At 72.5% G+C, this 230686-nt stretch carries 193 protein-coding genes, 1 tRNA gene, 2 pseudogenes and 1 riboswitch (2 of these 197 only partly in view); of the genes and pseudogenes, 71 read left to right on the plus strand and 125 right to left on the minus strand.

Features of this window, described 5'->3' with window-relative positions; all coding sequences use genetic code 11:
- Nucleotides 1-290: the 5' end (the start) of an ABC-F family ATP-binding cassette domain-containing protein gene (locus CD790_RS19405; RefSeq protein ID WP_144384552.1), read on the minus strand. It extends 1309 nt beyond the left edge of the window; only the first 290 of its 1599 coding nucleotides appear in the window; the start codon lies at nucleotides 288-290; its stop codon lies beyond the left edge, outside the window.
- A gap of 252 nt (nucleotides 291-542) precedes the next feature.
- Here CD790_RS19405 and CD790_RS19410 point away from each other — a divergent pair, with 252 nt between their 5' ends.
- A complete protein-coding gene (locus CD790_RS19410) occupies nucleotides 543-1001 on the plus strand; it encodes a VOC family protein (protein ID WP_144384553.1) in 459 nt (152 codons plus the stop codon).
- 230 nt (nucleotides 1002-1231) lie between these two features.
- Here CD790_RS19410 and CD790_RS19415 read toward each other — a convergent pair whose 3' ends face one another.
- From CD790_RS19415 to CD790_RS19425, 3 genes are all read right to left on the minus strand, one after another.
- The gene (locus CD790_RS19415; RefSeq protein ID WP_144384554.1) at nucleotides 1232-2815 is read right to left on the minus strand and encodes a hypothetical protein; all 1584 of its coding nucleotides are present in this window, start codon (nucleotides 2813-2815) and stop codon (nucleotides 1232-1234) included.
- 160 nt (nucleotides 2816-2975) lie between these two features.
- Nucleotides 2976-4109 (minus strand): alpha/beta hydrolase, encoded by a 1134-nt coding sequence (locus CD790_RS19420; RefSeq protein WP_144384555.1) that lies wholly within the window; start codon nucleotides 4107-4109, stop codon nucleotides 2976-2978.
- A gap of 166 nt (nucleotides 4110-4275) precedes the next feature.
- Nucleotides 4276-4956 (minus strand): class II aldolase/adducin family protein, encoded by a 681-nt coding sequence (locus tag CD790_RS19425; RefSeq protein ID WP_186319147.1) that lies wholly within the window; start codon nucleotides 4954-4956, stop codon nucleotides 4276-4278.
- 117 nt (nucleotides 4957-5073) lie between these two features.
- Between CD790_RS19425 and CD790_RS19430 the strand changes: the two genes are divergently transcribed.
- The 11 genes from CD790_RS19430 to cobC all read left to right on the plus strand — a co-directional run bounded on the left by CD790_RS19430 (nucleotide 5074) and on the right by cobC (nucleotide 17809).
- The gene (locus CD790_RS19430; protein WP_144384556.1) at nucleotides 5074-5802 is read left to right on the plus strand and encodes a lysozyme; all 729 of its coding nucleotides are present in this window, start codon (nucleotides 5074-5076) and stop codon (nucleotides 5800-5802) included.
- Between the two features lie 158 nt (nucleotides 5803-5960).
- A complete protein-coding gene (locus CD790_RS19435) occupies nucleotides 5961-7184 on the plus strand; it encodes an inorganic phosphate transporter (RefSeq protein ID WP_144384557.1) in 1224 nt (407 codons plus the stop codon).
- Nucleotides 7185-7222: 38 nt separating this feature from the next.
- Entirely contained in the window at nucleotides 7223-7474 is a 252-nt protein-coding gene (locus tag CD790_RS19440; RefSeq protein ID WP_144384558.1) for a hypothetical protein, read from the plus strand.
- Between the two features lie 140 nt (nucleotides 7475-7614).
- Nucleotides 7615-7762: riboswitch (cobalamin riboswitch) on the plus strand.
- Nucleotides 7763-7816: 54 nt separating this feature from the next.
- Nucleotides 7817-8827, plus strand: coding sequence for a cobalamin biosynthesis protein (locus CD790_RS19445; RefSeq protein ID WP_144384559.1), 1011 nt, complete (start codon nucleotides 7817-7819; stop codon nucleotides 8825-8827).
- A 67-nt stretch (nucleotides 8828-8894) separates the two neighbouring features.
- On the plus strand, nucleotides 8895-10406 hold the full coding sequence (locus tag CD790_RS19450) for a cobyric acid synthase (RefSeq protein WP_144384560.1): 1512 nt from the start codon (nucleotides 8895-8897) through the stop codon (nucleotides 10404-10406).
- Nucleotides 10407-10629: 223 nt separating this feature from the next.
- Nucleotides 10630-12729 (plus strand): putative cobaltochelatase, encoded by a 2100-nt coding sequence (locus tag CD790_RS19455; RefSeq protein WP_260867731.1) that lies wholly within the window; start codon nucleotides 10630-10632, stop codon nucleotides 12727-12729.
- Complete coding sequence (cobO, locus tag CD790_RS19460) at nucleotides 12729-13328, plus strand: cob(I)yrinic acid a,c-diamide adenosyltransferase (protein ID WP_144384562.1); 600 nt, start codon at nucleotides 12729-12731, stop codon at nucleotides 13326-13328. The genes CD790_RS19455 and cobO overlap by 1 nt, the downstream gene beginning before the upstream one ends.
- Before the next feature lie 4 nt (nucleotides 13329-13332).
- Nucleotides 13333-14709 carry a cobyrinate a,c-diamide synthase gene (locus tag CD790_RS19465; RefSeq protein ID WP_144384563.1) on the plus strand — a complete coding sequence of 459 codons (1377 nt, stop codon included), beginning with the start codon at nucleotides 13333-13335 and terminating at the stop codon, nucleotides 14707-14709.
- On the plus strand, nucleotides 14706-15329 hold the full coding sequence (locus CD790_RS36905) for a cobalamin biosynthesis protein (protein ID WP_399217844.1): 624 nt from the start codon (nucleotides 14706-14708) through the stop codon (nucleotides 15327-15329). Before CD790_RS19465 ends, CD790_RS36905 begins: the two co-directional genes overlap by 4 nt.
- A 328-nt stretch (nucleotides 15330-15657) precedes the next feature.
- Nucleotides 15658-16524: a sirohydrochlorin chelatase gene (locus tag CD790_RS19475; RefSeq protein ID WP_144384564.1), complete on the plus strand. Its 867-nt coding sequence runs from the start codon at nucleotides 15658-15660 to the stop codon at nucleotides 16522-16524.
- The gene (gene cobC, locus CD790_RS19480; RefSeq protein ID WP_260867718.1) at nucleotides 16514-17809 is read left to right on the plus strand and encodes an Rv2231c family pyridoxal phosphate-dependent protein CobC; all 1296 of its coding nucleotides are present in this window, start codon (nucleotides 16514-16516) and stop codon (nucleotides 17807-17809) included. Before CD790_RS19475 ends, cobC begins: the two co-directional genes overlap by 11 nt.
- A gap of 159 nt (nucleotides 17810-17968) precedes the next feature.
- On the opposite strand, the gene CD790_RS19485 is transcribed toward cobC, so the two are convergent.
- Together CD790_RS19485 and CD790_RS19490 are read right to left on the minus strand one after the other, a co-directional pair.
- Nucleotides 17969-18988 carry an SCO1860 family LAETG-anchored protein gene (locus tag CD790_RS19485; protein WP_260867719.1) on the minus strand — a complete coding sequence of 340 codons (1020 nt, stop codon included), beginning with the start codon at nucleotides 18986-18988 and terminating at the stop codon, nucleotides 17969-17971.
- Between the two features lie 265 nt (nucleotides 18989-19253).
- Nucleotides 19254-20357 carry an amidohydrolase family protein gene (locus CD790_RS19490; RefSeq protein WP_186319131.1) on the minus strand — a complete coding sequence of 368 codons (1104 nt, stop codon included), beginning with the start codon at nucleotides 20355-20357 and terminating at the stop codon, nucleotides 19254-19256.
- A 489-nt stretch (nucleotides 20358-20846) separates the two neighbouring features.
- Here CD790_RS19490 and ectA point away from each other — a divergent pair, with 489 nt between their 5' ends.
- From ectA to thpD, 4 genes and pseudogenes are all read left to right on the plus strand, one after another.
- Complete coding sequence (gene ectA, locus CD790_RS19495; protein WP_144384565.1) at nucleotides 20847-21389, plus strand: diaminobutyrate acetyltransferase; 543 nt, start codon at nucleotides 20847-20849, stop codon at nucleotides 21387-21389.
- Nucleotides 21390-21527: 138 nt separating this feature from the next.
- Nucleotides 21528-22793, plus strand: a pseudogene (gene ectB / locus CD790_RS19500) (diaminobutyrate--2-oxoglutarate transaminase); the annotation flags it as partial.
- A 235-nt stretch (nucleotides 22794-23028) separates the two neighbouring features.
- Entirely contained in the window at nucleotides 23029-23427 is a 399-nt protein-coding gene (locus CD790_RS19505) for an ectoine synthase (protein WP_144384567.1), read from the plus strand.
- A gap of 3 nt (nucleotides 23428-23430) precedes the next feature.
- The gene (thpD, locus tag CD790_RS19510; protein WP_144384568.1) at nucleotides 23431-24321 is read left to right on the plus strand and encodes an ectoine hydroxylase; all 891 of its coding nucleotides are present in this window, start codon (nucleotides 23431-23433) and stop codon (nucleotides 24319-24321) included.
- Between the two features lie 113 nt (nucleotides 24322-24434).
- On the opposite strand, the gene CD790_RS19515 is transcribed toward thpD, so the two are convergent.
- Entirely contained in the window at nucleotides 24435-25499 is a 1065-nt protein-coding gene (locus tag CD790_RS19515) for an aminotransferase class V-fold PLP-dependent enzyme (RefSeq protein ID WP_144384569.1), read from the minus strand.
- Nucleotides 25500-25585: 86 nt separating this feature from the next.
- Nucleotides 25586-26659: an alkene reductase gene (locus CD790_RS19520; RefSeq protein WP_144384570.1), complete on the minus strand. Its 1074-nt coding sequence runs from the start codon at nucleotides 26657-26659 to the stop codon at nucleotides 25586-25588.
- Nucleotides 26660-26889: 230 nt separating this feature from the next.
- Between CD790_RS19520 and CD790_RS19525 the strand changes: the two genes are divergently transcribed.
- Nucleotides 26890-27369: a MarR family winged helix-turn-helix transcriptional regulator gene (locus tag CD790_RS19525; protein WP_144384571.1), complete on the plus strand. Its 480-nt coding sequence runs from the start codon at nucleotides 26890-26892 to the stop codon at nucleotides 27367-27369.
- Between the two features lie 10 nt (nucleotides 27370-27379).
- Nucleotides 27380-28054 carry a bifunctional 2-polyprenyl-6-hydroxyphenol methylase/3-demethylubiquinol 3-O-methyltransferase UbiG gene (locus tag CD790_RS19530; protein WP_144384572.1) on the plus strand — a complete coding sequence of 225 codons (675 nt, stop codon included), beginning with the start codon at nucleotides 27380-27382 and terminating at the stop codon, nucleotides 28052-28054.
- A gap of 103 nt (nucleotides 28055-28157) precedes the next feature.
- Here CD790_RS19530 and CD790_RS19535 read toward each other — a convergent pair whose 3' ends face one another.
- On the minus strand, nucleotides 28158-29849 hold the full coding sequence (locus CD790_RS19535; protein WP_144384573.1) for an aldehyde dehydrogenase family protein: 1692 nt from the start codon (nucleotides 29847-29849) through the stop codon (nucleotides 28158-28160).
- A 456-nt stretch (nucleotides 29850-30305) separates the two neighbouring features.
- Between CD790_RS19535 and CD790_RS19540 the strand changes: the two genes are divergently transcribed.
- Nucleotides 30306-31760, plus strand: coding sequence for a sensor histidine kinase (locus tag CD790_RS19540; protein ID WP_144384574.1), 1455 nt, complete (start codon nucleotides 30306-30308; stop codon nucleotides 31758-31760).
- Nucleotides 31757-32419: a response regulator transcription factor gene (locus CD790_RS19545; protein ID WP_144384575.1), complete on the plus strand. Its 663-nt coding sequence runs from the start codon at nucleotides 31757-31759 to the stop codon at nucleotides 32417-32419. Before CD790_RS19540 ends, CD790_RS19545 begins: the two co-directional genes overlap by 4 nt.
- A 14-nt stretch (nucleotides 32420-32433) precedes the next feature.
- Here the strand turns inward: CD790_RS19545 and CD790_RS19550 are convergent, their stop codons facing one another.
- The 4 genes from CD790_RS19550 to CD790_RS19565 all read right to left on the minus strand — a co-directional run bounded on the left by CD790_RS19550 (nucleotide 32434) and on the right by CD790_RS19565 (nucleotide 35997).
- The gene (locus tag CD790_RS19550) at nucleotides 32434-33882 is read right to left on the minus strand and encodes an NCS2 family permease (protein ID WP_144384576.1); all 1449 of its coding nucleotides are present in this window, start codon (nucleotides 33880-33882) and stop codon (nucleotides 32434-32436) included.
- A 177-nt stretch (nucleotides 33883-34059) separates the two neighbouring features.
- Entirely contained in the window at nucleotides 34060-34569 is a 510-nt protein-coding gene (locus tag CD790_RS19555; protein WP_144384577.1) for a DUF1565 domain-containing protein, read from the minus strand.
- Nucleotides 34570-35170: 601 nt separating this feature from the next.
- Nucleotides 35171-35428: a DUF3817 domain-containing protein gene (locus CD790_RS19560; protein WP_144384578.1), complete on the minus strand. Its 258-nt coding sequence runs from the start codon at nucleotides 35426-35428 to the stop codon at nucleotides 35171-35173.
- Nucleotides 35429-35430: 2 nt separating this feature from the next.
- Complete coding sequence (locus CD790_RS19565; RefSeq protein WP_144384579.1) at nucleotides 35431-35997, minus strand: hypothetical protein; 567 nt, start codon at nucleotides 35995-35997, stop codon at nucleotides 35431-35433.
- Between the two features lie 175 nt (nucleotides 35998-36172).
- On the opposite strand from CD790_RS19565, the gene CD790_RS19570 reads away from it, so the two are divergent.
- Entirely contained in the window at nucleotides 36173-37165 is a 993-nt protein-coding gene (locus CD790_RS19570) for a GlxA family transcriptional regulator (RefSeq protein WP_144384580.1), read from the plus strand.
- Between the two features lie 51 nt (nucleotides 37166-37216).
- Nucleotides 37217-38434 (plus strand): TerD family protein, encoded by a 1218-nt coding sequence (locus CD790_RS19575; protein WP_144384802.1) that lies wholly within the window; start codon nucleotides 37217-37219, stop codon nucleotides 38432-38434.
- A gap of 9 nt (nucleotides 38435-38443) precedes the next feature.
- Here CD790_RS19575 and CD790_RS19580 read toward each other — a convergent pair whose 3' ends face one another.
- The 3 genes from CD790_RS19580 to CD790_RS19590 all read right to left on the minus strand — a co-directional run bounded on the left by CD790_RS19580 (nucleotide 38444) and on the right by CD790_RS19590 (nucleotide 43057).
- Nucleotides 38444-39511, minus strand: coding sequence for an MsnO8 family LLM class oxidoreductase (locus CD790_RS19580; RefSeq protein WP_222108283.1), 1068 nt, complete (start codon nucleotides 39509-39511; stop codon nucleotides 38444-38446).
- Between the two features lie 24 nt (nucleotides 39512-39535).
- A complete protein-coding gene (locus CD790_RS19585; RefSeq protein ID WP_144384581.1) occupies nucleotides 39536-40990 on the minus strand; it encodes an alkaline phosphatase PhoX in 1455 nt (484 codons plus the stop codon).
- Nucleotides 40991-41521: 531 nt separating this feature from the next.
- Entirely contained in the window at nucleotides 41522-43057 is a 1536-nt protein-coding gene (locus CD790_RS19590) for a hypothetical protein (RefSeq protein ID WP_144384582.1), read from the minus strand.
- Between the two features lie 311 nt (nucleotides 43058-43368).
- Here CD790_RS19590 and CD790_RS19595 point away from each other — a divergent pair, with 311 nt between their 5' ends.
- Nucleotides 43369-45201 carry an endonuclease/exonuclease/phosphatase family protein gene (locus CD790_RS19595; protein WP_399217932.1) on the plus strand — a complete coding sequence of 611 codons (1833 nt, stop codon included), beginning with the start codon at nucleotides 43369-43371 and terminating at the stop codon, nucleotides 45199-45201.
- A gap of 101 nt (nucleotides 45202-45302) precedes the next feature.
- Nucleotides 45303-46229: a 4-hydroxy-tetrahydrodipicolinate synthase gene (gene dapA, locus CD790_RS19600; RefSeq protein ID WP_144384583.1), complete on the plus strand. Its 927-nt coding sequence runs from the start codon at nucleotides 45303-45305 to the stop codon at nucleotides 46227-46229.
- On the opposite strand, the gene CD790_RS19605 is transcribed toward dapA, so the two are convergent.
- From CD790_RS19605 to CD790_RS19625, 5 genes are all read right to left on the minus strand, one after another.
- Nucleotides 46216-47463, minus strand: a complete 1248-nt coding sequence (locus CD790_RS19605) for a WD40 repeat domain-containing protein (protein ID WP_260867720.1) — start codon at nucleotides 47461-47463, stop codon at nucleotides 46216-46218. The two genes, dapA and CD790_RS19605, sit on opposite strands and share 14 nt — an antisense overlap.
- On the minus strand, nucleotides 47460-48002 hold the full coding sequence (locus CD790_RS19610) for a SigE family RNA polymerase sigma factor (protein WP_144384584.1): 543 nt from the start codon (nucleotides 48000-48002) through the stop codon (nucleotides 47460-47462). Before CD790_RS19610 ends, CD790_RS19605 begins: the two co-directional genes overlap by 4 nt.
- A 177-nt stretch (nucleotides 48003-48179) precedes the next feature.
- Nucleotides 48180-49172: a 2,3,4,5-tetrahydropyridine-2,6-dicarboxylate N-succinyltransferase gene (dapD, locus tag CD790_RS19615; protein ID WP_144384585.1), complete on the minus strand. Its 993-nt coding sequence runs from the start codon at nucleotides 49170-49172 to the stop codon at nucleotides 48180-48182.
- A gap of 320 nt (nucleotides 49173-49492) precedes the next feature.
- Nucleotides 49493-50032, minus strand: coding sequence for a TetR/AcrR family transcriptional regulator (locus tag CD790_RS19620; protein ID WP_144384586.1), 540 nt, complete (start codon nucleotides 50030-50032; stop codon nucleotides 49493-49495).
- Nucleotides 50032-50157, minus strand: coding sequence for a hypothetical protein (locus CD790_RS19625; RefSeq protein ID WP_399217856.1), 126 nt, complete (start codon nucleotides 50155-50157; stop codon nucleotides 50032-50034). The genes CD790_RS19620 and CD790_RS19625 overlap by 1 nt, the downstream gene beginning before the upstream one ends.
- A 171-nt stretch (nucleotides 50158-50328) precedes the next feature.
- On the opposite strand from CD790_RS19625, the gene CD790_RS19630 reads away from it, so the two are divergent.
- Nucleotides 50329-51120: a hypothetical protein gene (locus CD790_RS19630; RefSeq protein WP_144384587.1), complete on the plus strand. Its 792-nt coding sequence runs from the start codon at nucleotides 50329-50331 to the stop codon at nucleotides 51118-51120.
- Here CD790_RS19630 and CD790_RS19635 read toward each other — a convergent pair.
- A complete protein-coding gene (locus tag CD790_RS19635) occupies nucleotides 51107-51988 on the minus strand; it encodes a hypothetical protein (protein ID WP_144384588.1) in 882 nt (293 codons plus the stop codon). The genes CD790_RS19630 and CD790_RS19635 overlap by 14 nt on opposite strands.
- Before the next feature lie 113 nt (nucleotides 51989-52101).
- Between CD790_RS19635 and CD790_RS19640 the strand changes: the two genes are divergently transcribed.
- On the plus strand, nucleotides 52102-53100 hold the full coding sequence (locus CD790_RS19640; RefSeq protein ID WP_186319132.1) for an NAD-dependent epimerase/dehydratase family protein: 999 nt from the start codon (nucleotides 52102-52104) through the stop codon (nucleotides 53098-53100).
- Nucleotides 53101-53222: 122 nt separating this feature from the next.
- On the opposite strand, the gene CD790_RS19645 is transcribed toward CD790_RS19640, so the two are convergent.
- From CD790_RS19645 to CD790_RS19685, 8 genes are all read right to left on the minus strand, one after another.
- Complete coding sequence (locus CD790_RS19645) at nucleotides 53223-53600, minus strand: metal-sulfur cluster assembly factor (protein ID WP_399217935.1); 378 nt, start codon at nucleotides 53598-53600, stop codon at nucleotides 53223-53225.
- Between the two features lie 41 nt (nucleotides 53601-53641).
- Complete coding sequence (sufU, locus tag CD790_RS19655) at nucleotides 53642-54106, minus strand: Fe-S cluster assembly sulfur transfer protein SufU (protein WP_144384589.1); 465 nt, start codon at nucleotides 54104-54106, stop codon at nucleotides 53642-53644.
- A 10-nt stretch (nucleotides 54107-54116) separates the two neighbouring features.
- Nucleotides 54117-55373 (minus strand): cysteine desulfurase, encoded by a 1257-nt coding sequence (locus CD790_RS19660; RefSeq protein ID WP_144384590.1) that lies wholly within the window; start codon nucleotides 55371-55373, stop codon nucleotides 54117-54119.
- 88 nt (nucleotides 55374-55461) lie between these two features.
- The gene (sufC, locus tag CD790_RS19665; protein WP_144384591.1) at nucleotides 55462-56226 is read right to left on the minus strand and encodes a Fe-S cluster assembly ATPase SufC; all 765 of its coding nucleotides are present in this window, start codon (nucleotides 56224-56226) and stop codon (nucleotides 55462-55464) included.
- Between the two features lie 7 nt (nucleotides 56227-56233).
- Nucleotides 56234-56557 (minus strand): bifunctional 3-phenylpropionate/cinnamic acid dioxygenase ferredoxin subunit, encoded by a 324-nt coding sequence (locus tag CD790_RS19670; RefSeq protein WP_144384592.1) that lies wholly within the window; start codon nucleotides 56555-56557, stop codon nucleotides 56234-56236.
- Entirely contained in the window at nucleotides 56554-57726 is a 1173-nt protein-coding gene (gene sufD, locus CD790_RS19675; RefSeq protein WP_144384593.1) for a Fe-S cluster assembly protein SufD, read from the minus strand. Before sufD ends, CD790_RS19670 begins: the two co-directional genes overlap by 4 nt.
- Before the next feature lie 114 nt (nucleotides 57727-57840).
- Nucleotides 57841-59262, minus strand: coding sequence for a Fe-S cluster assembly protein SufB (gene sufB / locus CD790_RS19680; RefSeq protein ID WP_144384594.1), 1422 nt, complete (start codon nucleotides 59260-59262; stop codon nucleotides 57841-57843).
- Complete coding sequence (locus CD790_RS19685; protein WP_186319133.1) at nucleotides 59259-60098, minus strand: metalloregulator ArsR/SmtB family transcription factor; 840 nt, start codon at nucleotides 60096-60098, stop codon at nucleotides 59259-59261. Before CD790_RS19685 ends, sufB begins: the two co-directional genes overlap by 4 nt.
- A gap of 328 nt (nucleotides 60099-60426) precedes the next feature.
- On the opposite strand from CD790_RS19685, the gene CD790_RS19690 reads away from it, so the two are divergent.
- The 3 genes from CD790_RS19690 to CD790_RS19700 all read left to right on the plus strand — a co-directional run bounded on the left by CD790_RS19690 (nucleotide 60427) and on the right by CD790_RS19700 (nucleotide 63237).
- Nucleotides 60427-61353 (plus strand): ABC transporter ATP-binding protein, encoded by a 927-nt coding sequence (locus CD790_RS19690; RefSeq protein WP_144384595.1) that lies wholly within the window; start codon nucleotides 60427-60429, stop codon nucleotides 61351-61353.
- Complete coding sequence (locus tag CD790_RS19695; RefSeq protein ID WP_144384596.1) at nucleotides 61350-62120, plus strand: ABC transporter permease; 771 nt, start codon at nucleotides 61350-61352, stop codon at nucleotides 62118-62120. Before CD790_RS19690 ends, CD790_RS19695 begins: the two co-directional genes overlap by 4 nt.
- A gap of 109 nt (nucleotides 62121-62229) precedes the next feature.
- The gene (locus CD790_RS19700) at nucleotides 62230-63237 is read left to right on the plus strand and encodes a heme A synthase (protein ID WP_144384597.1); all 1008 of its coding nucleotides are present in this window, start codon (nucleotides 62230-62232) and stop codon (nucleotides 63235-63237) included.
- On the opposite strand, the gene CD790_RS19705 is transcribed toward CD790_RS19700, so the two are convergent.
- The 3 genes from CD790_RS19705 to CD790_RS19715 form a co-directional block, all read right to left on the minus strand.
- A complete protein-coding gene (locus CD790_RS19705) occupies nucleotides 63198-64280 on the minus strand; it encodes an amidohydrolase (RefSeq protein WP_144384598.1) in 1083 nt (360 codons plus the stop codon). The genes CD790_RS19700 and CD790_RS19705 overlap by 40 nt on opposite strands.
- A 112-nt stretch (nucleotides 64281-64392) precedes the next feature.
- Nucleotides 64393-64758, minus strand: a complete 366-nt coding sequence (locus tag CD790_RS19710) for a hypothetical protein (protein ID WP_144384599.1) — start codon at nucleotides 64756-64758, stop codon at nucleotides 64393-64395.
- 170 nt (nucleotides 64759-64928) lie between these two features.
- Nucleotides 64929-65882: a heme o synthase gene (locus CD790_RS19715; protein ID WP_144384600.1), complete on the minus strand. Its 954-nt coding sequence runs from the start codon at nucleotides 65880-65882 to the stop codon at nucleotides 64929-64931.
- Nucleotides 65883-66367: 485 nt separating this feature from the next.
- On the opposite strand from CD790_RS19715, the gene tkt reads away from it, so the two are divergent.
- The 5 genes from tkt to pgl are packed head-to-tail and all read left to right on the plus strand — an operon-like array spanning nucleotide 66368 to nucleotide 73037.
- Nucleotides 66368-68458 carry a transketolase gene (gene tkt / locus CD790_RS19720; protein WP_144384601.1) on the plus strand — a complete coding sequence of 697 codons (2091 nt, stop codon included), beginning with the start codon at nucleotides 66368-66370 and terminating at the stop codon, nucleotides 68456-68458.
- Nucleotides 68459-68492: 34 nt separating this feature from the next.
- Nucleotides 68493-69611, plus strand: coding sequence for a transaldolase (tal, locus tag CD790_RS19725; RefSeq protein WP_144384602.1), 1119 nt, complete (start codon nucleotides 68493-68495; stop codon nucleotides 69609-69611).
- A 5-nt stretch (nucleotides 69612-69616) separates the two neighbouring features.
- Nucleotides 69617-71143 carry a glucose-6-phosphate dehydrogenase gene (gene zwf, locus CD790_RS19730; RefSeq protein WP_144384603.1) on the plus strand — a complete coding sequence of 509 codons (1527 nt, stop codon included), beginning with the start codon at nucleotides 69617-69619 and terminating at the stop codon, nucleotides 71141-71143.
- A complete protein-coding gene (gene opcA / locus CD790_RS19735; RefSeq protein WP_144384604.1) occupies nucleotides 71140-72258 on the plus strand; it encodes a glucose-6-phosphate dehydrogenase assembly protein OpcA in 1119 nt (372 codons plus the stop codon). The genes zwf and opcA overlap by 4 nt, the downstream gene beginning before the upstream one ends.
- Nucleotides 72255-73037, plus strand: a complete 783-nt coding sequence (pgl, locus tag CD790_RS19740; protein ID WP_144384605.1) for a 6-phosphogluconolactonase — start codon at nucleotides 72255-72257, stop codon at nucleotides 73035-73037. Before opcA ends, pgl begins: the two co-directional genes overlap by 4 nt.
- Nucleotides 73038-73111: 74 nt before the next feature.
- Here the strand turns inward: pgl and pgi are convergent, their stop codons facing one another.
- The 12 genes from pgi to CD790_RS19800 all read right to left on the minus strand — a co-directional run bounded on the left by pgi (nucleotide 73112) and on the right by CD790_RS19800 (nucleotide 87513).
- Entirely contained in the window at nucleotides 73112-74764 is a 1653-nt protein-coding gene (gene pgi / locus CD790_RS19745) for a glucose-6-phosphate isomerase (protein WP_144384809.1), read from the minus strand.
- 183 nt (nucleotides 74765-74947) lie between these two features.
- Entirely contained in the window at nucleotides 74948-75283 is a 336-nt protein-coding gene (locus CD790_RS19750) for an RNA polymerase-binding protein RbpA (RefSeq protein WP_144384606.1), read from the minus strand.
- A 188-nt stretch (nucleotides 75284-75471) separates the two neighbouring features.
- A complete protein-coding gene (secG, locus tag CD790_RS19755) occupies nucleotides 75472-75699 on the minus strand; it encodes a preprotein translocase subunit SecG (protein WP_144384607.1) in 228 nt (75 codons plus the stop codon).
- Nucleotides 75700-75814: 115 nt separating this feature from the next.
- The gene (gene tpiA, locus CD790_RS19760) at nucleotides 75815-76591 is read right to left on the minus strand and encodes a triose-phosphate isomerase (protein WP_144384608.1); all 777 of its coding nucleotides are present in this window, start codon (nucleotides 76589-76591) and stop codon (nucleotides 75815-75817) included.
- A gap of 6 nt (nucleotides 76592-76597) precedes the next feature.
- Nucleotides 76598-77800 carry a phosphoglycerate kinase gene (locus CD790_RS19765; RefSeq protein ID WP_144384609.1) on the minus strand — a complete coding sequence of 401 codons (1203 nt, stop codon included), beginning with the start codon at nucleotides 77798-77800 and terminating at the stop codon, nucleotides 76598-76600.
- A gap of 100 nt (nucleotides 77801-77900) precedes the next feature.
- Nucleotides 77901-78905 (minus strand): type I glyceraldehyde-3-phosphate dehydrogenase, encoded by a 1005-nt coding sequence (gene gap / locus CD790_RS19770; protein ID WP_144384610.1) that lies wholly within the window; start codon nucleotides 78903-78905, stop codon nucleotides 77901-77903.
- Nucleotides 78906-79878: 973 nt separating this feature from the next.
- Nucleotides 79879-80868: a DNA-binding protein WhiA gene (whiA, locus tag CD790_RS19775; protein ID WP_144384611.1), complete on the minus strand. Its 990-nt coding sequence runs from the start codon at nucleotides 80866-80868 to the stop codon at nucleotides 79879-79881.
- Nucleotides 80859-81938, minus strand: a complete 1080-nt coding sequence (gene yvcK / locus CD790_RS19780; protein ID WP_186319134.1) for a uridine diphosphate-N-acetylglucosamine-binding protein YvcK — start codon at nucleotides 81936-81938, stop codon at nucleotides 80859-80861. Before yvcK ends, whiA begins: the two co-directional genes overlap by 10 nt.
- Nucleotides 81935-82876: an RNase adapter RapZ gene (gene rapZ / locus CD790_RS19785; RefSeq protein ID WP_186319135.1), complete on the minus strand. Its 942-nt coding sequence runs from the start codon at nucleotides 82874-82876 to the stop codon at nucleotides 81935-81937. The genes yvcK and rapZ overlap by 4 nt, the downstream gene beginning before the upstream one ends.
- Nucleotides 82873-84936, minus strand: a complete 2064-nt coding sequence (uvrC, locus tag CD790_RS19790; RefSeq protein ID WP_144384613.1) for an excinuclease ABC subunit UvrC — start codon at nucleotides 84934-84936, stop codon at nucleotides 82873-82875. Before uvrC ends, rapZ begins: the two co-directional genes overlap by 4 nt.
- A 983-nt stretch (nucleotides 84937-85919) precedes the next feature.
- Complete coding sequence (locus CD790_RS19795) at nucleotides 85920-86753, minus strand: hypothetical protein (RefSeq protein WP_144384614.1); 834 nt, start codon at nucleotides 86751-86753, stop codon at nucleotides 85920-85922.
- A gap of 4 nt (nucleotides 86754-86757) precedes the next feature.
- A complete protein-coding gene (locus tag CD790_RS19800; RefSeq protein ID WP_144384615.1) occupies nucleotides 86758-87513 on the minus strand; it encodes a papain-like cysteine protease family protein in 756 nt (251 codons plus the stop codon).
- 299 nt (nucleotides 87514-87812) lie between these two features.
- Here CD790_RS19800 and CD790_RS19805 point away from each other — a divergent pair, with 299 nt between their 5' ends.
- On the plus strand, nucleotides 87813-88754 hold the full coding sequence (locus tag CD790_RS19805) for a hypothetical protein (RefSeq protein WP_144384616.1): 942 nt from the start codon (nucleotides 87813-87815) through the stop codon (nucleotides 88752-88754).
- 322 nt (nucleotides 88755-89076) lie between these two features.
- Here the strand turns inward: CD790_RS19805 and CD790_RS19810 are convergent, their stop codons facing one another.
- Nucleotides 89077-89499, minus strand: a complete 423-nt coding sequence (locus CD790_RS19810; RefSeq protein WP_144384617.1) for a Rieske (2Fe-2S) protein — start codon at nucleotides 89497-89499, stop codon at nucleotides 89077-89079.
- Nucleotides 89500-89720: 221 nt separating this feature from the next.
- On the opposite strand from CD790_RS19810, the gene CD790_RS19815 reads away from it, so the two are divergent.
- Complete coding sequence (locus CD790_RS19815; protein ID WP_144384618.1) at nucleotides 89721-90662, plus strand: carbohydrate kinase; 942 nt, start codon at nucleotides 89721-89723, stop codon at nucleotides 90660-90662.
- A 159-nt stretch (nucleotides 90663-90821) separates the two neighbouring features.
- Here CD790_RS19815 and uvrA read toward each other — a convergent pair whose 3' ends face one another.
- Complete coding sequence (uvrA, locus tag CD790_RS19820; RefSeq protein ID WP_144384619.1) at nucleotides 90822-93887, minus strand: excinuclease ABC subunit UvrA; 3066 nt, start codon at nucleotides 93885-93887, stop codon at nucleotides 90822-90824.
- A 179-nt stretch (nucleotides 93888-94066) separates the two neighbouring features.
- On the opposite strand from uvrA, the gene CD790_RS19825 reads away from it, so the two are divergent.
- The 3 genes from CD790_RS19825 to CD790_RS19835 all read left to right on the plus strand — a co-directional run bounded on the left by CD790_RS19825 (nucleotide 94067) and on the right by CD790_RS19835 (nucleotide 96863).
- Entirely contained in the window at nucleotides 94067-94795 is a 729-nt protein-coding gene (locus CD790_RS19825; protein ID WP_144384620.1) for a maleylpyruvate isomerase family mycothiol-dependent enzyme, read from the plus strand.
- A gap of 4 nt (nucleotides 94796-94799) precedes the next feature.
- Nucleotides 94800-95456 (plus strand): MBL fold metallo-hydrolase, encoded by a 657-nt coding sequence (locus CD790_RS19830; RefSeq protein WP_144384621.1) that lies wholly within the window; start codon nucleotides 94800-94802, stop codon nucleotides 95454-95456.
- 114 nt (nucleotides 95457-95570) lie between these two features.
- Nucleotides 95571-96863, plus strand: a complete 1293-nt coding sequence (locus CD790_RS19835) for an MFS transporter (RefSeq protein ID WP_144384811.1) — start codon at nucleotides 95571-95573, stop codon at nucleotides 96861-96863.
- A 117-nt stretch (nucleotides 96864-96980) separates the two neighbouring features.
- Here the strand turns inward: CD790_RS19835 and CD790_RS19840 are convergent, their stop codons facing one another.
- The 4 genes from CD790_RS19840 to uvrB form a co-directional block, all read right to left on the minus strand.
- On the minus strand, nucleotides 96981-98030 hold the full coding sequence (locus CD790_RS19840; RefSeq protein ID WP_144384622.1) for a TerC family protein: 1050 nt from the start codon (nucleotides 98028-98030) through the stop codon (nucleotides 96981-96983).
- 213 nt (nucleotides 98031-98243) lie between these two features.
- Nucleotides 98244-100175, minus strand: a complete 1932-nt coding sequence (locus CD790_RS19845) for a TerD family protein (protein ID WP_144384623.1) — start codon at nucleotides 100173-100175, stop codon at nucleotides 98244-98246.
- A 212-nt stretch (nucleotides 100176-100387) separates the two neighbouring features.
- Nucleotides 100388-100966, minus strand: coding sequence for a TerD family protein (locus CD790_RS19850; protein WP_144384624.1), 579 nt, complete (start codon nucleotides 100964-100966; stop codon nucleotides 100388-100390).
- Nucleotides 100967-101161: 195 nt separating this feature from the next.
- Nucleotides 101162-103303, minus strand: coding sequence for an excinuclease ABC subunit UvrB (gene uvrB / locus CD790_RS19855; protein WP_144384625.1), 2142 nt, complete (start codon nucleotides 103301-103303; stop codon nucleotides 101162-101164).
- A gap of 356 nt (nucleotides 103304-103659) precedes the next feature.
- Between uvrB and CD790_RS19860 the strand changes: the two genes are divergently transcribed.
- Both CD790_RS19860 and CD790_RS19865 read left to right on the plus strand, forming a co-directional pair.
- The gene (locus CD790_RS19860; protein WP_144384626.1) at nucleotides 103660-104580 is read left to right on the plus strand and encodes a glycerophosphodiester phosphodiesterase family protein; all 921 of its coding nucleotides are present in this window, start codon (nucleotides 103660-103662) and stop codon (nucleotides 104578-104580) included.
- Between the two features lie 48 nt (nucleotides 104581-104628).
- A pseudogene (locus tag CD790_RS19865) lies at nucleotides 104629-105330 on the plus strand (methylated-DNA--[protein]-cysteine S-methyltransferase); the annotation flags it as partial.
- A 111-nt stretch (nucleotides 105331-105441) separates the two neighbouring features.
- Here the strand turns inward: CD790_RS19865 and CD790_RS19870 are convergent.
- On the minus strand, nucleotides 105442-106080 hold the full coding sequence (locus CD790_RS19870; protein ID WP_144384627.1) for a uridine kinase: 639 nt from the start codon (nucleotides 106078-106080) through the stop codon (nucleotides 105442-105444).
- A gap of 32 nt (nucleotides 106081-106112) precedes the next feature.
- Between CD790_RS19870 and CD790_RS19875 the strand changes: the two genes are divergently transcribed.
- The 4 genes from CD790_RS19875 (at nucleotide 106113) to CD790_RS19890 (ending at nucleotide 109881) form a co-directional block, all read left to right on the plus strand.
- Nucleotides 106113-106658 (plus strand): DUF1697 domain-containing protein, encoded by a 546-nt coding sequence (locus CD790_RS19875; RefSeq protein WP_144384628.1) that lies wholly within the window; start codon nucleotides 106113-106115, stop codon nucleotides 106656-106658.
- Between the two features lie 111 nt (nucleotides 106659-106769).
- Nucleotides 106770-107969, plus strand: coding sequence for an aromatic acid exporter family protein (locus CD790_RS19880; RefSeq protein WP_144384812.1), 1200 nt, complete (start codon nucleotides 106770-106772; stop codon nucleotides 107967-107969).
- Nucleotides 107970-108074: 105 nt separating this feature from the next.
- Nucleotides 108075-109508, plus strand: a complete 1434-nt coding sequence (locus CD790_RS19885; protein WP_144384629.1) for a WGR domain-containing protein — start codon at nucleotides 108075-108077, stop codon at nucleotides 109506-109508.
- Between the two features lie 58 nt (nucleotides 109509-109566).
- A complete protein-coding gene (locus CD790_RS19890) occupies nucleotides 109567-109881 on the plus strand; it encodes a DUF6343 family protein (RefSeq protein WP_186319136.1) in 315 nt (104 codons plus the stop codon).
- Nucleotides 109882-109965: 84 nt separating this feature from the next.
- Here CD790_RS19890 and CD790_RS19895 read toward each other — a convergent pair whose 3' ends face one another.
- From CD790_RS19895 to rpsA, 4 genes are all read right to left on the minus strand, one after another.
- A complete protein-coding gene (locus CD790_RS19895) occupies nucleotides 109966-110334 on the minus strand; it encodes a tetratricopeptide repeat protein (RefSeq protein WP_144384630.1) in 369 nt (122 codons plus the stop codon).
- Nucleotides 110335-110499: 165 nt separating this feature from the next.
- The gene (gene coaE, locus CD790_RS19900; protein ID WP_144384631.1) at nucleotides 110500-111120 is read right to left on the minus strand and encodes a dephospho-CoA kinase; all 621 of its coding nucleotides are present in this window, start codon (nucleotides 111118-111120) and stop codon (nucleotides 110500-110502) included.
- Nucleotides 111121-111278: 158 nt separating this feature from the next.
- Nucleotides 111279-112223 carry a PAC2 family protein gene (locus CD790_RS19905; RefSeq protein WP_144384632.1) on the minus strand — a complete coding sequence of 315 codons (945 nt, stop codon included), beginning with the start codon at nucleotides 112221-112223 and terminating at the stop codon, nucleotides 111279-111281.
- Nucleotides 112224-112564: 341 nt separating this feature from the next.
- Nucleotides 112565-114064, minus strand: coding sequence for a 30S ribosomal protein S1 (gene rpsA / locus CD790_RS19910; protein ID WP_144384633.1), 1500 nt, complete (start codon nucleotides 114062-114064; stop codon nucleotides 112565-112567).
- A 368-nt stretch (nucleotides 114065-114432) separates the two neighbouring features.
- On the opposite strand from rpsA, the gene CD790_RS19920 reads away from it, so the two are divergent.
- Both CD790_RS19920 and CD790_RS19925 read left to right on the plus strand, forming a co-directional pair.
- The gene (locus CD790_RS19920; protein WP_144384635.1) at nucleotides 114433-115284 is read left to right on the plus strand and encodes a class I SAM-dependent methyltransferase; all 852 of its coding nucleotides are present in this window, start codon (nucleotides 114433-114435) and stop codon (nucleotides 115282-115284) included.
- Between the two features lie 130 nt (nucleotides 115285-115414).
- Nucleotides 115415-118135, plus strand: coding sequence for an ATP-dependent RNA helicase (locus tag CD790_RS19925; RefSeq protein WP_186319137.1), 2721 nt, complete (start codon nucleotides 115415-115417; stop codon nucleotides 118133-118135).
- Between the two features lie 64 nt (nucleotides 118136-118199).
- Here CD790_RS19925 and CD790_RS19930 read toward each other — a convergent pair whose 3' ends face one another.
- From CD790_RS19930 to polA, 5 genes are all read right to left on the minus strand, one after another.
- Nucleotides 118200-118829 carry a hypothetical protein gene (locus tag CD790_RS19930; RefSeq protein ID WP_144384636.1) on the minus strand — a complete coding sequence of 210 codons (630 nt, stop codon included), beginning with the start codon at nucleotides 118827-118829 and terminating at the stop codon, nucleotides 118200-118202.
- 10 nt (nucleotides 118830-118839) lie between these two features.
- Nucleotides 118840-119844, minus strand: a complete 1005-nt coding sequence (locus CD790_RS19935) for a DUF3068 domain-containing protein (RefSeq protein ID WP_144384637.1) — start codon at nucleotides 119842-119844, stop codon at nucleotides 118840-118842.
- 12 nt (nucleotides 119845-119856) lie between these two features.
- Nucleotides 119857-119991, minus strand: a complete 135-nt coding sequence (locus CD790_RS19940; protein ID WP_144384638.1) for an SPW_0924 family protein — start codon at nucleotides 119989-119991, stop codon at nucleotides 119857-119859.
- Nucleotides 119992-120195: 204 nt separating this feature from the next.
- Complete coding sequence (locus CD790_RS19945) at nucleotides 120196-122055, minus strand: lytic transglycosylase domain-containing protein (RefSeq protein ID WP_144384639.1); 1860 nt, start codon at nucleotides 122053-122055, stop codon at nucleotides 120196-120198.
- 399 nt (nucleotides 122056-122454) lie between these two features.
- Complete coding sequence (gene polA / locus CD790_RS19950) at nucleotides 122455-125205, minus strand: DNA polymerase I (protein WP_399217877.1); 2751 nt, start codon at nucleotides 125203-125205, stop codon at nucleotides 122455-122457.
- A gap of 190 nt (nucleotides 125206-125395) precedes the next feature.
- Here polA and CD790_RS19955 point away from each other — a divergent pair, with 190 nt between their 5' ends.
- The 7 genes from CD790_RS19955 to CD790_RS19985 all read left to right on the plus strand — a co-directional run bounded on the left by CD790_RS19955 (nucleotide 125396) and on the right by CD790_RS19985 (nucleotide 135000).
- Entirely contained in the window at nucleotides 125396-127675 is a 2280-nt protein-coding gene (locus CD790_RS19955) for an FdhF/YdeP family oxidoreductase (protein ID WP_144384640.1), read from the plus strand.
- Nucleotides 127676-127773: 98 nt separating this feature from the next.
- Nucleotides 127774-128280, plus strand: coding sequence for a hotdog fold thioesterase (locus tag CD790_RS19960; RefSeq protein WP_144384641.1), 507 nt, complete (start codon nucleotides 127774-127776; stop codon nucleotides 128278-128280).
- 866 nt (nucleotides 128281-129146) lie between these two features.
- Nucleotides 129147-130379 carry a branched-chain amino acid ABC transporter substrate-binding protein gene (locus tag CD790_RS19965; protein WP_144384642.1) on the plus strand — a complete coding sequence of 411 codons (1233 nt, stop codon included), beginning with the start codon at nucleotides 129147-129149 and terminating at the stop codon, nucleotides 130377-130379.
- 320 nt (nucleotides 130380-130699) lie between these two features.
- Nucleotides 130700-131632, plus strand: coding sequence for a branched-chain amino acid ABC transporter permease (locus CD790_RS19970; RefSeq protein WP_144384643.1), 933 nt, complete (start codon nucleotides 130700-130702; stop codon nucleotides 131630-131632).
- A 13-nt stretch (nucleotides 131633-131645) separates the two neighbouring features.
- Complete coding sequence (locus CD790_RS19975) at nucleotides 131646-133385, plus strand: branched-chain amino acid ABC transporter permease (RefSeq protein ID WP_144384644.1); 1740 nt, start codon at nucleotides 131646-131648, stop codon at nucleotides 133383-133385.
- A 5-nt stretch (nucleotides 133386-133390) separates the two neighbouring features.
- Nucleotides 133391-134287, plus strand: coding sequence for an ABC transporter ATP-binding protein (locus tag CD790_RS19980; protein WP_144384816.1), 897 nt, complete (start codon nucleotides 133391-133393; stop codon nucleotides 134285-134287).
- On the plus strand, nucleotides 134284-135000 hold the full coding sequence (locus tag CD790_RS19985; RefSeq protein ID WP_144384645.1) for an ABC transporter ATP-binding protein: 717 nt from the start codon (nucleotides 134284-134286) through the stop codon (nucleotides 134998-135000). The genes CD790_RS19980 and CD790_RS19985 overlap by 4 nt, the downstream gene beginning before the upstream one ends.
- A gap of 75 nt (nucleotides 135001-135075) precedes the next feature.
- Here the strand turns inward: CD790_RS19985 and CD790_RS19990 are convergent, their stop codons facing one another.
- Nucleotides 135076-135729: an ANTAR domain-containing response regulator gene (locus CD790_RS19990; RefSeq protein ID WP_144384646.1), complete on the minus strand. Its 654-nt coding sequence runs from the start codon at nucleotides 135727-135729 to the stop codon at nucleotides 135076-135078.
- Nucleotides 135730-135824: 95 nt separating this feature from the next.
- On the opposite strand from CD790_RS19990, the gene CD790_RS19995 reads away from it, so the two are divergent.
- Nucleotides 135825-135898 (plus strand) — tRNA-Leu (locus tag CD790_RS19995).
- A 109-nt stretch (nucleotides 135899-136007) separates the two neighbouring features.
- Nucleotides 136008-136778 (plus strand): LAGLIDADG family homing endonuclease, encoded by a 771-nt coding sequence (locus tag CD790_RS20000; RefSeq protein ID WP_144384647.1) that lies wholly within the window; start codon nucleotides 136008-136010, stop codon nucleotides 136776-136778.
- Nucleotides 136779-136823: 45 nt separating this feature from the next.
- Here CD790_RS20000 and pyk read toward each other — a convergent pair whose 3' ends face one another.
- Together pyk and CD790_RS20010 are read right to left on the minus strand one after the other, a co-directional pair.
- Nucleotides 136824-138257 carry a pyruvate kinase gene (gene pyk / locus CD790_RS20005; RefSeq protein WP_144384648.1) on the minus strand — a complete coding sequence of 478 codons (1434 nt, stop codon included), beginning with the start codon at nucleotides 138255-138257 and terminating at the stop codon, nucleotides 136824-136826.
- Nucleotides 138258-138424: 167 nt separating this feature from the next.
- Nucleotides 138425-139138, minus strand: coding sequence for an SIMPL domain-containing protein (locus tag CD790_RS20010; protein WP_144384649.1), 714 nt, complete (start codon nucleotides 139136-139138; stop codon nucleotides 138425-138427).
- A 167-nt stretch (nucleotides 139139-139305) separates the two neighbouring features.
- On the opposite strand from CD790_RS20010, the gene CD790_RS20015 reads away from it, so the two are divergent.
- Nucleotides 139306-141138 (plus strand): bifunctional UDP-sugar hydrolase/5'-nucleotidase, encoded by a 1833-nt coding sequence (locus tag CD790_RS20015; protein WP_144384650.1) that lies wholly within the window; start codon nucleotides 139306-139308, stop codon nucleotides 141136-141138.
- Between the two features lie 379 nt (nucleotides 141139-141517).
- On the opposite strand, the gene CD790_RS20025 is transcribed toward CD790_RS20015, so the two are convergent.
- Nucleotides 141518-142990, minus strand: coding sequence for a lysine N(6)-hydroxylase/L-ornithine N(5)-oxygenase family protein (locus CD790_RS20025; protein ID WP_144384651.1), 1473 nt, complete (start codon nucleotides 142988-142990; stop codon nucleotides 141518-141520).
- Nucleotides 142987-144501, minus strand: a complete 1515-nt coding sequence (locus tag CD790_RS20030; RefSeq protein WP_144384652.1) for an aminotransferase class V-fold PLP-dependent enzyme — start codon at nucleotides 144499-144501, stop codon at nucleotides 142987-142989. Before CD790_RS20030 ends, CD790_RS20025 begins: the two co-directional genes overlap by 4 nt.
- Before the next feature lie 206 nt (nucleotides 144502-144707).
- On the opposite strand from CD790_RS20030, the gene CD790_RS20035 reads away from it, so the two are divergent.
- Entirely contained in the window at nucleotides 144708-145184 is a 477-nt protein-coding gene (locus tag CD790_RS20035) for a hypothetical protein (protein ID WP_144384653.1), read from the plus strand.
- A 128-nt stretch (nucleotides 145185-145312) separates the two neighbouring features.
- Here the strand turns inward: CD790_RS20035 and pepN are convergent, their stop codons facing one another.
- The 6 genes from pepN to CD790_RS20065 form a co-directional block, all read right to left on the minus strand.
- A complete protein-coding gene (gene pepN / locus CD790_RS20040) occupies nucleotides 145313-147907 on the minus strand; it encodes an aminopeptidase N (protein ID WP_144384654.1) in 2595 nt (864 codons plus the stop codon).
- Between the two features lie 108 nt (nucleotides 147908-148015).
- Nucleotides 148016-148381: a chorismate mutase gene (locus tag CD790_RS20045; RefSeq protein WP_144384655.1), complete on the minus strand. Its 366-nt coding sequence runs from the start codon at nucleotides 148379-148381 to the stop codon at nucleotides 148016-148018.
- 9 nt (nucleotides 148382-148390) lie between these two features.
- A complete protein-coding gene (locus CD790_RS20050; protein ID WP_144384656.1) occupies nucleotides 148391-149284 on the minus strand; it encodes an AraC family transcriptional regulator in 894 nt (297 codons plus the stop codon).
- A 91-nt stretch (nucleotides 149285-149375) separates the two neighbouring features.
- Nucleotides 149376-152552 (minus strand): endo-alpha-N-acetylgalactosaminidase family protein, encoded by a 3177-nt coding sequence (locus CD790_RS20055; RefSeq protein WP_260867722.1) that lies wholly within the window; start codon nucleotides 152550-152552, stop codon nucleotides 149376-149378.
- 192 nt (nucleotides 152553-152744) lie between these two features.
- Nucleotides 152745-153437, minus strand: coding sequence for an MBL fold metallo-hydrolase (locus CD790_RS20060; protein ID WP_144384658.1), 693 nt, complete (start codon nucleotides 153435-153437; stop codon nucleotides 152745-152747).
- A 262-nt stretch (nucleotides 153438-153699) separates the two neighbouring features.
- Complete coding sequence (locus tag CD790_RS20065) at nucleotides 153700-154533, minus strand: trypsin-like serine protease (protein WP_260867723.1); 834 nt, start codon at nucleotides 154531-154533, stop codon at nucleotides 153700-153702.
- A gap of 232 nt (nucleotides 154534-154765) precedes the next feature.
- Between CD790_RS20065 and CD790_RS20070 the strand changes: the two genes are divergently transcribed.
- On the plus strand, nucleotides 154766-155692 hold the full coding sequence (locus CD790_RS20070) for a hypothetical protein (RefSeq protein WP_144384660.1): 927 nt from the start codon (nucleotides 154766-154768) through the stop codon (nucleotides 155690-155692).
- Nucleotides 155693-155815: 123 nt separating this feature from the next.
- Here the strand turns inward: CD790_RS20070 and CD790_RS20075 are convergent, their stop codons facing one another.
- The 19 genes from CD790_RS20075 to hisI form a co-directional block, all read right to left on the minus strand.
- On the minus strand, nucleotides 155816-156511 hold the full coding sequence (locus tag CD790_RS20075) for an alpha/beta fold hydrolase (RefSeq protein ID WP_144384661.1): 696 nt from the start codon (nucleotides 156509-156511) through the stop codon (nucleotides 155816-155818).
- A 136-nt stretch (nucleotides 156512-156647) separates the two neighbouring features.
- The gene (locus CD790_RS20080) at nucleotides 156648-157118 is read right to left on the minus strand and encodes a GntR family transcriptional regulator (protein ID WP_260867724.1); all 471 of its coding nucleotides are present in this window, start codon (nucleotides 157116-157118) and stop codon (nucleotides 156648-156650) included.
- 92 nt (nucleotides 157119-157210) lie between these two features.
- Complete coding sequence (locus CD790_RS20085; protein ID WP_144384662.1) at nucleotides 157211-158512, minus strand: ferritin-like protein; 1302 nt, start codon at nucleotides 158510-158512, stop codon at nucleotides 157211-157213.
- A complete protein-coding gene (locus CD790_RS20090) occupies nucleotides 158509-160428 on the minus strand; it encodes a GMC family oxidoreductase (protein ID WP_144384663.1) in 1920 nt (639 codons plus the stop codon). The genes CD790_RS20085 and CD790_RS20090 overlap by 4 nt, the downstream gene beginning before the upstream one ends.
- Nucleotides 160425-160946, minus strand: coding sequence for a hypothetical protein (locus CD790_RS20095; RefSeq protein WP_144384664.1), 522 nt, complete (start codon nucleotides 160944-160946; stop codon nucleotides 160425-160427). Before CD790_RS20095 ends, CD790_RS20090 begins: the two co-directional genes overlap by 4 nt.
- 226 nt (nucleotides 160947-161172) lie before the next feature.
- Entirely contained in the window at nucleotides 161173-162633 is a 1461-nt protein-coding gene (locus CD790_RS20100; protein WP_144384665.1) for a glutamate synthase subunit beta, read from the minus strand.
- A complete protein-coding gene (gene gltB / locus CD790_RS20105; protein ID WP_144384817.1) occupies nucleotides 162626-167182 on the minus strand; it encodes a glutamate synthase large subunit in 4557 nt (1518 codons plus the stop codon). The genes CD790_RS20100 and gltB overlap by 8 nt, the downstream gene beginning before the upstream one ends.
- Nucleotides 167183-167659: 477 nt before the next feature.
- Entirely contained in the window at nucleotides 167660-168391 is a 732-nt protein-coding gene (locus CD790_RS20110) for a VIT1/CCC1 transporter family protein (RefSeq protein WP_144384666.1), read from the minus strand.
- 199 nt (nucleotides 168392-168590) lie between these two features.
- Nucleotides 168591-169625: a prolipoprotein diacylglyceryl transferase gene (gene lgt / locus CD790_RS20115; protein WP_260867725.1), complete on the minus strand. Its 1035-nt coding sequence runs from the start codon at nucleotides 169623-169625 to the stop codon at nucleotides 168591-168593.
- An 80-nt stretch (nucleotides 169626-169705) separates the two neighbouring features.
- Nucleotides 169706-170479: a thioredoxin domain-containing protein gene (locus tag CD790_RS20120; protein WP_144384667.1), complete on the minus strand. Its 774-nt coding sequence runs from the start codon at nucleotides 170477-170479 to the stop codon at nucleotides 169706-169708.
- Nucleotides 170480-170693: 214 nt separating this feature from the next.
- Complete coding sequence (gene trpA / locus CD790_RS20125) at nucleotides 170694-171521, minus strand: tryptophan synthase subunit alpha (protein ID WP_144384668.1); 828 nt, start codon at nucleotides 171519-171521, stop codon at nucleotides 170694-170696.
- Nucleotides 171518-172804, minus strand: a complete 1287-nt coding sequence (trpB, locus tag CD790_RS20130; RefSeq protein ID WP_144384669.1) for a tryptophan synthase subunit beta — start codon at nucleotides 172802-172804, stop codon at nucleotides 171518-171520. The genes trpA and trpB overlap by 4 nt, the downstream gene beginning before the upstream one ends.
- Nucleotides 172805-173366: 562 nt before the next feature.
- Complete coding sequence (trpM, locus tag CD790_RS36910; RefSeq protein WP_399217883.1) at nucleotides 173367-173519, minus strand: tryptophan biosynthesis modulator TrpM; 153 nt, start codon at nucleotides 173517-173519, stop codon at nucleotides 173367-173369.
- 7 nt (nucleotides 173520-173526) lie between these two features.
- The gene (gene trpC, locus CD790_RS20135) at nucleotides 173527-174336 is read right to left on the minus strand and encodes an indole-3-glycerol phosphate synthase TrpC (RefSeq protein ID WP_144384670.1); all 810 of its coding nucleotides are present in this window, start codon (nucleotides 174334-174336) and stop codon (nucleotides 173527-173529) included.
- A 158-nt stretch (nucleotides 174337-174494) separates the two neighbouring features.
- Nucleotides 174495-175010 carry a DUF2752 domain-containing protein gene (locus CD790_RS20140; RefSeq protein ID WP_144384671.1) on the minus strand — a complete coding sequence of 172 codons (516 nt, stop codon included), beginning with the start codon at nucleotides 175008-175010 and terminating at the stop codon, nucleotides 174495-174497.
- 135 nt (nucleotides 175011-175145) lie between these two features.
- Entirely contained in the window at nucleotides 175146-175403 is a 258-nt protein-coding gene (locus tag CD790_RS20145) for an HGxxPAAW family protein (RefSeq protein ID WP_144384672.1), read from the minus strand.
- Nucleotides 175404-175596: 193 nt separating this feature from the next.
- A complete protein-coding gene (locus CD790_RS20150; protein ID WP_144384673.1) occupies nucleotides 175597-176274 on the minus strand; it encodes a TIGR02234 family membrane protein in 678 nt (225 codons plus the stop codon).
- A 124-nt stretch (nucleotides 176275-176398) separates the two neighbouring features.
- The gene (locus CD790_RS20155) at nucleotides 176399-177937 is read right to left on the minus strand and encodes an anthranilate synthase component I (RefSeq protein WP_144384674.1); all 1539 of its coding nucleotides are present in this window, start codon (nucleotides 177935-177937) and stop codon (nucleotides 176399-176401) included.
- A gap of 11 nt (nucleotides 177938-177948) precedes the next feature.
- Nucleotides 177949-178338 carry a phosphoribosyl-AMP cyclohydrolase gene (gene hisI / locus CD790_RS20160; protein WP_144384675.1) on the minus strand — a complete coding sequence of 130 codons (390 nt, stop codon included), beginning with the start codon at nucleotides 178336-178338 and terminating at the stop codon, nucleotides 177949-177951.
- An 84-nt stretch (nucleotides 178339-178422) separates the two neighbouring features.
- Between hisI and CD790_RS20165 the strand changes: the two genes are divergently transcribed.
- Both CD790_RS20165 and CD790_RS20170 read left to right on the plus strand, forming a co-directional pair.
- The gene (locus tag CD790_RS20165; RefSeq protein WP_186319138.1) at nucleotides 178423-179343 is read left to right on the plus strand and encodes a hypothetical protein; all 921 of its coding nucleotides are present in this window, start codon (nucleotides 178423-178425) and stop codon (nucleotides 179341-179343) included.
- 46 nt (nucleotides 179344-179389) lie between these two features.
- Entirely contained in the window at nucleotides 179390-180022 is a 633-nt protein-coding gene (locus tag CD790_RS20170) for a TIGR03085 family metal-binding protein (RefSeq protein WP_144384677.1), read from the plus strand.
- 142 nt (nucleotides 180023-180164) lie between these two features.
- Here CD790_RS20170 and hisF read toward each other — a convergent pair whose 3' ends face one another.
- From hisF to hisD, 8 genes are read right to left on the minus strand one after another with little or no spacing between them, the layout of a single operon-like run.
- The gene (gene hisF, locus CD790_RS20175) at nucleotides 180165-180947 is read right to left on the minus strand and encodes an imidazole glycerol phosphate synthase subunit HisF (protein WP_144384678.1); all 783 of its coding nucleotides are present in this window, start codon (nucleotides 180945-180947) and stop codon (nucleotides 180165-180167) included.
- Nucleotides 180948-180991: 44 nt separating this feature from the next.
- A complete protein-coding gene (locus CD790_RS20180) occupies nucleotides 180992-181396 on the minus strand; it encodes a RidA family protein (protein WP_144384679.1) in 405 nt (134 codons plus the stop codon).
- The gene (priA, locus tag CD790_RS20185) at nucleotides 181393-182136 is read right to left on the minus strand and encodes a bifunctional 1-(5-phosphoribosyl)-5-((5-phosphoribosylamino)methylideneamino)imidazole-4-carboxamide isomerase/phosphoribosylanthranilate isomerase PriA (protein ID WP_144384680.1); all 744 of its coding nucleotides are present in this window, start codon (nucleotides 182134-182136) and stop codon (nucleotides 181393-181395) included. The genes CD790_RS20180 and priA overlap by 4 nt, the downstream gene beginning before the upstream one ends.
- Nucleotides 182136-182771 carry an imidazole glycerol phosphate synthase subunit HisH gene (hisH, locus tag CD790_RS20190; protein ID WP_144384681.1) on the minus strand — a complete coding sequence of 212 codons (636 nt, stop codon included), beginning with the start codon at nucleotides 182769-182771 and terminating at the stop codon, nucleotides 182136-182138. Before hisH ends, priA begins: the two co-directional genes overlap by 1 nt.
- A complete protein-coding gene (locus CD790_RS34730; protein WP_186319139.1) occupies nucleotides 182768-182932 on the minus strand; it encodes a hypothetical protein in 165 nt (54 codons plus the stop codon). The genes hisH and CD790_RS34730 overlap by 4 nt, the downstream gene beginning before the upstream one ends.
- Nucleotides 182933-182937: 5 nt before the next feature.
- Complete coding sequence (hisB, locus tag CD790_RS20195; protein ID WP_144384682.1) at nucleotides 182938-183531, minus strand: imidazoleglycerol-phosphate dehydratase HisB; 594 nt, start codon at nucleotides 183529-183531, stop codon at nucleotides 182938-182940.
- The gene (locus CD790_RS20200; RefSeq protein ID WP_144384683.1) at nucleotides 183528-184652 is read right to left on the minus strand and encodes a histidinol-phosphate transaminase; all 1125 of its coding nucleotides are present in this window, start codon (nucleotides 184650-184652) and stop codon (nucleotides 183528-183530) included. The genes hisB and CD790_RS20200 overlap by 4 nt, the downstream gene beginning before the upstream one ends.
- The gene (gene hisD, locus CD790_RS20205; RefSeq protein WP_144384684.1) at nucleotides 184649-185974 is read right to left on the minus strand and encodes a histidinol dehydrogenase; all 1326 of its coding nucleotides are present in this window, start codon (nucleotides 185972-185974) and stop codon (nucleotides 184649-184651) included. The genes CD790_RS20200 and hisD overlap by 4 nt, the downstream gene beginning before the upstream one ends.
- A 189-nt stretch (nucleotides 185975-186163) precedes the next feature.
- Here hisD and CD790_RS20210 point away from each other — a divergent pair, with 189 nt between their 5' ends.
- From CD790_RS20210 to ybaK, 3 genes are all read left to right on the plus strand, one after another.
- Complete coding sequence (locus CD790_RS20210) at nucleotides 186164-187771, plus strand: oxidoreductase (RefSeq protein WP_144384685.1); 1608 nt, start codon at nucleotides 186164-186166, stop codon at nucleotides 187769-187771.
- A gap of 80 nt (nucleotides 187772-187851) precedes the next feature.
- The gene (locus tag CD790_RS20215) at nucleotides 187852-188592 is read left to right on the plus strand and encodes an LON peptidase substrate-binding domain-containing protein (RefSeq protein WP_144384686.1); all 741 of its coding nucleotides are present in this window, start codon (nucleotides 187852-187854) and stop codon (nucleotides 188590-188592) included.
- A 24-nt stretch (nucleotides 188593-188616) separates the two neighbouring features.
- Entirely contained in the window at nucleotides 188617-189126 is a 510-nt protein-coding gene (gene ybaK / locus CD790_RS20220) for a Cys-tRNA(Pro) deacylase (RefSeq protein ID WP_144384687.1), read from the plus strand.
- 385 nt (nucleotides 189127-189511) lie between these two features.
- Here the strand turns inward: ybaK and CD790_RS20225 are convergent, their stop codons facing one another.
- The 4 genes from CD790_RS20225 to CD790_RS20240 form a co-directional block, all read right to left on the minus strand.
- Nucleotides 189512-190174, minus strand: coding sequence for a DUF2567 domain-containing protein (locus CD790_RS20225; protein ID WP_144384688.1), 663 nt, complete (start codon nucleotides 190172-190174; stop codon nucleotides 189512-189514).
- Between the two features lie 61 nt (nucleotides 190175-190235).
- Nucleotides 190236-191066: an ABC transporter permease gene (locus CD790_RS20230; protein ID WP_144384689.1), complete on the minus strand. Its 831-nt coding sequence runs from the start codon at nucleotides 191064-191066 to the stop codon at nucleotides 190236-190238.
- 134 nt (nucleotides 191067-191200) lie between these two features.
- Nucleotides 191201-192181, minus strand: coding sequence for an ABC transporter ATP-binding protein (locus CD790_RS20235; protein ID WP_144384818.1), 981 nt, complete (start codon nucleotides 192179-192181; stop codon nucleotides 191201-191203).
- Between the two features lie 389 nt (nucleotides 192182-192570).
- The gene (locus CD790_RS20240) at nucleotides 192571-193836 is read right to left on the minus strand and encodes an NYN domain-containing protein (RefSeq protein ID WP_144384690.1); all 1266 of its coding nucleotides are present in this window, start codon (nucleotides 193834-193836) and stop codon (nucleotides 192571-192573) included.
- Between the two features lie 253 nt (nucleotides 193837-194089).
- Between CD790_RS20240 and CD790_RS20245 the strand changes: the two genes are divergently transcribed.
- A complete protein-coding gene (locus CD790_RS20245; protein ID WP_144384691.1) occupies nucleotides 194090-194269 on the plus strand; it encodes a hypothetical protein in 180 nt (59 codons plus the stop codon).
- A gap of 89 nt (nucleotides 194270-194358) precedes the next feature.
- Here the strand turns inward: CD790_RS20245 and dnaE are convergent, their stop codons facing one another.
- Nucleotides 194359-197904: a DNA polymerase III subunit alpha gene (gene dnaE / locus CD790_RS20250; protein ID WP_144384692.1), complete on the minus strand. Its 3546-nt coding sequence runs from the start codon at nucleotides 197902-197904 to the stop codon at nucleotides 194359-194361.
- A 159-nt stretch (nucleotides 197905-198063) separates the two neighbouring features.
- Here dnaE and CD790_RS20255 point away from each other — a divergent pair, with 159 nt between their 5' ends.
- The 4 genes from CD790_RS20255 (at nucleotide 198064) to CD790_RS20270 (ending at nucleotide 202873) form a co-directional block, all read left to right on the plus strand.
- Entirely contained in the window at nucleotides 198064-199407 is a 1344-nt protein-coding gene (locus CD790_RS20255; protein WP_144384693.1) for a DUF2252 domain-containing protein, read from the plus strand.
- A 117-nt stretch (nucleotides 199408-199524) separates the two neighbouring features.
- Nucleotides 199525-200196 (plus strand): hypothetical protein, encoded by a 672-nt coding sequence (locus CD790_RS20260; RefSeq protein WP_144384694.1) that lies wholly within the window; start codon nucleotides 199525-199527, stop codon nucleotides 200194-200196.
- Nucleotides 200197-200274: 78 nt separating this feature from the next.
- Nucleotides 200275-201111: a thioredoxin domain-containing protein gene (locus CD790_RS20265; RefSeq protein WP_144384695.1), complete on the plus strand. Its 837-nt coding sequence runs from the start codon at nucleotides 200275-200277 to the stop codon at nucleotides 201109-201111.
- Nucleotides 201112-201235: 124 nt separating this feature from the next.
- Complete coding sequence (locus CD790_RS20270) at nucleotides 201236-202873, plus strand: alkaline phosphatase (RefSeq protein ID WP_144384696.1); 1638 nt, start codon at nucleotides 201236-201238, stop codon at nucleotides 202871-202873.
- A gap of 93 nt (nucleotides 202874-202966) precedes the next feature.
- Here CD790_RS20270 and CD790_RS20275 read toward each other — a convergent pair whose 3' ends face one another.
- The 5 genes from CD790_RS20275 to CD790_RS20295 form a co-directional block, all read right to left on the minus strand.
- On the minus strand, nucleotides 202967-203557 hold the full coding sequence (locus tag CD790_RS20275; protein ID WP_144384697.1) for a dienelactone hydrolase family protein: 591 nt from the start codon (nucleotides 203555-203557) through the stop codon (nucleotides 202967-202969).
- Nucleotides 203558-203746: 189 nt separating this feature from the next.
- The gene (locus CD790_RS20280; RefSeq protein ID WP_144384819.1) at nucleotides 203747-204208 is read right to left on the minus strand and encodes a GNAT family N-acetyltransferase; all 462 of its coding nucleotides are present in this window, start codon (nucleotides 204206-204208) and stop codon (nucleotides 203747-203749) included.
- 44 nt (nucleotides 204209-204252) lie between these two features.
- Nucleotides 204253-205194, minus strand: coding sequence for an RluA family pseudouridine synthase (locus CD790_RS20285; RefSeq protein ID WP_144384698.1), 942 nt, complete (start codon nucleotides 205192-205194; stop codon nucleotides 204253-204255).
- A gap of 86 nt (nucleotides 205195-205280) precedes the next feature.
- On the minus strand, nucleotides 205281-205871 hold the full coding sequence (locus CD790_RS20290; protein WP_144384699.1) for a signal peptidase II: 591 nt from the start codon (nucleotides 205869-205871) through the stop codon (nucleotides 205281-205283).
- A gap of 80 nt (nucleotides 205872-205951) precedes the next feature.
- Complete coding sequence (locus CD790_RS20295) at nucleotides 205952-207058, minus strand: TraR/DksA C4-type zinc finger protein (protein WP_144384700.1); 1107 nt, start codon at nucleotides 207056-207058, stop codon at nucleotides 205952-205954.
- 545 nt (nucleotides 207059-207603) lie between these two features.
- Between CD790_RS20295 and ileS the strand changes: the two genes are divergently transcribed.
- A complete protein-coding gene (gene ileS / locus CD790_RS20300; RefSeq protein ID WP_144384701.1) occupies nucleotides 207604-210747 on the plus strand; it encodes an isoleucine--tRNA ligase in 3144 nt (1047 codons plus the stop codon).
- 339 nt (nucleotides 210748-211086) lie between these two features.
- On the opposite strand, the gene CD790_RS20305 is transcribed toward ileS, so the two are convergent.
- From CD790_RS20305 to rsmH, 16 genes are all read right to left on the minus strand, one after another.
- A complete protein-coding gene (locus CD790_RS20305; protein ID WP_144384702.1) occupies nucleotides 211087-212241 on the minus strand; it encodes a DivIVA domain-containing protein in 1155 nt (384 codons plus the stop codon).
- Nucleotides 212242-212290: 49 nt separating this feature from the next.
- Nucleotides 212291-212587 (minus strand): YggT family protein, encoded by a 297-nt coding sequence (locus CD790_RS20310; protein ID WP_144384703.1) that lies wholly within the window; start codon nucleotides 212585-212587, stop codon nucleotides 212291-212293.
- 74 nt (nucleotides 212588-212661) lie between these two features.
- On the minus strand, nucleotides 212662-213273 hold the full coding sequence (locus CD790_RS20315; RefSeq protein WP_144384704.1) for a cell division protein SepF: 612 nt from the start codon (nucleotides 213271-213273) through the stop codon (nucleotides 212662-212664).
- A gap of 123 nt (nucleotides 213274-213396) precedes the next feature.
- On the minus strand, nucleotides 213397-214116 hold the full coding sequence (locus CD790_RS20320; RefSeq protein WP_144384820.1) for a YggS family pyridoxal phosphate-dependent enzyme: 720 nt from the start codon (nucleotides 214114-214116) through the stop codon (nucleotides 213397-213399).
- A gap of 31 nt (nucleotides 214117-214147) precedes the next feature.
- Nucleotides 214148-214879, minus strand: a complete 732-nt coding sequence (gene pgeF / locus CD790_RS20325; protein ID WP_144384705.1) for a peptidoglycan editing factor PgeF — start codon at nucleotides 214877-214879, stop codon at nucleotides 214148-214150.
- A 54-nt stretch (nucleotides 214880-214933) separates the two neighbouring features.
- Complete coding sequence (ftsZ, locus tag CD790_RS20330; RefSeq protein WP_144384706.1) at nucleotides 214934-216175, minus strand: cell division protein FtsZ; 1242 nt, start codon at nucleotides 216173-216175, stop codon at nucleotides 214934-214936.
- A gap of 282 nt (nucleotides 216176-216457) precedes the next feature.
- Complete coding sequence (locus CD790_RS20335) at nucleotides 216458-217255, minus strand: cell division protein FtsQ/DivIB (protein WP_144384707.1); 798 nt, start codon at nucleotides 217253-217255, stop codon at nucleotides 216458-216460.
- 63 nt (nucleotides 217256-217318) lie between these two features.
- Complete coding sequence (murG, locus tag CD790_RS20340; protein ID WP_144384708.1) at nucleotides 217319-218413, minus strand: undecaprenyldiphospho-muramoylpentapeptide beta-N-acetylglucosaminyltransferase; 1095 nt, start codon at nucleotides 218411-218413, stop codon at nucleotides 217319-217321.
- 6 nt (nucleotides 218414-218419) lie between these two features.
- Entirely contained in the window at nucleotides 218420-219757 is a 1338-nt protein-coding gene (ftsW, locus tag CD790_RS20345; protein ID WP_186319148.1) for a putative lipid II flippase FtsW, read from the minus strand.
- Nucleotides 219758-220073: 316 nt separating this feature from the next.
- Nucleotides 220074-221546: a UDP-N-acetylmuramoyl-L-alanine--D-glutamate ligase gene (gene murD, locus CD790_RS20350; protein ID WP_144384823.1), complete on the minus strand. Its 1473-nt coding sequence runs from the start codon at nucleotides 221544-221546 to the stop codon at nucleotides 220074-220076.
- Nucleotides 221547-221548: 2 nt separating this feature from the next.
- On the minus strand, nucleotides 221549-222613 hold the full coding sequence (gene mraY / locus CD790_RS20355) for a phospho-N-acetylmuramoyl-pentapeptide-transferase (protein ID WP_144384822.1): 1065 nt from the start codon (nucleotides 222611-222613) through the stop codon (nucleotides 221549-221551).
- Nucleotides 222610-224055, minus strand: a complete 1446-nt coding sequence (murF, locus tag CD790_RS20360; RefSeq protein ID WP_144384709.1) for a UDP-N-acetylmuramoyl-tripeptide--D-alanyl-D-alanine ligase — start codon at nucleotides 224053-224055, stop codon at nucleotides 222610-222612. The genes mraY and murF overlap by 4 nt, the downstream gene beginning before the upstream one ends.
- Before the next feature lie 62 nt (nucleotides 224056-224117).
- Complete coding sequence (locus CD790_RS20365) at nucleotides 224118-225920, minus strand: UDP-N-acetylmuramoyl-L-alanyl-D-glutamate--2,6-diaminopimelate ligase (protein ID WP_144384710.1); 1803 nt, start codon at nucleotides 225918-225920, stop codon at nucleotides 224118-224120.
- A gap of 12 nt (nucleotides 225921-225932) precedes the next feature.
- Nucleotides 225933-227963, minus strand: a complete 2031-nt coding sequence (locus tag CD790_RS20370) for a penicillin-binding protein 2 (protein WP_144384711.1) — start codon at nucleotides 227961-227963, stop codon at nucleotides 225933-225935.
- Between the two features lie 6 nt (nucleotides 227964-227969).
- Nucleotides 227970-228575, minus strand: coding sequence for a septum formation initiator family protein (locus CD790_RS20375; RefSeq protein ID WP_144384712.1), 606 nt, complete (start codon nucleotides 228573-228575; stop codon nucleotides 227970-227972).
- A gap of 421 nt (nucleotides 228576-228996) precedes the next feature.
- Entirely contained in the window at nucleotides 228997-229956 is a 960-nt protein-coding gene (gene rsmH / locus CD790_RS20380; RefSeq protein ID WP_144384713.1) for a 16S rRNA (cytosine(1402)-N(4))-methyltransferase RsmH, read from the minus strand.
- A gap of 393 nt (nucleotides 229957-230349) precedes the next feature.
- Between rsmH and CD790_RS20385 the strand changes: the two genes are divergently transcribed.
- Nucleotides 230350-230686: the 5' portion of a carbonic anhydrase gene (locus tag CD790_RS20385; protein ID WP_144384714.1), read on the plus strand. The gene runs 257 nt beyond the window's last position; 337 of the gene's 594 nt are visible here — the first part of the coding sequence; it begins with the start codon at nucleotides 230350-230352; the stop codon falls past the right edge of the window.

The following is a 230686-nucleotide window of genomic DNA, read 5'->3' on the forward strand; positions in this document are numbered from 1 at the left end:
ATCTTGCGGAGCACGGTGTCGAGTCCGCGGGCGGAGAGGATGCGGTCACGGGCGAGCACGTCGAGGTCGCCGGTGCGCGGGTCCTGCGGGAGGTAGCCGACCTCACCGGACCGGGTGATGGTGCCCGCGGCGGGGATGCCTTCACCCGCGAGGCACTTGGTGAGCGTGGTCTTGCCCGCTCCGTTGCGGCCGACGAGGCCGACGCGGTCCCCCTTGGCGATGCGGAAGGACGCCGTCTCGATGAGGACGCGGGCTCCAGCGCGCAGCTCGACGCCGGTGGCGGTGATCACGGATTTACTCCTGGGCAGGATGGGCGGCGGGAACGGACTGACGGGAGATGGGTCGGACCACGCCGTCTAATGCACGAGGAGAAATGCCATGGGGTCAGTTTAGCGGGCAGCGCAAACCGTTTTATCGGCCTCGAACGGCTCCGAGGGGGCCGCCGACCGGCCTTGACGCCGCTACCGGCCCGGTGTTGTCAGACCCCGGTGCCAGACTGTGTGACAGGTCACAGAATCGTGGATCCACGAAGGGTGAGTGACATGGCGAACACCGGGACGGGCGGGTCGGCCGGGGCGGTTGGGACGAGCGGTGCGGCGGGCCCGAGCATCTGTCCGACGCTGCTGTATCGCGACGCCAAAGCGGCGATCCGGCAGCTGACGGAGGCGTTCGGCTTCACCACGGTGCATGTGTACGAGGACGACGAGGGCAGGGTGCTGCACGCCGAGCTCCGCTACGGCAACGGCCTGGTGATGCTCGGCTCCAAGGACCGGGAGGGCGGCTTCGCCAAGGCCATGGCCGACGCCGGGCCCGCCGGCGCCTATGTGGTCGTCCAGGACGTGGACGCCCACTTCCAGCGGGCCGGGGAGCACGGCGTGGAGATCCTGATGGAGCCCACCGACCAGGACTACGGCTCGCGGGACTACATGGCGCGGGACCGCGAGGGCAACGTCTGGAGCTTCGGCACCTATGTGCCGGGCGTAGGCGCCGAGGAGGGCTGAGCGGACCACCGGCGCGCGGGAGCGGGATGAGCGCCCGCGCGAGTGAGCGTGGGAGCGGGTGAGCGCCGGCGCGCATGAACGTGGGAGGGGTGAGTGCCCGCGCGAGTGAGCGTGGGAGCGGGTGAGTGCCCGCGCCGAAGTACCGGAGCGCGGAGGTGCCGGCCGGAGCGCGGGGTCGCTACGGGGGCTGGGGGCCGGGCGGTGTCCCGGCCCCCTCGGAGACCGATCGGTCAGACGCTGCCGGTGTGCACCTGGAAGGCGGCGCGCCGGACCGCCTTGGCCAGGGCCGGGTCGGGGTGTGCGGCGGCGAGGGCCACCAGGACCTGCACGGTCCGGGGGTGGCCGACGGCGCGCACCTCCTCCAGGAGGGCGGGGACGGTGCCCTGCACGGCGCTCTCCAGGTGGCGTACGAGCAGCGGGCTCTCGCCGTGGTCGGAGACGGCCGCCGCGGTGTCCACCCACAACCAGGTGGCCTCCTCGCGGGTGAGCACGTCGAGGGCGTCTTCGGGGTCGGCGCCCTCGATCTCGGCCACCCAGAGCAGGGCGTACGGACGCAGCACGGGCTCGTCGACGATGGCGCGCACGGCGGGTTCGGCGGGGGCGCCGACCACGCGCAGCGCGTCGAAGGCCAGGCCGCGCAGGAGCGCGTCGTCGCCGCGCGCCACGTCGAGGAGTTCGGTCACGGCGCTGCCGACGGGGCGGGCGGCGAGCCAGGCGCGGTACTCGGCGCGGGCGGGGCCGGGTGTCAACCGCGCGCAGCCGCGCAGCATGGCGGCGGCGGGCTGCTCGATGTTCCCGGCGGGGCTCTGGGCGGCGACGCAGATCTGCTCCAGCTTGACCCACACCGCCCAGTTCCCGAGCGCGGTCAGCTCGGCCTCGCGCGGGCGCGGGTCGTTCGCCGCGCCCGGCTCGGGGGCGCGGCTGCCGCCCGGCTCGGAGACGTGGCCGTCCGCGTGGCCCCCGCAGTCGTCGGGGCCGTGGCGCACGACCAGGGCGCCGACGGAGGCGAGCGCGCCGAGCGCCCAGTCGAGCAGCGCGGCGAGCGGGGTGCCGGATTCGGTTCCGGATTCGGTTCCGGATGCGGTTCCGGTTCCGGCCTCCGCTCCGGATTCGGTTCCGGATTCCGTGCCGGTACCGGCTTCGGGGCCGGTTCCCGCCGGACCGTCGGCGGGCGCGCCGTCGCCGGGCGGGGGCGCCTCCCCGTACGGCGGCACCTCGCAGCGCTCGGTGCGCAGCTCGGCCACGCGCTGGCGCAGCATGTCCAGGAGGGTGTCGAGCGGCACCGGACCCGCGGAGAGCTGGAGCAGGGAGAGCAGCTGCGGGATGGCCTCCACCACCTCCGCCACCGCTGTCGGCCCGGCTTCGACCGGGGCCGGGCGGGCCAGCGACCAGGCGTCGAAGAGGGCGACCCAGCCGCGCAGCACGGCGCTGTCGTCGCGGTCCCAGGCGGTGAGCCGCCAGCCGGGGCGGGCCCGGCCGCCGTGCGGCTCGATCAGGCCCACCAGCCGGGCCCGATCCCAGTCGGTGCGCACCTGGTCCGGGCCCAGGCCCAGTGCGGCGGCCGCGCGGTCGGCGGTCTCGACGGACAGGGCGCCGGGCGCGCTGCCCTCGGCGACGGCCCAGCGGGCCACCCGCACCGCGTCGGCCAGGCCCGTCCTGGCCTGCCAGGCCAGTTCGGCGGGGGGCGGGGTGCCCTCGGGCGGGCGCGGGGCCGGACGGCTGGGGCCGCGGTGCGCCCCGGCCCGGCGGGCGGCGGCGAGCGGCTGTTTGGGGACGAGTCGGAGCCGGGAGTCGCGCGGAGTACGGGACGTCACGGAAGCAGTCTCGCCCTTGACGGCCCGAAAGCCCAATCGGTACCCGTCTGGCGGTTACGTTCCCGCTGGCGGCGGCGGTAGCCGGACGTCCCGGTGACGGCGGTGGCGGGCCTCGCGCGGCGTGGGGCGACGCGCCCGCGGGCCTGGCGGGTCTTCCGCGTCACATGTGGGGGGTCAGGAAGCGCCGCAGGGCCTCTTCGTAGCCCCTCGGGTCGGCGTTCCACATCGATGCGTGCGGGGCGTGCGGGACGGTGTGAAGGGTGACCAGGTCGGGGCGGCGCGCGGCGAGTTCGCGCGAGAGGTCGAAGGGCGCGAGGGCGTCGTCCGGGCCGTGCAGGAGGAGCGTCGGCACGGTCAGCCGCTCGGGGTCGATGGCGTCCGCGTCGCCGGTTCCGGGGTCGCGCAGCCCGGTCCTGCCCTGGACGCTGCGGATGGCGAGCGGGAGCAGCGGGGCCGGGACGCCGCGGGCGGCGGCGAGGGCGCGCAGGGTGGTCGGCCAGTGGAGCACCGGGGAGTCGAGCACGAGGCCGTCGATCCGACCCCGCAGCGCGGAGTTGGTGGAGGCCCGCAGCGCCATGGTGGCGCCGACGGACCAGCCGTACAGGATGATCCGCTCGGCGCCGTAGCGCACCGCGTACCGGATCGCGGCGTCCAGGTCGCGCCACTCGGCGTCGCCGAGGTGGCCGATGCCGTCCGCGAGGGCGGGCGCGCCGACGTCGCCGCGGTAGGCGACGTCGAGGATCGGGAGCCGGTGCCGGTGCAGGAACGGCATCACGACCATCGGGTGCTCGCGCGTGGTGCCCAGACCGTGGACGGTGATCACCCAGGTGGTGCGGGACCCGGGCAGGAACCAGGCGGGCAGCGCGCCGAGCTCTCCGGGGATGTCGACGTCCGCGTGCTCCAGCCCGAGGGCGTCGTGCGGGTTGCCGATGTGGACCTGCGGGGTCAGCCGCACCCGGCTGCCGGCGCCGAGGGTGCCGTGCGTGATCCGCTCCAGCCGGCGTACGACGGAGTCGGGCGGGTGCGGGGCCTCGTCGATCACCGGTCCGACGATGGCGTGCGAGGCGGCTCCGCTGAGCCCGTAGGTGCCGGGGCGCAGTGCCGCAAGGGTGCGGGTGAGGGTGATCCGCCCGGGTTCGATGGCGTGCACCGTCAGGCGGGGGTCGTGGGGCAGCGGGCGCGTGAGCGACGGTCTGAGGGCAGCGTCGGCGGCGTACCGTCCGGCGACCACGGCCGCCGCTCCGGCACCCAACACCGTCATGGCGGCCAGGGCCACCGCTGTTCGCGGGCGCATGCACCTCAGTGTCGGGACGAGGGACGGTGGGGGCCAGTGGGGTGGGCCGTTGGAGTGAGGCACCCGTTCCCGAGGCGGCGCCCGCCCCGGACCTCGAAGACCTCTGTGCCTCGACGCCGAGGCCGCGCCGCCTCGCGACCAACCCCGGGGTGCGCGGACCGCCGGGTCACCGTGGCTGTCCGTAGTCGCGGAACTTGGCCGCGGCCGCGCGGAGCTCGGCCGGGGAGAGCAGCGTGGGCGTGCGGCCGGGGACCGAGGAGGCGGTCAGCCAGACGCGGCACATCCACTCCAGTTGCGCGGTGCGGTCGTACGCCTGGGCCAGGGTGGCGCCGTACGCGATGGTGCCGTGGTTGCGCAGCAGGCAGGCGGTGCGGTCGCGCAGCGCGGCGAGCATGTGCGTGGCGAGCTCGTCGGTGCCGTAGAGCGCGTAGCGGGCGACCCGCACCGGGCCGCCCAGGGCGGCGGTCATGTAGTGCACGGGCGGCAGCTCGTCGACGAGCGTGGAGACGGCGGTGGCGTGCACCGCGTGGGTGTGGACCACGGCGGCCGCGTCGGTGGCGCGGTAGATCGCCAGGTGCACGGGGAGCTCGCTGGTGGGTTGCAGCTCGCCCAGGGTCCGCCGGCCGTCGAGGTCCACGCCGACCGGCTGGTCGGGGTCCAGTTCCGCGTAGGGGACGCCGCTGGGGGTCACCAGGACGGTGTCGCCGACCCGCGCGGAGACGTTGCCGGAGGTGCCGACGACCAGGCCGTCGGCGGTGCTCCGGCGGGCTGTGGCCACCACCTCGGCCCATGCCGTGTAGAGCGCTCGTGACCTCGCCGTCACTCCCACCACCTCCGCGTCGATCATCGCAGTGCCCCGGTCCATGAGCAGCGGCAACACCCACCTCATACTTGCCATGGGCATGTCGATCTTCCGATACGCTACGGAGGTTCTGTCACGCGCATCGCCGTTCCGGGGGGACACATGGCCCGTGACGACCGCCGTCCGCGACGGGTCCTCGCCCTTCTGGCCGCCGCGCTGACCGTGGTCCTGCCGGCCCAGCCGCAGGCGGCCGGAGCCGGGAAGCCGCGGGGGCACGACGTGTCCTCGCACCAGCGGAACGTCGACTGGGACGCGGCGCGCGAGAAGGGCGCCGCCTTCGTCTACGTCAAGGCGACCGAGGCCACCTCGTACCGCAACCCCTACTTCGGCCGGCAGTACACCGCCTCCCGGGAGGCGGGGCTGCTGCGCGGGGCGTATCACTTCGCGGTGCCGCACCTGTCCTCCGGGCAGACGCAGGCCGCCCACTTCCTCCGGAACGGCGGGGGCTGGACCCCGGACGGCTGGACGCTGCCGCCCGCGCTGGACGTGGAGTGGAACCCGTACGACAGACGTCAGCCCTGCTACGGACTGGGTCGGGCGGAGATGGTGCGCTGGATCGGCGCCTTCAGCGAGGAGGTGCTGCGGCAGACCGGACGGCGGCCGGTGATCTACACCACAACGAAGTGGTGGCGGCGGTGCACGGGCGACAGCGCCGCGTTCGGTTCCGGCCACCCGCTCTGGCTGGCCCGCTGGGCCGCCTCGCCGGGCCCCCTGCCGGCGGGGTGGCGACGGCCGACCTTGTGGCAGTACGCGGACCGGGGTCGGCTGCCGGGTGACCAGAATCTCTTCAACGGGTCGGCGGCGGAGCTGAAGCGGTTCGCAACGGCGTGAATCAGCCGGAATCTCGCACTCCGGAGCGCACCGGACGGCGGCCTACCTGCGGGTCCTCCCGGGTCGCGTCATCCCGAGACCCCCGCCAGTTCACCTTCCGTTCACTCACCATCCCTACGGTCGCCATGCCACTGACCACCGAACGATTGCCTGGGTGAATGGAACACATCACGCTTCTCATCGGGATCGTGATCATCACGGCCTTGGTGTTCGACTTTACGAACGGCTTCCACGACACGGCCAACGCCATGGCCACCACCATCTCCACGGGCGCTCTGAAGCCCAAGACGGCGGTGGCCATGTCGGCGGTCCTCAACCTCGTCGGCGCGTTTCTGTCCGTCGAGGTCGCCGCGACCATCTCCAAGGGCATCATCGACGAATCCGGCATCCAACCCGAAGTGATCTTCGCGGGCCTGGTGGGCGCGATCATCTGGAACCTGCTGACGTGGCTCGCGGGTCTCCCCTCCAGCTCCTCGCACGCGCTCTTCGGTGGTCTGATCGGCGCCACGGTCGCCTCGGTCGGCTTCGGTGCCGTCCACGGCGACGAGGTCGTCATGAAGGTCCTGATCCCGGCGATCGCGGCCCCGATCGTGGCGGGCCTGGCCACCCTGCTGGCCACCAGGCTGACCTACCGCGCGGCCCGCAAGGCCGACCCGGAGGCGACCGCCAAGGGCTACCGCGCGGGGCAGATCGCCTCGGCCGCGCTGGTCTCCCTCGCGCACGGCACCAACGACGCGCAGAAGACCATGGGTGTGATGACCCTGGCGCTGATCACCGGTGGCGCGCTGGCGCCGGACGCCGACCCGCCGCTGTGGGTCATCGCCTCGGCCGGTCTGGCCATCGCCCTCGGCACCTACCTGGGCGGCTGGCGGATCATCCGCACCATGGGCAAGGGCCTCACCGACATCCAGCCGCCGCAGGGCTTCGCCGCCCAGACCGGCGCCGCGGTCACCATCCTGACCTCCTCCCACATCGGCTTCGCGCTCTCCACCACCCAGGTCTGCTCGGGCTCGGTCATGGGCGCGGGCCTGGGCCGCAAGGGCGGCGTGGTCCGCTGGAAGACCGTCGGCCGCATGGTCGCCGCCTGGGGCCTGACGCTGCCGGCCGCCGGCCTGGTCGGCGCCGCCGCGGCGCTGCTGGCCAAGCAGGGTGACGTCGGCGTCACCGCGGTCGCCGTGCTCGCCGTCGCCGCCTGCACCGCGATCTGGCTGGCCTCCCGCCGCAAGCCGGTGGACCACACCAACGTCAACGACATGGGTGCGGAGGCCGCCGACGCCGGCGAGCCGGTGGGCGTCGTCACCGCCGCGCTGCAGTCGGTCGCCCCGCCGCCGGCCGGCCAGGCCGAGCCCGCGACCCCGGCCCCGGCCCAGGCCGCGGTCTGACCCGGTCCCTCACGGCTTCTAGGTAAGGAATCACTTCGATGCAGATCGACTGGGCGGCCCTCGGCCAGGTCTTCGGCGTCACCCTCGTGATGACCGTCACGATGGTGGGCGTCTTCACCCTCGGCATCCTCGGCACCTCGGCGCGCAAGGCGCGACCCGAGGGCGCCGACGGCGGGGCGGTCGCCACCTCCGGCGTCGCGTCCGCGCTCGCGCGGACCGGCGGCTACGCCTGCTACGCACTGTGCGCGGCGGCCGTGGCCTACGGCATCTACCTCATCGTCAGCGGCTGACCCGACCGCCGCGCGCTTCTCCGTGCCCCGGGACACACGCCCCGGGGCACACGCGTATCCGCACCTCCGCGCGCAGGTCAACAGTGAGTTGACGGCCGTTCCCGCAGCATGGTGGACTTCCGGGGCCAAACGGCGACAGCAGAGGAAGTCCGGTGAGAATCCGGCGCGGTCCCGCCACTGTCACCGGGGAGCGCTCCCCCTCGAAGGGGTCACGGCTCGACGTCACGGTCCACGGCGTCACAGGGCTGGAAGGCCGGGGGCAGCGCGGATCCGGGAGCCAGGAGACTCTGGTCGCCGGTCACGTCGAGCCAGGGCGCGGACCCTGAGTGAGGACACACACGGATGCGTGCCGACCACGCCAGCTACGCGTGCGGCGCCGCCCTCGGCTTCCTCGGCGACCTCGCCGCGGGCGACCCGCGCCGCGGCCACCCGGTGGCCGCCTTCGGGCGCGCCGCCGCGGCCGCCGAGCGGCTGCTGTGGCGCGACCACCGCGCCCACGGCGCGGCGTACACCGCGCTGTGCGCGGGCGGCGCGGCGGCGGCCGCGGCGCTGCTCACCCGCACCGTACGGAACGCCACCGGCTCCCGCGGCGCCGAGGTGGCGCTCACCGCCGCCGCCACCTGGGCGGTGCTCGGCGGCACCTCGCTGCGCCGCGAGGCCGAGACGATCGGGGCGGCGCTCGCCGCCGGGGACCTCGCCGCGGCCCGGGAGCGGCTGCCGCACCTGTGCGGGCGCGACCCGCACGCGCTGGACGAGCGGCAGATCGCCCGCGCGGTCGTCGAGTCCGTCGCCGAGAACACCTCCGACGCGGTGGTGGGCGCCCTGGTGTGGGGCGCGCTCGGCGGCGTGCCCGGCCTGGTCGGCTTCCGCGCGGTCAACACCCTCGACGCCATGGTGGGCCACAGATCGCCGCGCTACCGCCGGTTCGGCTGGGCCTCCGCCCGCCTCGACGACCTCGCCGGCTGGCCCGGCGCACGGCTCACGGCGGCCCTCACCACGGTCGCCGGCCCCGACCCGCGCGGGGCGCGGCGCGCCTGGCGGAGCGACGGGGGCGCTCATCCCAGCCCCAACGCGGGCCCGGTGGAGGCGTCGTTCGCGGGGGCGCTCGGCGTGCGGCTGGGGGGCACGCTCGCCTACGGCGGCCGGGTCGAGCACCGGCCGGTGCTCAATGCCGAGGGGCGGGCGGTGGAGTTCCGCGACATCGCCCGCGCGACCCGACTGTCCGGCCGGGTGGCCGCGCTCGCCCTGACCGCCTCGATCGCCGGCCGGCTGGCCGGAGCCGCCGCCCGCTCCGCCCTCCGGGGCGCGCGCGCCGGTCGGCGGCCGGCCGTCTCCCGGGGAGGGGCCGTATGAACCGCCACGGCGATAGTGGCGACAGCGCGGTGACGGTGCGGCCGGCGGCCGCCGGAAGGAGCCAGGGATGAGCGGGGGCGGCGGACTGCTGGTCGCGGGGACCACCTCGGATGCCGGCAAGAGCGTGGTCACCGCGGGGATCTGCCGCTGGCTCACCCGCAAGGGGATCAGCGTGGCGCCCTTCAAGGGGCAGAACATGTCCCTCAACTCGTTCGTGACGCGCGAGGGCGCCGAGATCGGGCGTGCGCAGGCCATGCAGGCACAGGCGGCCCGCGTCGAGCCGAGCGCGCTGATGAACCCGGTGCTGCTGAAGCCGGGCGGCGACCGCTCCAGCCAGGTCGTGCTGATGGGCCGGCCGGTGGGCGAGATGAGCGCGCGCGGCTACCACGGAAACCGGCAGAAGGAGCTCTTCGAGCCGGTCGTGGAGTGCCTGGCGGAGCTGCGCCGCACCCACGACGCCGTCATCTGCGAGGGCGCCGGCAGCCCGGCCGAGATCAACCTGAGGCGTACCGACATCGTGAACATGGGGATCGCGCGGGCGGCGCGTCTCCCGGTGGTGGTGGTCGGGGACATCGACCGCGGCGGGGTCTTCGCGCAGTTCTTCGGCACGACGGCGCTGCTCGCGCCCGAGGACCAGGAGCTGGTCGCGGGCTATCTGGTCAACAAGTTCCGGGGCGATGTGACGCTTCTGGAGCCGGGGTTGGACATGCTGTACGGGCTGACCGGGCGCCGCACGTTCGGCGTGCTGCCGTACGCGCACGGCCTCGGCATCGACGAGGAGGACGGACTGCGGGTCTCGCTGCGCGGCACGGTCCGGGAGTCCGTCGTGGCCCCGCCGCACGGCGCCGACGTGCTGCGGGTCGCGGTCGCCGCCGTCCCGCTGATGTCCAACTTCACCGATGTCGACGCGCTGGCGGCCGAACCGGGCGTGGTCGTGCGGTTCGTGGACCGGCCCGAGGAGCTCGTCGACGCCGACCTGGTGGTGGTGCCCGGCACCCGCGGCACCGTGAAGGCGCTGGCCTGGCTGCGCGAGCGCGGGCTCGCGGACGCGATCGCCCGGCGGGCCGCGGAGGGCCGCCCGGTGCTGGGCGTCTGCGGCGGCTTCCAGGCGCTGTCCGAACACATCGAGGACGAGGTCGAGTCGAAGGCCGGGCGGGTCGAGGGGCTCGGGCTGCTGCCGGTGCGGGTGCGCTTCGCGCGGGAGAAGACCCTGGCCCGACCCGTGGGCGAGGCGCTCGGCGAGCGGGTGGAGGGTTACGAGATCCACCACGGCGTCGCCGAGGTGCTGGGCGGTGAGCCCTTCCTGGACGGCTGCCGCGTCGGCTCCGTGTGGGGCACGCACTGGCACGGCTCGCTGGAGAGCGACGGCTTCCGCCGGGCGTTCCTGCGCCGCGTCGCCGCGGACGCGGGCCGGTCCTTCGTCCCCGCCCCGGACACCTCCTTCGGAGCCCTGCGCGAGGAACAGCTCGACCGGCTCGGCGACCTGGTCGAGGAGCACGCCGACACGGACGCGCTGCTGCGGCTGATCGAGGACGGGGTCCCCGAGGGGCTGCCGTTCATACCCCCGGGGGCGCCGTGAGCGCCCACAGCGCACCACCCGTGGCATCCCCGTCCGCGCGGGGAGACGACGAACACGCCGCCCACGGCAGGGGAGACGGCGAAGTCACCCCCGCAGGCGCGGGGACATCACCGCCCGTCCGCCTCCCACCGCGCGGGCGCATCACCGCAGCGGAGCGAGAAACACCCGAAGGAGTGATCAACGCGTGACGACCACCCCCTATCCGCTCACCGCGATCGTCGGCATGGCGGATCTACGGCTCGCGTTGCTGCTCAACGCGGTCAGCCCCGCTGTGGGGGGCGTACTCATCCGCGGTGAGAAGGGCACGGCCAAGAGCACCGCGGTACGCGCGTTGTCCACCGTTCTCCCCGACGTGTCCGTCGTCGACGGGTGCCGGTTCAGCTGCGACCCGGCCGTGCCCGATCCGCAGTGTCCCGACGGGCCACACGAGGTGGGAGCCGGCGCCACGCGGCCGACCCGGTTGGTCGAGCTGCCCGTAGGCGCCTCCGAGGACCGGGTCGTCGGCGCGCTGGACATCGAGCGGGCGCTGTCGGAGGGCGTGAAGGCGTTCGAGCCGGGCCTGTTGGCCGCCGCGCACCGCGGCATCCTCTACGTGGACGAGGTGAACCTGCTCGCCGACCACCTCGTGGACGTGCTGCTGGACGCCGCAGCCATGGGCTCCTCCTACATCGAGCGGGAAGGCGTCTCCGTACGGCACGCGGCGCGCTTCCTGCTCGTCGGGACCATGAATCCGGAAGAGGGCGAGCTGCGGCCGCAGTTGCTGGACCGGTTCGGGCTGACGGTCGAGGTGGCCGCCTCGCGGGAGCCCGACGAGCGGGTCGAGGTGGTGCGGCGCAGACTGGCGTACGACGCCGACCCGGCCGGCTTCGCCGCGCGTTGGGCGGTCGAGGAGGCCGAACTGCGGGAGCGCGTCGCGGCCGCGCGGGCGCTGCTGCCGGCGGTGCGGCTGGGCGACGGCGCGCTGCGCCAGATCGCGGCCGTGTGCGCCGGGTTCGAGGTGGACGGCATGCGCGCCGACATCGTGACCGCGCGGACCGCTACCGCGCTGGCCGCGTGGGCCGGGCGCACTGCGGTGACCACCGAGGACGTACGTCAGGCGGCGCTGCTCGCGCTGCCGCACCGCAGGCGGCGCAACCCCTTCGACGCGCCGGGCCTGGACGAGGACCGGCTGGACGAGATCCTGAGCCGGTTCGAGGGCGTGGAGGACGACGAGCCGGAGCCGGAGCCCGAGGGCCCGGACCCGGACGGCGACGGTCCCCACGACGATGGCGACGGCGGCCCGGACGACGGCCCCGGCGGCGTGCCCCCGCAGGACGGCCCGCTCCCGGAGGGCGCGGCCGACCTGCCGGAGCAGCGACAGGATCCCCCGCGTACGGAGCGGGAGTCCCCCGCCCCGCGGCAGGACGCGCCGGAGGGCCTCCAGGAGCGTCCGGACGCGCCGGAGGGCAGCTCCGGCGCCGGGGCCGCCGAGCAGCGCGCGGTGGGCGCCGGCGAGCCGTTCACGGCGCGCAAGCTCGATGTGCCGGGACTGGGCGAGGGGGCGGCCGGGCGGCGCTCGCGGGCGCGGACCGCGCAGGGCCGCACCACCGGCGCGCGCCGCCCGCGGGGCGCGCTGAGCAGGCTGCACCTGGCGGCCACCGTGCAGGCGGCGGCCCCGCACCAGGCGGCGCGCGGCCGGCGCGGCCCGGGTCTGGTGCTGCGCCGCGACGACCTGCGGGAGGCCGAACGCGAGGGCCGCGAGGGCAATCTCGTGCTGTTCTGCGTGGACGCCTCCGGGTCGATGGCCGCGCGGAAGCGCATGGGCGCCATCAAGGGCGCCGTGCTGTCACTGCTGCTCGACGCGTACCAGCGGCGGGACAAGGTCGGACTGATCACCTTCCGCGGCTCGGGCGCCGAACTCGCCCTGCCGCCCACCTCCTCGGTCGACGCGGCCGCGGCACGGCTGGAGAAGCTGCCCACCGGTGGCCGCACCCCCCTCTCCGCCGGGCTGCTCAAGGCCCGGGAGACGCTGCGCGTCGAGCGGCTCCGGGACCCCTCGCGCCGGCCGCTGCTGGTGGTGGTGACCGACGGGCGCGCCACCGGCGGCCCCGAACCGCTGGCCCGCGCGGGCCGCGCGGCGGCGCTGCTGGCGGCCGACGGGGTGGCGTCGGTGGTCGTCGACTGCGAGTCTGGCCCGGTGCGGCTGGGTCTCGCGGCCTCGCTCGCCCAGGAGCTGCACGGCACACCGGTGACACTCGACGAGCTCCGCGCGGACAGCGTGACCACGCTGGTGCGCGCGGAACGCACGGCACACACGACACGACTGACACGGAGGGCCGCGTAATGCCGCAGGGACAACCGACCGTCGTTCCCGAGGACGGGCTGACCACCCGCCAGCGCCGCAACCGCCCGCTGGTGCTGGTCCACACGGGCATCGGCAAGGGCAAGTCGACGGCCGCCTTCGGGCTCGCGCTGCGGGCCTGGAACCAGGGTTGGCCGATCGGGGTGTTCCAGTTCGTGAAGTCCGCCAAGTGGAAGGTGGGCGAGGAGAACGCGCTGAAGGTGCTCGGCGCCTCCGGCGAGGGCGGCACCGTCGACTGGCACAAGATGGGCGAGGGCTGGTCCTGGATCCAGCGCGACGGCGAGATGTCCAACGAGGAGAAGGCGCGCGAGGGCTGGGAGCAGGTCAAGCGCTGCCTGGCGGAGGAGACCTACCGGCTGTACGTGCTGGACGAGTTCGCCTACCCGATGCACTGGGGCTGGGTGGACACCGAGGAGGTGGTGTCGGTGCTGCGCGACCGCCCGGGCACCCAGCACGTCGTGATCACGGGGCGCAACGCGCCGCAGCCGCTGCTGGACCTCGCCGACCTGGTCACCGACATGTCCAAGGTCAAGCACCCCATGGACGCCGGCCAGAAGGGCCAGCGGGGCATCGAATGGTGATCGTGTGAGAAGTGTTCCCCGGCTGGTCATCGCCGCTCCGGCCTCCGGCAGCGGCAAGACCACCGTCGCCACCGGGCTGATGGCCGCCTTCACGGCGGCCGGGCTCGCGGTCTCGCCGCACAAGGTGGGGCCGGACTACATCGACCCCGGCTACCACTCGCTGGCCACCGGCCGCCCGGGCCGCAACCTGGACGCGTACCTGTGCGGCCCGGAGCGGATCGCCCCGCTGCTGCTGCACGGCGCGGCCGGCTGCGACCTGGCCCTGGTCGAGGGCGTCATGGGGCTGTACGACGGGGCGAGCGGGCAGGGCGAACTGGCCTCCACCGCGCACGTGGCGAAGCTGCTGCGGGCGCCGGTGGTGCTGGTCGTCGACGCCTCCTCGCAGTCGCGCTCGGTGGCGGCGCTGGTGCACGGCTTCGCCTCCTGGGACCCGGAGATCCGGGTCGCCGGCGTCATCCTCAACAAGGTCGGCTCCGACCGGCACGAGGCGCTGCTGCGCGAGGCGCTGGAGGGCTCGGGCGTGCCGGTCTACGGCGCGCTGCGGCGGGTCGGCGCGGTGGGCACGCCCTCGCGTCACCTGGGCCTGGTCCCGGTGGCGGAGCGCCGGCCGGACGCGGTCGAGTCGGTGGCGGCGCTGGCGGAGCACGTGCGAGAGGGCTGCGACCTGGAGGGCCTGCTGGCTCTCGCGCGGACCGCTCCCCCGCTGCCGGGGGACGCCTGGGACCCGGCGCGTGAGATCGCCGCCATCGCGGGGCCCGTCGCGGGCCGCGCGGGCGCGCGGCCCGTCGTCGCCGTCGCCGGCGGACCCGCGTTCACCTTCTCGTACGCCGAGCACACCGAGCTGCTGACGGCGGCCGGGGCGGAGGTGGTCGCCTTCGATCCGCTACGGGACGAGAAGTTGCCGGAGGGCACCGGCGGCTTGGTCATCGGGGGCGGCTTCCCCGAGGTGTACGCGCCGGAGCTGTCCGCCAACGAGTCGCTGCGCACGGCCGTGGCGGAGCTGGCCCGCTCGGGCGCTCCGCTCGCCGCCGAGTGCGCCGGCCTGCTCTACCTGGCGCGTTCGCTGGACGGCAAGCCGATGTGCGGGGTGCTGCCGGCCGAGGCGCGGATGACCGAGCGGCTGACGCTCGGCTACCGGGAGGCGGTCGCGCTCCAGGACAACGCGCTGGCCGCCGCCGGGACCCGGATGCGGGGGCACGAGTTCCACCGCACCGTCGTGGAACCGGGCGCCGGCCCCTCCCCCGCGTGGGGCGTCGTCCACCCGGACCGACGCGTCGAGGGCTTCGTCCAGGGCTCGGTGCACGCCTCCTACCTCCATGTCCACTGGGCCGCCACCCCGTCCGCCGCCGCCCGCCTGGCCGCCGCAAGCGCGACGGGATGAGCGGAACACCCCGGCCGGCCGCCCCGCCGCACCGCGCGCCGGCCAGCCTGCCGCACCGCACGGTGGCCGGCCCGGCAGGCCGTCCGGGAGACCGACCACGGCACCGCACGGACGACGACCCCGCGGACCGCCAGGAGGGCCGAGCACGCCACCGCGCGGACGACGACCTCGCTAACCACCTGGAGCACCAACCACCGCACCGCGCGGGCGACGACCCCGCCGACCGCTTGGTGGTGGGGGTGGGCGCTCGGCGTGGCGCGCCGTTGTCGGAGGTCCTGGAGCTGATCCGCCGGGCGCTCGCCGAGTCCGGCCGGTGCCCGTCAGCGGTCACCGCGCTGGCCACCGTGGCGGCCAAGGCCGCCGAGCCGGGCCTCGTCGGCGCCGCGTCCGTCCTCGGGGTGCCCCTGCGGGTCTACGAGGCGGCCGCGCTCGCGGCCGTCCCCGTGCCCGGCCCGGCCTCCGCCGCCGCGCTCGCGGCCGTCGGCACCCCCAGCGTCGCCGAGGCGGCGGCCCTGCTCGCGGCCGGTGACGGGGCGCGACTCCTCGTACCGAAGCAGGCGTCGGCGTCCGCGACCTGCGCCGTGGCCCATGGCGCGGCCCCGGCCGGCGACCGGCCGTAGCGTCGCGCCCGCCGGGGCCTCCGCACGCCACCCGCCCCGGCTCCCACCGCGGGCAGCACCCGCAGCGCCGAAGCAGCGGCGCCCCGCACCCCGACGGCACGCGCCCGAAACGGGCGTCCGTACGCCCAACAGCACGCGCCCGAGCGGGCGTCCACACGCCCGACGGCACGCGACCGAGCGGGCATCCGTGCCGTGGCCTTTGGTCCGGCCTCGGACAGCGGTCGGCGGTAACGTCGCCCCGCGCCGGGGCGTGTTCACAGTGGTGGGTAACGTCTCCCGGACGACGCCGCCGGCCGCACGACTCGCACCATCCGCTCAAGGAGCCCCCGTGACCTCTCCTCCCGCACTGTTGATCGCGGGCCACGGCGACCCGGACGCGTCGCAGAGCGAGGCGTTCCGTGCGCTCGTGGCCCGCGCGGCCGCCCGGCGGCCCGGGGTCGCCGTGGCGGGCGGGGAGACCGTGCCGGGCGGCCCCTCGCTCGCGGAGGCGGTCGACGAGTTGGCCGGGCGCGGGGTGACGCGGCTGACCGCGGTGGCGCTGACGCTGCTTCCGGGCGGTCGCGGGACGGCGGAGCTGACGGAGGCGGTGGCGGCGGAGCTGGCCGACGCGGGGCGGCGGCATCCCGGCCTCTCGGGCGTCCTCGGCCGCCCGCTGGGCCCGCATCCGAGGGTGCTGGACGCGCTGGAGGAGCGGGTGGTGGAGGCGGCCGGCGGAGGCCCGCGCACGCCGGGCGACCGGGCGGCGACGACCGTGCTGTTGGTGGGCGAGGGCGGCACCGACCCGGCCGGGAACGCCGAGGTGTGCCGGGCCGCCCGGCTGCTCTGGGAGGGGCGGGGGTTCGCAGGCGTGGAGCCCGCGTTCGTCTCGCTGGCCGCTCCCGACGTGGCCTCCGGCCTGGACCGCTGTGCGCGGCTCGGCGCCCGCCGTGTGGTCGTCCTGCCGTACGCCCTGTTCGAGGGGGTGGCGACCGGCCGCGCGCGACAGCAGGCTGAGGGCTGGGCGCTGGCGTACCCGTCGGTGGAGGTGCGGTTCGCGCGCCCCGTCGGCCCGGTGGAGGCGTTGGCGGAGGCCGTGTGGGACCACTACGCGGAGGTGACGGCGCGACACGACGGGCACGGCGACCATCGGGCCGCCCCCTGCGAGACGCACCGTCGAGACGAGGAACGAGCCAAGGACCATGCCCATGTCCGCTGAACGCAACGCCGAGACCGGCATCGAGGACCACCGACCGCGGACCGCCCGGACCGACACCTCCACCGAGCCGACTGAGCCGACCGCGCCGACCGCGCCGACCAGCACCATCGGCCCGACCGGCACGACCGGCACCCTCGCGAACGGCGCGAACGGCGACGCCGCCCGGGGCCCCGCGGTGACGCCCGCGCGGGCGTCGGCATCGGTCCATGCCGTCGCCGTCGGCGACGCCGACGGCGACGCGACGGCCGGATTCGATCTGCGGCACCACGGCGACGCCGAAGTGCGGGGAAACGACGGCGAGTACGTCGACCTCGCGGTCAACGTCCGCACCGACACGCCGCCGGGCTGGCTCAAGGCCCGGATCGCCGCCTCCCTCGACGGGCTGGCCGCCTATCCCGACGGACGGGCGGCACGGCACGCGGTGGCGGTCCGGCACGGGCTGCCGGACGAGCGGGTGCTGCTGACGGCCGGGGCGGCGGAGGCGTTCGTGCTGCTCGCGCGGGCACTGCCGGTGCGACGCCCGGTCGTGGTGCATCCCCAGTTCACCGAGCCGGAGGCGGCGTTGCGGGACGCCGGGCACCGGGTGGAGCGGGTGGTGCTGGACGAGCGGGACGGCTTCCGACTGCGCCCGGAGCGGGTCCCCGAGGATGCCGACCTGGTGGTCGTCGGCAACCCCACCAACCCCACCTCCGTGCTGCACCCGGCCGAAGGGCTGGCCCGGCTGGCCCGTCCGGGGCGGACTCTGGTGGTGGACGAGGCGTTCATGGACGCCGTGCCGGGCGAACGCGAGTCACTGGCCGCCCGCACCGACATACCGGGCCTGGTCGTGCTGCGCAGCCTCACCAAGACGTGGGGCCTGGCGGGGCTGCGCATCGGGTATGTCCTGGCGGCGGCGGAGACCATAGCCGGGCTTGAGCGGGCCCAGCCGCTCTGGCCGGTCTCCAGCCCGGCCCTGACGGCGGCGGAGGCGTGCTGTGAGCCGCCCGCGCTCACCGAGGCGGCCGAGGCCGCCGAGCGCATCGCCGCCGACCGGGAGCATCTCCTCTCCCGGCTGGCGGAGTTCGACGCGATCAGCGTGGCCGGGCCGGCGGCGGGGCCGTTCCTGCTCGTCCGGCTGGCGGGCGCGGCGACCGTCCGCGAGCGGCTGCGCGCGGACGGCTTCGCGGTGCGGCGCGGTGACACGTTCCCCGGGCTCGGCCCGGACTGGCTGCGGATCGCCGTACGGGACCGCGCCACCACCGACCGGTTCGCGGAGGCCCTGGCCAAGGTCCTCACCGAGGGCTGAGCCGACCCCCACCGGCCGACCCTCGGCGACGGCACCGCGACATCGACCCCATGCCGGGCAGGCCCGCACCGATAACGGGCCTGACCGGTCGGGGCCGGTCGCCGACCGGACCGCGGGAGCGGCGACCGCCGGGAGCGGTCGAGGGGTGACGGCGGGGCGTCACTCCTCGCCGCGCGCCGCCGCTCGGCGCCGCCGTGTGTAGAGCAGTGTGCCCCCGCCGGCCAGGATCAACACGGCCGCGCCGCCCGCGACATACGGGGTGCTGGAGCTGCCGCCGGTCTCGGCGAGGTTCTCCTCGGGTGGGGTGCCGCCCGCCTTCTGCACGCTGCTGCCCTTGCCGGGGTCCGCGGACTTGTCCGCAGGCTTGTCCGCGGGCTTGTCGGCCGGCTTGTCCGCGGGCTTGTCCGCCGGCTTCCGCGGTTCGGGGCCGCGCGGCGCCTCGCAGCTGGCCTGGGCCAGGGTGACGCGGCCGGAGACCTCGGAGACGTTGAGCTTGAGCGGGTTGACGGAGACCTTCAGGTCGAGGGCGGTGGCGGCGGCGGTGCGGGAGGTGGTGACCGTGCGGGACAGGTCGAGCCGGACCTCACCGACGGCGGGCACGGCGACCGTGGTGGTGCCGCCCGTGGTGAGCGTGGCCCGCTTGCCCAGCACCAGCACGCTGCCCAGCAGGTTCGACTCGGCCGTGGGCCGCTTGCCGGCCGCGCAGACCGCCTTGGAGGTGACCTTCTGGACCTCGATGAGGGAGAGCAGCGGCAGTCCGGGCACGTGCACCTTGGCGTTGACCAGGTTGGCGTACCCCTGCGTGGCGCGCTTGTCCGCCGTCGCGCGGGCCGAGGCCGCGTCCGCCCGCAGCAGGGTCACCGGCTTGCCGCCCTCGACGCCCTCGAGGGTCGTGGTGAGCGTGGTCTTCTCGGCGCTCGCGGGGGCGTGCACCTCGTTGAGCGCGAGGTCCACCGGCTGGTCGACCGTCTTGTTGAGCAGCGAGACGTCGAGCCCGGTGCGCAGGACCACGGCGTCGGCCTTGCCCGGCGCGCGGGGCGGGGTGCCCGGCGCCGTGCGGGCGCGGGCCTCGCCGGGCTCGGATCCGGCGGCGATGGCGGGGGCGGCCAGAGGTACGGCGCCGAGCACCACCGTGGTCAGGGTGGCGGCCGCGGCAGCGGCGAGACGACGTGCGGGCACGGCGCGGGTGGATCGAGTGGAACAGGACACGAGTGTGGAACCCCCACAGGAGAAAGGGAGCCGCCGGCGCCTCGCCTCGGGGGACATCACGGGCGCCGACGGCTTCGACGACGCCATCGTTACGCACTGCGAGTGAGTAAACAGCCACCTGGCGTCACTTCACCCCAACGAGTGCCGCTCGTCGCTCTTTTCGATTCCCCGGGCGCATCCGTCGCGTTCCGTCACTCCGCATCGCGCCTGTTCCGGCCGGTTTCACCGGCCCCGCTCAGCTCCCGCTCACCACCCGGCCCCGCAGTACCACCCAGCGAGGGGCCGTCAACACCCGTACGTCCTGGCGCGGATCCGCCTCGTAGACGACCAGGTCGGCGGGGGCGCCCTCGGTCAGCCCGGGGCGGCCGAGCCAGGCCCTCGCACCCCAGGTGGCGGCGGACAGCGCGGCCGACGCCGGGATGCCCGCCTTCACCAGCTCGGCCACCTCCTGGCCGATGAGCCCGTGCGGGAGCGAGCCTCCGGCGTCGGTGCCGGTGAAGACGGGGACGCCGGCGTCGTAGGCCGCGCGCACGGTGTCGTAGCGGCGCGCGTGCAGCCGGCGCATGTGGTCGGCCCAGCGCGGGAACCTCCCTTCGCCGCGCTCCGCCAGCGTGGGGAAGGTGGCGATGTTGACCAGGGTCGGCACGATGGCCACGCCGCGCTCCGCGAAGAGCGGGATGGTCTCCTCGGTGAGCCCGGTGGCGTGCTCGACGCAGTCGATGCCGGCCTCGACCAGCGGGGCCAGGGTCTCCTCCGCGAAGCAGTGCGCCGTGACGCGGGCACCCAGCCGGTGCGCCTCGGCGATGGCGGCCTCCACCGCCCCGCGCGGCCAGCAGGCCGCCAGGTCGCCGGTGTCGCGGTCGATCCAGTCGCCCACCAGCTTGACCCAGCCGTCACCGCGCCGCGCCTCCCGCGCCACGTACGCGACGAGCTCCTCGGGCTCGATCTCGTGGGCGTAGTTGCGGATGTAGCGCTTGGTGCGGGCGATGTGGCGGCCCGCGCGGATGATGCGCGGCAGGTCCTCGCGCTCGTCGATCCAGCGGGTGTCGGAGGGGGACCCGGCGTCCCGCAGCAGCAGCGCGCCGGCCTCACGCTCGGCCAGCGCCTGACGCTCGGTGGTCGCGAAGTCGACCGCGCCGTGGGCGTCCAGGCCGACGTGACAGTGCGCGTCCACGAGCCCGGGGAGCGCCCAGCCCTCGATCGTGCGGGCGTCGCGGGCGAGGGCGCCGGTGGGCCGCTCGTAGGAGATCCTGCCCTCGACCACCCACAGTTCGTCCCGGACGTCCTCCGGCTCCACCAGCACCCGACCCTTGATGTGCAGCACCGCGCTCTTGGTCATGGTCGGCACTGTACGAGCCCGGGAGGCGGGGCGGACACACCGGGGAGCGGGGCCGACCCGGGGCCTGGCCGAGGCTTCGGCCACGCGGGGCCCGCCGGTCGCGCCCCACGGTCGGGCCGCCGAGCCGTTCACGAGGTCGCGCGCCGTCGATTCCCCCGACTTCACATTTAATTCACTCCCTTTTTCAGCGCCTTTTCCGGCGCTTTTCCAGTACAGCTTCCCATGATCTCCTGCCCGGTTTCCCCATCCCTAAACGCCAAGATTCCAGAAGCCCTCACCGCCGTAATCCGGGCGCCTCGGACGGCCGCCGCACGGCTGTGACGGACCCCACACAGCCGCCCGGTACACCCGATAACTCCCGTGCAAATGGCGGCATTTCACCGAGTGCTCGCGCGTACGCACGTCCCCGCGCGATAGCACGACCACCCCGCCCCGCATAACCCCTCCCCGCGATGCAATCTCACTTTCCGATCGGTAAATTCAATTCCCATGACCGCCGCACAAGCAGACCTTGTACGTGATGAATTCAAGGAAATGCCGGAGGGGCTGCGACTCGACAGACCGCGGGTGGAGGACGGAGCCGCGATCTGGCGGATCGCCCGCGACTCCCGCGTGCTCGACCTCAACTCCTCGTACAGCTACCTGCTGTGGTGCCGCGACTTCGCCGCCACCTCGGCGGTGGCCCGCGACGCCGGCGGGGAGCCGGCGGGGTTCGTCACCGGCTACATCCGCCCGGACCGCCCCCGCACCCTCGTGGTGTGGCAGGTGGCCGTCGACGCCCCACACCGCGGTCGGGGGCTGGCGGCGGCGCTGCTCGACGGGCTGACCGCGCGCGTCGCCGAGACCTCCGGCGTCCACGGCGTCGAGACCACCATCACCCCGGACAACGACGCCTCCCACCGGCTGTTCACCTCGTTCGCCGAGCGGCACGGCGCCGACGTCGAGCGTGAGGTGCTCTTCCACGACGACCTGTTCCCGGACGGCGGGCACCAGCCCGAAGTGCTCTACCGGATCGGCCCGCTCGCGTTCTGACCCGTCGAGGACACCGCGCCCCGCGGCCCCGAGGCGCCGAGCCCCGAGCTCCGACAGGCCCCGAGGCCCCGAGTCCGCTGACGCCCGCTCATATCCCGTACGACCACCGGAACCCCGCACGCCCACAGGAGAGACGCCGTGACCATCACCCCGCCCGCCCTCAGTGTCTTCGAGTCCCTGGAGTCGGAGGTGCGCAGCTACTGCCGCGGCTGGCCGGCCGTCTTCGACCGCGCCCGGGGCAGCTATCTGTACGACGAGGACGGCCACACCTATCTGGACTTCTTCGCCGGCGCCGGAGCTCTCAACTACGGCCACAACAACCCGGTGCTCAAACGCGCCCTGCTCGACTATCTCGAACGTGACGGCATCACCCACGGCCTGGACATGGGCACCACCGCCAAGCGCGCCTTCCTGGAGTCCTTCCAGGAGATCGTGCTGCGCCCGCGCGATCTGCCGTACAAGGTGATGTTCCCGGGGCCGACCGGCACCAACGCCGTGGAGGCGGCGCTCAAGCTGGCCCGCAAGGTCAAGGGGCGGGAGGCGGTGGTCTCCTTCACCAACGCCTTCCACGGGATGTCGCTGGGCGCGCTCGCCGTGACCGGGAACGCCTTCAAGCGGGCCGGGGCCGGCATCCCGCTGGTCCACGGCACCCCGATGCCCTTCGACAACTACCTGGACGGCCAGACGCCGGACTTCCTCTGGTTCGAACGACTGCTGGCGGACCAGGGCTCCGGCCTCAACCACCCGGCCGCGGTCATCGTCGAGACCGTGCAGGGCGAGGGCGGCATCAACGTGGCGCGCCCGGAGTGGCTGCGCGCCCTCGCCGACCTGTGCCGACGCCGCGACATGCTGCTGATCGTCGACGACATCCAGATGGGCTGCGGCCGCACCGGCGCCTTCTTCTCCTTCGAGGAGGCGGGCATCACGCCGGACATCGTCACCCTGTCCAAGTCCATCGGCGGCTACGGCCTGCCGATGTCGCTGACCCTCTTCCGGCCGGAGCTGGACGTCTGGGAGCCGGGCGAGCACAACGGCACCTTCCGCGGCAACAACCCCGCCTTCGTCACCGCGACCGCCGCGCTGGACGCCTACTGGGCCGACGGCGGCATGGAGAAGCAGACGCTGGCCCGCGGCGAACAGGTCGAGGCGGCCCTGCGCGCCATCTGCGCTGAGCCCACCGGCTCCGGCTCCTGCTACCGCGGCCGCGGCCTGGTCTGGGGGCTGGAGTTCGACGACCCGGCGCGCGCGTCGGCCGTCGCCCGCCGCGCCTTCGAGCTCGGCCTGCTCATCGAGACCTCCGGGCCGCGGAGCGAGGTGGTGAAGCTGTTGCCGCCGCTCACCATCAGCCCGGTCGAGCTGGACGAGGGGCTGCGCACCCTGGCCCGCGCGGTGGCCGAGACGGCCCCGTCGGTCGACGCCCCCGAGGCCCCCGGCACCTCCGCCTCCGCCTCCGCCGCCGAGCCGGTCGGGACCCGCTGACCGGGCCGGCTCCCCCCGCCCGCGGATCCATCCCCTCGATCCCCGCGGCGGCTCCCGCATCCGCGGCCGGCTCCCCGCGCCCACGGCTCCACGGAGACCCGTACACACCCACCGGCACAGAGCCACACCGCCCCGCACCCGAGAGAAAGGCACCACCGCTGTGATCGTCCGATCCTTCAAGGAGATCGAAGGCACCGACCGCCACGTCAAGTCCAGGTCGGGCACCTGGGAGAGCAAGCGCATCATCCTCGCCAAGGAGCGCGTCGGCTTCTCGCTGCACGAGACCGTGCTCTACGCGGGCACCGAGACGTCCATGTGGTACGCCAACCACATCGAGGCCGTCCTCTGCGTCGAGGGCGAGGCCGAGTTGACCGACGACGAGACCGGTGAGAAGCACTGGATCTCGCCCGGCACGATGTATCTGCTCGACGGCCACGAGCGGCACACGCTGCGGCCGAAGACCGACTTCCGCTGCGTCTGCGTCTTCAACCCGCCGGTCACCGGGCGGGAGGACCACGACGAGAACGGCGTCTACCCGCTGCTCACGGAGGAGGGCTGAACGATGACGACCACGATCGTCGACGCCTACCCGACCCGGGGCGGCAGCGAGGTCATCACCCCGCGTCGGGACCCCGTGGTGTGGTCCCCGCCCGGGGCCTGTGGCCCGATCCGGCCGACGGAACTCGCCGGTTACGAGCGGGACGGCTTCCTCACCGTCGACCAGCTGATCACACCGTCGGAGGTGGCGGACTGCCGCGCCGAGCTGGACCGGCTGGTCGCCGACCCGACCGTGCGCGCCGACGAGCGCTCGATCGTGGAGCCGGCGTCCCAGGCGGTGCGGTCCGTCTTCGAGGTGCACCGCATCAGCGAGGTCTTCGCCGACCTGGCCCGCGACCCCCGGGTGGTGGACCGCGCCCGACAGATCCTCGGCTCCGAGGTCTACGTCCACCAGAGCCGGATCAACGTCAAGCCGGGCTTCGGCGCCTCGGGGTTCTACTGGCACTCCGACTTCGAGACCTGGCACGCGGAGGACGGCCTGCCGCGGATGCGGACGGTGTCCGTCTCCATCGCCCTGACGGAGAACCACGACACCAACGGCGGCCTGATGATCATGCCGGGCTCGCACCGCGCCTTCCTCGGCTGCGCCGGCGCGACGCCGCGGGACAACTACCGGAAGTCGCTCCGGATGCAGGAGGCGGGCACCCCGTCCGACGAGGCCCTCACCACCTTGGCCGACCGCCACGGCATACGGCTGTTCACCGGCCCCGCCGGCTCGGCGACCTGGTTCGACTGCAACTGCATGCACGGCTCCGGCGACAACATCACGCCGTATCCGCGCAGCAACGTCTTCATCGTCTTCAACAGCGTGGAGAACGCGGCGGTCGAGCCCTTCGCGGCACCGGCTCGCCGGCCCTCCTTCATCGGTGCGCGGGACTTCACCCCGGTGCGGTGACGGCCCCGCGGGCCGGGAGGGGCGGGGTCGTCCTCCCCGTGGCGCGGGCGGTCGCCCGCCCCGTGGGGAGGACGACCGCCCGCGCGCCGACGCGGCCGCGCGCGGTCACCCCGTCACGCGGAGCCCGGCAGGGCGGCCAGCTCCTCCAGCAGCCGGTCGACGTCGGCGGCGGTGTTGTAGAGGTGGAAGGCGGCGCGCAGGTTGCCGTCGCGCTCGGAGACGTACACGTCCCGCTCCGCCAGCCGGGCCGCCGCGTGGCCGAGCCCCGGCACCGCGACGATGGCGGAGCCGGGGGCGGGCACCGGCGTGTGGCCGTGCGCGGCGAGGCCGGCCCGGAAGCGGTCGGCGAGGGCGGTGTCGTGGGCGCCGATGCTCTCGGGGCCCAGCTTCTCGATGAGCGCGAGGGAGTGCTGGGCGGCGACGTAGGTCAGCAGGGCGGGGCTCTCGTCGAAGCGGCGGGCGGAGTGGGCGAGCTCCGCGATCGGTCCGTAGCAGCTGTCCGCCGGCCTCTCGCCGGCGATCCAGCCGGCGAAGAGCGGGTGGAGTCCGCCGAGGTCCTCGGGGACGGTCAGATAGGCCACGCCGCCGCGCGGGGCCAAGAGCCACTTGAAGCCGACGGCCACGGTGTAGTCGTAGGCGGCGGCCCGCAGCGGCAGCCAGCCGGCGGACTGACTGGCGTCGACCAGGGTGCGGGCGCCGTGGGCGCGGGCCGCGGCCGCGATGGCGTCGAGGTCGGCGAGCCGGCCGTCGGCGGACTGCACGGCGCTGACCGCGACGAGCGCGGTGTGCGGGCGCACCGCCTCCGCCAGCCGCTCCAGCGGCACGGTGCGCACCGTGAGGTCGCGGCGTGTCACGAAGGGGTTGACCAGCGAGCTGAAGTCGTTGTCGGCGACGAGGACTTCGGCGCCGGGTGGCAGTGCGGCGGCGATCAGTCCGACGTAGACGGCGACCGAGCCGCCCACCGCGACGCGACGCGCGGGCACGTCGACGATCCGGGCGTAGGTGGCGCGGCACTCCTCCACCGCCGCGAAGGCGGCGTCGACCCAGTTGCCACCGCCGGCGGCGGTGTCCAGGGTCTCTTTGAGGGCGGTCGTGGCGCGGGCCGGGAGCAGCCCGCTGGAAGCGGAGTTGAGGTAGGTCGTCGTGGGCGCGAACTCGGCGCCTGCGAGGCTCTCCATAGCCCCCACTATGGGCCGTGCCGATCCCCTCGTCCATGGCGACCTGCCGCCGGCGGTGGCGCCGGCGGCGGGTCGCCGTGCGCTCCTCAGTCGGCGAGGGAGGGGTAGTCGGTGTAGCCGCGCTCGTCACCGCCGTAGAAGGTGGACATGTCCGGGGTGTTGTACGGTCCGCCCGCGGCGAGGCGGCGGGGCAGGTCGGGGTTGGCCAGGAAGAGCCTGCCGAAGGCGAGCAGGTCGGCGGCGCCGTCCTCGATCAGGGTGAGGTCCTCCGGCCCGGCGGGGCGGCCGTCGGCGGTGGGGTTGAGGATGAGGGTGCCGCCGTACTGCTTGCGCAGGGCGAGGGTGAGCTCGCGCTGGCCCGGGGCCTCGGCGATGTGGAGGTAGGCGAGGCCGAGCGGTTCGAGGGCGTCGACCAGGGCGGTGTAGGTGGGGGCCGGGTCGGGCTCCTGGATGTCGTTGTAGGGGTTGCCCGGGGACAGCTTGAGGCCGGTGCGCTCGGCGCCGATCGCGTCGGCGACCGCGCGCGTCACCTCGACCGCGAACCGGATGCGGCCGGCGTCGGAGCCGCCCCACTCGTCGGTGCGCCGGTTGGCGTTCGGGGCCAGGAACTGCTGCACCAGGTAGCCGTTGGCGCCGTGGATCTCCACGCCGTCGAAGCCGGCCGCGATCGCGTTGCGGGCGGCGGTGGCGAAGTCGGCGATGGTCTGCCGGACCTCGGCGTCGCTCAGCTCGCGCGGGGTGACGAAGTCCAGCGGCCCCTCATGGGTGTACACCCGCCCCGCGGCGGCGATGGCGGAGGGGCCCACCGGGACGAGCCCGTCGGGCAGCAGCACCGGGTGGCCGACCCGGCCGGTGTGCATCAGCTGGGCGAAGATCCGACCGTCGCGCGCGTGGACGGCGTCGGTGACCACGCGCCATGCGTCGACCTGCTCCTGGCTGTGCAGACCGGGGGTGTCGGGGTAGCCCTGGCCCACCGGGGACGGCTGGATGCCCTCGGTGATGATCAGCCCGGCGGATGCGCGCTGCGCGTAGTAGGTGGCGGTGGCGGCGGTCGGGGCGGCCGTCGGCGCGTAGGCCCGGCTGCGGGTCATGGGGGCCATGGTGATGCGGTTGGCCAGGCGGGCGCCGGCGAGGTGGACGGGGTCGAAGGCGGTGGTCATGTCGAGCTCCTGGCTGGGCGGCGGCGCCGAGGTGGTCCGGTCTTCCGGTGTCCGGCGTTGCGGTGTCCGGTGTTCCGGGTCCTCGGTCCGCGGTATCTGGGATGGGGGATCTGCGACCATTTTTATGTGGCCGACCAAGTAAACCCGCGGCCACCGTAACTCATTCCTTGGCCGGCCACATAATTTCGGCGTAGGGTGGGCCGCAGCGAGCCACGAGGAGAAGAGCAGCCATGACATCCGTCGACGAGGGCGCCTGGACCGGCCTGCCCACCGCCGCCGAGGGCGGCCGCATCAGCCACGCGGTCTTCCGCGCCGCGCGGGTGCACCGGGCCGCGGCCGCCATGGTGCTGCGCGAGACCGGCCTGCACCCCGGCCAGGAACTGCTGATGATGCACCTGTGGGACCACGGCCCGCAGCGCCAGTCCGAGCTGATCAAGCTGCTGGACCTGGACCCCTCGACCGTGACCCGGATGGTGCAGCGGCTGGAGCAGGCCGGCTTCGTGTGCCGCGCGCCGGACCCGGCGGACCGCCGCGCCGCCCTGGTGCGGACCACCGAGGCGGGCGAGGCGCTGCGCGCCGAGGTGGCGGCGGCCTGGACGGAGCTGGAGGAGCGCACCGTCGCAGGGCTGGACGAGGACGAACAGCGCGAGCTGGCCCGGCTCCTCGGGGTGCTGGAACGCAACCTGTGCCGGGCGGCGCGCCAGGGGTAGCGTGCGGCGTATGACCCGATCGGCTCATACGCCCCACGGGGCACGGCTGCGCGCGTACTGGGAGACCACCGGCGCCGCGCACACCTTCACCCACCCGCTCGACACGGAGCTGCTGGCCCGGCATGTGCCGGCCGGCGCCGCGATCCTCGACTACGGCTGCGGCTACGGACGGCTGACCGCCGAGCTGACCGCCCTCGGCTACGCCGACGTGCGGGGCGTGGACCGGTCCGCCGCCCTCGTCGCGCGCGGCCGCGCGGACCATCCGGGGCTGCGGCTGACGCACTTCGAGCGGCTGCCGCTGTCCTTCGCCGCCGGCTCGTTCGACGCCGCACTGCTGTTCGCGGTGTTGACCTGCGTCCCCGAGGATGGGGCGCAGGCGGAGACGGTGGCCGAGCTGGCGCGGCTGTTGCGCCCCGGCGGGGTGCTCTATCTGAGCGACGTCCCCCTCCAGGACGACCCGCACCACCGGCGCTCCTACCGCGAGCGGCGACCGGAGGGCGGGGCGTACGGGACCTTCGAGATCGAGGACGGCGGGGTGTTCCGACACCAGGACCCGGCACGGCTGCGGGAGTCGCTGGAGCGCGCCGGCTTCGAGGTGGCGGAGGAGCGCGAGGACGCCGTCCCCACGCTCGACGGACGGAGCGTCGTCCGGCTCCAGCTCATCGCGCGGCGCACCGCCGACTGAGACTCCGCGCGGAGCGCGCACCGCCGACGCGACCCTCCGCGCGGTAGCGCGTCGGGCCGCGGGTCCGCGCGGAGTCAGGCCGCGGGGGCGCGCGGAGCCGTTCTCAGCGCGCTCCCGGGGCGGCCCGCAGGACCCCGTCGACCCGGCGCGGCAACCCCAGCGGGTTCTCTTCGCGCAGCTCCGGCGGCAACAGCCCGGCCGGGGCGTCCTGGTAGACCACGGGACGCAGCCAGCGTTCGACGGCGGTGGCGCCGACCGAGGTGGCGGTGGAGGTGGTGGCGGGATACGGGCCGCCGTGGTGCTGGGCGTGGCTGACCGCGACGCCGGTGGGCCAGCCGTTGACCACCAACCGGCCGGCGAGCGGGGTCAGCTCGGCCAGCAGCCGCGCCCCGTAGCCGCCCCGGTCGCCGTGGCCCCCGCGACCGTGGCCGCCGGCGGGGCCGCCCTGGCCGCCTGCCTCGCCGTACCCGCCCCGGTCGCCGTATCCGCCGGGATCCTGGCCGCCGGTGTGGCCGCCCGCCCCCTCGCCGTCGACGCCCGCCCCGCCGGGTTCCGCGCCCTCCACCTCGCCGAGGTGCACGGTGGCGGTGAGGTTGCCGGCCAGGCGCCCCAGTACGGCGCTGAGCTCGGCCCGCTCCGTATAGCGCGCGACGACCGTGACCGGCCCAAAGCACTCCTCCAGCAGGAGGTCGTGCGGGCCGTCCGCGGCGAGCCGCGCGGCGGGCACGGTGAGGAACCCGGGGCGCACGGCGAGCCCGCCCGCGTCGCCCGGGAGGACGGGGGCCTGGACGTCGGGCAGCCGGGTCCGCTCCCCCACCCCGGCGACGAAGGACTCTCGCATCCGGGCGTCCAGCAACACCCCGGCCGCCACGGCCCCGACGGCCTTCGCCAGGGAGGCGAGCAGCCGGTCGCCGGCCGTCCCGGCGGGGGCAAGGACCAGGCCGGGCTTGGTGCAGAACTGGCCGTTCCCGAGCGTCATCGAGGCGGCGAGTCCGGCCCCGATCTCCTCCGCGCGCTCCTCCGCCGCGGCCGGGGTGACCACGACCGGGTTGAGGCTGCCCAGCTCGCCGTGGAAGGGGATGGGCCGCGGCCGGGCGGCCGCCGCGTCGTACAGCGCCCGTCCGCCGCGCACCGAGCCGGTGAAGCCGGCCGCCGCCACCAGCGGATGCCGGACCAGGTCCACGCCCGCCTGGAAACCGTGGACCAGGCCGACGACCTCCGGCGGCAACCCCGCGTCGACGGCCGCGCGGCGCAGCAGGCGGGCGGCCAGCTCCGAGGTGGCCGGGTGGCCGGGGTGCGCCTTGATCACCACCGGGCAGCCGGCGGCCAGGGCACTGGCGGTGTCGCCGCCGGGCACCGAGAAGGCCAGCGGGAAGTTGCTCGCGGCGTAGACGGCCACGACGCCGAGCGGCAGCTTGCAGCGGCGCAGGTCGGGGCGGGGCGGGGTGTGGCCGGGGTCCGCGTGGTCGATGATCACGTCCAGGAACGCGCCCTCGTCCACGACCTCCGCGAAGGCCCGCAGCTGGCCGGTGGTCCGGGCGAGCTCCCCGCTGAGCCGGGCCGCCCCCAGCGCGGTCTCGGCGTCGGCGGCCGCCACCAGCTCCGCCTCCGCCGCCGCGAGCCGCGTGGCGGCGGCGCGCAACAGCGCGACCCGCACCGCCCGGTCGGCGAGCGCCTCCCGCGCGGCGTGCGCGGCCCGTACGGCGGCGTCGACCGCCTCAGGCGTCGCCTCGACGGCCACCCGCTCTCGTCGCTCGCCGGTTCGGGGGTCGACGCTCCACACGGGTACTGCCACCGCGGTCCTCCTGGCTGTCGAACGGTCGGGCGCACGCAGCCGGGACCCTATGGCCGGTCGAACAGGCGGTCAAGGAGGCGCAGTTCGCCCCTGAGGTGCGGCGGAGTCCGGCCCTGGGGCCAGGCGGAGCCCGACCCTGGGGCCAGGTGAGGTTCGGTCCTGGGAGGAGGCGGATCTCGGGCCCGCGCGGGGCGCGCTTCGGGCCCGCGCGAGCGCGCCTCGGGTCCACGCGAGCGCGTTTCGGGCCCGCGCGAACGCGTTTCGGGCCCGCGCGGGCGCGCCTCGGAAGCGCCGCGCCTCGTCCGCGCGGCGGGTGCGCATCACCCCCGCGGCGGAATCCGGCTCCCCCGCGCGGCCGACGCGCTCCGCCCCGTCGGTGCGCCAGGATCCGGTGCGGACGACTGACTTACGCTGTATAGAAGATCGTCGGGACCGAGTCGGGGGGCGGCGCGTCAGATGGCGGCAGGGGGCGTACGGCGGTGGGTGCGGGCCGGGCTCGGAAGGCGCGCCCGGCTGCGCTGGGTCCATCTGATCCTCGGTGGCGCGCTGCTGATGCCCTACTACCTGCTCGCGGGCGTGGTGCTCAGCGTGGTCTGGCAGGCCGCGGCCCCCATGGGCGGCTCGGTGGCGCGGCAGTTCGTCGCGTTCGGCCTCGCGCTGCCGATGGCGGCCGGCACGGCGCTGTTCCCGCTCGTACGTCCCCTGGCGGCGGCCGCGGCGCGCTCGCTGTGCGCGCCGCGGGTCGAGCCGGCCACCGGTCCGGCCCGGTCCTGGGACGCGCACAGCCGCACGGTCGTCTGGTACACGCTGCACCTGGCGTTGGGCGGCCTGGTCAGCGGGGCCACGCTGGCGGTGCCGCCGTTCGCGGCGTATCTGCTGGCGCTGCCGTTCCTCGACACCGAGATCGAGGGGCTGAGCTGGCCGGGCCGACTGGCCGACTACAGCGCCCCGCTGTGCATGGCCGCCGGGCTCGGCACGCTCGCCGCGCTGACCGCGGTCGCCGCCGCGGCGGGCGCGCTGCTGGCCCGCTGCGCCCCGCCGCTGCTCGGCCCCACGCCCGCCGACCGGTTGGCCGCCGCCGAGGAGCGCGCCGCCGAGCTGGCCTCCCGCAACCGGCTCGCCCGCGAGTTGCACGACTCGGTGGGGCACGCGCTCAGCGCCGTCACCTTGCAGGCGAGCGCCGCGCGCAAGGTCCTGGACACCGATCCGGCCTTCGCCCGGCAGGCGTTGGCGGCGATCGAGGAGACCACCCGGGCGGCCGTCGGTGAACTCGACGGGGTGCTGGGGCTCCTGCGCGAGGACGATCCCGCCGGCCGGGCCTCCGCCGACGGCTCGCCGGCCGCGCCGCCCTCCCCCGCCCCCACCCTCGCCGACCTGGAGGTCCTGCTGGCCCGGACGCGCGCGGCGGGCGTCACCGTGGAGGCTGTCGAACTGGCCCGGCCCGACGCGCTGGACCGACTGTCGCTGCTGGTCTCCCGGGAGGCGTACCGCATCGTGCAGGAGGGGCTGAGCAACGCGCTGCGGCACGCCGGACCGGTGCGGGTGCGGCTGTGGGTGGCCGTGCGCGCCGAGGGGCCTGCCGCGCCGCACCCCGCGCGCGGCCCGTTCCGGCCCCGGCAGGAGCTGGAGATCCGGCTGGAGAACCCGGTGCGCGGCTCGGGTCGACGACAGCGGCCCGGCGGCGGCCGCGGGCTGCGCGGCATCGCCGAGCGCGCCAGCGCGTTGCGCGGCAGCGCCGACTGGGGCGCGCACTACGGCGTGTGGCGGCTGGTGGTCCGGGTGCCGCTGGACTCGACCCCGGACGCGGGAGGCCGGCGGCCGTCGCCGCCGCACCGCCCGCCGCGCTGTCTGAAGACCCTGAAAGCCCAGGAGACCCTGGAGACCCTGGAGATCGCGGAGGCGGGCGGATGAGTGTGCGGATCGTCCTGGCGGACGACGAGCAGATGGTGCGGACCGCGCTGCGCGCGATCCTCTCCAGCGAGCCGGACCTGGAGGTCGTCGGCGAGGCACGGACCGGTGCCGAGGCGGTCCCGCTGGTGCGGGCACTCCGCCCGGACGTGGTGCTGATGGATGTGCGGATGCCCGACATCGACGGCATCCGGGCGACCGAGCAGATCCTGCGCGGGGTCTCCTTCCCGCCGCGCGTGGTCGTCCTGACCACCTTCGAGAACGACTCCTACGTCTATGACGCGCTCCGCGCGGGCGCCAGCGGCTTCCTGCTCAAGCGGGCCGGCGCGGACGAACTGGTGCAGGCGGTGCGGCTGGTGGCCCACAGCGACTCGCTGCTCTTCCCCGCCGCGGTGCGGGCGCTGGCCGCCGGGAACACCCACGCCCGCGCGGCCGACGGTGCGGCGGCGCGGGCGTTGCGCGAGCGGCTCTCCGCGCGGGAGGCCGAGGTGCTGCGGCTGATGGCGGCGGGTCTGTCGAACGCGGAGATCGCCGAACGGCTGGCGCTCGGCTGTGCCACGGTCAAGTCCCATGTCGCGGCCGTCCTGTCCAAGCTGGGCGTCCGGGACCGCACCCAGGCCGTCATCGCGGCCTATGAGTGCGGCTTCATCACCCCGGGGTAGTCGGCGGCCCTCCGCTATGTCAGCAGCTGCTCGATCGGGTCGATCGCGAAGTACCCGACGAACAGCAGCGCGGTGCCCCACAGCAGCCAGTGCACCTCGCGGGCCTTGCCCATCACCGTCTTGATGACGACGTAGGAGACGAAGCCGGCCCCGATGCCGTTGGTGATGGAGTAGGTGAACGGCATCACCGAGACGGTGAGGAACGCCGGGATGGCGATCTCCATGTTGTCCCAGGCGATGTGCCGCACCTGGCTCATCAGCAGGAAGCCGACGGCGATCAGCGCGGGCGCGGCGGCCTGCGCGGGGACCACGGTCGCCAGCGGGGTCAGGAAGAGCGCAAGCCCGAAGAGGCCGCCGGTCACCACGCTGGCGAAGCCGGTGCGGGCGCCCTCCCCGACGCCGGCCGCCGACTCGATGTAGCTGGTGTTGGAGGACGCGGAGGCCGCGCCGCCGGCGGCCGCCGCGACGCCGTCGATGAGCAGCACCCGGCCCAGGTTGGGCACCTTGCCCTGGTGGTCCAGCAGCCCGGCCTCGTTGCTGACGCCCACGACCGTGCCCATGGTGTCGAAGAAGTCGGACAGGATCAGCGTGAAGATGATCAGTACCAGGGTGAGGGCGCCGACCTCGTCCCAGGCGCCGAACAGGCTGAAGTCGCCGACCAGTCCGAAGTCGGGCGAGGCCACGATGTCGTCGGGCACGTCGGGGACGGTCAGCCCCCACGCCTGCGGCTTGATGTCGGCGATCTCGTTGATCACGATCGCCAGGGTGGTGGTGGCCACGATGCTGATGAGGATGGCGCCCTTGAGCCCCCGCGACATCAGCGCGATGGTCAGCAGCACGCCGACGCAGAAGACCAGTACCGGCCAGCCGGTCAGCTCGCCGTGCGCGCCGAGCTGGACCGGGACGGAGCCGGTGTCGCCCGGGATGCGGGTGACGAAGCCGGCGTCGATGAAGCCGATGAAGGCGATGAAGAGGCCGATGCCGACGCTGATCGCCTGCTTCAGCGGCTGTGGGATGGCGTGCATGACCGCCTCCCGGAGGCCGGTGACCACCAGCACCGAGATGATCAGACCCTCCAGGACCACCAGGCCCATGGCGTCGTCCCAGCTCATCTGCGGGGCGATCTGGAAGGCCACGACGGCGTTCAGGCCGAGACCGGCGGCCAGCGCCAGCGGAAGGTTGCCGCCCACGCCCATGATGACGGTCATCACGCAGGCCACCAGCGCGGTGGCGGTGGCCAGTTGGGTGTGCGAGAGGTGGTGACCGTACTTGTCCTCCGCGCCGCCCAGGATGATCGGGTTCAGCACGAGGATGTAGGCCATCGTAAAGAAGGTGGCGAAACCGCCGCGAATCTCCCGACCGAAGTCGGATCCTCGCTCAGATATCCGGAAGAACCGGTCGATCGCGTTGTTTCCGATGGTGCGGGGTGGCGCTTGGGCATGGTCAAGGACCTGTCGTGGCACGCGCTGCTCCTCGTTTCCTCGGTGAACGGCGAGGTTCGGTAGCTGGATTGTCTTCGTTCGACGCGCCAAACAGGTTGACGAATTATTACGAGATCACTCCAAGGGGATCACTACACGTTTTTGTACGATCACCCAACTACCAGCCGTGGAAGCGGCGTTGACCACGCGGAGTCACCGTCAGCGGTGCGCGGATTCCCGAAATACGAAACCCTCACAAGCGGAACAGATAATTTCGGCGCCCGGCGCGTTGCGGAATTCAATGTTCGAAACGGTCCAGTAATCGGCGCGCAGCGAGAGCAGGGCGGGGCCGGAGGAGAGTCGCGACCCGTCCACGACGACCGGATCCGGGCCGTCGCCGGTGAGCACCACCCGGCGGCCCCGAGTGCCGTCCGTCTCACTGCTCAGCGGGGACCGCGGATAGTAGGTGCCGCCGCGCACCCTGATGGTGGTGCCGGCGTCCGCGACGGAGAGCGCCTTCTCGATCGTCCGGTACGGCGCGGAGCGCGTGCCGCCGCCGCCGTCACTGCCGTTGGGCGCCACATAGACCGTGGTCGGCGCGGCGCTGGCACCACCCGGGGCCGCGGTCAGATACACGCCCGCGGCGGCCGAGGCCACGATGACCAGCGTGCCCAAGGGCAGCGTACGGTCCTTGCGGTGGCGCCCGCGGTAGCGGCGGCGGCGTCTCATGGCAGCTCCTGTCGTGCGGCGAGGGGTGCCGTGCGCTCGTTGCTCTCGCAGTTTCAGCGGATTCACATGTTACGCAAGTGCGATCGGCTGATGGTCGGTTCCCCGGAGGTGGCCGGAGCCATCACCGTTTGGGCTTCCCCTCAGAAGCACGCCCGAAGCACCCGCCGACCCGTTCGGCGGACGCACGGGGAGACGGACCGCCCCCAGGAGTCGAGGCCGCCCCTCGGAAAACAGGTCAGGGAGCTCGGGAGGCAGGTCCGGAATCAGAGCCGTCGCCCTCGGGAGACGGATCCGGAATCAGAGCCGCCGACCCCGAACGAAAGGCCGTCCAACGGGCGGCCTTCGCCATATGACAGCCCGACGTGTGCGGCGGCGGGAAGGGAGGCCGGGCGGGGCCAGGTAACGCCCGGCCTCCCGCTCAAGGGGGCGGATGGACTCACCGCCCACACCGTTATTGTTCTCCGTCAGCGCCGTACCATTCCACCCTCTGATGATCTTGGCCGGATCCTGTGGTCCGGCGGAAGCCAGTGCCGCCCCCGGGTTTCGTCAACGGCAGTGACGGAACGTCCGGGGGCGGCCTGCGGACCGGAGTAGCGGGGGTCTAGCTCCGGTCGAGGTGGCGTACGGCGAGCAGTCCGCCGACACCTGGGACGAAAGCCTTCGCTCTGCCTCTCCCCTGCGCGCCCGCCTGGATCGCGGCGATGATCACGAAGAGGTAGGCACAGCCGTGGGTGGGGCCGAGCACCGAGGCCACGGCGGGCACATGCACGGTGGCCAGGTTGCCCAGCAGGACCAGCAGACTGAGGAGTTCGACGGCGGCGGCGACCCGCAGCAGCAGCTTGGCCTTGGCGCTGTCCATGGTCACGCTCCCGTGGTGGAGCCGGGGCGGACGATCATGAGCACCGTGACCACCGACCACAGCAGATTGAACGCGCCCGCCGTCATGGCCAGTCGGGCCGCGGTGCGCCGCACCTCCTCCGGGGACCGGACCACCGCCGTGCGGGTGGCCGCCCGCGACGTCCCCGACGCGCCCGTGCCGTCGGCGCGCTCGGCGTCTTTGACGGGGCTCGCCTCGGGGTCGGGGCCGAGCGAGGCCACGACCGCCGCCTGTCCCGGCAGCACGGCCATCACCAACACGGCCGCCGCGACGGCGGTGAGGGCGATCGAGGTGACCAGCCAGGCGTCGCCCAGCACTCCCATGCTGTTGCCCGTCGCCAGCCCGAAGGCCGGCACGACCACGCCGAGGACGGCGTAGACCCGGCAGATGCGGTGCAGGGTGCGCAGCGACGAGGCCCCACTCACCGACACCCCGCCGGGCGCGGACAGGGTCCGACGCGCGACGGCGGGGAACATGCTCGCCGCGACGGCGACCGGCCCGACGGCCAGGATCGCGGCGATCACATGGATGGAGAGGAGGAGCTTGGTCACGGCTCGACGCTAAGTGACCATCCGCCTGCCGAGGAGTGGCAGTATTGCCATACTTCAACGGATTCTCGCCAGAACGCTTGCATACCGCCTCTGAGCTGTGGACTTTTCAAGCAACGACCCGCCAGGGGCGCGGAAACGCCTTGGCGGGAATTCGTTCCCTCCCTAGAGTGTCGCCATGCACACCGTCGCCGTACTCGCGCTCGACGAGGTCATACCGTTCGATCTGTCCACGCCGATCGAGGTGTTCGGGCGCGCCCGGCTGCCCGACGGCCGCGACGCCTACCGGGTCCGGGTGTGCGCCCCGACCGAGGAGGTCAGCGCCGGCACGTTCACCGTGCGCGCGCACTCCGGCCTCGAGGCGCTGGCCGAGGCGGACACCATCATGCTCCCGGGCATCGCCAAGCCCGTCGGCCCCTTCCCGGAGGAGGTGCTGGCGGCGCTGCGCCGCGCGGCCGCCAGCGGCACCCGCATCGCCTCGATCTGCGCCGGGTCGTTCGTGCTCGCCGCCGCCGGGCTGCTGGACGGGCTGCGGGCGACCACCCACTGGGCGGCCGCGGCGGAGCTGGCCGCGCGCCACCCGGAGATCGAGGTGGACCCGGATGTGCTCTATGTCGACAACGGGCAGTTCCTCACCTCGGCCGGGGCCGCCGCCGGGCTCGACCTCTGCCTGCACATGATCCGCCGCGACCACGGCTCCGCGGTCGCCGCCGACTCCGCGCGGAGCGCGGTGATGCCGCTGGAGCGCCACGGCGGGCAGGCGCAGTTCATCGTGCACGAGCCGCCCACGCCCGACGGGGCGACCCTGGAGCCGCTGCTGCGCTGGATGCAGGAGAACGCGGGGCGCGAGCTCACCCTGGACGACATCGCCGGCCACGCCCGGCTGAGCACCCGCACCCTGAACCGGCGCTTCCGCGAACAGACCGGCACCACCCCACTCCAGTGGCTGCACCGCGCCCGGATACGGCAGGCGCAGTACCTGCTGGAGACCACCGGCTACTCCGTGGACCGGATCGCCTGCCAGGTCGGCTTCGGCTCCCCCACCGCCTTCCGTGACCGCTTCAAACGGCTGGTCGGGACCAGCCCGCAGTCCTACCGCCGGGCCTTCCAGGGCCCGACCGCCGCGATCCCCCAGCGGGACCGGTCCGCCACGGGCCGAGGGGCGGGGTGAAGGTCAAGGAACTGCAAACCCGGGTCGCTCGTTAGCCGGGACATGACCGCTATGACTCCCGGCTCGAACCTCCCGCTGCCCGTCGCGCGCGTGGCAGTGGACGTCACCGCACCGGTGCGGCTCGACGTGTCGGGCCTGCTCCTGAACGCCAACGGCAAAGTGCGCTCCGACGACGACTTCGTCTTCTACAACCAGCCCACCGGCCCCGGAGTGAGCCACTCCGCCTCGGCGCCGGGCGGCGGTGACACGATCACCGTCGACACCACGGCGGTCCCGGCCGACATCGAGAAGATCGTGGTGACCGCGAGCCTGGACGCCCCCGGCGCCACCTTCGCGGGCACCGAGCCCACGGCCACGGTGCGCGGCGCGGACGACGGCTCCGTCATCGCCACCTTCACCCCGCCGCGGCTGGGCAGCGAGACCGCGCTGGTGGTCATGGAGGTGTACCGACGCGGCGGAGCCTGGAAGGTCCGCGCGGTCGGTCAGGGCTACGCCAACGGGCTGGCGGGCATCGCCACCGACTTCGGGGTGCGGATCGAGGAGCCGGCCGCGCCCGCCGCGCCGGTCGCCCCGCCCGCGCCCCCGGCCCCGCCGACCGGCGCCGCCGCGCAGTTCCCCCCGCCGCCCGCCACGCAGCCGCCGGCCCCGGCCGCGCCGCCCGCCGCTCCGGCCGCCCCCGCGCCCGGTGCCGGGAAGATCAACCTCGACAAGGGGCGGGTCAACCTCCAGAAGAACCAGACGGTCTCCCTGGTCAAGGGCGGCAAGCCGCTGCTGACCTCGGTGAAGATGGGCCTCGGCTGGGAGCCCGCGTTCCGGGGCAAGGACATCGACCTGGACGCGTCCGTCATCGCCTTCGGCGTGGACCGCAAGAAGATCGACGCCTGCTTCTTCGGCAAGCTGAACATCCTGGGCCACACCATCCAACACTCCGGCGACAACCTCACCGGCGAGGGCGGCGGGGACGACGAGGTGATCACCGTCCACCTGGGCGGCCTCCCCCCGGAGGTCACCGGCCTGGTGTTCACCGTGAACTCCTTCTCCGGGCAGAAGTTCACCGACGTCGCCAAGGCGTACTGCCGGCTGCTGGACGCCCAGACCAACGAGGAGCTGGTGCGCTTCGACCTCACCCACTCCGAGCCGCGCACCGGCGTGATGATGGCGAAGCTGATCCGCCAGTTCTCCGGCGAGTGGGAGATGACCGCGATGGGCGAGTACGTGGACTCGCGCACCGTCCGGGGCATGGTCAAGCCCGCCGGAAAGGCGCTGTAGCGCCCGGGCTCAGGCCGCGGCCGGGGCGGCCTCGGTGTCGATGTCGACATCGGCGCCGCCCCGCCCCGGGCGCAGCCCCGCCAGCCGGGCCAGCCGCCGGTAGGAGTCGAGCAGCTCCTCCCGGTCGTACGAGCTGGTGGTGACGAGCACCTCGTCGGCGCCGGCGCTCCCGACGAGCTCCGTCAGCGCGGCGGCCACCTCGTCCTCGGTGCCGTGCACACGGCCGCTCATGGCCTCCTCGAAGAGGCTCCGCTCGCGCGGCGTCATGCTCAGCGCGGCGATCTCCTCGGCCGGGACGAGCGGCGGGAAGACCCCGTGGGTCCGGGAGTAGGCCGTCGACCACGCCTCGGGCTCCAGCAGCCGCCGGGCCCGCTCGGCCGTCTCGGCCACCGCGACGTCGGCCGCGACCATCACATACGGCCGCTCCCCCCAGACGGACGGGGCGAAGCCGGCGCGATACCGGTCGATGGCACGCAGCATCGTCTCCCGGCCGCGGACCGCGCCGATCACCAGCGGCAGTCCCCGCTCCGCCGCCAGCTCCGCGCCCGAGCCGGTGGCCAGCACGAAGGCGGGCGGCCGCAGCCCCTCGGCGGGCCGGGCGTGCACCTGCGGGTGCGTGCCCTGGTCCCCGGTGAAGTACCCGAGCAGCTCCGTCAGTTGGTCGCCGAAGCCCTCGGCGGCGTCCTTGTCGCGCCCCAGGGCGCGCCGAATGCCGTCGGTGAAGCCGACCGACCGACCCAGCCCCATGTCGATCCGGCCGGGATACAGCGACTCCAACACCCCGAACTGCTCCGCGACCACCAGCGGCTGGTGGTTGGGCAGCATCACCCCGCCGGTGCCCACCCGGATCCTCGAGGTGGCCGCGGCGACGGCCGCGGCCAGCACGGTGGGCGCGGAGCCGGCCACCCCGGGCACGCTGTGGTGCTCGGAGACCCAGAACCGGTGGTAACCGAGCTCCTCGGCGCGCCGGGCGAACCGCACGGTGTCGCGCAGCGCCCGCGCCTCCGTCCGGCCCTTGCGGGTGCGGGAGCGGTCCAGGACGGAGAGCCGGAGGGTGTTCCGTATCGCTGAGGTCACACTGAGGGCAACAACGCCCGGCGCTCAGGATTCCCGGCGCTGCCGCCGCCACGGCCCGGTGATCGCCAGCATGATCCCCGGGTCCTGGATGTTGGCGAAGAGGGTCCGTCCGTCGGGCGCGAAGACGACCCCGGTGAACTCGCTGAACTCCGGCTCCTCCGCGGTGCCGATGTTGAGGTCGTTGCGCGCGATCGGGTAGGTCCGGCCGTCGTCCGTGGCGCCGAACAGATGCTGCACGCCCTCGCCGTCCTCGGCGATGACCAGACCGCCGTAGGGGGAGACGGTGATGTTGTCCGGCCCGTCGAAGGCGCCGTCCTTCCCCGGCTCGGCGTCGACGCCGAGCAGCACCTTCAGGGTCAGCGTGCGCCGGCGCGGGTCGTAGAACCACACCTGCCCGTCGTGGGCGGCCGGGCTCTCCTCCCGGGCGTACGAGGAGACGATGTAGGCGCCTCCGTCCGCCCACCACATGCCCTCCAGCTTGCGCGCCCGGGTGACCTGGCTGTCGGCGAACTGCCTCCGCACCGGAACGGTCCGCGCGTCCCGGTCCGGCACCTCCGCCCAGTCCACGCCGTAGACCGTCCCGGTCCTGGTGGCGCGCGAGAGGTCGTCGACGAAGTTGCCACCGGAGTCGAAGCACTGCGCCGCCTTCAGCACGCCGGCGTCGTCGGCGAGCCCGCGCAGCCGGCCGCGGCCGGGACGGAAGTCGTGCGGCGGGGTCCAGCGGTACAGCAGCCCGTTCGGGCCCGCGGCGTCCTCGGTCAGATAGAAGTGGCCGCGCTTGGTGTCCACCACCACGGCCTCGTGCTCATAGCGGCCCAGCGCCTTGATCGGCTGGGGGTCGAGGTTGGCCCGGCGGTCGTACGGGTCGACCTCGAAGACGTAGCCATGGTCCTTGGTCATGCCGTTCTGGCCGGCCCGGTCGGTGTTCTCCTCGCAGGTCAGCCAGGTCCCCCAGGGGGTGCGTCCACCGGCGCAGTTGGTGGAGGTGCCCGCGATGCCCACCCACTCGGTGACGTGGTCGCCGTGCCTGGAGACCTCCACGACGGTGCAGCCGCCCGAGGCCGCCGGGTCGTAGACCAGGCCCTCGACGAGCGGCACCGGCCGCGGCCACTTGTGGCGCGGGCCCTTGAGCTCGTGGTTGTTGACCAGCAGTGTGGTGCCGCGCGGCCCGTCGAAGGTGGCGGTGCCATCGTGGTTGGAGGGAGTGGTCTCGCCGGACTCCAGCCTGGTCACGCCGCTGTGGGTGATGATCTGGTACGAGAACCCGGCCGGCAGCGCGAGTATGCCCTTCGGGTCCGGGACGAGCGGCCCGTAACCGAGCCGTCGCCCGACAGCCGCTTCGGCCGCCGCGTCGACGCCCCCGGGCTCGACCGCGAGCGCCCCCGGCGCGGTGGCCAGCACCCCGGCGCTGCCGACCAGGGCGACACCGGCACCCGTGTACGCGGATCGCTTGGCGAAGTCTCTGCGGCTGAGCGGCATCTCTGTCTCCTGGCTGGCCAGATGGGTCCTCCGGACTCCCGGATACGGTCCCGCCCCCGCCCGAACAGCAGTTGAACACGGCCCGACATCGGAGCGCCGATTGCACCCCGCGCTCCCCCACTCACGGGACACCCCGCGGGGCGACGCCTTCACCGCGCGGGGGCGGCTCCCGGGGACGGCGCCTACCACCCCGCCGCGACGGCGAGACGCCCCACGGCGCGGCCCGGCGGTACCGAACCCGCCTCAGCGGCGACGCGCCCGGACATCCAGAAGGCGGCACCCGCCACGCCAGGGCATCAACCGACCTCGGTGGGCGACCCCACACCCAGCCCAGGGGCGCCCCCCGGAGCGCGACACCCTCACACCCGCCGCGACGGCGAGACGCGCGGCCCGGCGGTGCCGAACCCGTCGCCACCATTTTCGTCACTCCCCGACGCCGTCGCCACACCTCACCAGGCCAGGCAGGCCCACGCACCAAGCCGGCAGCAGCCCCCAGACCGGGCAACGCCGGCACGGCGCGCCCGGGGCGGGTCAGCGCCGGGAGCGCGCCTTGAAGGCCGCCTTGCGGGCGTCCTTCGCGGTCTTCTTGTCGGGGTGGAGGCGGCCCATGGCCTCGAGGACGTCGGCGGTCGCCGGGTGGTCCACGCGCCAGGCCGAGTCGAAGAACGCCTCGGAACGGCCGACGAGGACCTCGACCAGCTCACGGAGCTCGTCGGAGTCGCCGTCCGCGGCGAGTTGGGCGGCGATGGTGTCGATGGTCAGCCAGAAGACCATCTCCTCCGACGGCTCGGGCACCTCGGTGGCACCGCGCTCGGCGAGCCAGACCCGGGCGAGGCCGCCGAGGTGCCGGTCGTCGAGGACCTCGCGCAGGACGGGCTCGGCGCCGGCGCCGACGAGGTTGAGGGTCTGCTGGCAGGAGAGTCGGCGCAGCGGCGCGCCGTCGTCGTCGCCGCGGGCGGCGGCGAGCAGTTCGCGGGCGGCGACGGCCGGCTCGCGGTGGGCGAGCCACTGCTCGGCCTCGGCCCGCGCGGCCGCCTGGGGGTAGCCGACGAGCGCGTCGAGCAGCACGTCGGCGCCCTTGTCGGTGAGGTCGCCGACGGCCGGGGCGTCGATGCCGGCGTCGAGCATCCGGGCCCGTACGGCGAAGACGCCCAGCGGGGTGAGCCGCACCAGGCCGTAGCGGGCGACGTCCTCCTCGTCCAGGGCGTCGTCGCCGCCGTCGGTGGCCGGGCCGGTGTCGGCGAGGCGGCCCTCGCCGTCGACCTCCTCGATGAGCGCCTCGTCGACCGGCTGGTACTCGACGATGCCGGTGGGCTCCAGCATCCGGAACTGGTCGTCGAGGCGCATCATCGCCCCGGAGACCTCCTCCAGGACCTCGTCGGTGGGCTCGTCCATGTCATCGGGGACGATCATGGAGGCGGCGAGCGCGGGCAGCGGCACCGCGCGCTCGGCGGCGGACTCGTCCAGGGCGGTGAGCAGGTAGAGGTTGCCGAGGACGCCGTCGAGGAAGTCGGCCTCCTCCTCGGGGTTCCAGTCGAGCGCGTCGAGGTCGATCTCGCCGCCCTCCCCGAGGTGCTCGGCGATCTCCGCGAGGTCGGGGGCGGCCGCGTCGGCGAGTACCGCCTCCAGCCCGCCCAGCCAGATGTCCAGCACGTCGGCGGGGCTGCCGGTGGTGATGGTGCGGAGCTCCTCGCCGGGCGTGGCCACGCCGACGGCGACCTCCGAGGGCTCGTCGTCGGCGTCCGCGGCGCCCGCTTCCGCCGCGGTGTCGCCGTCGGCGGCCTCGGCGTCCTCCGTGACCTCCACCAGGCCGGTGTCCAGCGCCAGCTGCCAGGCGTCGGCCACATGGCCGGGGCCGTACTCGTCGTCGTCGAGGCCGAGGTGGGCGACCGCCGCGTTCAGGTCCTCCGCGAGCAGCTCACCGCCGGCCCCCACCCGCTTGTGCGGCTCCGCCCAGCGGGCCAGGCGCACCGCACGGGTCAGGAGCGGCGCGGCGAGCGCGTCCCGTGCGAGTTCCGCGTCGGTGTGCAGCCGGACCGGCGGCATGGTGGGACGGTCTGCGGGCATCGGCGGCTTCATCTCCTCGGGCGTACGGCCGGACAGCGCCCAAGCGTAGACGGAATGCGAGGGCGCTTTCGTCCCGGTGTGATGGTCCTGTGACTCTGGGCTGCCGCGACCACCGGTTTCGGCCAGTGACCCGCCGGGGGCCGCGAGTGACACGTCTCACCCTCCGGTCATGCGGAGTACATCCGGCATCTCTTGACAACTCCCCAGTACACCCAAGAGATTGACGCGCGTAGACGTTCCGTCAGTTTTCAGACGGGTCCTCGACCTCTCCCACCACCACCTTCCGGAGGCTCTCCCCCGTGTCCCGACGCCTGTCCCCGCGCGCCCTGCGCAGACCCGCCGCCGTCACCGCCGTCGTCGCCTCCGCCCTCGCGGCCGGGATGCTCGTCGCGCCGCAGTCCGCGTCCGCCGACGAGATCCGCATCCACGACATCCAGGGGAAGACCCGGACCTCCCCGCTGGCCGGGAAGCAGGTGACCGAGGTCCCCGGCACCGTGACGGCGGTCCGCGCCTTCGGCTCCTCGCGCGGCTTCTGGGTCCAGGACACCCGGCCGGACCGCGACCCGGCCACGAGTGAGGGCATCTTCGTCTACACCGGATCGACCACCCCGGCGCTCGCCGTCGGCGACGCGGTGCTGGTCTCCGGCATCGTGGCCGAGTACTACCCCGGCGGGGCCGGGGCCGGGCTCCAGTCGATCACCCAGTTGACCAAGGCGACCTGGACCGTGCGGTCCTCCGGCAACGCGCTGCCCGCCGCCTTCCGACTCAACGCCTCCTCCCTGCCCAACCGTTACGCCCCCGAGGCGGATGTCGAGCACGGCAACATCGAGGGGCTGGAGCTCAACCCCCGGTCCTACGCCCTGGACCGCTACGAGTCGCTGGAGGGCATGCGGGTCGCCGTGCGGAACGCCCCGGTGACCGGCGCGACCAGCGAGCACAAGGAGCTGTGGGTCACCGCCGAGCCGCGGCACAACCGGACCGAGCGCGGCGGGGTGCTCTACCACTCCTACCGCGACCCGAACCCGGGCCGGGTCAAGGTCGCCTCCCTGATCCCCTACGCCGAGCGCCCGTTCCCGGTGGCCAACGTGGGCGACGAGCTGTCCGGGACCACGGCCGGCCCGCTCGACTACGACAACTTCGGCGGCTACGAGATCCAGGCCACCGAGCTGGGCCGGCTCGCCGACAAGGCGCTGAAGCGCGAGACCACGCGCAAGCAGCGGGCGGACGAGCTCGCGGTGGCCACCTACAACGTGGAGAACCTCTCCCCCAAGACCCCGCAGGCGAAGTTCGACCGGCTCGCCGCGGCGCTCGTGCACAACCTGGCCGGGCCCGACATCGTCGCCCTGGAGGAGGTCCAGGACGACAACGGCCCCACCAACGACGGGGTGGTGAGCGCCGACGCCACGTTGAAGAAGCTCACCGAGGCCATCGTGGCCGCGGGCGGCCCGGCCTACCAGTGGCGGCAGATCGACCCCGGGGACGACCAGGACGGCGGGCAGCCCGGCGGCAACATCCGGCTGGCCTTCCTCTACAACCCCGAGCGGGTCTCCTTCACCGACATCCCGGGCGGCGACGCCACCACCCCGGTCAAGGTCGTGAAGGACGGCGGCAAGGCGACCCTGTCCGCCTCCCCCGGCCGCGTCGACCCGGCCAACGAGGCCTGGAAGAACAGCCGGAAGCCGCTGGTCGGCCAGTTCTCCTTCCGCGGCAAGCCGATCTTCGTGGTCGCCAACCACTGGAACTCCAAGGGCGGGGACCAGGCGCTGGACAGCCGGTTCCAGCCCCCGGCGCGGCCCAGCGAGACGCAGCGCGTCGCGCAGGCCAAGGCCGTCAACGGCTTCGTCAAGGAGCTGTTGGCCGCCGACCCGCGCGCCGACGTGGTCGTGGCGGGCGACCTCAACGACTACGCGTTCTCCCCGGCGCTGCACGCCCTCACCGAGGGCAAGGTCCTCACCGACCTGGTGAACACGCTGCCGCTCGACGAGCGTTACGGCTATGTCTTCAACGGCAACTCGCAGGTGCTGGACCACATGCTGACCAGCCGCCACCTGCGCAAGGTCGACTACGACATCGTGCACATCAACGCCGAGTTCGCCGACCAGGCCAGCGACCACGACCCGTCGGTCGTCCGCATCAAGCCGTAGCGACTCTGAAACGTCACGCCAGAACAATTAAATAGACCTGCGCGACGAGCGGGCCCAGAATCCAGCGGAAAGACCCCGATCCCCAACGGAGTGTGACCGCCATGTCTCTGGGCCCGTTCGGCCGTACCCTCGCCGCGATGATCACACCGTTCACCGACGCCGGCCGGCTCGACCTGGACGGGGCCCAGCGTCTGGCCACCCGCCTGGTGGACGAGGGCGGCTGCGACGGCCTGGTGCTCAGCGGCACCACCGGCGAGTCGCCCACGACCGGCGACGCCGAGAAGGAGGCGCTGGTCCGCGCCGTCGTCGAGGCGGTCGGCGACCGCGCGCTCATCACCGCCGGGGTGGGCACCAGCGACACCCGGCACACGGTCGAGCTGGCCCAGGCCGCCGAGAAGGCCGGCGCCCACGGGCTGCTGGTGGTCACCCCGTACTACAGCCGCCCGCCCCAGGAGGCGGTGGCCGAGCACTTCCGCGACATCGCCGACGCGGTCGGCCTCCCCGTGATGCTCTACGACATCCCGGGCCGCACCGGCACCCGCATCGAGCCGGAGACCATGCTGCGGCTGGCCGAGCACCCACGCATCGCCGGGGTCAAGGACTGCGCGTACGACCTGCTGGGCAGCTCCCGGGTCCTCGCCCGCACCTCGCTCGCCTACTACTCCGGCTGCGAGGAGCTCAACCTCCCGCTGTACGCGATCGGCGGCGCCGGCTACGTCAGCACCGTGGCCAACGTCGCCGGCCCGCAGATGCGGGCCGTCCTCGACGCCCACGACAGGGGCGCGGGCGCCGAGGCGGCCCGACTGCATCAGCTCGCCATCCCCCTGATCGAGCTGATGATGGGCTCCGGACTGCCGGGCACGGTCACCACCAAGGCGCTGCTGAACGCACTCGGGGCCCCCGCCGGCCCGGTCCGGCCCCCGCTGCGGCCCGTCGGCCGGGAGGTGACCGACGGGCTGCTCGCGGCGTACGAGGCGCTGGTGTCCTCGCACGCGGCGCCGCGCGGCGCCGCGGTCAGCGGCGGCTGAACACCGGCTCCCAGCGACCGGGGTAGTCGTCCGACGCCTTGCGGAAGTCGGTGAGCGGAACGACCTTGTCGCTCTTGAGCGAGACGAGCTGAAGCCGGTTGCGGAACTCGTTCTTGCCCGAGCACTTCTTCGGGTCGCAGCCCCAGGCGATCAGACGGTCCGCGTCGGCCCAGGCGAGCAGCTGCTGACCGGCGACGAGCTTGACCCGCTTGCCGGTCCTGGCGTCCAGGATCTCGGAGGTGATCGCGCCTCCCTTGCCGGCGAAGCCCCCCGCCACATGGCGGCCGTCGGGAGAGAGCCCGGCCTGCGGGTAGCTGACGTACTTCTCGGCGGCCGGGGCCGGCACCCGCTTGCCGTCCAGGTCGTAGAAGATGCGGCCCGGGGAGTAGAGGCTCGGCCCCACGACCAGCGAGCCGTCATGGCTCCAGTCGAGGTCCTCACGCATGTTGCTGAAGGTGTCGGTGGCGGAGGGCAGCTTGCGCCACTTCGACGCGCCGGAGGCGACGTCGATGGCGTAGAAGCCGGTGCGGCCGAGCACCGGGCCCGCTTCCTTGTCCGAGCCCCCGTCCTCGTCCGTGGTGAAGTACGGCTTTTCGAGTGTGAGGTTGTCCGGGTTCGCGTCATAGGTGGTGGCCAGCAGCCGCCTGCCCTCGGGCGACCACTTCACGGACGCCACTCCGCGGTCCAGCTTGATCCACCGCTCGACCTGCCCGGTGGAGAGGTCGAGCAGCCCCACCCGCTTGGCGGGCAGCTCCCCCTCCAGGACGGCCGCCTTCTTCATCCCCGGAGCCACGTCCAGCCAGGCCCACGACGTCATCTCGTAGCGGCCGGTGGCCGGGTCGAGCAGGTGCCACTGGTAGGTCAGCAGCTCGTCGCCGCCCTGCTGCCGCACCTTCATGGTGGTGAAGTAGGCGGAGACGGCGGTCTTGCCCGCGGCGATCTGGTCGCGCGGCGGCGACTGGTCGGGGTGGGCCAGCACATCCGGGCCGGTGGCCCGCGACGCCGGCCGGACGCCGCCGCCGTCGCCCGTGCTCTCCATCGCGGGCACCGCCACCGCGGTGCCGAGGATCGCGACCGCGGCCACGGCGGCCCCCACCACGCCGCGCACCTTGCGGCGGTGCCGGGCGCGCAGCACCTGGTCGGCGAGGAGGGGGGAGGGCCGGACGCCCTCCTGCGGCCACTGCTGGAGCGTGTCGCGCACCAGCTCCGTCATCTTCTCGTCGTTCACGGTCATGCCTCCGCGGTCGAAAGGTCGCGTACGGCCCGGCCGGTGCCGGACCCCGCGGCGAACAGCTCGGGGGACAGCTGGCGCAGCCGCGCCAGCGAGCGGTGCGTCGTGCTGCGCACGGTGCCGATCGAGCAGCCGAGCAGCGCCGCCACCTCGGCCTCGGGAAGGTCCTCGAAGTAGCGCAGCACCAGGACGGTGCGCTGGCGGGCGGTGAGCCGGGACAGCGCGTCGCGTATCACGATCCGCGTCTCCACGACGCCGGCCCCGTCGACCACGCCGCGCTCCGGTGGAGCGGCGACGGTCACCTCGCGACGCGGCCAGCGCAGCCGCCAGCGGCCGACCTGCTGCCGGTAGAGCACCTGGCGTACGTACGCCTCCGGCTCCTCCACGCGGTGCCATCGGCCGGCCGTCTTGACGAGCGCGTTCTGCAGCAGGTCCTCGGCCTCGTACCGGTCTCCCCCGCAGAGCAGCATGGCGAGCTTCAGCAGCGCGGGCGACCTCGTCGCCACGAACTGTCTGAAGTCCTTCTCTTGCTCGGCATCCATCGTCACCATCGATTCGTCGACTTCCTCTGGGCAGCGGCGCCTCACCGGCGTCGTTCGCCACCCCTTGAGACGCGTGTGACAGCGGCCCGCTATGTCGGTGCGGCGAAAAAAGTCTTCGAAACGCGCGAGCGGCCCGCGCCGGGATCCGGCGCGGGCCGCTCGACGGCGGTGCGGGCGTCAGTTGTGGCTGTGCAGCGCCTCGTTGAGGCCGCCCCAGGAGCCGCTGCGCGGGAGCGCCTCGACGGTGCCGGTGGTGGAGTTGCGGCGGAAGAGGAGGTTGGTGGCGCCGGAGAGCTCCAGCGCCTTGACCACCTGGCCGTCCGGCAGGGTCACCCGGGTGCCGGCGGTGACGTACAGGCCCGCCTCGACGATGCAGTCGTCGCCGAGGGAGATGCCGATGCCGGCCTCGGCGCCGAGCAGGCAGCGCTCACCGAGGGAGATGGTCTGCTTGCCGCCGCCGGAGAGGGTGCCCATGATCGACGCGCCGCCGCCGATGTCGGAGCCGTCGCCGACGACGACGCCCGCGCTGATCCGGCCCTCGACCATGGAGGTGCCGAGCGTGCCGGCGTTGAAGTTGACGAAGCCCTCGTGCATGACCGTGGTGCCGGCGGCGAGGTGCGCGCCGAGGCGGACCCGGTCGGCGTCGCCGATGCGCACGCCGGTGGGGGTGACGTAGTCCGTCATCCGCGGGAACTTGTCGATGCTGGTCACACTGAGCTGGAGGCCCTCGGCGCGGGCGGCCAGCCGGACCTTCTCGACCTGGTCGACCGCGACCGGGCCGAGGTTGGTCCAGGCGACGTTGGCCAGCAGCCCGAAGATGCCGTCCAGGCTCAGGCCGTGCGGCTTGACCAGGCGGTGGGAGAGCAGGTGCAGCCGCAGGTAGGCGTCGTGCGCGTCCAGCGGCTTGTCGTCGAGCGAGGCGATGACCGTGCGGACGGCGACGACGTCGACCCCGCGGCGCGCGTCCAGGCCGGTGGCCCGGGGCGCGGCGTCGCCCAGCAGCTCGGCGGCGCGCTCGGCGGTGAGCCGCTCGGTGCCGGAGGGGCCCGGCTCGGACACCAGCTCCGGGGCGGGGAACCAGGTGTCGAGGACGGTGCCGTCGGCGGCGATGGTGGCGAGGCCGGCGGCGACGGCGCCGGTGGAACGAGGGGTGTCAGGTGCGTCGGTCATGGTCGAACGCTAACCGGACAGGGCGGCCGGAGGCGAACCGGTCTCGCGCCGGCGACCCCTGACCGCGCGGCCACGCCCACCGGGGCCCTGAGCCACCCATCCCGCCGCGACGGCGAACAACCACGACGGCGCGGCCCGGCGGTGCCTAACCGACCTCAGGGCCGACGGCACGGACCGGCGGTATTCAACCGACCTCAGGGCCGACCGCCCTCGGCCAGGGGCGCAGCGGGCCAAACCCCCGGTCCGGGAACGCAGGGGGCCAAGCCACCGGTCCGGGCGAGGCGCGAGGAGACAGGGAGGCACCGAGGCCGCGGCAGGGCTCAGCCCAGCAGCGCCGCCAGCGCCGAGCGCGCGGCGTCCCGGTCGTAGGGGCGGTCGGTCAGCAGGGCCTGGAGGATGAGGCCGTCCAGCAGGGCCACCACGGCTCGCGCGGTGGCGGGGGTGGCGGTGTGCGGGGCGAGGATCCGCGCCATCTCGTCGAGGCACTCGGCGGCGATGGGGCGCACCGCGTCGCGGCGCAGGGCGGCGAGGTGGAGCTCGTACTCCAGCCGCGGCCGCGCGCGGTCGCCGTGCAGCAGTCCGCCGGTCAGCTCGGCGAGCGCGTCGGCGAGCGGGCGGGTCGGGTCGAGGGCCTCGGCGCGGCGCCGCAGGTCGGCCAGCCACTCCTCGTTGACCTGGCGCAGCGCGGCGACCAGCAGCTCGTCCAGGCCGGCGAAGTGGTAGGTGGTGGAGCCGAGCGGCACATCGGCCTCCGCGGCCACGGCGCGGTGGCTCAGCCCGTCGATGCCGCTCCGGTCCACGACGCGGATCGCCGCGTCGATGAGGCGCTGGCGCCGGTCGGGGTCGTACCGCCGCGGCATCAGTGAGCTCCGTCGAGGTTGAGCACGAGGACGCCGGCGATGACGAACAGCACGCCGAGGATCTTCGCGGCGGTCACCGCCTCGCCGAGGAAGGCGATCGCCGCGGCAAGCGTCAGAGAGCCCATGCGTACGAGCGTACACAACGTTGCGTACGGCCGTACACATGCGCCCGACCGGGTGGTTGCGGTGGCCCCCCGCGGTCGCTGCGGGCCGCCGACGGCGCATCGCCGTGCGAGGCTCGACCGACACGTCGAGCGCGCCATCGACCCGTCGAGCGCGATGTGGAGGCACTACTCATGTCCCGACGGCGACGCCAGGCCCTCGCCGGTCTCCTCGCGGTGCCGGTCCTGACCGGGACCGTGCTGACCCTGCCCGGTTGCTCGCCCGGCGGAGGCTCCGCACTGCCCCGGGTGGAGTCCGGGGCCAAGCGCGGAAAGGTGGAGTTCTCCCCGGGCAGGAGCGAGCCGGACAAGGGGAAGGCCGCCTTCCCCGAGGTGCCGGCGGGGCGCACCAGCGAGCTGGTGACCAAGGTCCACAACACCACCGACCACCCCGCGAAGGTGAGAGGCGCCTCCATGGTGCCGACCGGGGCGTCCGACCCCACCGGCGCGGACCAGCCGGCCGGGGGCGGCGCCACCGAGACCGGCGTACGGGCGGCGGAGGGCGGCCGGCGCGCGGAAGCGGAGGACGGCCGGCGCGCGGAAGCGGGCCTCGAGATCCGCCACGACAGCTGTACCGGCGAGACGCTCGCGTCGGGCGAGTCCTGTCAGATGCTGTTCGTCTACCGGCCCACCGAGGAGGGCGTGCTGACGACGGAGTTCATCGTGGAGTTCGACGGCGGGACCCCCGACATCCGGGCCGCCGTCTCCGCCGTCGCCCGGCCGCCGGAGAAGGGCACCGACACGGCGTCCCCGGGCGGGACCGGCACCGGAGGCGAGACCGGGGGATCGACGCCGCCCAGCCCTCCGGTGAGCCCCGGGCCCGCGGGGAGCGAGGCCCCGCCGACGAGCGACGAGCCGACCGTCGAGCCGTCGGAGATGCCCAGCCCCGTGGAACCGCCCCCGCCGAACGGCGTCACTCCGTACTGACCGTCTGGAACGCCATCACCTCCACCCGCATCGTGGCGTCGTCGCGCCGCACCACCACCAGCTTGCGCACCGGCGGCCGGCGCGGCACCAGGTAATAACGCGAGTCCGAGGTCGTCAGCACCGTGAACCGGTCGTAGAGGTAGCGGTAGGGGTGGTGTCCGGCGCTCAGCGTCCGGTCCGGGGCGCCGAGCGCGGGGGTGCTCGTGTAGAGCAGCACCCTGGGCCGGTGGGCCGGCCCCGTGCGCAGGTCGCGCAGCGCGACGGCCCGGCCCGCGCTGTCCACGTACCAGGCCACGCCGGAGAACAGACTCAACGTCATCAGCGCCATCAGCACGGCACCGACGATGCTCCACAGTCGGTTGCGCGCCGGCGGCCGCGGGCCGCCGTGGTCCGGGGGCTGCCCGCCGCGCCGCAGATGGAGCGCGAAGGACGCCAACAGCGCGCCGAGCGCGCCGACCAGCGGCGCCACGTACCACCCCGGCCACCGGTAGGACGCCGCGAAGGCCAGCAGCAGCAGGAGGCCGCCGAGCGTCCCGACCGCCCGCCACATCCGGCGACGCCGCCGTCGCACCCCGTGGCCGACCAGCCGGCGGTCGACCAGTCCGAACAGCAGCACCGCGAACAGACCGACCAGCAGCAGGATCCACAGCGGGAAGAAGGTGGCGTTGGGGCTCGCCAGCAGGTACTCCTCCGTCGAGAGGCCCAACTCGCCGACGGAGATACCGAAGACGGAGTAGTAGGCGTTCATCCGGGTGCGCCCCATGTAGTACAGCAGAGCGAGAATGACCGTTCCGGGCGCGACCACGATCGCGGCCTTCTCCAGGAAGGTCTTTCCGGCCGGCGGCTGCCGTTCGCTGTGCTCTTCCACGTCGAACCCAACGCCACCGGCCGCACATGGTTACGAACCCTTCAGCTGACGGCGATTCCGCCGAGAGCGTGCAGCCCTTCCGACGGTCGCGTCGGTCAGGGCACAGTCGCGCCATGCGACTTCTGATTCTGGGGGGCACGGAGTTCGTCGGACGTGCCCTCACCGAGGCCGCGCTGGAGCGCGGTTGGCAGGTGACCGTCTTCCACCGTGGCCACCACGAGCCGCCGTCGGGCGTCACCGCGCTGCACGGCGACCGCCGCGCCCCGGGCGGCCTGACGGCACTGGCCGAGGGCGAGTGGGACCTCGTCGTGGACACCTGGTCCGGCGCGCCGTCGGCGGTGCGGGACGCCGCCCGGCTGCTCGCCGACCGGGCCGACCACTTCGCTTACGTCTCCAGCGGCTCGGTCTACCGCTACCCGTCTCCGGTCGGGCACGACGAGGACGCCCCCGTGGTGGACGGCTCCCCCGACGACGGCGACGAGGTGGACTACGCCCGCGCGAAGCGGGGCGGTGAGCTCGCCGCGGTCGCGGCCTTCGGCGCCGAACGCACCCTGCTGGCCCGCGCGGGGCTCATCCTGGGCCCGTACGAGAACATCGGCCGGCTGCCGTGGTGGCTGAACCGGATGGCGCGGGGCGGGCCGGTGCTCGCCCCCGGCCCGTACGACCTGGCGTTGCAGTACATCGACGTGCGGGACCTGGCCGACTGGCTGCTGGGCGCCGCCGAGCGCCGCCTGAGCGGCCCGTACAACCTCGTCAGCCCCTCCGGGCACGCCACCATCGGCGAGCTGCTGGAGAGCTGCGTCAAGGCCACCGGCTCCACCGCCGAGCCGCGCTGGACGGACCCGGAGGAGATCCTGGCCGCCGGGATCGAGCCGTGGAGCCAACTGCCGGTGTGGGTGCCGCCGGGCGAGCTGCACGACGCGCTCCACCGGGGGGACGTCACCAAGGCGCACGCCGCGGGGCTCCGCTGCCGCCCGGTCGCCGAGACGGTGGCCGACACCTGGACCTGGCTGCGCGGCCTGGGCGGACGCGCCCCCCAGCGGCCGGACCGTCCGGTCGTCGGGCTGGACCCGCGGACCGAGGCGGAGCTGCTGGCCCGGCTCTCCGACTGACGTAGCGACCCCGAGACGCGCAAAGGCCCCTGGCATATACGAAGGCATATACCAGGGGCCTTTGCCGCACTGCCGTGGTCGGGCGCCGGGGAGCATCCCGGAGCCCGGGCGGAGCGCTGGGCTCAGACGTTGAAGCCGAGCGCGCGGAGCTGCTCGCGGCCGTCGTCGGTGATCTTGTCCGGACCCCACGGCGGCATCCAGACCCAGTTGATCCGCAACTCGTTGACCAGGCCGTCCGTCGCCGACTTCGCCTGGTCCTCGATGACGTCGGTCAGCGGGCAGGCCGCGGAGGTCAGCGTCATGTCGACGGTGGCGATGTTGGCGTCGTCCACGTGGATGCCGTAGATCAGGCCCAGGTTGACGACGTCGATGCCCAGCTCGGGGTCGACGACGTCGTAGAGCGCCTCGCGGATCTCCTCCTCGGTGGCCGGCTTGGTGGTCGCCGCCCCCGCGGGCGCCGCCGCCTCGGGCGCCGCCGCCTCGGCCGGCGCCTCGGCCACGGCCTCGGACCGGGTCTCTGCCGTCGTGTCTACGTTCTCGCTCATGCGGTCTTCCTCGCAGCCTTCTCGCCCAGCGCCTGGGCGGTGGCGTCCTTCCAGGCCATCCAGCTCAGCAGGGCGCACTTCACCCGGGCCGGGTACTTGGAGACGCCGGCGAACGCGACCGCGTCCTCCAGCACCTCCTCCATGGCGTCATCCGGTTCGATCTTGCCCTTGGACTGCATCAGCTCCAGGAAGGTCTCCTGGATCCTGCGCGCGTCGTCGAGCTCCTTGCCGACCAGGAGTTCGTTCAGCACCGAGGCGCTGGCCTGGCTGATGGAGCACCCCTGGCCCTCGTACGAGACATCATCGATCGTCTCGCCGTCGAGCCGCACGCGCAGCGTGATCTCGTCGCCGCACGTGGGGTTGACATGGTGCACCTCGGCGTCGCCATCACGCAGACCGCGCCCGTGCGGGTGCTTGTAGTGGTCCAGGATGACGTCCTGGTACATCGAATCCAGCTTCACGAGGCAGCCCCTACCCGAAGAAGTCGCGAACGTGCTCCAGGCCGTCGACCAGGGCGTCCACCTCGGCCGGCGTGGAGTACAGATAGAACGACGCTCGGGTGGTCGCCGGAATTCCGTACCGCAGGCACACGGGGCGGGCGCAGTGGTGGCCGACCCGGACCGCGATGCCCAGCTCGTCCAGGACCTGACCCACGTCGTGCGGGTGGATGTCGCCGAGCGTGAAGGAGATCGCGGCGCCCCGGTCCTCGCCCGTGGTGGGACCGATGATGCGCAGGTCCGGGACCTCCAGCAGCCGCTTCACGGCGTACTCGGTCACCGCGTGCTCATGTGCGGCGACCTTGTCCATGCCGATCGCGGTCAGATAGTCCACGGCCGCGCCGAGGCCGACGGCCTGGGCGATCGGGGGCGTACCGGCCTCGAACTTGTGCGGCGCGGGGGCGTAGGTGGACGAGTGCATCGAGACGGTCTCGATCATCTCGCCGCCACCCAGGAACGGCGGGAGGTCCTCCAGCAGCTCCTGGCGTCCCCACAGCACGCCGATGCCGGTCGGGCCGCACATCTTGTGACCGGTGAAGGCCACGAAGTCGGCCTGGAGCGCCTGCACGTCCAGCGGCATGTGCGGGGCGGCCTGCGAGGCGTCGACGACGACCAGCGCGCCGACCTCCTGCGCCCGGCGGACGATCTCCTCGACCGGGTTGATGGTGCCCATGATGTTGGAGACCAGCACGAACGAGACGACCTTGGTCTTCTCGGTGATGATCTCCTCGATGTTGGACAGGTCGAGGCGACCGTCGTCGGTGAGACCGAACCACTTCAGCTTCGCGCCGGTGCGCTGCGCGAGCAGCTGCCACGGAACGATGTTGGAGTGGTGCTCCATCTCGGTGATGACGATCTCGGTGTCGCGGTCCACCCGGTAGGGCTCGTCGGCCCAGCCCAGCATGTTCGCCACGAGGTTGAGCGACTCCGAGGCGTTCTTGGTGAAGATCACCTCGTCGCGGCTGGGGGCGTTGACGAAGGCGGCGACCTTGTCGCGCGCGCCCTCGTACAGCGCCGTGGCCTCCTCGGCGAGCACGTGCACGCCGCGGTGGACGTTGGCGTTGTGCTGTTCGTAGTACTCGTTCAGGACGTCGAGTACCTGGCGCGGGGTCTGGGACGTCGCCGCGTTGTCGAGGTACACGAGCTTCTTACCGTCGTGGACCAGCCGGTCCAGGGCGGGGAAGTCCTTACGGATGGCCTCGGTGTCGAGGAGACCCGGCAGCTGTGTCACGCCCACTCACCTCCGTTAGCCTCTCCGCCCGCGAGGCGCACCTGCGGGTCGCAAGTCGTCTGCGGGCCGGTGGCCTCGCGTGCGTCGATCACAGGGATACGCCGCCCTTCACGTACGACTCGTAGCCCTCTTCCTCCAGCTTGTCCGCGAGCTCCGGGCCGCCGGACTCGGCGATCCGGCCCGCCGCGAACACGTGGACGTGGTCGGGCTTGATGTAGCGCAGAATGCGCGTGTAGTGGGTGATCAGCAGGGTGCCGACCTCGCCCGTCTCGCGGACGCGGTTGACGCCCTCGGAGACGATGCGCAGCGCGTCGACGTCGAGGCCGGAGTCGGTCTCGTCGAGGATCGCGATCTTCGGCTTGAGCAGCTCCAGCTGGAGGATCTCGTGCCGCTTCTTCTCACCGCCGGAGAAGCCCTCGTTCACGTTCCGCTCGGCGAAGGCGGGGTCCATGTTGAGGCGCTCCATGGCCTCCTTGACCTCCTTCACCCAGGTGCGCAGCTTGGGCGCCTCGCCGCGGATGGCGGTGGCGGAGGTGCGCAGGAAGTTGGAGACCGAGACGCCGGGGACCTCGACCGGGTACTGCATGGCGAGGAAGACGCCCGCGCGGGCGCGCTCGTCGACGGACATCTCCAGGACGTTCTCGCCGTCCAGGGTCACGGTGCCACCGGTGACGGTGTACTTCGGGTGACCGGCCAGCGAGTAGGCCAGGGTGGACTTGCCGGAGCCGTTGGGGCCCATGATGGCGTGGGTCTCGCCCTGCTTCACGGTCAGGTCGACGCCGCGCAGGATCTCGCGCGGACCGTTCTCGGCCTCGACGGAGACGTGCAGGTCGTGGATCTCAAGCGTTGCCATGGGTGCCTCAGGACTCCTGGGTGACGGAGACGAGCACGTCGTCCCCTTCGATCTTTACGGGGTAAACGGGGACCGGGCGCGTCGCGGGCAGCCCGGACGGCTTGCCGGTGCGCAGGTCGAAGCTGGAGCCGTGCAGCCAGCACTCGATGGCGCAGTCCTCCACCTCGCCCTCGGACAGCGAGACGTTCGCGTGCGAGCAGATGTCGTTGATCGCGAACACCTCGCCCTCGGTGCGGACGATGGAGACCGGCGTGCCGTCGAGCTCCACCCGCTTGGGGGTGTCCTCCTCGAGCTCGCTCAGCGCGCAGGCGCGGACGAAGGCGGCGGTCATGCTACGGACGCCTCCAGCTCGGCCTCGATCTTCGCGATGAGGCGCTCCTCCAGATCGGGCAGGCCGATCTGCTGGACGAGCTCGGCGAAGAAGCCGCGCACCACCAGACGGCGGGCCTCGTCGGCCGGGATGCCGCGCGCCATCAGGTAGAAGAGCTGTTCGTCGTCGAAGCGACCGGTGGCCGAGGCGTGGCCGGCGCCGACGATCTCACCGGTCTCGATCTCCAGGTTCGGCACCGAGTCGACGCGGGCGCCGTCGGTGAGGACCAGGTTGCGGTTGAGCTCGTAGGTGTCGGTGCCCTCGGCCGCCGCGCGGATGAGTACGTCGCCGATCCACACCGCGTGCGCGTCCTTGCCCTGCAGCGCGCCCTTGTAGGCCACGTTGCTACGGCAGTGCGGGGTGTCGTGGTCGATGAAGAGCCGGTGCTCCTGGTGCTGACCGTTGTCGGTGAAGTACAGGCCGTACAGCTCGGCCTCGCCGCCCGGGGCGTCGTAGATGACGCGCGGGTGGAGCCGCACCAGGTCGCCGCCGAAGGTGACCACGACGGACTTGAAGGTGGCGTCGCGGCCGACGAGGGCGGTGTGCTGGCCCATGTGCACGGTCGTGTCGTCCCAGTCCTGGATGGAGACGACGGTCAGCTTGGCGCCGTCGCCGACGAGGAACTCGACGTTGGCGGCGAGGGTGGTGTCACCCGTGTGGTCGATCACCACGACGGCCTCGGCGAAGGCGCCGACCTCGACCACCTGGTGGCCGAAGGCGACCCCGCCCTCGCCGTGCACGGAGATCCGCACCGGCTCGGTGAGCACCGCGTCCTTGGCGATCGAGACGATGGACGCCTTCTCGAAGGAGCTGTACGCCTGGGCCGCGACGCGGTCCACCGGCTTGCCGGCCTTCCCCAGACGCGCGTCGTCACGACCGACGGTCTCCACGGTGACGCCGTCGGGGGCGGTCACCGTGACCTTGACGCCGCCGCCGTCGGCCACGGCGGTGCCGTCGTGCAGCCCGCGCAGCCGCTCCAGCGGAGTGAAGCGCCACTCCTCCTCGCGGCCGTGCGGCACCGGGAAGTCGGCGACGTCGTACGACGCGGGCGCGCTGACCCGGGCGTCGGTGGGCTGTCCCACCTGGATGGCGCCGTCCGTGGTGCTCCCGGCCGGAATGGTTTCAGCCATGGCTGTCGTACAGCTCTCTTTCTGCCTAATTGTGTTCGCTCGCCTCCGGGTGCTCAGCCGCGCACCCTTCGGCTCGCTCACGGTTTCGTCGGGGCGAGGGTGGCTGGGCCGGGGTCAGCCGACCGCGCCCTCCATCTGCAGCTCGATCAGCCGGTTGAGCTCCAGGGCGTACTCCATCGGCAGCTCGCGAGCGATCGGCTCGACGAAGCCGCGCACGATCATCGCCATGGCCTCGTCCTCGGACAGCCCGCGGCTCATCAGGTAGAAGAGCTGGTCGTCGCTGACCTTGGAGACGGTGGCCTCGTGCCCCATGGACACGTCGTCCACGCGGACGTCCACGTACGGGTAGGTGTCGGAGCGGGAGATCGTGTCCACCAGCAGGGCGTCACACAGCACGTTGGACTTGGAGCCCTCGGCGCCCTCGCCGATCTCGATCAGACCGCGGTAGGACGTGCGGCCGCCGCCTCGCGCCACCGACTTGGAGACGATGTTGGAGGAGGTGTTCGGGGCCATGTGGACCATCTTGGCGCCGGCGTCCTGGTGCTGGCCCTCGCCCGCGAAGGCGATGGACAGGGTCTCGCCCTTGGCGTGCTCGCCCATCAGGTAGACGGCCGGGTACTTCATGGTGACCTTGGAGCCGATGTTGCCGTCGACCCACTCCATGGTCGCGCCCTCGTAGGCCACGGCACGCTTGGTGACCAGGTTGTAGACGTTGTTCGACCAGTTCTGGATCGTCGTGTAGCGGCAGCGGGCGCCCTTCTTCACGATGATCTCGACGACCGCGGAGTGCAGCGAGTCCGACTTGTAGATCGGCGCGGTGCAGCCCTCGACGTAGTGGACGTAGGCGTCCTCGTCGACGATGATCAGCGTCCGCTCGAACTGGCCCATGTTCTCGGTGTTGATCCGGAAGTAGGCCTGGAGCGGGATCTCCACATGCACGCCCTTGGGGACGTAGATGAACGATCCGCCGGACCACACGGCCGTGTTCAGCGAGGCGAACTTGTTGTCACCGGCCGGGATGACGGTGCCGAAGTACTCCTTGAAGAGCTCCGGGTGCTCCTTGAGCGCGGTGTCGGTGTCCAGGAAGATGACGCCCTGCTCCTCCAGGTCCTCACGGATCTGGTGGTAGACCACCTCGGACTCGTACTGGGCGGCGACGCCGGCGACCAGGCGCTGCTTCTCGGCCTCCGGGATGCCCAGCTTGTCGTAGGTGTTCTTGATGTCCTCGGGCAGCTCTTCCCAGGACGCGGCCTGCTTCTCGGTGGAGCGCACGAAGTACTTGATGTTGTCGAAGTCGATGCCGGTGAGGTCGGAGCCCCAGGTCGGCATGGGCTTCTTGTCGAAGAGCCGGAGGCCCTTCAGGCGGAGCTTCAGCATCCATTCCGGCTCGGACTTCTTGGCCGAGATGTCGCGGACGACCTCCTCCGACAGGCCGCGCTTGGCCGCGGCACCGGCCGCGTCGGAGTCGGCCCAGCCGTACTCGTAGTTGCCCAGCCCCTCAAGCTCGGGGTGAGCAGTCTCCGTGGGGAGAGTCATTCGGGGTTCCTCCCGGCCGTGCTGGTCGATGGTGCTGTGGTGGTCTTGGTCTGGTGCTTCGGCTGCCCGCCGCTGCGCGGAATGAACGTGGTGCACACCCCGTCGCCGTGGGCGATGGTCGCCAACCGCTGCACATGGGTCCCGAGCAGACGGGAGAAGACCTCGGTCTCCGCCTCGCACAGCTGCGGATACTGCTCGGCGACGTGGGCGACCGGGCAGTGGTGCTGGCAGAGCTGCTCGCCCCACTCGGAGCTCGGCGCGCTGCGCGCCGTGGCAGCGTACCCGTCCTCGGTGAGCGCCTTGGCGAGCGCCTCGGTGCGCCCGTCGGGCGCGGCGGCCTCCACGGCCGCGCGATACCCCTCGGCCTGGGCGGCCAGCCTCGCCCGCGCGAAGGCGGCGACGGCGGCCTCGCCCTGCTCCCCGCCTCCCGCGCTCTGCGCGATCCAGCGCAGCGCTTCGACGGCGAGCTTGTCGTAGGCCTGGTCGAAGGCGTCGCGACCGCAGTCGGTGAGCGCGAAGACCTTGGCCGGGCGGCCGCGGCTCCGGGCGCCGTAGACCCGCTTCTCGCGAGCCTCCACGACGCCCTCGGAGACCAGGGAGTCCAGATGGCGGCGGACGGCCGCCTGGGTGAGCTCCAGCCGCAGCGCGACCTCGGCCGCGGTGGACGGGCCGTGGTCGAGGATGGAGCGGACGACCCGGTTGCGGGTGCCATGCTGCTCGTCGTGCGCGGACGCCGCCTGGGCGGTCGCGGAGGCGGCAGCCGAGGGCGCGGTCGCCCGGGGCCGCGCGGCCGGCCCGGCCACGGGTCCTTCGGGAGCGTCACCCACGTTTTTCACAACGCCATTGTTGCGTAATTCCCCAAGGGGGCACAAGCCGCGAAGGGAGCGGCGCCGGTGTGCTGCATCACTTAGGCACACCTAACCTGACCTGCGAAAACGATCTCCTTCTTTGGGGGGCTCGGTTCGCCTCCGGGCGCTCTCAGCGACTGCCGACGGTCGACCGTGCTCGCCTGCTCGTTCCTCACAGGCTCCGCGCGCTCTCCGCTTACGGCAGTCGCGCGCCCTTCGGCTCACTCGCCGGTCCGGGGCGGGGCCGGGCCGCGTGCGCGGCGGCTCGGCGGCCCTGGGGAAAGGTGACCGGCGATCCCTTCGTAGACTTCCCGGCATGCGAGAAGAGCCCGCCGTCGAGGTCGTCGGCCTGGTCAAGCGGTACGGGGCGAAGACCGCGGTGGACGGCCTGGACCTGTCCGTCGCCCGCCACACCGTCACCGCCGTGCTCGGCCCGAACGGAGCAGGCAAGACCACCACGATCGAGACCTGCGAGGGCTACCGCAGACCCGACGCCGGCACGGTCCGGGTGCTGGGCCTGGACCCGATCGCGGACGCCACGGAGCTGCACCCGCGGATCGGCGTGATGCTCCAGTCCGGAGGGGTGTACTCCGGCGCGCGCGCGGAAGAGATGCTGCGCCACACCGCCACCCTGCACGCGCACCCCGTGGACGTCGACGCCCTGATCGAGCGCCTCGGCCTGGAGTCCTGCGGTCGCACGCCCTACCGGCGGCTCTCCGGCGGCCAGCAGCAGCGGCTCGCCCTCGCCATGGCCGTCGTCGGCCGACCCGAACTGGTCTTCCTGGACGAACCGACGGCCGGGCTCGACCCGCAGGCCCGCCGGGCCACCTGGGACCTGGTCCGCGAGCTGCGCGCCGACGGCGTCACCGTCGTGCTCACCACGCACTACATGGACGAGGCCGAACAGCTCGCCGACGACGTCGCGATCATCGACGGCGGCCGGGTGATCGCCCAGGGCAGCCCCGAGGAGCTGTGTCGCGGCGGCGCGGAGAACACCCTGCGCTTCACCGGCCGCCCCGCCCTGGACGTGGCCTCGCTACTCAAGGCGCTGCCCGCGGACACCGCCGCCGCCGAGCTGACCCCCGGTTCGTACCGGGTCGTGGGCAAGGTCGACCCGCAGCTGCTGGCCACCGTCACCTCCTGGTGCGCCCAGCACGGCGTCATGCCGGACCGGATCTCGGTCGAGCGGCACACCCTGGAGGACGTCTTCCTGGAACTGACCGGCAAGGAGCTGCGCGGATGACCGCCACCGGCACGTTCTCGCCCCGCCCGGGGGCCGCCCCGCTGGGCCGGATGATCCGGGCCCAGGCGGCGCTGGAGACCCGGATGCTGCTGCGCAACGGCGAGCAGCTGCTGCTGACCGTCGTCATCCCGGCGCTGGTCCTGGTGCTGTTCAGCACCGTCGACATCGTCGACACCGGAGCCGGCGAGGCCGTGGACTTCCTGGCCCCCGGCGTGCTGGCGCTGGCGGTACTGTCCACCGCCTTCACCGGCCAGGCCATCGCCACCGGCTTCGACCGGCGCTACGGCGTCCTGAAGCGGCTGGGCACCTCGCCGCTGCCGCGCTGGGCGCTGATGACCGCGAAGACCTGCTCCGTGCTGGTCACCGAGGCGCTCCAGGTGGCGCTGCTGACCGCGATCGCCTTCGGGCTCGGCTGGTCGCCGCACGGCAACCCGCTGGCCGTGGTCCTGCTGCTGGTCCTGGGCACCGCGGCCTTCTCCGGGCTCGGGCTGCTGATGGCCGGCACCCTCAAGGCGGAGGCCACCCTCGCCGCCGCCAACCTGGTCTTCCTGCTGCTGCTCGTGGCCGGCGGGGTCATGGTGCCGCTGGAGAAGTTCCCGGACGCGGCGCAGTCGGCGCTCCAGCTGCTGCCGATCTCCGCGCTCTCCGGCGGGCTGCGCGACGTGCTGCGCGACGGGGCCGGGATGCCGTGGGCCGAGCTGGGGATCCTGGCGGTGTGGGCGGTGCTGGGGCTGGGCGCGGCGGCGCGCTTCTTCCGCTGGGAGTAGCCCTCGGGCCCCGACCGCCGGGGAGGGGGCCGGGGCGGGAGGCGCTGTGCGACCGCCCTCCCGTACCCCTCGTGAAAAGCTGCACAAGCTCCGGCTTACGATGGGGCCCGTGCCGAATTCGCTGAACCCCCTCGAGCTGATCGCCCGCCGCTGGCAGCCCTCCGCGGCCTTCGTCCGGCGGGCCGCGCTCGCGACCGTCGTGATGGCCGTCGTCATCGTGGTGACGGGCGGCGCGGTCCGGCTCACCCAGTCCGGACTCGGCTGTGAGACATGGCCGAAGTGCACCGACGACAGCCTCACGCCCACCTCCGACATGGGCATCCACGGTGTGATCGAGTTCGGCAACCGGATGCTGACGTACGTGCTGTGCGCCGTCATCGGGCTGCTGATCGTCGCGGCCCGGTCCCGCGCCCCGCAGCGCCGCGCCGTCACCCGGTTGGGCTGGGCGCAGTTCTGGATCGTCATGGGCAACGCGGTGGTGGGCGGCATCACCGTGCTCACCGGCCTCAACCCGTACATCGTCAGCTCGCACTTCCTGCTGTCCACCGCGCTCCTCACGGTCGCGGTGATCACCTGGCAGCGCACCCGGGAGGGCGACGCCGACCCGCGTGACCTGGTCGCGCGTCCGGTGCGCCAGCTGACCTGGGTACTGGTGGCGGCGACCGCCGTGCTGATCGTCGTCGGGACCGTGGTCACCGGCGCCGGGCCGCACGCCGGAGACGCCAAGAAGGTCCATCGCATCCCGCTGGACTGGCAGGAGATCACCCAGCTGCACGTGGACTTCGTCTACATCGTGCTGGGCCTGACCGTGGCGCTCTGGTTCACGCTGCGCGCGGTCAAGGCGCAGGCGGCGCCGCGCCGCGCGGTGCTGGAGCTGCTGGTGGTGCTGCTCCTCCAGGGCGTGGTCGGCTACGTGCAGTACTTCACCCACCTGCCGGAGTTCGTCGTCGGCACCCACATGCTCGGCTCCTGCCTGGTGTGGATCGCCGTGCTGCGGGTCTTCCTCGCCCAGCGCGAGCGGGCCGGCGAGCCCGCCGCGTCGGAGCTGCCCGCGCCGGGTGGCGAGCCCGCGGCGGTTCAGCCGGCGGCGGCCGAGGCGACCGCGTCCAGCCGGTAGACCCGGCGCGCGTTCCCGGCCGCGACCAGATCGAAGATGCGCCGCGCCTCCGCGGGGGCGCACACGTCGTCGGCGATCCACTCGGCGGCCAGCCGGGTCATGGCCCGTACGAACAGCCGGGCACCGGTGACATACAGCTCGGGCAGCGCCCGCGCGCCGGTGGAGAACAGCAGCTTGCCGAAGGGCGCGTCGCCGAGGGTCTCCGCGGGGCGCGGCCCGACGTCGGCGTAGACGTGCGGGAAGGCGCCCGCCAGCCGCGCGGCCTGGCGGTGGTGCGGCTCCCGGGGCAGCAGCACCAGGTCGGTGCCGAGCCGGGCGGTGGCCCGGAGGAAGCCTCTGAGCGGTCGCGGGTCGACGCAGTGCAGCTGCACCGGAAGGCCGGTGGCGATCGCGTTCCACAGCAGGTGCTGGATCAGGGCCGGGTCCTCCAGCCGGGCCCCGGTGCGGCGTCCGCTCAGCCAGCGGCCGGCCGCCCGGCGCACCTGACGCGGGTCGGGCGGGCTCTCCTCGCCGAAGGAGGCGCTCAGCGCGAAGGCGGTGGCGTGCTGGGCGGCGGAGTAGAGCGCCTCGGCGGTGTTGTTCAGGAAGGAGTCGACGCTGCCGGAGGTGTCCGCGACCTGCTCGGCGAGCGGTTCCAGACGGACCACCTCGTACGCGTGGCCGTCGGCGGCCGAGGCCAGCTCTCGCGCCGAGGTGAGCTCGCTGGGCGCCCCGGACTCCAGCAGGAAGCCGGCGATGCCCGCACCGCGCAGCAGCAGCCGCCCCGCGCGGTAGGCGCCGAGCTCGCGGCGCCGGGCGAGGTAGTGGACGGGTGTGCAGTGGGGCTCGATGCCCAGCAGCGGGGGGCACCAGCGGCGCACCGCGAGGCCGGTCCAGCTGTCGAAGAAGGAGGTGCCCGCGGGGGCCAGGGCACCGGTGGCGCCGGCGGCGGCGGCCAGATGCGCCTCGAAGGATCCCAGTCCCAGCTCGCCGTGGAGCGCGCCGTGGCTGTGCTGGTCGATGAGGGGCGGCAGGGCCACCTCGGCGTGCACGGCGCAGCTCATCGAGTCTCCCCTGCCGGTCGGTCCCCGCGACGGGACTAACGGGCCCGGGCGCCCTCAGGTGTCGCCGTGCGGGCGCCGCCGGGACCCTGCCGCCGGTGTCAGCCGTGGGGCGTCACCCGTTGCTCGGGCCGCCGATCTGCTGGCCCGCCATGCGCGTCCACTCGTAGCGGCCGGTGCGGACGCGGGCCGCGAGCTCTCCGTCGAAATCGTCCTGAAGGGTGATTCCGGAGAGCTCCACGGCGCGCTGGGCGGTCTGGTAGGAGCGGGCGACCAGGTTGCCCCACTCGCCGTCGGCACCGACCAGGGCGATCCGGGTGGCGCCGCGCCCGATGTGCGCGAGCTGGCCGTCAGCCTTGCCGCCGTGGCTCTGGGCGAAGGCCGTGATCTGGTGAGCGAGCCGCTGGGCCTGCTTCTCGACGCGCCGGTCCGAGGCGGTGGGCTGGTCGTCGGTGGCGGCCGGCTGCTGGGTGTCTGCCATGCCTCGGATGCTACCCGTCGGTAATGAGAGACGGAAGGCGCCTTCCCCGTTTCCCCCACCGATTCCGCCCGCAAAACCGTTCCCGGACGGGCCGCGGAGATCGGCCCGTCCGGGAACGGTACGGAGTCAGGCCCACGAAGGCCCCGTCACGGGAGACTCCCGCGGAGCGCTCAGCGCAGGAAGGGGTCGACCGCCACGGCGATGAAGAGCAGCGAGACGTAGGTGATGGACCAGTGGAAGAGCCGCATCTCCTTGAGCTTGGCTCCGGTGACGCCCGCCTTGGCGCGCGCCTGGAGGGCGTGCGCCTCCTTGAGCCACCAGGCGCCGAGCACGGCCGCGACCACCGGGTAGAAGTAGCCGGTGTAGCCCAGCGGCCACAGCAGCAGCGAGACGCCGACCATCACCCAGCTGTAGAGGACGATCTGCCGGGCCACGACCTTGTTGCCCGCGACGACCGGGAGCATCGGCACGCCCACCCGCTCGTAGTCGTCCTTGACCTTCATCGACAGCGGCCAGTAGTGCGGCGGCGTCCAGAAGAAGATGACGAGGAACAGGATCAGCGAGGCCCAGGAGACCGAGTTGGTCACCGCGGACCAGCCGATGAAGACCGGCATGCAGCCGGCGATGCCGCCCCAGACGATGTTCTGCGCGGTACGCCGCTTGAGCCACATCGTGTAGACGAGGACGTAGAAGAGCAACGCTCCCAGCGACAACGCCGCCGACAGCGGGTTGACCAGGAACCAGAACCACGCGGTGGAGACGGCGGCCAGCGTGAAGGCGAAGACCAGGCACTCGCGCGGGGTGACCATGCCGGTCACCAACGGGCGCTGCGACGTGCGCTCCATGAGCGCGTCGATGTCCCGGTCGTAGTACATGTTGAAGGCACCCGCGCCACCGGCGGACAGATAGCCACCGATACAGGTGGCCAACACCAGCCACAGGTCGGGAACGCCCTCGGCAGCCAGGAACATCACGGGGACCGTCGTCATCAGCAGCAGCTCGATGACGCGGGGCTTCGTGAGCGCCACGAACGCCTTGACCCGGGCCCCGAGCGGCCGGTGGATCGGGCGGTGACCAGTGCTCGCAGCGAGCACCCCCGCAGGACGGGAATCGACGGCCGTCACGCACACCCCTGAGAGAAGCAGCAGAACAAGCAAGCACCGGACATGAAGGCCCGGTAAAGACTTGCGCGTACCACGCCACTTTAGACGTAGCGGATACTCGGCCCGTCGCGGGGGTGGGGTCGTGTTGGGCGGCCCCCGGTCCGCCCTGGTCAGCCCCTGGTCGGCCCGCCGCGCCTCTACGAAGCGGCCACGATTCGATCACGGCGAGTCACCGGTCCGCCCTGATGTGTCCCGGTCTGCCCCCGCCGTCTCCCCGCGCGGTGCCCGAGAGGCGAAGCCCGGCACCGCCGGGCAGTCTGGAAAGACGCGCCCGCGCGCGCCCGCGGGATGTGCCGGGATATGTGCCGTCTTCGGCCTTCGTTGCCTTGGGCGCCGGGGGGCGTGGTCGAAAAGATGAGCGTTGTTCCGGGGGTAGGCTCGACCACGGTCCGGTGTGCGCACAGTCACCGGCATCCCGACATTGCGGAGAGGAGCCCTGACTCAGGGTGAGCACAAAGCCGACCACCACAGACCTTGAATGGACCGAACTGGACCAGCGGGCCGTCGACACCGCTCGCGTCCTGGCCATGGACTCCGTGCAGAAGGTCGGCAACGGCCACCCTGGCACGGCCATGAGCCTCGCGCCCGCCGCGTACCTGCTCTTCCAGAAGCTGATGCGGCACGACCCGTCCGACGCGAACTGGATCGGCCGCGACCGGTTCGTCCTGTCCCCCGGGCACACCAGCCTGACCCTCTACGTCCAGCTCTTCCTGTCCGGCTACGGCCTGGAGCTGGACGACCTGAAGTCCTTCCGCACCTGGGGCAGCCTGACCCCGGGCCACCCGGAGCACGGGCACACGGTCGGCGTGGAGACCACCACCGGCCCGCTCGGCCAGGGCATCGCCAACGCCGTGGGCATGGCCATGGCCGCCCGCTACGAGCGCGGCCTGTTCGACCCGGAGGCCCCCGAGGGCGCCTCCCCCTTCGACCACACCATCTGGGCGATCGTCTCCGACGGCGACCTGGAGGAGGGCATCTCCGCGGAGGCGTCCTCGCTCGCCGGCCACCAGAAGCTCGGCAACATCGTCGCCCTCTACGACGACAACCACATCTCCATCGAGGGTGACACCGAGACCGCCTTCTCCGAGGACGTCCTCAAGCGCTACGAGGCGTACGGCTGGCACGTCCAGCGCATCGAGCAGGCCGCCAACGGCGACTTCGACGTGCACGCGCTCCACGCCGCGATGAAGGCGGCGCAGGCCGAGACCGAGCGCCCGTCGATCATCGCCGCCCGCACGATCATCGCCTGGCCGGCCCCGAACGCGCAGAACACCGAGGCCTCGCACGGCTCGGCGCTCGGCGCCGAGGAGGTCGCCGCCACCAAGCGCGTGATGGGCTTCGACCCGGAGCAGGACTTCCAGGTGGAGTCCGAGGTGCTGGCGCACGCCCGCGCGGTGCTCGACCGCGGTCGCGAGGCGCACGCCGCCTGGGACAAGCAGCTCCAGGAGTGGCGCAACAACAACTCCGAGCGCGCCGCCGCGTTCGACCGCGTCGTCGCCGGCGAGCTGCCCGAGGGCTGGGAGCGCGCGGTGCCGGAGTTCGAGGCCGGCAAGGACGTGGCGACCCGCAAGGCGTCGGGCACCGTCCTCAAGGCGCTGGGCGCGGTCATCCCCGAGCTGTGGGGCGGCTCCGCCGACCTCGCGGGCTCGAACAACACCACCATCGACCCGTCCTCGTCCTTCCTCCCGAAGGGCAACCCGCTGCCGGAGGCCGACCCGTACGGTCGCACCATCCACTTCGGCATCCGCGAGCACGCCATGGGCTCGACCATGAACGGCATCGCGCTGCACGGGAACACCCGGGTCTACGGCGGCACCTTCCTGGTCTTCTCCGACTACATGCGCCCGGCCGTGCGCCTGGCCGCGCTGATGAAGCTGCCGGTCACCTACGTGTGGACGCACGACTCCATCGGCCTCGGCGAGGACGGCCCCACCCACCAGCCGGTCGAGCACCTCGCCGCGCTGCGCGCCATCCCGGGCCTCAACATCGTCCGCCCGGCCGACGCCAACGAGACGGCGATCGCCTGGCGCGAGATCATGCGCCGGCACAACGACCGGCCCGCCCCGCACGGCATCGCGCTGACCCGGCAGAACGTGCCGACGTACGCGCTCAACGAGGACGCGGCCAAGGGCGGTTACGTCCTGTTCGAGGCCGAGGCCGACGGCCAGGCCGCGACGCCGCAGGTGATCCTGATCGGCACCGGCTCCGAGGTCCAGCTGGCCGTCGAGGCGCGCGAGCAGCTGCAGTCCGCGGGCATCCCGACCCGTGTGGTGTCGATGCCGTCGGTCGAGTGGTTCGAGGAGCAGGACCAGGCGTACCGCGACAGCGTGCTGCCGTCGTCGGTGAAGGCGCGGGTCGCCGTCGAGGCCGGCATCGGCCTGACCTGGCACCGCTACGTCGGCGAGGCGGGGCGCATCGTCTCGCTGGAGCACTTCGGTGCCAGCGCCGACTACAAGGTGCTGTTCCGGGAGTTCGGGCTGACCGCCGACGCGGTCGCCGACGCGGCCCGGGAATCCCTGAGCGCCGCCGGTCGCTGACGCTTTTACACGACTAGTAGGAGATGCAATTCCCATGACAGACGCACTCAAGCGCCTCTCCGACGAAGGCGTCGCGATCTGGCTTGACGACCTGTCGCGCAAGCGGATCACCTCGGGCAACCTCGCCGAGCTGATCGACCAGCAGCACGTGGTCGGCGTGACCACCAACCCGTCGATCTTCCAGAAGGCGATCTCGGGCGGCGACGGCTACGAGTCCCAGCTCGCGGACCTCGCGGTCCGCAAGGTCACCGTGGACGAGGCCGTCCGCATGATCACCACGGTGGACGTGCGCGACGCGGCCGACATCCTGCGCCCGGTCTTCGACGCGACCGGCGGCCAGGACGGTCGGGTCTCCATCGAGGTCGACCCGCGGCTGGCCCACGAGACCGCGGCCACCATCGCCGAGGCCAAGCAGCTGGCCTGGCTGGTCGACCGGCCGAACGCCCTCATCAAGATCCCGGCCACCAAGGCCGGTCTCCCGGCGATCACCGAGGTCATCGGCCTCGGCATCAGCGTCAACGTCACGCTGATCTTCTCGCTGGAGCGCTACCGCGAGGTGATGGACGCCTACCTGGCCGGTCTGGAGAAGGCCAAGGCGGCCGGGCTGGACCTGTCCAAGATCCGTTCCGTGGCCTCGTTCTTCGTCTCCCGCGTGGACGCCGAGATCGACAAGCGGCTGGACAAGCTGGGCAGCGACGAGGCCAAGGGCCTGCGCGGCAAGGCCGCCCTGGCCAACGCGCGGCTGGCCTACCAGGCGTACGAGGAGGTCTTCTCCTCCGACCGCTGGGCCGCCCTGGACAAGGCGGGCGCCCACAAGCAGCGTCCGCTGTGGGCCTCCACCGGCGTCAAGGACCCGGAGTACAAGGACACGCTGTACGTGGACGAGCTGGTCGCCCCGGGCACGGTGAACACCATGCCGGAGGCCACCCTGGTGGCCACCGCCGACCACGGCCAGATCACCGGCGACACGGTGCGCGGCACCTACGAGGCGGCCAAGGCCGACCTGGAGGCCATCGCCAAGCTCGGCATCTCGTACGACGAGGTCGTGCAGCTGCTCGAGGACGAGGGCGTGGAGAAGTTCGAGGCCTCCTGGAACGACCTGCTGGCGTCCACCGAGGCGGAGCTCAAGCGCCTCGCCCCCTCGGAGGCCTGAGCGCGGTGAACACCAGCAGCAATCCGCTGCGTGACGCATCGGACCGACGGCTCCCGCGCATCGCGGGGCCGTCGGGCCTGGTGATTTTCGGCGTCACGGGCGATTTGTCACGCAAAAAGCTGATGCCGGCCGTTTACGATCTGGCCAACCGCGGGCTCCTGCCGCCGGGCTTCTCGCTCGTCGGCTTCGCCCGGCGCGACTGGGAGCACGAGGACTTCGCCCAGGTCGTGCACGACGCGGTCAAGGAGCACGCCCGCACCCCCTTCCGCGAGGAGGTCTGGCAGCAGCTCGCCGAGGGCTTCCGCTTCGTGCCCGGCGACTTCGCCGACGACGAGGCCTTCGACCAGCTCAAGACCACCATCGAGGAGCTGGACAAGGCGCGCGGCACCGGCGGCAACTTCGCCTTCTACCTCTCGGTGCCCCCGAAGTTCTTCCCCACCGTCGTCCAGCAGCTCAAGAAGCACGGGCTGTCCGACGGCACCGGCGACTCCTGGCGGCGCGCCGTCATCGAGAAGCCCTTCGGCCACGACCTGGCCAGCGCCCAGGAGCTCAACCAGGTCGTCCACCAGGTCTTCCCGCCCAACGAGGTCTTCCGTATCGACCACTACCTGGGCAAGGAGACCGTCCAGAACATCATGGCGCTGCGCTTCGCCAACACGATGTTCGAGCCGCTGTGGAACCGTTCGTACGTCGACCATGTGCAGATCACCATGGCCGAGGACATCGGCATCGGCGGTCGCGCGGGCTATTACGACGGCATCGGCGCCGCCCGCGACGTCATCCAGAACCACCTGCTCCAGCTGCTCGCCCTGACCGCCATGGAGGAGCCCTCCTCCTTCGATGCCAAGGCGCTGGTCACCGAGAAGCTGAAGGTGCTCAAGGCCGTCAAGCTCCCGCGCGAGCTGGGCAAGCACACCGTGCGCGGCCAGTACGCGCACGGCTGGCAGGGCGGCGAGGAGGTGCTCGGCTACCTCGAGGAGGAGGGCATCGACCCTCAGTCGAAGACCGACACCTACGCCGCCATCAAGCTGGAGATCGACAACCGCCGCTGGGCCGGGGTCCCCTTCTACCTGCGCACCGGCAAGCGGCTGGGCCGCCGGGTCACCGAGATCGCGGTGGTCTTCCAGCGCGCCCCGCACTCCCCCTTCGACAGCAGCGAGACCCAGGAGCTGGGGCAGAACGCCCTGGTGATCCGGGTGCAGCCGGACGAGGGCGTCACCATCCGGTTCGGCTCCAAGGTGCCCGGCACCTCCATGGAGATCCGGGACGTGACCATGGACTTCGCCTACGGCGAGTCCTTCACCGAGTCGAGCCCGGAGGCGTACGAGCGGCTGCTGCTCGATGTGCTGCTCGGCGACGCCAACCTCTTCCCGCGCCACCAGGAGGTGGAGGAGTCCTGGCGGATCCTCGACCCGATCGAGGAGTACTGGGACAAGCACGGCAAGCCCGAGCAGTACACCGCCGGGACCTGGGGGCCGAAGGCGGCGGACGAGATGCTCGCACGAGACGGACGGAGCTGGCGTCGGCCATGAACATCGATCTCACGGACACCACGTCCAGCCAGATCAACTCCGCTCTGGTCAAGGCACGCCGGGCGATAGGCTCCCCGGCCACCGGCATGGTGCTCACCCTCGTCATCGTCACCGACGAGGGGAACGCCTACGACGCGCTCAAGGCCGCGAGCGACGCCTCCAAGGAACACCCCTCCCGCATCCTGGTCGTCATCAAGCGGCCGGGCCGCTCCCCGCGCGACCGCAAGATGGCCCGGCTGGACGCGGAGGTGCGGGTCGCGGGCGAGATGGCCACCGGTGAGACGGTGCTGCTGCGGCTCCACGGCGAGCTGGCCAACCACGCCCACTCGGTGGTGCTGCCGCTGCTGCTGCCGGACGCCCCGGTGGTGGTCTGGTGGCCGGAGGAGGCCCCCGAGCACCCCAGCCAGGACCTGCTCGGTCGGCTCGCCGCGCGCCGCATCACCGACGCCCAGGCCACGGAGGACCCGGTCGCGACCCTCGGGCTGCGCGCCGAGACGTACACCCCGGGCGACACCGATCTGGCCTGGACGCGCATCACGCCCTGGCGCAGCGTGCTGGCCGCCGCCCTGGACCAGAAGCACTCGGCCATCACCTCCGCGGTCGTCGAGGGCGAGGCGTACAACCCGAGCACCGAGCTGCTCGCGCTGTGGCTCGCCGAGCGGATCGGCGTGCCGGTGGAGCGGCGCATCTCGGACGGCCCCGGGCTGACCGCGGTGCGTCTGGAGACCGCCGACGGCACCATCTGCCTGGACCGGGCCAACGGCTCGATGGCCGAGCTGGCCATGCCGGGCCAGCCGGACCGGCATGTGGCGCTCCAGCGACGGGAGACGGCCGAGCTCATCGCGGAGGAGCTGCGCCGGCTGGACCCGGACGAGATGTACGCCAGGGCGATCAAGTTCGGCGTGAGCAGCCTGAACGCCGACGGCCAGGGCGGCAAGGCCGCGAAGACCGCCGCTGAGAAGACCGAGAAGACCGCCAGGGCCGACAAGGCCGACGACGCCGACAAAGGCACCGCCGCCGAGGCCGCCCAGGCCCCGGATCCGGATGCCGTCGAGCCGGCCGCGGCTCCCGCCGCCAAGAAGACGGCCGCCGCGGCCAAGAAGGCGGCGAAGTGAGCACACCCCAGGTCGTCGTCCACCGGGACAAGGAGCTCATGGCGCAGGCCGCGGCGGCCCGGCTGATCACGAAGATCGTGGACGCCCAGGCCGCCCGCGGCTCCGCCTCGGTCGTGCTGACCGGCGGGCGCAACGGCAACGGCCTGCTGGCCGCGCTCGCCGCCGCCCCGGCGCGCGACGCCGTGGACTGGTCCCGGCTGGACCTGTGGTGGGGCGACGAGCGGCTGCTGCCCGAGGGCGACCCGGAGCGCAACGACACCCAGGCCCGCGAGGCGCTGCTGGACTCGGTGGGGCTGGATCCGGCGCGGGTGCACCCGATGCCCGCCTCGGACGGTCCGCTCGGCAACGACGCGGAGGCCGCGGCCGAGGCGTACGCCGCCGAGCTGGCCGCGGCCGCGGGCCCCGAGGACCACGGCGGGGTGCCGGCCTTCGACGTGCTGCTGCTGGGCGTCGGGCCGGACACCCATGTCGCCTCGCTCTTCCCCGAACTCCCCGGGGTACGGGAGACCGAGCGCACCGTCGTCGGGGTGCGCGGCGCGCCCAAGCCGCCGCCGAACCGGGTCTCGCTGACGCTTCCCGCCATCCGCGCGGCCCGCGAGGTCTGGCTGCTCGCGGCGGGCGAGGACAAGGCCAACGCGGTGGCGATCACGCTGTCCGGCGCCGGCGAGCTCCAGGCTCCCGCCGCCGGCGCGCGCGGCACGCACCGCACGCTCTGGCTGCTCGACGCGGCCGCGGCCGCGGGCCTGCCGCGGGGGTTGTACCCCCCGGCGTCGCCGTAACCTCCCTCCCATGACTGAGCCCTCAGCCGCCGACAGGCGGCTGAGGGCTCAGTCGTTTCTCCAGGGCGGGAGGGTCAGCGCCCCCGCAGCGAGCGGTAGGTGGCCACCAGCGCGGCGGTGGAGCCGTCCAGCCCCGGCACCTCGGCGCCGGTGGTCAACGCCGGCTCCACCCGCTTGGCGAGCACCTTGCCCAGCTCCACGCCCCACTGGTCGAAGGAGTCGATGTCCCAGATGGCGCCCTGGACGAACACCTTGTGCTCGTACAGCGCGATGAGCTGGCCGAGCACCGAGGGGCTGAGCTCGGTGGCCAGGATGGTGGTCGTCGGGTGGTTGCCGCGGAAGGTGCGGTGCGGCACCTGCTCGGCCGGCACGCCCTCCGCGGCGACCTCCTCCGCCGTCTTGCCGAAGGCCAGCGCCTGGCCCTGGGCGAAGAGGTTCGCCATCAGCAGGTCGTGCTGGTCGGCCAGGCCCGGCCGCAGGTCCTCCACCGGCTTGGCGAAGCCGATCAGGTCGGCCGGCACCAGCTTGGTGCCCTGGTGGAGCAGCTGGTAGTAGGCGTGCTGGCCGTTGGTGCCGGGAGTGCCCCAGACCACCGGGCCGGTCTGCCAGTTCACCGACTCGCCCTGCCGGTCCACCGACTTGCCGTTGGACTCCATGTCCAGCTGCTGGAGGTAGGCCGTGAACTTGGACAGATAGTGACTGTACGGCAGGACCGCGTGGGCCTGCGCGTCATGGAAGTTGTTGTACCAGACACCCAGCAGGCCGAGCAGCAGCGGCGCGTTCTCCTCGAAGGGAGCGGTGCGGAAGTGCTCGTCCATCAGATGGAAGCCGGCGAGCATCTCGCGGAACCGGTCCGGACCGATGGCGATCATCAGCGACAGGCCGATGGCCGAGTCGTAGGAGTAGCGGCCGCCGACCCAGTCCCAGAACTCGAACATGTTGGCCGTGTCGATGCCGAACTCGGCGACCTTCTCGGCGTTGGTGGACAGCGCCACGAAGTGCTTGGCCACCGCCTCCTGACCGGCGCCCAGGCCGCTCAGCAGCCAGTCGCGGGCCGAGGTGGCGTTGGTGATGGTCTCGATGGTGGTGAACGTCTTGGAGGCGATGACGAACAGCGTCTCGGCCGGGTCCAGGTCCCGCACCGCCTCGTGCAGGTCCGCCCCGTCCACGTTGGAGACGAAGCGGAAGTTCAGGTCCCGCGCGGTGTAGGAGCGCAGCGCCTCGTACGCCATCGCCGGGCCGAGGTCGGAGCCGCCGATGCCGACGTTGACGACGTTCTTGACGGGCTTGCCGGTGTGCCCGGTCCAGTGCCCGGAGCGGACCTTGTCGGCGAAGGTCGTCATCTTGGTGAGCACCGCGTAGACATCCGGGACGACGTCCTTGCCGTCCACCTTGACGACGGCGGACCGCGGCGCCCGCAGCGCGGTGTGCAGCACCGCGCGGCCCTCGGTGTTGTTGATCTTCTCGCCGCGGAACATGGCGTCCCGCAGCTCCGCCACCCCGGCCGCCTCGGCCAGCTCGCGCAGCAGCCGCAGGGTCTCGTCGGTCACCAGCTGCTTGGAGTAGTCCAGATGGAGGTCACCGACCTGGAGGCTGAGCCGCCGCGCGCGCTCGGGGTCCTCGGCGAACAGGTCGCGCAGATGCGCGTCGCCCAGTTCCTGACGGTGCTTGGCCAGCGCGTGCCACTCAGGCATCCGGTCCAGCCTGCCGCGGCCTTCCTTGTTCATCTCGGACATCAGCCCACTTCTTCTCGTACCTGCACCCCGCCGCCACCCACCTTAAGGCCGTGAGGACGCCAGTCGATCAGCGGCGTCGGCGTGTTCGGCCCCACCGGGTCTCACCCCGGCGAAAAGCGTCCGGCCCGGTGGGAAGGGGTTCTTCCCACCGGGCCGGTCACAGGTGCGTGTTCGTCAGATCTCCCCACGGAGCTTGGCGAGCGCCTCGGCGAGGATCGCCTCCCCGTCGGCGTCGCTCCTCCGCTCCCGCACGTATGCCAGGTGCGTCTTGTACGGCTCGGTGCGCGGCGGAGCGGGCGGGTTGTCCCGGTCCTTGCCGGCCGGGAGGCCGCAGCGGGGGCAGTCCCAAGTGTCCGGAATCTGCGCGTCGCTGGCGAAGCTCGGCTGAGTCTCGTGCTCGTTCGAGCACCAGAAGGAGATGCGCAGACGCGGCGCCGACTCGCCTCGCTCCGCTTCACCCATCGGCCCCGCTCCGACCCGACTCCCTCGGATCGCGTTGCCACTTGCCACGGTCGTAACTCCCTGCGTAATGGTGCTGCACTGTGCCGAATAGCGGCTGCGCCACGGAGTCGATGAGCCGCTCCGCTGCGGGCGCCCCAGTCTACGTAAGGCCCAACGCGCGTCCAGTGACAGGAGTTACCACCCGCCCCCTAAGACGCCAGCTTCCATGATAGGCCGCGCCGAAGACGGTACGTCAGTTAATCCAGCTTCATGAGCAGACCGAGGGCGACGATGCAGACGAACCACAGCAGGCCGACCACGATGGTGATCCGGTCGAGGTTACGCTCGGCGACCGAGGAGCCGCCGACGGAGGACTGCATGCCGCCGCCGAACATGTCGGACAGACCGCCACCCTTCCCCTTGTGCATGAGCACCAGCATCATCAACAGGACACTGAAGATGATGAGGGCGATCGAGAACCCCATGACCACGGCTGGACCAACTCTCTCGGACTGAAGAACGGAGTGGGGCCGGGGCGGCGTGAACACGCCGGTCCCGGCCCCGACAGGGTACGACGGGTGACACCCGTCGTCATAGCTGCTACTGGTCGCGGAACCGGACGATCTTCACGAACTCGTCCGCGTCCAGCGCCGCGCCGCCCACCAGGGCGCCGTCCACGTCCGGCTGCGCCATGATCGCCGCCACGTTGCCGGACTTCACCGAGCCGCCGTACTGGATGCGGACCTTGTCGGCCAGCTCCTGGCTGTAGAGCTCGGCCAGGCGACCGCGGATCGCCCCGCAGACCTCCTGGGCGTCCTCGGGCGTGGCGACCTCGCCGGTGCCGATGGCCCACACCGGCTCGTACGCGATCACGATCGTCTCGACGTGCTCGGCGGGGACGTCCTTCAGGGCGCCGTCGACCTGCGCGAGGGTGTGCGCGACCTGGTTGCCCGCCTTGCGGACGTCCAGACCCTCGCCGACGCACAGGATCGGGGTGAGGCCGTGCTGGTAGGCGGCCTTCACCTTGGCGTTGCACAGCTCGTCGGTCTCGGCGTGGTACTGCCGGCGCTCGGAGTGCCCGATCACGACGTACGTGCACTTGAGCTTGGCGAGCATCGAGCCGGAGATCTCACCGGTGTACGCGCCCGAGTCGTGCGCCGAGAGGTCCTGGGCGCCGTACTTGATCTTCAGCTTGTCGCCGTCGACCAGCGTCTGCACCGACCGCAGGTCGACGAAGGGCGGCAGGACCGCGACCTCGACGGCCTCGTAGTCCTTGTCGGCGAGCGCGAACGCGAGCTTCTGGACGTGCGCGATGGCCTCAAGGTGGTTGAGGTTCATCTTCCAGTTGCCCGCCATCAGCGGGATACGGTCACTCACGGTAGTTCAGTCCTCCAGTGCGGCGAGGCCGGGGAGCGTCTTGCCCTCGAGGTACTCGAGGCTGGCCCCGCCACCGGTCGAAATATGGCCGAAAGCGGTCTCATCGAAGCCCAGCAGGCGCACGGCGGCGGCCGAGTCGCCGCCACCGACGACCGTGAAGGCCGGGCTGTCGACCAGCGCCTGGGCGACCGCCTTGGTGCCGTTGGCGTAGTCGGGGTGCTCGAAGACACCCATCGGCCCGTTCCAGAACACGGTGGCCGCGTCCGCCAGCTTCGACGCGTAGAGCTCGCGGGTCTTCGGGCCGATGTCCAGGCCCTCCTTGTCCGCCGGGATGGCGTCCGAGGAGACCAGGTCCGGGTTGGCCGGGGCCTTGGTCTTCAGGTCCGGGAACTCGGCCGAGACCAGCACGTCGACGGGGAGCACGAACTCCACGCCACGCTTCTCGGCCCGCGCCAGGTAGTCCAGGCAGGCCGGGATCTGGTCCTCCTGGAGCAGCGAGACACCGACCTCGTGGCCCTTCGCCTTGAGGAAGGTGTACGCCATGCCGCCGCCGACCAGGATGCGGTCGGCCTTCTCCAGCAGGTGGTCGATGACCCCGAGCTTGTCCGAGACCTTGGCGCCGCCGAGGACGACCACGTACGGCCGCTCCACCTTCTCGGTGAGCTTCTGCAGCACCCCGACCTCGGTGGCGATCAGGCCGCCCACGGCGTGCGGCAGCCGGGCCGGCAGGTCGTACACCGAGGCGTGCTTGCGGTGCACGGCGCCGAAGCCGTCGCCCACGTACAGGTCCGCCAGCGCGGCCAGCTCGTCGGCGAAGGCGCCTCGCTCGGCGTCGTCCTTGCTGGTCTCACCGGCGTTGAAGCGGAGGTTCTCCAGCAGCGTGACCTCGCCGTCGCCGAGAGCGGCGACGGTGGCCTTCGCGCTGTCCCCCACGGTGTCGGCCGCGAAGACGACCGGCTTGCCGAGGATCTCACCGAGACGCTTCGCGACCGGCGCGAGCGAGAACTGCGGGTCCGGGGCGCCCTTGGGGCGGCCCAGGTGGGAGGCGACGACCACCCTGGCGCCGGCTTCCGCCAGCCTGGCGATGGTCGGGGCGACGGCGCGGATGCGGCCGTCGTCCGTGATCGTGTCGCCTTCCAGCGGCACGTTGAGGTCGGCGCGGACGAACACCCGCCGCCCGGCGACCTCAAGCTCGTCGATCGTCTTCATTGTTGCGTGGCTCCTAGAAGTCCCAGCAGGCGAGGGGGCTCGTGCGGCGCACCATCGCGCTGCGCGAGCCCCATCGCTCACTTCGAGATACCGCTTGGAATCAGAGCTGGCCGCCGACGAAGGTGGTCAGGTCCACCAGGCGGTTGGAGTAGCCCCACTCATTGTCATACCAGCCGACGACCTTGACCTGCTTGCCCTGGGCCATGGTGAGGCGGGAGTCGAAGGTGCAGGACGCGGGCCAGTTCACGATGTCCGAGGAGACGATCTCGTCCTCCGTGTACTCCAGGATGCCCTTCAGCTGGCCCTCCGCGGCCTTCTGGAAGGCGTTGTTGATCTCGTCCTTGGTGACCTCGCGGTCGAGCTCGATCACCAGGTCGGTCACGGAGCCGGTCGGCACCGGGACGCGCATCGCGATGCCGTCCAGCTTGCCCTTCAGCTGCGGCAGGACCAGGGCGGTGGCCTTGGCGGCACCGGTCGAGGTCGGAATGATGTTCTGCGCGGCGGCCCGGGCGCGACGCAGGTCGCTGTGCGGGAAGTCCAGGATGCGCTGGTCGTTGGTGTAGGCGTGGACCGTGGTCATCAGGCCCTTGACGATGCCGAAGCTCTCGTCGAGAACCTTGGCCATCGGCGCCACGCAGTTGGTGGTGCAGGACGCGTTGGAGATGACGTGGTGGTTGGCCGCGTCGTACTTGTCCTGGTTCACGCCCATCACGATGGTGATGTCCTCGCCCTTGGCGGGGGCGGAGATGAGCACCTTCTTGGCGCCGGCGGCGAGGTGCTTGGCGGCGTCCTCGCGCTTGGTGAAGATGCCGGTGGACTCGACGACGATGTCGGCGCCCAGCTCGGCCCAGGGGAGGTTCGCCGGGTCCCGCTCGGCGAGGGTCTTGAAGGTCTGGTTACCGACGGTGATGGTGTCGGCGGTGTGGCTGACCTCGTGCTTCAGCCGACCCAGGATGGTGTCGTACTTCAGCAGGTGAACCAGGGTGGCGTTGTCGGTCAGGTCGTTGACACCGACGATCTCGATGTCCGCGCCCTGCTCCAGGAGCGCGCGGAAGTAGTTGCGACCGATGCGGCCGAAGCCGTTGATGCCTACGCGGATCGTCACGAACCGATCTCCTCGTTGGTGTGCCGGTCTGGGCGCCGGCGAGCTGTATGAGTTGTCCCCGACCGCCTCCGACCCTACCGCTAAAGGAATGCCTTCGTGACATTGGCGACGGCGCCCCGCAACCCCCTTCGTGTGGCGCGGATCACCGCCGAAGTGACGCTTTTGTCACTGTCAGTCAATAACGCAGGCGTAGCGGGGAAACCGGCGGTGAAATGGGTCGATAAGCAGCTCGAAAAAGCCGCTCGACATAGCGGGGAGCCCCTCATCTGTGCGATTTCCCGATCCTTTTTTCGCTGAGCGCGCAAGGGCGATTTCTACGGCCGTCCTCATCAAACGGCTCGCCGCCGATGCGTTTATGGCCGTAGCCGTACTCCCGCCGTCGACACACCGCCGTCCAGATTCCCCGACGACGGGAGGTCGCGGACGACCGACGGCCACCCTCAAGGTCCGCGCGGAGGGGGGACACGAGCGGGCGCACGCGCCGAGGCGCGCGTGGATCGCGCCCCGCCCTTACGGAGAGTCATCAGGGCCCCCGCCAGGCCGGGCACCCCAGTCGGACACGGACCGGGCCGGCCCCGCGGCCAGGGGACGGCGGAAGCGGCCGGGGGCACAGGGCACAGGGGCGCGCCCCCAGGCACCCCAGTCGAACACGGACCGGGCCGGCCCCGCGGCCAGGGGACGGCGGAAGCGGCCGGAGGACGGCGGGAGCGGCCGGGGGCGCAGGGCACAGGGCCGAAACGCTGTCGCGTATTTGTGGGCAAAGAGGGAGTAAGCCAGCGATACGGGGTCGTCGCCCGTAAATATGCGGTTTCGGCCCTGTGCCCGGCTGCGCCCCCGGCCCGACCCACCCACTCAGGCGGGCTGGCGGATCGGGCCGGACGCGGACCGTACGACGTGGTGCCGGGCGGCCCTGTGCGTAGACGCTGGGCCCGAGGGAGCCGAGGCTCAGGCGCCAGGCGATGCTGAGGGACGGTCAGCCGACCATGCCGTCCGCCATCTCCTCGGTCAGGTTGGACTCCGTGCCGGGGACGCCGAGGTCCTGGGCGCGCTTGTCGGCCATCGCCAGCAGGCGGCGGATGCGGCCGGCGACCGCGTCCTTGGTCAACGGCGGGTCGGCGAGTGCGCCAAGCTCCTCCAGGGATGCCTGCTTGTGCTCCATGCGCAGCCGGCCGGCGGCCGCCAGGTGCTCCGGGACCTCGTCGCCGAGGATCTCCAGCGCCCGCTGGACCCGCGCCCCCGCGGCCACCGCCGCCCGCGCGGAGCGGCGCAGGTTGGCGTCGTCGAAGTTGGCGAGGCGGTTGGCGGTGGCCCGCACCTCGCGGCGCATCCGCCGCTCCTCCCAGGCCAGCACGGACTCATGGGCGCCGAGCCGGGTCAACAGCGCGCCGATCGCGTCACCGTCCCGGACGACCACCCGGTCCACGCCGCGCACCTCGCGCGCCTTGGCCCCGATCTGGAGCCGGCGCGCCGCGCCGACCAGCGCCAGCGCGGCCTCGGGGCCGGGGCACGTCACCTCCAGGGAGGACGAACGGCCGGGCTCGGTGAGCGAGCCGTGCGCCAGGAAGGCACCGCGCCAGGCGGCCTCGGCATCACAGGTGGCGCCGGAGACCACCTGCGGGGGCAGTCCGCGGATCGGCCGGCCACGGCCGTCGACCAGGCCGGTCTGGCGGGCCAGCTGGTCACCGCCGGCGACCACCCGCACCACGTACCGGCTACCGCGGCGCAGCCCGCCGGGGGCCATCACCACCAGGTCGGAGGCGTGGCCGAAGATCTCCAGGATGTCCTTGCGGAGCCGTCGCGCCGCGATGCCGGTGTCCAGCTCCGCCTCGATCACGATGCGCCCGCTGACCAGGTGCAGCCCGCCCGCGAACCGCAGGATCGCCGAGACCTCCGCTTTCCGGCAGCAGGTCCGGGTGACGGGGAGCCGGGAGATTTCGTCCTTCACCGCTGCCGTCATCGCCATGGGCCGATCCTTCCATGCATCCGAAAAATACGGTCGTACGCGGCGGCCAACAGCTCCGGGTCGTGCCGCGGGGATGCCCCCACGGCGTCCGGCCGGGCGGCGGCACCCTCGGCCGCGGCCGGGAACGCGCCGGCGGCGGCCACCGGAGCCAGCTCGACCGTCGCGCCGAGCCGCTCGGCGGCGTCGCACAGGCTGCTCCGGTCGGGCACCGCGGCCGCGTCGGCCAGCACCACGTCGAAGGCGAGTTTAGGGGCGTGTCGGGCCAAAACCTCCAAATGACGCTGCGGGGAGAAGCCGTCGGTTTCGCCCGGCTGGGGAGCGAGGTTCAGCGAGAGCACGCGCCGCGCCTTGGTCTCCTGGAGCGCTTCGAGCAGCTCGGGCACCAGGAGGTGCGGAATGACCGAGGAGAACCAGGAGCCGGGCCCCAACACCACCCAGTCCGCGTCCAGGACCGCCGCCACCGCCTCCGGCACGGCCGGCGGGTCCTCCGGGACCACGTGCACCGACTGCACCTCGCCGGGGGTGAGCGCCACGGTGGCCTGGCCGCGGACGGTGCTTATCTCGTCCGGCCGGGCGGGGTCGTGGCCCCGTACCAGCGCCTGGAGCTCCAGGGGGACGGCGGACATGGGCAGCACCCGACCGTGGGCGCCGAGCAGCCGGCCGACCCACTCCAGGGCGTTCACCGGGTCGCCCAGCTGCTCCCACAGCGCGACGATCAGCAGGTTGCCGACCGCGTGGCCGTGCAGCTCGCCCTCGCTCTCGAAGCGGTGCTGGATGACCCGGGCCCACGTCTGTCCCCAGTCGTCGTCACCGCACAGCGCGGCGAGCGCCTTGCGCAGGTCGCCGGGGGGCAGTACGCCCATCTCGTCGCGCAGCCGGCCGCTGGAGCCGCCGTCGTCGGCCACGGTGACGACGGCGGTCAGGTCGCCGGTGATGCGGCGCAGCGCGGCGAGCGAGGCGGAGAGGCCCATGCCGCCGCCGAGTGCGACGACCTTGGGCTGGGCGCGCCGGCCGCCGCGGGCTCCCACGAGCCGCCGCAGCCGCCGGGCGCGCAGGGGCTGATAGCTCACTCGCGCCCCATGTCGCGGTGGACGACCACGGTCTCCACGCTCTCGGCCGCCAGCCGGGCGGCGAGCTTCTCGGACATGGCGACGGAGCGGTGCTTGCCGCCCGTGCAGCCGACGGCGATGGTCACATAGCGCTTGCCCTCGCGGCGGTAGCCGGCGGCGATCAGCTGGAGCAGCTCGGTGTACCGGTCCAGGAACTCCTTGGCGCCGGGCTGGTTGAAGACGTAGCCGGACACCTCCTCGTTGAGCCCGGTGAAGGGGCGCAGCTCGGGCACCCAGTGCGGGTTGGGCAGGAAGCGGCAGTCCACCACCAGGTCGGCGTCGACCGGCAGGCCGTACTTGTAGCCGAAGGACATCACGGTGGCGCGCAGCTCCGGCTCCTCGTCGCCGGCGAACTGGGCGTCCATCTTGGCGCGCAGCTCGTGGACGTTGAGGCTGGAGGTGTCGATCACCAGGTCGGCGTCGCCGCGCAGCTCGCGCAGCAGGTCGCGCTCGGCGTCGATGCCGTCGACGATCCGCCCGTCGCCCTGGAGCGGGTGCGGGCGGCGCACCGACTCGAAGCGGCGCACCAGGGCGTCGTCGGACGCCTCCAGGAAGAGCACCCGGCGCTTGACGTTCTTGGCCGCGAGGTCGGCGAGGGACTCACGGAGGTTGTCGAAGAAGCGGCGGCCGCGGACGTCGACGACCACGGCGATCCGGGCCACATTGCCCTGGGAGCGGGCGCCGAGGTCCACCATGGTGGGGATCAGGGCGGGCGGGAGGTTGTCGACGACGAACCAGCCGAGGTCCTCCAGGCACTTGGCGGCGGTGCTGCGGCCCGCGCCGGACATGCCGGAGATGATCACCAGCTCGGGGATGGCCGCGGCCTCGGGAGCCTCGCCCGTCGTGCCCGTACTCACCTGTGCTCCGTTTCCGTGGTTCTCGTGGTCTTGCGCATTCATGGTCCTGTCCCCCGTGTCGGGGATGACGCCGCGGACGCGGCCTCATCCTCAATGATCTCTCCTGTGGCGGTGTTCACCGCCGGGGCGGGCGGGGCCGCCTGGGCGAGGGCCGCGGCCACGGTCTCGGCGGTCTTGCGGCCGATGCCGGGGACCTCGCAGATCTGGTCGATGGTCGCCGCGCGGAGCCGTTTGAGGGATCCGAAGTGCTTGAGGAGCGCCTGCCGGCGACTCTCCCCCAGGCCGGGCACGGTGTCCAGCGGCCCCGCCTTCATCGTCTTGGAGCGCTTGCTGCGCTGGTACGAGATGGCGAACCGGTGCGCCTCGTCACGCACCCGCTGGAGCAGGTAGAGCCCCTCGCTGGTGCGCGGCAGCACCACCGGGTCGGGCTCGCCGGGCAGCCACACCTCCTCCAGCCGCTTGGCCAGGCCGCACACGGCCACGTCGTCGATGCCGAGCTCGTCCAGCGCCCGCCGCGCGGCGGCGACCTGCGGCGCGCCACCGTCGACCACGACGAGCTGCGGGGGGTACGCGAACTTGCGCGGCCGGCCCGTCTCGGGGTCCACGGGCCCGCCGGTCACCGCGTCCACCTCGCCGCCAGCCGGCGCGTCCTCACCGTCCCACTCGCCGGTCTTCTGCTTCTCCTGGAGATAGCGGCGGAAGCGGCGGCTGACCACCTCGTGCATGGAGCGGACGTCGTCCTGTCCGCGACCGTGCCAGATCTGCGCGTCTCCGACACGACCCTTGATCTGGAAGCGGCGGTACTCGCTCTTGCGGGCCAGCCCGTCCTCGAAGACGACCATGGAGGCCACCACGTCGTCGCCCTGGAAGTGCGAGATGTCGAAGCACTCCACGCGCAGCGGCGCGGAGTCCAGGTCCAGCGCCTCGGCGATCTCCTCCAGCGCGCGGGAGCGCGTGGTCAGGTCGGAGGCGCGCTTGGTCTTGTGCAGCGCGAGCGCCTGCTGGGCGTTGCGCTGCACCGTGGCCATCAGGTCCTTCTTGTCGCCGCGCTGCGGTATCCGCAGGTCGACGCGGGCGCCGCGGCGGCCGGCGAGCCATTCGGCGACCGGGCCGACGGGGTCGGGCAGGGCCGGCACCAGCACCTCCTTGGGCACGGCGTCGCCGCTCTCCTCGCCGTACAGCTGCTGGAGGGCGTGCTCGACCAGACCCGCGGTGTCCACGGCCTCGACCTTGTCGGTCACCCAGCCGCGCTGGCCGCGCACCCGGCCGCCGCGCACGTGGAAGATCTGCACGGCCGCCTCCAGCTCGTCCTCGGCGACCGCGATCAGGTCCGCGTCGGTGGCGTCGGTGAGGACGACGGCGTTCTTCTCCATCGCGCGGCGCAGCGCGCCGAGGTCGTCCCGCAGCCGCGCCGCCTTCTCGTACTCCATGTCCTCCGCGGCGTCGTGCATCTGCTGCTCGAGCCGGCGCAGATGGGAGCCGGTGCGGCCGGCCATGAAGTCGCAGAAGTCGTCGGCGAGTTCGCGGTGCTCCTCAGGGGTGACGCGGCCGACGCACGGGGCGGAGCACTTGCCGATGTAGCCGAGCAGACAGGGCCGGCCGATCTGCGCCGAACGCTTGAACACCCCGGCCGAGCAGGTCCGCACGGGGAACACGCGCAGCATCAGGTCGACCGTCTCGCGGATCGCCCAGGCGTGCCCGTACGGGCCGAAGTACCGCACGCCCTTCTTCTTGGCCCCGCGCATGACCTGGACGCGCGGGAACTCCTCGTTGAGCGTCACCGCCAGGTACGGATAGCTCTTGTCGTCCCGGTACTTGACGTTGAACCGGGGGTCGAACTCCTTGATCCAGGTGTACTCGAGCTGCAGCGCCTCCACCTCGGTGGAGACCACCGTCCACTCCACGGAGCCGGCCGTGGTGACCATGGTGCGGGTGCGCGGGTGCAGGTTCGCCAGGTCCTGGAAGTACGAGGAGAGCCGCTGGCGCAGGCTCTTCGCCTTCCCGACGTAGATCACCCGGCCGTGTTCGTCCCGGAACTTGTAGACCCCCGGCGAGTCGGGGATCTGTCCCGGCTTGGGTCGGTAGCTGCTGGGGTCGGCCATGGTCACCACCCTACTGGCGGCCGCCGACACTCCGGCCACGGAACGGCCCGGGAACGGGCCCGGGACGCCCCGGAACGGCGGGCGACGGCCCCGGTGCCGGACGGGCCGCGGGGGCCGTGCCGGGACCCCACCCGTCTGGGACGCCCACCGCCCGCGGACGGGCGATGGGGCGGGCCGTCGTGGAAGGCCGGAAGCCGAGGCCGGGGCGGCGCGGGCGCCTGGACGGGGCGCCACGACGTCCCGCCACGGCGGCAGGGCGCGGCGGGCGGCGGGCAGGCTCCGAAGGACGCGGAGAACGGGGACAACGCGGCCGCAGGGGGCTTCCGCGGCGCACTCGGGTGTCGGGGCGGCGGCCCGTGGCCGCGACCACCGTGGCCCGGGCACCGCGCGGAAGCGAGAGGCCGCCGAAAGCGACAGGCCGCGTGATACCGACAGCCCGCGCGGCCGCCGGACGGGGCGGGTGGCTGTCGGCAGGTCGGGAGGCCGCCAGCAGGGCGGTACATGTGCCCCTCAGGGGCTGCCTCGGCACGCCCGTGAGCTGGTGAACGAGCGGGCCGGCCGCCCCGGGAGATCCGCCCCTGCCGGTCCGGTCGCCAGGGAGCGGGGAGTCAGGGAGCGGAGCCCGGGAGCGGGCAGCCGAGAAGCGGCGCGTCCGACCGGCTGGAGCGGCTGAGCGGCCCCTCGTGAACGGCTGGGGCGGCGGTCGTCGTCCGGCCGCGGACGGCCCGCGGTCGGCTCGCGGTCGGTTCGCGGTCGGCCCCGCGCGGGCGAGCCGGCGTGCGCCGGGACGCCGCCCGCGCGGGGCCGGGTCGCACGGGAACGGCCCCGCGCGGGCGGGCCGCGCCGCCGCCGAACCGTGTCGGTGCGGCCGGTCGGCCAAACCCACCGGCTGGGTCGCGCCGGTGGGCGGGGCCGCCGTGTGCCGCGCGCCCGGGGGCCGCCGCCGTGCGTCGCGGACCTCGGCGCCGGGTGCGCGGCGCGGATCAGCCGGAGCGGCGGGTGCGCAGGGCGGCCGCGGCGCACAGGCCGAGGGCCACCAGGGCGCCGACGCCGGCGATGGTGGAGGTGACGGTCAGCAGGCCGTCGCTGCTCCCGCCGGTGGCCGACGCCTGGGCGGGCTCGTAACCGCCCGCCATGCCCTTGCGGGCGTAGGCGGAGCCGGGGAGTTTGTCGCCGTACGACTCGTGGACGCGCTTCTGGTACGCGCTCACGGTGGTGCCTCGGGCTCCGATCGCGCGGGTGGCGTCGGGGTCGAGCGGCAGCACGCGCGTGCCACGCTGGACGTACCAGGCGTCGATCTGCGGCTCGCGGAAGACCGTTCCGCCGGCGAGTCTCCGGGCGCCCAGGGCCGCGTACCGCGTCTCGTCGTCGCCGGTGGCGATGTTCACCACCCGCCAGGTACCGCCGGTCCGCGCGGTCCACACCGACGCCTTGCGACCGTCGGCGGCGACCGCCTTGCTGGCGAGGAAGTCCAGCGTGGCGATGGGTGTGCCGGTCCAGGCACCGGATCGCGGCCGGGCGGCGACGAACCGCGCGGAGAGCGTGTAGACGGGCACCGTCGCCCCCTCGATGCGCGGGGCGGCGGCCTTCCGGGAGACCGCGCCGTCGCGGGCGAAGAAGCGGGCCAGGGTGTCGCGGGTGGCGGCGCTCCCGGCGGCCTCCCGCGCGGTCTCGACCGCCGCGGCCGCGGGGGTCTCCGGGGCGGCGGGCGTCGCCGTGGGGGTGTCGGCGGCGGCATCGGCCATGGGGAGCAGGCCGAGCAGGGCGGTGGCGAGGGCCGCGGCGGCGACCGCGCGGCCGGCGTTCACGATGGTCATGACCTCACGCCCCGATCCCGTAGAGCGAGTGCGTCCACGCGAACTCGCTGTTGTTCACATACCAGCCGTGGGCGGCCCAGTTGTAGCGGTAGTTGGACGGCCATGGATCGCCCCAGTAGACCCAGTCGTTCGTGGTGTCGTATCCATACAGCAGATGCATGTGACCACCGCCAGAAGACCACTGGATGCGGGTCTCGATCGGCCGGTTCGCGTTGATCTCACCCTGCACGGTGGAGTAGCGCAGCCATCCGTTGACGTACCAACCGGGGTTGACCCCGGCCCAGCGCAGCGCGGTCTGCACATTGCCGAGAGTGGCCTGCCAGTTGGGGCATTCGGTGCCCTGGGCGCGGTTGAACGCGGCGTTGCAGAACTGGTTCTGACTGTAGCCGCGCCCCATCCAGGTGGCGATGGTGTTTCCGGACGCGGCCCAGCACCAGTTGGTCTTCGCCTGCGCCTGCATGGTGATGTTGAGCCGCCGGGCGGCGAGCGCGGCGCCGGGGCGCGCCGGGGAGGGGGTCGTCGCCGCCGTCGACGCGCCCGACGCGGCCGGGGCCGAGCCGGCGTTCGTCGGGCCGGCGGCGGGGGACGTGTTCGGCGCGGGGGTCGCCGTCGCGGCCGCGGTGGGGAGCGCGAGCAGCACGGCGGCCGCGAGGCCGGTGAGGGAGAGCCGTCTGCCGAGGCGACGACCCTCGCGCGGGGCCGTGACGGCCCGCGGACCCGAAACCTGGCCGGTTCGGGGGGTGGTTGGGACGCTGTTCATGCGTTCCTCCCGTGCGAGGGGGGTGGGGTGGAGGAGCGCGTCCGGACGCTGTCCGTGGAGCATCCGGCGTTGTCACGACCAGGTCAACACGCTTCAATGCGAGATGACATCGCTATGTGAACGTTCTGGATCACATGTGAACGGACGATGCATGGATTTGCTGGAGCGTGATGAATCCATGGCCCACTAGGGCGAGTTCCGGTCGTGAACGTTCACAGCGGAGTCAGGGGAGCCCCGGGGGCGGAGCTCTCAGGTCCGATGGGGGAGCGGGAGAGCTCTGGAGCACGAGGAGCTGATGGATGCGGCAGACCACCGCACAGTCGGGCACCGCCCAGACGGAGTTGGCGCGGGCGCTGCGGGACGGTCCGTTCCATGTGGCGCTGCGGGCAGCGCTGACCGCGCGGGGGCTCGCGCTACACCGGGTGCGGCACCGCCTCGCGCAGCGCGGCGTCACGGTCGGGGTGACCAGCCTCAGCTACTGGCAGCACGGCGCGCGACGGCCGCAGCGCCCGGAGTCACTGCGGGCGGTCCGGGCCCTGGAGGAGGTGCTGGAGCTGCCCGCCCACGCGCTCACCCGGCTGCTGGAACCGACGGGCGTCCCCACCCCGCGCCCGGCCACCCGCCCGTACCGGACCCTGCTCCAGGTGTCCGGCGTCGTGGAACGGCTGCTCGCCGACCTGGACGCCCCGCTGGACGGCGGGCTGCACACCGTGTGCCACCTGGAACGGGTGCGCATCGGAACGCGGCGTGAGCTGCGCGGGCGCGAATCCCAACACGTGGTGCGGGCCCACCGGGACGGCGTGGACCGCTACCTCGCGATCCACCAGGGAGACCCCGGGTGCGACCCCGCGCGGGTCGCCGTCCACGCGACCGAGAACTGCCGCGTGGGGCGGGTGCGCCGGGACGCCGAGAGCACCCTGGTCGTCGCCGAGCTGCTCTTCGACGCGCGGCTGCGCGCCGGGGACACCCACGTCTTCGGTTACGCCTTCGAGGACGGCACCGGCGGGCCCAGCGAGGAGTACGTACGCGGCTTCAGCTTCGCCGGCGGGCAGTACGTGCTCCAGGTGCGTTTCGACGCCGCCGCCCTGCCCGTCCGCTGCCGGCGCTTCACCCGCGCCTCGGCCGACGCCCCGCGCAGCGGACAGCAGGAGCTCACCCTGACCGGGCAGCACCGCATCGTGCACCTGGCCGAGCAGGACGTCCCCCCGGGAATCCTGGGTATCGCCTGGGACTGGGAGTAGTCGCGCCCCCTGGCCGGGCCGAGCGGGCACGCGGTGGCCGGGCCGGGCGGGGGTGCGGAGTGGCAGCCCGAGCGGCGGCCCCTCCGCCGGCTCGGGTGGGCGCGTGGGACGGCGCTCCACGCCCGCCCCACGGCCCGTTCCGCGCCTCGGACCGGTCCGGCCACCTTGACCTGGCATCGGGGCGTCATGCGGCCGGTACGGGCCCCTGGCGGGCCCTTACGGCGCCATGCGAGCTCCCGGGCGCGGTCGACGCGCCCGGGCTACGGGAACCGCGAGGGTTCCGGGGGCTTCGAGGGCTCCGGGGGCTCCGGTCCTTCGGAACTCAGGCGTCCGGCCCGGCGACCAGCTTGCCGCCCTTGGTCCGGATCGGCACCGACGGGAGCGGGGCCACGGCCGGTCCCTGGAGCACCTCGCCGGTCTCGGCGTCGAACTCGCTGCCGTGGCAGGTGCAGTTGATCTTCCCGTCCGCCACCTCGTGCACCACGCAGCCCGCGTGCGTACACACCGCGCTGAAGGCCTTGAACTCCCCCTTCGCCGTCTGCGTCACCACCAGGCGGTCCTCGCGGTAGAGCTTGGAGCCGCCGACCGGAACCTCACTGGGCGAGCCCAGCTCCACGGGGGCGGTGGGGGTCGGCGACGCCTTCTTGCCGATGGCGCCCGCGCAGCCCGCGGCACAGAGCCCGGCGGCTCCGGCCAGTGCCGCCCCTCGCAGCACGGTTCGGCGGGTGGCGGGCTGGCTGGTCATGGGGGCTCCTGAGGCAGGCATGTGGATCACGGTCGGGCGCGCGCCGACCCGTCGACGATACCGGCCGTCGTCGCGGCGCCCGCCCCGCCCATGCGTTTACGGGCTCGCCCCGATGGGATACGTTCCGGCGACCCCTCACGGGAGCCGACAGCGACCGGCGGCGGCCGGCGGCGGTGGACGGAGCCGGAGCCGACGGAGCCAGACAGGAAGGACCGCAGCTCGTGATCGTGGTGGCCGGAGAAGCCCTGATCGACCTCGTCCCGTCCGGTGCGGCCGCCGCGCCGGACCACGGGCTGCCCGCGCTGCTCCCCCGACGCGGCGGCGGCCCCTACAACACCGCCGTGGCGCTGGGGCGGCTGGGCTCCCCCACCGGGTTCTGCTCCAGGGTCTCCACGGACGCGTTCGGCGAGGCGCTGCTGGACGGGCTGCGCGCCGACGGCGTGGACACCTCGCTGGTGCAGCGCGGGCCGGAGCCGACCACGCTGGCGGTCGCGGCCGTCGGGGCCGACGGATCGGCGGGCTACGGCTTCTACGCCGAGGGCACCGCGGACCGGCTCTTCGCGCTGCCCGACGCCCTTCCCGCGGGCGCGACGGCCCTTTCCCTGGGGACCTGCTCGCTGGTGCTGGAGCCGGGCGCCAGCGCCTACGAGAGGCTGTTGCGGCGCGAGGCCGAACGCGGCCTCTTCACGGCGCTCGACCCCAACATCCGCGCCGGTCTCATCCGCGACGCGGACGCCTACCGCGCCCGCTTCCGGTCCTGGCTGCCCCACGTCGCCCTGTTGAAGCTCTCCGTCGAGGACGCCGCCTGGCTGGCCGACGGCGTCGAGGACCTCGAAGCGGCAGTGCGGGAGTGGCTGGCGGCGGGGCCCTCGGCCGTGGTGCTGACCCGCGGCGGGGCGGGCCTCACCGTGCTGCCCCGCGGCGGCCGCCCGCTCACCGTGCCCGGCGAGCGGATCACCGTCGCGGACACCATCGGCGCGGGCGACACGGTCAACGCCGCGCTGCTGCACCGGCTGGCCGCCCATGGCGCGCTCTCCCCCGCCGCGATCGCCGGCCTGGACGAGGGCGTCTGGCGCGACATCCTCGCCTTCGCCGCCCGCGCCGCCGCCGTCACCTGCTCCCGCCCGGGCGCGGAGCCGCCCTACGCGGCCGAACTCGGCTGACCGCGCACGCGACCTCTCCCGTTGCCCGGCGACGGCCGGGCCACCCAGCCCCTCGGGCGTGCCCGCACATCACGCCTTCCGGGCGGGCCCCAGAGCCGAGCCCTTCGGGCGAGCCGGGCGCCCTGCACGGTGTGACCGCGCGGGGCGCCCGAGCCGACGCTAGCCGCGCTTGGCCCGCGTCGTCGTCTTCTTGGCGGCCGGCTTGGTGGTGGCCGCGGCCGCCTTCCCGACCGCCGTGGCGTTGGCCTTCTTGACCGCCGCCGTCTTCTTGGCCGCGGACTTCGTCGCGGTGGACCTCCCGGCTGCCGACGCGGTGGTCTTCTTCGCCGAGGCGGCCTTCTTCGCCGCCGGCTCCCGCGCCGGCGCCGCGTCCGCGTCGCTCACCCGCTCGCCGAGCAGCTCGCGCAGGAACTTGCCGGTGTGGCTGGCCGGGACCGATGCCACCTCCTCGGGGGTGCCCTCGGCGATGACCAGGCCGCCGCCGCTACCCCCCTCGGGGCCCATGTCCACGACCCAGTCGGCCGTCTTGATCACATCGAGGTTGTGCTCGATGACGATCACCGTGTTGCCCTTGTCGACCAGGCCGGAGAGGACCTTGATCAGCTTGCTGATGTCCTCGAAGTGCAGACCCGTGGTCGGCTCGTCCAGGACGTAGACCGTGCGCCCGGTCGACCGCTTCTGGAGCTCGCTGGCGAGCTTGACGCGCTGGGCCTCGCCGCCGGAGAGCGTCGGCGCGGACTGGCCGAGCCGGACGTACCCCAGCCCGACCTCGTGCAGGGTGCGCAGATGGCGGGAGATCGTCGGCACGGCCTCGAAGAAGTCGAGCGCCTCCTCGATCGGCATGTCCAGCACCTCGGCGATGGACTTGCCCTTGTAGTGCACCTCCAGGGTCTCCCGGTTGTAGCGCGCACCGTGGCAGACCTCGCACGGCACGTACACATCCGGCAGGAAGTTCATCTCGATCTTGATGGTGCCGTCGCCCGCGCAGTTCTCACAGCGGCCGCCCTTGACGTTGAAGGAGAACCGGCCGGGCAGATAGCCGCGGACCTTGGCCTCCATCGTCTCCGCGAAGAGCTTGCGGACGTGGTCGAAGACGCCGGTGTAGGTGGCCGGGTTCGACCGCGGGGTGCGGCCGATGGGCGACTGGTCGACGTGCACGACCTTGTCCACCAGGTCGTCGCCGTCCACCCGGGTGTGGCGCCCCGGCACGTTCCTCGCGCCCTGGAGCTCCCGCGCCAGGTGGGTGTAGAGGATGTCGTTGACCAGCGTGGACTTGCCGGAGCCGGAGACGCCGGTGACCGCGGTGAACACCCCCAGCGGGAAGGACACATCGATGTCCTGCAGGTTGTTCTCCCGGGCGCCGCGCACGGTGAGCCGGCGGGAGCCGTCCACGGGGCGGCGGATCTCCGGCAGGGCGATCGACTTCTTACCGGACAGATACTGGCCGGTCATCGACTCCTTGTTGCTCAGCAGCTCCTTCAACGGGCCGCTGTGCACCACCTTGCCGCCGTGCTCGCCGGCACCGGGGCCGATGTCCACCACCCAGTCCGAGGTCTTGATGGTGTCCTCGTCGTGCTCGACGACGATCAGCGTGTTGCCCAGGTCCCGCAGCCGCACCAGCGTCTCGATGAGCCGGTGGTTGTCGCGCTGGTGCAGACCGATGGAGGGCTCGTCCAGCACGTACAACACGCCGACCAGGCCGGAGCCGATCTGCGTGGCCAGCCGGATGCGCTGCGCCTCGCCGCCGGACAGGGTGCCCGCCGCGCGGTTGAGCGAGAGATAGTCCAGGCCCACGTCGACCAGGAACCTCAGCCGCTCGTTGACCTCCTTCAGGACCCGCTCGGCGATGGTCTTCTCCCGCGCGGTCAGCTTCATCTCGCGCAGGAAGTCGGCGCAGTCGCTGATCGACATCGCGGCGACCTCCGCGATGGAGCGGCCCTGGACGGTGACCGCGAGCACGATCGGCTTGAGCCGGGTGCCCTCACAGGTGGGGCAGGGCACCTCGCGCATATAGCCCTCGAAGCGCTCCCGACTGGAGTCGCTCTCCGCCTCCGAGTGGCGCCGCTTCACGAACGGCACGGCGCCCTCGAAGGCCGTGGTGTAGGCCCGCTCCCGGCCGTACCGGTTGCGGTAGCGCACCTCGATCTGCGTCTTGTGGCCCTGGAGCAGCGCCTTCTTGGCGCGCTGCGGGAGACCCGCCCAGGGGATGTCGGTGCGGAATCCGAGCGCGTCGGCGAGCGCGCCGACCAGCCGGCCGAAGTACTCCTTGGTGTGGCCGTGCGACCAGGGGTGGATGGCCCCCTCCTCCAGGGACCGCTCCTCGTCCGGGACGATCAGCTCCGGGTCGACCTCCATCCGGGTGCCGATGCCGGTGCACTCCGGGCAGGCGCCGAAGGGCGAGTTGAAGGAGAAGGAGCGCGGCTCCAACTCCTCGAAGGACAGGTCGTCATAGGGGCAGTAGAGGTGCTCGGAGAACATCCGCTCGCGCTGCGGGTCGTCCTCGTCGAGGTCGACGAAGTCGAGGATGACCATGCCTCCGGAGAGCCCGAGCGCGGTCTCGACGGAGTCGGTCAGCCGCCGCTTGGCGCTGTCCTTGACGGTGAGGCGGTCGACCACCACCTCGATGGTGTGCTTCTCCTGCTTCTTGAGCTTGGGCGGGTCGCTGAGCTGGATGGTCTCGCCGTCCACCCGGGCGCGGCTGTAGCCCTTCGTCTGAAGGTCGGAGAAGAGGTCGATGAACTCGCCCTTGCGCTCCCGGACCAGCGGGGACAGCACCTGGAAGCGACTGCCCTCGGGCAGCTCCAGCACCTTGTCGACGATCGCCTGCGGGGACTGGCGGGCGATGGGCCGTCCGCACTCCGGGCAGTGCGGCTTGCCGATGCGGGCGAAGAGCAGTCGGAGGTAGTCGTAGACCTCGGTGATGGTGCCGACCGTCGAGCGCGGGTTGCGCGAGGTCGACTTCTGGTCGATGGAGACGGCGGGGGACAGACCCTCGATGAAGTCCACATCGGGCTTGTCCATCTGGCCCAGGAACTGCCGGGCATAGGAGGAGAGCGACTCGACGTAGCGGCGCTGCCCCTCGGCGAAGATCGTGTCGAACGCGAGGGAGGACTTACCCGACCCCGACAGCCCGGTGAAGACGATCAGGGAGTCGCGGGGGAGGTCGAGCGAGACGTTCTTGAGATTGTGCTCGCGAGCGCCACGGACGATGAGACGGTCGGCCACGCCGGTCGGCACCTTTCTTGAGAGAGGTGAGGGGTGCGCCGCACCCCCCGATCCAGAGTAGGGGGCGCTACGGCGATGTCTTTAAGGATGCAGCACACCGAGCCTATAGCACGCACATTCGATTTGCGGGGGAAGTCAGACAGCTTCACTCGAAGGAGTGGCGGGGCTACGGTCGCACCATGAGTGACTACGCGGACTACGCGCGCGACGCCTCTGCGGTCCAGGGGGCCGCCGACCGGCTGCTCTCCGCGGTGGCCACGCTGGACGACACCGCGGTCGCCGAGCCCTCCTCCCTGCCGGGCTGGACCCGCGGCCACCTCCTGGCGCATCTGGCCCGCAACGCCGACGCCCTCACCAATCTGCTGGTCTCGGCGCGCACCGGCGAGAAGATCCCCATGTACGCCAGCGAGGAGGCGCGCGACGCCGACATCGAGCGCGACGCCTCGCGCCCGCTCGCCGTCCACCTCGACGACCTGCGCACCAGCGCCTTCCGCTTCAACACGGCGGCGGCGGCGCTCCCCCGCGACCGGTGGTCGGCGGAGGTCGCCATGCGCCGCGGCGTGGTCGAGCAGGCCGCCCGGCTGCCCTTCCGGCGGCTGGTGGAGGTCGAGCTCCACCATGTCGACCTCGACCTCGGTTACACCCTGGCGGACCTGCCCGCCGGCTTCGTGACCCAGGAGCTCGACTTCCTGACCACCGTGAAGTTCGCCGGGCACCCGGACGTCCCGCCGCTCCGGCTGGCCGCCACGGGCGACGGCCCGGTCCGGGACACCGGTCGCGCCGACGGCCCGCGACTCACCGTGACCGGAACCCCCGCCGACCTGCTGGGCTGGCTCACCGGCCGCGGCGACGGGGCCGCGCTGTCCTGCCCGGCCCCCGCGCTGCCCGCGCTACCGCCGCTAGGCTGATCACATGACGTACAGCGGAGCGGTCAAGGTCGGCGGACCCGCGGAAGTGCACGAGCTGCCGGACCTGATGATCTCTAAAGTGGCGGTCGGCCCGATGAACAACAACGCCTATCTGTTGCGCTGCCGCGCCACGGACGAGCAGTTGCTGATCGACGCCGCCGCCGAGCCCCAGACGCTGCTCACCCTGATCGGCGAGGGCGGTATCGCCTCCGTCGTCACCACCCACCAGCACGGCGACCACTGGCAGGCGCTGCGCGAGGTGGTGGACGCGACGGGCGCGACCACCTACGCGGGGCGGCACGACGCCGAGGGCATTCCGGTCCCCACCGACGTGCTGGTCGACGACGGCGACACCATTCGCGTCGGGCGGGTGGAGCTCACCGCCCGCCACCTGGTCGGCCACACCCCGGGCAGCATCGCGCTGGTCTACGACGACCCGCACGGCCACGCGCATGTCTTCACCGGCGACTGCCTCTTCCCCGGCGGTGTCGGCAACACGCACAACGACCCGGAGGCGTTCGCGAGCCTCATCGACGACGTCGAGAGCAAGCTCTTCGACCAGCTCTCCGACGAGACCTGGGTGTACCCCGGTCACGGCGACGACACCACGCTCGGCGCGGAGCGTCCGCACCTGGGCGAATGGCGTGAGCGCGGCTGGTAGCACGGCACCTGTGCCGATGTGCCGCCACACGCCCTGACATCACCCTTTCCCGGTCCGTAACCAGGGGCGCGCGCGGGTAGTTGGTGCGTCATGCGCGACGATCAGTCGCCGTCCATGACGCGCCTCGCCGCGGCGTCCCTGGCCGGCACCGCCATCGAGTTCTACGACTTCTTCATCTACGGCAGCGCCGCCGCCCTGGTCTTCGGCCCGCTCTTCTTCCCGGGCGCCTCCCCGCTCGCGGCCACGCTCGCCGCCTTCGGCACCTTCGCCGTCGGCTTCCTCGCCCGCCCGCTCGGCTCGATCGTCTTCGGGCACATGGGCGACCGCCACGGCCGGCGTCCGGTGCTCATCGCCTCACTGCTCCTGACCGGCGCCGCCACCGTCGCGGTCGGCTGTGTGCCGGACTACGACACGATCGGGGTCGCCGCGCCCGTCCTGCTGACCGTGCTGCGCTTCCTCCAGGGGCTGGGGCTGGGCGGGGAGTGGGGCGGGGCGGTGCTGCTCACCGCCGAACACGCGCCCGCGCGGCGCCGCGCGCTGTGGTCCAGCTTTCCGCAGATCGGCCCGGCCGTCGGCTTCCTGCTCGCCAACGGGGTGCTGTTGGCGCTGTCCCTCGCCCTGACCGACGCGCAGTTCCGCTCCTGGGGCTGGCGGGTGCCGTTCTGGGTGGGTGGCGTGCTGGCCGCCGTGGGCCTGTTGTTGCGCACCCGGCTCAGCGAGACGCCGCAGTTCCGGGAGCTCGCCCGGCGCGGCGAGCGGGCCGACGCGCCCATGGCCGAGGTGGTGCGCCGCCACTGGCGCCTGTTGCTGCTCACCGCCGGCGGGCTCGCCGTGGGATACGCCGTGTTCTACGCGGTGACCACCTGGTCGTTGGCCTACGGCACGGAGCGGCTCGGGATCGACCGCACGGTGATGCTCGGTCTCATCATGGCGGCCGTCGCCGTCAAGGGCGCGCTCACCCCGCTGGTCGCGCACCTCGGCGACCGGTTCGGGCGGCGCCCGCTGTGTCTGCTGGGCTCCGCGGCGTCCGCCCTGTGGATGTTCCCGCTGGTCGCGCTGTTGCACACCGGCCGACCGGCGTTGATGTTCCTCGGCTTCCTCGGCGCGCTGCTGGCGTTCGTCCTGATGTTCGCCGTGACCGGCGCCTATCTGCCCGAGCTGTACGAGCCGCGGGTGCGCTGCACGGGCGCGGCGGTCGGCTACAACCTGGCGGGGGTGCTCGGCGGAGCGCTGACCCCCGTCGCGGCGACCTCGTTCTCCAGCGGCGAGGGGGCGCCCTGGGGGGTGGCGGGCTATCTCACCGCCATCGCGCTGTTCAGCCTCGGCTGCTTCGCGCTGCTCCCGGAGACCGGTGAGACGCGCGACCGCCTCCCACGGGCCGAACTGGCCGGGGAGGCGGCTCTCTGAGTTCGCGGAGCCTCAGCCCTTCCGGGCTTCGGGGTTCCGGGGGTCGCCGGGCGCCGGCGCATCGGCGTCCGGGCCGTCCGCGGGACCGCCGGTCGGGCGGTCCCGCCGTGACCGGCGTCAGACGTCGACGCTGTCCTTCTCCTTGGCGCCGGGGCCCTCGCCCGACTCCACGCCCACCGGGCCGGCGGCCGCGGCGCCCGCGCCCTCCAGGGCCTCCTGGGCGGCCTGCTTCTTCGAGGCGTACAGGCTGGTGATGGTGGTGACGACGAGGACGGCGCAGATGACGCCCAGGGAGACCGGGATGCTGATCTCAGGGACGTGCACCCCGGACTCGTGCAGCGCGTGCAGCACCAGCTTCGCGCCGATGAAGCCCAGGATCACCGACAGCCCGTAGGAGAGGTGCACCAGCTTCTTCAGCAGCCCGCCGATCAGGAAGTACAGCTGGCGCAGACCCATCAGCGCGAAGGCGTTGGCCGTGAAGACGATGTACGGGTCCTGGGTGAGACCGAAGATGGCGGGGATCGAGTCCAGCGCGAAGAGGACGTCGGTGGTGCCGATCGCCAGCATGACGATCAGCATCGGCGTCATCAGGCGCTTGCCGTTCTCCACGATGAACAGCTTGGTGCCGTGGTACTTGTCGGTGGACGGGAAGCGCCGCTCGACCATCTTCAGGAAGCGGTTCTCCTCGAACTCCTCATCCTCCTTGTCGGCCCGCGCCTCCTGGATGAGCTTCCAGGCGGTCCAGACGAGGAACGCGCCGAAGATGTAGAAGACCCAGGAGAAGGTCGAGACGATCGCGGCACCGCCGGCGATGAACACGGCGCGCAGCACCAGCGCGATGAGCACACCCACCATCAGAACCCGCTGCTGGTAGATGGAGGGCACCGCGAACTTCGCCATGATGAGCACGAAGACGAAGAGGTTGTCGACGCTCAGCGACTTCTCGGTGATGAAGCCGGCGAAGAACTCACCCGAGGGCTGGCCGCCCGCGAAGAGGAAGAGGCCGAGCCCGAAGAGCCCGGCCAGGGCGATCCAGACGGCGGTCCAGATCCCGGCCTCCTTGAGGGAGACCTCGTGCGGCTTGCGGCCGCCTATGAAGAAGTCGACGGCGATCAGGGCGCACAGACCAAGGATGGTCAGCGCCCACAGGGTCATGGAGACGTCCACGGGTCCTCCGGCATTCGTACGGCAGTTTCAGCGTGTCGTTCGCTGCCGGAGGTCTCTTCCGCCCGTGGCGCCGACGACGGCTCCACGGGCCGGCGCCCCGGGATCACTGTGATCCGTGGTGACGGGTACGCCGCGGTAGGAGTACTCCCCTCCGTTGCAAAGGAGAGTACAGGAAAGACCAAGGAAGAGTAAAGAAATAAGTAAAAGCGCAGGTCACCGCCCGTATGCCTGTCGCGCTTGGGCCACTTGCGCCAACACCCGCTGCAGCACCTGGCTGCCGGCGGGGACCAGCGCGGGCTCATATGTCCAGGCGTGCCCGACCCAGGGGTCGGCCAGGTGGTCGTCGGGGACCGGGGTGATCCGCAGCAGCGCACGCCACAGCGGGTCCAGCACCGGGCCGTAGGCCCGGGCGTCCTCCCGGTCGGCCACCATCATCAGGTGCACCCCGACCGACGGCCCCTCGTCGGCGAGGTAGCGCAGCTGGGTGACGGCACGGTCGTCGAAGCCGTGCGGGAAGTCGTTGACGATCAGCAACTGCTGGGCCAGGTCCAGGTCGGGCGGCAGGGCGTCGGTGGCGCCGCTGCGGATCGCCATCTGCACCAGGTCGACCCGCTGGGTCAGGGCGGCCAGCGTCGCGGTCACCCCCTGGGCTCCGGCCGCCGGCGGCTGGCGCAGCGCGCCGGAGTCCGACAGCGGTTGGAGCGCCACGGCGCCCGAGCCGGCCGGGTCGATCACATGCAGCGAGAACTCGTCCACCGGGTACACGGCCAACAGCCGCGCGGCCAGCGCCACCGCGGTGTCCAGCGCCATCCGGCGCAGCTCGCCGGAGTCCACCAGTGCCGCCTCGGGCGAGCCGCCGCGGCCGCTGTCGATCCACAGCCCGCGCTCCAGTGGCAGCCGGACCAGCATGGGGATGCGCAGGTCCGTGCGCTCCGGCAGGTGCAGATCGCCCAGGCGCAGCGCCATCGGAATCTCCATCGGCACCTCGTAACCGTGCCAGACGGGGCTGTCCCACCGGGCGTACGCGGGCGGCAGGGCCGGCTCCACGACCTCGGCCTCGGCGGCGAGCTGCGCCAGGTCCCGGTCCAGGACCGCGCGGGCCTGTTCGACCAGGGAGGTGTGCTTGTCGCGGGCCTCCGCACGGGCGGCGTCGGCCGCCGGGCCGACGCGGGTCCGCGGGTCGGAGAGCACCCGGTCCAGCTCCTGCTCCATGCGGGAGTCGGCGAAGTCGACGGCGCTGCGGTAGGCGGCGGTGGTCCGGGCCAGGTCCTCGAACATGCCCCACACCTGGTTGTAGAGCCGCTCGTCCATGGTCCAGCCGGTGGCGTCGCCGGCGACCGGCGGCGCGGGCTGCCCCGGCTGGGCGGGCGGTGCGGTCGGCGCCGGGGCCGGCGGGGCCGCCGTGCGACGGCCGGGGTGCCGGTAGTCGACCGGCCCGCCCGACGAGGGCGGCGGGACCGACCCGCCGTTGGACGGCTGCCCGCCGGCGTCGGCGCCCGGGGCCGGGTCGGACGAGGTGCTGCCGCCCGCCGTGGCCGTACGGACCCGACCCTCGGGCCCGGAGCGCGGCGGGGGCTGGGCGACGGAGCGGGCCATGCCCTGGGCGACCGCGTCGTTGATCCGCGCGGCGAGCTGCGCGGCCTCCGCCAGCCCCTGGTCCTGCAGCATGGCGGCCAGGCCGCCCGCGTACCCCTGCCCGACGGCGCGCACCTTCCAGGCGCCCTGCCTGCGGTAGAGCTCCAGGGCCACGACAGCGGACTCCGCGTCCAGACCGGTGACGGTGAAGCTCGCGATCTCGGTGCCGTCCAGCCCGGTGACGGCGACGGACGGGGCCGCGAGGGCGCCGAAGGTCACCGGGCCGCCCACGCCGGTCGGCAGGGCGAGCAGCACCGTGACCCGGTGGCTGGTCTCGGGCAGCGCGTCGAGATCGACGGCGAGCCGGTGGTCGGCGGCGGCCTGCTTGGACACCTCGATCCCGGGCAGTTGGGGCGCGGCCGGATGGGCGATCCATTCGGCGCCGAGTATGCGGCCCTGCTCATCGGCGAGCGTCGCCCCGGCCACGATCGGCTTGCCCGCCGAGACCCGGATCTCCAAACGGGTCTGAGGCAGTGGGTGGTTCTGCCCCCGGACCAGCTCGGCCGTCATCGCTGCGCTCCCTTGTTGGGTCTCGTACGCGTCGTGCGCTCGCACGCGTCGTCGTGTGGTTCGTTCTGCTCGCGTTCGCACGGGTGGGTCTGGGACCGCGGGTGCGACCGCGAAATCTTCTGTCGTGAGTGCCCACCGGCCCGGCGACGATCGTTCGCCGCCGGGCCGGTCACCACGGTCGCTCACGGGCCGTCGACGTGGCCCGTCGCGGCTTACAGGTGGGGCACGATGTGCGGCATCAGGTCCTGGAAGGTGCGGCCGTTGGCCGGCTCGCCCAGGGCCTTCATCTGCCAGCCGCCGCCGACCCGCTGCACCTTCGCCATGATCTGCGCGGTGTACTGCCCACCGCCGGTGAGGGTGTAGCGCGCCAGCTCCTGGCCGTTGGTCTCGTCGACGAGGCGGCAGAAGGCGTTCTGCACCTCGGTGAAGGTCTGACCGGTGAAGGAGTTCACCGTGAAGACGATCTGGTCGATGTGGACCGGAACACGCTGGAGGTCGACGAGGATCGCCTCGTCGTCGCCGCCCTGGCCGACGCCGCCGACCAGGTTGTCACCGGTGTGCCGCACCGAGCCGTCGTCACTGACCAGGTGACGGAAGAAGACCACGTCCGTCGGCTGCCCGCTGGCGAACAGCACGGCCGACGCGTCGAGGTCGATCTCCCGAGTGCGGGACCCGAACAGCCCCCGGCGGGCGGCGGCCTGCCACCCCAGTCCCATACGCACCGCGGTCAGGGTGCCACCGTCGGCCTTCTGCAGGCTGATGGACTGTCCCTTGGACATGTTGACCGTCACGTGCTGCCCCTACTCTCGTTTCTCGTTTCCCCGTGGCCGCCTGTCTTGTGCGGCCCTGTCAACCCTAAGCACTCCCGGAGCCTGGCAGGACCGCCCGGCCGGGCTTTGTGTCGTTCTTGAAACACTCCCCGCCGTACGCGGGGCTCGCCCCCCGTCGACCGTCGCCCCCGGACACGGTCGCCCCCGGGCGGACGGTCAGGAAAGCCCGGCCTCCTGCATCTGCCGCAGCTCCTTCTTCAGCTCCGACACCTCGTCACGCAGCCGCGCCGCGACCTCGAACTGGAGCTCCGCGGCGGCCGCCCGCATCCGCGCGGTCATCTCCTCGATCAGCTCGGCCAGTTCGGCGGCCGGACGATCGGTCGGCACCGCCTCGGCGCCGCCCTTGCCGCCCTTCTTGTGGCCGGCCAGCGCCGGCACCGGGGCCTTCGGCTGCGCCTTCCCCTTGCCGCCCGCCGCCTGGTCGGCCTTGCGGTATCCGGAGCCCAGCAACTCCCTGGTGTCGATCTCCTCGCGCGCGATGGTCGCGACGATGTCGCCGATCTTCTTGCGCAGCGGCTGGGGGTCGATGCCGTTCGCCTTGTTGTAGGCGATCTGCTTGGCGCGGCGGCGGTTGGTCTCGTCGATGGCCTTCGCCATCGCCGCCGTGACCTTGTCGGCGTACATATGGACCTGACCGGACACGTTGCGCGCCGCACGGCCGATCGTCTGGATCAGCGAGGTGCCCGAACGCAGGAACCCCTCCTTGTCCGCGTCCAGGATCGCCACCAGGGAGACCTCGGGCAGGTCCAGGCCCTCACGCAGCAGGTTGATGCCGACGAGCACGTCGAACTCGCCCGCGCGCAGCTCCCGCAGCAGCTCCACCCGGCGCAGCGTGTCGACGTCGCTGTGCAGATAGCGCACCTGGATGCCCAGCTCCAGGAAGTAGTCGGTGAGGTCCTCGGCCATCTTCTTGGTGAGGGTGGTCACCAGGACGCGCTCGTCCTTCTCGGTGCGGGCACGGATCTCGTGGACGAGGTCGTCGATCTGGCCCTGGGTGGGCTTGACCACGACCTCCGGGTCGACCAGGCCGGTCGGCCGGATGATCTGCTCCACGAAGCCGTCGCCGCGCGACAGCTCGTAGGGCCCCGGGGTCGCCGAGAGGTAGACCGTCTGCCCGACGCGCTCCAGGAACTCCTCCCACTTCAGGGGGCGGTTGTCGAGCGCCGAGGGCAGCCGGAAGCCGTGCTCGATCAGGGTGCGCTTACGCGACGCGTCTCCCTCGTACATCGCGCCGATCTGCGGCACGGTGACATGGGACTCGTCGATGACCAGCAGGAAGTCGTCCGGGAAGTAGTCGAGCAGGGTGTGCGGCGGGGTGCCGGACTCACGGCCGTCGATGTGCAGCGAGTAGTTCTCGATGCCGGAGCAGGTGCCGATCTGACGCATCATCTCGATGTCGTAGGTGGTCCGCATCCGCAGCCGCTGGGCCTCGAGGAGCTTGCCCTGCTTCTCCATCCGGGCCAGCGTCGTCTCCAGCTCACGCTCGATCCCGGTGATGGCCCGCTCCATCCGCTCGGGCCCGGCGACGTAGTGGCTGGCCGGGAAGACGTAGAGCTCCTCGTCGTCGGAGATGACCTCGCCGGTCAGCGGGTGCAGCGTGGACAGCGCCTCGATCTCGTCGCCGAACATCTCGATCCGGACCGCGAGCTCCTCGTAGACCGGGAAGATCTCGATGGTGTCGCCGCGCACCCGGAAGGTGCCGCGGGTGAACGCCATGTCGTTGCGCGTGTACTGGATGTCGACGAACCGGCGCAGCAGCTGGTCCCGGTCGATCTCGTCGCCGACCTTGAGCGGCACCATCCGGTCGACGTACTCCTGCGGCGTGCCCAGGCCGTAGATGCAGGACACGGAGGCCACCACGATCACATCACGCCGGGTGAGCAGGGAGTTCGTCGCCGAGTGGCGCAGCCGCTCGACCTCCTCGTTGATGGAGGAGTCCTTCTCGATGTAGGTGTCGGACTGGGGAACGTACGCCTCGGGCTGGTAGTAGTCGTAGTACGAGACGAAGTACTCCACCGCGTTGTTCGGCAGGAGCTCGCGGAACTCGTTGGCGAGCTGGGCGGCGAGGGTCTTGTTGGGTGCCATGACGAGCGTCGGCCGCTGCAGCTTCTCGATCATCCACGCGGTGGTCGCGGACTTTCCGGTGCCGGTCGCCCCGAGCAGGACCACGTCCTTCTCGCCGGCGCGGATGCGCCGCTCCAGGTCGGCGATGGCGGTCGGCTGGTCACCGCTGGGCTGGAAGGGGCTGACGACCTCGAAGGGCGCCACCTTGCGTTCGATCTGGGATACGGGCCGCATGGAACCACCGTACGACCCGGCACTGACAACGGCCCACCGCCCGCCCCGCGGCCGTGGCCGGGGCACGACGTCGGGTCGACCGACTCGGCACCGGACGGGAGTCGGTCGCATACGGGTGCCCTCCGGTCCCCTGCCGCTCGCGGCCGGTCGACGGCGCGTTCACCCGTTCGCCCTTTCCGGGGTTTCCCGGGTCCGCCGCCCCCGCCGCCCTGGGGGCCGCCGTGCCTGCTCAGCGCGGTGCGACAGGTCGTACCGCACATTCCCGGCCACGATCCGACCATCCGCCACCTGTCCCCCGGTCCGCCTCTCCTGGCACCCTCTGCGGGTCCGGCCCACCGACGACGTGAGGAGTCCGTATGCGCGTCCGCCCCGCCGCCGCCCTCGCCGGCGCCCTCCTGGGTATGTCCACGCTCTTCCTCCCCGCCACCGCGCTGGCGCGGCCCGCCACCGCCTCGGCGTCCGACACGCTGACCGCACGGGCGGCCACCGGGCGTGCCCACGCCCCGGTCGCCGTGGCGCACCGCGGCGCCTCCGCCTATGCCCCCGAGAACACCCTGGCCGCCGTGGACGAGGCGGCCGAGCGGGGGATCAGATGGGTGGAGAACGATGTGCAGCGCACCAAGGACGGCGAGCTGATCATCATGCACGACACCACGCTCAGCCGGACCACCGACGTGGAGCAGGTCTTCCCCGGCCGGGCGCCCTGGAAGGTCTCCGACTTCACCGCCGAGGAGATCGAACAGTTGGACGCGGGCAGCTGGTTCGGCCCGGAGTTCGCGGGCGAGCCGGTGCCCACGCTGGAGGACTACATGGAGACGGTGGAGGACAACGGGCAGAGCCTGCTGATGGAGCTCAAGGCCCCCGAGCTGTACCCCGGCGTCGAGCGGCAGACCCTTCGGCTGCTGCGCCGCGAGGGCTGGCTGGACCGTCCCCACGTCAAGCGCCGGTTGATCATCCAGTCGTTCAGCGCCGGCTCGGTCCGGGCGGTCCACGAACTGCGGCCGGAGGTGCGGACCGGCTTCCTGGGCGCCCCGGCCGTCGCCGACCTGCCGACGTACGCGGCCTTCGCCGACCAGATCAACCCGAACCACAAGGCGGTCACCCCGGAGTACGTCGCCGCGGTCCACGCGGTGCGGGGCGCCCACGGCCGGCCGCTCCAGGTCTTCACCTGGACCGTGGACGACGGCCCGACCGCGGTCAAGCTCGCGTGGGCCGGCGTGGACGGGATCATCACCAACAAGCCCGACGTCATCAGGGACGCTCTGGACGACGCGTAGCGGGCCGGCGCGCCCGGGAGAGCACGCGCGTGGGCGGGGGCGTTGTCGGTGCCCCCGCCTACGCTGAAGGGCGTGACGCAATCCGCGAGCGACTCCCGCGTGTGGACCTGGGCGGTCCTGGACACCCCCATCGGCCCGCTGCTGCTCGGAGCGACCGAGCAGGGCCTGGTCAGCGTGGTCTTCCACGCCGACGAGCGGACCTCCGCCGCGTCGGTGGAGCGCCTCACCCGGCGGCTTGGATCGCCTCCGGTGGCCCCCGGCCGGGAGGGCGCCCCCGGCCGGGAGGGCGTCCCCGGTCGGGAGGCTCTCCCCGAGGCGAAGGGCGACCGCGCCCCGAACGACGATGCCGCCACGGACGACCGCGCCGCGGGCGATCCCTCCGCGGACGCCGCCGCCCACCTCGCCGAGGCGATACGCCAGCTCACGGCGTACTTCTCGGGGGAGGCGCGGACGTTCACCGTCCCCCTCGACTGGTCCCTGACCACCGGCTTCAACCGCCGCGTGCTGCGCGCGCTGGCCGCCCACGTCCCCTATGGGAGGGTGGTCGGCTACCAGGACCTGGCCGACCGAATCGCCGAGCCCGGCGCCGCGCGGGCCGTCGGCATGGCCATGGGCGGCAACCCGCTGCCCGTCGTCGTGCCCTGCCACCGCGTCGTGGAGAGCGACGGCGGCATCGGCGGCTTCGGCGGGGGGCTGGAGACCAAGCGCCACCTGTTGGCGCTGGAGGGCGTGCTGCCGCAACCGCTGTTCTCGCCCGCCGCAACCGCTGTTCTAGCCCGCCGCGCCCGCCGCGCCCCTCGCGGCCGCCGGCCCGGGTGCCGCCGCGACCATGGCGAGGACGGGCCGAGCCCCGCTCCCGGTCTAGCCGAGCCCGCTCCAGGCCGGGTGGCGCGGATCGTCGGCCCGCACGACCACGTCGGCGGCCTCACCCGGCCGTATCTCCTCCTCGTAGCGGGCGAAGGCCGGCAGCGTCCACCGCTCGTCCGCGCCGGTGCGCCGCGCGAGGGCCGCCGGCGACAGCCGTAGATGGACGGAGAGGTCGAACGGGAACCAGTGCCCGAGCAGCAGCGCGCCGTGCAGCAACAGCACCCCTCCGGGCGGCAGTTCGGTGTAGGGGCTGCGGGTGGCGCGGTCGGCCTCGGGATCCCACAGGTCGGGCAGCACCCGACCGGTCCCGCCCGGTTCGAGGGGCGTGAAGACCTCCCGCCACAGCGCGCCGGTGTCCAGCCACCCGTCGTAGTAGGCGTCGACGTCCCGCCGCCCGTGTTCGAAGCGCAGCGACGCGGGCCGCCAGAAGCCGCTCGCCGCGACCACCAGCCCCGGCCGCCCCCGCAGCCGCAACGCCTCGGCCAGCCGCCCCGCCAGCTCCCCGGTGCCCGCCGCCGGCGGCCCGTCGACGGCCACCCGCAGCCAGGGCCCGCCGTCGGCGGCCTCCAACCCCATGAGGTGGTCGGTGACGAGCCGGGTCAGCCGTTCCCAGGAGATCGCTTCGAGCCGCACTCCCCCATGATGCCTGGGCTACGGTACGAAGAATGACACGCCAGATCGCACTGTTGCGCGGCATCAACGTCGGCCGCGACAAGAGGTTCCCCATGGCACGACAGCGGGAGCTGATGCAGGCGCTCGGGTACCAGGACGTCACCGTCTACCTCCAGTCGGGCAACGTCGTCTTCGCCGACCCGGGCACGCCGCCCGAGCGGACCGCCCGCGCGATCGAGGACCGCATCGCCGCCGACATGGGCTTCCCCGTGCCCGTCATGGTGCGCACCCGCGACGAGCTGGCGGCCGTCGTCACCGCCAACCCCTACCCGGCGGCCGCGGCCGAGCCCAAGACCCTGCACGTCGCCTTCCTGTCGGACGTCCCCGCCGACACCGCGCCGCTGGACGCCCTGGACCGGGCCGGCTACGCCCCGGACGATTTCCGGCTCATCGGCCGAGAGATCTATCTGCACTGCCCGAACGGGCTGGGCCGCTCCAAACTGGCCGAGAAGATCCTCGGGATGCGGCTGGGCGTCACGGTCACCGCCCGCAACTGGAACACGGTCACCCGGCTGCTGGCGCTGGCGGACGCCGTGTGACGGCCGTTCGGCCGACCTCCGCGAGGCGTGTCGACGGCCCGCCAGGTGTCGTCACGGCACGTGTGCGGGAAGAGGTGGTGCGTGCGTGAAGTACGTGAGGTGACCGAGCCCATGGCCGAGCTGGTGCGCCGCGGCACCACCCCCGTCGTGGCCCAGGCGCTGCGCTCCACCGCGGCCGCGACCATCTCGTACGTGGTGGCGCTCCAGCTCAGCAGCGAGCCGGTCCCGCTGACCGCCCCGCTCACCGCGCTGCTCGTCGTCCAGGTCACCCTCTACGCCACCCTCACCACCGGCATCCGCAGGGTGAACTCGGTGGTCGCCGGGGTGCTCATCGCGATCGCCTTCAGCGCCCTGGTCGGCCTGACCTGGTGGAGCCTGGCGCTGATCATCCTCGCCTCGCTCGCCGCGGGGCATCTGGTGCGCGTCGACGAGTTCGTCCCCGAGGTGGCGATCAGCGCCATGCTGGTCCTGGGCGTCACCCAGGTCTCCGACACCGCCTGGGACCGGGTGGTGGAGACACTGATCGGAGCGGTGGTGGGGCTGCTCTTCAACTTCCTGCTGGCACCGCCGGTCTATGTGCGCACCGCCGGCGAGTCCATCGAGGACCTCGCCCGTCGGCTGCGGACCCTGCTGCTGCACATCAGCGACGAGCTCACCGAGCACATCCCCGTCGCCCGCGCCGCCGCCCGGCTCCACGAGGCCCGCCGTCTCGACCAGGACATCTCCCAGGTCGACGCCTCGCTCCGGCAGGCCGAGGACAGCCTCCGCCTCAACCCGCGGGTCCGGGAGGGGCTGCTGCACCGCATCGTGCTCCGCACCGGCCTGGACACCCTGGAGATCTGCACCGTCGTCCTGCGCGTACTCGCCCGAACCCTCACCGACCTGGCCAAACACCGCACCGACGAGCCGCTTTTCCCACCCGACGTGGCCGCGGGGCTCCAGGCCCTGTTCGGCCATCTCTCCCAGGCCGTCCAGAGCTTCGCCGCCCTGGTCACCACCCAGGTCAGCGCCAACGCCGAGGAGGCCGAGGCGCGCCTCGCGGCGGAGCTCGCCAAGGCCAAGGCCGACCGCGACGACGTCGCCGAGCTGCTGCTGTTCCGCGTCCAGCAGCACCCCCGTCAGTGGCAGCTGCACGGGGCGCTGTTGGCCGAGGTCGACCGGATCCTGGACGAGCTCGACATGGACCACCGGTCACGGCGGCTGATGGAGGAGCTGGACCGGCACGCGCAGGAGCGGAGGGAGCGGTTCCCACGATGGGCCAAGGCCCGGGACCGGCTCCGAAAGTCCTGGTCACGGCTGCGCCGAGGGTGAGCCGGGAGCGGCCGGCCGGGCGTTGTCAGTGGTCGCCCGTACGGTTCGTGGCAGTGGACGACCACGGAGTCGCCCACCGTTTCCTGTCCGTGGGAGGGGTCTGCCGTGTCTCGGTCGACGACGTATCTGGAGCTGTCTCAAGAGGGCGGCGGCGCACACAAGTTCTATGAGGTCACGGTCGACAGCACGGTCGTGTCGGTGCGCTACGGCCGCATCGGCGCGGCCGGGCAGCTCCAGACCTCCACCTTCCCCACGGCGGAGAAGGCGCAGGCCGCGGCCGCGAAGAAGATCGGCGAGAAGGTGCGCAAGGGGTACGCGCCGGCGGTGCGGGGCCAGCGGGCCGCGCGGCCGGTGACGCGACGCCAGGTGACCTCGGCCCCCTCGACGGCGCGCGCGGTCGCGCCGGTGCTGTGGCGGTTCCGCACCGGCGCCGCCGCGTTCGGCATCCACATCGACCAGGACCGCTGCTGGGTCGGCAACCAGGCCGGAGACGTCTACACCCTGGGACACGACGGCGAGGTGCTGGCCCGCTACCAGCTGCCGGACGGGGTGAAGTGCCTGGTCGCCGACGACTTCTGGATCTACGCGGGGTGTGACGACGGCACGGTCTACGACCTGTCCTCCAAACTGCCCTTCGCCGCCTACGAGATCGCGGCCAGCGTCGACATCTTCTGGCTCGACATCCATGAGGGCGTCCTGAACGTCGCCGACCGCAACGGCGGGCTGACGGTCATCGACCACGAGGACGAGTTCCAGTGGTCACGCAAGAGCGCCGGTGGCCACGCCTGGATGGTCCGCCGCGACGACCGCGCCGTCTACCACGGCCACCAGCGCGGCGTCACGGCCTACCACCCCGACGGCGGCGGCGAGCGATGGCACACCGCCACCACCGGCGCGGTCCTCTTCGGCTGGCAGGAGGACGACGCGGTCTACGCGGGCACCGACCGCCGGGTGGTCCAGCGCCTGGACAAGGAGACCGGCCGTATCGAGGCCGTGTACCGGTGCGACACCGTCGTGTACTCCTGCGCCACGGCCCCGGGCGGCCAGTACGTCTTCGCGGGCGACTCCGCCTCCTCGGTGTACTGCTTCGCGCAGGACGGCACCCGGCTGTGGAAGCTGGGGACCGGGGGCGGCTCGGCGCTGTCCATGCAGTACCACGACGAGAAGCTCTACCTCGTCACCACCGACGGCTCGCTGGCCTGCATCGACGCCAGCGACGCCGCCATCGCGGCCGCGCAGGGCGGCACGCTGCCCACCGCGCGCGACGTGAAGTCGTCCGCGGGGCTGCCCACCTACACCCCGTCGGCGGCGGTGCGGACGGTGGTCTCCTCCGCCGCGCCGGCCGGCGGCGTGATCGTCGAATGCGTGCAGGAGGGCAGTCGGCTGCGGATGCGGGTCGTCAGCGGCGGCTACGAACCGGAGTGGAACGTCCAGTTCCCCCGCCTGATGCGCGAGGTCGGAGCCCGCTATGTGGTGGACGCCCTGCACCCCGCGTCCGGGTTCTACCGCGTCCGCGGCGAGATCCGCCGGCTGGTGTAGCCGCCAGGGCCGCCGAGCGGGCGGCCGGCGTACATTCGGTAGTGGAGATTGGATTGCCATGTTGCGTACCGGCGACGAACCAGTCCACGCGCGCAGCGCGCTGCGGATGCGGTGTGCGCTCGCCGTCTGGGGCCTGCTCTGGTCCCTGGGCGGGGCGGTGGCCTTCTCCGCGGTGGGCCGACCAGGATGGGCGGCGGCCTGCGCCGTTCTGGTGGTGATCACCCTCACGGACCTGATCCTCGTCATCCGGCACATCCGCCAGGGCCCGCACTACCAGCCCGGCCGGAACATACCGCCGTACCACCCGGTCAGCGACCGTCCGAGCCCACCCCAGCGCCCCGAGCAGCCCCGTCAGCCGCGCCACCTCCCCTGACAGGCCCGCTCCCGCCCGCCGAGCCGCCCGCCGATGTCATCGGGCGGGCGCGTCGGCCGCTCAGCCCGGGGAACAGTCCGCCGCTCAGCCGGTGTCGCCGAAGCGGGCGGCCCGCACGAAGTCGGGACGGGGGTCCAGGGCGGCCGCGAGCCGGAAGTGCCGGGTCGCCTCGGCGGGACGGTTGGCCCGCTCCAGGGTGCGCCCGAGGGCGAAGTGGGCGAACGCGTTGTCCGGCTCACGCTCCAGGACGAGCTGGAACTCCAACTCGGCGGCGCGCAGCTGGGCGGAGCCGAAGAAGGCACGGGCGCGCAGCAGCCGCGCCGCGGTGTTCTCGGGATGGGCGGTGATGACCGAGTCGAGCAGCTTCACGGCGCCGCGCGGATCACGGGCGGCCAGCAGCTGCTCCGCCGCGCGGTAGTCGATGACGTGGTTCTCGGGCGTGGGCTCGGGCACAACCGTTTCCTTCCCCAGGGGCGGAGCCCCTGCCGCGCCGTCCGTGGGCATCCGCGCCCCCGGTTGGCGCACAGGCGATCGGTACGCACCACACAACGACGACGCCCTCGGCCGCATTCCCCCGCCGATCCGGCCGATGGCCCGCGGGCGGTCACCTCGCCCGGGTCACTCCCGGCCGGGCCGGTCCGCTCCGCGTTCGCGCTCCACCAGCTCCGCCCAGACCTGCCGCACCCGCGGCTCCAGCGCCTCCAGCGGTCCGTCGTTGTCGATGACCAGGTCGGCGATGGCCAGCCGCTGCTCGCGCGTGGCCTGGGCCGCCATCCGGGAGCGCGCCTCGTCCTCGGACATCCCGCGCAGCCGTATGAGCCGGTCGAGCTGGGTGCGCGGGGCGGCGTCGACCACGACGACCAGGTCGTAGAGCGGGGCCAGACCGTTCTCGGTGAGCAGGGGGACGTCGTTGACCACGATGGCGTCCGGGCCGGCCGACGCCTCCAGGGCGGCGGTGCGCTCGCGGACGAGCGGATGGACGATCCCGTTGAGGACCGCGAGACGCTTCGGGTCGCTGAAGACGATGGCGCCGAGCTTGGGGCGGTCCAGGCCGCCCTCGGCGGTGAGCACCTCCGGCCCGAAGGCGTCGACCACGGCCGCCAGGCCGGGCGTGCCCGGCTCGACCACCTCGCGTGCCAGGCGGTCGGCGTCGATCAGCACCGCGCCGTAGGAGGACAGCAGCCGCGACACCTCGCTCTTGCCGGCGCCGATTCCACCCGTCAGGCCCACGGAGAGCATGGCCGCCCCTCCCGTCCGCTCGCTCCACCCCGCCCCTGCGGGGCCTCACACGCTACCCGAGGGGCCGGGGGCACCGAGCGTCGACCTCGTCGACTCTCGCCGCCCGTCCCCGCTCGACACGCGCCGGCCTGCCCTCGGGCGGGCACGCCGGCGGGCCCTCAGGCGCCGCCCTCGCCCTCGCGCTCCGCCAGGAAGCGCTCGAACTGGGCGCCCAGCTCATCCGCCGACGGCAGCTCGACCGGTTCGGCCACCAGGCTGCCCCGGCTCTCGGCGCCGGCCATCGCGTCGTACTGGTGCTCAAGGCCGCGCACCAGGGCGACGAGCTCCTCGTCCCCCTCCGACACCTGTCGCTCGATCTCCTCCTGCGTCTTGAGCGCCTCGGTGCGCAGCGCGTGCGCCACGCCGGGCAGCACCAGCCCGGTGGCCGCGGTGACCGCCTCAAGCGTCGTGAGCGCGGCGTCCGGGTAGGGCGAGCGGGAGACGTAGTGCGGGACGTGGGCGGCGACGCCGAGGACGTCATGGCCGGCCTCCACGAGCCGGAACTCGATCAGCGCCTCCGCGCTGCCGGGCACCTGGGCCTCGGTGAAGACGCCCCGATGGCCGGGCATGAGGTCGACGCGGTTGCCGTGCGGGGTGACGCCGACGGGGCGGGTGTGCGGCACTCCCATCGGAATGCCGTGGAAGTTCACCGAGAGGCGCACGCCGAGCCGCTCGACGATCTGCCGCACGGCCGCCGCGAAACGCTCCCACTCCACATCCGGCTCCGGCCCGGTGAGCAGCAGGAACGGGGCACCGGTCGCATCGCGCACCAGATGGAGCTCGATCGCCGGCGTGGCGTACGCGGTCCAGCGGTCGCGCTCGAAGGTGAGCAGCGGGCGGCGGGCGCGGTAGTCGACCAGCCGGTCGTGGTCGAAGCGGGCCACGGTCTGGTGCGGCAGTCCGCTCAACAGCCGGGTGACGATCTGTTCGCCGGTCTCGCCCGCGTCGATGTATCCCTCGAAGTGGTAGAGCAGCACCAGCCCGGCCGAGTCCCGGGAGGCTATGGCATCGACCGTCGCCAGCCCGCTGGGGTCCCATGCGTACAAGTCCTGCGGATCCAACACCGTGACGCCTCCTCGTCGTGTTCCCTTCGGGGAACGTCGTGGCGCCGCACCGGCATTCCCCGCCCGCTCCCCCAGCGGTACTTTCTTTGCCCGTTTCCGCCGAAGCCGCGGATCGCCCACCGGTAGTACCGCCAGGGGGAGTTGCCACCCCGCGCCCAGGGGCGTGAGGGCTGGATCCGACGGCCCGCCACCCGCGGTCGCACGGCGGGCGGGCTTCGACGTGCCGGGGTCGGGCGATGGCGTTCGCCCGTACGCACGGCGAAGGCCCGCCCCCCGGTGAGGGGGCGGGCCTTCGTTCAGCTGTCGCTATCGCCCAGCGGGCGACGGGCAGCGGTGGGCGATCAGCTCTGGCCGCCGGCCAGCTTCTCGCGGAGCGCGGCGAGCGCCTCGTCCGACGCCAGGGCGCCGGAGGTGTCGGCCGACTCCGAGGAGTACGAACCGCCGCCACCCTGGCCACCGGCCTGCGGGGCAGCCTGGCCGGCCTCGGCGGCCGCCTGCTCGTCCGCCTCGCGGGACTTGATGACCTGCGCCTGGTGCTGCTCGAAGCGCTGCTGCGCCTCGGCGTACTGGCGCTCCCACTCCTCGCGCTGCTTCTCGAAGCCGGGCAGCCAGTCGTTGGTGTCCGGGTCGAAGCCCTCGGGGTAGATGTAGTTGCCCTGGTCGTCGTAGGACGCGGCCATGCCGTACAGGGTCGGGTCGAACTCGACCGCGGCCGGGTCGGCACCGAAGGACTCGTTGGCCTGCTTCAGCGAGAGGCTGATGCGACGACGCTCGAGGTCGATGTCGATGACCTTGACGAAGATCTCGTCGTTGACCTGGACGACCTGCTCCGGAATCTCCACGTGGCGCTCGGCCAGCTCGGAGATGTGGACCAGGCCCTCGATGCCCTCGTCCACGCGGACGAACGCACCGAACGGCACCAGCTTGGTGACCTTACCCGGGACGACCTGACCGATCTGGTGGGTCCGGGCGAACTGCTGCCACGGGTCTTCCTGGGTCGCCTTGAGCGACAGGGAGACGCGCTCGCGGTCCATGTCGACGTCGAGGACCTCGACCGTGACCTCCTGGCCGACCTCGACGACCTCGGACGGGTGGTCGATGTGCTTCCAGGACAGCTCGGAGACGTGGACCAGACCGTCGACGCCACCCAGGTCCACGAAGGCACCGAAGTTGACGATGGAGGAGACGACGCCGGAGCGCACCTGACCCTTCTGGAGGGTGGTGAGGAAGGTCTGGCGGACCTCGCTCTGGGTCTGCTCCAGCCAGGCGCGGCGGGACAGGACCACGTTGTTGCGGTTCTTGTCGAGCTCGATGATCTTCGCCTCGAGCTCCTTGCCCACGTAGGGCTGAAGGTCGCGGACACGACGCATCTCGACCAGGGAGGCCGGGAGGAAGCCGCGGAGGCCGATGTCGAGGATGAGACCACCCTTGACGACCTCGATGACGGTACCGGTGACGATGCCGTCCTCGTCCTTGATCTTCTCGATGGTTCCCCAGGCCCGCTCGTACTGGGCGCGCTTCTTGGAGAGGATCAGACGGCCTTCCTTGTCCTCCTTCTGGAGAACCAGGGCCTCGATCTCGTCACCGACGGCCACGACCTCGTTCGGGTCGACGTCGTGCTTGATCGAAAGCTCGCGGGAAGGGATGACGCCTTCGGTCTTGTAACCAATGTCGAGCAGGACCTCGTCCCGGTCGACCTTCACGATGACGCCGTCGACGATGTCGCCGTCGTTGAAGTACTTGATCGTCTCGTCGATCGCGGCGAGGAAGGCTTCCTCGGAACCGATGTCGTTGACCGCCACCTGCGGGGTGGTGCGGGTTGCCTCGGTGCTGCTCGTCATGTGGGAAAGGGCTCCGGTACGGACATTGAGTCGTAGGTACTGCTACGCCGGGAGCCCGTATCACACTGCCGAAGCCGGACAGCCTTGGAGGCGACCTTCCGATTTTTCCGAGGATCTATCGAAAAGCGCCTCGGCAACCGAGGGGACATACAACAGATGCGAGCGCGACCTACTCCGTCTGAGGCGCGCAGGCTCGCAGCGCAACTTGTAGCATACGGGGGCAGCCGGACATGGTCAATGTGCGAAGAGTGCACGTGGGGCCAACCGCCCCATACTCCGGCGAAATACCGGGGTCGGCACCGCCGCGCGGACCGCCACATCCCGCCCCACAGCCACAGGTCGATACAGAGAGTACGACGACACCCCAGATGATCCAAGAACACGAGCTCTCGGGGGTTCCCGAGCCGGAGACGGCCGGCGGGTCGCCGGACGAGGCCACCGCCACCCGGCGTACGGCGGGCGACGCGGAGAGCAGCCGGGCCAGCCGCGGCTGGTGGGACCGGAACGCGGACGAGTACCAGAACGAGCACGGGGGCTTCCTCCGGGACGACGGGTTCGTCTGGGGCCCGGAGGGGCTCGACGAGGCCGAGGCGGGCCTGCTGGGCCCGGCGGAGGAGCTGAAGGGCCGGGACGTCCTGGAGATCGGCGCGGGCGCGGCGCAGTGTTCGCGCTGGCTGGCGGCTCAGGGGGCGCGTCCGGTGGCGCTGGACCTCTCGCACCGGCAGCTCCAGCACGCGCTGCGGATCGGCGCGGACTTCCCCCTGGTCGAGGCGGACGCCGGGGCGCTGCCCTTCGCGGACGCCAGCTTCGACCTGGCCTGCTCGGCCTACGGGGCGCTCCCCTTCGTCGCCGACCCGGTGCGCGTGCTGCGCGAGGTGCGGCGGGTGCTGCGGCCCGGCGGGCGCTGGGTCTTCTCGGTCACGCACCCGATCCGCTGGGCGTTCCCGGACGAGCCGGGCCCGGAGGGGCTGAGCGTGGCCGCCTCGTACTTCGACCGCGTGCCGTATGTGGAGCAGGACGACTCCGGCCGCGCGGTCTATGTGGAGCACCACCGCACCCTCGGTGACCGGGTCCGGGACGTGGTGGCGGCGGGCTTCCGGCTGGTCGACCTGGTCGAGCCGGAGTGGCCCGCCTGGAACCACCAGGAATGGGGCGGCTGGTCCCCGCTCCGCGGCAACCTGATCCCGGGAACCGCGATCTTCGTCTGCGTACGGGACTGACCTCCCCGGCCGCGTCGGGACTGACCCCCGCGGCCGCGTACGGGACTGACCCGCGCGGCCGCGTACGGACCGCCCCGGTGGCCGAAGCCCGGCCCGGAGCCGCCCGTCTCGACGCTGCGAGGATGTCGGCGTGACGATCCGCACCGACGCCCTCGACCGCCTTCCCGTACGAACCGCCGTGCCCGCCCTGGAGCGGGCGCTGGACGACCACGGGGCGGCGGTGCTGTGCGCGCCGCCCGGCACCGGCAAGACGACGCTGGTGCCGCTGGCCCTGGCCGGGCTGCTGGACGGCGGGCGGCCCGCGCGGCGGGTGATCGTGGCCGAGCCGCGGCGGATCGCGGCCCGCGCGGCGGCGCGACGCATGGCGTGGCTGCTGGGCGAGGACGTGGGGCGGCGGATCGGCTTCACCGTGCGCGGGGAGCGGCGGGCCGGGCGGGAGACCGTCGTGGAGGTGGTGACCACCGGCGTGCTCCTCCAGCGGCTCCAGCGCGACCCGGAACTGCTCGGGGTCGACACGGTGATCCTGGACGAGTGCCACGAGCGCCATCTGGACGCCGACACGGCCGCCGCCTTCCTCCTGGACGTACGGTCCGTCCTCCGGCCCGAGCTGCGGCTGGTCGCCGCGTCGGCGACCACGGACGCGGCGGGCTGGGCGCGGCTGCTCGGCGCCGGCGGGGGCGGAGCCCGGTCCGACGCGGACGGCGCGGGGCGTTCCGGCGCGGCGCCGGTGGTGGAGGCGGCGGGGGTGTCCCACCCCGTGGAGGTGGTGTGGGCGCCGCCGGCGCGGCCGGTGCGACCGCCGCACGGGATGCGGGTGGACCCGGCGCTCCTGGACCACGTCGCGGCGGTCGTGCGACGCGCGCTGCGCGAGCGGGACGGCGACGTGCTGTGCTTCCTGCCCGGCGTCGGAGAGATCGCCCGGGTGGCCGGCCTGTTGCGCGACGTGGCCGCCGAGGTGCTCCAGGTGCACGGCCGGGCACCGGCCGAGGTCCAGGACGCGGTGCTCGCGGGCACGGCGGGCGGGGCGCGGCGCGTCGTCCTGGCGACGTCGGTCGCCGAGTCGAGCCTGACCGTGCCGGGCGTGCGCGTCGTCGTGGACTGCGGGCTGGCGCGCGAGCCGCGCGTGGACCACGCGCGCGGGCTGAGCGCGCTGACCACCGTGCGGGCGTCCCGCGCGGCCGCCGCCCAGCGCGCCGGGCGGGCCGGGCGCGAGGGGCCGGGCACGGTCTACCGCTGCTGGTCGGAGGGCGACGACTCGCGGCTGCCACGCTGGCCCTCCCCGGAGATCGCGGTCGCCGACCTCACCGCCTTCGCGCTCCAGGCCGCGTGCTGGGGCGACCCGGACGCCGCCACGCTCGCCCTCCTCGACCCGCCGCCCACCGGCGCGCTGGCCGCCGCCCGCGAGGTGCTGACCGCCATCGGCGCCGTCGACGGGGACGGCAAGGCGACCGACCGCGGCGTCCGCATGGCCCGCCTCGGACTCCACCCGCGGCTCGCGCGGGCCCTCATCGACGGCGCGCCACCGCTCGGTGCCCGGCGGGCGGCCGAGATCGTCGCCCTGCTGAGCGAGGAGCCCCCGCGCGAGTACGGAGACGACCTCGCCGCCGCCTGGCGTGCCGCGCGCCGCGGCGGCGACGGCTACGCCGCCCGGTGGCGCCAGGAGGCGCGCCGTCTGGAGCGTGCGGTCGACGCACGGGCCGAGGGGGGCGACTCACCGGCCGGGCGGACGGGAGGCGGGGAATCCGGCGGCCGGCCGATCCACGAGGCGCCTCGCCGGCAGGCCGGCGACCCCCGCACCGGCAGCCGTCCGTCGGCGGTATCGGGGGCCGGCGGCCGGGTGGGCGGCGGCAGCGGTGGCGCGGCCCGCGCGGGCGGGCACGGCGACGACGCCGCGGCCGGGCTGGTGGCCGCCCTGGCGTTCCCCGAGCGGGTGGCCCGGCGGCGCGGCGAAGGCGCCTATCTGATGGCGTCGGGGACCGGGGCCGAGCTGGCGGAGGGTTCGGGGCTGCGCGGGGCGCCGTGGCTGGCGGTGGCCGTCGCCGACCGGCCGGTGTCGGCCGCGTCCGCCCGGGTGCGACTCGCGGCCGTCACGGACGAGGACACCGCCCGGACCGCCGCCGCGGCCCTGTACGCCTCCGCCGAGGAGGTGCACTGGTCCGACGACGACGTGGTGGCGCGCGGCGTCGAGCGGCTGGGGGCGATCGAGCTGGCCGCGCGCCCGCTGCGCTCCCCCGCCCCCGAACTGGTCCGGGACGCGCTCGTGGAGGGCCTGCGCCGCACCGGAACGGGGCTGCTGCGCTGGACGGAGGAGGCCACCCGGCTTCGGCAGCGACTGGGATTCCTGCACCGCGTGCTGGGCGAGCCCTGGCCGGACGTGTCGGACGCGGCGCTGGTGGAGCGCGCCGAGGACTGGCTCGGCGTCGAGCTCGACCGGGCGCGCCGGCGCGCCGACCTGGAGCGCGTCGACGCGGGCCAGGCGTTGCGGCGGTTGCTGCCGTGGGCGACGGGGGAGGCCGTGCGCCTGGACGAGCTGGCGCCGGACCGCGTCGAGGTGCCCAGCGGCTCGCGGGTGCGGGTCGACTACGCCGGGGACCAGCCCGTGCTGGCGGTCAAGCTCCAGGAGATGTTCGGGCTGGCCGAGACGCCCACCGTGGCCGGGGTGCCGGTGCTGGTCCACCTGCTCTCGCCCGCGGGCCGCCCGGCGGCCGTCACCGCCGACCTCGCCTCCTTCTGGGGCAGCGGATACCGCTCCGTGCGCGCCGAGCTGCGCGGCCGCTACCCGAAGCACCCCTGGCCGGAGGATCCCGCCACGGCGGAGCCCACCCGGCACACCACGACGCGACGACGCTGACCGACGTCGCGGGTCCCACCCCGGCCACGGCCCCGCCCAGGTCACGTCCGCGGCTCGTCCGGGGTCACCCCTCCAGCAGCCGCCAGAACTCCCCCGCCTCGGGCCAGGGCCTGGCTGCCGGGTAGGCGCCCAGCCACACCACGGCCTGTTCGAAGGTGCTGTAGGAGATGGCGTCGGAGCACTGGCCGACGACGAGGGCGTTGTCGCCGCACCGCCAGGCGGCGTAGTGCCACGCCGGGACGTCCTCGTCGCCGTCGGCCAGGCGCGTCAGCACGTCCGGCTCGCCGAGCCGCGCGGTGAACAGCGCGGTCGCGGCGCGCCACGCCTCGTCGAACTCCGCGCGCCCGGCCGTGCGCTGGAACAGCCAGCGGTCGTCCTCGTCGTAGAAGGTGGCGAACCAGCCGAGGTTGGTCCGCAAGCCCTCGCGCTCGCCTTCGAAGTCGTCCTCGTCGGGTTCGTAGGCGTAGGCGAAGGGCAGCACGCACTCCGTGTCCCGCCCGGCGGGGTAGCCGAACGACTCGGGGTAGACGGGGTGTCCGCCCAGGGTGGTGAACGCGTTCATCCGGGAGCCGTCGGGTATCCAGCCGAAGGCGGCGACGGCCGCGGCCGTGGCGCCGTCCGTCCAGCTCAGCCGCGCGAGTTCGACCAGCTGGTCGGCGAGCGTGTCGTCCAGCGGGCGCAGGAGAAGTGCCATGGACGGAAGGCTACGGTGAGGCACTGACAGAAACCGGTCCGGCCTCGCGCGGCTCCCCCGGGCCCGGCGGCGCGGTGCGCCGCGCGCGGGCCTCCAGGACCAGGGATCCGGCGAACAGGGCCACCCCCAGGGCGAGGAGACCGCGGGGGAGGCCGGTGGTGAGCAGCAGGACCAGCCGGCGTTGGGAGGCGACCAGGTCCACCGTGTGCGCGATGTAGTCCTCGCGCATCTTCACATGCCCGGCGAAGGCGGTGACCTTCTTCCGGTCGCCCAGCAACTCGCCGCCGCGCAGCTCCTCCCGGTGGATCTCCTCGCCGTTGACGGGGGCTCCGGTGACCGGCTCGACCCAGAACCTGCGCGTGGTGGTGTACCAGCGGGACGTACCGGCCTGGGCGACGTCCTCCCGGCTGACCCCGCCGACCGGGAGCTTCCGCGGGAGCGGAACCCGGGTCCAGGGGATGGTCTGCTCGAAGTAGTAGACCTTCAGGCCGCGGAAGGTCCGGGTGCCCCGGTAGTGGATGGGGGCCGACCTGCGGGCCTGGGCGTCGAAGTAGGTGTAGTCGCGGGGTTCGGTGAGGAAGGGCCACTTGAACTCGATGCCGTCGCGGCGCACCGGGTCGCCGTCGACGTGCTCGCCGCCGAGGTGCACCGGGGCCTGGGAGTGGGCGTCGAAGACGTAGCGCTCGGGGATCTCGGAGACCATCGCGCCGTCGGGTCCCACGACGTACGACAGAGTGTCCCAGACGACGACATCACGATCTGTCGACTTCTCGACTTTCTCGGATGCCTCCACATTGCCGCGCAGCGTCTGCACGATGGTGACCTTGGGGACCCTCCGCGGCCGCAGGGTGCTGTAGTCCAGGAGCGTGGCGGGCTTCGCCTCCATGACGGCGGTCTGGTACTCGCCGGGTGGGACCTTGGCCAGGCGCGGGAAGGCGTACCAGCGGATCAGCGGCGCCAGGGCGGTGCAGCAGACGGCGAGGGCGAGCAGCACCAGGCTGGCTTTCCGGCGCATCGCGGACCTCCCCTACGGGTGCTCGGGGACGGTGGTGAGCAGCGGCTCGGGGGAGGTGGTCCCGGCGGGCGCGCCGACGGCCGTCAGCACCAGGACGAGCGCCACGGCGACGGCGACTCCGATGGCCGCGGCGGCGAGGGCACGCATGGCGCCTCCCGGGTCGGGTCGATGGAGCGACGAGCGCCGAATCCCAGGATACTGACGCCTCGTCAGATATCTGGGCACCGTAGCAACGCGCGGCCGGGATGAGAACACGTCGCGCCGCCTCCCGGCCCCTGGCGGGGTCGGGAGGCGGCGCGTGCGTCGGCGGGGGCGCCGGGCGCCGCGGTCGCGGCGGGGGCGCCGGGGCGGCTATGCGGCCGCGGCTCCCGTCACCGTCAGCTCGACGGTCAGGACCGTGCCGTCGGCCGTCGCCAGGCGGAGCACATAGGTGCCCGGCTGGTCGTCGGCGAACAGCTCCGGAAGCGTCAGCAGCCCCTGCGTGTCCGTCTTCAGCCCGGCCAGGGCGCGGACCGGCTTCCCCTGGGCGTCCTTGAAGAACGGGCCCTTGTCGGCGGGCACCAGCTTCTTCGGGTCGCTCGGGTCCGCGGCGAGCACGGTCGCGGTCAGCGGCACGCCCGCCGCGACCTTGCCCTGGTAGGTGGCCTTGACCCCGACCGGCGCGGCGAAGGCGGCACCGGTGGCGGCGGTCAGCGGCTTGTCGTCGGTGCGGGCGAGGACGTCCGCCTTGGGGGTGGGCGCCGGGCGTGCCACGACCGTGGCGGCGAAGTCCACGGCGGGCACGGTCTTCCGGCCGACGACCGTGGCCCGCACGGTGAACGCGCCGGCCTTCTCCCCCGCGCGCAGCGTGGGCGCGACGGCGACGCCGTCCTTCCCCGTGGCGGCGATGACACGGGTCTTGTCGCCGGCGAAGCGCGCCTGGGTCTCGCCGCGCACCTCGTACTGCACGAGCACACCGGCGACCGTCTTGCCCGCCGCGTTCGTGGCCCGCACGCGGGGCGAGGCGGTGAAGTCGCCGCCCGCCGTGGCGGTGAGCTCCCGCGCCCCGACCGGGGCGAGGGCGGTGACCGGCGCGGGGGCGGGGTCGCCCGGGTCGGGCTTGCCGGGGCCGGGCTTCTGCGGGCCCGGCTTCGGCGGCTTCGGGGCCGGATCGCGGGGGTCCTCGCGGGGCGGCTGCGGCTTGGGCTTCGGCTTGGGCTTGGGCTTGGGCTTCGGCGAGTCGTCGCCATCCCCCCTGGGCCCCTGCTCGCGGCCCTTGTCCCGGTCCCGGTCCGCGTCCCGGTCCTTGTGCGTGTCACGACCCGGGTTGCGACCCGCGCCACCGGCCGAGTCGTCACCGCCGTGGTCCGGGCGGGACTTCTTCTTCGACGGCAGCACACCGGTGCCGTCCGGCACCTCGTGGGTGCCGCGCTGGTAGTACTCGAACCACGACAGGACCGTCCGCAGGTACTCCTGCGACTGGTTGTAGCCGAGGATCGCGCGGTGCAGATCCGCCTCGGACGACAGGTCGCGGCCGTTGGCGCACAGATAGGAGCCGGCGGCGAGGGCGGCGTCATAGATGTTGTTGGGGTCCCGCTGGCCGTCGCCGTTGCCGTCCTTGCCCCAACCCTCCCAGGTGGAGGGGATGAACTGCATCGGGCCGACCGCGCGGTCGTGCGTCGTGTCGCCGTCGTAGGCGCCGTCGTCGGTGTCGGTGATCTTGGCGAAGCCGTTGCCGTTGAGCTGCGGGCCGAGGATCGGTCGGATGGTGGTGCCCTCGGCGTCGACCGCGCCGCCGCGCGCCTGCCCCGACTCGACCTTGCCGATCGCCGCCAGCAGCTGCCAGGGGATGTTGCAGCCGGGGCTGGACTCGCGGAGTGCCGCCTCGGCCTTCTTGTACGCGTCGAGGACGGTGGCCGGGATGCCCGCCTCGGCGGGGCCGGTCACCACCGTCCCGCCGTTCTGCCCCGGCCGGTTGGGGGCGGTGCCGGGCTTACCGGGCTTGCCGTGCCTCTTCAGCGGCGGCAGATCGGTGTGGTACGAGGAGCCGCCGTCGATCGGCGTGCCGGGCGGCGGCGTGGCCTCACCGGCCTCCGTCCTGCCCCGCTCGTCGTCCCGGTGCGTACCGGCGAAGCCGGGAGCCTGCGAGGCGGTGAGGGCGGCCATCGCCACCGCCGCCACCGCCGTGGTGGCCGCTCCCTTGCGCAGCCGCCGGCCGAATCGCGCTGCCATCCGTCTGGTCCCCTCCCGTCAGGCGCCGTGCGCTCCCCTCGCGCGTCAACGCTCGTGACACTACGACACCTTCCAGCCTCGGAGCTACCGAGGCGATGCCCACTTGAGAGACGTTCCAGCGCGCTCGGACGTTGCCCCCGGAAGGCCCCCAATCGGAGGGAATTCCTCCGAACGGCCCTCCCAACCGCCCCTGAACGGCGTCTGAACGGATCCCGGCGGCCGCACCCACCGACGTCGCCGAGCACGGTCACCCGCCCGCGCCGTCACCACTCCTTCACCACCGGAACGTCCACGCCGCGGCGCCACCCGCCCCCTTACCGCCAGACGCCCCGTACACATCGTGGCCCGCGGGCACGGACCCGGCCCGAACCCGCGAGCCCCGTAGCCCGGTGGCCCGTGCTAGTGCGCCGCCGACTCCCAGTCGGCGCCGTAGCCCACCGACACGTCCAGCGGAGCGCGCAGCGGGAACGCCCCCGTCATCTCACGACGCACCAGATCCTCCACGCGCGCCCGCTCGCCCGGCGCGACCTCCAGCACGATTTCGTCGTGCACCTGGAGGAGCATCCGGGACGTCAGCCGCTCCGCGCGCAGGGCGGCGTCCACCTTCAGCATCGCGACCTTGACGATGTCGGCCGCGGTGCCCTGGATCGGCGCGTTCAACGCCATCCGCTCGGCCATCTCGCGGCGCTGGCGGTTGTCGCTGTTGAGGTCCGGGAGGTAGCGGCGACGACCCAGGATCGTCTCCGTGTAGCCCGTGGCGCGGGCCTCGTCCACGACCCGGTGCAGATAGTCGCGCACCCCGCCGAACCGCTCGAAGTAGCTGTCCATCAGCTTGCGGGCCTCGTCCGGGGCGATGTTCAGCTGCTGGGAGAGGCCGAACGCCGACAGGCCGTACGCCAGTCCGTACGACATCGCCTTGATCTTGCGACGCATCTCCGCGTCGACCCCGGTCTTGTCGACCTCGAAGACCTGGGAGGCGACCGTGGTGTGCAGGTCCTCACCGGAGGTGAACGCCTCGATCAGGCCCTCGTCCTCGGAGAGATGGGCCATCACGCGCAGCTCGATCTGGCTGTAGTCGGCCGTCAGCAGCGACTCGAAGCCCTCGCCCACCACGAAGCCCCGCCGGATGGCGCGGCCCTCGTCCGTGCGCACCGGGATGTTCTGCAGGTTGGGGTCGGTGGAGGAGAGCCGACCGGTGGCCGCCACCGTCTGGTTGAAGGTGGTGTGGATACGGCCGCCCGGGGCGATCGTCTTGACCAGACCCTCGACGGTGGAACGCAGCCTGGCCTGCTCCCGGTGCCGGAGCATGATCACGGGAAGCTCGTGGTCGGTCTGGGTGGCCAGCCAGGCCAGCGCGTCCGCGTCCGTGGTGTAACCGGTCTTGGTCTTCTTGGTCTTCGGCAGCGCCAGCTCGCCGAAGAACACCTCCTGCAGCTGCTTGGGCGAGCCCAGGTTGAACTCGTGGCCCACGGCGGCGTGCGCCTCCTTCACCGCCTGCTGCACCGCGCCCGCGAACTGCTGCTCCATACGGGACAGCCACTCCCGGTCCGCCGCGATACCGGCCCGCTCCATCCGCGCCAGCAGCGCCGAGGTGGGCAGCTCCACATCGCGCAGCAGCTCCGCCGCGCCGACGTCCCGCAGCCGCCCCCCGAACGCCTCACCCAGGTCGAGGACGGCGCGCGCCTGCGTCATCAGGGCGTCCTGCTCGGCCTGGTCGTCGGCGCCGAAGGCCAGCTGGCCGTCGACGGCCGGCGGGGCCAGCTCACGGCCCAGATACTCCACCGACAGGGCGTCCAGCGCGAAGGACCGGCGCCCGGGCTTGACCAGATAGGCGGCGAGCGCGGTGTCCATGACCACACCGTCGACCGACCAGCCGTGCTCGGCGAAGACACGCATCACGCCCTTGGCGTTGTGCAGCACCTTCGGCCGGTCCGCGGCGGCCAGCCACTCGGCGAACGCCCGCTCGTCGGCCTCGTCCACGGTCGCCGGGTCGAACCAGGCGGCCGGCCCGGAGGCCGTGGCCAGGGCGATCTCGCTGACGCTGCCGCTGCCCAGCGCCCAGGCGTCGACCGTGGCCAGGCCCAGCGGCTGCCCGGCGTGCTCCGCGAGCCAGGGCGCCAGCTCACCCGCGCCCAGCGCCACACCGTCCACCGCGACGCCCGCCGCCGGCGGCGCCTCCACCTCGGTCTCGCCGGGGTCGGCGGCCAGCAGCCGATCCCGGAAGTTCTGGTGGCGGAACTCCAACGCGTCCAGGATCACGGTCAGCGACGGCCGGTCGTACGGCCGCCGGGCCAGCTCCTCCGGGCCCTTACCCAGCTCCACGTCCCGGACCAGCTCGGTGAGCTTCCGGTTGAGCTTCACCGACTCCAGGTGCTCCCGGAGCTTCTCGCCGACCTTGCCCTTGACCTCGTCGACCCGCTCCACCAGCTCCGCGAACGAACCGAACTGGTTGATCCACTTCGCGGCGGTCTTCTCGCCGACGCCGGGGATGCCGGGCAGGTTGTCCGACGGGTCGCCGCGCAGCGCCGCGAAGTCCGGATACTGCCGGGGGCTGAGTCCGTACTTCTCCCGCACCTTCTCCGGCGTGAACCGGGTCAGCTCGGAGACCCCCTTGGTCGGGTAGAGCACCGTGACGCTCTCCGTGACCAACTGGAAGGAGTCACGGTCACCCGTGACGATCAGCACCTCGAAGCCGGCCGCCTCCGCCTGCGTGGCGAGCGTGGCGATCACGTCGTCCGCCTCATAGCCGTCCACCGCGAAGCGGGTGACGTGCATCGCGTCCAGCAGCTCGCCGATCAGCTCGACCTGCCCCTTGAACTCGTCCGGCGCCTTGGAGCGGTTCGCCTTGTACTCGGTGAACTCCTCCGACCGCCACGTCTTGCGCGAGACGTCGAAGGCCACGGCCAGATGCGTGGGTCGCTCGTCACGGAGCGTGTTGGCCAGCATCGACGCGAAGCCGTAGATCGCGTTGGTCGTCTGGCCCGTGGTGGTGTTGAAGTTCTCCGCCGGCAGAGCGAAGAACGCCCGGTACGCCAGCGAGTGGCCGTCCAACAACATCAGGCGCGGGCGCTCGCCCCGCTGCCCGGCTGCCGGCGCGGCCGGAGCGGTCGATGCGGTCTCGGGGGTCTTCTTCGATGCTTTCTCTGCCACGGTCCGATCCTGCCACGCCCCACTGACAGGCACGGACAATCCGGTCCACGGGCAGGGCCGGGCTGGGCGGCTGTCAGTGGGGCGTGACAGGATTCAGAGAAACGCAGAACCAGCAGAACCAGCCGTGCGGCATCAGGACCGGCAGCCCCGGCCGAGCCGTACCCCGCCGAACCGCTCAAGGGAGAGCGCCATGGCAGCCAAGCCGCCCGCCGGGGACCCGATCCAGGACGCCCCCGAGGTCACCGCCCCGCAGCACGCCGCCGCCGGGCTGCCCGCCATCGGCCACACCCTGCGCATCGCCCAGCAGCAGATGGGCGTGGGCCGCACCGCGCGGACCCTGCTCAAGGTCAACCAGAAGCACGGCTTCGACTGCCCCGGCTGCGCCTGGCCCGAGGGTGAGAAGCGGCACACCGCGGAGTTCTGCGAGAACGGCGCCAAGGCCGTCGCCGAGGAGGCGACGCTGCGCCGCGTCACCCCCGACTTCTTCGCCGCCCACCCGGTCGCCGACCTCGCCACCCGCAGCGGCTACTGGCTCGGGCAGCAGGGCCGGATCACCCACCCGATGTACCTGGCGGCGGGCGCGGACACCTACGAGGCCGTCACCTGGGAGCGCGCCTTCGAGATCATCGCGGAGGAGCTGAAGACCCTCGACTCCCCGGACGAGGCCCTCTTCTACACCTCGGGCCGCACCAGCAACGAGGCCGCCTTCCTGCTCCAGCTGTTCGCCCGCGAGTTCGGCACCAACAACCTGCCGGACTGCTCCAACATGTGCCACGAGTCCTCCGGCTCCGCCCTCACGGAGACCATCGGCATCGGCAAGGGCAGCGTCTCCCTGGACGACCTCCACCAGGCGGACCTGATCATCATCGCCGGACAGAACCCGGGCACCAACCACCCCCGGATGCTCTCCGCCCTGGAGAAGGCCAAGGCCGCCGGCGCGAAGATCATCTCGATCAACCCGCTGCCCGAGGCCGGACTGGAGCGCTTCAAGAACCCCCAGACCCCCCAGGGCATGCTCAAGGGCGTCGCCCTGACCGACCTCTTCCTCCAGATCCGCATCGGCGGCGACCAGGCCCTCTTCCGCCTCCTCAACAAGCTCGTCCTAGAGACCCACGGCGCCGTCGACGAGGCGTTCGTCCGCGAGCACACCCACGGCTTCGAGGAGTTCGCCGAGGCCGCCCGCGCCGCCGACTGGGAGGAGACCCTCACCGCGACCGGCCTGGAGCGCGCGGAGATCGAGCGCGCCCTCGCCATGATCCTCGCCTCCCGGCGCACCATCGCCTGCTGGGCCATGGGCCTCACCCAGCACAAGCACGCCGTCGCCACCATCAGGGAAGTCGTCAACCTCCTCCTGCTGCGCGGCGCCATCGGCCGCCCCGGCGCCGGAGTCTGCCCCGTCCGCGGACACTCCAACGTCCAGGGCGACCGCACCATGGGCATCTTCGAACGGCCCGCGCCCGCGTTCCTCGACGCCCTGGAGAAGGAGTTCGGCTTCGCGCCGCCCCGCCACCACGGCTACGACGTCGTCCGGTCCATCGAGGCCCTCCGCGACGGCAAGGCGAAGGTCTTCTTCGCCATGGGCGGCAACTTCGTCGGCGCCGCCCCCGACACCGAGGTCACCGAGGCGGCCATGCGCCGCGCCGCCCTCACCGTCCACGTCTCCACCAAGCTCAACCGCTCCCACGCCGTCACCGGCCACCGCGCGCTGATCCTGCCCACCCTCGGACGCACCGACAAGGACGTCCAACAGAGCGGAAAGCAGTTCGTCACCGTCGAGGACTCCATGGGCCTGGTCCACGCCTCCCGCGGCAACCTCCCGCCCGCCAGCCCCCACCTGCTCTCCGAACCGGCCATCGTCGCCCGCATGGCGCGCGCCGTCCTCGGCGCCGACTCCACCACCCCCTGGGAGGAGTTCGAACGCGACTACGCCACCATCCGCGACCGCATCGCCCGAGTCATCCCCGGCTTCCAGGACTTCAACGCCCGCGTCGCCCACCCCGACGGCTTCGCCCTGCCCCACGCGCCCCGCGACGAACGACGCTTCCCCACCACCACCGGCAAGGCCAACTTCACCGCCGCCGAGGTCGAGTACCCGCACGTCCCCGAAGGCCGCCTGCTGCTCCAGACGCTCCGCTCCCACGACCAGTACAACACCACCATCTACGGCCTCGACGACCGCTACCGCGGCATCAAGGGCGGCCGCCGAGTCGTCCTGGTCCACCCCGAGGACGCCCGGGAGTACGGGTTCGCCGACGGCGCCTACGTCGACCTGATCAGCGAGTGGACGGACGGCGTCGAGCGCCGAGCCGAAGGCTTCCGCGTCGTCCACTACCCCACCGCCCGGGGCTGCGCCGCAGCCTACTACCCCGAGACCAACGTGCTGGTCCCCCTCGACGCCACCGCAGACACCAGCAACACCCCGATGAGCAAGTCCGTGGTCATCCGCCTGGAACCATCCCGCCCGGCCTAAGCGTTTGCTCATCCGGCTGGCAGACTCCAGCCGATCACCACGGCGCGCGCCGGAGCCGCGGCGCGCGCACGCGAGCAACCGAACGGAGCCGAACACCCATGGGCGAGCAGACCAGCGTGACATTCCCCCAAGAGGTCGTCGACGAGTACGCGGCGCTCGGCGTCGACCTTCCCTCACTGTTCTCCGCGGGGCACCTCGGCATCCGGATGGGCGTGCGGATCCGCGAAGCCTCCGCCGAGCGCGTCGTCGGCACCATGCCCGTCGAAGGCAATACCCAGCCCTACGGGCTGCTGCACGGCGGCGCCTCCGCGGTACTGGCCGAGACCCTCGGCTCCATCGGCGCCATGCTGCACGGCGGCAGCCGCAAGATCGCGGTCGGCGTGGACCTCAACTGCACCCACCACCGCGGCGTCCGCTCCGGCCTCGTTACCGGCGTCGCCACCCCCGTGCACCGCGGCCGCTCCACCGCCACCTACGAGATCGTCATCACCGACGAACAGGACCGGCGGGTCTGCACCGCCCGGCTGACCTGCATGCTCCGCGAAGCCGACGCCGACGCCACGCTGCGCGACGTGAAGGAGGCCCGGAGCGCCGCCGGCGCCTGACCCCATAGGCGCCGCACCCCACCCGCGCGCCGCGCGAGAACACCCTCCCCTGGGCGATGAACCACCGCCCGGGGGAGTCCTTTTGTCGATGACGTGATGTCAACTGCGCACTACTGGCGGGTTTTTCAGCGATTCGGCGACAACCTGCTTGTCGACGCCCGTTGTTGACGAGGCGTCCGAACGGAACGCGCCGGCGATCAGCGCACGTCACCCCCGCCCGACGGGGGCTGACCCGACACCGGCCCGACGCAGGCCGACACGGGCCGACGCAGGCCGACGCGCACACGACGCAGCCCGACGCAGGGCCGAGAGCGGCCCGCCGCGACCCGATCGGCTCCCGACCGGGCTCCACCCGGCCCCCACCCCATCTCGATCCGGATTCGGGATCGGACGCCGATCCTCCAAGCAAGCCGAACTCATAAAACGGCCTGGAATCGACTACTCCCTGTAGTAACACTCCGTAACAAGCGCGCCGTGCCGACACCCCCTACAGCGTCGGCATGAGATGTAGGCCACAGGTATTTTCCTCCGGCCTGGAACGCGCCGAGCCGCACCCTCACCGGTTCGACACAGAACCTCTTAGCGGAACTGCGGATTCACGGCCGTTTGATGATCAAAAAGAAGAGATTTGCCCGGTTTGCCCGCACACCTCTGCTACACAGACACGCTTAGGTGTCCACTGGCATAACAAGAGCGTCACATCCTGCCCGGCACCTCTGCCCCTCTTCACGCGCCGCGCCTAGAGTCACGGCCAGTCACCACGCGGCCGAGTGGCAGATCGTTTCTCCATAGCAAGATCCAGCCATCCGGCCTGCGATCCGGCACCTCCCCACAACGGGAGAGCCGTGCCAGGGAAAGGAATCACCGTGCGACACCGTTCCTTGCTCATACTCACCTCCGCGCTCACCGCCGGAGCCCTCACTCTCTCCGCCTGTGGATCGCGGAACGACAAGAAAGACAACGAGAGTGACAGCGGTAAGACCACGGTGGTCATCGGCGTCGATGCCCCGCTGACCGGCTCCCTGTCCGCACTCGGCCAGGGCATCAAGAACTCCGTCGATCTCGCGGTGAAGACCGCCAACGAGAAGAACGAAGTCGCAGGCGTCACCTTCAAGGTCCAGTCCTTCGACGACAAGGCGGTCCCCGCCTCCGGCCAGCAGAACGCCACCAAGCTCGTCGGCGACGACGAGGTCCTCGGCGTCGTCGGCCCGCTGAACTCCGGCGTCGCCCAGTCCATGCAGGGCGTCTTCGCCAAGGCCGACCTCGCCCAGATCTCCCCCGCCAACACCAACCCGGCCCTCAGCCAGGGCGACGACTGGGCCAAGGGCGACAAGAAGCGCCCCTTCGAGACCTACTTCCGCACCGCCACCACCGACGTCATCCAGGGCCGCTTCGCCGCCCAGTACTTCTACAAGAACGCCAAGAAGCGCAAGGTCTTCGTCGTCGACGACAAGCAGACCTACGGCGCCGGCCTCGCCTCGATCTTCGCCGACGAGTTCAAGCGCCAGGGCGGCAAGATCGTCGGCACCGACCACCTGACCGTCAAGGAGACCGACTTCGCCGGCATCGCCAGCAAGGTCAAGTCCTCCGGCGCCGACGCCGTCTACTTCGGCGGCCAGTACCCCGAAGGCGGACTCCTCTCCGACCAGATCAAGAAGGCCGGCGCCGAGGTCCCGACCATCGGCGGCGACGCCCTCTACGACCCCGCCTACATCGAAGCCTCCAGCCAGAGCAACGACGGCGACTACGCCACCTCCGTCGGCTACCCGCTCGAGGAGCTCGAATCCGCCAAGGCGTTCATCGAGAACTACGGCAAGCAGGGCTACTCCGACCCGTACGCGGCCTACGGCGGCTACGCCTACGACGCCGCCTGGGCCATCATCCAGGCCGTGAAGACCGTCGCCGCGGACAACGACGGCAAGCTCCCCGACGACGCCCGCGCCAAGGTCACCGAGGCGCTCGGCAAGGTCTCCTTCCAGGGCGTGACCGGCAAGGTCTCCTTCGACGAGTACGGCGACACCACCAACAAGCAGCTCACCGTCTACCAGGTCAAGGGCGGCCGGTGGGAGTCCATCGAGAGCACCACGTTCAAGGACTGACCCCCGGGAAACCCGGGAAACGACGTCACGGCACCAGCCCCGAAGGACCCGTCCCGACGGGCTGAGCCACACCGACCGACCCCCGGCACCCAGCCCCCGAGGACCGCTCCCCAAGGGCACCCGGGCCCTCACCCCGAGGGCCCCAAGGTCAAGATCCCGACCTCGCGGACACGCTCCCGAACCCCCGTCCCCGGGCCCGGCACCCACCTCGAACCCCCGAGACCCCGGGCCCCCCGCACCCCCTGCGAGACATCCGCGCGAGGGCGCGACCAGCGCCCTCGCGCGGACTCACATCCGACACGCTCATCGGAGGCCCTGCGGTGCACGAACTGCCGCAAACGCTGGCCGACGGCCTGACCCTCGGCGCCCTGTATGGCCTGATCGCCATCGGCTACACCATGGTCTACGGCATCGTCCAGCTCATCAACTTCGCCCACGGCGAGATCTTCATGATCGGGGGCTTCGGCGCCCTCACCATCTACCTGGTGCTCCCCAGCGGCACCGCACTCGCCCTGGCACTCCCCCTCATGCTCATCGGGGGCGTCATCGCGTCGATCGCCGTCGCCACAGCCGCCGAACGCTTCGCCTACCGGCCCTTGCGCAACGCACCCAGACTGGCCCCGCTGATCACCGCCATCGGCCTGTCCATCGCCCTCCAGCAGCTCATCTGGGCCTTCTACCCCGACGCCAAGAAGGCCCGCACCTTCCCCCAGTTCGAAGGCAAGTCCATCGAGCTCCTGGACAACCTGCACATCCAGCGCGGCGACCTCTTCCTGCTCCTCGCCGCCCCGATGTGCATGCTCGCCCTCGGCCTCTTCGTCTCCAAGAGCCGCTCCGGACGCGCCATGCAGGCCACCGCCCAGGACCCGGACACCGCCAAGCTCATGGGCATCGACACCGACCGCATCATCGTCATGGCCTTCGCCATCGGCGGCGCCTTCGCCGCCGTCGCGGCCACCGCCCACGGACTCAAGTACGGCCAGATCAACTTCGAGATGGGCTTCATCGCGGGACTGAAGGCCTTCACCGCCGCCGTCCTCGGCGGCATCGGCAACATCTACGGCGCCATGCTCGGCGGCGTGGTCCTCGGCTTCGCCGAAGCCCTCGCCATCCAGTACATCGAGGACATCCCCGGCATGGCCCAGCTCGGCGGCGGCGCCTGGAAGGACGTCTGGGCGTTCACCCTGCTCATCGTCGTCCTGCTGGTCAGACCACAAGGTCTGCTCGGCGAACGCGTAGCGGACCGGGCGTGAGGGAGGCACACCGATGAGCACCAACACCACCAAGGACACCGCCACCACCACGGCGAGCGCCCAGCGCACCCCCCTGTGGCGCGCCCTCACCCTCGCCGGCGGCCTCGCCACCGTCGCCAGCACCCTCCTCGCCTGGACCTACACCGACGAGTTCCCCGGCGACCTCACCTACTACTTCTCCCCCGCCGGACTCCAGGCGCTCACCCTCGTCGCCGGCCTCCTCACCACCCTCCTCGCACTCGCCTCCTACGACCTCAAGGGACTGCGCTGGCTGGCACCCGCCGGCACCACCCGCGCCCTGCGAGCCAGCGCCCTCGGCGGCTTCGCCACCACCTGGTTCACGGTCATCGCCATCACCGTCGACCTCGGCGGCCTGGTCAACCTGGAGCCCGGCGGCTTCGTCGCCGCCCTCGCCTCCGCGCTCCCCGCCGTCACCGCCTTCCTCCTCCCCGACGACACCAGGACCCCGAAGCGCCCCCAGCGCCTCGCCCCCTGGATGGAGATCCTCCTGATCGTCGCCGCCTTCGCGATCGCCCTCCACGCGATCACCTACGGAGTCGGCATCGACGACGAGGAGAGCGAGGTCTTCATCGGCTACCTGATCACCGCCGGCTTCACCATCGCCGCGCTCTCCAGGGCCGGACTGATCAGCCGCCTCTCCGCGCTGACCGGCAACTACCGCACCGCCACCGCCGCCGCGGCCTTCGCCGCAGCCGCCGCCTTCCCCTTCACCCAGAGCGACGACCAGTACCTCCAGCTCGGCGTGAACATCCTCATCTTCGCGACCGTCGCCCTCGGACTGAACGTCGTCGTCGGCCTCGCCGGCCTCCTCGACCTCGGATACGTCGCCTTCCTCGGCGTCGGCGCCTACACCGCGGCCCTCGTCTCCGGCTCCACCGCCTCCACCTTCGACATCCAGTTCCCCTTCTGGGCCGCCGTCCTCACCGGCGCCCTCGCCGCACTCGTCTTCGGCGTCGTCATCGGTGCCCCCACCCTGCGACTCCGCGGCGACTACCTCGCCATCGTCACCCTCGGCTTCGGAGAGATCTTCCGCATCGCCGTCGGCAACCTCGACGGCGACTCCGGCCCCAACCTCACCAACGGCCCCAACGGCATCCCCAACATCCCCGACCTCGTCATCTTCGGATACGACTTCGGCGAGTCCCACACCATCGGCGGGTTCGAACTCGGCTCCTTCGCCAACTACTACCTGCTGATGCTCCTCTTCACCATCCTCGTCGTCCTCGTGTTCAGCCGCGCCGGCAACAGCCGCATCGGCCGCGCCTGGGTCGCCATCCGCGAAGACGAGACCGCCGCCACCGCCATGGGCATCAACGGCTTCCGCCTCAAGCTCATCGCCTTCGCCCTCGGCGCCACCCTCGCCGGCGTCGCCGGCACCGTCTGGGCCCACGTCTCCTACACCGTCGTCCCCGAGCAGTACGTCTTCACCGGCCCCGTCGCCCCCAACTCCGCCTTCCTCCTCGCCGCCGTCATCCTCGGCGGCATGGGCACCATCGGCGGACCCCTCCTCGGCGCCGCACTGCTCTTCCTCATCCCCGAAAAGCTGACCTTCCTGGCGGACTACCAGCTGCTCGCCTTCGGACTCGCGCTCATCCTCCTGATGCGCTTCCGCCCCGAAGGACTGATCGCCAACCGGCGACAGCAACTCGAATACCACGAGACCGACCAGCTCGACGTGCCCGAGAACGGCCTCCCCGAAGGAACCGTCAGCGTCACCAAGGCGGAGGCGTGACCCCGATGACCGACCAGAACACCACCCCGGTCCTCCAGGCAGCCGGCGTCACCATGCGCTTCGGCGGACTCACCGCCGTACGCGGCGTCGACCTCACCGTCAACACCGGCGAGATCGTCGGCCTCATCGGACCCAACGGCGCCGGCAAGACCACCTTCTTCAACTGCCTCACCGGGCTCTACGTCCCCACCGAAGGCCAGGTCAGCTACCGCGGCACCGTCCTACCCCCCAAGCCCCACCTCGTCACCCAGGCCGGCATCGCCCGCACCTTCCAGAACATCCGGCTCTTCGCCAACATGACCGTCCTGGAAAACGTCCTCGTCGGCCGCCACACCCGCACCAAGGAAGGACTCTGGTCCGCCCTCCTCCGCGGCCCCGGCTTCAAGCGCGCCGAAGCCGCCTCCACCGAACGCGCCATGGAACTCCTCGAGTTCATCGGACTCGCCGGCAAAGCCGACCACCTGGCCCGCAACCTCCCCTACGGCGAACAACGCAAACTGGAGATCGCCCGCGCCCTCGCCAGCGACCCCGGACTCCTCCTCCTCGACGAGCCCACCGCCGGCATGAACCCCCAGGAGACCCGCGCCACCGAAGAACTCGTCTTCGCCATCCGCGACCGAGGCATCGCCGTCCTCGTCATCGAGCACGACATGCGGTTCATCTTCAACCTCAGCGACCGCGTCGCCTGCCTCGTCCAAGGCCAGAAACTCATCGAAGGCACCGCCGAGGTCGTCCAAGCCGACGAACGCGTCATCGCCGCCTACCTCGGCACGCCCTTCGAAGGCGCGCCGGGCGCGGAAGAGGTCGCCGAGGTCGAAGCCGCCGAAGCCACCGCCCACGAGACGCCACAGAACGAGGCGCAGCACGACAGCACCACCCCACAGACGGAGGACGGACAGTGACCGCACTGCTCGAGGTCGAGGACCTCCGCGTCGCCTACGGCAAGATCGAGGCCGTCAAGGGCATCTCGTTCAGCGTCGACGCCGGCCAGGTCGTCACCCTCATCGGCACCAACGGCGCCGGAAAGACCACCACCCTGCGCACCCTCTCCGGCCTCCTCAAGCCACTCAGCGGCCGCATCCTCTTCGACGGCAAGCCGCTCTCCGGAGTCCCCGCGCACAAGATCGTCTCACTGGGCCTGGCCCACTCCCCCGAGGGCCGCCACATCTTCCCCCGGCTCACCATCGCCGAGAACCTCCAGCTCGGCGCCTTCCTCAGAAAGGACGCCCCCGGCATCGCCCAGGACATGGAGAAGGCCTACGAGCTCTTCCCCATCCTCGGCGAACGCCGCAGCCAGGCCGCCGGCACCCTCTCCGGCGGCGAACAGCAGATGCTCGCCATGGGCCGAGCACTCATGTCCCGGCCCAAGCTGCTCATGCTCGACGAACCCTCCATGGGCCTCTCCCCGATCATGATGCAGAAGATCATGGAGACCATCGCCGAGCTCAAGGCCCAGGGCACCACCATCCTGCTCGTCGAGCAGAACGCCCAGGCCGCCCTCTCCCTGGCCGACCAGGGCCACGTGATGGAGATCGGCAAGATCGTCCTCTCGGGCAGCGGGTCCTCCCTGCTCCACGACGAGTCCGTACGCAAGGCGTACCTCGGCGAGGACTGACCAGACCGACACGGAAACGGGCGGGGGCCCGCACCACACGCCACGGCGCACGGTGCGGGCCCCCGCCCACGTCGGCTACTGCTCCTTCGCGGCCTTCTTCTCCGCCGCCTTCTTCTCCTCCGCGTCCTCGATGACCGCCTCGGCCACCTGCTGCATCGACAGCCGGCGATCCATCGACGTCTTCTGGATCCAACGGAACGCGGCCGGCTCGGACAGCCCGTACTGCGTCTGCAGGACGCTCTTCGCCCGGTCGACCAGCTTCCGCGTCTCCAGCCGCTGCGCGAGGTCGGCGACCTCCCGCTCCAACGCCCTCAGCTCCGCGAACCGGGACACGGCCATCTCGATCGCCGGCACCACGTCGCTCTTGCTGAACGGCTTCACCAGATACGCCATCGCACCGGCGTCCCGCGCCCGCTCCACCAGCTCGCGCTGCGAGAACGCGGTGAGCATCAGCACGGGCGCGATGCTGTCGGCGGCGATGCGCTCGGCGGCCGAGATCCCGTCCAGTACGGGCATCTTGACGTCGAGGATGACCAGGTCGGGCCGGTGCTCCCGGGCGAGCGCGACGGCCGTCTCCCCGTCGCCCGCCTCGCCGACGACGGAGTACCCCTCTTCTTCGAGCATCTCTTTGAGGTCGAGGCGGATCAGGGCCTCGTCCTCGGCGATGACGACGCGGGTGGTCTGCGGGGGGACGTGCGACTGTGCGTCGGCAGGCTCGGTGGTGCTCACAGGGCTCCTTGTTCCACGGGAGGTGCTGCCCCAGAGTACCTAGGTCCTGTATGTTTGAGTCACGAAGCGGCTAGACTAACCTTCGGATTGCAGGGGCTCCGGTAGTCCAATCGGCAGAGACGATACCCTCAAAAGGTATTCAGTGTGGGTTCGAATCCCACCCGGGGCACTTTACCTTTAATTTCTAGATCTCCAATCGTTTGGCGATCTTCACCCAGCAAGGTGAACACTCCTTCGATTCACCGCGAGGCGCCGTCAGGCCGGTCACACTCGCACCTGTGTATGACCTCGACGTGCGCAAGCACGCACTCGCACTCGTCAGCCAGGGCCGCAGTCTCAACTCCGTGAGTAAGGAGACCGGCATATCCCGGTCCGCCATACGCGCCTGGCGCATCAGGATCGAGCCCGCCGCCCGCACGGATGAATGCTCGATGTGCACGCCCGTCCCGCGCCCACCCACGGAGATCGAGGCATACGCCTATCTCCTCGGTCTCTACCTAGGCGACGGCTGCCTCAGCAGGCAGCCGAACGGCTGCTACGCCCTGCGCATCGCCTGCGCGAACGCATGGCCGGGGCTCATCGACGCCTGCCGGGAGGCGGTCAGGAGGGTGCGGCCGCAGAACAGGGTCTGCCTGGCCCGCAAGCAAGGCTGCGTGATGGTGACGAGCTACAGCCGCCACTGGCCGTGCCTCTTCCCCCAACACGGCCCCGGCAAGAAGCACGAGCGGGAGATCGCGCTGGAGCCCTGGCAGCAGCGCCTCGTCGACGCGCACCCCTGGGAGTTCATCCGGGGGCTCGTCCACTCCGACGGTTGCCGGATCACCAACTGGACCACGCGCATGGTGGGCGGGGAGCGCAAGCGGTACGAGTACCCGCGGTACTTCTTCACCAACAAGTCGGAGGACATCCTGCGGCTCTACGCGGACGCCCTCGACGCGGTCGGCGTCGAGTGGACGGTGACCCGCCGTGGGAAGGACCCCTTCAACATCTCGGTCGCCCGCCGCGACTCCGTCGCCCTCATGGACGAGCACATCGGGCCCAAGCACTGACCCGCCCGTCCACGGACCCGCCTGCCCACCGATCCGCCCGGAGGGCTACCGCGGCGTGTCGTCCTCGCCGATGTGGTGCACCCGTACCAGGTTGGTCGTCCCCGACATGCCGGGTGGGGAGCCGGCCGTGATGATGACCGTGTCGCCCTTGCGACAGCGGCCGATGCGGAGGAGTTCCTCGTCGACCTGGTCGACCATCTCGTCGGTGGTGCCGACCTTGGGGCCCAGGAGGGTTTCGACGCCCCATGTGAGGTTGAGCTGGGCGCGGGTGGCGGGTTCCGGGGTGAAGGCGAGGAGGGGGATGGGTGAGCGGTAGCGGGAGAGGCGGCGGACGGTGTCGCCGCTCTGGGTGAAGGCGACGAGGAACCTGGCGCCGAGGAAGTCGCCCATCTCGGCGGCGGCGCGGGCGACGGCTCCGCCCTGGGTGCGGGGCTTGCTGCGTTCGGTGAGCGGGGGCAGGCCCTTGGCGAGGATGTCCTCTTCCGCGGCGGCGACGATGCGGCCCATGGTCTTGACGGTCTCGACGGGGTGTTTGCCGACGCTGGTCTCGCCGGAGAGCATCACGGCGTCGGTGCCGTCGATGACGGCGTTGGCGACGTCGGAGGCTTCCGCGCGGGTGGGGCGGGAGTTCTCGATCATCGAGTCGAGCATCTGGGTGGCGACGATGACGGGTTTGGCGTTGCGTCGGGCGAGTTTGATGGCGCGCTTCTGGACGATGGGGACCTGTTCGAGGGGCATCTCGACGCCGAGGTCGCCGCGGGCGACCATGAGGCCGTCGAAGGCGTCGACGATGGCGTCGAGGTTGCGCACCGCCTGGGGTTTTTCGATCTTGGCGATGACGGGGACGTGGCGGCCTTCGTCGCGCATGACGCGGTGGACCTGGACGATGTCGTCGGCGTTGCGGACGAAGGAGAGGGCGATCATGTCGGCGCCGGTGCGGAGGGCCCAGCGTAGGTCTTCGACGTCTTTGTAGGAGAGGGCGGGGACGGAGACGGCGACGCCGGGGAGGTTGAGGCCCTTGTTGTCGGAGACGAGGCCGCCTTCGATGACGATGGTGTGGACGCGGGGGCCTTCGACGTCGGTGACTTCGAGGGTGACGCGGCCGTCGTCGACGAGGATGCGTTCTCCTTTGCGGACGTCGGCGGCGAGTCCTTCGTAGGTGGTGGAGCAGCCGTGGCGGTCGCCTTCGGTGTGTTCGACGGTGATGGTGAATTCGTCGCCGCGTTCAAGGAGTACGGGGCCTTCGCGGAATCGGCCGAGGCGGATCTTCGGGCCTTGAAGGTCTACGAGGATTCCGACGCTGCGGCCGGTCTCGTTGCATGCCTTGCGCACCCGCCGGTAGCGCTCTTCGTGTTCGACGTAGGTGCCGTGGCTGAGGTTGAAGCGGGCGACGTCCATGCCGGCTTCGACCAGTGCCTTGATCTGCTCGTACGAGTCGGTGGCGGGGCCCAGGGTGCAGACGATTTTTGCTCGGCGCATGGGTCGAGCCTATGACTTACCGGCTGGTAGAGAACCGTGTGGCGTCTACTGCCCAACGGCCTTTGCGTGAAGGGATATTGACAACTAATGAAACGTGCGTGGGGGTGCTCCGATGAGCACATGATGGAGGGGGCGAGGGCGGTGGTCCGCCCTCGCTCGCGGTGGTCTCACAGCTGCGGTGGGGTCATCGTGAAGCGGGCGTTGACCTGGGCGTATACCTGCTGTCGCTGGGGTTCGAGGTCGAGTGCGGGCGCGGTTTCGGGGGTGGTGGCGCCGGCGAAGGCCATGCGGGCGGGGGCTGCGGCGCGTGCGGCGGGGAAGGGGGCGTAGCCGTCCACATCCTGGTCGGCGAGTTCGACGAGGGCGAGGAGGTGGGCGCCGAGGGCTTCGGCGTATTCGCGGGCTCGTTGTACGGCGTCGTGGACGGCTTGGCGGCGTGCGGCGCGGTGGGCGGGTGAGTCGGGGCGGAGTGCCCACCAGGGTCCGTCGACGCGGGTGAGTTCCTGGTCGGCGAGGCGGGTGGTGAGTTCGCCGAGTGCGGTGAAGTCGGTGAGGGTGGCGGTGGTGTGGATGGTGCCGTGGTAGGCGCGGACGCGTTCGTGGCGGCCTTTGGTGGTGAGGTGGGGGGTGAGGGTGAAGGCGCTGGTTTCTCGGGTGTGGATGGCTTGGGCGTAGGTGTCGAGGAGTTTTTGGGTGTCCTGGTTGCGGCGGGTGAGGTCCTGGAGTGTGGTGCGGCGGTCGGTGCCGCGGGCGGTGACGGTGATCTGGATGCGGGCGATTTCGGGGTCGACGTCGAGGTGGGCTTCGCCGCGGACGGTGAGGCGGGGGGTGTCGGGGGTGCCGTAGGGCGGGGTGGTGGGTGGGTGTGGGGGTTGGGTCATGGGTGGTGGCTCCTTCGGTGGGGCGTGTGAGGGCTATCTGATCGAAACCTTTCGAGGGTGTCGCGGGGTGTGGCGGGTGCGCCAGAATCTACGCGCGTTATGCATGCGACTTGGCATGTGTTCGACGCGTGTTCGTTCGGCATCTGTTGACTACAGGGGAGTAGAGAATGCCGCTCAACCGTAGGGGTTTTCTGGGGCGTTCGGCCGCGACGGGGGCGGGGGTGGCGCTGGCGGGCGGCGCGGCCGCCGGTTCGGCGCAGGCCGCGGAGGCCGCGGAGGGTGTGGAGGGTGTGGAGGGGGCCGCGGGGAGGCGGCGTGAGCGGCGGTACTCCTTCACCGTGATGGGGACGACGGATCTGCATGGCAACGTCTTCAACTGGGACTACTTCACGGATGCGGAGTTCGACGACAAGGCGCACAACGATGTGGGTCTGGCGAAGATCTCGACTCTGGTGGAGCGGGTGCGTGCCGAGAAGGGCCGCGAGAACACCCTGCTGATCGACGCGGGTGACACCATCCAGGGCACGCAGCTGTCGTACTACTACGCCAAGGTCGACCCGATCACGGCGCGTCGCGGTCCGGTACACCCGATGGCGCAGGCGATGAACGCGATCGGGTATGACGCGGCGGCGCTGGGCAACCACGAGTTCAACTACGGCATACCGGTGCTGCGGAAGTTCGAGGAGCAGTGCGATTTCCCGCTGCTGGGTGCGAACGCGCTGGACGCGAGGACGCTGCGGCCGGCGTTCCCGCCGTACAGCGTGCACCGGCTGCGCACGCCGTGTGGGCGGGATGTGAAGGTGGCGGTGCTGGGTCTGACGAACCCGGGCATCGCGCTGTGGGACAAGCAGAACGTCCAGGGGAAGATGACGTTCCCGGGTCTGGAGGAGCAGGCGGCGAAGTACGTGCCGCGGCTGCGGTCGATGGGCGCGGACGTGGTGATCGTCTCGGCGCACTCGGGTTCCAGCGGCACGTCGTCGTACGGTGACCAGCTGCCGTACATCGAGAACGCGGCGGGGCTGGTGGCGGAGCAGGTGCCGGGGATCGACGCGATCCTGGTGGGTCACGCGCACACGGAGATCCCCGAGTACCGGGTGAAGAACGGGTCGACCGGCAAGGACGTGGTGCTGTCCGAGCCGCTGAAGTGGGGTCAGCGGCTGACGCTGTTCGACTTCGAGCTGGTCTTCGAGCGTGGCCGTTGGTCGGTGGAGAAGGTCTCGGCGAAGGTGCTGAACTCCAACACCGTGCCGGAGGACCCGAAGATCACGGATCTGCTGGTGGACGAGCACCGCAAGGTGGTGGCGTACGTCAACCAGGTGATCGGTACGTCGACGGCGGCGATGTCGTCGGCGGAGGGTCCGGTGAAGGACGTGCCGATCATCGACCTGATCAACCACGTGCAGGTGGAGACGGTGAAGGCGGCGCTGGCGGGCACGGCGTACGCGGCGCTGCCGGTGCTGTCGCAGGCCTCGTGCTTCTCTCGGACGGCGGCGATCCCGGCCGGGCGGGTGACGATCCGGGACGCGGCGGGGCTGTATCCGTTCGAGAACACGCTGGAGGCGCGTCTGGTGACGGGTGCCCAGCTGAGGGACTACCTGGAGTACTCGGCGAAGTACTACGTGCAGACCGCGCCGGGTGGGGTGGTGGACCCGGCGAAGCTGACGAACGCGGACGGTACGCCGGACTACAACTACGACGCGGTGTACGGCCTGGCGTACGACATCGACATCGCGCGGCCGAAGGGCTCGCGGATCGTGAACCTGTCGTTCGGGGGGCGGCCGGTCGATCCGGCGGCCGAGTTCGTGCTGGCGGTGAACAACTACCGGGCGTCGGGTGGCGGCAACTTCCCGCATGTGCCGCAGGCGAAGCAGCTGTGGGCGAACTCGGATGAGATCCGTAACACGATCATCTCGTGGGTGAAGGCTGAGGGGACGGTCGACCCGGCTCAGTTCGCGTCGGTGGGTTGGAAGCTGACGCGGGACGGCGTGCCGGTCTTCTGAGCGGTTTCTTGACGTGGAGGTGGCGGCGGGTTCCGGTGGGGCCCGGCAGACTGGCGGCATGGACGAGTTGATGGCCGCGTGGGAGCCGGTGCGCCGGGATCTGGCCGCTACCTGTGCTGTTCGGCCGAGGGTGGTCGAGGAGGAGCATCACGGCGAGCGCTACCTGGTGCTGTATGAGCGGGACGGGAGTGGGGCGGGGGTGGGGCTGTGGGAGGGGGGTGGCCCGGCGGAGCGGGTCGCCCATGTGGCCGATCAGGTGCGGGATTGGGCGGTGGAGGCGTTGTGTGCGGCGTCGCGTCCCGCGGTGTGGCCGGAGTGTCCGGTCCATCCCGACTCCCATCCGTTGGATCCGGTGGTCAGGGGTGGGGTGGCGGTGTGGTCATGTCCGCGTTCGGGCGAGTCGGTCGCGCTGGTCGGGGAGTTGTCGGCCGGGTGTGGGGTCGAGGCCGAAGGTGGTGAACGCGGTTCGGGCCGGAAGCGGAAAGGTGGTCGTTCCGGTCAGTGAGTTGAGGATGGTGGCGCTGCGCCAGGCGGCGAGTCCGAGGTCGGGGGCGCCGATGCCGTGGGTGTGGAGTTCGGCGTTCTGGACGTAGACGGTTCCTTTGACGCTGGGGTCGAGGACGAGGCGGTGGTGTTCGTCGATGCGGGGGCGGTCGGAGCTGTCGCGGCGGATGTAGGGGGCGAGGGCGGCGAGGAGGATGTCGGCGCGGCGTTCGCGGTAGCCGGTGGCGAGGACGACGGCGTCGGTGGTGAGGCGGCTGCGGGTGCCTTGTTGTACGTGTTCGAGGTGGAGTTCGACGCGGGTGGTGGCGACGCGTCCGGCGGTGCGGACGATGACTCCGGGGGTGAGGACGGTGTCGGGCCAGCCGCCGTGCAGGGTGCGTTGGTAGAGCTCGTCGTGGATGGCGGCGATGGTGTCCCGGTCGATGCCTTTGTAGAGCTGCCATTGCTGGGGTAGGAGGGCGTCGCGTACGGGTTCGGGGAGGGCGTGGAAGTAGCGGGTGTAGTCGGGGGTGAACTGTTCCAGGCCGAGTTTGCTGTATTCCATGGGTGCGAAGGCGGGGGTGCGGGCGAGCCAGTGGAGTCCTTCGCGGCCGGCGGGCCGGTGGCGGAGCAGGTCGAGGAAGACTTCGGCTCCGGATTGGCCGGCGCCGATGACGGTGACGTGGTCGGCGGCGTGGAGGTGGGCGCGGTGGCGTAGGTAGTCGGCGGAGTGCAGGACGGGGACGGCGGGGGCGTCGGTGAGGGGGCGCAGGGGGTCGGGGATGTGGGGTTCGGTGCCGATGCCGAGGACGAGGTTGCGGGCGTAGGTGCGGCAGAGTGCTTCGGCTTCGCCGTCGGCGCCGGTCTGGGTGAGGTCGATTTCGAAGAGTTCGCGTTCGGGGTTCCAGCGGACGGCGTCGATGTGGTGGCCGAAGTGGAGGGTGGGGAGTTGTTGGCTGACCCAGCGGCAGTAGGCGTCGTATTCGGCGCGGTGGATGTGGAAGCGCTGGGCGAAGTAGAAGGGGTAGAGGCGTTCGCGGGCTTTGAGGTAGTTGAGGAAGGTCCAGGGGTTGCCGGGGTCGACGAGGGTGACGAGGTCGGCGAGGAAGGGGACTTGGAGGGTGGTGCCTTCGATGAGCAGGCCGGGGTGCCAGTGGAAGGCGGGGTGTTGTTCGTAGAAGGCGGTGCGGAGGCCGGGGATGGTGGAGGCGAGGGCGGCGAGGGAGAGGTTGGAGGGGCCGATGCCGATGCCGAGGAGGTCGAGGGGGGTGTCGCCGCCGGTGGGGTCGGCGGTCTCGGTGGTCTCGGTGGTCTCGGTGTCGTCGCCGGGGGTGGTGGGTGTGGTGGTGGGGTCTGGGGCGGGTGTCATCGGGCCGTGCTGCCTTCCACGAGTCTCAACAGGGCGTGCAGGTCGCTGGGGCGGGTGTGGGGGTTGAGGAGGGTGGCTTTGAGCCAGAGGCCGTCGGCGGTGCGGGCCCGGCCGAGGACGGCGTGTCCTGCGCGGATGAGGCGGCGGCGTACGGCGGCGACGGCGGTGTCGTCGGCGCCGGTGGGGCGGAACAGCACGGTGCTGATGGCGGGTGGGGCGTGCAGTTCCAGGCGGGGGTGGGCGTCGATGAGTTCGGCGAGGTGGTGGGCGGTGGCGCAGCAGCGTTCGACGAGTTGGCCGAGGCCGTGGCGGCCGAGGGCGCGCAGGGTGACGGCGATTTTGAGGATGTCGGGGCGGCGGGAGGTGCGGAGGGAACGGCCGAGCAGGTCGGGGAGGCCGGCTTCGGTGTCGTCGGCGGCGTTGAGGTAGTCGACGCGGTGGTCGAGGGGGGTGAGTGCGGTGTGGTCGGGGACGGCGAGGAGTCCGGCGGCGATGGGTTGCCAGCCGAGTTTGTGGAGGTCGAGGGCGATGCTGTGGGCGCGGTCGAGGCCGTGGAGGCGGTCGCGGAGGGTGTCGCTGAAGAGGAGTGCGCCGCCGTAGGAGGCGTCGATGTGGAGGGTGGCGTGGTGTGTGGCGCAGAGGTCGGCGATGGCGGGTAGCGGGTCGATGGCTCCGGTGTCGGTGGTGCCGGCGGTGGCGATGACGAGGGTGGGGTGGTGGGCTCGGGTGTGGAGTGCGGCGGCGAGGCGGTCGGGGTCGAGGCGGCCGGTGGGGGTGGGGAGGGTGTGGGGGGTGGGGAGGCCGAGGAGCCAGGCGGCGCGGTGGATGCTGTGGTGGGCGTTGGCGCCGCAGATGACCTGGAGGGGGGTGGGTCCGGGGTGTGCTTCGCGGGCGAGGAGGAGGGCGAGCTGGTTGGCTTCGGTGCCGCCGGTGGTGACGAGGGCGTCGGGGGTGCGGGCCTGGCCCGTGTGTGCGGGCCGGTCGCCGTGGGCGGACCGGTCGCCGTGGGCGGGTCGGTCGCCGTGGGCGGGCTGGCCCTCGTGGCTGGGCCGGTCGCCTCGGGCGGGCCGGTCTCCGTAGGCGAGGGTGGCGAGGGCGCGGCAGGTGAGGGCCTCCAGCTCGGAGGCGGCGGGTGCCTGGTCCCAGGAGTCGAGGGAGGGGTTGAGGGCGCTGACGGCGAGGTCGGCGGCGGCCGCGACGGCCAGGGGTGGGCAGTGCAGGTGGGCGGCGCAGTGCGGTTCGGCGGGGTCGGCGGCGCCGGCGGCGAGGGCGCTGATGAGGGTGTGCAGGGCTTCGGGCGCGCCGGTGCCGGTGTCCGGGAGGGCGGGTTCGGCGAGGGCGCGGACGTGCTGGGCGAGGGTGTGGGGGCCGCCGGCGGGGAGGGGCCCGGACCGCTCGGCGGCGCCGGTGGCGAGGGCGTCGAGGACGGTGTCGAGCAGTGGGCGGAGTGCGCGCGGGCCGGTGGGGCCCCCGGCGAGGAGGGCGTCGGCTCCTGGTGCCGGCACAGGCATGGTCGTGCCCCCTCTTCTTCGAGGGTCGGACGTGGCGGGTCGGGCGTCTCGGGGTGGGGCTGCGGGGCGGTGCGGGGAGGGAGCGCTACCGTACTTCTCCGCAGTTCGCCGCCGTTCTGCCTCACGCGGAGTCCACTCGTACGTGGTACGGCCTCGAGGATGGCGCGGCTTGGATCTGCTAGGAGCGGCACCGTACCCTTGTGCGCATGAAACTAGCCTTGGAACTGGGCCCGTTGAAGCCCGAGTGGCACGACCTGATCATTGCCTTCCTCTGCTTCGGCGTGACCTTCGGGCTGCTCGCGGGGGTGGTGCTGCCGAAGATCGTGCGGGTTCTGCGGGAGCGCGAGTCGGCGATCGACGGACGCCAGCGCAAGGCGGACGAGACGCGGGCGGAGGCCGAGAAGGCGCACGCCGAGTACCAGGAGCTGCTGGCGGAGGCGCGTCACGAGGCGGCGCGGCTGCGTCAGGAGTCGCAGGAGCAGGGTGCGGAGCTGCTGGCGCAGCTGCGGGCCGAGGGTCAGCGGCAGCGTGAGGAGATGCTGATTTCGGCGCGGGAGCAGATCGCGGCGGACCGGGCGCTGGCGGAGGCCGCGCTGCGCGCGGAGGTCACGGTGTTGGCGACGCAGCTGGCCGGCAAGATCGTCGGTGAGCCGTTGGACGATTTCGCCAGGGATCGGGCCTGAGCGGAGCGCGCTGAGCGGTCGCGTGCGGCGGCTGCCGCGCGGGGCGCGGTGCGTGGTGCGTGGTACCGGGGCGGTGGTGTGGGTCGGTTGACCCGTACCACCGCCCTTTGTCGTCTCGGCGGCGGGGCCTAGGCCGTCCTGTCGGGTGTCGCGGCGGCGCGTACGCGGAGGGCGCGGCGCAGGTCGTCGAGTTGGTCGGCGAGGCGCCGGCGCAGCGCCGGGGTGGGCGTGTGGGTGGGGTCGCCGTCGGGGGCGGTCTCGGTGCCGGTTTCGGGGCCGGTTTCGGGGCCGGCCAGGCAGGTCTCCCCCAGTCGCAGGGTCTGCTCGTCGACGGTGGTGGGGAAGGCGAAGCGGCCGACGGCTTCGGCGATGGCCGGGCCGCGGCGGGCGGCGAGGGTGACGGCGGCGGGGTAGTAGCGGGGGACGTAGGGGGCGAGCAGGTCGTGCTGCTCGGGTTGCCAGAAGCCTTCGGCGGTGGCGGTGAAGAGGTAGTTGGAGAGTTCGTCGGTGTCGAAGAGGGCGGCCCAGGCGGTGCTCTTGGCGTCGGCGTCGGGCAGGGCGGCGCGGCAGCGGGCGGCGCCTTCCTGGCCGGTGGCGCTGGAGTCGCGGGCGAGTTCCGCGTCGATGTCGGCGGGGGTGGCGGCGCCGAGGACGCAGAGTCGGGCGAGGATGCGCCAGCGGAGTTCGGGGTCGAGGGTGGGGCCGCCGGGGACGGCGTCTCCGGTGAGCCAGTGGTGGAGCTCGGCGGGGCCGGTGGCGGTGTCGACGAAGGTGCGGACGGCGGCGAGGCGGAGTCCGTGGCCTGTGCCGTCTTCGGTGCGGCGCAGCAGGTCGCGGCAGGTGTCAGCGAGGGTGGCGAGGGCGGTGGGGCGTTGGGCGGGGGGTAGGTAGCGGTCGGCGATCTGGGTGCGGGCGAAGGCGAGGACGCCTTCGACGATGGCGATGTCCGTCTCGTGCGGGAGGTGGGCGCGGACGGCGTCGAGGTAGGCGGTGGGCGGTAGGTGGGCGTCGCGGACCATGTCGCGGGCGGCGTTCCAGACGACCGCGCGGGTGAGGGGGTCGGGGAGGCCGGACAGGGCGCGTACGGCGGTGTTCCAGGAGGTCGGGTCGAGCCTGATCTTGGCGTAGCTGAGGTCGGCGTCGTTGAGGAGCAGCAGGTCGGGGCGGGGGCCGGTGAAGGAGAGGGTCACGGTGGCGGCGTCGGCGCCGAGGTCGGCCTCGACGCGGTCGCGGCGGACGAGCCGGTGTGGGGCGGCGGGCTGGTGGTCGTAGAGGCCGATGGAGACGCGGTGGGGGCGGGCTCCGTCGGCGCTGCCCTGGTGGTGGATGGCGGCGGTCCAGCGGTTGCCGTCGACGTCGATGTGGGGGGTGAGGGTGTCGACGCCGGTGGTGCGGAGCCAGCGGTCGGCCCAGGCGTGGACGTCGCGGCCGGAGGCGCGGGCGAGGGAGTCGATGAAGTCGGCGAGGGTGGCGTTGCCGAAGCGGTGGCGGGCGAAGTGGTCGTTGATGCCGGCGAGGAAGTCCTTCTCGCCGAGCCAGGCGACGAGCTGGCGGAGCGCGGAGGCGCCCTTGGCGTAGGAGATGCCGTCGAAGTTGAGCCGGGCGGCGGCGGTGTCGGGGACGGCGTCGGGGGCGGGGGCGACGGGGTGGGTGGAGTCGCGCTGGTCGGCGTCGTATCCCCAGCTTTTGCGGCGGACGCCGAAGTCGGCCCAGGTGGCGGTGTAGCGGGTGGCTTCGGTGAGGATCTGGAAGCCCATGTATTCGGCGAAGGACTCGTTGAGCCAGATGTCGTCCCACCATTCCATGGTGACGAGGTCGCCGAACCACATGTGGGCCATCTCGTGGGCGATGACCATGGCGCGGGTCTGTCGTTCGGCTTCGGTGACGGCGGAGCGGTAGACGAACTCGTCGCGGAAGGTGACGAGGCCGGGGTTCTCCATGGCGCCGGAGTTGAACTCGGGGACGAATGCCTGGTCGTAGGAGTCGAAGGGGTAGGGCTCGGCGAAGATCTCGTGGTAGCGGTCGAAGCAGCGCTTGGTGATGTCGAACAGTTCGTCGGCGTCGGCGTCCAGGTAGGGCGCGAGGGAGCGGCGGACGTGCAGGCCGAGGGGCAGTCCGCGGTGTTCGGTGCGTACGGAGTGGTACGGGCCGGCGGCGACGGCCATCAGGTAGGTGCTGATGGGTGGGGTGGGGGCGAGCCGCCAGTGTCCGCTGGTGGGCGGTCCGAGGCGCTGGGCGGTTCCGTTGCCGAGGACGGTCCACCGGGGTGGGGCGGTGACCGTCACCTCGAAGACGGCTTTCAGGTCGGGCTGGTCGAAGGCGGCGAAGACGGTTTTCGCGTCCGCCATGCAGCACATGGTGTAGAGATACGTTTCCCCGTCGGCGGGGTCGGTGAAGCGGTGCATCCCCTCCCCGGTGTGGGAGTACCGCATGTCGGCTTCGACGCGCAGTTCGTGCGCCCCTTCGGCCAGTCCGTGGAGCGGCAGCCGTCCGTCCGCCAGCGACGCGGTGTCGAGGTCCCGTCCGTCGAGGGTGGCTCGGTGCAGCACGGCGGGGTCGAGCTCGACGAAGGTGTCCACGCCGTCTTCGCGCGCGGTGAAGCGGAGGGTGGTGACGGATCCGAAGACCTCGTCGCCGCGCGTCAGATCGAGGTCGATGAGGTAGCGGTCGACGGTGAGGTGTCGGGCTCGGTTCTGCGCTTCGTCGCGCGTCAGTACGGACATGGGCCCATGCTGCCGTACGGCCCGCGGGCGACGCACCGGATTGCCCTGTGGGCGAAGCGGCGGGTCCGGGGCGCGCGGGCGCGCGGAGGGGTCGGGCCGGGTGTGTTCTCAGGCGCCGGCGGCGGGGCTCGTGTCGTCTTCGGCGCCGGTCGAGTTCGCGAGGGTTTCGTGGTGGCGGATGACCTCGGCGATGATGAAGTTGAGGAGCTTCTCCGCGAAGGCGGGGTCGAGCTTGGCGCTTTCGGCGAGCTGGCGGAGGCGGGTGATCTGGCGGGCCTCGCGGGCGGGGTCGGCCGGGGGGAGCTTGTGGGTGGCCTTGAGCCGGCCGACCTGCTGGGTGCACTTGAAGCGCTCGGCGAGCATGTGGACGACGGCGGCGTCGATGTTGTCGATGCTGTCGCGCAGCCGGCTGAGTTCGGCGGCCACCTGTTCGTCGATGCCGGGGCGGTCGGTTTCGGTCTCGCTGTTGTTCATGCGCAGAGCCTATGGGGAACGACCGTCGGTCGCGGAGTGTGACCGGATGGTGGGCGGGTGGTCGGGGTCGGGGACGCGGTCGGTGAAGCCGCCGGGGACGGCCTGGCCCTGTTGGGCGCGGAAGCGGGCGGGGGCGGTGCCGACGCGGCGGGTGAAGAGGCGGCTGAAGTAGGCGGGGTCGTCGTAGCCGACGCGGCGGGCGACGGCGGCGATGGGGAGTTCGGTGCCGATGAGGAGTTCCTTGGCGCGGCCGAGGCGGATGCCGAGGAGGTAGTCCTTGGGGCCGCAGCCGGCGCCGCGGCGTACGGCGGTGCGCAGTTCGGCGGGGGTCATGCCGTGGCGGGCGGCGTGTTCGGTGACGGAGAGGGGTTGGCAGGCGTCGCGGGCGAGGGCGGCCAGTACCGGGTCGCTGCCGGTGTCGGCGCGGGCGCGGCGCAGGGCGACGAGGAGTTCGTGGACGGCGGCGGCGGTCTCGACTTCCAGGTAGGGGTTGCCGTGGCGGGCGGCGCGGACGATGCGGCCGATGGCGGCGCGGGCGGTGGCGGTGTCGGAGAGGGGGACGACGGGGTGGTCGGGGTCGATGTAGCCGAGTTCGGTGTAGCTCGCGGTGGCGGCTCCGGTGAAGTCGACGAAGCTCTCGTCCCAGCAGGGGTCCGGGGCGTAGTGGTGCGGTACGCCGGGGGTGAGCCAGAGCAGGGCGGGGGCGGCCACGGGCCGGCGGGGGCCGTCGGGGCCGCGGAACCAGCCGGTGCCGGCGCTGATCACCACGGCGACGTGGTGGTCGAGGGTGCGTGGGCCGACGGCGGGCAGGGTGCCGTGTTGGAGTCCCACGCCGAGGCAGACCAGGCCGAGCCGGTGGTGGACCGGTCCGGGCGTGAAGTACCGCATCCAGGTGTGGTACACGCGCGCTCCCTCCTCCTGGCGCCACGCCGATCTTCATCCATGGGTGGGCGCGCCGCCAGAGGGAGGGGTCCGGGATGCCCCGGTTCGTCGGCTACACCACCTCCACCACGAGGAAGGCGTCCAGGGTGAACTCGGCGGTGCCGCTGTCGCCGGTCTTCCGGAGCCCCACCCATGCCTCCCCGTCGGGGGGTGCGGTGAACTCGTAGGCGTGGGTGGTCGGGGCGGTGGCCACCGGGAGCGGGGTCCGCTGCAGCTCGCGTGGGCCGGGCTCGTCGACGGCGGTGATCCAGGCGTACTGGCCGGCGGTCTCGTTCTCGTAGCGGAAGCTCACCCGGTAGCGGTGGCCGGGACGGAAGCGGACGGTGTGCGGGACGGTGCGGTAGACCACGCCGGTGTTCTCACCTCGCGACTTGAGCGATTCGCGGCCGTCGATGACGTCGTCGACGGCCTTGCCGTTCCAGCCGCGCTGGGTGTACGGGGCGTGGCGCTGGGCGATGTGGGTGCGCGGGTCGGTGGTGCCGCCCGCGTCACCCTTGACGAAGGGCCCCCAGCCCTGCGGCACGTGTTCGAAGTCCTCCCAGACCAGGGCGCCGGGCCGGGTGGGGCGCGGGGCGGGGACGATGCGCAGGTTGTCGAAGCGGACGCGGGCCTCGCCGGGTGCGGTGCGGAGGGTGAGGGTCACCGGGCCGCCGCCGGCGGGGACGGTGAACCAGGTGGTCAGGCGCTGGAAGCGGGTGCCGTGTTTGCGGTCGGCGGCGACGTGGTTGACGGCGGTGGAGGTGTCGGTCCAGTTCTCGGCGGTGACGCCGTCGGCGGTGTGGACGGCGAGCGTGGCGCGGCGCCGTTGCCCGGCGGTGGCGCCGACCTCGACCTGTACGGAGGCCGCGTAGGCGCCGGGGGCGAGGCGGGCCACGCGCTGGCCGACCTCGGCGGCCGTTCCGGCGTCGATGACCAGCTCGTAGTCGCCCAGCTCGCTGCGGTGTACGGCGGCCGGGCCGCGGACGTGCCAGCCGGTGAGCGTTCCGGAGTGGAAGCCGGGGTCGTGGAGCGGGGTGCCCTGTCCCCAGCGGGGCTCGGGCTGGGCGGGGGCCGGCTCGGGGTAGATCACGTACGGCTGGTCGGGGTCGGCGTCGATGGTCACGGTGTCGGATCGGACGGGCAGTTCGGCGATGTGTTCCCGGCCCTGGTCGGTCAGCCGGTAGAGCGTGACGGTGCGCCGGCCGGCCCAGCCGCGCGGCAGCCGCCAGCTGGTGGTGCCGCCCGTCGGGTGGTAGTGGTACAGCTTGGCGGGGTCGGTGGCGTCGCGCGGCTCCCAGGGCAGCAGGTAGCGGCCGCCGTCGTAGACGAGTCGTCCGTCGGTGGTGATGCGCCGGACGCCGTCCGCGTCGCCGACCGTGGTGCGGGTGGGGCCCTCGAAGGTGATCTCGTGGTCGCGCCAGGTGCGGACGGGGTACGCCTGGAGGTACTTGGCGGGCAGGCTGTCGGTCCAGATGAGGCGGTAGAAGGCGGTCCAGTCGGTCTTGCCGACCCAACCCTCGAAGTTGCCGGTGCGGGCGATGCCCAGCAGGGTGGGCCACTTGTCGGCGAAGACGTCCTTCTGGTGGTTGCGGAGGAAGCGGATGAGGCGGGAGTTGACGCCGCGTGAGGTGTCGGGGCCGTAGTCGGTCTCGGTGGCCCAGTGGGACCACAGCGCGGAGCGCTCCAGGCCGTGTCCCCATTCGGTGGTGACGCGCCAGCCCTGTGCGCGCAGGGCGCGCTGGAGGCGGTCGGAGGTCCAGCCGGACTCGCGGAAGACGTCGATGTAGAGGGTGTTCAGGGCGGGATCGGTCTGGGCGCGCAGGTCCGCGAACCTGCGGATGATGTCGCCGGAGACCAGGTCGCGGCGCTGGTCGATGCGGTAGGACTGGTCCAGCCAGTCCCACTGTGCGTCGGTCTGGTCCACGAGCGTCTCGGAGAAGGCGTGGGCGACGGGGTAGGACTCGGTGGCGTTGACGTGCACGCCGAAGTCGCTGTGCCAGGCGCGGCCCTCGCGGAGCAGGGTGTTGAGGTCGGCGAGGCCGCCGGCGCGCCGGTTGTAGTTGCCGGCGTAGTCGGGGTGGGCGGAGTCGTGGCCCTCCGACTGGTAGCCCTTGAGCAGGGTGTACTGCCGCAGGCCGTCGGTGGCCAGGCAGATCCGTTTGACGTTGTCGAGGGTGGCCAGGAACGGGTTGGTGGCCTGGCTGGCGAAGTTGAAGGGGATGTGGGGGACGACCCGCAGGTGCTGGTCGTCGGCGCCCAGCGGGTCGGTCATGATGTCGCGCAGCGCGATGGCGGCGTCCTGCCAGTCGATGACGCCGTCGCCGTTGCGGTCGCCGGTGATGATGACGGTGGCGTACGGCAGCGGTTCGGTCGCGTCGACGGGCGAGCCGGCGGCCCGGTGGGTCCACTGGCCGGGGCCCAGTCGGGCGACGGTGTGGCCGTCGACGACGCTGGTCTGCCGCCACAGCCGTCCGTTCTCCCAGGTGGTGCCGGCGGCGGAGGACGGCCTGTCCCAGACGGTGTTGGTCTCGACGGCCGCGGCGAGCCGGTCGGTGGCGACGACGGCGTACGCGCAGCCGAGGGGTGCCGGGTCGGGGGCGGGCGGCCGTCCGGGCGACCCGGCGGCGGCCACGGAGACGAGGGTGTCGCCGCTCTTCGCCTTGTCCAGTTCGACGCGGGCGGCGTAGAGCGTGGCGCCGGGTTGGTCGTCGCGCACGCTGAGCAGCGCGAGGCCGGGGAAGCGCAGGGTGCCGACGCGCAGCGTCTCGGTGTCGGTGACGCGGGTGACCCGCCAGTGCAGCCGGTCGCCGCGCACCCGGATCTCTACGACGATCTCGGTACCGCCGTCGAAGGCGAGGGTGTGGGTGACGCGGTCCGCGCGGGCGGTGGCGGTGACCCGCGGAGTCAGCTCGATGTCGTCGACGAGCACCGAGCGGACCGGCTCCGGCTGGCCGTACAGCGTGGCGCCGGTGGTGCGGTCGGTGTACGACAGGACGCGGGGGAAGCCCCGGTCGACCCGGACCTCCAGCCGCCGGGAACGGATCACGGCCTGGCCGCCGGGCGCGGCCGTGCGTCCCCGGCCGGGGCCGGCGCCGGTGCCGGCGCGGCCGGCCGCGAAGGCGTCGTCGTGCGGCGCGAGGGCGCCCAGTCCGGCCAGTGCCGTCGTGGCGACGACCGCCCTGCGGCTCGGCGGCCGGTCCCGCTCCCCCGCCCGCTCCCGCCCCTGCTCCGGTTCCCGGTATCCGCTCACCGTGCCCGCTCCTCCACCTCGCCGCCGGGTGTGTCGACTGCACACAGTGGGGCGGAGGCGGCGTGGGGGCCATGGACGGAGTGCGGCGGGTGTTGGACTCATGTCGGCTGGCGCCGCTCTCCGGGGCCGGTCGGCGGGAGCTCTGAGGTCAGTCGGTCGGCGGGACCTCTCGGGGAGCCGGTCGGCGGGAGCTCAGGGGAGTCGGTCGGCGGCCGCGCGCAGCGCCGCCCCCGCGCCGGAGGTGATCGGATCGCCGTGGCCGAAGCAGGCGGTCTCCACGTCCAGGGCGGCCTGGGTGCGGAAGGCGGCCGCCATCCGCTCCGGCTCCACGTTGAAGACGCCGGGCATCAGGTATTGGACGTTGGCGATGGTGTCGCCGGTGAACAGCACGCCGGAGGCGGGCAGATGGAGGGCGATGCTGCCGTAGGTGTGGCCGGGCACATGGATGACGCGCGCCTGCTCGCCCCAGTCGAGGGTGTCCCCGTCGGTCAGCTCGCGGTCGACCCGGACCGGCGGCGCCGGCGGCACCTGCGGGCTGTGCGCCTCGTACAGGGGCACCTCCCAGTCGGCCAGCTTGGGCTCCGGCAGCGGCGCGGAGCCGTCGATCACCGGCGCGTCGGCGGCCCCGGCCAGCACCCGGGCCCCGGTGGCGGCGGCCAGCGCGGCGGCGGAGCCGTAGTGGTCCTTGTGGCAGTGGGTGATGACGATGTCGCGGAGGTCCCGGGGGCCGGCGCCGAGTCCGGCGAGCGCGTCGAGGATCCGCCGCTCGTGCCCCGCCCAGCCCGCGTCGACGAGGGCGAAGCCCTCGGGGAGTCGTATGGCGTACGCCTGGCCGACTCCGAAGTTCAGCATCCATACGGCGTCGGTGACCTGTGTGATCTTCATGGGGCCGACTGTAGGGAGGGCGGGGCGGGCCGCCGAGGGGGCTCAGCCGGCCGCGAACACGCCGAGGGCGAACGTGTCGCGGCGCCGCCCCCGACCGGGAGGAAGGCCCGGCCGGGGGCGGCTGCCCGCGTGCGGTGAGTGTGCCGCGAGTGGGGGGTTGTGCGGGGTGGGGTGTGAGTCGGGTCGGTGGGTCGGGCGGGTCCGGTTGGGGCCGGGCCCGCCCGCGCGGTGTGCGTCGGGAGGGGGATCAGTCGGGTGGGGATCAGCCGCCGAGTTGGGCCGCCGCCGCCTTGATGTCCTTGGCGAAGGTGCTCACCTCGGCGTAGACGCCGGGGTAGTTGGGCCGGGCGCAGCCCTGGCCCCAGCTGACGATGCCGACCTGTATCCACTGGCCGGCGTTGTCCTTGCGGAACATCGGGCCGCCGGAGTCGCCCTGGCAGGTGTCGACGCCGCCCTGGGCGTAGCCGGCGCAGATCTCTTCGGCCGGGACCAGGCTGTTGCCGTAGGAGCGCTGGCAGCTGGCGTCGTCGACGAAGGGGACGGTGGCCTTCAGCAGATAGCGCTGCTGGCTGCCGCCCTCGCGCGCCGCTCCCCAGCCGGCGACCTGGAAGTCGCCGTTGTCGAACTCCTTGGTCTCAGCGATCTTGAGGGTGGGCTGGTTGACGGGCTTGGCGAGCTTGATCAGCGCCCAGTCCTTGCCCTGGCCGTCGTAGCCGGGGGCCTGGAGGACGCGGGTGGACTTGACCTTGATGGCGCTGGAGCTCTGCAGGTCGACCACGCCGGCGGTCGCGGTGATGGAGGTGTCGCTGCCGCTGCCGTCTACGCAGTGCGCGGCGGTGAGCACGAGCGTCTTGGAGTAGAGCGCGCCGCCGCACCCCATGGACAGTCGCACCATGAAGGGGTACTCACCCTGCGCGGCGCGTGTGCCGCCGACGACGGGCGGGGCCGCCTGGGCGCTGGCGGCGGGTGGGGTCGCCTTGGCGCCGGTGGCTCCGTCGGAGTGGGCGAGGGCGGTGCCGGGGAACAGGCTGACCGCGGCGAGCCCGACCGCTCCGGCTGCGAGAGATCTCTTGACGTGCTTCAGGATGTTCCGCAACGGACGTCCTTTCGTGGGGGGTTGAGCACATGATTGGCACGCACATGCCAACCAGTGGGTGTGATTATGTGGACGTAGTAATGGCGTGGCAAGGGTCGCGTTCCGGCCATGTCCGTTCGCCCACCGGACGGCGCGCGGCGGCGACGACGGCGAAGGGCCGACGGGGGCCGGCCGCGGGCCCATGCCGTCCGGGGCGGAGACGCGCGGCGCTCCCCGCCCTACAGTGGAGGGCGTGACCGCCCCGGGCATCGCCGTCGAGCACGGGTTCCCGCACCTCGCGACCGTGCGTTCGGCACTCACCGCGCTCTACCGCCGTCTGTCCTATGACACCGTGCGCACCTTCCCGATCAGCGTGTCCGCCGCCGAGGTGGCCTTTCCCGACGACGAGGACCTGTATCTCGGGGTGCAGCGCGTCGCCCGGGTCATGGTGCAGCACCTCCGGCTGCCCGACGCCCGCATGATCGTGAGCTTCCGGGAGATGCGGCACGCCGGCAACGTGGAGCTCGCCGCCGGGCCCGAGTACTTCATCGAGCTCAACTCGCGCTTCAAGGAGCACCGGCGGGACGTCGGCGCGGCCCTGGCCCATGAGGTGACGCACGTCTATCTGCACCGGCTGGGCCTGGAGCTCCCGGGGACCCGGGACAACGAGATCCTCACCGACACCGCCGCCGCGTATCTGGGCGCGGGCTGGCTGCTGCTCGACGCGTACCGCGAGTCCTCCGTCTCCAGCCAGAAGCTGGGCTATCTGACCCCGGAGGAGTTCGGATACGTCCTGGCCAAGCGGGCGCTGGTGTTCGACGACGACCCGGCGCCCCGGTTCACCAGCCCCCAGGCGTACGAGGCGTATGCGCAGGGCATGGCGCAGGCCCGCGACGACGCGCGGCAGCCGCCGCTGGTCGGCTGCGGCTGGTCGGGGCGGCGCCGGTACGCCCGGGACCGCCGGCGCGCCCAGGCGGATCCCCCACGGCCGGGCAGCCGCACGGGCGGTGGCCCGGGCACCGGCCGGGCCTTCGGCGGGGAGTACGCCTTCGAGGGCCCCGCGCCGCTGCGGGTCTCCTTTCCCTGCCCGACCTGCCACCAGCGGATCAGGGTCCCGGTGCGCGGCAGAGTCCGGGCCCGGTGCGGGCTGTGTCGCACGGTGCTGGAGTGCGACACCTGACGCGGTGTGAGCCCGTCGGACCGGGTGGCGTCGCCCTCGCGTCGCCGGCCCGGACGCCGCCGCCCCGACGTGGTCCGACCGCCGGCGTTGCCGGCGCCGGCCGTCGGGTGGGCCGTACGCGGCTCACGCCCAGCCGTCGAGGGCCTCCATGAAGCCGTCGAAGTCGTCGCGGTGCAGCGTGTGGCCGGCGCCCAGGACGGTACGGACCTCGAAGCCGCGCGACGCCAGCTCCTTCTTCAGCCCCTCGGAGACCAGCCGGCTCGGGTCGGCGGCCAGCACCAGGGAGGGCACCACGGGCCGCTCCGGCGTCCAGTCGGTCCGCTCGCTCAGCGGCAGGGTGTGCACGGTGGCCGGATCCCAGTCGGCGAGCGTGGCGACCTCGATGTCCACGTCCGCCTCGTCCCAGCGCGGGTTGAACGACCAGAGCAGTCGCCGCGACACCGTCTTGATCTGCGCGAAGATCGTCGGATCGAGCATCTGGGTGGACCTGTCGAAGGCCCACGCCGGGTCCGCGTAGACCGCTCGGGTGGGCCGCAGCCGGTCCGCGGCCAGTGAGAGGGAGAGCGCGCCGATCGAGTGTCCGAGCGCGAACTCGGCGCCGGTCGGCAGCGTCTCGACGAGGTCGTCGGCGAACAGCTCGATGCGGTACTCGCCGCGCTCGCTGGCGCCGTGGCCGCGCAGGTCGACACCGATGACGCGATAGCCCCGGTCGACCAGCGCGGGGGCGACCCGGTGCCAGGTGCGGTGGTCCGACATCAGGCCGTGCACCAGCAGCGCGATCCGATCGCCCGTGCCCCATTCGCGGGTGTGCAGTCGCATGAGTGCCGCCCTCCTGCCTCCGGTGCCCCCCGTAGTCTCCCAGGACCGCCGGAGGATCCACCGGATCCGGGCCGGGGTCGCACGGCCGTCAGCACCTGCCCGGTCGTGCGTTGCGAGGTCCCGCACCCGTGCCGCGCTACCCGACCCCGTCTCCCCGGTCGACCGCCGCCCCTTCGGCCGGGGCGGCTCCCCCCGCCGGCTCCGGCCCGTCGGCCGCTTCCCCGAGGCCGCCGAAGCGCTCGTCGAGGACCGAGCCGAGCAGCGCGGTGACGTCCTCGCGGTCGAGTCCGGCCGCTCGGGCCCGGTCCATCCAGGCCGCCAGCTCGACTCGCAGCGGTGAGCCGGCGGCCGCCTCGGGCCGCGCCAGCGAGCGGCGCACGAAGGTGCCGAGGCCCGGGCGCGGTTCGACGAGGCCCTCGCGCTCCAGCTCCCGGTAGGCCTTGAGAACGGTGTTCGGGTTGATCGCGGTCGCCGCCACGACCTCCCTGGCCGTGGGCAGCCGGTCCCCCGGCTGGAGCAGGCCCAGCCGCATCGCCTGTCTGGTCTGCTGGACGATCTGCAGATACGTGGCGACGCCGCTGCGGCGGTCGATGCGGTACTCGACCACCCGGACCCACCTTTCACTAATCAGCTAGTGGAATGATGTTGCGAGGCGATCGCTTCGGGTGTCAAGGGTCTTGACGAGGTATCAGTCGTCGCTCAGGGCGCCAGCCCCTCCGGCAGCGCCGCCACGCCCGGCGCCCGGGCCAGCTCCGCCCTGGCCCGCCGCAGCGTCTCGTCCGTGACCTCGAACGTCGCGCTGGCATGCAGCCCGCGGGCCCGCTTGTCCGGGTCCGGGTGCGGATTGCGGTAGAGCCGCTGGGAGAGGTCGCGCAGCCGCAGCATGAGGGGGATCGTGGTCCGCATCCAGCCGGGGTGCTCCTGGAAGGCGCGCTCCAGGGCGACGAGAAGGGTGGCGTAGCAGAGGTTGAAGTCCCGCGCCGCCTGGTACACCGCCGCGTCCCCGCGGAAGTCGGCCACCCTCGCCCGCGGGTCGATCGCGTAGGCGGCGCTCCAGTCGACCGGAAGGGTGGGGCCGCTCGGGCTGGACCTCGGGGTGTCGTGCGGTCCGTAGCGGCGCTGCCACAGGATCTCGTTGAAGCGGAAGTAGTGGGCGGGCTGACGGGTCTCGCCGAAGAGTCGGTCGTCGGTGTTCCAGATGGTGTGCGCTACGCCTTCGCCCTGGTGGGAGATGGACGTGATGGCCTTCAGGGCCGTCTCCAGGTCGTCGACCTGGAAGATCTCGCCGCCGGAGTTGTAGAAGTCCTGGGGCCCGACCTGGCGCTCCGCCGCGCCGGTGAAGACCTTCGCCTCCCCCAGCTTGTCGACCAGGTCCGTCAGGCCCTTGCGGATGGTCGCGTAGAACTGGCCGACGGAGGTCCAGCCGGACCCGGTGGAGCCACCGGAGCCCGCGCGGGGCGGTTCGGCGACGTACTGGGGCCGCTCGATGAAGAGGAAGGTGAGCAGCGCCCAGGGCGAGAAGTGCCACAGCGCGACGGGGACGTCGTCCCTGGCGTAGGGCAACCTGGCCGGATAGTTCCCGATGAAGCTCGAACCGGCCACCTTCGGGGTGCCGCCGACCGCGTTGAGCAGGTTGCCCACCAGCGCCATGTGGAGCATCTCCTCCAACACCACGCCGCGGATGGCGAAGTGGGCCTCCCGGTTGGCGCCGGGCGCCAGGGTGTACATCGCGGTCATGTACGGCGGGATGGTCAGGTGTTCCAGGGTCAGCGCGGCCTGGAGGAAGTGCCGTAGCTCGGCCAGGGTCTCCGGCACCTTGTAGGGCGGCTCCTCCAGTCGGAAGAGCGCGCTCGCGGGGCCCGCCGCGTCCAGGTCGAGGTCGGCGAACTCCGAGGGGGGTTCGGGGGTGAAGGGGGCGGTGTCGGTGGGGACGGGGTCGGGGAGGGCTGGGTCGGTGGGGGCTGGGTCGGCGAGGGCGGGGTCGACGGGGGGCTCGGTCACGGTCCCGCCTCCCTGGCGACCGGCTGCTCCCGACCCGCCGCACCGGCGGCGGAGAGCCTGACGGGACGGTGCATCGCGCTGAGGTCGCGATGGATGGCCTCGGCGCTGCGCAGCGCCAGCGCGGCCATGGTGATCGAGGGGTTGGAGGTGCCGATGGAGGGCATGCTGCCGCAGCCGACGGCGTACAGGTTGGGGTGGTCCCAGCAGCGCTGCCACTCGTCGACCACCGAGGAGCCGGGGTCGCCTCCCATGACATGGGTCCCGGCCCCGTGGCCCGCGCCGTGGAAGCTGAACTCGTGCTCCCCGTAGCGGAAGTAGCCGGGCTGGAAGGGCCCGGGCTTGTGCGAGGTGTGGTCCGTCGCGCCCAGCATCCCGAAGATCTTCCTTGCGAGCGCGGAGGCGGAGACCATGCTCTCCTTGATGTGGTCGGACAGGTCGTAGGTGAGGACGGGGCGCGGATCGCCGAGCCGGTCGCGGATCCCGGGGTCGATGGTGACGCGGTTGGACGGGTCGGCGCTCTGCTCGATCTCGAACTGCAGGGCGACCTGACGGCCGATCCGGTCCCCCAGGGCGACCCGCAGCTCCCTGCCGAACAGGCCCTTCCCGCCGGGCACCGGGCCCTCGCGCAACAGCCGGGCGACGTCGCTGCCGGGCGATCCGGCCGCCCAGCTCCAACCCCAGTTGGAGATGACGGCCCGGAAGGGGGCGCGCTTCCGGCGCGCCGCGCCGAAGCGGAAGCACTCCAGCGCGGAGGTGGAGCCGGGGCCTCGGAACGGCCCGACCTGCCGGCGCATGAGCGCCCAGGTGAGCAGCACCGGGTGGTCCATGAGGTTGCGACCGACCTGGTCGCTGCTGTTGGCCAGCCCGGAGGCGAGCAGCAGCCGGGCGTTCTCGATGGCGTGGGCGGCCAGCACCACCAGGTCCGCCTCGGCGGTGCGGGGCTCGGCGACCGGCGCCGCCGGGTCGTCGTACGCCTGGTACCGCACGCCCAGGATGCGGCCGCCCGTGCCCGACAGCACCCGGCTGACCACCGCCCGGGTGACGAGGGTGACGGTGCGGCCGAACCGTGCCTGGGTCTTGAGCGGGTTGTACTTCGCGTGCACGGGACAGATGGGTGTGCAGCTGGCGTTGCCGACGCAGCGCTCGCCGTAGTTGGGCAGGCCGGGTGACTCGGCCGGCCGGTATCCCCTGCCGCCGTCGTAGGAGGGGTTGGGGGTGCTGTTGCGGCCGTGTGGCGTGGTGACGACCTTCATGGTGAAGTCGGTGCCGCCGGCGACCGGGTCCTCGACGGTCCTGCCGTCCAGCCCTGCGGCGAAGCACCGGTCGACGTAGCTCCGCGGGATCTTCTCCATGGGGAAGACGTAGTCCGCGCCCACGGGGATGTTCGCCGCGTTCTGCTCGTCGGCGTCGCCGGCCACGCCGATGGCCCGCTCGGCCGCCTCGTAGTACGGACGCAGGGTGTCGTAGTCGATCGGCCAGTCGCGGCCGTATCCGTAGCGGGTCCGGGTGGCGAAGTCCTCGGGCAGCATCCGGGGGGTGAGCCCCAGCCAGTGCATGCCGGCGCCGCCGGATGCGCGGAGGTAGTCGCTGCCGTACGGAAGCGGCCCGTTCTGGACGAAGTAGCCGGTGGCGCGGTAGCCGCCGTGAGGGAGCCCTTCCAGGTGGAGGACGTCGGGCGAGGGCGCGGCCGCGTTGGGACGGTAGGGCGCGTTGGGCACCTTGGCGACCGCGCCGTGGAAGGTGTCCATCGCGTCGAGGTGGCCCTGCCAGGTGGCGAGGGTGCCGGTGCCGGCCTCCAGGAGCAGCACCCGCCAGCCGTGGTCGCCCAGCTCCTTGGCGACCAGGCTGCCCGCCATGCCGCCACCGACGATGATCACGTCATGGCGGTGCCGGTCGGGTTGGGGTCGGAAGATCATGTCGCGCCTCCGTCCGGTGGCCGGGCCGCCGCCGGGGACGGGCTCGGGTCGTCGGGCGCGGGGGCTTCCAGGTGGGGCGGGTCGGCCCAGGTGCCGAAGCCCGGCGGCTTGGCGCCCGGCGGGTGGCCGCCGAAGGTGCGCCAGACGAGGCCCTCGGTGTACGCCTGCGGGGAGACGACGAACTCCACGTTCGCCACCTCGCGCTCCAGGGCGGCGTGGACGCTCCGGGGCAGTCGGGGCCAGGAGCCCAGGTACCACAGGTAGGTGATGGCGCGGGCGATCTCGCGGCAGGTCTCGTCCTCGATCCGCGCGGGGTCCCGGCCCGCGTCGACGAGAGCGCGGACGAAGCGGTCGAAGTGCGGGCGGCCGACCTGGGCGAGCACGGTGTCCAGGTACGGGCGCGCCATGCCGGTGGCGTGCAGGTCGAAGGGGCGGAATCCGGTGAGGTGGGCGGAGATCCGGACGAAACCCTCGGCGTCGGCGGATGCTTCCGGAGGGACGACGGCTGCGTTGCTCATACTCCGCGACGATACATAACTCTCCGTGATCGCATGGGGAGGGAGCTGCGCCTGTGGATAACCGGGGCGGAGAACAACACGCGGCGCCCGCCCTCTGGTCGGGGATGAGGGCGGGCGCCGCGCTTCCTCTCCGTACGACGCTGTACGGCGGAGTCTGTACGGCCGGTACGGCCGGTGGGCCGGTTCGGTCGGGTGCGGACCGGCGGGACGGTGCCGGTCCGCGGGGTCACACCGTCAGTGCGCGGTCCGTCGGCCGGATCGGGGCCGGCAGCGCGCTGCTTCCGGAGAGGTAGCGGTCCACGCCGCGCGCCGCGGAGCGGCCCTCGGCGATGGCCCACACGATCAGCGACTGGCCGCGGCCCGCGTCGCCCGCGACGAACACGCCATCGACGTTGGTGGCGAAGTCCGCGTCCCGCGCGATGTTACCGCGTTCGTCCAGCTCCAGGCCGAACTGCTCGACCAGCCCGTTCTCGCGGTCGGTGCCGGTGAAGCCCATGGCGAGGGTGACCAGCTGGGCGGGGATCCTCCGCTCGCTGCCGGGCTTCCGCTCGAACTTCCCGTCCTTGAACTCGACCTCCACGAGGTGCAGGAACTGCACGTTCCCGTCCTCGTCGCCCTCGAAGTGGGTGGTGGAGACGGCGTAGACGCGCTCGCCGCCCTCCTCGTGGGCGGAGGTGACCTTGTAGGTCATGGGGAAGGTCGGCCAGGGCTGGTGCGCGGGGCGCTCGTCCGTCGGCCGGGGCATGATCTCCAGCTGGGTGACCGAGGCGGCGCCCTGGCGGTGGGCGGTGCCCACGCAGTCCGCGCCGGTGTCGCCGCCGCCGATCACCACCACGTGCTTGCCCTCGGCGCTGATCGGGGCGGTGACGTAGTCGCCCTCCTGCACCTTGTTGGCGAGCGGCAGGTACTCCATCGCCTGGTGGATGCCCTTGAGCTCGCGGCCGGGCACCGGCAGGTCGCGGGCGGTGGTGGCGCCGGCGGCGACGACCACCGCGTCGTACCGGCGGCGCAGCTTGGCCGCGTCGATGTCGCGGCCGATCTCCACGCCGGTGCGGAACTTGGTGCCCTCCGCGCGCATCTGCTCGATGCGCCGGTTGATGTGCCGCTTCTCCATCTTGAACTCGGGGATGCCGTAGCGCAGCAGCCCGCCGACGCGGTCGGCGCGCTCGTAGACGGCGACCGTGTGGCCGGCCCGGGTCAGCTGCTGGGCGGCGGCGAGCCCGGCGGGGCCCGAGCCGATGACGGCGACCGTCTTGCCGCTGAGCCGCTCCGGCGGCTGCGGGGTGACGTCCCCGGACTCCCACGCCTTGTCGATGATGGTGACCTCGACGTTCTTGATGGTCACCGCGGGCTGGTTGATGCCCAGCACACAGGCGGCCTCGCACGGCGCCGGGCACAGCCGCCCGGTGAACTCCGGGAAGTTGTTGGTGGCGTGCAGCCGCTCGCTGGCGGCCTGCCAGTCGTCGCGGTAGGCGTAGTCGTTCCACTCGGGGATGAGGTTTCCGAGCGGACAGCCGTTGTGGCAGAACGGGATGCCGCAGTCCATGCACCGGCCGGCCTGCTTGCTGATGATCGGCAGCAGGGAGCCGGGGACGTAGACCTCGTTGTAGTCCTTGACTCGCTCGCTCACCGGACGGGTCTTGGCGACCTCGCGCCCGGTGGTCAGGAAGCCCTTGGGGTCAGCCATGAGTCGCCGCCTCCATCATCTTCTCGGTGGTCTCCTGCTCGGAGAGACCGGCGAGCTCAGCGGCGTCCTTGGCGGCGAGCACTGCCTTGTACGTGGTCGGGATGATCTTGCTGAAGCGGTCCGCGTTGACGGACCAGTCGGCGAGCAGCTTCTCGGCGACCGTCGAGCCGGTCTCCTCGTGGTGGCGACGCACGACGTCGTGCAGCCACTGCTTGTCGGCGGCCGACGGGGCCTCGATCGCCCCCAGGTTGCCGGAGTTGACGTTGTCCCGGTCGAGGTCGACGACGTACGCGACGCCGCCGGACATGCCGGCCGCGAAGTTGCGGCCCGTCTCGCCGAGGACGACCGCCGTACCGCCGGTCATGTACTCGCAGCCGTGGTCGCCCACACCCTCCGAGACGACCAGCGCGCCGGAGTTGCGGACGCAGAACCGCTCGCCGACCCGGCCGCGCAGGAACATCTCGCCGCCGGTGGCGCCGTAGGCGAGGGTGTTGCCGGCGATGGTGGAGTACTCGGCGAGGTGGTCGGCACCCCGGTCCGGGCGGACGATCACGCGGCCGCCGGAGAGGCCCTTGCCGACGTAGTCGTTGGCGTCGCCCTCCAGTCGCAGGGTGATGCCGCGCGGCACGAAGGCGCCGAAGGACTGGCCCGCGGAGCCGGTGAAGGTGATGTCGATGGTGTCGTCCGGCAGCCCGGCGCCGCCGAACCGCCTGGTCACCTCGTGGCCGAGCATGGTGCCGACGGTGCGGTTGATGTTGCGGATGGCGACCTGCGCGCGGACCGGCTGGGCGGCCTCGGCGCTCTCCGCGCTCAGCGCGTCCGCCGCCAGTTCGATCAGCTCGTTGTCGAGCGCCTTCTCCAGGCCGTGGTCCTGGGTGGTGATCTGGTGGCGGACGGCGCCCTCGGGCAGCGCGGGGACGTGCAGCAGCGGGGCCAGGTCCAGGCCCTGCGCCTTCCAGTGGTCGACGGCGCGGGAGACGTCGAGCAGCTCGGCGTGGCCGACTGCCTCCTGGAGGGTGCGGAAGCCCAGCTCGGCCAGGAGCTCGCGGACCTCCTCGGCGATGAACTCGAAGAAGTTCACCACGAACTCGGCCTTGCCGCTGAACCGCTCGCGCAGCACCGGGTTCTGCGTGGCGATGCCGACCGGGCAGGTGTCCAGGTGGCAGACGCGCATCATCACGCAGCCGGAGACCACCAGCGGGGCGGTGGCGAAGCCGAACTCCTCGGCGCCGAGCAGCGCCGCGATCACCACGTCGCGACCGGTCTTCAGCTGGCCGTCGGTCTGCACCACGATGCGGTCGCGCAGGCCGTTGAGGAGCAGCGTCTGCTGGGTCTCGGCGAGGCCGAGCTCCCAGGGACCGCCGGCGTGCTTGAGCGAGGTGAGCGGCGAGGCGCCCGTGCCGCCGTCGTGGCCGGAGATGAGCACGACGTCCGCGTGGGCCTTGGAGACGCCCGCGGCCACGGTCCCGACGCCGACCTCGGACACCAGCTTCACATGGATGCGGGCGGCCGGGTTGGCGTTCTTCAGGTCGTGGATCAGCTGGGCGAGATCCTCGATGGAGTAGATGTCGTGGTGCGGCGGCGGGGAGATCAGACCGACGCCGGGCGTCGAGTGACGGGTCTTCGCCACCCACGGGTAGACCTTGTGGCCGGGCAGCTGGCCGCCCTCGCCGGGCTTGGCGCCCTGCGCCATCTTGATCTGGATGTCATCGGCGTTGACCAGGTATTCGCTGGTCACACCGAAGCGGCCGGACGCGACCTGCTTGATGGAGGACCGGCGGGCCGGGTCGTACAGCCGCTCCGGGTCCTCGCCGCCCTCGCCGGTGTTGGACTTGCCGCCCAGCTGGTTCATGGCGATGGCGAGGGTCTCGTGCGCCTCCTTGGAGATGGAGCCGTACGACATGGCGCCGGTGGAGAAGCGCTTGACGATCTCGGAGACCGGCTCGACCTCCTCCAGGGGGATCGACGGCCGGTCCGTGGCGAGGCCGAAGAGGCCGCGCAGCGTCATCAGCCGCTCGGACTGCTCGTTCACGCGCTCGGTGTACTTCTTGAAGATGTCGTACCGGCGGGCGCGGGTGGAGTGCTGGAGCCGGAAGACCGTGTCCGGGTCGAAGAGGTGCGGCTCGCCCTCGCGCCGCCACTGGTACTCGCCGCCGATCTCCAGCGCCCGGTGGGCGGAGGGGATGCCGGAGGGCGGGTACGCCTTGGCGTGCCGGGCGGCGACCTCGGCGGCGACGACGTCCAGGCCGGCGCCGCCGATCTTGGTGGCGGTGCCGTGGAAGTAGCTGTCGACGAAGCCCTCGTCCAGGCCGATGGCCTCGAAGACCTGCGCGCCGCGGTAGGAGGCCACGGTGGAGATGCCCATCTTGGACATCACCTTCAGCACGCCCTTGCCGAGCGCCTTGATGAGGTTCCTGATGGCCTGCTCGGGCTCCAGGTCGGAGAGGAAGGTGCCCGCGCGCAGCAGGTCCTCCACCGACTCCATCGCCAGGTAGGGGTTGACGGCCGCGGCGCCGTAGCCGATGAGCAGCGCGACGTGGTGCACCTCGCGCACGTCGCCCGCCTCGACGAGCAGCCCGACATGCGTGCGCTGCTTGGTGCGGATCAGGTGGTGGTGGACCGCGGAGGTGAGCAGCAGCGAGGGGATCGGGGCGTGCTCGGCGTCGGAGTGCCGGTCGGAGAGCACGATGAGCCGGGCGCCGTTCTCGATGGCGGCGTCCGCCTCGGCGCAGATCTCGGCCAGTCGCGCGGCCAGCGCGTCGCCGCCCCCGGCGACCCGGTACAGGCCGGAGAGGGTGGCGGCCTTCAGGCCGGGCAGGTCGCCGTCGGCGTTGATGTGGATGAGCTTGGCCAGCTCGTCGTTGTCGATCACCGGGAAGGGCAGCGTGACGCTGCGGCAGGAGGCCGGCGTCGGGTCGAGCAGATTGCCCTGCGGGCCCAGCGAGGAGATCAGCGAGGTGACCAGCTCCTCGCGGATGGCGTCCAGCGGCGGGTTGGTGACCTGCGCGAACAGCTGGGTGAAGTAGTCGAACAGCAGCCGCGGCCGCTCGGAGAGGGCGGCGATGGGCGAGTCGGTGCCCATGGAGCCGATCGGCTCGGCGCCGGTCCTGGCCATCGGGGCGAGCAGGACGCGCAGCTCCTCCTCGGTGTAGCCGAAGGTCTGCTGACGACGGGTCACCGAGGCGTGCGTGTGCACAATGTGCTCACGCTCCGGGAGGTCGGCGAGCTCGATCAGCCCGGACTCCAGCCAGTCGCCGTACGGCTTCTCGGCGGCCAGCGCGGACTTGATCTCGTCGTCCTCGATGATGCGGCGCTCGGCGGTGTCGACCAGGAACATCCTGCCGGGCTGCAGCCGTCCCTTGCGGACCACCCGGGCCGGGTCGATCTCCAGCACGCCGACCTCGGAGGAGAGCACCACGAGGCCCTCGTCGGTGACCCAGTAGCGGCCGGGCCGCAGGCCGTTGCGGTCCAGGACCGCGCCGACCTGGGTGCCGTCGGTGAAGGTGACGCAGGCCGGGCCGTCCCAGGGCTCCATCATCGTGGAGTGGTACTGGTAGAAGGCGCGCCGGGCCGGGTCCATGGAGGCGTGGTTCTCCCATGCCTCGGGGACCATCATCAGCACGCTGTGCGGCAGCGAGCGGCCGCCGAGGTGGAGCAGCTCCAGGACCTCGTCGAAGGTGGCCGAGTCGGAGGCGTCCGGGGTGCAGATCGGGAAGATCCGCTCCAGGTCCTTGTCGCCGAACACCTCGCTGGCCAGCTGGGATTCCCGGGCGCGCATCCAGTTGCGGTTGCCCTTGACGGTGTTGATCTCACCGTTGTGCGCCACGAAGCGGTACGGGTGGGCCAGCGGCCAGCTCGGGAAGGTGTTGGTGGAGAACCGGGAGTGGACCAGGGCGATGGCGGAGGCGAAGCGCCGGTCGGACAGGTCGGGGAAGAAGGGCTCCAGCTGACCGGTGGTGAGCATGCCCTTGTAGACCAGGGTCCGCGCGGAGAGCGAGGGGAAGTACACACCCGCCTCCCGCTCGGCGCGCTTGCGCAGCACGAACGCCTTGCGGTCCAGCACCAGTCCGGTGCTCTCGCCGTCCGCCACGAAGAGCTGGGCGAAGGCGGGCATGGTGGCGCGGGCGCCGTTGCCGAGCAGGTCGGGACAGACCGGGACCTCGCGCCATCCCAGGACGGTCAGCTCCTCCTCGGCGGCGAGCTCCTCGATGCGCTCGACGGCCTCGGCGCGCTCCTGCTCGCCCTCGGGCAGGAAGGCGGTGCCCACGGCGTAGCCGCCGGCCTCGGGGAGGTCGAATCCGGCCACCTCGCGCAGGAACGCGTCCGGGACCTGCACCAGGATGCCCGCGCCGTCGCCCGAGTCGGGCTCGGAGCCGGTGGCGCCGCGGTGCTCCAGGTTCCGCAGCACCGTGAGGGCCTGCTCGACCAGCGTGTGGTCCGCCGTCCCGGTCAGCGTGGCCACGAAGCCCACGCCGCAGGCGTCGTGCTCGTTGCGCGGGTCGTAGAGCCCCTGTCGGGCGGGGTAGGACGCAGAGGACGCGGCTCGCATCGGCTCTCCCGTCGTCGTCATGGCAGTGAATGCCGAGGGACGACGTTGGCCCTCCGCTAAATTTTCGTGCAGGTTACATGATGGCCCGGTTCTCGGGAAGCGGACCCACCATTTCAGTATGCGGACATCCGCACGAGGGTCGATCGGGGGGCGGGGAGCGGAACGGCCACCGCCGACATGGACGAAACGGGCGACATTGCCCGCGCGTCCCGGTGTTATGCCCTCCGGTAAACGGCGTGAAACCGATGAGTTACGCCGGTGACGCCGAGTGACGGGCGACGAGTCGGACGGCTCGGGGGCCACCGGACGTCCGCCAGGGCGCGGCGGCCACACGGGCGTCGACGGGGGTACGGCCGACGGCCGGGGTCGCGAGCCGATCGGGTCGGGTGGGCACCGGTCGGCACGGTCCGCGGAACCTCGAAGGAGAGGTGCGACGAGCGGGCCGGGGTGCGGCGCGGCTCGTCGCGGTGTCGACGGTCAGCCTACGGCGGTACCGAAGAACGTGCCCAGGGCGTACGTCACACCCGCCGCCGCCCCACCCAGGGCGAGCTGCCGCAGCCCGCTGTACCACCAGGTGCGGGCCGTCACCCGGGCCACGATCGCGCCGCAGACGAAGAGGCCGAGCAGCGCCAGCAGCACGGCCGGCCACAGCGCGGTGGCGCCGAGCAGGTACGGCAGCACCGGCAGCAGCGCGCCCAGCGCGAAGGAGCCGAACGAGGAGACCGCGGCGACCAGCGGCGAGGGCAGGTCGTCCGGGTCCACCCCGAGCTCCTCGCGGGCGTGGATCTCCAGCGCCTGGTCCGGGTCCCGGGACAGCTGCTCGGCCACCTCGTGGGCGAGCTTCGGCTCCACGCCCCGCGACTCGTACAGCGCCGCCAGCTCCATGAGCTCGTCCTTGGGGTGCCTGCGCAGCTCGCGCCGCTCCACCTCCAGCTCGGCCAGCACCAGCTCGCGCTGCGAAGCGACCGAGGTGTACTCCCCCGCCGCCATCGAGAAGGCGCCGGCCGCCAGGCCCGCGAGACCGGTGATCACGATGGTCTGCGGGGAGACCGAGCCGCCGGCGACGCCGGTCATCAGCGCCAGGTTGGAGACGAGTCCGTCCATCGCGCCGAACACCGCCGGGCGCAGCCAGCCGCCGTTCACATCGCGGTGCGTGTGGTTGTCGCGGTGGGCGATGTGCAGTGGTGCGGTGGTCTCGATGACGGACATGACTGTGACGCTCCCTCTCCCCTTTGGGGCCGGCCTGACGCCTGGGTCCCCACCCCTTCGAAGGTACGCACGAACAGCCCTGGCCCGCCAGCAAGGAAGGCCGAACTTACCTCGCTGACCTGCACAAACGTCAACGGCCGCCCCGTAGAGTGGGGCGGCCGTCACGGTGTGTCGCCGAGGTCGGGACCTCAGGGAAGGCTTACTTCGGCGGGGTGCGCGGGGTCCGCGGGGAGGCGGGAGTGCGCGGCGACGCCGGGGTGCGCGGAGCCGCGGCCCCGGTCGCCTTGGTGGCCGTGGGCGCCTTGGCGGCGGTGCCCGCCTCGGCGGACGCGCCGGCCTTGCCGCTCGCCGTCTTGCCGTTGGTCGCCTTGCCGCTCGCCGCCTTGCCGTCGGCGGCGTCGATCGCCTCGGTCGCGGCGTCCGGCTCCACCACGGTCTCCCGTCCGGGGACCCGCTTGGCGGAGATCACGATGTACGCCACCGCGGCCAGGAAGACGATGATCGCGGTCCAGTTGTTGAGGCGCATCCCGAGCACATGGTGGGCGTCGTCCACCCGCAGGTACTCCACCCAGAACCGTCCGACGGTGTAGGCGGCGACATAGAGCGCGAACGCCCGGCCGTGGCCCAGCGTGAAGCGCCGGTCGGCCCAGATCACCAGCAGGCCGACGCCGACGCACCACAGCGACTCGTACAGGAAGGTCGGGTGGTAGGTGCCGGCGACGTGCCCGGCGGCGGTGTCCGCGTCGATCTTCAGCGCCCACGGGACGTCGGTGGCCTTGCCGTACAGCTCCTGGTTGAACCAGTTGCCCCAGCGGCCGATCGCCTGGGCGAAGGCGATGCCCGGCGCGATGGCGTCCGCGTACGCCGGGAGCGGGATGCCCCGACGCCGACAGCCGATCCAGGCGCCGAGCGCGCCGAGCGCGATGGCGCCCCAGATGCCGAGGCCGCCCTCCCAGATCTTGAAGGCGTCGACCCAGTCCTGTCCGTCACCGAAGTACAGCTCGTAGTCGGTGATGACGTGGTAGAGCCGGCCACCGACCAGTCCGAAGGGCACCGCCCAGACGGCGATGTCGGCGACGGTGCCGACCTTGCCGCCCCGGGCGACCCATCGCCGGCCGCCGAGCCAGACCGCGAGAAAGACGCCGATGATGATGCAGAACGCGTAGCCGCGCAGCGGGATCGGGCCGAGATAGATCACGCCGGACGACGGGCTGGGAATGTAAGCGAGGTCCATGTCAGGGTCGACGCTACCTTGCCCGGCGGCGATCCGGACAACCCACTCGGGGCAACGGCTGAGTAACAAGGACGGCATGGTCAGTTCTTGGCCGCCTCGTCGACCAGCTGCTTCAGCCGGTCGGGGGTGAGCGGGTTCTGCTGGTCGCCGTAGATGTTCTCGCCGTCCAGCAGCACGGTCGGCGTGGAGCCGAAGCCGGACGCGGCGAAGTCACGGCCGGAAGCCTTCACCCAGCTGTCGTGGGTGCCCTTGTTGACGCAGTCGCGGAAGGCCGGCGTGTCCAGCCCGTCGACCTTCCCCGCCAGCTCGATCAGGTGCTTCTTGTCGGCGAAGGCGTCGTCGGACTCCTCGGGCTGGTTGGCGTAGAGCACGTCGTGGTACGCGGTGAACTTCCCGGCGTCCTGGGCGCACGCGGCCGCGTTGGCCGCGTTCAGCGAGCCGGAGCCGCCCAGATTGCCGTCGATGATCGTGACGAGGTGGTAGTCCGTCTTGAGCTTCACGTCGTCCTGGAGCTGGTGGATGGTGTCGCGGTAGGCGTCCTCGAACTGCTTGCAGGCGGGGCAGCGGAAGTCCTCGTAGATGGTGAGGGTGGCCGGTGCGGAGGCCCGGCCGGTCTGGATCACCAGGTCGTCCTTGCCGGTGGCGCCCTTGGGCGCGGTGACCGGGCCGGAGGAGCCGCCCTGGTTGTTCTTGGACACCAGCACGCCCACCGCCGTGGCGACGCCCAGGACGGCCACCGCCGTCGCGGCGACCACCAGGGTTCGCTGGCGCTTCTCGCGCGCTCTGTCCTTCTCGCGCTGCTGACGCATCCGGTCGCGGGCGCTGCGCCGTCCATCGGCGTTTCTCTGGTTCACGCCCCCGTACAACGAGGCGGAGGGGCGCCGCTGCGCCCCTCCGCCCGCTATTCCCCCGATCGAGGGACATTCCGCACTGTTCCGGCTTTACGGACAGCCCTGCTCCGGGGCACCGTCACCGGGCTGCCGGCCGCCGGCCCACGGCCCCGGCCCCGGCCCCGGCCCGGGGACGGCCACGCGTGGCGTCCCCGGGCGGCGGGCCCTGGACGGCGTCCTACGAACGGCTCCGGACGCCCTCGGCCAGCTCGCCGGCGAGCGATCGCACGGCGGTGAGCCCCTGCTCCAGGTCGTCGGCGTCCAGCAGTCGCTGGACGAAGGCGGAGCCGACGATGACGCCGTCGGCGAAGGCCGCGACCTCGGCCGCCTGGGTGGCGTTGGAGACGCCCAGGCCCACGCAGACCGGGAGCCCGCCACGGGCGGCAGCGGCGGCGCGGGTGCGCCGCACCAGGTCCTCGGCCTGCGCGCCGACCGACTCGCGGGTGCCGGTGACCCCCATCAGCGACGCCGCGTAGACGAAGCCGGAGCCGGCCGCCGTGATCTTTGCCAGCCGCTCGTCCCTGCTGCTGGGCGCGACCACGAAGACCGTGGCGAGCCCGTGCTTCTCGGCGTGCTCGCGCCACAGCGCGGACTCCTGGACCGGCAGGTCGGGCAGGATGCAGCCGGCGCCGCCGGCCTCGGCGAGCTCGGCGGTGAAGCGCTCGACGCCGTAGCGGTCGATCGGGTTCCAGTAGGTCATCACCAGCACCGGCTTGCCGGTGGCGGTGTGCGCCTCGCGCACCGTGCGCATCACGTCGGCGATCTTCACCCCGCCGCGCAGCGCGATGTCGTCGGCGGTCTGGATCACCGGCCCGTCCAGCACCGGGTCGCTGTGCGGCAGCCCGACCTCGACCACGTCGGCGCCGCCCTCGAACGCCGCCTTCACCGCCTCGATGCCGCCGTCCACGGTCGGGAACCCGGCCGGCAGGTAGGCGATGAGCGCGGCCCGGTTCTCGGCCTCGGCCGCCGCCAGGGTGTCGCTCAGCAGCTGGACGTTGCCGCTCACTCGGCGTCCCCCTCGATCTCGGCGACCTCGCCGGCCGCGTCCGCCGCCACCACGGCGTCCGTGTCGTACAGCCCGAAGTAGCGGGCCGCGGTGTCCATGTCCTTGTCGCCGCGCCCCGAGAGGTTGACGACGACCAGTCCGTCCGGGCCGAGCTCCGCGCCCAGCTCCAGCGCGCCGGCGAGCGCGTGCGCCGACTCGATGGCCGGGATGATGCCCTCGGTGCGGGACAGCAGGCGCAGCGCCCGCATCGCGGCGTCGTCGGTGACGGCGCGGTACTCGCCGCGGCCGCTGTCCTTGAGGTACGCGTGCTCGGGGCCGATGCCCGGGTAGTCGAGGCCGGCCGAGATCGAGTACGGCTCGGTGATCTGGCCCTCCTCGTCCTGGAGGACGTAGGAGCGGGAGCCGTGCAGGATGCCCGGCTCGCCCGCGGTCAGCGTGGCGGCGTGCTCACCGGTCTCCAGCCCGTGCCCGGCGGGCTCGCAGCCCACCAGCCGGACGTTCGCGTCCGGGATGAAGGCGTGGAACAGCCCGATGGCGTTGGAGCCGCCGCCCACGCACGCCACCACGGCGTCCGGCAGCCGGCCGGCCCGCTCAAGGATCTGCCGGCGCGCCTCGACGCCGATCACCCGGTGGAAGTCGCGGACCATCGCGGGGAACGGGTGCGGGCCGGCGACGGTCCCGAAGAGGTAGTGGGTGCGGTCGACGTTGGCGACCCAGTCCCGGAACGCCTCGTTGATGGCGTCCTTCAGCGTGCGGCTGCCGGACTTCACGGCGACGACCTCGGCGCCGAGCATCCGCATCCGGGCGACGTTGAGGGCCTGCCGCTGGGTGTCGATCTCGCCCATGTAGATGGTGCAGTCGAGCCCGAACAGCGCGCAGGCGGTGGCGGTGGCCACGCCGTGCTGGCCGGCGCCGGTCTCGGCGATGACCCGGGTCTTGCCCATCCGCTTGGTGAGCAGGGCCTGGCCGAGCACGTTGTTGATCTTGTGCGAGCCGGTGTGGTTGAGGTCCTCGCGCTTGAGGAACACCCGGGCGCCGCCCGCGTGCTCCGCGAACCGCGGCACCTCGGTCAGCGAGCTCGGGCGGCCGGTGTAGTTGACCAGCAGGTCGTCCAGCTCGGCGGCGAACGCGGGATCCGCCTTCGCCTTCTCGTACTCCGCGGCCACCTCGTCCACGGCGGCGACGAGCGCCTCGGGGATGAACTTGCCGCCGAACGCGCCGAAGTACCCCTCGGCGCTGGGCACCAGACCCTCCGGGTCCGGGATGAAGAAGTCAGAGGACATCCGACGTACTCCTCAGCGAGGGCTGTCGCCCTCGAAGTCGTGATGATGAAGGTCTTTCGTACCTGAACCGCGTGCCGTTTCCCGCGCGGGCGCGACGTTCCGTCTCCAGCCCGCACCGGTCGGCGACCCGTCGGCGCCCCACACGACGACCTGCCCCGGCCGGCGGGCCGGGTTCACGGGTGGGTGAGTGGGTGGGCAACCGCCCGCCGGGGGCGCGACGGCGCCGCGACGAGCCGACATGGCCCGCCCGGGGGGTTCGGTGGTCGCGATGCCGCGGAGTGTCGTTCCCCGACCCGCTCCCGCCCGCTGCCCGGATCCGCGGCCACGCCGCGGGGCAGGGGCTCCGCCCTGGACCGTCGATCGGACCGTCGATCGGCGCACCGGTGCCCCCGAGCCGACGCGTCGGGGCCGCCATGGGCCCGACCGGGCACGAGCCGCTTCCGGAGCCACCGGATCCGACCGGGTCGACCAGACGACCGGTGGCCGGCCCTGAAGGGCCGGGGTGAACGGGGGTGGGTGGGAGAGACACGCGGGCGCGACGGAGCCGCACCCGAAGACGGGGTCAGCCGCGCGGCGTCGGACGCCATCGGCGCCCGTTGATCTGCCCCGGCTCACAGCCGATGTGGTACCGCACGCGGCGCCCACGCACGCGCCGCGCGGGCGCACGGCAGCCCCGGGGGCGGCACCCCCGGGCCAGACGCGCGTACGCCCTCATGACCGGTTCAGCTCCTGCCGTGCCGCAGGGCCGGGTGCGCGCCCGCCGCCACCAGGTCGGCGACGGCGCCCTTCGGGTCCCGCCCGGTGACCAGCGACTCACCCACCAGGACGGCGTCCGCGCCCTCGTTGGCGTACGCGATCAGGTCGTGCGGGCCGCGCACGCCGGACTCGGCGATCTTCACGATGTGGTCCGGGATCTCCGGCGCGACCTGCGCGAAGGTCCCGCGGTCCACCTCGAGGGTCTTCAGGTTGCGGGCGTTGACCCCGATGATGCGCGCGCCCGCGTCCACGGCTCGCGCGACCTCCTCCTCGTCGTGCACCTCGACGAGCGGGGTGAGCCCGATCGACTCGGCCCGCTCGATGAGCGAGACCAGGGCGGGCTGCTCCAGCGCCGCGACGATGAGCAGGGCGAGGTCCGCACCGTAGGCACGGGCCTCCCACAGCTGGTAGGCGGTGACGATGAAGTCCTTGCGCAGCACGGGGATGTCGACCCGGGCGCGCACCGCCTCCAGGTCGGCGAGGGATCCGCCGAAGCGGCGCTGCTCGGTGAGCACGCTGATGACCGCCGCGCCCCCCGCCTCGTAGTCGGCGGCGAGGCCGGCCGGGTCGGCGATCGCGGCGAGCGCGCCCTTGGACGGGCTGGAGCGCTTGACCTCGCAGATCACCTTGACGCCGTCGCCCTTGAGGGCCGCCACGCCGTCCTTGGCCTGCGGGGCCTTCGCGGCCCGCTCCTTGAGCTCGTCGAGCGTGACGCGCGCCTGCCGCTCCGCGAGGTCGGCACGGACTCCGTCGATGATCTCGTCGAGCACACTCACGCGAGCGGCCCCCTTCCGGGACGGGGATGCAGCTTCTGTCGGCCCCGGTGCCGTGGTCGCGCCACGGTCACCAGACAACTTTGATGGTATCCGCCCAGCACCGGAGCTCCCGCATCCGGTGGGCGGCGGTCCCACACCCTGGACGGTTGTTCCCATGGCTACGGGGCCAGTACACCTCCGAACGGCAGGTTGCGCACCACCGTGAAGGCCATCACCAGGGCGGCCAGCGCCACAGTCCGCCCTCCGCGCGGGGCCGCGGCCCGCGGTGCGGTGACGGGGTGCGCGGAGGGGGCCGCACGGGGTGGCACCCCCGCCGCGCGGAGCAGCCAGCGGGCCCACAGGAGCGCGCACACGGCGTACGCGGCGACCGCGAGGGCGTTGGCGCCCAGCGCGCCGGCCAGATCCCCGTGGGCGACGGCGTACGCGCTGCGCAGGCCGCCGCAGCCGGGGCACAGCAGCCCGGTGGCCCGCCACAGCGGGCACACCGGATAGTGGCCCGGCTCGTTGGGGTCGACGGCGCCGACGACGGCGAAGGCCGCGCCGATCCCGGCGAGGGCGCCCAGCGGGGCGGCGAGGCGACGGACACGGGAGCGACGGACACGGGAGCGACGGACAGAGCGGCGGTCGGGCCGCGCCGGCCGCCCCGGGGGGCCGGCGGCTGTGTCGTCTGTCACCTTCCCGAGTCTCCCCGTGAACAGGCGAAGGCGCAGCTCAGGCCCTGTGGACGGATGCTCCGTCGGAGGGGCCCGAGCCGCGCCTCGTCGTCCCGCGGGTCAGCCCGGGTGCGCGCGGCGGTGCCGCGCGCCGGTTCAGCCCTGCTGCGGCTGCGGCTCCGCCTTCACCTTCGCCGCCGAGGTGCGGCGCGGGGTGGCGCCCAGCCCCGCGGCGCGCATGGCCGCGCCCACGACGCCACCGAGCACGACGACCACCATCCCGGCCACGAAGCCGATCGGGTTGGCCAGCACGGTGAACGCGGCGGACATGCAGAAGCCGATGAAGGCGATGGTGACGCCGGTCCACGCGGCCGGGGTGTGCCCGTGGTCCTGAGCGTGGTTGCTACCCGACATGAGTACTCCTCGTTGCTGTGCTGGCGCCAGGGTCTGGGCGCGGGGCGAACGCTCCCCGCCCATTGTCCCCGACGCGCGAAGGTGCTGTGCCCGGGGGTCGGTGTGATGTCGTCGCCGTGCCGGCGACGACATCACACGAGGCGGGGTGCCGTGGCTGGGCGGGGTGGAACGGGTCGTGCGGCCGCGCGAGCGGTCAGGACCGCGCGGGGCCGCCCTCGCGGCCCGTCGGGTCCTCGCCGCGGTCCAGGGCCTTCCAGAGCTCCTCGGGGCGGTCCGGGTCCGGGGCGGGGCGGGAGCGGCGGGGACGGGGCCGCGCGGCGCCGCCCGACCGCTCGTAGCGGCCGGACATCGCGGGCCACCGGCGGCCGTAGCCAAGGGCCAGCGCTCCGGCGATCAGCAGCAGGACGCCACCGGCCAGCGCCACCCACGGCCAGGCGGTGTGCGCCACGTCCTGGATGGAGCTGTCCGTCAGCCCGGTGGCCTTGGACGCCTTCTCCTCCAGCGCGGCGGTGTCCGAGGCGCCTATCACGGCGCTGACGGCGATGCCCGCGCCGCACAGGGCGAGGAGGCCGGCGACGAACACACGGCCCGCGCGGCGCACCGCGAAGACCGCGACCATGGCGGCGAGGCCGACGACCGCGAGCGCGCCCGGCAGCCCGGTGATGTCGTCGCCGTTCGCGTGCTGCGGTAGGGCTCCCTGGGCGACGGCGGCGGTGCCCTCCGCCCAGGTACGGCTGGTGGCCAGGAGGACGAGCGCGGCGCCGAGGGCGCCGCACAGCAGGGCGATGGCGAGGCTCCGCCTGCCGCCGCGCTGGGCCTTGACGGCGGGTCCGCGCTCCGCGCGGGGCTGGGGTACGGCTGCTGCACTCACGCGTACCACTATCCCCTACGGTCGGACCGGCCCCGTCGCGCGGGGTCCCTTGAGCGGCAGGCCCGCGACATCGGCGCGCCGCGGCCCCGCGCGAGGCGCCGCCGACGGCGGGCCGACCGCCGGGCTAGCGCCCCAGGCGGCCCGCCGTGTGGACGGCCCGGAGCACCGCCGCGGCCTTGTTGCGGCACTCGTCGTCCTCGGCCGAGGGGTCGGAGTCGGCGACGATGCCCGCGCCCGCCTGGACGTAGGCGGTGCCGTCGCGCAGCAGGGCGGTGCGGATGGCGATGGCGGTGTCGGAGTCGCCGGCGAAGTCGAGGTAGCCGACGCAGCCGCCGTACAGGCCGCGCCGGGAGGGCTCCAGCTCCTCGATGATCTGCATGGCGCGCGGCTTGGGGGCGCCGGAGAGGGTGCCCGCGGGGAAGCACGCGGTGAGCACGTCGAAGGCGGTGCGGCCGGGGGCGATCCGTCCGGTGACGGTGGAGACGATGTGCATCACGTGGCTGTAGCGCTCGATCGACATGAAGTCGACCACCTCGACGCTGCCGGGCTGGCAGACCCGGCCGAGGTCGTTGCGGCCCAGGTCGACGAGCATCAGGTGCTCGGCCCGCTCCTTGGGGTCGGCCAGCAACTCCTCGGCGAGCGCGTGGTCCTCCTGCGGCGTGGCGCCGCGCGGGCGGGTGCCGGCGATCGGGTGCAGCAGGGCGCGCCCGTCCTCGACCTTGACCAGCGCCTCGGGGCTGGAGCCGACCACGTCGAATGCCTCGCCGTCCCCGCTGGGGAACCGGAAGAGGTACATGTACGGGCTGGGGTTGGTGGCCCGCAGCACCCGGTAGACGTCCAGGGCGCTCGCCGTGCAGGGCGTCTCGAAGCGCTGCGAGGGGACGACCTGGAAGGCCTCGCCCGCGCGGATGCGCTCCTTGATGTCCTCCACGGCCTCCTTGAAGTCCTCTCCGCCCCACAGCGCGGTGTAGGAGGGGAGTTCGGAGGGGGGCAGCGCGGTGGGCTCGGTGGGGACCGGACGCGCCAGGTCGGCGGTCATGGCGTCCAGCCGCGCCACCGCGTCCGCGTACGCCTCGTCGACGCCGGTGTCCAGGTCGTTGTGGTTGATGGCGTTGGCGATCAGCAGGACGGTGCCGTCCCAGTGGTCGAGGACGGCCAGGTCCGAGGTGAGCAGCATGGTCAGCTCGGGGAGGCGCAGGTCGTCCCGGCCGTGCTCGGGGATCTTCTCCAGCCGGCGCACGATGTCGTAGCCCAGATAGCCGACCATGCCGCCGGTGAAGGGCGGCAGCCCGCCCGCGAGGTCGCGCGGGGTGTGCAGGGTCTCCACCGTCGCGCGGAGCGCCTCCAGCGGGTCCCCGTCGGTGGGCACGCCGACCGGCGGGGTGCCCAGCCAGTGGGTCCGCCCGTCGCGCTCGGTGAGGGTGGCGGCGCTGCGCACCCCGATGAAGGAGTAGCGAGCCCAACTGAAGTCCGCGCGGCCGTTCTCGGCGGACTCCAGCAGGAAGGTGCCCGGGCGCTCGGCGGCGAGCTTGCGGTAGAGGCCGACCGGTGTGTCGCCGTCGGCGAGCAGCCGTCGGCTGACCGGGATCACGCGGCGGTCGGCCGCCAGCTTCCGGAAGGTCTCAAGGTCCATGGTGGCTGCCCCCGTGGTCGTCGCCTTCATGGCAGCGGAGCCTACTGCCCCAACGGCAGTCGGTCGGAATCGAAACAGGTGCGGTCGCCGGTGTGGCAGGCCGCGCCGACCTGGTCGACCTTGACCAGGAGGGTGTCGGCGTCGCAGTCGAGCGCCACGGACTTCACGTACTGCACATGGCCCGAGGTGTCGCCCTTGACCCAGTACTCCCCGCGGCTGCGGCTCCAGTAGGTGCAGCGGCCGGTGGTGAGGGTGCGGTGCAGCGCCTCGTCGTCCATCCAGCCGAGCATCAGCACCTCACCGGTGTCGTACTGCTGGGCGATGGCGGGAACGAGCCCGTCGGCGTTGCGCTTGAGGCGGGCGGCGAGGGCCGCGTCCAGGGCCGAGGGGCGGTCGGCGCGGCGGTCTGCGGGGCGGTCGGTGCCGGTCATGCGCCCATTCTGCCTCGCACCGCGGCGCCGATGGAGCGTCAGCCCGATGGCTGGACTGTCGGCGGCATGCGGCATGCTTCGGCCATGACCTTTCCGCCTCCGCCGAACCAGCCCGACCCCTCCGCGAACGGCGGTGGGTTCGGGCCGCCGCAGCAGGGCTTCGGGCCCCCCGTCCCCCCGGGCACCCCTCAGGCCGCCCCGCAGGGCGGCTTCGGCGCGTTCGGCCCCAGCGGCTCGGGCCCGGGGGGACCGACCCCGGGCGGGCCGGGTCCCTACGGGCCGGTGCCGCCCGGTCCGGGTGGCCCGGGGGCCTTCGGTCCCCCGCCTCCGCCGGCCCGTCGCGGGCGGAAGCTCGCCCTGGTGGTCGGCGCGGCGGCGGCCGTGGCGCTGATAGCCGGCGGCGTGGTGGTGGCCACGACCGGCGGTGACGACGACGGCGACAAGAAGAAGACGGCCCAGGGCACGCCCGGCGCGACGACCGGCTCCGCCGCGCCCACCCCCTCCGCCGGCCCCTCGTCCTCGTCCGCGGCCCCCTCCCCGTCCGGCGCGGAGGACCCCGGCAAGGGCGCCCCGGTGGGCGGCGGCGCGGACTCGCCGAGCGGCTCCCCCTCGGCCTCGTCCTCCGCCTCGCCGAGCGACCTGGTGCCGTACGTGGTCCTCAAGCCGGGCCAGTGCTTCGACCACCCGGGGCTCTCCAGCGGCGTGACCAAGGTCGAGATCCGGTCGTGCGACAGCCCGCACGACGGCGAGGTGATCGCCAACGAGACGCTGACCGGCACCTTCGCCACCGACAAGGAGATCCAGGACAAGGCGCTCGCGCTGTGCCGGGTGGACGCCGAGAAGCGGATGAAGAGCATTCCGCGGAGCAGCTCGACGTACTACTACTACGCGCTGTACCCGGCGCGGGCGACCTACACCTTCCAGGGCTCGAACCAGGTCTCCTGCTCCCTCACCCTCAGCGGCAAGGTGGACGGCCCGAAGCTGTCCAAGCCGCTCCCCGGGTAGCCGCGGCGCCGTGGCAGGGCGGGGAGGGCGGCCGTACGCTGACCGTATGTCGACGCACGCGAAGCGCGAACGTCTGCTCCTCGCGGACCTCTTGGAGAGCGTGGGGCCCGAGGCCCAGACGCTCTGCGAGGGCTGGACCGCGCGCGACCTCGCGGCCCATGTGGTGGTGCGGGAGCGCCGCGCGGACGCCACCCCGGGCATGCTGTTCAAGGCGCTGAAGGCCCGCACGGAGCAGGTGCGCGAGGAGTTCGCGGAGAAGCCGTACGAGGAGCTGCTCCAGCTCATCCGCACCGGCCCGTCGCGGCTGTCCCCGTTCGCCCTCAAGCCGGTCGACGAGGCGGCGAACACCATCGAGTTCTATGTGCACGGGGAGGACGTCCGCCGTGCCCAGGCCGGCTGGGAGCCCCGCCCGATCGACCCGGTCTTCGCCGACGCCCTGTGGGCGCGGGTGGAGCGCATCGCCCGGCTCTTCGGCCGTCGCTCCCCCGTCGGCCTGGTGCTGCGCCGCCCGGACGGCCGCACCGTGGTGGCCCACCGCGGTCTCCCGGTGGTCACGGTCAGCGGTGAGCCCGGCGAGCTGGCGCTGTTCCTGTACGGCCGCCAGAACGCGGCCCGGGTCGAGGTGGACGGCGACAAGGAGGCGGTGTCCCGGCTGTACGAGGCCGAGCTGGGGCTCTGAGCGGGGCCGAACAGGCGCACGGGACGGCCCGGCTTCCGGAGGGCTCCGTGTCCGGAAGCCTCCGGCGCGCGGGACGCGCGGCACCGGCCGACTCCCGGGCGGGCCCGTCTTCGCCAAAGGCCGCGCCCGCCCGCGGCGGCGGTCAGCGGACCGGGTGGCCCGCCGCCCGCAGGGACTCCTTGACCTGGGAGATGCGCAGGTCGCCGAAGTGGAAGACGGAGGCGGCGAGCACCGCGTCCGCGCCGGCGGCGACCGCCGGGGCGAAGTGGCCGAGCTCGCCGGCGCCGCCGCTGGCGATGACCGGGACGGTGACGTGCTTGCGCACGGCCTCGATCATGGGGATGTCGTAGCCGTCCTTGGTGCCGTCGGCGTCCATGGAGTTCAGCAGGATCTCGCCGGCGCCCAGCTCGGCCGCGCGGTGGGCCCATTCGACGGCGTCCAGGCCGGTGCCGCGGCGGCCGCCGTGGGTGGTCACCTCGTAGCCGGACGGGGTGGCGGGAGCCCCGTCGGGCCCGGCGGCGCAGCGCCGGGCGTCGACCGAGAGCACGAGCACCTGACGGCCGAAGCGCTCGGCGATCTCGCGCAGCAGCTCGGGGCGCTCGATGGCGGCGGTGTTGACGCCGACCTTGTCCGCTCCGGCGCGCAGCAGCTTGTCCACGTCCTCGGCGGTGCGCACGCCGCCGCCGACGGTCAGCGGGATGAAGACCTGTTCGGCGGTGCGGCGCACCACGTCGTAGGTGGTCTCGCGGTTGCCGGAGGAGGCGGTGATGTCGAGGAAGGTCAGCTCGTCGGCGCCCTCCTCGCCGTAGATCCTGGCCATCTCCACGGGGTCGCCGGCGTCGCGCAGGTTCTGGAAGTTGACCCCCTTGACGACCCGGCCGTTGTCCACGTCCAGGCAGGGGATGACTCGGACCGCCAGGGTCATGAGGTTCAGGCTCGCTTTCTCCGCCGCGGCGGAACTTCCCCGCGTCAGCGGATCTTCTCCACGTCGCGGAACGCTTCTACTTCGACCTCCACCAGCACGCGCGAGTCGGCGAAGCGCGAGACCACGACCAGGGTCGCGGCCGGGCGCACCTCGCCGAAGAGCTCCTTGTGGGCGCGGCCGACCGCGTCCACGTCGCGCAGGTGGGTGAGGTACATGCGGGTACGGATGACGGAGTCGGCGCCGAGGCCGAACTCCTTGAGCGCGTCCAGGGCGTTGGTGAACGCCGACAGCGCCTGTTCGTACGGGTCCCCCTCGCCGTGCAGCACGCTGCCGGTGAAGGGCATCGTGCCGGCGACGAGGACCCGGTCGCCCGCCGCCACGGCGCGCGCGGATCCGATCGCCTCCTCCCAGGGGCTGTCGCTCTGCACACGTCGCACGGCATCGGTCATCGGGACACGGCCTCCAACGCCTCCTCCAAGGTGAACGCCTTGGCGTAGAGGGCCTTGCCGACGATGGCGCCTTCCACGCCCTCCGGTACCAGCGTGGCAAGAGCACGCAGATCGTCAAGGGACGAAACGCCGCCGGAGGCGACAACTGGCTTGTCGGTCGCGGCGCACACGTCGCGCAGCAGGTCCAGGTTGGGGCCCTGGAGGGTGCCGTCCTTGTTGATGTCGGTGACCACGTAGCGGGCGCAGCCCTCGGAGTCCAGCCGGGCCAGGGTCTCGTAGAGGTCGCCGCCGTCGCGGGTCCAGCCGCGGCCGCGCAGCGTGGTGCCGCGGACGTCCAGACCCACCGCGATCCTGTCGCCGTGGCGGGCGATGACGTCGGCGACCCACTCCGGGGTCTCCAGGGCCGCGGTGCCGAGGTTGACCCGGGTGCAGCCGGTGGCCAGGGCGGCCTCCAGCGTGTCGTCGTCGCGGATGCCGCCGGACAGCTCGACCTTGATGTCCATGGCGCTGGCGACCTCGGCGATCAGCTTCCGGTTGTCGCCGGTGCCGAAGGCGGCGTCGAGGTCGACCAGGTGCAGCCACTCGGCGCCGGCGCGCTGCCAGGCCAGGGCGGCCTCCAGCGGGGAGCCGTAGGAGGTCTCGGTGCCGGACTCGCCGTGCACCAGGCGGACGGCCTGGCCGTCGCGGACGTCGACGGCGGGGAGCAGTTCGAGCGTGGACGGCGAGGAGGTCTCGGGCATCAGAGGGTCTCGATCCAGTTGGTGAGCAGCTGGGCTCCGGCGTCGCCGGACTTCTCGGGGTGGAACTGGGTGGCCCACAGCGGGCCGTTCTCCACGGCGGCCACGAAGGGCTCGCCGTGGGTGGCCCAGGTCACCTTGGGGGCGCGGATGTGCGGGTTGCCGACCTCCAGCTCCCACTGGCGCACCGCGTAGGAGTGCACGAAGTAGTAGCGGGTGTCCGCGTCCAGGCCGGCGAAGAGGTAGGAGCCCTCGGCCGCCTTGACGGTGTTCCAGCCCATGTGGGGGACGACGGGGGCGCGCAGCGGCTCGACCGTGCCGGGCCACTCGTCGAGGCCCTCGGTCTCCACGCCGTGCTCGATGCCGCGGGCGAAGAGGATCTGCATGCCGACGCAGATGCCCATGACGGGCCGGCCGCCGGAGAGCCGACGCCCGATGAGCCAGTCGCCGCGGGCCTCGCGCAGCCCGCTCATGCAGGCGGCGAAGGCGCCGACGCCGGGGACCAGCAGTCCGTCGGCGGCGAGGGCCTTGTCGTAGTCACGGGTGATCTCGACGTCGGCGCCGACGTGCGCCAGGGCCCGCTCGGCGGAGCGGACGTTGCCGAATCCGTAGTCGAAGACGACGACTCGCTTGCTCACTGGAACGTCTCCAGTCGCAGCACGCCGGCGATGAGCGACATGCCGCCGCCGATGCCGAGCAGGACGATCACGCTCTTGGGCATCCCCTGCTTGACGAAGGAGTAGACGCCGCTGAGGAGGAAGATGCCGAGGACGATGAAGGCGGTGGAGAGGCCGTTCATGCTGGTTACAGAGCGCCCTTCGTGGACGGGAGGATGCCGGCCGCGCGGGGGTCCCGCTCGCTGGCGTAGCGCAGCGCGCGGGCCAGCGCCTTGAACTGGCATTCGACGATGTGGTGGGCGTTGCGCCCGTACGGGACGTGCACGTGCAGCGCGATCTGCGCCTGGGCGACGAAGGACTCCAGTATGTGCCGGGTCATCGTGGTGTCGTACGTGCCGATCATCGGCGCCATGTTCTCCGGCTCGCTGTGCACCAGGTACGGGCGGCCGGAGAGGTCCACCGTCACCTGGGCGAGCGACTCGTCCAGCGGCACCGTGCAGTTGCCGAACCGATAGATCCCGACCTTGTCGCCGAGTGCCTGCCTGAAGGCGGCGCCGAGCGCGAGGGCGGTGTCCTCGATGGTGTGGTGGGTGTCGATGTGCAGGTCGCCGTCGGTCTTGACGGTGAGGTCGAAGAGGCCGTGTCGGCCGAGCTGGTCGAGCATGTGGTCGTAGAAGCCGACCCCCGTCGACACGGACACTTCGCCCGTACCGTCGAGATCGATCTCGACCAGCACCGAGGTTTCCTTGGTGGTGCGCTCCACGCGACCCACGCGGTTCATGACGTGCTCTCTTTCATCAGGTCGCGCACCGCGGCGAGGAACGCGTCGTTCTCCGCCGGGGTGCCCGCGGTGACCCGCAGCCGGCCCGGCACTCCGTTGTCACGGACCAGGACGCCCCGGTCCAGCAGGCCCTGCCAGGCCGTGTGGGCGTCTGGGAACCGGCCGAACTGCACGAAGTTGGCGTCGGAGTCGGTGACCTCGCAGCCGAGGGCGCGCAGCTCCGTCACCAGGCGGTCGCGCTCCGCCTTGAGCTGCTCGACGTAGCCCAGCAGGGTGTCGGTGTGCTCCAGCGCCGCCAGCGCGGTGGCCTGGGTGACGGCGGACAGGTGGTAGGGCAGCCGCACCAGTTGGACGGCGTCGACCACCGCCGGGTCGGCGGCCAGGTAGCCGAGCCGGAGCCCGGCCGCGCCGAACGCCTTGGACATGGTCCGGGAGACGACGAGGTGGGGCCGGCCCTCGATCAGCGGCAGCAGCGAGGGCCGGTGGCTGAACTCGCCGTACGCCTCGTCCACGATCACCATCGACGGCTTGGCCGCCTGTGCCGCCTCGTACAGCGCCAGCACCGTCTCGGCGTCGACGGCCGTGCCGGTGGGGTTGTTGGGAGAGGTGACGAAGACGACGTCGGGGCGGTGCTCGGCGAGGGCGGCGCGCGCGGCCCGCACGTCGATGGTGAAGTCCTCGTTGCGCGGCCCGGAGATCCAGCCGGTGCCGGTGCCCCGCGAGATCAGCGCGTGCATGGAGTACGAGGGCTCGAAGCCGATCGCGGTGCGGCCGGGCCCGCCGAAGGTCTGCAGCAGCTGCTGGAGCACCTCGTTGGAGCCGTTGGCCGCCCAGACGTTGGCGGTCCGCACCGGGTGGCCGGCGGTGCGGCTCAGGTACTTCGCCAGCTCGGTGCGGAGCTCGACCGCGTCCCGGTCGGGGTAGCGGTTGAGGTGGCGGGCCGCCTCGGCGACCCGCTCGGCGATCCGGGCCACCAACGGCTCGGGCAGCGGATAGGGGTTCTCGTTGGTGTTCAGGCGCACGGGCACGTCGAGCTGGGGGGCGCCGTACGGGGACTTGCCGCGCAGCTCGTCCCGGATGGGGAGCGCGTCCCAGGGGGACGTGGATGGGTTGCGGGTCACTTGCTCTGCGGAACCTTCCCGTCGAACCTCGCCTTGACCGCGGCGCCGTGGGCGGGCAGGTCCTCGGCCTCGGCCAGCGTCACCACGTGTCCGGCGACCTCCGCCAGCGCCTCCCGCGAGTAGTCCACGACGTGGATGCCGCGCAGGAAGGACTGGACCGACAGGCCCGAGGAGTGGCAGGCGCAACCGCCGGTGGGCAGCACGTGGTTGGAGCCCGCGGCGTAGTCGCCGAGGGACACCGGGGAGTACGGGCCGACGAAGATCGCGCCGGCGTTGCGCACCCGCGCGGCCACGGCGGAGGCGTCGGCGGTCTGGATCTCCAGGTGCTCGGCGGCGTAGGCGTCGACGACGGCGAGGCCCTCGTCGAGGCCGTCGACCAGCACGATGCCGGACTGCCGGCCACTCAGCGCGGGCACGATCCGGTCCTCGACGTGGCGGGTGGCGGCGACCTGGACGGCCAGCTCCTTCTCCACGGCCGTCGCGAGCTCCTCGGAGTCGGTGACGAGCACCGAGGCGGCGAGCGGGTCGTGCTCGGCCTGGCTGATCAGGTCGGCGGCGACGTGCGCCGGGTCGGCGGTGTCGTCGGCGAGGATGGCGATCTCGGTCGGGCCGGCCTCGGCGTCGATGCCGATACGGCCCTTGAGCAGCCGCTTGGCGGCCGCCACCCAGATGTTGCCGGGCCCGGTGACCAGGTCGGCGGGGCGGCACTCGTCGGTGCCGTACGCGAACATGGCGATGGCCTGGGCGCCGCCCGCCGCGTACACCTCGTCCACGCCCAGCAGCGCGCAGGCCGCCAGGATGGTGGGGTGCGGCAGGCCGTCGAAGTCGGCCTGCGGGGGCGAGGCGACGGCCATGGAGCCGACGCCGGCCTCCTGGGCCGGGACCACGTTCATGACGACGGAGGAGGGGTAGACGGACCGGCCGCCCGGCACGTACAACCCGACCCGTCGCACCGGCACCCAACGCTCGGTCACCGTGCCGCCGGGCACGACGGTGACGGTGTGGTCGGTGCGCCGCTGCGCCCGGTGGACCAGCCGGGCGCGCCGGACGGACTCCTCCAGGGCGGCGCGCACCGCCGGGTCGAGCTCCTCCAGGGCGCGCTCGATCGCCTCGGCCGGCACCCGGACCCGGTCGATCGTCACGCCGTCGAAGCGCTCCGCGTACTCGATCAGCGCCGCTGTGCCGCGATGATGCACGTCGTCGCAGATGGGCCGCACCTTCTCCAGGGCGGCCTCGACGTCGAGCTCGGCACGGGGCAGCAGGTCGCGGTCGATCCCGTCCTGAGGGAAGGCGTCGCCACGCAGATCGATTCGGGAGATCACGCGGTCAATTGTCTCAGACCGCTTCCACGGGCCGGTCCCCCGTATCACTCATTGATACGCACCCCATAAGTTGATCCTGACCGCTGGCGTTCAACCGATTACTCAGCGGGAATGGGGATCCGTGCGGGTGTACGGAGACGGGTGACGGGCGTCCGGTCGGCGGACCGACGCCCGGGAGGGGAAACGGCTGTGACCGAGCCACACGACGGTGACCCGCCGGCGGGTCTGGACCTGACCACCCCGGAGTGGGGCATGTGGCAGGCGTTCCGCAACGGCAGCACCCTCGACCTGCGCACCCCGCACCCCCAGCGCAACGACCCGGCCGGCCCACACGCCTGGGGCCCGGAGCGGAGCGTGCGGGCCCGCGTGGTGGCGCTGCTGCTGCTGAGCAGCCCGCCGGCGCAGCCCGGCCGGGTCTCCGCGCTGAAGCTGAACGGGGTGCACATCACCGGCACCCTGGACCTGGCCGGCGGCTCCATCGCGCCCTACGTCGAGTTGCGCAACTGTCGCTTCGAGCAGGAGCTGCTGCTGCCCGAGAGCCGTTTCACCACGCTGCGGCTGGTCGGTTGCGCCATCCCCCGGGTCGAGGCGGCCCGGCTGCACACCGAGGGCGACCTGCATCTGCCGCGCTGCGTGATCGAGCAGGGCATCCGGCTCACCGACGCGCACATAGGCACCGATCTGCTGCTGAACCAGCTGGTGGTGCGGCGCGACCGGCGTGGTCGGTCGATCACCGCGGACGGGCTCACCGTCGGCCAGGACCTCCAGGCCGAGATGATCGAGTCATACGGGGAGCTGAGTCTGCGCGGCGCGAAGATCGGGGTGTCGCTGAGCCTGCGCGGCAGCCAGCTGCGCAACCCGTACGGGCGGCGGGCGCTCAACGCCCCGCAGTTGACCGTGGAGCGCACCCTGTACCTGACGGCGGCGGGGGTGAGCGGTTCGCCGTTCTCCAGCGGCTCCGGCTCCACCCCGCCGTACGGCACCGCCAACACGCCCACCCGCGGCACCCGCATCCAGCGCTTCGAGTGCGAGGGCGGGGTGCGGCTCGACGACGGCCGGTTCGGTGACGCGATCGACCTCGACCAGTCCCGCTTCATCCTGGAGAACGACCAGGAGCTGTCCCTGCGCCGGGTGCAGACCCCGGAGCTGCGGTTCCTGGGCGAGCGGCCGCGGCGCGGTCGGGTGATCCTCTCCGGCGCGAAGGTGGTCAACCTGGTCGACCGCTCGGTCAGCTGGCCGGGGCCCGGCGGCCTGGCGATGGCCGGCTTCGGCTACGAGAACCTCATCCCGCGCGGCCACTTCCCGCTCTCCCGCCGACTGGAGTGGGTGGCCGCCGCCACGCCCGAGTACGCCCCCGACCCGTACGAGATGCTGGCGAACGCGCTCCGGGCCAGTGGCGAGGACGCCGACGCGCGCGAGGTGCTGCTGGCCAAGCAGCGCCGCCGCCGCGAGACGCTCCCGATGGCCGGCAAGGGCTGGGGCTACCTCCAGGACTGGACGGTGGCGTACGGCTACCGGCCCGGGCGGGCGGCGGTGTGGATGGCGGTGCTGTGGGCGATCGGCACCTTCTTCTTCACCCGGCACCGCCCGGACGCGATCAAGCCGGGCGAGGCGCCGCACTGGAACGCGTACCTCTACACCCTGGACCTGCTGCTGCCCGTCATCGACCTGGGCCAGGACAGCTACTGGCGGCCGGACGGGCTGGGCCAGTGGGCGGCGGCGCTCTTAGTCCTGGTGGGCTGGATCCTGGCGACGACGGTGGCGGCGGGCGCCTCGCGGCTGCTGCGCCGGCAGTAGCCGGGGAGACGGCCGTCACCGCCGGGTTGTGACGGCTGGGGAAGGACCCCGCGGGCCTACGGCCATTAGGCTTACGCGTCGTGACGTCCGCCCGCCTTCCGCTCTTCCCGCTGAACACCGTGCTGTTCCCGGGTCTGGTGCTGCCCCTCAACGTCTTCGAGGAGCGCTACCGCGCCCTGGTGCGCGATCTCGCCGCGCTACCCGAGGAGGCGCCGCGCCGCTTCGGTGTGATCGCCATCCGCGACGGCCGGGAGGTCGCCCCGACCGCCCCCGGCCTACCGGACCCGACCGCGCCCACCCGCCGCGGCGCGGCGGCCGGCTTCGGCGCCGATCCCATGCTGGCCTTCCACGCCGTGGGCTGTGTGGCGGATGTTGCGACCATCCGGGAGCAGCGCGACGGCACCTACGAGCTCATCGCCACCGGCACCACCCGCTTCCGGCTGTTGTCCGTCGACGCCTCCGGTCCGTATCTGACCGGGGAGGTCGAGGAGTTGCCGGAGGAGCCGGGCGAGGGTGCCGGGGCGCTGGCCAACGGCGTGCTGCGGGCCTTCCGCACGTACCAGAAGCGACTGGCCGGGGCGCGCGAGTTGAGCCTGTCCGGCACCCAGGAGCTGCCCGACGAGCCGTCGGTGGTCTCCTATCTGGTCGCGGCCGCCGCGGTGCTCGACATCCCCGCCAAGCAGCGGCTGCTCCAGGCCCCGGACACCGCCTCCCGGCTGGCCGAGGAGCTGAAACTGCTGCGCGCCGAGACGGCGGTGATCGGTAAGCTCCCGTCGCTGCCCGCCGTGGAGCTGACGCGGCAGCCCACCAGCCCCAACTGACGACCCTCCGGAGGCGATCGCACCGTGGCCAGGAAGTCCAGGAAACAGAACGCCGGCTCCGGCGGCTCGACCCCGGCGACGGTCGCGCTGACGGCGGCGGGCACGGACTTCACGGTGCGCGCCTACGACCACGACCCGGCCGCCCCCTCGTACGGCGAGGAGGCCGCCGAGGCGTTGGGCGTGGATCCCTCGCGGGTCTTCAAGACGCTGATCGCCTCCGTCGACGACGCGCTGACGGTGGCGATCGTGCCCGTCTCCGCCTCGCTCGACCTCAAGGCGCTGGCGGCGGCGGTCGGCGGCAAGCGCGCCACCATGGCCGACCCGGCGGCCGCGGAGCGCACCACGGGCTACGTCCGGGGCGGGATCTCCCCCCTGGGCCAACGGAAGCGGCTGCCCACCGCGCTCGACGCCTCGGCGACCGGGCACCCCACGGTGTGCGTCTCGGCGGGCCGCCGCGGGCTGGAGGTCGAGCTCTCCCCCGCCGACCTGGCGGCCCTCACCGACGCGGTGGTCGCCCCCATCGCCCGCTTCTGAACGCCCCCGGACCCTGAACGCCCCCTCCCGGACCCTGGACGGTTCCGCCCGGCTCGGCTAGGTAGCAGAAGGGGACGCCGTCCGCGCGTCCCACCCGGGGAGGACCTGATGTCCAAGAAGACCCGCAAACGCCGCTGGCGCCTCAAGAAGGGCCGGGCCAACCACGGACGTCGCCCGGCGTAGCGCTCGCCGCGCGGGGCGCTCCGGGCGAGCGGTGACGCCTTGTTCGGCTGCGGTTCCGGTGAGCCCGGCGGGCCCGTGGGGTGATGTCGGACGACGCGTGTGCGAGCGCCGATGTCGGCTCGGCACCGCCGGGCTCCGCCGTCGGGCTTCTCGCCATCGCGGCGGAAGGGGGTGGCTGACCCGCTGCCGCGGAATGTGATCGTTACTTCTGGGGCTGCTCGGGCCGCTGGGACCATTCGGGGAAGGGTTCCGGGTCTCTCGGCCCGAAGAGGCCGGTGAGGGCCAGGTGGAAGCCCATGGCGGCGACGGGCCAGGCGAGCAGCGCGCCCTTGGCCTGGAGCTGGAGGGGGCCGTCGAAGGTCGCGCCCTTGCCGGCCTCCTTGGCGCTCTCCACCATGTCGGCGTTCGGGTCGAGCCAGAGGCCGACCTTCCAAGCGAGGTACGAGCCGAGCAGCGAGCCGACCGCCAGGCCGACCACCAGCGGAATGCCGCCGCGCCGCCGGAACCAGAAGACCGCCGCGGCGGTCACCAGGCCCATGCCGAGGCCGAGCAGCACGAAGGTGCCGTCGGCGCCGACCCGCTCCTCACCCTCGGCGTTCATCAGATAGATGTTCTGGCCGTCGGTGTACAGCGGCACGCGCGGCGCCAGCCACAGCCACAGCAGGCCCAGCAGCACCCCGGTGACCGCGACGGCCAGGCCGACCAGCGCGGCCTCCAGCACCTCGGCGCGCATCCCGCGCCCGTCCTCCGCCGCGGCCTGGTCCCCCGGGGCGGGCTCGGGGGTATGGGCGGCGTACGGGGTCTCGTCCCCGGCGGACTCCGGGCCGGGGGCGGGTTCGTCGTGCGGCGTCAACGGTGCGGTCACCCCGTCATCGTGCCAGGTGAGTGGCGTGGGCATGTCGGCAGGAGGGCCACTGTGTGTCGGGTCACCGCACCGCAGCCCGGCGGTAGGCCCAGGTGGCGGCGGCGAGCGAGACGACACCGACCCCCGCGCACACGCCCAGATCGGCACAGATCAGCAGCCAGTCGGGCCGCGCGTCGAAGGACCGGGCCAGCGCCTCCACACCGTACGTGGACGGCAGCAGATCGCGCGCGTACGACACCACCGCGGGCATCCGCTCCGCGGGCAGCACCCCCAGCAGCAGCACGGCGGACATGCCCAGCTGGCCGCAGAGGGTGGCCAGCTCCGGCCGTGGCGCGAACAGGCCGAGCGCGGCGCCCAGCCCGGCCAGGGCGGCACCGGAGAGCGGGATCACCACGGCGAGCACCCACAGGTGGCCGAGCGGCAGCCCGAAGAGCAGGCTGCCCGCCACCGCGGTGAACACCGTGCCGGGCACGGTGAAGGAGGCGTACGCCGCCGCCGCGCCGAGCACCACCGCGGCCGGGGGCACCGGCAGCGTCGCGTAGTGGTCGAGTCCGCCGCTGGCCCGCAGCTGGCCGAAGTACTGGGCCAGCAGGTTGAGCGCCACGAACGCCACCACCAGCACGCTGGAGCCGGCGACCACCGCGCGCGCCTCGCTGCCGCCGTCGACCACCCCGCGCATCAGGATCATGATCCCGACGGACTGGAAGGTGGCCACGAACAGCAGCGGGATGCGGGCCACCCGGGCCCGTGAGAGCTGCGCCCGGTAGACGGCGGCGAGGGAGGGCAGCAGCCGCGCCCGCGCCGCGAGCGGGGCGGCTTCGCGGGCGGCGCCGGCGCCGGACCGCGAACGGGTGCGGTCGCGGGGCGGGGCCTCCAGAGGCACGGCAGTCACGTTGCGCGGCTCCTCTTCAGTTCTTCCTCTTCGGTGCGGTCACTGCGGTCGGACGGGGCGGGGCCGGCGTGGCCGGGCACCCGGCACGGAGGTGTCGGCGGGCGCGCGGCGCGGGCCGCCCGCACGGCGGCGGGTCATGCCTTCACCAGCCCCTCCCTGCCCTCGGCGTGGCCGCCCAGCGCCAGGTAGACGTCCTCCAGGCTGGGCGTGGCGAGGGTGAAGTCGTCGAGCGCGGCGAAGGCCGGGCCGCCGGTCACGGCGGCGACGGCGGCGCGCGCCTCCTCCGGGGCGAGCCGCAGCAGCCAGCGCCGGCCGGACTCCCGCGCGCTGTCGCGCAGCGCGGCGACCTCCGGCACATGCAGCGGGGCGTCGGTGCGCCACACCAGCTCGACCCGTACCTCGTCGGCGACCAGCGCCTTGAGGCCGGCCGGGGTGTCGCAGGCGATGACCTTGCCGCGCTCCATGACGGCGACCCGGTCCAGGACGGTCTCGGCCTCGATGACGTTGTGGGTGACGAGCAGGACGGTGGTGCCGCGCTCGGCGCGGCGTCGGTCGATCGCGGTCCACACCGCGCGCCGCGCGATGGGGTCCATGCCGCTCGTCGGCTCGTCGAGCACCAGCAGGGGCCGCTCGCCGACCAGGGCCGCGGCCACGCACGCCAGCCGGCGCTGGCCGCCGGACAGCTTCTTCAGCGGCCGCCCGGCGATCTCCGTCAGCCCCAGCTCGTCCAGGACGGCGTCCCGCTCGGCGCGGGCCGCGCGCGCGTCCAGGCCGCGCAGCCGTCCGGTCGTCTCGGCCGCCAGCGAGACGGTCAGCTCGTCGAGCGCCGAGGACTCCTGTCCGAGGTATCCGACCAGGCGCGCCGCCCGCTCCGGGTGGCGTACGAGATCGTGGCCGAGCACCTCGACGCTGCCCTCGTCGGGCCGCAGGAGGCCCGTCAGCTGCCGTACGAGCGTCGTCTTTCCGGCCCCGTTGGGCCCCAGCAGTCCGAAGACCTCACCCCGCTCGACGGTGAGGTCCACTCCGTCGCTCGCCCGTACCGCCGGCGCCGCCGGCACCCCCCGACGCGAGCGCGCGGCTGGATAGGTCTTGACCAGGCCGCGCACGGTACACACCGCTTCGCCGCCCGCCACCTGTTTCGCGCCCGTCCTCACGAGCTACGAGGGTACGCGCCCTCACGTCGACGCTCGGCCTCGGGGCACGGATTCGGCTCACCTCATGACAGTTCGGCGCGCGCCGTGACGGACGATCGGGGGCGCCCCGAACCCGGACCGCCCCGTCGGGCCCGAGCGCCGGCCGTCCCTCCGTCCCGCCACGGGGGCGCGCCACCACGGCTGCGGAGACCGGCGGTGCCGACCGCCCCCGGCGGGAGCCGCGTCGGGCGGCCCCGCCCCGGACGCCGCTCGCGGCCGGACGGGCGCCGCCGGATACGCCGTTCGGGCTTCCCGCGGCGGCGTACGGGGTCGACGCGCCGCGGGCCGCCCTCCAGGGCGGGCGCGTGCCGCTACTCCCCCGCTGGGGCGATCTCACGCCAGAAGCCGGCCCGGATCGCATAGCGGTCGTGCTCGTCGATCTGGTCGTCCTTGTGGGCGAGCAGACCGAACCGGGCCGCGTAGCGGAGCAGCTCGCCGTCGATGCGGTGCGGGATGCGGGGGTACTCGTGGGACAGCTGCTGCCGGTGCTGGGGGTCGGAGAGGCGTTCGATCCAGCGGCGGGCGAAGACCTGGCCGACCTCGAAAGGGTCGCCGCTGACCGCGGTGATGTCCTCCTCCCGGTCGGCCCAGCGCTGTTCCGCGGTGGTGAGCTGGGCCAGCATCGGCAGGCAGGCGGTCTCGGGCGGCTCGCCGAGGCCGGTGCCGCGCTCGATCCAGCCCTTGTCGGAGGACCAGCGGAGGGTGGCGCTGGGCACGGGCTGGCGGTCGGCGGTGCCGGCCGGTCCGCGGCCGAGGCCGGCGAGGTCCTTGGGAGTGGGCACGCCTCGGCCGGCGGTCCCCGCCCCCGCCTCGGCGGTGCTGTCCGCGGGGCGGGAGGCGGCCGCTTCGGTGGCGTCCGTGGCCCGTTCCGCGACGGCGGCGGACCGGCCACCGCCGTTGCGGGAGGCGGGCCGGTCGCCGGGGACGGCACCCGCGGCGGCCGCGCTGGTGGTCTCGGGCAGCGGGGCGGCGAGGATGGCGGCGATCTCGGGCCGGGTGCCGGGGGCGGGGGCGCAGGGCGCGCTGGGCTCCTTGGCGCGGACCGCCTGGGTGATCCAGGCCCGGTCCAGCACCCGTCGCTCGTCGGCCTCGGCGACGAGGTCCTCGGACTGGTTGTAGTCGCCGTCGGCGGCCTGGACGGCCCACAGGTGGACGGCGACGCCGTGCTCCTTGGCGGACATCAGGCCGGGCAGCAGATCGCCGTCGCCGGTGACCAGGACGATGTCGGAGCAGGCGCGGTTACGGGCGAGTTCGGTGAGCTCGGCGTGCATCGCCGCGTCGACGCCCTTCTGTGCCAGCCGGCCGTCGCTGCGGGTCAGGGCGCCCAGCCGGACGGTGACCCGGGGCATGACCCGCAGCCGCCGGTGCTCGGGTTGGGGGACCCGGTCGGGGGCGCCGTCGAACCAGTAGATGCGCAGCAACGGGCGTTCGGTGTCGGCCTCGGCGCGTTCGCGCAGGCCGTGGATGAGGGTCGCGTGATCGACGGAGATGCGGGAGCGGACGGGTTCTCCGGCGAGCAGGCTCGCCGCGGCGCCCAGTAGGTACCCGGCGTCCACCAGGACGACGCAGCGGTCCACGTTCCACCCTCTTTCTGAAGTACGGACGTGTGGTCGCCCCCCGGCACGCCGTGCCCTGCCGCCTTCGGCTCTCTCCGAGTCTGCCCGACCGTACGGGGGTTATCAGTTCGAACTGGATCAACGGCGTGGTGGATACGGCCTACCCCCGACAAGCCCGCTTCTCACTCACGGTAATTGCCCGAAATGCACGATATGCCCCGTCATGACAGGGTGTCTTTCCAGGGGAACGACCCCGACTGGAGGCAGAACAGTCATGGCCAAGAACAAGAACCAGCAGCGCAGGCAGCAGCAGACCCGCAGCGCGGCGCAGCACTCGCCGGAGCACACCACGTCGTCCTCGATGGAGAGCCCCTCGGAGCAGGGGATGCCGCAGCACTCCTCGCCCACCAGCGTGGCCCACAAGGGACGTCAGAAGCGCTTCGGCCACAACTAGGCCACAACGCATTCGCGCCACACAGCGCTTGAGGGGCGCGCCCGTCACCGGGCGCGCCCCTCGCGTACACCTGAGTTCGAAGCGGGGCGCTAAGCCCCCAGGCAGGACGGCCCGAGCAGCACCTTGAGATCGCCGAACAGGGCCGGGTCCGGGGTGACCCGGTGCCGGTCCAGCCGCAGCACCGTGGTCTTCCGGGCGCCCTGCAGCCTGATCCGCACCTCGGTCGAGCCCCGGTGGTGGGAGAGCACCTCACCCAGCTTCTCCACCAGGGGAGGGGTGACCTTCAGCGCCGGAATGGTGATCGTCACCGGGGCGTTGGCCGACGCCTCCGAGAGGTCCGGCACCATCAGCTCCATGGCGACCAGCCGCGGCACGTCCTCCCGCTTGTCCAGTCGGCCCTTCACGAACACCACGGCGTCCTCGACCAACTGGGTGGACACCAGCTGGTAGGTGGCGGGGAAGAACATGCAGTCGATGGAGCCGGCCAGGTCCTCCACCGTGGCGATCGCCCAGGCGTTGCCCTGCTTGGTCATCTTCCGCTGGAGGCCGGAGATGATGCCGCCGATGGTCACGATCGCGCCGTCGGCGTGTTCCCCGCCGGTGAGCTGGGCGATGGCGGCGTCGGTCTTGTCGTTGAGGACGTGCTCCAGACCGAAGAGCGGGTGGTCGGAGACGTAGAGACCGAGCATCTCCCGCTCCTGGGCGAGCAGATAGGTCTTGTCCCACTCGACGTCGGAGAACTCCACGTCCAGACCGAAGCCCGGGCCGTCGTCGGCGCCGTCCTCCCCGCCCATGCCGCCGAAGAGGTCGAACTGGCCCTCGGCCTCCTTGCGCTTCACCGCGACCACGTTGTCGATCATCGGCTCGTAGTGCGCCGTGAGGCCCTTGCGGGTGTGGCCCATCTCGTCGAAGGCGCCGGCCTTGATCAGCGACTCGGTGGTGCGCTTGTTGCAGACCACCGCGTCGACCTTGTCGAGGTAGTCGGGGAAGGAGTTGTACTTCCCCTTCGACTTACGGCAGCGGATGATCGACTCGACGACGTTCTGACCCACGTTGCGGACCGCGGTGAGGCCGAAGAGGATCACGTCGTCGCCCTGCGCGGTGAAGTTCGCCTCGGACTCGTTGACGTTCGGCGGGAGCACCTTGATGCCCATGCGGCGGCACTCGTTGAGGTAGACCGCCGACTTGTCCTTGTCGTCGCGCACCGAGGTGAGCAGCGCCGCCATGTACTCGGCGGGGTAGTTGGCCTTGAGGTACGCGGTCCAGTAGGTGACCAGCCCGTACGCGGAGGAGTGGGCCTTGTTGAACGCGTATCCGGCGAAGGGGACCAGCACGTCCCACACCGCCTGGATGGCCTCGTCCGAGTAGCCGCGCTCGCGGCAGCCCGCCTGGAAGGGGACGAACTCCTTGTCCAGGACCTCCTGCTTCTTCTTGCCCATCGCGCGGCGCAGCAGGTCGGCCTGGCCCAGCGAGTACCCGGCGAGCACCTGGGCGGCCTTCTGCACCTGCTCCTGGTACACGATGAGGCCGTAGGTGATGTCGAGGACCTCCTTGAGGGGCTCCTCCAGCTCCGGGTGGATCGGGGTGATCTCCTGCTGCCCGTTCTTCCGCAGCGCGTAGTTGATGTGCGAGTTCATGCCCATCGGGCCCGGCCGGTAGAGGGCCGAGACGGCGGAGATGTCCTCGAAGTTGTCGGGCTTCATCATGCGCAGCAGGGCGCGCATGGGGCCGCCGTCGAACTGGAAGACGCCCAGGGTGTCACCGCGGCACAGCAGCTCATAGGTGGTGGGGTCGTCCAGCGGCAGCTCCAGCAGCTGGAGGTCGACGCCCTTGTTGGCCTTCACCATCTTGACGGCGTCGTCCATGATCGTGAGGTTGCGCAGGCCCAGGAAGTCCATCTTCAGCAGGCCCAGCGACTCACAGGTCGGGTAGTCCCACTGGGTGACGACGGCCCCGTCGTTCTTCGGGGAGAACACCGGCGCGTGGTCCACGAGCGGCTCGCTGGACATGATCACGCCGGCGGCGTGCACGCCCATCTGCCGGACCAGTCCCTCGATGCCGCGCGCGGTGTCGATGACCTTCTTGACGTCCGGCTCGTTCTCGTACATCCCGCGGACCTCGGCGGCCTCGCTGTAGCGCGGGTGCTTCTCGTCGAGGATGCCGGAGAGCGGGATGCCCTTGCCGAGGACGTCGGCGGGCATCGCCTTGGTGATCCGGTCGCCCATCGCGTACGGGTAGCCGAGCACCCGCGCGGAGTCCTTGATCGCGTTCTTGGCCTTGATGGTGCCGTAGGTGCCGATCTGGGCGACCTTGTCGGCGCCGTACTTCTCGGTCACATACCGGATGACCTCACCGCGCCGACGCTCGTCGAAGTCGATGTCGACATCGGGCATGGAGACGCGCTCGGGGTTGAGGAACCGCTCGAAGATCAGTCCGTGCTCGACCGGGTCGAGGTCGGTGATGCCCATGGCGTACGAGACGATCGAGCCGGCCGCGGAGCCACGGCCAGGGCCCACCGCGATGCCGTTGTTCTTGGCCCACATGATGAAGTCGGCGACGACGAGGAAGTACCCCGGGAACCCCATCTGGATGATGACGTCCATCTCGTACTCGGCCAGCTTCTGCCGGTCCTCCGGGACCCCGCCCGGGTACCGGCGGGCCATGCCGCGGTTGACCTCCTCGCGGAACCAGGTGACCTCGGTGTACCCCTCCGGCACGTCGAAGCGCGGCATCAGGTCGCGCTTCTCGAACCAGCCGGTGGTGTCGACCTGCTCGGCGACGAGCAGGGTGTTGGCGCACCCCTCCTGCCAGGCGTCGGAGGAGTCGACGGCGTACATCTCCTCGGTCGACTTCAGGTAGTAGCCGGTGCCGTCGAACCGGAAGCGGTCGGGGTCGGAGAGGTTCTTGCCGGTCTGCACGCACAGCAGGGCGTCGTGGGCGCCGGCCTCGCTGGCGTAGGTGTAGTGCGAGTCGTTGGTGACCAGCGGCGGGATGCCGAGCTTCTTGCCGATCTCCAGCAGCCCGTCGCGGACCCGGCGCTCGATCTCGATGCCGTGGTCCATCAGCTCCAGGAAGTACCGGCCCTTGCCGAAGATGTCCTGGTAGTCCGAGGCCGCCTTGAGCGCCTCGTCGAACTGGTCCAGCCGGAGCCGGGTCTGCACCTCTCCGGAGGGACAGCCGGTGGAGGCGATCAGCCCCTCCGACCACTGGGAGATCGTCTCCTTGTCCATCCGGGGCCACTTCTGGAGGAAGCCCTCCATATAGGCGTCGGAGGAGAGCCGGAAGAGGTTGTGCAGACCGGTCTTGTTCGCCGCCCAGATGGTCTTGTGGGTGTAACCACCCGAACCCGAGACGTCATCGCGCTTCTGGTGCGGCTTGCCCCACTGGACCTTCCGCTTGTAGCGCCGGGACTCGGGCGCCACATACGCCTCGATGCCGATGATCGGCGTCACCCCGGCCGAGGTGGCCTGCTGGAAGAAGTCGTACGCCCCGTGCAGGTTGCCGTGGTCCGTGATCGCGATATGGGTCATGCCCATGTCGTTGCAGGCCGTGAACATGTCCTTGAGCCGCGCCGCACCGTCCAGCAGCGAGTACTGGGTGTGCACGTGCAGGTGCGTGAACGGCTGCTTGGCCACGACGGAAGACCTCCGGCGAACGCTCGATGACGGGTGGAAGAGACAGCTTTGAAGAGTACCCCTCCGCACCGACAGCCTCCGGGCACTCAGGAGTAGCCTCAGCCGTTGTCAGCGATGGAACACCTGTCTTACGCGTCAGCACCCAGGAGGCACCCGGCGATGTCGGATCAGCACGTCCCCGTGACGGACGTCGAACAGCGGGGGGAGCGGATCCTCTCCGTCTTCGCCACCGCCTTCGGTGAGCTGCTCGCCGCCGACCCGGCGGCCTTCCGGGTGAAGTTCCGCAAGATGGCGGCCTCCGCCTTCGCCTTCTACCGGGGCACCGCGTGCCTCTTCTACAGCGACCTGGAGGGCGAGCGCGACCGCGGCCCCTACCTGGACGAGCGCACCAGCCGGGTGTGGATCCACGGCGATCTGCACGCCGAGAACTTCGGCACCTACATGGACGCCAACGGCCGGCTGGTCTTCAACGTGAACGACTTCGACGAGGCGTACGTCGGCCCCTTCACCTGGGACCTCAAGCGCTTCGCCGGCTCCGTGGCGCTCATCGGCTACGCCAAGGCGCTCAGCGACAAGCAGATCACCACCCTGGTGGAGACCTACGCCGCCGCCTACCGGGAGCGCGTCCGCGCCCTGGCCTCCGGGATCCAGGAGGGCCTCGACGGGGAGCAGCCGCCCTTCACCCTGGACACCGCCGAGGGCCCGCTGCTGACCGCGCTGCGCGCCGCGCGCTCCCGCACCCGCTTCGGGCTGCTGGAGTCGATGACCGAGATCCGGGACCACGAGCGGCGCTTCTCGGCCGGCGGCGGCTCCATCGAGCTGGACGCGGCCACCCGCTACAAGGTCCTGGCCGCCTTCGACGGCTATCTGGAGACCCTCCCCGACTCCAGCCTGACCCGTCCCGACTCCTACCGGGTCAAGGACGTCGTCGGCCGCCGCGGCATCGGCATCGGCAGCGCCGGGCTGCCCTCGTACAACATCCTTCTCGAGGGCAACAGCGACGCCCTGGAGAACGATGTGGTGATCTACATGAAGCAGGGGCAGACCCCGGCGGTCTCCCGGCACATCACCGACCCGCGGGTGCGCTCCTACTTCCAGCACGAGGGCCACCGCACGGTGATCTCGCAGCGCGCCCTCCAGGCGCACGCCGACCCGTGGCTGGGCTGGACCGAGCTGGACGGCGCCGGGCAGCTGGTCGCCGAGGTGTCGCCGTACGCGGTGGACCTGGACTGGTCCGACCTGGACGACCCGGCCGAGATCGCCGCGGTCGTCGCGGACCTGGGGCGGGCGACGGCCACCATGCACGCGGCCGCCGACGACCAGAGCGGCCACTCCCTGGTGCCGTACTCCACCGAGCGCGCCATCGACGCGGTCATCGCCGCCGACGAGGAGGGCTTCGCCGCGATGCTGGTGGACTTCGCGCACTCCTACGGCGCGCGGGCCCGGGCCGACCACCAGATCTTCGTCGACCTGTTCCGCAACGGCCGGATCCCGGGGCTCTGACGCTCGACCGGGACGGGGGGGGGAACCGGGCGCGGGCCGGTCTCGACCGCTTCGCGCCCCGCGCGGTCGCGCGGTCTTGACGCGCGACCTACACACGGCATGGCACACTACGCGCCGATGGACATCTCAGCGACTCACCTGCGGGCGGCACGCGCAGCGCTCTTCACGGCGCTGTGCGTGACGCTGTCCGCCGCGTCGCACGTCCTGCTGTCCGGTGTGCCCATCCCGGTCACGGTCGTCGGCGCGCTCAGCGCCACGGTCTTCGCCATCGCCTACGCGCTCGCCGGCCGCGAGCGCGGCTTCTGGCAGATCGCCGCGCTCCTGGTGCCGCTGGAGCTGGCCGCCGACACGGCCTTCACCAGCGGGCAGCACGCCTGTTACGGGCCCACCGGAGGCCCGGTGACCGGGCCGCTGCGCGTCGTCGGGGTGGACTTCGTCTGCGCCGGCGGCGGTGTCGGCAGCCCGCTCACCCATCTGTCCGGCGGCGCCCCGATCAACGGCGTCGGCGTCTCACCCTGGCTGCTGCTGGCGGCGCACATCGCCGTCGGCCTGACCGCCGCGGCCTGGCTCCGACGCGGCGAGGCCGCCCTCGGCCAACTGCTCCGCGCGATCGCCACCTTCACCTTCCGACCGCTCCTCATGGCGGTGGCCGCGGTAGCCGCGGCCACCGCCACCGAGCGCCCGCCCGTACGCCCGGTCCACCGCGACCGTACGGCCCCCGCGCTTCCCCTCCTGGTGCACTCCGTCGTGCGTCGCGGGCCACCCCGGTGCCCGGCCCCGGCCGTCTGAGCACCCGCTCCGGCCGCGGACACCGCCATCACCCAGCATTCTCACGCACACGTGACATCCGACGGAGAAGAAACGATCATGAGTAACCGGAACAGCCACGCCAACAAGCAGGCGGCTCGCGAGCGGATGCGCGCCGAGCGGGAGCGCCAGGCCAAGAAGGACAAGGTCCGTCGCCAGTTGACGGTGGCCGGCGCGATCGTCGTCGTCCTCGCGGTGGCCGGCGGCATCGGCGTCGCCGTGTCGAACATGAACAAGAAGAGCAGCACCGACAGCGCCTGGGACAAGGCCAAGACCGCCAAGTTCGTCAAGCCCGCGAACACCACGGGCAAGAACGGCGACATCGTCATCGGGAACAAGGACGCCAAGGAGACCCTGGAGGTCTACGAGGACCCGCGCTGCCCGGCCTGCGCGGGCTTCGAGCAGTCCGCCGGCGAGCAGATGCTCAAGGACGTCAAGGACGGCCGCTACAAGGTGCGGTACGTCCTGTTCAACTTCATCGACTCGCCCGACATGGCCGGCGGCGTCGGCTCCAAGAACGCCGTCAGCGCGCTGGGCGCCGCCCTGAACGTCAGCCCCGAGGCGTTCATCGAGTACAAGAAGGCGCTCTTCTCCAAGGAGAACCACCCCTCCGAGCGGGATGACGCCTTCTCGGAAGACGACCGGCTGATCGAGATCGCGCAGCAGGTGAAGGCGCTCAAGAAGAACAAGGCGTTCGACAAGGACGTGCGGAACGGCACCTACGACCGGTGGGCGCTGGAGATGGGCAAGCTCTTCGGCAAGAACGGCGTCCGGGGCACCCCGACCTTCCGGCACAACGGCAAGATCCTGGAGTCCAGCGACCAGCAGAGCGGCGGGGCGATCCTGGACCTGCCGTCGTTCGTCGAGGTGACCGACAAGGAGTTCCCCAAGAAGTAACCGCCTGAAAGCGGGTCACATCCGGCGGCCGTCGGCGTCCGTCGGTTAACGGGCGGGCGAACTCTTGGAGTTCGCCCGCCCGAACTCTGTTCTCTTTCCTTACTTGCCAGTAAGGTCAGCGGCCGTGAACCCCCCTGACCCCATATCGCGCCGCTCCGCGGTCACGGCCGTCGCCGCCACCGCCGCCCTGCTCCCGCTCGCCGCCGGCGCCGGCACCGCGCACGCCGAGGGCTCCGGCCCCGCCTTCCTGCACGGCGTCGCCTCCGGCGACCCGCTGCCGGACGGAATCCTGCTGTGGACCCGGATCACCCCCGAGCCGGGGGCTCAGCCCGGCTCGGGGATCGGAGTCGACACCGAGGTCTCCTGGGAAGTGGCCGAGGACCAGGCGTTCCGCACCGTCGTCGCGCACGGCACCGTGACCGCGACCGCCGCCGCCGACCACACCGTGAAGGCCGATGTCCGGGGCCTGCGGCCGGCGAGCGCCTACTACTTCCGGTTCGCCGCGGGCGGGGTGACCTCCCCGGTGGGACGCACCCGCACCGCCCCCGCCCATGGTGCGGCCGCGAGCTCCGTCCGGTTCGGCGTGGTCTCCTGCGCCAACTGGGAGGCCGGCTACTTCTCCGCGTACCGCCACCTCGCCGCGCGCCGCGACCTGGACGCCGTACTCCACCTCGGCGACTACATCTACGAGTACCGGACGGGCGAGTACCCGGAGCAGAAGTACACCGTCCGCCGCCACTCCCCCACCCACGAGATCACCACCCTCGCCGACTACCGCACCCGGCACGGCCACTACAAGACCGACGCCGACCTCCAGGCGCTGCACGGCACCCACCCGGTCATCGCCATCTGGGACGACCACGAGTTCGCCAACGACGCCTGGTCGGGCGGCGCGGAGAACCACACGTCGGGTGTCGAGGGCGGCTGGGCGGAGCGGGTGGCCGCCGCCAAGCAGGCGTACTTCGAGTGGATGCCGGTGCGGCCGTCCGTGGCGGGCACCACCTACCGGCGGCTGCGCTTCGGCACCCTCGCCGATCTGCACCTGCTCGACCTGCGCTCGTTCCGCTCGCAGCAGGCGTCCCCCGGCAGCGGCAAGGTCGACGACCCGGAGCGCACCCTCACCGGCCGGGCTCAACTGGACTGGCTGAAGAGCGGGCTGGCCGCCTCGGACGCCGCCTGGAAGCTGGTCGGCACCTCGGTGATGATCTCGCCGGTCGCCTTCGGCTCGGTGCCGGCCGCGGTGCTGGAGCCGCTGGCCGAGCTCCTCGGGCTGCCCAAGGAGGGCCTGACGATCAACGTCGACCAGTGGGACGGCTACACCGACGACCGGCGTGAGCTGCTGGCCCACCTCACCGACCGCGGCATCGACAACACCGTCTTCCTCACCGGCGACATCCACATGGCATGGGCCAACGACGTGCCGGTGAAGGCCGCCACCTACCCGCTGTCCCGGTCGGCCGCCACGGAGTTCGTGGTCACCTCGGTGACCTCGGAGAACATCGACGACCTGCTGCACGTGCTGCCGCACACCCTGTCGCTGGTCGCCGCGACGGCGATCAAGGCGGCCAACCGCCATGTGAAGTGGGTCGACATGGACTCGCACGGCTACGGCGTGCTCGACGTCACCGCCGAGCGGACCCAGATGGACTACTACACGCTGTCCGACAGGACCGACCCCGGCGCCACGGCCTCCTGGGCGCGCTCGTACCGCACCCGCTCGGGCACCCAGCGGGTGGAGCGGGTGGACCGGCCGGTCCGCTGAACGCGGAGCGGGGCGGCTCCGGTGCCCGTGGCCGCCCCCGCCGGCGCTCGTGCCCGGCCGGCGTAGCCGCCGGCTGAGGTCGGCTGTGGCCGGCTACAGCTCCGCGAGGAAGCCGAGCGCCACCCTCCAGGTGGCCTCGGCGGCCTCCGGGTCGAAGTCGGCCAGGTCCGGGTCGGTGTAGAGGTGACCGGCCCCCGGGTAGCGGTAGATCTCCACCTCGGCGCCGGCCCGCTGCATCCGCAGATACCAGGCGTTCAGCCAGTCGTGCGGCTCGAACGGGTCCGGGTCGGCGACGTGCAGCTGCACCGGCAGCCCGTCGGTCGCCGCGTCCTCCGCCAGGTCCGAGGTGCCGTGCAGCAGCAACAGGCCGCGGGCCTTGTCGTCGGCGAGGGCGAGGTTCTGGGCGATCGAGCCGCCGAGGGAGAAGCCCGCGTAGACCACGCCGCGGTCGGAGAGCGGCGCGGCGGCGGCCACGGCCCGGCGCAGCAGCTCCTCCTTGCCGATCCTGTCCTTGATCTCCATGCCCTCCTCGACGGACTCGACCGTCCGCACGGGCTGGTCGCTGTAGAGGTCGGGCACGTGGACCTCGTGCCCGGCGGCGCGCAGCCGGTCGGCGGCGGCGTGCACGGCGGGCCGCAGGCCGAAGGCCGAGTGCAGGAGGAGAATCGTCGAAGAGGGCGCCACGGCTGCCACTTCCCTGGTCGAGAGCTGTTCGATGGAGTGCGGGGTTGGTACGCGTCGGTTACGCGGCCGCGCGAAAGATCGCGGCCACTCCCATCGTGCCAGCCGGCACCGACGGCGAGCCGCCCGTGCCGCCGGCCGCGGGGACGCGCCGTGCCGGGTGACGACGCGCGGAGGGTCAGACGGCGGGGGTCACAGCGCCCGGCGCATCGCCCGGTGCGGGATGCCGGCGTCCCGGAACTCGGGGCCGTACGCGGTGTAGCCGAGCCGCTCGTAGAAGCCCACGGCCTGGGTCTGGGCCTCCAGATAGACACCGGAGAGACCGAGCCGGCGCGCCTCGGCCTCGACGGCGCGCACCAGGGCCGCCCCCAGGCCGGTGCCGCGCGCGGCGCGGCCGACCGCGAGACGGCCGAGGGCGGCGGTGGTCCCGCCGTCGATGCCGGTGTGCCCGTACTTCCGGTCCGCCGCCGCGCCGTACAGGAAGCGGACGGTGCCCGCCGGACGTCCGTCGGGCCCGGTGGCCAGCAGATGGACGGCCTCGGTGTCGTAGGCGTCCATCTCCAGCTCTTCGGGGACCCGCTGCTCGACGACGAAGACCTCCCGGCGCACCGCGTGGCAGCCGGTCAGGTCGCCGTCGTCGACGCGCCGGATCACCTGGCCCGGGCGGAGTCCGCCGCCCGCCGCGTCCGCGGCTGCGGTCACGAGCTCTCCGCTCGCACGGTGTCCAGCGCGCCCTGGAGGTCGTCGGGGTAGGCGCTCTCGAACTCGACCCAGCCGCGGTCGTCCGGGTGCTCGAAGCCGAGCCGCACCGCGTGCAGCCACTGCCGGCTCACCCGGAGCCGCTTGGCGAGGGTGGGGTCGGCCCCGTAGGTGAGGTCGCCGACGCAGGGGTGGCGGTGGGCGGACATGTGCACCCGGATCTGGTGGGTGCGGCCGGTCTCCAGCTTGATGTCGAGCAGGCTGGCGGCGCGGAACGCCTCGATGAGGTCGTAGTGGGTGACGCTGGGCTTGCCCTCGGCCGTCACCGCCCACTTGTAGTCGTGCGTGGGGTGGCGGCCGATGGGGGCGTCGATGGTGCCGCTGAGCGGGTCCGGGTGGCCCTGCACCAGCGCGTGGTAGCGCTTGTCGACCGTGCGCTCCCGGAACTGCTGCTTGAGCAGGGTGTAGGCGCGCTCGGACTTGGCGACGACCATCAGCCCCGAGGTGCCGACGTCGAGGCGGTGCACGATGCCCTGGCGCTCGGCGGCGCCGGAGGTGGAGATGCGGTAGCCGGCCGCGGCCAGGCCGCCGATCACGGTCGGGCCGGACCAGCCGGGGCTCGGGTGCGCGGCGACGCCGACCGGCTTGACGATCACGACGATGTCGTCGTCGTCGTGCACGATCTCCATGCCCTCGACGGGCTCGGCGACGATCCGCACCGCCGGCGCGGCCTGCGGCATCTCGACTTCGAGCCAGGCGCCGCCGGAGACCCGGTCGGACTTCCCGGCCAGGCTGCCGTCGAGCTGGACCTTGCCCGCCGCGGCGAGCTCTGCGGCCTTGGTTCGGGAAAACCCGAACATACGGGCGATGGCGGCGTCGACGCGCTCACCTTCGAGGCCGTCGGGCACGGGCAGGGTGCGGATCTCGGGAATCGTGCTCACCCGTCGAGTATGCCGGACCGCGCCCGGCACCTCGTACATCAGTCCTCGCCGCCCGCGCTCCCGGACCCCCGGAGAACGGCCCGTCCTCAGTCCTTGTGCACCGTTCCGTCCGGATCCAGCCCACGGAAGGACAGGATCACGATCAGGAAGCCGCCACAGACGATCGCCGAGTCGGCCAGGTTGAAGACCGCGAAGTGCGCGGGCGCGATGAAGTCCACCACCGCGCCCTGGAGACCGCCGGGGGTGCGGAGGACGCGGTCGGTGAGGTTGCCGAAGGCGCCGCCCAGCAGCAGGCCGAGGGCGATCGCCCACGGCACGCTGTAGAGCTTGCGGGCGAGCCGCGCGATGACGACGATCACACTCGCCGCGATCACGGTGAAGACGATGGTCATCGCCTCGCCGAAGCCGAAGGCGGCGCCGCGGTTGCGGACCACCTCGAACTGCAGCCAGTCCCCGATCACCTCGACCGGCGCGTGGTGCTCGAGATTCGCCACCACGAACACCTTGCTCACCAGGTCGAGGAGGTAGGCGAAGGCGGCCACGCCAAGCAGCACGCCGATGCGCCGACCGCCCCGGCCCGGGGTGCCGCTCGTGGCGTCACCGACCGGCCGGGCCTCGTCGCCCTTCTCAGCCCTCTCGGGGTTCGGCGTACCGATGGCCTGCTCCGCCTCTGTCACGTGAGTCCCTCAACGTCTGCGTCCGGCGCCAAGGCGCCCACCTGGCTGAGGACGAGAGTACGGCACGTCCGTACGAACGGTCAGCGCCGCTCCTGTCGCTGCTTGCACTCCACACACAGCGTGGCACGGGGAAACGCCTGCATCCGCGCCTTGCCGATCGGGCTTCCGCAGTTCTCGCACAGTCCGTACGTCCCGGCGTCCAGCCGCTCCAGGGCGCGCTCGGTCTGGAGCAGCATCTCGCGGGCGTTGCTGGCCAGGGCCAGCTCGTGCTCTCGCGTGATGTTCTTGGTGCCGGTGTCGGCCTGGTCGTCGCCCGCGCCGTCGCCGGAGTCCCGCATCAGCCCGGTGATCGCCTCCTCGGAGGCGAGGATCTCGGTGCGCAACCGGTGCGCCTCGTCCATCAGCTCGGTGCGGGCCTCCGCGACCTCGGCCGGCGACCAGGGCTCTTCACCAGGACGTACGGCCAGCTCGCCGGGGGCGGCGGTGCGCGCCTTGGGGACGGCGGTCGCCGTCGCGGTGGCCTTCTGACCGGCCGACGCCTCACCCGGAGTCTTCTTGGCAGCCATGGTCTCGGCTCCTGTCTTCTTCGCGGGCACCGCCTTCGTGGCCGGTGCGGCCTTCTGGGCTGTGGTCTGGGCTGTGCTCTTGCGCGCGGCCGGCTTCCGGGCCGTCGCGCGGGACGCCGCGGCCCTGGTGCCGGCGCCGTTCCCCGCCGTGGCCTTGGTCGCGGCCTTGGCGGCGCTCTTCCTGCCCGTGGACTTGGCGGCCGCCTGGGCGGTCGCGGTGGCCTTCTCGCCGCCGGTGGCCTTCTCGCCGCCGGTGGCGTTCTTGCCGCTGGTGGCGTTCTTGCCGGTGGCAGCCTTCCGCGCGGAGGGGGAGGGCCCGGCCTTGGCGGCGGTCGCGTTCTTCGTCGCGGTCGCCTTCTTGGTCGCGGTCGCGTTCTTCGTCGCGGTCGCCTTCTTGGTCGCGGTCGCGTTCTTCGTCGCGGTCGCGGCTCCTGACTTCGCCGTCGCCTTCTTGGCGGTCTTCCTGGTCGCCGTCTGCTTCGCCGCCCTCTTGGCCGTCTGCTGCGCGGTCTTCTTCGCGGGGGCCTTGGCAGGGGTGCCGGCCGCCGCCGTGGCCGATGTGGTCCTGGCGGCCTTCTTCGCCGCCGTGGTCTTCGTGACGGCGGTCTTCCTAGCCACCATGGCCGCGGCCCCTTCACATATTGTGATCTTGCACGCGAATCGTGCCGGAACGATAAATCGACTCCGGTCACGCGGCAACGGGGCACGCCGCCCGATTCGCCCGGCTTGCCCGCAGGAGAAGCCGGTCTTCACCGTTGTGCCCCTCTCTCCGCCCGGTAATCCGCAGTACCCGGCGCATCGTCCGGCGACCCGGTCCCCGTGGCACCCCGTACCCCGGTCGGCGCAGCCGGTAATCCAGTCGGCCACCGCGTGGTGGGACCCGTACACTGAACGCAGCGAAAGGCGTGGAAGGGGACGAGTAGCGCCGTACGCAGCCATGAGCGACCCGGGGACGGTGCGAGCCCGGGGGCGAGCGCGACGTGAAGCATCACCCCTGAGCTGCCGGAAGAAAGCCCGCGGAGGCGAGTAGAACCGGCGTCGCTGCCCCTAATGAGGGGACCGGGAGCCGTGCGGCTCACGGTCAAGGAGGGTGGTACCGCGGGAGCGCCAAGGCTCTCGTCCCTCCGACGGAACCGAAGCGACGTGTCCGCCGGAGGAAGACCTCGATGAGTCCACAGCCGCAGTACCGCCAGGTGCCAGCCCAGGTAGACCTGCCCGCCCTGGAGCACGCCGTGCTCGACTTCTGGCGCGAGAGCAAGATCTTCAACCGCAGCCTGGAGCAGTCCGAGGGCCGGCCCGAGTGGGTCTTCTACGAGGGCCCGCCGACCGCCAATGGCATGCCCGGCGCCCACCACATCGAGGCCCGCGTCTTCAAGGACGTCTTCCCGCGCTTCCGCACCATGCAGGGCTACCACGTCGGCCGCAAGGCCGGCTGGGACTGCCACGGTCTGCCGGTCGAGCTCGCCGTCGAGAAGGAGCTGGGCTTCAGCGGCAAGCAGGACATCGAGGCGTACGGCATCGCCGCCTTCAACGCCAGGTGCCGCGAGTCGGTGACCCGGCACACCGACGCGTTCGCCGAGCTCACGACCCGTATGGGCTACTGGGTCGACCTGGACGACGCCTACCGCACGATGAACCCCGAGTACATCGAGTCGGTGTGGTGGTCGCTGAAGGAGATCTTCAACAAGGGGCTGCTGGTCCAGGACCACCGGGTCGCCCCCTGGTGCCCGCGCTGCGGCACCGGCCTGTCCGACCACGAGCTGGCCCAGGGCTACGAGACGGTCGTCGACCCCTCGGTCTTCGTGCGCTTCCCGCTGACCTCCGGCCCGCTGGCCGGCGAGGCGGACCTGCTGGTGTGGACGACCACGCCGTGGACGCTGGTCTCCAACACCGCGGTGGCCGCGCACCCGGACGTCACCTATGTGGTGGCCACCGACGGCGAGCGGAAGCTGGTCGTCGCCCAGCCGCTGCTGGAGAAGGCCCTCGGCGAGGGCTGGGAGGCCACCGGGCAGACCTTCACCGGTCGCGAGATGGAGCGCTGGACCTACCAGCGCCCGTTCTCCCTGGTGGAGATCGAGGACGCCCACTTCGTCGTCAACGCCGACTACGTGACCACCGAGGACGGCACCGGCCTCGTCCACCAGGCGCCCGCCTTCGGTGAGGACGACCTCAAGACCTGCCGCGCCTACGGGCTGCCGGTGGTCAACCCGGTCCGCCCGGACGGCACCTTCGCGGAGGACGTCGAGCTGGTCGGCGGCCAGTTCTTCAAGAAGGCCGACGAGGCCCTCACCGCCGATCTCAAGGCCCGCGGGCTGCTCTTCCGGCACGTGCCCTACGAGCACAGCTACCCGCACTGCTGGCGCTGCCACACGGCGCTGCTCTACTACGCCCAGCCGTCCTGGTACATCCGCACCACCGCGGTCAAGGACAAGCTGCTCCGGGAGAACGAGAAGACCAACTGGTTCCCGGAGTCGGTCAAGCACGGCCGGTTCGGCGACTGGCTGAACAACAACATCGACTGGGCGCTGTCGCGCAACCGCTACTGGGGCACCCCGCTGCCCATCTGGCGCTGCGCGGAGTCCCACCTGACCTGCGTCGGCTCGCTGGCTGAGCTGTCCGAGCTGACCGGCACCGACCAGTCCGGGCTGGACCCGCACCGCCCGTTCATCGACGACGTCACCTTCACCTGCACCGCCGAGGGCTGCTCCCTGGAGGCGGTCCGCGTCCCGGAGGTCATCGACGCCTGGTACGACTCGGGCTCGATGCCGTTCGCGCAGTGGGGCTACCCGTACCGCAACAAGGAGCTCTTCGAGAAGCGCTATCCGGCGCAGTTCATCTCCGAGGCGATCGACCAGACCCGTGGCTGGTTCTACACCCTGATGGCCGTCGGCACCCTGGTCTTCGACAAGTCCTCTTACGAGAACGTGGTCTGCCTGGGCCACATCCTCGCCGAGGACGGCCGGAAGATGTCCAAGCACCTGGGCAACATCCTCCAGCCGATCCCGCTCATGGACCAGCACGGCGCGGACGCCGTCCGCTGGTTCATGGCGGCCGGTGGCTCCCCGTGGGCGGCGCGCCGCGTCGGCCACGGCACCATCCAGGAGGTCGTCCGCAAGACCCTCCTCACCTACTGGAACACCGTCGCCTTCCAGGCGCTCTACGCCCGGACCGCCGGCTGGGCGCCGAGCGCCGCCGACCCGACGCCGGCCGAGCGGCCGCTGCTGGACCGCTGGCTGCTCAGCGAGCTGCACGCGCTGACCGACCAGGTCACGCAGGCCATGGAGGCGTACGACACGCAGCGCGCCGGCAAGCTGCTGTCGGCCTTCGTCGACGATCTGTCCAACTGGTACGTGCGCCGCTCGCGGCGCCGCTTCTGGCAGGGAGACGCGGCCGCGCTGCGCACCCTGCACGAGGTCGTGGAGACCGTCACCCGGCTGATGGCCCCGCTGGTCCCGTTCATCACCGAGCGGGTCTGGCAGGACCTGGTGGCCCCGGTGACCCCGGACGCCCCGGAGTCGGTGCACCTGTCCACCTGGCCGGTGGCGGACCTGGAGGCCATCGACCCGGAGCTGTCCCGGCAGATGGTGCTGGTCCGGCGGCTGGTCGAGCTGGGCCGCGCCACCCGCGCGGAGTCCGGCGTCAAGACCCGTCAGCCGCTGTCCCGGGCGCTGGTCGCCGCGGCGGGCTTCGAGGCGCTCTCGCCCGAGCTGCACACCCAGATCACCGAGGAGCTCAACGTCTCCTCGCTGGCGTCCCTGAGCGAGGTCGGCGGCTCCCTGGTCGACACCACCGCCAAGGCCAACTTCCGCGCCCTGGGCCGCCGCTTCGGCAAGGGCGTGCAGGACGTGGCCAAGGCCATCGCCGGGGCCGACGCCGCCGCGCTGTCCCTGGCGCTGCGGGACGGCACGGCATCCGTGGTGGTCGGCGACGAGACGGTCGAGCTCTCCCCCGACGAGGTCATCATCACCGAGACCCCGCGCGAGGGCTGGTCCGTCGCCTCCGACGCGGGCGCCACGGTCGCGCTCGACCTGGAGATCACCGAGGAGCTGCGGCGCGCGGGTGTCGCCCGTGACGCGATCCGGCTGATCCAGGAGGCGCGCAAGACCAGCGGGTTGGACGTCGCCGACCGGATCGCGCTGCGCTGGCAGGCCACGGACGAGGAGACCTCGACCGCCCTGGGCGAGCACACGGGTCTGATCGCGGACGAGGTCCTGGCGACCGACTTCGCGAGCGGTGCGGCCGACGACTCGTACGGCCAGGAGTTCAGCGACGACTCCCTGGGCCTGACCTTCCGCCTCCGCAAGGCGTGACCGCTGCCGCGAGGCGCTCCCCCGAGGGCCCGGCCGGATTTCCTCCGGCCGGGCCCTCGGGCGTTCCCCTGGCCGGGCCCCGGGCATTCCCCTGGCCGCGGGCCTCCCGGCCGACCCTCGGGTCCCCGACGGCCCTCCGCACGGCGGTGGAAGCAGCCCGCCGCAACGGCGCGCGACCACAACGCCGCGACCCGGCGGTGCCCGACGACGCGCGGTGTCGCGGTCCGGACGAGGAGCCCAACGGCGGCCGCCCAGGGCGCGCACAACGGGCCGGGGCCCCTGGGATCACTCCCAGGGGCCCCGGCCCGTAAAGACCCGCTGCGGTTCAGCGCCCGGCGACTAGTTGTCGTCCTCGTCGATGAGGAAGCCACGCATCGGGCTCGGCGCCTGCTGCATCGGCTGCGGGCTCTGCGGCCGCACCGGTGCCATCGGCTGGGTCATCGCCGGGGACATCTGCTGCTGACCACCGTAGGACGGGGCGCCGCCCATCGGCTGGTTGCCGCCCATGGACTGGTTGCCGCCCATGGTGTGGCCGCCCATCGGGCTGGCGCCGGCGGAGGCCATCGACGGGGACGGCGGCAGCGAGGCGGTCGCCGGGGTGCGCGGCGGGGCCAGCGAGTCGTCGGCCTGGTTCTCCAGCTGACGCAGCTGGCTCTCCAGGTACGACTTCAGTCGCGTGCGGTACTCGCGCTCGAAGCCGCGCAGGTCCTCGACCTTGCGCTCCAGCGTGGCGCGAGCGGACTCCAGGGAGCCCATCGCGACGCGGTGCTTCTCCTGGGCGTCCCGCTCCAGGGCGTCCGCCTTGGCGCGGGCGTCGCGCTCCAGGCCCTCGGCACGGCTGCGCGCCTCGCCGACGATCTTGTTGGCCTCGGAACGGGCCTCCGCGATCGCCTGGTCGGCGGTCTGCTGCGCCAGGGAGAGCACGCGCGCGGCGCTGTCACCGCCCGGGCCCTGGCCCGGCTGCGGCAGCTGCGGGCCGGGGCCGCCCATCGGGCCCTGCTGACCCATGGGACCCTGCTGGCCCATCGGGCCCTGCTGACCCATCGGACCCTGCTGACCCATCGGGCCGGGGCCCATCGGGCCGCCCATGGGGCCACCCATGGGACCGGGGCCGCCCATCGGACCCTGCTGACCCATCGGACCGGGACCACCGGTGCCGGCGGGAAGCTGGGGGGCACCACCCGGCAGTTGGGGCGGGCCGCCCATCTGCTGCTGGGGCGGCACCGGCTGCGGTCCGGATATGGCGGCGGGCACCGGAGCGCCGGGGCGATCCTGCTGCTCCGGCGGTTTACGCATACCCTGCTGCTGGTTCTGCGCGGCGGCCCGGGTCGCCGCGGCCAGCTTGGCCCGCAGGTCCTCGTTCTCGCGCAGCAGTCGGGTCAGCTCGGCCTCGACCTCGTCGAGGAACGCATCGACCTCGTCCTCGTCATAGCCTTCTCGGAGGCGGACGGTCGTGAACTGCTTGTTCCGCACGTCCTCGGGGGTCAACGGCATCTCTACTTCACCTCAACGTAGTCGTCGGCAATCGGCAAGACCGTCTCGTTCACACGCTGCTCGCAAGGTTGCTCACGACGGTGATCAGAATCCAGACGATGATCATCAGTACGAAGAAGGACAGGTCGAGCGCCACGCCCCCGAGACGCAGCGGCGGGATGAACCGCCGCAGAAGCTTCAGTGGCGGATCGGTGACAGTGTAGGCGGCCTCCAGAACGACCACCATCGCCTTGCCGGGTTGCCACGAGCGGGCGAACTGGAAGACGTAGTCCATCACCAGTCGGAAGATCAGCACGATCAGGAAGCAATACAGCGCGATGTAGATCACCTGCAGTGCGATGTCCATCCCGCGCTTCCCTCTCCCCTTGCTCGTACGCGGCCTGACGGCCGTCTGTGACTCGGTGCCACCGGTGCTGCGTCTCAGCTTTGGTTGAAGAACCCGCCCTCTGCGATACGGGCCTTGTCCTCCGCCGTGACATCGACGTTAGCAGGAGACAACAGGAACACCTTCTGGGTCACCCGCTCAATACTCCCGTGGAGGCCGAAGACCAGACCGGCCGCAAAGTCGACAAGTCGCTTCGCGTCGGTGTCGTCCATCTCCGTCAGATTCATGATCACAGGAGTGCCCTCGCGGAAGTGTTCCCCGATGGTACGGGCTTCGTTGTAGGTCCGGGGGTGAAGTGTGGTGATGCGGTACGGCTCCCGCTCGGACACAACCTTGGGCATGATCACCGGTGCGTTCTTCTCCAGGTTCTGACGTTCAGGTGTGATGGACGCCACGGGTGCGATTCGGGCGGGTCGTCCGCTTTCCGCTACGAGCGGAGCCGGCTCACGCTGCGCGGGAGGATGGACGACTCGTACCGATTCGTCCCGCTCCGGGCGCCGTTCGGGCGCGGTCTCGTGCCGTCGGCGGTCCCGCTCGGGCTCCGGTTCGGGCTCGAAGTCGTCGTCGGGGTCGAAGCCCCGGCCGTCGTACCCATCGTCCTCCACGAGGCCGAGGTAGACCGCCATCTTGCGCATCGCGCCGGCCATGCTCTGCGTCCTCCGCTCTGTGGTGGATCGGCTCCGCCACCGGATGCCGTGGATCCACGCGGCCTGCCCGTCTTTTGACGGTAATGACCATATTTTCTGCTGTGGTCCGACTTCTTGGCGACGTTACCCGAGCCCGGGTCGGACTCCGAGCACCGCCGTGCCGACGCGCACATGTGTCGCCCCCGCGGCCACCGCTTCCTCGAGGTCCGCGCTCATCCCTGCCGAGACCATGTTCGCAGCAGGATGAGTCACGCGCAGGCTGGATGAGATTTCCAACAGTCGATCGAACGCCGCCCGGGGGCGTCCCGCGTACTCCCCGGCCAGGGGAGCGACCGTCATCAGTCCGGCCAGCCGCAACCCTTGGGCCTCGGCGATCACCTCGGCCAGCTCCGGCACGCCGTCGGGGGCGACGCCGCCGCGCCCCGAGCGCTCGCCCGACTCGGCGTCAAACGCCACCTGGATCAGGCAACCCAGCTCGCGCCCGGCTCGGACCGCCGCCGTGGACAGCGCCTCAACCAGTCGCTTCCGGTCGACGGACTGCACCACATCGGCATAACTCGCCACCGAACGAACCTTGTTTGTCTGCAATTGCCCGACGAAGTGCCAATTAAGGGATAGATCGGCGCACTCGGCGGCCTTGCCCGCCGCCTCCTGGTCCCGGTTCTCCGCCACCTGTCGGACGCCCAACTCCGCGAGCAGTCGGACATCGCTCGCCGGGTAGGTCTTGGTGACCACGATCATGGTCACCTCGTCGCGACCGCGGCCGGCCGCGGCGCAGGCGGCAGAGATACGTTCCTCCACCCGCGCCAGGTTCGCGGCGAGTTCGGCCTTGCGGCCCGCCAGGTCGGTCACGCCCGTCAGATCCGTCACAGTTTCAGCCGTCCAACCAGACATAGCTGGCGAGCCGCCCGGTGGTGCGCTCGCGTCGGTAGGAGAAGTGGTCCGCCGACTCCAGCGTGCAGATGTGAGATTGTCCACCGATTTCAATGCCAAGTCGGGCAAGTTGGGCGTGCACTCCCGCGGTGACGTCCACCGCCGGGGTCCCCCAGCTGGTCTCGGACCATGCCTCCGGAACGACCTCGGCCACCGCGGCGCGCATCGCCTCGGGGACCTCGTAGCAGCGTCCGCAGACCGCGGGTCCGGTGTGCGCCACGATCCGCGCGGGATCGGCACCCAGCTCCAGCATCGCCGCCACGACCGCCGGCACCACCCCGGCCACCAGCCCCGGCCGTCCGGAGTGCGCCGCTCCGGCGACGCCCGCCTCCGGGTCGGCCAGCAACACCGGGGTGCAGTCGGCGGTGAGCACGGCGAGCGCCAATCCCCGACGCGCCGTCACCACGGCGTCCACGGCGGGCACCGGCTCGGTGCCCCAGGGACCGTCCACGACGGCGACGTCCCGACCGTGCACCTGGTTCATCCAGACCACCGACGCCGGGTCGAGGCCGAGCTCCGCGGCGGCCCGCTCGCGGTTGGCCCGTACGGCGGCGGGGTCGTCGCCGACCGCCCCGCCCAGGTTGAGCGCCTCATACGGAGCGGCGCTCACCCCACCCCACCGGTCGGTGAAGGCGAAGTGCGCGCCGCTCGCTTCGTGCTGTTGCCCTATCACGTCACGCTGTCACTATCACGATGTCGCTCTGTCGTCCCCGTCGGATCCGCGGTCTTACTTGAGGAAGTCCGGGACGTCCAGCTCCTCGGCCTGGCTGTCCTGGTAGGGACGGGCGGCCGGGACCTGCGGGGTGGCCACCGGGGGCGGCGGGACCTCGGCGATCGGAGCGCGCTCGGCGGGAGCCGGCTCCTCCTCCTCGCGCGGGGTGACGCCGCCCAGGCCGCCGAAGGACGGGCGGACCGGCTCGACCGGGGCGGACGGCCGGCTCGCGGTGCCGCTGCCGGACTCCTCCCGGCCACCGCCGCCGTAGGAGGAGCCGAGCACCTTGTCGCGGTTCTTCGCGGGCGGCTGGCCGCCGTCGAACCCGGCCGCGATGACGGTGACACGGACCTCGTCGCCGAGCGCGTCGTCGATGACCGCACCGAAGATGATGTTCGCCTCGGGGTGCGCGGCCTCGCTGACCAGCTGCGCGGCCTCGTTGATCTCGAACAGACCGAGGTCGGAGCCGCCGGAGATGGAGAGCAGCACACCGCGGGCGCCGTCGATGGACGCCTCCAGCAGCGGCGAGGAGATCGCCATCTCGGCCGCGGCCACCGCGCGGTCGTCGCCGCGCGCCGAGCCGATGCCCATCAGCGCCGAGCCGGCCTCGGACATCACGGACTTGACGTCCGCGAAGTCGAGGTTGATCAGACCCGGGGTGGTGATCAGGTCGGTGATGCCCTGGACACCGGAGAGCAGCACCTGGTCCGCCGACTTGAACGCGTCGAGCACGCTCACCTGACGGTCCGAGATGGAGAGCAGCCGGTCGTTGGGGATGACGATGAGGGTGTCGACCTCGTCGCGCAGCTGTGCGATGCCGTCCTCCGCCTGGTTGGCGCGGCGACGGCCCTCGAAGGTGAACGGTCGGGTGACCACACCGATCGTCAGGGCGCCCAGTGAGCGGGCGATGTTGGCCACGACGGGGGCGCCGCCGGTGCCGGTGCCGCCGCCCTCGCCCGCGGTCACGAAGACCATGTCGGCCCCCTTGAGGACCTCCTCGATCTCCTCGCGGTGGTCCTCGGCCGCCTTCCGGCCGACCTCGGGGTTGGCTCCCGCGCCGAGGCCGCGGGTGAGCTCGCGACCGACGTCGAGCTTGACGTCCGCGTCGCTCATCAGCAGGGCCTGCGCATCGGTATTGATCGCGATGAACTCGACGCCCTTGAGCCCGACCTCGATCATCCGGTTGATGGCGTTGACGCCACCGCCGCCGATGCCGACGACCTTGATGACTGCGAGGTAGTTCTGCGGTGCTGCCACGTCGAAGGCCTCTCGCCTCGATTACGTGTCGCCACGCCGCAGTTGCTGCGGTGCGCCGACGGATGCCGAATGGGGTGGTCCTCTGAGTCGACCCCAACCCTAACGCTGAAGTTTAGGGTTACTAGTGCCGCTGTTCCTTTGATTCTTCGGAACAGGACACTAAGTCGACAAGTGGGGCGCGTTCAATGAACACGCCGAACCTCCCGTTTTTCTTTTCACCCTATGTGATCACCCCTGAGGGTAGCCAACCAGGGTGCCGGCCCGTCGCGATGTGCGCCCACGTCAACTATCGGCCACCGCGGGGGCGCTCGGGGCACTGACGTCGAACCGCTTCGCGTCGGGCGCCGCCTTCATCAGCGCGGTCAGCGCGTCGGCCTTCGCCGCGCCGCGCTCCCCGCTCCCCCACACCACCGTGCGCCCCCCGGTCAGTTCCAGGGTGATGGAGTCGTACGAGCGCACCCGGATCACCCGGGTGTCCCGGTCGACCGCGGCGGGGAGTCGGGAGGCGGCGCGCATCGCCTCGCGGCGCAGCCGGTCGGCGCCGAAACGGCGGGAACCCGGCGATCGCCGGATGTCCATTTCCAGCCGGGGCACCCCCTTGGGGGCCCGGCCCACGGTGGCGAATCGCACACCCTTGGCGTCCACTTCGATGAACTTTCCGCCCGACTTGATAACCGCTTCCGGTCGTCGTTCGATCACCTTGAGACTGATGGTGTGCGGCCATGACCGCTCCACCTCGACCGCGTCGATCCGGGGCAGCCGCTTCCGCAGCCTGCGCTCGATCGCCGCGGTGTCCAGGGAGACCATCGGGGAGCCCAGCGGCACGTCCGCGGCCTCGCGCACCTGATGGGATGACAGGACGTCCGTGCCGCTGACTTTCACCCGTTCGGCCCGCAGCCAGTCCGAGCCGTACAGCGCCCACACCACGCCGGCGCCGAGCAGCACGGCGGCCACGCCGGTCAACACCAGGGTGCGGCGGCGCGGCAGCCGCAGTCGGCGGCGGGCGCGCAGCACCCGCGGCCGCGGGCCGGACGGCGACGCCTTGCGGTCACCGCGCCGGGCGGTCGTCGATCCGGCCACGCATCCCTGCCTTCTCGCGCGCTGCTCCGCGCGCCTGCTCGCGCCTGGCGGCGAGCCGCCCGCTCACCCCTGGCGGCGGGCGGCGATCGCCTCGTACACCATGCCGACGAGCAGCTCGTCGGCGTCCCGGCGACCGAACTCGGCGGCGTGCCGGGACATCTCGTACAGCCGGTGCGGGTCGGAGAGCACCGGGAGCACCTCGTTCTGGACCCACTCGGGCGTCAGCTCGGCGTCGTCGACCAGCAGTCCGCCGCCCGCCTTGACCACCGGCTGGGCGTTGAGCCGCTGTTCGCCGTTGCCGATCGGCAGCGGGACATAGGCGGCCGGCAGTCCGACGGCGGACAGTTCGGCGACGGTCATCGCGCCCGCGCGGCAGAGCATCATGTCCGCCGCCGCGTACGCGAGGTCCATACGGTCCACGTACGATACCGGGATGTACGGCGGCATTCCGGGCATGTTGTCGACGTGCGGCAGTTCGTTCTTGGGGCCGACCGCGTGCAGGATCTGGATTCCCGCGCGCTGGAGGAAGGGGGCGACGGACTGGACGACCTCGTTCAGCCTGCGGGCGCCCTGCGAGCCGCCGGAGACGAGCAGCGTGGGCAGGTTGGGGTCGAGGCCGAAGGCGGCGCGGGCCTCGGGGCGGACCGCCGCGCGGTCCAGGGTGGCGATCGAGCGGCGTAGCGGGATGCCGACGTAGCGGGCGTTGCGCAGCTTGCTGTCCGGGGTGCTGACCGCGACGTACTTGGCGTAGCGGGAGCCGATCTTGTTGGCCAGGCCGGGGCGGGCGTTCGCCTCGTGCACCACGATCGGCACTCCGAGCCGCTTGGCGGCCAGATAGCCGGGCAGAGCCACATAACCGCCGAAGCCGACCACGCAGTCGGCCTTGGTGCGCTCCAGGATCTGCTCGGCGGCCTTGATGGTGCCGCGCAGTCGTCCGGGGACGGTGATCAGTTCGGGCGTGGGCCTGCGGGGCAGCGGAACGGCCGGGATCAGCCCGAGTTCGTAGCCCCGCTCGGGCACGAGTCGGGTCTCAAGGCCCCGCTCGGTGCCGAGCGCCGTGATCCCCACGGCCGGGTCCTGCCTGCGCAGGGCGTCCGCGAGGGCGAGCGCGGGCTCGATGTGGCCGGCGGTCCCCCCACCGGCGAGTACGACATGCACCGAAATTCACCGCTCTCCGGACGACCGCTTCTTGACGCGCCGTCTCATCGTCTTCCATCTGGCCCCAGGTTTCCGCATGGCCAGGGCCGCTCGCGCACCGGGTTCCGCTCGCGCGAACGCGATCAGCAGGCCGATGGCGAACATGGTCGGCAGCAGGGCGGACCCTCCGTAGGAGAACAGCGGGAGCGGGACCCCGGCGATCGGCAGCAGGCCCAGCACCGCACCGATGTTGACCACGGCCTGGGCCGTGATCCAGGTGGTCACTCCTCCCGCGGCGTACCTCACGAAGGGGTCCTCCGTGCGTCCGGCCACGCGGATACCCGCATAGCCTAGAGCCGCGAAGAGGGCGAGCACCGACAGCGTCCCCGCCAGGCCGAGTTCCTCCCCGGTAATCGCGAAGATGAAGTCGGTGTGCGGTTCGGGGAGTTCACCCCATTTCTCCATGCTGGCGCCGAGGCCGGAGCCGAACCAGCCGCCGTTGGCGAGCGCGTAGATGCCGTGCACGGCCTGCCAGCACTGGTCGCCCGGGCCGGGCTCGGTGGCGCCGATGCAGGCGAGCCGCGCCATCCGGTTGGGGCTGGTGCGCACCAGCAGGGTGCCGATCAGCCCGGCGACGGCGAGCACGCCCACGAAGAGCCGGGTGGGCGCGCCGGCCAGCCAGAGCAGTCCGAAGAGGATCGCCGTGAGGATGATCGCGGTGCCCATGTCGCCGCCGAGCATGATCAGCCCCAGCAGGATGAAGGTGGCCGGCACCAGCGGGACCAGGAGGTGCTTCCACTGGGCGAGCAGGCGTTTGTCATGTTTGCGGGCGAGCAGATCGGCGCCCCACAGGACCAGCGCCAGCTTTCCGAACTCGCTCGGCTGGAGCAGGAAGGGACCGCCGAAGGAGATCCAGTTCTGGTTGCCGTTGACCGCCACGCCTATCCCCGGCACCTGGACCAGGCACATGAGGAAGACCGAACCCGCGAGCAGCGGATAGGCCAACGCGCGGTGGAGCTTCACCGGCGTGCGGGCCGCCAGCAGCATCAGAGCCCCGCCCAGGGCGGCCGCGAACAGCTGCTTGCGGAAGAAGTACGACGGGGCCAGGCCGGACTGCAGCGCCTTGATCTGCGAGGCCGAGTAGACCATCACCAGGCCCAGCACGATGATCAACAGGCTGCCGCCGAGGATGACGTAGTACGCGGTCAGCGGCCGGTCCCAGGCGCGCCTGGCGCGCGTGTGCAGCCGCCGCACCCCGCCGAGCACGCTGCCGCGCGAGGGGCGGGGCATCCGGCTGGACCCGCCGGCGCGGCGCGGGCCGCCGCCCCGCGCGGGGCGCGTCCGCTGTCGCTCCCGTAGAGCCATGAGTCCGGCCGCCGCGCTCTCGCGCCGCGCCGGCCCCCCGGTGGCCGGGGCCCCGCCGGCCAGCGCGGGCTGGGGCAGCGCACGGGCCGGCCAGCCGCCGAAGGCCGCGCGGTGTCGTGTCATGGCGCCCCGGACGTCGGCCCCCACCCGACGGGCCGCCCGCGCGACGGCGCCGGTCCCCGGCTCCCGCGCGGGGGTGGGGGGATCCCCCGCACCGCGCGGAGCGCGGGCCGGGCCGGCCGCGGGCTCTTCAGGGCTCATGTCGGCTATCCCTCCAGCATCCCCGCGCGAGCGGTCCTCGCGCGGGGCCGGCGGGTCAGTTACCGCCCGTGGCCGGGCCGGGGGCCAGGTCGCGAACGGCCGCGGCGAAGGCGTCGCCCCGCGCGTTGTAGTTGACGAACATGTCCATCGAGGCGCAGGCGGGGGCCAGGAGGACCGTGTCGCCCCGCTCGGCGAGCCGAGCCGCCTCCTGGACGGCCGCCGCCATCGCCCCAGTGTCGGTCCGGTCGAGGTCCACGACCGGGACATCCGGCGCGTGTCGCGCGAGCGCTTCGCGGATCAGCTCGCGGTCGGCGCCCAGGAGGACGGCGCCGCGCAGCCGACCCGCGGAGGCCGTGACGAGCTCGTCGAAGGTGGCGCCCTTGGCGAGGCCGCCGGCGATCCACACGATGGACTCGTAGGCGGCCAACGACGCCTGGGCGGCGTGGGTGTTGGTGGCCTTGGAGTCGTCGACGTAGGAGACGCCGTCCACGTCGGCGACGTGCGCGATGCGGTGCGCGTCGGGCCGGAAGGCCCGCAGCCCGTCCCGTACGGCCGTCGGGGGCACGCCGAAGGCGCGCGCCAGGGCCGCCGCCGCCAGCGCGTTGGCGATGTTGTGCGGCGCGGACGGCTGCACGTCGGAGACCTCGGCGAGCTCCTGCGCCTGCTTCTGGCGGTTGGGGACGAAGGCCCGGTCGACCAGGATGCCGTCGACGACGCCCAGCTGGGAGAGGCCGGGCGGGCCGAGGGTGAAGCCGATCGCCCGGCAGCCCTCCTCCACGTCGGCCTCGCGCACCAGGTCCTCGGTGGCCGGGTCCGCCACGTTGTAGACGCACGCCACCGTGTTGCCCTCGTAGATCCGGCCCTTGTCGGCGGCGTAGGCCGCCATGGAGCCGTGCCAGTCGAGGTGGTCGGGGGCGAGGTTGAGGACAGCGGCGGAGTGGGCGCGCAGCGAGGGCGCCCAGTGCAGCTGGTAGCTGGACAGCTCCACGGCCAGCACGTCGTACGGGGTGTCCCCGAGCACCACGTCCAGCAGCGAGACGCCGATGTTGCCGACCGCGGCGGTGCGCAGCCCGGCGGCCTCCAGGATGGAGGCCAGCATCTGCACGGTGGTGGTCTTGCCGTTGGTGCCGGTGACCGCCAGCCACGGGGCGGCGTCGGCCCCCCGCAGCCGCCAGGCCAGCTCCACGTCGCCCCAGATCTCCACGCCCGCCGCGGCGGCGGCCTGGAACAGCGGCTTGTCCGGCCGCCAGCCCGGGGTGGTGACGACCAGGTCGGTGCCCTCGGGCAGGGTGTCGCCGTCGCCGAGCCGGACGGTGAGGCCCGCCCGGTCCGAGCCGTCCGCACCCTCCGCCCCGGAGCGTCGCCGCGCGGCCCAGACCTCCAGCTCGGCGGCCTGGGCGCGCGCCCGCTCGTCGTCGCCGTCGTTGACGACCGTCACGTCGGCGCCGAGGTCGTGCAGCACCCGGGCCGCCGGGATCCCGGAGACTCCGAGCCCGGCGACCGTGACGTGCTTGCCCGTGAAGTCCAGCGTCACTTGTTGGCCCGCCAGCCCGCGTAGAAGATGCCCAGTCCCACGATGACGCACATGCCCTGAATGATCCAGAATCTGACCACGACCAGGACCTCACTCCACCCCTTCAACTCGAAGTGGTGCTGGAGTGGCGCCATCCGGAAGACCCGTCGGCCGGTGAGCCGGAAGGAGCCGACCTGGATGACCACGGACATGGTGATCAGGACGAACAGACCGCCCAGGATCGCCAGCAGCAGCTCGGTGCGGGAGCAGATCGCCAGACCCGCGAGCGCGCCGCCGAGCGCGAGCGAACCGGTGTCGCCCATGAAGATCTTGGCGGGCGAGGTGTTCCACCACAGGAAGCCGAAGCAGGCACCCATCAGGGCCGAGGCGACCACGGCCAGGTCGAGCGGGTCGCGCACCTCGTAACAGCCGGGGCCGGCGGTGATCTGGTTCGCGCAGGACTCCTGGTACTGCCAGACGCCGATGAAGGTGTACGCGCCGAAGACCATCACCGAGGCACCGGTGGCCAGGCCGTCGAGGCCGTCGGTGAGGTTCACGCCGTTGGACATCGCCAGGATCATGAACAGCGCCCAGATCGCGAAGATCACCGGGCCGATCTGCCAGCCGAAGTCCTGGGTGAAGGAGAGCCGGTCGGAGGCCGGAGTCTGGTTCCGGCTGTCCGCGAAGTTGAGCGACAGGATCGCGAAGGCGATACCGACGATCAGCTGTCCGGCCATCTTCGCCTTGGCCCGCAGGCCCAGGCTGCGCTGCTTGACGATCTTGATGTAGTCGTCCAGGAAGCCGACCAGGCCCATGCCCGCGAACAGGAACAGCACCAGCACACCGGAGAAGGTCGGCTCGCTGGAGGTGATCACCTTCGTCAGGGCGTAGGCGATGATCGTGGCCAGGATGAAGGCGATGCCACCCATGGTGGGCGTCCCCTTCTTGCTGCCATGGGTGCGCGGGCCGTCGTCGCGGATGAACTGCCCGTACCCCTTGCGCGCCAGCAGCTTGATCAGCAGCGGCGTGCCGATCAGGGTCAGGAAGAGCCCGATGGCTCCGGAGAAGAGGATCTGCCTCATGCCCATCGGCCGGCGACCTCGCCCTCAGTTTCGAGCAGCGCCTGCGCGACGCGCTCCAGACCCACCGCCCTGGATGCCTTCACCAGCACGACGTCCCCCGGTCGCAGCTCACTGCGCAACAGGTCGACCGCCGCACGCACGTCGGACACGTGCACCGACTCCTCACCCCACGAACCCTCGTTCTTGGCGCCCATGTCGAGCCAGGCGGCCTCCTGGCCGCCGACCGCCACGAGCTTGCTGACGTTGAGCCGGACGGCCAGCCGCCCGACCGCGTCGTGCTCGGCGAGTGACTCCTCGCCCAGCTCGGCCATCTGGCCCAGCACCGCCCACGTACGACCCCCCCGGGCCTCGCCGGCCTTGCCCATGGCGACCAGCGCGCGCAGCGCGGCTCGCATGGAGTCGGGGTTCGCGTTGTAGGCGTCGTTGACGACCGTCACGCCGTCCGCGCGCTCGGTGACCTCCATACGCCAGCGGGAGAGCTGTCCCGCCTCGGAGAGCGCCTTGGCGATCTCGTCGACGGGCATGCCCAACTCATGGGCGACGGCGGCCGCGGCGAGCGCGTTCGACACGTGGTGCTCACCGTACAGGCGCAAGGTCACGTCGCTGCACCCGGTGGGGGTGTGAAGCGTGAAGGCAGGCCGGCCTTCCGCCGTGAGCCGGACATTCTCGGCACGCACGGCGGCGTCCTCGGCCTCACCGAAGAGCACGGTACGGGCCTTCGTGCGGGACGCCATGGCGCGGACCAGCGGGTCGTCGGCGTTGAGCACGGCCACCCCGCCCGCGTCCGCGGCGGGCAGCGACTCGACCAGCTCGCCCTTGGCCGCGGCGATCTGCTCGCGGCCGCCGAACTCCCCGAGGTGCGCGGTGCCCACGTTGAGCACCACGCCGATCCGCGGCGGGGTGAGCCGCGTGAGGTAGTCGATGTGGCCGATGCCGCGGGCGCCCATCTCCAGCACGAGGTGCCGGGTGTCGGCGTCGGCGCGCAGCGCGGTCAGCGGCAGACCGATCTCGTTGTTGAAGGAGCCGGGCGGCCACACGGTCGGGCCGAGACGCTCCAGCAGCTGGGCGATCAGGTCCTTGGTGCTGGTCTTGCCCGCCGAGCCGGTGAGCGCGACGACGGTGGTGCCCAGGCGGTCCACGATGCCGCGCGCGAGCGCGCCCAGCGCCGCGACGACGTCGTCGACGACGATCACCGGGACGGGGTGCTCCGCGTCGCCGACGGGGCGGGAGGCCAGCACGGCCGTCGCGCCCGCCTCGACGGCGCGGTGGGCGAAGTCATGGCCGTCGACGCGGTCGCCGGGCAGGGCGGCGAACAGGCTGCCTGGCCGCACCTCGCGGGAGTCGATGACGACCGGCCCGGTGACCTGCGCCTCCGGGTCCGGTATGTCGTACGGCCGGCCGCCGACGAGGCTGGTGATCTCGGCGAGGGACAGTGCGATCACTGGTCACCTCCGGCGGTACACGAGAGCTGCCTGGTGGCGGCTGGTGCGCGCATGTCGGTCTGTCATCCCTGGTCGTGACGGTGCGAGGAAGGGGTGGGGGGCTCTTCGGTGTCGGCCTGGCCGGCCGACTCGGCGACAGCGGGGGCGGCGCCGGCGTCGACGGACCCGGTGCCCGCACGGGAGCGCTCGATCGCCTCCCGCAGCACCCGACGGTCGTCGAACGGCCGGACCACCCCGGCGATGTCCTGGCCCTGCTCGTGCCCCTTGCCGGCGACGAGGACGGTGTCGTCGGGCTGGGCACGGGCCACGGCGGCGGCGATCGCGGCCGCGCGGTCGGCGTCGACCAGCACCTCGCCGCGCTCGTGGGCGGGCACCTCGGCGGCGCCGGCGAGCATGGCGGCGAGGATCGCCAGCGGGTCCTCGGAGCGGGGGTTGTCGGAGGTCAGCACGGCCGTGTCGGCGTACCGCGCGAGGGCGGCGCCCATGGGGGCGCGCTTGGTCTGGTCGCGGTCGCCGCCGCAGCCCAGGACGGCGTGCAGCCGGCCCTTGGTGACCTTGCGCAGGGCGCGCAGGACCGATTCGACGGCGTCGGTCTTGTGGGCGTAGTCCACCACGGCGAGGTACGGCTGGCCGGCGTCGACGCGCTCCAGGCGACCGGGCACGCCGGGCACGGCGGCGACGCCGTCGGCGGCGGTCTGCGGGTCCACCCCGGCGACCACCAGCGCGGTGATCGCGGCGAGGGCGTTGGCCACGTTGAAGGGCCCGGGGATCGGCGCGGCGGCGCGCACGGAGCGGCCGTCGGGGCCGAGGACGGTGAAGGTGGAGCCGAGCGGGCCGACCTCCACGTCGGTGGCGCGCCAGTCGGCGTCCGGGTGGCCCTCGGCGGAGAAGGTGGTGACCGGGACCTCCGAGATCCCGACCAGGCGCTTGCCGTACTCGTCGTCGTAGTTGATCACGCCGGCCTGGCTGCGGGCCTTGGTGAACAGCTGCGCCTTGGCCTGGAAGTAGTCCTCCATGCCGGAGTGGAACTCCATGTGCTCCGGGCTGAGGTTGTTGAAGACGGCGACGTCGAAGACGCAGCCGTCGACCCGGCCGAGGACCAGCGCGTGGCTGGAGACCTCCATGACGACCGAGCCGACGCCGCGCTCGCGCATCACCGCGAACAGCGCCTGCAGATCGGTGGCCTCGGGCGTGGTGCGCTCCGATTTCAACCGCTCGTCGCCGATGCGGGACTCGACGGTGCCGATGAGCCCCGTCATCCCGCCGTCCGCGCCGCGCGCCCGCTCGGCGGCGCGCAGGCCGCCCTCGATGAGGTACGCGGTGGTGGTCTTGCCGGAGGTGCCGGTGATCCCGATCTGGAGCAGCTCGTGGCCGGGCGCGCCGTAGATCGTGACGGCGAGGGCGCCCATGCGGCCGCGCGGGTCGTCGACGACCAGGACGGGCAGCCCGGTGGCGGCCGCGCGGTCGGCACCCGCCGGGTCGGTCAGGATCGCCGCGGCGCCGAGGTCGGCGGCCTGGGTGGCGAAGTCGGCGCCGTGCATGCGGGCGCCGGGCAGCGCCGCGTACAGGTCGCCGGGGCGCACCGCGCGCGAGTCGTGGGTGATCCCGGTGATCGGCCCGCCGGCGGGTTCTGGGGACCCGACGCCCAGCTGATCGGCGAGCTCCGCCAGTGAGGTGGAGCGGACCTGGCGGGGACGCGGCGCTCCCGGGTAGGCCGGGGAGGCGTCCTTCTGGGTGGTTTGGGACTGATCAGCGTGGGGCACGGCGGTGAGCGTACCGGGCGGACCGGGGTGCGGGCGAAACAAGGTCCGCGCGGGAGCGCGCCGGACCCCGTGGTTCCAGGGATCCGGCGTGATCGTTGTCACGGCGGCGTCCGCTCAGGCACCGGGCGTGTAGCTCACCGGAAGCCGCGCCGGGGGCTTACCGGAGGGCGCGACCCGCAGCGTCTTGAGAGCGAACTCCATCACCTGCTTGAAGACCGGCCCACAGACCTGACCGCCGAAGTAGCTGCCCTTGGTCGGGTTCTGCACCGCGCAGTAGACGGTCACCCGGGGTTGGTCGGCGGGGGCGAAGCCGGCGAAGGAGGCGGTGTAGCCGTGGTAGCGGCCGGTCTTGGGGTCCACCCGGTTGGAGGTGCCGGTCTTGCCGGCGACGCGATAGCCGGGGATCTTGGCCTTGGCGCCGGTGCCCTCCCGGTCGTCGACCACGGACTCCAGCATCTTGGCGAGCGTCTCGGCGGTCTCCCTGCTCACCACCCGGCTCCTGGCGGGCTCGGGAGCGGCCCGGAAGGTGCCGTCGGGGCCCCTGGTGCCCCGCACCAGGCTCGGCGCCACCCGCTCGCCGCCGTTGGCGATGGTGGAGTAGACGGAGGCCGGCTGTACGGCGTTGAGCGACAGGCCCTGCCCGAAGGGGATCGTGTACTGCTGGGAGTCGCTCCAGTCGCCCGGCTTGGCGAGGATGCCCGGGGTCTCCCCCGGGAAGCCGAGCCCGGTCGGCCGGCCGACGCCGAACTTGCGCAGGTAGGAGTAGAGCACCTGGTTGGCCCGGGCGCGGGTCTTGCCCAGCTGCTCGGTGGCGAGGATCGTGCCGATGTTGCTGGACTTCGCGAGCACGCCGTTGAGCGTGAGGTGCCAGGTGGCGTGGTCGATGTCGTCGGCGAAGGCGCGGTCCGCGCGGGGCAGCCGGTTGGGCACCACGACGGGGGTGTTCCAGGTGGCGGCGCGCTCCTCCAGGACGGCGGCCATCGACATCACCTTGCTGACGCTGCCGGGCTCGTACGCGTCGGTGAGCGCCGCGTTGCCCAGGGCCTCGGCGTCGGCCGCCCTGATGTCGTTCGGGTCGAACCCGGGGGCGTTGGCCAGGGCCAGGATCTGTCCGGTGCGGGTGTCCTGGACCACGACGTATCCACGGTCCGCGCGGGAGTCGGCGACCTGCTTGCTGATGGCGCTCTGGGCGGCCCACTGGATGTCGCGGTCGAGCGTCAGCTCGACGTCGGCGCCGGGGACCGCGGGCTGCTCCTCGAGGTCTCCGGTGGGGACCTGGCGGCCGCCGGACTGGGCGTAGACCCGCTTGCCGTCCTTGCCCGCCAGCCGGGCGTCGAGCAGCTGCTCGACGCCCGCGGAGCCCTTGCCCTGGGCGTTGACGAAGCCCAGTATCCCGGCGGCCAGGTCGCCGTTGGGGTACACCCGCTTGCTGTGCGCCTCCCGGTTGATGCCGGCCAGCACGTTCACGCCCTTGCGCTCGCTCTCCTTGTCGGCGAGGGCGCTCTTGAGGTCCTTGATCTGCTTCCAGACCTGGGGCGTCTGCTGGCGCGCCAGGACGACGTACTTGGACTTCGGATTGGCGGTGAGCTTCTCCTCCAGGGCGGCCTGGTTCTCGCCCAGGATCGGCGCCAGCAGCGACGCCGCCCGCCGCGGGGCGTCGTCGATCCCGGTGGTCTCACGGGTGAGCAGATCGGGGGCGGCGGTGATGTCGTAGGCGTCCACCGTGGTGGCCAGATCGACGCCCGCGCGGTCGGTGATGGAGCCGCGCTCGGCGGCGAGCCGCACCGGGATGTAGCGGTTGACGTTGGCCTTGGCCGCGTACGTGCTGGCGTCCACCGCCTGCACCTGGAGCAGTCGCACCACGAAGGCCAGCATGACCAGGGTCAGACCGAGGCTCACCAGCCGCAGCCGGGGGCGCGGGCTGCCCAGACGCAGCGGCGGGTTCCCCCGGCCTCCCCGCGCGGGGCGCGCCGCGGGACGGGAGCCGGCGCGCGCGTCGGAACGGGCTGCGGGGCGCGCGCCGGAGCGCTGCGCGGGGCCTCTGCCTTTGCCCGCGGCGCCCTGACGGGGCCGTCCCACCCCACCCTCACCGCGCGGGCGGGCGGGGCGCGGCACGCGGCGCCGAGGATCTCGCGGGGCCGTCATACGAGGTCACCTGCCGGATGTCGGGGTGGGCTTCGCGGGGGCGGGCGCTCCGGGCACGGCCGGGGCGGGGGCGAGCGGCGCGACGGAGGGGGCCGCGGCCGGCGAGGGGAGCGGAACGGGCGCGTTCGGCGACGCGGACCCGGAGGCCGCCGGTGTCGCGGCGGGGCTCGCCGAGGTGGGGGCGACGGACGGGGCCGGACTGGGGGCGGGCAGCGGACGGGGGGCGGCCGAGGGGGTGGCGGACGGGGCCGCGGGCAGCGCGGCGGCGGGGGCGTCGAGCACCGCGGGGCCGCCGCCGGCAGCCGGGGAGGGCACCCCGCGCACCGTGCCGTCGGGCTCGAGGAAGACGGGGCTGCCGCCGGGCACCATGCCCAGCTCACGGGCGCGGCGCTCCAGGGCGTCCGGCGCCGACAGCTCGTCCACCTCCTGCTGCAACGCCTGCCGCTCGTCGGTGAGCTCGGTCGCCTGCCGCTCCAGCCGGCTGAGCTCGAAGGAGCCCTGGTTGAGCGCCGAGTTGAGCACCAGCAGGGCGATCAGCCCGGAGCCGAGCAGCACCACGACCAGGAACACGAACGGCGTCCGCTTGGCCGCGGCGGCCCCGGGCGCCGTCACGGCGTCTCCCCCACCCCATGGGCGCGCGGTGTCCGCGCACGGGCGCGGGCCCCGGCTCCGCCGCCGCCCGCGCGGGCGGAAGTCCCGGCGACGGGGACGGGCGGTCGCGCGGCACGGGCACGGGCGGGGGCACCGACCCCGACACCCGTCGCGCGGGCGGACGCCTTCAGGTGGCGGCCGGCCACCGCGACACCGAGAGGCGACTCCACGAGGCGAACACGACAGGCGAGGCCCACCGCGCGGGTGGACGCCTCCGGGTGGCGGCCGGACCCCACCGCGACACCGAGGGGCCACTTCATGAAGCGGACGCGACCGGCGAGGCCGCCCACCGCTCGGGCGGGCAGCCCCGCCGCGCGGGGCGGGGTACCCGCGGGGCGTCTGGTGCCGGCGGCCCCGCGGGGGGTCGCGCGGTGGGGCGCCGTCACGGGGCGTCCTCGCGGATGCGCTGCGCGCCGCGCAGCCGCGCGGGGGCGGCGCGCCGGTTCTCGGCGACCTCCTCCTCGGTGGGCAGCTCGGCGCCGCGCGTGAGGAGCTTCAGACGGGGCTGGTAGCGCTCGGGGACGACGGGCAGGCCGGGCGGGGCGGTGTTGCTGGCGCCCGCCGCGAGGACCTGCTTGACCAGGCGGTCCTCCAGCGAGTGGTACGAGAGGACGGCGATGCGACCGCCCACGGCGAGCGCCGAGACGGCCGCCGGGATGGCGCGCTCCAGCACCGCCAGCTCGCCGTTGACCTCGATGCGCAGCGCCTGGAAGGTGCGCTTGGCGGGGTTCCCCCCGGTGCGCTTGGCGGCCTGCGGCAGCGCGGCGCGGATCAGCTCCACCAGCCGGGCGCTGTTGGTGAACGGTTCCTTCGCCCGCTCCCTGACCACCGCGTCGACGATCTTCTTGGCGAACTTCTCCTCGCCGTAGGCGCGCAGGATGCGGACCAGCTCGCCGGGCGGGTACGTGTTGAGCACCTCGGCGGCGCTGATCCCGGTCGTCTGGTCCATCCGCATGTCCAGCGGCGCGTCCTGCGCGTACGCGAAGCCGCGGTCGGCCTCGTCCAGCTGCATGGAGGAGACGCCGAGGTCGAAGAGGACGCCTTGGACGCTGGGGACGCCGAGCCGGTCGAGGACCTCGGGGAGCTCGTCGTAGACGGCGTGCACGAGGGTGGCGCGGTCGCCGTAGGGCGCGAGCCGCTCACCGGAGAGCTTGAGGGCGGCCGGGTCGCGGTCGAGCGCGATCAGCCGGACGGTGGGAAAGGTGGCCAGCAGCGCCTCGCTGTGCCCGCCCAGGCCCAGGGTGCAGTCGACCACGACCGCTCCGGGCTGGACGAGCGCGGGAGCCAGCATGTCCAGACAGCGCTGGAGCATGACGGGTACGTGGAGAGCGTTGCTGCTCATGCGCCCTTCTGAGGGTCCGGCGCGGCGGCACGTACCGCCGGGTCCCCGCCCGCTCTGAAGGGGAAGTGGCGTTCTGGCGCCGGGGAAGGGACGTCAGGCGGCCGGGAGCGGGAGGAGGCCGAGAGGTACGTACGCGCCGCGCGCGTCGAGTTTCCGGAATCCAAGGGGAGCGTCACGCCTCCCACTTCGCGCCACTTTAGTCCACTCGTCCCCTCGGTCAATCAACTGGCCAGCGCGTCCCTCCGCCGTTGTGGGTCCCGGGGCTCACCCGCTCGGCGGAACTCTTACCACCTGTGTGGGTTACGTCACACCCTGGAGCTGACAGGTCTTGTTGCCCATGTTTGCCCGACCTCACAGCCGACAGAACCGCACCTGGCCGCATACCTTCGAACCATGTCGATATCCGCGCCTCAGCCGCTGCCCCACTCCACCGACAGCGACGATGTCCGTGTGAGCACATTCCCCACGGAAGGCACGGTCATAGACCGTTTCGTCGAAGCCAACACCCGATACGCGACCGAGTTCCACGACCCCGGGGTCGACGCCCGCCCTGTGCAGCGCGTCGCCGTGGTCGCCTGTATGGACGCCCGTCTCGACCTCCACGCCGCACTCGGGCTGGAACTGGGCGACTGCCACACCATCCGCAACGCGGGCGGCGTGGTCACCGACGACGTCATTCGTTCCCTCACCATCAGCCAGCGCGCGCTGGGCACCCGGAGCGTGATGCTCA

This window comes from Streptomyces sp. SAJ15, assembly GCF_007595705.1.
Lineage (GTDB): Bacteria > Actinomycetota > Actinomycetes > Streptomycetales > Streptomycetaceae > Streptomyces.

Coding starts and splice junctions, on each gene's coding strand:
- CD790_RS19440 (WP_144384558.1), top strand. CDS start 7,223: ATGCAGATCGACTGGGCGGCCCTCGGCCAGGTCTTCGGCGTCACCCTC.
- CD790_RS20165 (WP_186319138.1), top strand. CDS start 178,423: ATGACCTTTCCGCCTCCGCCGAACCAGCCCGACCCCTCCGCGAACGGC.
- CD790_RS19930 (WP_144384636.1), bottom strand. CDS start 118,829: ATGGCACTTCTCCTGCGCCCGCTGGACGACACGCTCGCCGACCAGCTG.
- CD790_RS19445 (WP_144384559.1), top strand. CDS start 7,817: ATGCGTGCCGACCACGCCAGCTACGCGTGCGGCGCCGCCCTCGGCTTC.
- uvrB (WP_144384625.1), bottom strand. CDS start 103,303: ATGCGGCCCGTATCCCAGATCGAACGCAAGGTGGCGCCCTTCGAGGTC.
- CD790_RS20095 (WP_144384664.1), bottom strand. CDS start 160,946: ATGAGCAACGCAGCCGTCGTCCCTCCGGAAGCATCCGCCGACGCCGAG.
- CD790_RS19695 (WP_144384596.1), top strand. CDS start 61,350: ATGACCGCCACCGGCACGTTCTCGCCCCGCCCGGGGGCCGCCCCGCTG.
- CD790_RS20030 (WP_144384652.1), bottom strand. CDS start 144,501: ATGCCTGTGCCGGCACCAGGAGCCGACGCCCTCCTCGCCGGGGGCCCC.
- CD790_RS19835 (WP_144384811.1), top strand. CDS start 95,571: ATGACGCGCCTCGCCGCGGCGTCCCTGGCCGGCACCGCCATCGAGTTC.
- dapA (WP_144384583.1), top strand. CDS start 45,303: ATGTCTCTGGGCCCGTTCGGCCGTACCCTCGCCGCGATGATCACACCG.
- ileS (WP_144384701.1), top strand. CDS start 207,604: ATGAGTCCACAGCCGCAGTACCGCCAGGTGCCAGCCCAGGTAGACCTG.
- CD790_RS19880 (WP_144384812.1), top strand. CDS start 106,770: ATGGCCGAGCTGGTGCGCCGCGGCACCACCCCCGTCGTGGCCCAGGCG.
- CD790_RS19805 (WP_144384616.1), top strand. CDS start 87,813: ATGCGGCAGACCACCGCACAGTCGGGCACCGCCCAGACGGAGTTGGCG.
- CD790_RS19450 (WP_144384560.1), top strand. CDS start 8,895: ATGAGCGGGGGCGGCGGACTGCTGGTCGCGGGGACCACCTCGGATGCC.
- secG (WP_144384607.1), bottom strand. CDS start 75,699: ATGGGGTTCTCGATCGCCCTCATCATCTTCAGTGTCCTGTTGATGATG.
- CD790_RS20155 (WP_144384674.1), bottom strand. CDS start 177,937: ATGAAGGCGACGACCACGGGGGCAGCCACCATGGACCTTGAGACCTTC.
- CD790_RS19710 (WP_144384599.1), bottom strand. CDS start 64,758: ATGGCAGACACCCAGCAGCCGGCCGCCACCGACGACCAGCCCACCGCC.
- CD790_RS20100 (WP_144384665.1), bottom strand. CDS start 162,633: ATGGCTGACCCCAAGGGCTTCCTGACCACCGGGCGCGAGGTCGCCAAG.
- ectA (WP_144384565.1), top strand. CDS start 20,847: ATGACCGCCGCACAAGCAGACCTTGTACGTGATGAATTCAAGGAAATG.
- CD790_RS19620 (WP_144384586.1), bottom strand. CDS start 50,032: ATGCCGCGGCGGTACGACCCCGACCGGCGCCAGCGCCTCATCGACGCG.
- CD790_RS19890 (WP_186319136.1), top strand. CDS start 109,567: ATGTTGCGTACCGGCGACGAACCAGTCCACGCGCGCAGCGCGCTGCGG.
- CD790_RS20315 (WP_144384704.1), bottom strand. CDS start 213,273: ATGGCCGGCGCGATGCGCAAGATGGCGGTCTACCTCGGCCTCGTGGAG.
- CD790_RS19920 (WP_144384635.1), top strand. CDS start 114,433: ATGATCCAAGAACACGAGCTCTCGGGGGTTCCCGAGCCGGAGACGGCC.
- CD790_RS20310 (WP_144384703.1), bottom strand. CDS start 212,587: ATGGACATCGCACTGCAGGTGATCTACATCGCGCTGTATTGCTTCCTG.
- dapD (WP_144384585.1), bottom strand. CDS start 49,172: ATGACCGACGCACCTGACACCCCTCGTTCCACCGGCGCCGTCGCCGCC.
- CD790_RS20180 (WP_144384679.1), bottom strand. CDS start 181,396: ATGACCGATGCCGTGCGACGTGTGCAGAGCGACAGCCCCTGGGAGGAG.
- CD790_RS19545 (WP_144384575.1), top strand. CDS start 31,757: ATGAGTGTGCGGATCGTCCTGGCGGACGACGAGCAGATGGTGCGGACC.
- cobC (WP_260867718.1), top strand. CDS start 16,514: ATGTCCGCTGAACGCAACGCCGAGACCGGCATCGAGGACCACCGACCG.
- CD790_RS20045 (WP_144384655.1), bottom strand. CDS start 148,381: ATGAACAACAGCGAGACCGAAACCGACCGCCCCGGCATCGACGAACAG.
- CD790_RS34730 (WP_186319139.1), bottom strand. CDS start 182,932: ATGAACGGCCTCTCCACCGCCTTCATCGTCCTCGGCATCTTCCTCCTC.
- hisF (WP_144384678.1), bottom strand. CDS start 180,947: ATGACCCTGGCGGTCCGAGTCATCCCCTGCCTGGACGTGGACAACGGC.
- CD790_RS19570 (WP_144384580.1), top strand. CDS start 36,173: ATGCACACCGTCGCCGTACTCGCGCTCGACGAGGTCATACCGTTCGAT.
- CD790_RS19625 (WP_399217856.1), bottom strand. CDS start 50,157: ATGGGCTCTCTGACGCTTGCCGCGGCGATCGCCTTCCTCGGCGAGGCG.
- CD790_RS19525 (WP_144384571.1), top strand. CDS start 26,890: ATGACATCCGTCGACGAGGGCGCCTGGACCGGCCTGCCCACCGCCGCC.
- CD790_RS19560 (WP_144384578.1), bottom strand. CDS start 35,428: ATGGACAGCGCCAAGGCCAAGCTGCTGCTGCGGGTCGCCGCCGCCGTC.
- CD790_RS19975 (WP_144384644.1), top strand. CDS start 131,646: ATGAGCACCAACACCACCAAGGACACCGCCACCACCACGGCGAGCGCC.
- CD790_RS19515 (WP_144384569.1), bottom strand. CDS start 25,499: ATGGAGAGCCTCGCAGGCGCCGAGTTCGCGCCCACGACGACCTACCTC.
- sufC (WP_144384591.1), bottom strand. CDS start 56,226: ATGGCAACGCTTGAGATCCACGACCTGCACGTCTCCGTCGAGGCCGAG.
- CD790_RS19705 (WP_144384598.1), bottom strand. CDS start 64,280: ATGAGCTGCGCCGTGCACGCCGAGGTGGCCCTGCCGCCCCTCATCGAC.
- CD790_RS20260 (WP_144384694.1), top strand. CDS start 199,525: ATGGACATCTCAGCGACTCACCTGCGGGCGGCACGCGCAGCGCTCTTC.
- CD790_RS19830 (WP_144384621.1), top strand. CDS start 94,800: ATGACGTACAGCGGAGCGGTCAAGGTCGGCGGACCCGCGGAAGTGCAC.
- cobO (WP_144384562.1), top strand. CDS start 12,729: ATGCCGCAGGGACAACCGACCGTCGTTCCCGAGGACGGGCTGACCACC.
- CD790_RS20090 (WP_144384663.1), bottom strand. CDS start 160,428: ATGATCTTCCGACCCCAACCCGACCGGCACCGCCATGACGTGATCATC.
- CD790_RS19690 (WP_144384595.1), top strand. CDS start 60,427: ATGCGAGAAGAGCCCGCCGTCGAGGTCGTCGGCCTGGTCAAGCGGTAC.
- rapZ (WP_186319135.1), bottom strand. CDS start 82,876: ATGAATGCGCAAGACCACGAGAACCACGGAAACGGAGCACAGGTGAGT.
- CD790_RS20015 (WP_144384650.1), top strand. CDS start 139,306: ATGCCGCTCAACCGTAGGGGTTTTCTGGGGCGTTCGGCCGCGACGGGG.
- thpD (WP_144384568.1), top strand. CDS start 23,431: ATGACGACCACGATCGTCGACGCCTACCCGACCCGGGGCGGCAGCGAG.
- CD790_RS20295 (WP_144384700.1), bottom strand. CDS start 207,058: ATGGTGGCTAGGAAGACCGCCGTCACGAAGACCACGGCGGCGAAGAAG.
- tal (WP_144384602.1), top strand. CDS start 68,493: ATGACAGACGCACTCAAGCGCCTCTCCGACGAAGGCGTCGCGATCTGG.
- CD790_RS19555 (WP_144384577.1), bottom strand. CDS start 34,569: ATGAGACGCCGCCGCCGCTACCGCGGGCGCCACCGCAAGGACCGTACG.
- CD790_RS19935 (WP_144384637.1), bottom strand. CDS start 119,844: ATGCGCCGGAAAGCCAGCCTGGTGCTGCTCGCCCTCGCCGTCTGCTGC.
- priA (WP_144384680.1), bottom strand. CDS start 182,136: ATGCCCGAGACCTCCTCGCCGTCCACGCTCGAACTGCTCCCCGCCGTC.
- CD790_RS20305 (WP_144384702.1), bottom strand. CDS start 212,241: ATGCCGTTGACCCCCGAGGACGTGCGGAACAAGCAGTTCACGACCGTC.
- CD790_RS19530 (WP_144384572.1), top strand. CDS start 27,380: ATGACCCGATCGGCTCATACGCCCCACGGGGCACGGCTGCGCGCGTAC.
- CD790_RS19845 (WP_144384623.1), bottom strand. CDS start 100,175: ATGACGGCCGAGCTGGTCCGGGGGCAGAACCACCCACTGCCTCAGACC.
- mraY (WP_144384822.1), bottom strand. CDS start 222,613: ATGAGGCAGATCCTCTTCTCCGGAGCCATCGGGCTCTTCCTGACCCTG.
- CD790_RS19765 (WP_144384609.1), bottom strand. CDS start 77,800: ATGAAGACGATCGACGAGCTTGAGGTCGCCGGGCGGCGGGTGTTCGTC.
- CD790_RS19795 (WP_144384614.1), bottom strand. CDS start 86,753: ATGACCATCGTGAACGCCGGCCGCGCGGTCGCCGCCGCGGCCCTCGCC.
- CD790_RS19420 (WP_144384555.1), bottom strand. CDS start 4,109: ATGCGCCCGCGAACAGCGGTGGCCCTGGCCGCCATGACGGTGTTGGGT.
- lgt (WP_260867725.1), bottom strand. CDS start 169,625: ATGGACCTCGCTTACATTCCCAGCCCGTCGTCCGGCGTGATCTATCTC.
- gltB (WP_144384817.1), bottom strand. CDS start 167,182: ATGCGAGCCGCGTCCTCTGCGTCCTACCCCGCCCGACAGGGGCTCTAC.
- CD790_RS19430 (WP_144384556.1), top strand. CDS start 5,074: ATGGCCCGTGACGACCGCCGTCCGCGACGGGTCCTCGCCCTTCTGGCC.
- CD790_RS19825 (WP_144384620.1), top strand. CDS start 94,067: ATGAGTGACTACGCGGACTACGCGCGCGACGCCTCTGCGGTCCAGGGG.
- CD790_RS19520 (WP_144384570.1), bottom strand. CDS start 26,659: ATGACCACCGCCTTCGACCCCGTCCACCTCGCCGGCGCCCGCCTGGCC.
- CD790_RS19960 (WP_144384641.1), top strand. CDS start 127,774: ATGGGCGAGCAGACCAGCGTGACATTCCCCCAAGAGGTCGTCGACGAG.
- CD790_RS20370 (WP_144384711.1), bottom strand. CDS start 227,963: ATGACGGCCCCGCGAGATCCTCGGCGCCGCGTGCCGCGCCCCGCCCGC.
- CD790_RS19585 (WP_144384581.1), bottom strand. CDS start 40,990: ATGCCGCTCAGCCGCAGAGACTTCGCCAAGCGATCCGCGTACACGGGT.
- CD790_RS19490 (WP_186319131.1), bottom strand. CDS start 20,357: ATGACCAAGAGCGCGGTGCTGCACATCAAGGGTCGGGTGCTGGTGGAG.
- CD790_RS19610 (WP_144384584.1), bottom strand. CDS start 48,002: ATGGATGCCGAGCAAGAGAAGGACTTCAGACAGTTCGTGGCGACGAGG.
- CD790_RS20245 (WP_144384691.1), top strand. CDS start 194,090: ATGGCCAAGAACAAGAACCAGCAGCGCAGGCAGCAGCAGACCCGCAGC.
- CD790_RS19590 (WP_144384582.1), bottom strand. CDS start 43,057: ATGCCCGCAGACCGTCCCACCATGCCGCCGGTCCGGCTGCACACCGAC.
- CD790_RS19575 (WP_144384802.1), top strand. CDS start 37,217: ATGACTCCCGGCTCGAACCTCCCGCTGCCCGTCGCGCGCGTGGCAGTG.
- CD790_RS19955 (WP_144384640.1), top strand. CDS start 125,396: ATGGCAGCCAAGCCGCCCGCCGGGGACCCGATCCAGGACGCCCCCGAG.
- CD790_RS20035 (WP_144384653.1), top strand. CDS start 144,708: ATGAAACTAGCCTTGGAACTGGGCCCGTTGAAGCCCGAGTGGCACGAC.
- whiA (WP_144384611.1), bottom strand. CDS start 80,868: ATGGCGATGACGGCAGCGGTGAAGGACGAAATCTCCCGGCTCCCCGTC.
- CD790_RS20110 (WP_144384666.1), bottom strand. CDS start 168,391: ATGTCCGTCATCGAGACCACCGCACCACTGCACATCGCCCACCGCGAC.
- uvrC (WP_144384613.1), bottom strand. CDS start 84,936: ATGGCCGACCCCAGCAGCTACCGACCCAAGCCGGGACAGATCCCCGAC.
- CD790_RS20255 (WP_144384693.1), top strand. CDS start 198,064: ATGTCGGATCAGCACGTCCCCGTGACGGACGTCGAACAGCGGGGGGAG.
- pyk (WP_144384648.1), bottom strand. CDS start 138,257: ATGCGCCGAGCAAAAATCGTCTGCACCCTGGGCCCCGCCACCGACTCG.
- ftsW (WP_186319148.1), bottom strand. CDS start 219,757: ATGGCTCTACGGGAGCGACAGCGGACGCGCCCCGCGCGGGGCGGCGGC.
- CD790_RS19875 (WP_144384628.1), top strand. CDS start 106,113: ATGACACGCCAGATCGCACTGTTGCGCGGCATCAACGTCGGCCGCGAC.
- pepN (WP_144384654.1), bottom strand. CDS start 147,907: ATGTCCGTACTGACGCGCGACGAAGCGCAGAACCGAGCCCGACACCTC.
- CD790_RS20145 (WP_144384672.1), bottom strand. CDS start 175,403: ATGTCGGGTAGCAACCACGCTCAGGACCACGGGCACACCCCGGCCGCG.
- opcA (WP_144384604.1), top strand. CDS start 71,140: ATGAACATCGATCTCACGGACACCACGTCCAGCCAGATCAACTCCGCT.
- sufB (WP_144384594.1), bottom strand. CDS start 59,262: ATGACTCTCCCCACGGAGACTGCTCACCCCGAGCTTGAGGGGCTGGGC.
- pgi (WP_144384809.1), bottom strand. CDS start 74,764: ATGAACAAGGAAGGCCGCGGCAGGCTGGACCGGATGCCTGAGTGGCAC.
- CD790_RS19940 (WP_144384638.1), bottom strand. CDS start 119,991: ATGCGTGCCCTCGCCGCCGCGGCCATCGGAGTCGCCGTCGCCGTGGCG.
- CD790_RS19630 (WP_144384587.1), top strand. CDS start 50,329: ATGTCCCGACGGCGACGCCAGGCCCTCGCCGGTCTCCTCGCGGTGCCG.
- CD790_RS20060 (WP_144384658.1), bottom strand. CDS start 153,437: ATGAAGATCACACAGGTCACCGACGCCGTATGGATGCTGAACTTCGGA.
- rpsA (WP_144384633.1), bottom strand. CDS start 114,064: ATGACGAGCAGCACCGAGGCAACCCGCACCACCCCGCAGGTGGCGGTC.
- coaE (WP_144384631.1), bottom strand. CDS start 111,120: ATGCTCTCCGTGGGCCTGACGGGTGGAATCGGCGCCGGCAAGAGCGAG.
- CD790_RS20025 (WP_144384651.1), bottom strand. CDS start 142,990: ATGACACCCGCCCCAGACCCCACCACCACACCCACCACCCCCGGCGAC.
- CD790_RS19980 (WP_144384816.1), top strand. CDS start 133,391: ATGACCGACCAGAACACCACCCCGGTCCTCCAGGCAGCCGGCGTCACC.
- CD790_RS19640 (WP_186319132.1), top strand. CDS start 52,102: ATGCGACTTCTGATTCTGGGGGGCACGGAGTTCGTCGGACGTGCCCTC.
- trpM (WP_399217883.1), bottom strand. CDS start 173,519: ATGAGGGCGTACGCGCGTCTGGCCCGGGGGTGCCGCCCCCGGGGCTGC.
- hisB (WP_144384682.1), bottom strand. CDS start 183,531: ATGAACCGCGTGGGTCGCGTGGAGCGCACCACCAAGGAAACCTCGGTG.
- CD790_RS19605 (WP_260867720.1), bottom strand. CDS start 47,463: ATGACCGTGAACGACGAGAAGATGACGGAGCTGGTGCGCGACACGCTC.
- rsmH (WP_144384713.1), bottom strand. CDS start 229,956: ATGAGCAGCAACGCTCTCCACGTACCCGTCATGCTCCAGCGCTGTCTG.
- CD790_RS19540 (WP_144384574.1), top strand. CDS start 30,306: ATGGCGGCAGGGGGCGTACGGCGGTGGGTGCGGGCCGGGCTCGGAAGG.
- CD790_RS19455 (WP_260867731.1), top strand. CDS start 10,630: ATGGCGGATCTACGGCTCGCGTTGCTGCTCAACGCGGTCAGCCCCGCT.
- CD790_RS20265 (WP_144384695.1), top strand. CDS start 200,275: ATGAGTAACCGGAACAGCCACGCCAACAAGCAGGCGGCTCGCGAGCGG.
- trpB (WP_144384669.1), bottom strand. CDS start 172,804: ATGTCCTCTGACTTCTTCATCCCGGACCCGGAGGGTCTGGTGCCCAGC.
- hisI (WP_144384675.1), bottom strand. CDS start 178,338: ATGACCGGCACCGACCGCCCCGCAGACCGCCGCGCCGACCGCCCCTCG.
- CD790_RS19670 (WP_144384592.1), bottom strand. CDS start 56,557: ATGACCGCCGCCTTCGTCCGCGCCTGCGCGCTGAGCGAGCTCGAGGAG.
- CD790_RS19860 (WP_144384626.1), top strand. CDS start 103,660: ATGCGCGTCCGCCCCGCCGCCGCCCTCGCCGGCGCCCTCCTGGGTATG.
- CD790_RS20010 (WP_144384649.1), bottom strand. CDS start 139,138: ATGACCCAACCCCCACACCCACCCACCACCCCGCCCTACGGCACCCCC.
- CD790_RS19425 (WP_186319147.1), bottom strand. CDS start 4,956: ATGATCGACGCGGAGGTGGTGGGAGTGACGGCGAGGTCACGAGCGCTC.
- CD790_RS20170 (WP_144384677.1), top strand. CDS start 179,390: ATGTCGACGCACGCGAAGCGCGAACGTCTGCTCCTCGCGGACCTCTTG.
- CD790_RS36905 (WP_399217844.1), top strand. CDS start 14,706: ATGAGCGGAACACCCCGGCCGGCCGCCCCGCCGCACCGCGCGCCGGCC.
- CD790_RS19435 (WP_144384557.1), top strand. CDS start 5,961: ATGGAACACATCACGCTTCTCATCGGGATCGTGATCATCACGGCCTTG.
- sufD (WP_144384593.1), bottom strand. CDS start 57,726: ATGGCTGAAACCATTCCGGCCGGGAGCACCACGGACGGCGCCATCCAG.
- CD790_RS19810 (WP_144384617.1), bottom strand. CDS start 89,499: ATGACCAGCCAGCCCGCCACCCGCCGAACCGTGCTGCGAGGGGCGGCA.
- CD790_RS19945 (WP_144384639.1), bottom strand. CDS start 122,055: ATGGCAGCGCGATTCGGCCGGCGGCTGCGCAAGGGAGCGGCCACCACG.
- CD790_RS19800 (WP_144384615.1), bottom strand. CDS start 87,513: ATGAACAGCGTCCCAACCACCCCCCGAACCGGCCAGGTTTCGGGTCCG.
- CD790_RS20075 (WP_144384661.1), bottom strand. CDS start 156,511: ATGCGACTGCACACCCGCGAATGGGGCACGGGCGATCGGATCGCGCTG.
- CD790_RS19410 (WP_144384553.1), top strand. CDS start 543: ATGGCGAACACCGGGACGGGCGGGTCGGCCGGGGCGGTTGGGACGAGC.